193 protein-coding genes, 2 tRNA genes and 10 pseudogenes (2 of these 205 running past the window's edge) are annotated in these 230,686 nt (G+C 64.8%); 132 read left to right on the top strand and 73 right to left on the bottom strand.

Annotated elements, in window-relative coordinates; translation table 11 throughout:
- A protein-coding gene (locus ACCQ00_RS14085; protein ID WP_039570599.1) for a S8 family peptidase crosses the window boundary here: on the bottom strand, positions 1-596 show its 5' portion. 1,183 nt of this gene lie to the left of the window's left edge; only the first 596 of its 1,779 coding nucleotides appear in the window; its start codon is at positions 594-596; its stop codon lies off the left edge, out of view.
- An 854-nt stretch (positions 597-1,450) separates the two neighbouring features.
- Positions 1,451-3,097, bottom strand: a pseudogene (locus ACCQ00_RS14080) (TonB-dependent receptor domain-containing protein); the annotation flags it as partial.
- 60 nt (positions 3,098-3,157) lie between these two features.
- Here ACCQ00_RS14080 and ACCQ00_RS14075 point away from each other — a divergent pair.
- A protein-coding gene (locus ACCQ00_RS14075; RefSeq protein WP_087944778.1) for an IS3-like element ISXac2 family transposase occupies positions 3,158-4,245 on the top strand; the annotation gives its coding sequence in 2 pieces (ribosomal slippage) (positions 3,158-3,410 and positions 3,410-4,245; 1,089 coding nt in all).
- A gap of 36 nt (positions 4,246-4,281) precedes the next feature.
- Here the strand turns inward: ACCQ00_RS14075 and ACCQ00_RS14070 are convergent.
- Positions 4,282-5,031, bottom strand: a pseudogene (locus tag ACCQ00_RS14070) (TonB-dependent receptor plug domain-containing protein); the annotation flags it as partial.
- Positions 5,032-5,421: 390 nt separating this feature from the next.
- Complete coding sequence (locus ACCQ00_RS14065; RefSeq protein ID WP_039570250.1) at positions 5,422-7,485, bottom strand: TonB-dependent receptor; 2,064 nt, start codon at positions 7,483-7,485, stop codon at positions 5,422-5,424.
- Positions 7,486-7,647: 162 nt separating this feature from the next.
- On the opposite strand from ACCQ00_RS14065, the gene ACCQ00_RS14060 reads away from it, so the two are divergent.
- Complete coding sequence (locus tag ACCQ00_RS14060; RefSeq protein ID WP_007964015.1) at positions 7,648-8,064, top strand: MerC domain-containing protein; 417 nt, start codon at positions 7,648-7,650, stop codon at positions 8,062-8,064.
- A 295-nt stretch (positions 8,065-8,359) separates the two neighbouring features.
- Entirely contained in the window at positions 8,360-8,542 is a 183-nt protein-coding gene (locus tag ACCQ00_RS14055) for a 30S ribosomal protein THX (protein ID WP_008571876.1), read from the top strand.
- A gap of 124 nt (positions 8,543-8,666) precedes the next feature.
- Here the strand turns inward: ACCQ00_RS14055 and ACCQ00_RS14050 are convergent, their stop codons facing one another.
- The 5 genes from ACCQ00_RS14050 to ACCQ00_RS14030 all read right to left on the bottom strand — a co-directional run bounded on the left by ACCQ00_RS14050 (position 8,667) and on the right by ACCQ00_RS14030 (position 14,695).
- Complete coding sequence (locus tag ACCQ00_RS14050; RefSeq protein ID WP_017158554.1) at positions 8,667-9,707, bottom strand: zinc-dependent alcohol dehydrogenase family protein; 1,041 nt, start codon at positions 9,705-9,707, stop codon at positions 8,667-8,669.
- 72 nt (positions 9,708-9,779) lie between these two features.
- On the bottom strand, positions 9,780-11,177 hold the full coding sequence (locus tag ACCQ00_RS14045; protein WP_039570252.1) for a chloride channel protein: 1,398 nt from the start codon (positions 11,175-11,177) through the stop codon (positions 9,780-9,782).
- Positions 11,178-11,354: 177 nt separating this feature from the next.
- Complete coding sequence (locus tag ACCQ00_RS14040) at positions 11,355-12,653, bottom strand: alkaline phosphatase family protein (RefSeq protein WP_372353962.1); 1,299 nt, start codon at positions 12,651-12,653, stop codon at positions 11,355-11,357.
- 36 nt (positions 12,654-12,689) lie between these two features.
- On the bottom strand, positions 12,690-13,235 hold the full coding sequence (locus ACCQ00_RS14035) for a methylated-DNA--[protein]-cysteine S-methyltransferase (RefSeq protein ID WP_039570256.1): 546 nt from the start codon (positions 13,233-13,235) through the stop codon (positions 12,690-12,692).
- Positions 13,232-14,695 (bottom strand): AlkA N-terminal domain-containing protein, encoded by a 1,464-nt coding sequence (locus ACCQ00_RS14030; RefSeq protein WP_039570258.1) that lies wholly within the window; start codon positions 14,693-14,695, stop codon positions 13,232-13,234. Before ACCQ00_RS14030 ends, ACCQ00_RS14035 begins: the two co-directional genes overlap by 4 nt.
- Positions 14,696-14,842: 147 nt before the next feature.
- Here ACCQ00_RS14030 and ACCQ00_RS14025 point away from each other — a divergent pair, with 147 nt between their 5' ends.
- The 4 genes from ACCQ00_RS14025 (at position 14,843) to ACCQ00_RS14010 (ending at position 17,778) form a co-directional block, all read left to right on the top strand.
- Positions 14,843-16,084 (top strand): COG3904 family protein, encoded by a 1,242-nt coding sequence (locus ACCQ00_RS14025; RefSeq protein ID WP_039570261.1) that lies wholly within the window; start codon positions 14,843-14,845, stop codon positions 16,082-16,084.
- Between the two features lie 75 nt (positions 16,085-16,159).
- Complete coding sequence (locus tag ACCQ00_RS14020; protein WP_017155825.1) at positions 16,160-16,414, top strand: hypothetical protein; 255 nt, start codon at positions 16,160-16,162, stop codon at positions 16,412-16,414.
- 400 nt (positions 16,415-16,814) lie between these two features.
- Positions 16,815-17,351 carry a DUF4019 domain-containing protein gene (locus ACCQ00_RS14015; RefSeq protein WP_039570263.1) on the top strand — a complete coding sequence of 179 codons (537 nt, stop codon included), beginning with the start codon at positions 16,815-16,817 and terminating at the stop codon, positions 17,349-17,351.
- Between the two features lie 25 nt (positions 17,352-17,376).
- The gene (locus tag ACCQ00_RS14010) at positions 17,377-17,778 is read left to right on the top strand and encodes an MAPEG family protein (RefSeq protein ID WP_007963996.1); all 402 of its coding nucleotides are present in this window, start codon (positions 17,377-17,379) and stop codon (positions 17,776-17,778) included.
- A 26-nt stretch (positions 17,779-17,804) separates the two neighbouring features.
- Here ACCQ00_RS14010 and ACCQ00_RS14005 read toward each other — a convergent pair whose 3' ends face one another.
- Genes ACCQ00_RS14005 through ACCQ00_RS13990 form a run of 4 tightly spaced genes read right to left on the bottom strand, consistent with a single transcriptional unit; the run spans position 17,805 to position 19,575 of the window.
- Entirely contained in the window at positions 17,805-18,125 is a 321-nt protein-coding gene (locus tag ACCQ00_RS14005) for a hypothetical protein (protein ID WP_022558939.1), read from the bottom strand.
- Positions 18,122-18,364: an RNA-binding S4 domain-containing protein gene (locus tag ACCQ00_RS14000; RefSeq protein ID WP_005929320.1), complete on the bottom strand. Its 243-nt coding sequence runs from the start codon at positions 18,362-18,364 to the stop codon at positions 18,122-18,124. The genes ACCQ00_RS14005 and ACCQ00_RS14000 overlap by 4 nt, the downstream gene beginning before the upstream one ends.
- A 36-nt stretch (positions 18,365-18,400) precedes the next feature.
- Positions 18,401-19,048 carry a hypothetical protein gene (locus ACCQ00_RS13995; protein ID WP_022558940.1) on the bottom strand — a complete coding sequence of 216 codons (648 nt, stop codon included), beginning with the start codon at positions 19,046-19,048 and terminating at the stop codon, positions 18,401-18,403.
- Positions 19,049-19,077: 29 nt separating this feature from the next.
- Positions 19,078-19,575 carry an RNA polymerase sigma factor gene (locus ACCQ00_RS13990; RefSeq protein WP_022558941.1) on the bottom strand — a complete coding sequence of 166 codons (498 nt, stop codon included), beginning with the start codon at positions 19,573-19,575 and terminating at the stop codon, positions 19,078-19,080.
- A 168-nt stretch (positions 19,576-19,743) separates the two neighbouring features.
- On the opposite strand from ACCQ00_RS13990, the gene ACCQ00_RS13985 reads away from it, so the two are divergent.
- The 4 genes from ACCQ00_RS13985 to ACCQ00_RS13970 all read left to right on the top strand — a co-directional run bounded on the left by ACCQ00_RS13985 (position 19,744) and on the right by ACCQ00_RS13970 (position 26,506).
- Positions 19,744-21,642 carry a DEAD/DEAH box helicase gene (locus tag ACCQ00_RS13985; RefSeq protein ID WP_039570267.1) on the top strand — a complete coding sequence of 633 codons (1,899 nt, stop codon included), beginning with the start codon at positions 19,744-19,746 and terminating at the stop codon, positions 21,640-21,642.
- A gap of 262 nt (positions 21,643-21,904) precedes the next feature.
- A complete protein-coding gene (locus ACCQ00_RS13980; protein ID WP_017155818.1) occupies positions 21,905-24,310 on the top strand; it encodes a putative bifunctional diguanylate cyclase/phosphodiesterase in 2,406 nt (801 codons plus the stop codon).
- Positions 24,311-24,448: 138 nt separating this feature from the next.
- Complete coding sequence (locus tag ACCQ00_RS13975) at positions 24,449-25,171, top strand: pseudouridine synthase (RefSeq protein WP_033473845.1); 723 nt, start codon at positions 24,449-24,451, stop codon at positions 25,169-25,171.
- A gap of 207 nt (positions 25,172-25,378) precedes the next feature.
- Positions 25,379-26,506, top strand: coding sequence for a GGDEF domain-containing protein (locus ACCQ00_RS13970; RefSeq protein ID WP_372353961.1), 1,128 nt, complete (start codon positions 25,379-25,381; stop codon positions 26,504-26,506).
- Between the two features lie 163 nt (positions 26,507-26,669).
- Here ACCQ00_RS13970 and ACCQ00_RS13965 read toward each other — a convergent pair whose 3' ends face one another.
- On the bottom strand, positions 26,670-27,617 hold the full coding sequence (locus ACCQ00_RS13965) for a DMT family transporter (protein WP_039570271.1): 948 nt from the start codon (positions 27,615-27,617) through the stop codon (positions 26,670-26,672).
- A 404-nt stretch (positions 27,618-28,021) separates the two neighbouring features.
- Positions 28,022-28,855, bottom strand: coding sequence for a DUF72 domain-containing protein (locus tag ACCQ00_RS13960; RefSeq protein WP_039570272.1), 834 nt, complete (start codon positions 28,853-28,855; stop codon positions 28,022-28,024).
- A 619-nt stretch (positions 28,856-29,474) separates the two neighbouring features.
- Here ACCQ00_RS13960 and rraA point away from each other — a divergent pair.
- From rraA to ACCQ00_RS13945, 3 genes are all read left to right on the top strand, one after another.
- Positions 29,475-29,975: a ribonuclease E activity regulator RraA gene (gene rraA, locus ACCQ00_RS13955; protein ID WP_039570386.1), complete on the top strand. Its 501-nt coding sequence runs from the start codon at positions 29,475-29,477 to the stop codon at positions 29,973-29,975.
- A gap of 22 nt (positions 29,976-29,997) precedes the next feature.
- Complete coding sequence (locus tag ACCQ00_RS13950) at positions 29,998-31,593, top strand: serine hydrolase (RefSeq protein WP_484606972.1); 1,596 nt, start codon at positions 29,998-30,000, stop codon at positions 31,591-31,593.
- Positions 31,594-31,738: 145 nt separating this feature from the next.
- A complete protein-coding gene (locus ACCQ00_RS13945) occupies positions 31,739-33,004 on the top strand; it encodes a cation:proton antiporter (protein ID WP_017163354.1) in 1,266 nt (421 codons plus the stop codon).
- 64 nt (positions 33,005-33,068) lie between these two features.
- Here ACCQ00_RS13945 and ACCQ00_RS13940 read toward each other — a convergent pair whose 3' ends face one another.
- The gene (locus tag ACCQ00_RS13940; protein ID WP_372353960.1) at positions 33,069-34,262 is read right to left on the bottom strand and encodes a sensor histidine kinase; all 1,194 of its coding nucleotides are present in this window, start codon (positions 34,260-34,262) and stop codon (positions 33,069-33,071) included.
- On the bottom strand, positions 34,259-34,948 hold the full coding sequence (locus ACCQ00_RS13935; RefSeq protein ID WP_005912893.1) for a response regulator: 690 nt from the start codon (positions 34,946-34,948) through the stop codon (positions 34,259-34,261). The genes ACCQ00_RS13940 and ACCQ00_RS13935 overlap by 4 nt, the downstream gene beginning before the upstream one ends.
- A 105-nt stretch (positions 34,949-35,053) precedes the next feature.
- Here ACCQ00_RS13935 and ACCQ00_RS13930 point away from each other — a divergent pair, with 105 nt between their 5' ends.
- The 6 genes from ACCQ00_RS13930 to ACCQ00_RS13905 all read left to right on the top strand — a co-directional run bounded on the left by ACCQ00_RS13930 (position 35,054) and on the right by ACCQ00_RS13905 (position 44,370).
- Positions 35,054-36,523 carry an efflux transporter outer membrane subunit gene (locus tag ACCQ00_RS13930; protein ID WP_039570277.1) on the top strand — a complete coding sequence of 490 codons (1,470 nt, stop codon included), beginning with the start codon at positions 35,054-35,056 and terminating at the stop codon, positions 36,521-36,523.
- Between the two features lie 18 nt (positions 36,524-36,541).
- Positions 36,542-37,378 carry a MipA/OmpV family protein gene (locus ACCQ00_RS13925; protein ID WP_039570279.1) on the top strand — a complete coding sequence of 279 codons (837 nt, stop codon included), beginning with the start codon at positions 36,542-36,544 and terminating at the stop codon, positions 37,376-37,378.
- Between the two features lie 22 nt (positions 37,379-37,400).
- Complete coding sequence (locus ACCQ00_RS13920) at positions 37,401-38,507, top strand: efflux RND transporter periplasmic adaptor subunit (protein WP_039570281.1); 1,107 nt, start codon at positions 37,401-37,403, stop codon at positions 38,505-38,507.
- On the top strand, positions 38,504-41,563 hold the full coding sequence (locus ACCQ00_RS13915; protein WP_372353959.1) for an efflux RND transporter permease subunit: 3,060 nt from the start codon (positions 38,504-38,506) through the stop codon (positions 41,561-41,563). Before ACCQ00_RS13920 ends, ACCQ00_RS13915 begins: the two co-directional genes overlap by 4 nt.
- A 206-nt stretch (positions 41,564-41,769) precedes the next feature.
- The gene (locus ACCQ00_RS13910) at positions 41,770-42,366 is read left to right on the top strand and encodes a plasmid pRiA4b ORF-3 family protein (protein ID WP_039570285.1); all 597 of its coding nucleotides are present in this window, start codon (positions 41,770-41,772) and stop codon (positions 42,364-42,366) included.
- A gap of 171 nt (positions 42,367-42,537) precedes the next feature.
- Complete coding sequence (locus ACCQ00_RS13905) at positions 42,538-44,370, top strand: ABC transporter ATP-binding protein (protein ID WP_039570287.1); 1,833 nt, start codon at positions 42,538-42,540, stop codon at positions 44,368-44,370.
- Between the two features lie 519 nt (positions 44,371-44,889).
- Here the strand turns inward: ACCQ00_RS13905 and ACCQ00_RS13900 are convergent.
- A complete protein-coding gene (locus ACCQ00_RS13900) occupies positions 44,890-46,695 on the bottom strand; it encodes a DUF885 domain-containing protein (RefSeq protein WP_039570290.1) in 1,806 nt (601 codons plus the stop codon).
- A 342-nt stretch (positions 46,696-47,037) separates the two neighbouring features.
- Between ACCQ00_RS13900 and ACCQ00_RS13895 the strand changes: the two genes are divergently transcribed.
- Together ACCQ00_RS13895 and ACCQ00_RS13890 are read left to right on the top strand one after the other, a co-directional pair.
- Positions 47,038-47,436, top strand: coding sequence for a GFA family protein (locus ACCQ00_RS13895; protein WP_080948915.1), 399 nt, complete (start codon positions 47,038-47,040; stop codon positions 47,434-47,436).
- Positions 47,433-48,236, top strand: a complete 804-nt coding sequence (locus tag ACCQ00_RS13890) for a DUF4349 domain-containing protein (RefSeq protein WP_039570292.1) — start codon at positions 47,433-47,435, stop codon at positions 48,234-48,236. The genes ACCQ00_RS13895 and ACCQ00_RS13890 overlap by 4 nt, the downstream gene beginning before the upstream one ends.
- Before the next feature lie 191 nt (positions 48,237-48,427).
- Here the strand turns inward: ACCQ00_RS13890 and ACCQ00_RS13885 are convergent, their stop codons facing one another.
- From ACCQ00_RS13885 to ACCQ00_RS13870, 4 genes are all read right to left on the bottom strand, one after another.
- Positions 48,428-48,721 (bottom strand): hypothetical protein, encoded by a 294-nt coding sequence (locus ACCQ00_RS13885; RefSeq protein WP_372353958.1) that lies wholly within the window; start codon positions 48,719-48,721, stop codon positions 48,428-48,430.
- 76 nt (positions 48,722-48,797) lie between these two features.
- Positions 48,798-50,132: a DUF2867 domain-containing protein gene (locus tag ACCQ00_RS13880; RefSeq protein ID WP_236493350.1), complete on the bottom strand. Its 1,335-nt coding sequence runs from the start codon at positions 50,130-50,132 to the stop codon at positions 48,798-48,800.
- Between the two features lie 117 nt (positions 50,133-50,249).
- Positions 50,250-50,564 carry a metalloregulator ArsR/SmtB family transcription factor gene (locus ACCQ00_RS13875; protein WP_017157135.1) on the bottom strand — a complete coding sequence of 105 codons (315 nt, stop codon included), beginning with the start codon at positions 50,562-50,564 and terminating at the stop codon, positions 50,250-50,252.
- Between the two features lie 312 nt (positions 50,565-50,876).
- Positions 50,877-51,869, bottom strand: a complete 993-nt coding sequence (locus ACCQ00_RS13870) for a LysR substrate-binding domain-containing protein (protein WP_039570294.1) — start codon at positions 51,867-51,869, stop codon at positions 50,877-50,879.
- Between the two features lie 170 nt (positions 51,870-52,039).
- On the opposite strand from ACCQ00_RS13870, the gene ACCQ00_RS13865 reads away from it, so the two are divergent.
- Positions 52,040-52,927, top strand: a complete 888-nt coding sequence (locus ACCQ00_RS13865; RefSeq protein ID WP_039570296.1) for a DMT family transporter — start codon at positions 52,040-52,042, stop codon at positions 52,925-52,927.
- 44 nt (positions 52,928-52,971) lie between these two features.
- Here the strand turns inward: ACCQ00_RS13865 and ACCQ00_RS13860 are convergent, their stop codons facing one another.
- Both ACCQ00_RS13860 and ACCQ00_RS13855 read right to left on the bottom strand, forming a co-directional pair.
- Positions 52,972-53,943, bottom strand: coding sequence for a peptidylprolyl isomerase (locus tag ACCQ00_RS13860; RefSeq protein ID WP_372353957.1), 972 nt, complete (start codon positions 53,941-53,943; stop codon positions 52,972-52,974).
- 70 nt (positions 53,944-54,013) lie between these two features.
- Positions 54,014-54,256: a DUF378 domain-containing protein gene (locus ACCQ00_RS13855; protein WP_017157139.1), complete on the bottom strand. Its 243-nt coding sequence runs from the start codon at positions 54,254-54,256 to the stop codon at positions 54,014-54,016.
- A gap of 365 nt (positions 54,257-54,621) precedes the next feature.
- Here ACCQ00_RS13855 and ACCQ00_RS13850 point away from each other — a divergent pair, with 365 nt between their 5' ends.
- Complete coding sequence (locus ACCQ00_RS13850; RefSeq protein WP_039570299.1) at positions 54,622-54,945, top strand: DUF1328 domain-containing protein; 324 nt, start codon at positions 54,622-54,624, stop codon at positions 54,943-54,945.
- 83 nt (positions 54,946-55,028) lie between these two features.
- Here ACCQ00_RS13850 and xopN read toward each other — a convergent pair whose 3' ends face one another.
- From xopN to trxA, 4 genes and pseudogenes are all read right to left on the bottom strand, one after another.
- Positions 55,029-57,230: a type III secretion system effector XopN gene (xopN, locus tag ACCQ00_RS13845; protein ID WP_039570301.1), complete on the bottom strand. Its 2,202-nt coding sequence runs from the start codon at positions 57,228-57,230 to the stop codon at positions 55,029-55,031.
- Between the two features lie 712 nt (positions 57,231-57,942).
- Positions 57,943-58,421: pseudogene (locus tag ACCQ00_RS13840) on the bottom strand (hypothetical protein).
- 22 nt (positions 58,422-58,443) lie between these two features.
- Positions 58,444-58,893 carry a DUF4442 domain-containing protein gene (locus ACCQ00_RS13835; RefSeq protein WP_017157144.1) on the bottom strand — a complete coding sequence of 150 codons (450 nt, stop codon included), beginning with the start codon at positions 58,891-58,893 and terminating at the stop codon, positions 58,444-58,446.
- A 328-nt stretch (positions 58,894-59,221) separates the two neighbouring features.
- Positions 59,222-60,079 (bottom strand): thioredoxin, encoded by an 858-nt coding sequence (gene trxA / locus ACCQ00_RS13830; protein WP_039570304.1) that lies wholly within the window; start codon positions 60,077-60,079, stop codon positions 59,222-59,224.
- Between the two features lie 206 nt (positions 60,080-60,285).
- Here trxA and ACCQ00_RS13825 point away from each other — a divergent pair, with 206 nt between their 5' ends.
- The 6 genes from ACCQ00_RS13825 to rsfS all read left to right on the top strand — a co-directional run bounded on the left by ACCQ00_RS13825 (position 60,286) and on the right by rsfS (position 67,197).
- A complete protein-coding gene (locus ACCQ00_RS13825) occupies positions 60,286-60,903 on the top strand; it encodes a DUF998 domain-containing protein (RefSeq protein ID WP_017157146.1) in 618 nt (205 codons plus the stop codon).
- Between the two features lie 67 nt (positions 60,904-60,970).
- Positions 60,971-63,613, top strand: coding sequence for a leucine--tRNA ligase (leuS, locus tag ACCQ00_RS13820; protein ID WP_039583645.1), 2,643 nt, complete (start codon positions 60,971-60,973; stop codon positions 63,611-63,613).
- A gap of 552 nt (positions 63,614-64,165) precedes the next feature.
- On the top strand, positions 64,166-64,810 hold the full coding sequence (locus ACCQ00_RS13815; protein WP_039583647.1) for an LPS-assembly lipoprotein LptE: 645 nt from the start codon (positions 64,166-64,168) through the stop codon (positions 64,808-64,810).
- 22 nt (positions 64,811-64,832) lie between these two features.
- Entirely contained in the window at positions 64,833-65,861 is a 1,029-nt protein-coding gene (holA, locus tag ACCQ00_RS13810) for a DNA polymerase III subunit delta (RefSeq protein WP_017157149.1), read from the top strand.
- Positions 65,858-66,727, top strand: a complete 870-nt coding sequence (gene nadD / locus ACCQ00_RS13805; protein ID WP_039583650.1) for a nicotinate-nucleotide adenylyltransferase — start codon at positions 65,858-65,860, stop codon at positions 66,725-66,727. Before holA ends, nadD begins: the two co-directional genes overlap by 4 nt.
- 56 nt (positions 66,728-66,783) lie before the next feature.
- Positions 66,784-67,197: a ribosome silencing factor gene (rsfS, locus tag ACCQ00_RS13800; protein ID WP_005912943.1), complete on the top strand. Its 414-nt coding sequence runs from the start codon at positions 66,784-66,786 to the stop codon at positions 67,195-67,197.
- A gap of 156 nt (positions 67,198-67,353) precedes the next feature.
- Here the strand turns inward: rsfS and ACCQ00_RS13795 are convergent, their stop codons facing one another.
- The gene (locus ACCQ00_RS13795) at positions 67,354-68,889 is read right to left on the bottom strand and encodes an alkaline phosphatase PhoX (protein ID WP_039583651.1); all 1,536 of its coding nucleotides are present in this window, start codon (positions 68,887-68,889) and stop codon (positions 67,354-67,356) included.
- A gap of 121 nt (positions 68,890-69,010) precedes the next feature.
- Between ACCQ00_RS13795 and rlmH the strand changes: the two genes are divergently transcribed.
- Entirely contained in the window at positions 69,011-69,481 is a 471-nt protein-coding gene (gene rlmH, locus ACCQ00_RS13790; RefSeq protein ID WP_039570316.1) for a 23S rRNA (pseudouridine(1915)-N(3))-methyltransferase RlmH, read from the top strand.
- 78 nt (positions 69,482-69,559) lie between these two features.
- Here the strand turns inward: rlmH and ACCQ00_RS13785 are convergent, their stop codons facing one another.
- From ACCQ00_RS13785 to ACCQ00_RS13775, 3 genes are all read right to left on the bottom strand, one after another.
- Entirely contained in the window at positions 69,560-70,234 is a 675-nt protein-coding gene (locus ACCQ00_RS13785; RefSeq protein ID WP_080950375.1) for an energy transducer TonB, read from the bottom strand.
- A gap of 311 nt (positions 70,235-70,545) precedes the next feature.
- Positions 70,546-73,659 carry a TonB-dependent receptor gene (locus tag ACCQ00_RS13780; RefSeq protein ID WP_039570322.1) on the bottom strand — a complete coding sequence of 1,038 codons (3,114 nt, stop codon included), beginning with the start codon at positions 73,657-73,659 and terminating at the stop codon, positions 70,546-70,548.
- 346 nt (positions 73,660-74,005) lie between these two features.
- Positions 74,006-74,740 carry an SIMPL domain-containing protein gene (locus ACCQ00_RS13775; RefSeq protein ID WP_039570325.1) on the bottom strand — a complete coding sequence of 245 codons (735 nt, stop codon included), beginning with the start codon at positions 74,738-74,740 and terminating at the stop codon, positions 74,006-74,008.
- A gap of 138 nt (positions 74,741-74,878) precedes the next feature.
- Between ACCQ00_RS13775 and ACCQ00_RS13770 the strand changes: the two genes are divergently transcribed.
- The 3 genes from ACCQ00_RS13770 (at position 74,879) to ACCQ00_RS13760 (ending at position 81,011) form a co-directional block, all read left to right on the top strand.
- The gene (locus tag ACCQ00_RS13770) at positions 74,879-75,451 is read left to right on the top strand and encodes a Maf-like protein (RefSeq protein WP_372353956.1); all 573 of its coding nucleotides are present in this window, start codon (positions 74,879-74,881) and stop codon (positions 75,449-75,451) included.
- Positions 75,451-76,950, top strand: coding sequence for a ribonuclease G (gene rng, locus ACCQ00_RS13765; RefSeq protein WP_039570331.1), 1,500 nt, complete (start codon positions 75,451-75,453; stop codon positions 76,948-76,950). Before ACCQ00_RS13770 ends, rng begins: the two co-directional genes overlap by 1 nt.
- A 140-nt stretch (positions 76,951-77,090) precedes the next feature.
- Positions 77,091-81,011: a YhdP family protein gene (locus ACCQ00_RS13760; protein WP_039570334.1), complete on the top strand. Its 3,921-nt coding sequence runs from the start codon at positions 77,091-77,093 to the stop codon at positions 81,009-81,011.
- 15 nt (positions 81,012-81,026) lie between these two features.
- On the opposite strand, the pseudogene ACCQ00_RS13755 reads toward ACCQ00_RS13760, so the two are convergent.
- Positions 81,027-81,776: pseudogene (locus ACCQ00_RS13755) on the bottom strand (DUF6065 family protein).
- A gap of 98 nt (positions 81,777-81,874) precedes the next feature.
- On the opposite strand from ACCQ00_RS13755, the gene tldD reads away from it, so the two are divergent.
- Positions 81,875-83,320: a metalloprotease TldD gene (tldD, locus tag ACCQ00_RS13750; protein ID WP_039570337.1), complete on the top strand. Its 1,446-nt coding sequence runs from the start codon at positions 81,875-81,877 to the stop codon at positions 83,318-83,320.
- A gap of 256 nt (positions 83,321-83,576) precedes the next feature.
- Here the strand turns inward: tldD and yjgA are convergent, their stop codons facing one another.
- Entirely contained in the window at positions 83,577-84,155 is a 579-nt protein-coding gene (gene yjgA, locus ACCQ00_RS13745; RefSeq protein ID WP_039570341.1) for a ribosome biogenesis factor YjgA, read from the bottom strand.
- Positions 84,156-84,302: 147 nt separating this feature from the next.
- Here yjgA and pmbA point away from each other — a divergent pair, with 147 nt between their 5' ends.
- Positions 84,303-85,670, top strand: a complete 1,368-nt coding sequence (gene pmbA / locus ACCQ00_RS13740) for a metalloprotease PmbA (protein ID WP_017156394.1) — start codon at positions 84,303-84,305, stop codon at positions 85,668-85,670.
- Positions 85,671-85,984: 314 nt separating this feature from the next.
- Positions 85,985-86,446 carry a DUF4870 domain-containing protein gene (locus tag ACCQ00_RS13735; protein WP_017156393.1) on the top strand — a complete coding sequence of 154 codons (462 nt, stop codon included), beginning with the start codon at positions 85,985-85,987 and terminating at the stop codon, positions 86,444-86,446.
- 69 nt (positions 86,447-86,515) lie between these two features.
- On the opposite strand, the gene ACCQ00_RS13730 is transcribed toward ACCQ00_RS13735, so the two are convergent.
- From ACCQ00_RS13730 to ACCQ00_RS13710, 5 genes are all read right to left on the bottom strand, one after another.
- Positions 86,516-87,613, bottom strand: coding sequence for a M35 family metalloendopeptidase (locus ACCQ00_RS13730; RefSeq protein WP_372353955.1), 1,098 nt, complete (start codon positions 87,611-87,613; stop codon positions 86,516-86,518).
- Between the two features lie 461 nt (positions 87,614-88,074).
- The gene (locus ACCQ00_RS13725) at positions 88,075-88,950 is read right to left on the bottom strand and encodes a polyprenyl synthetase family protein (protein WP_039570347.1); all 876 of its coding nucleotides are present in this window, start codon (positions 88,948-88,950) and stop codon (positions 88,075-88,077) included.
- A 1-nt stretch (position 88,951) separates the two neighbouring features.
- Positions 88,952-89,212 (bottom strand): exodeoxyribonuclease VII small subunit, encoded by a 261-nt coding sequence (locus ACCQ00_RS13720; protein WP_003486852.1) that lies wholly within the window; start codon positions 89,210-89,212, stop codon positions 88,952-88,954.
- A 31-nt stretch (positions 89,213-89,243) separates the two neighbouring features.
- Positions 89,244-90,548: a tRNA lysidine(34) synthetase TilS gene (tilS, locus tag ACCQ00_RS13715; protein ID WP_039570350.1), complete on the bottom strand. Its 1,305-nt coding sequence runs from the start codon at positions 90,546-90,548 to the stop codon at positions 89,244-89,246.
- 369 nt (positions 90,549-90,917) lie between these two features.
- Positions 90,918-92,624 carry an alkaline phosphatase family protein gene (locus ACCQ00_RS13710; RefSeq protein ID WP_372353954.1) on the bottom strand — a complete coding sequence of 569 codons (1,707 nt, stop codon included), beginning with the start codon at positions 92,622-92,624 and terminating at the stop codon, positions 90,918-90,920.
- A 143-nt stretch (positions 92,625-92,767) separates the two neighbouring features.
- Between ACCQ00_RS13710 and ACCQ00_RS13705 the strand changes: the two genes are divergently transcribed.
- The 3 genes from ACCQ00_RS13705 (at position 92,768) to ACCQ00_RS13695 (ending at position 95,684) form a co-directional block, all read left to right on the top strand.
- On the top strand, positions 92,768-94,108 hold the full coding sequence (locus ACCQ00_RS13705) for a dicarboxylate/amino acid:cation symporter (protein ID WP_039570355.1): 1,341 nt from the start codon (positions 92,768-92,770) through the stop codon (positions 94,106-94,108).
- A gap of 7 nt (positions 94,109-94,115) precedes the next feature.
- Complete coding sequence (locus ACCQ00_RS13700; protein ID WP_039570358.1) at positions 94,116-94,952, top strand: class I SAM-dependent methyltransferase; 837 nt, start codon at positions 94,116-94,118, stop codon at positions 94,950-94,952.
- A 240-nt stretch (positions 94,953-95,192) separates the two neighbouring features.
- A complete protein-coding gene (locus ACCQ00_RS13695; protein WP_039570360.1) occupies positions 95,193-95,684 on the top strand; it encodes an acyl-CoA thioesterase in 492 nt (163 codons plus the stop codon).
- A gap of 205 nt (positions 95,685-95,889) precedes the next feature.
- Here the strand turns inward: ACCQ00_RS13695 and ACCQ00_RS13690 are convergent, their stop codons facing one another.
- A complete protein-coding gene (locus ACCQ00_RS13690; RefSeq protein ID WP_017168813.1) occupies positions 95,890-96,639 on the bottom strand; it encodes a C40 family peptidase in 750 nt (249 codons plus the stop codon).
- A gap of 109 nt (positions 96,640-96,748) precedes the next feature.
- On the bottom strand, positions 96,749-97,291 hold the full coding sequence (locus tag ACCQ00_RS13685) for a C40 family peptidase (protein WP_372354144.1): 543 nt from the start codon (positions 97,289-97,291) through the stop codon (positions 96,749-96,751).
- 109 nt (positions 97,292-97,400) lie between these two features.
- Here ACCQ00_RS13685 and ACCQ00_RS13680 point away from each other — a divergent pair, with 109 nt between their 5' ends.
- From ACCQ00_RS13680 to ACCQ00_RS13655, 6 genes are all read left to right on the top strand, one after another.
- Entirely contained in the window at positions 97,401-97,880 is a 480-nt protein-coding gene (locus ACCQ00_RS13680; RefSeq protein WP_017156383.1) for an FKBP-type peptidyl-prolyl cis-trans isomerase, read from the top strand.
- 229 nt (positions 97,881-98,109) lie between these two features.
- Complete coding sequence (locus tag ACCQ00_RS13675) at positions 98,110-99,354, top strand: DUF418 domain-containing protein (protein WP_039570365.1); 1,245 nt, start codon at positions 98,110-98,112, stop codon at positions 99,352-99,354.
- Entirely contained in the window at positions 99,332-100,612 is a 1,281-nt protein-coding gene (locus ACCQ00_RS13670) for an NAD(P)/FAD-dependent oxidoreductase (RefSeq protein WP_180301673.1), read from the top strand. Before ACCQ00_RS13675 ends, ACCQ00_RS13670 begins: the two co-directional genes overlap by 23 nt.
- Positions 100,609-101,979 carry a glutathione-disulfide reductase gene (gorA, locus tag ACCQ00_RS13665; RefSeq protein ID WP_039570371.1) on the top strand — a complete coding sequence of 457 codons (1,371 nt, stop codon included), beginning with the start codon at positions 100,609-100,611 and terminating at the stop codon, positions 101,977-101,979. The genes ACCQ00_RS13670 and gorA overlap by 4 nt, the downstream gene beginning before the upstream one ends.
- A gap of 427 nt (positions 101,980-102,406) precedes the next feature.
- Entirely contained in the window at positions 102,407-102,814 is a 408-nt protein-coding gene (locus ACCQ00_RS13660) for an MGMT family protein (RefSeq protein WP_046736082.1), read from the top strand.
- Positions 102,815-102,854: 40 nt separating this feature from the next.
- Positions 102,855-103,544 (top strand): rhomboid family intramembrane serine protease, encoded by a 690-nt coding sequence (locus ACCQ00_RS13655; RefSeq protein WP_017156378.1) that lies wholly within the window; start codon positions 102,855-102,857, stop codon positions 103,542-103,544.
- 367 nt (positions 103,545-103,911) lie between these two features.
- Here the strand turns inward: ACCQ00_RS13655 and ACCQ00_RS13650 are convergent, their stop codons facing one another.
- The 3 genes and pseudogenes from ACCQ00_RS13650 to ACCQ00_RS13640 all read right to left on the bottom strand — a co-directional run bounded on the left by ACCQ00_RS13650 (position 103,912) and on the right by ACCQ00_RS13640 (position 110,722).
- Positions 103,912-105,927: a M13 family metallopeptidase gene (locus ACCQ00_RS13650; RefSeq protein ID WP_039570377.1), complete on the bottom strand. Its 2,016-nt coding sequence runs from the start codon at positions 105,925-105,927 to the stop codon at positions 103,912-103,914.
- Between the two features lie 169 nt (positions 105,928-106,096).
- A pseudogene (locus ACCQ00_RS13645) lies at positions 106,097-108,192 on the bottom strand (M13 family metallopeptidase).
- Between the two features lie 388 nt (positions 108,193-108,580).
- Positions 108,581-110,722 (bottom strand): M13 family metallopeptidase, encoded by a 2,142-nt coding sequence (locus ACCQ00_RS13640; protein ID WP_046736081.1) that lies wholly within the window; start codon positions 110,720-110,722, stop codon positions 108,581-108,583.
- A gap of 410 nt (positions 110,723-111,132) precedes the next feature.
- Between ACCQ00_RS13640 and ACCQ00_RS13635 the strand changes: the two are divergent.
- A pseudogene (locus tag ACCQ00_RS13635) lies at positions 111,133-111,525 on the top strand (phytoene desaturase family protein); the annotation flags it as partial.
- 38 nt (positions 111,526-111,563) lie between these two features.
- On the opposite strand, the gene ACCQ00_RS13630 reads toward ACCQ00_RS13635, so the two are convergent.
- A protein-coding gene (locus ACCQ00_RS13630) for an IS3 family transposase (protein ID WP_099770621.1) occupies positions 111,564-112,651 on the bottom strand; the annotation gives its coding sequence in 2 pieces (ribosomal slippage) (positions 111,564-112,399 and positions 112,399-112,651; 1,089 coding nt in all).
- A 70-nt stretch (positions 112,652-112,721) separates the two neighbouring features.
- Here ACCQ00_RS13630 and ACCQ00_RS13625 point away from each other — a divergent pair.
- A pseudogene (locus ACCQ00_RS13625) lies at positions 112,722-113,651 on the top strand (phytoene desaturase family protein); the annotation flags it as partial.
- 111 nt (positions 113,652-113,762) lie between these two features.
- Here ACCQ00_RS13625 and ACCQ00_RS13620 read toward each other — a convergent pair.
- Together ACCQ00_RS13620 and ACCQ00_RS13615 are read right to left on the bottom strand one after the other, a co-directional pair.
- Complete coding sequence (locus ACCQ00_RS13620; protein ID WP_039567231.1) at positions 113,763-116,825, bottom strand: TonB-dependent receptor; 3,063 nt, start codon at positions 116,823-116,825, stop codon at positions 113,763-113,765.
- 362 nt (positions 116,826-117,187) lie between these two features.
- Complete coding sequence (locus tag ACCQ00_RS13615; RefSeq protein ID WP_372353953.1) at positions 117,188-120,178, bottom strand: TonB-dependent receptor domain-containing protein; 2,991 nt, start codon at positions 120,176-120,178, stop codon at positions 117,188-117,190.
- A 333-nt stretch (positions 120,179-120,511) separates the two neighbouring features.
- On the opposite strand from ACCQ00_RS13615, the gene apbC reads away from it, so the two are divergent.
- Together apbC and dcd are read left to right on the top strand one after the other, a co-directional pair.
- On the top strand, positions 120,512-121,363 hold the full coding sequence (gene apbC / locus ACCQ00_RS13610) for an iron-sulfur cluster carrier protein ApbC (protein WP_017156372.1): 852 nt from the start codon (positions 120,512-120,514) through the stop codon (positions 121,361-121,363).
- Positions 121,364-121,456: 93 nt separating this feature from the next.
- Positions 121,457-122,026, top strand: coding sequence for a dCTP deaminase (dcd, locus tag ACCQ00_RS13605; protein WP_005912996.1), 570 nt, complete (start codon positions 121,457-121,459; stop codon positions 122,024-122,026).
- Between the two features lie 157 nt (positions 122,027-122,183).
- On the opposite strand, the gene ACCQ00_RS13600 is transcribed toward dcd, so the two are convergent.
- From ACCQ00_RS13600 to ACCQ00_RS13585, 4 genes are all read right to left on the bottom strand, one after another.
- On the bottom strand, positions 122,184-122,369 hold the full coding sequence (locus ACCQ00_RS13600) for a LiaF transmembrane domain-containing protein (protein ID WP_017156371.1): 186 nt from the start codon (positions 122,367-122,369) through the stop codon (positions 122,184-122,186).
- Positions 122,370-122,615: 246 nt separating this feature from the next.
- Positions 122,616-122,783 (bottom strand): LiaI-LiaF-like domain-containing protein, encoded by a 168-nt coding sequence (locus tag ACCQ00_RS13595; RefSeq protein ID WP_008577498.1) that lies wholly within the window; start codon positions 122,781-122,783, stop codon positions 122,616-122,618.
- Between the two features lie 27 nt (positions 122,784-122,810).
- Positions 122,811-123,245 (bottom strand): HIT domain-containing protein, encoded by a 435-nt coding sequence (locus tag ACCQ00_RS13590; RefSeq protein WP_039567229.1) that lies wholly within the window; start codon positions 123,243-123,245, stop codon positions 122,811-122,813.
- Positions 123,242-123,904 carry a dienelactone hydrolase family protein gene (locus tag ACCQ00_RS13585; protein ID WP_039567227.1) on the bottom strand — a complete coding sequence of 221 codons (663 nt, stop codon included), beginning with the start codon at positions 123,902-123,904 and terminating at the stop codon, positions 123,242-123,244. The genes ACCQ00_RS13590 and ACCQ00_RS13585 overlap by 4 nt, the downstream gene beginning before the upstream one ends.
- A gap of 181 nt (positions 123,905-124,085) precedes the next feature.
- Between ACCQ00_RS13585 and rimO the strand changes: the two genes are divergently transcribed.
- Entirely contained in the window at positions 124,086-125,459 is a 1,374-nt protein-coding gene (rimO, locus tag ACCQ00_RS13580) for a 30S ribosomal protein S12 methylthiotransferase RimO (RefSeq protein ID WP_039567226.1), read from the top strand.
- 321 nt (positions 125,460-125,780) lie between these two features.
- Here rimO and greB read toward each other — a convergent pair whose 3' ends face one another.
- Positions 125,781-126,287 carry a transcription elongation factor GreB gene (gene greB / locus ACCQ00_RS13575; RefSeq protein WP_039567234.1) on the bottom strand — a complete coding sequence of 169 codons (507 nt, stop codon included), beginning with the start codon at positions 126,285-126,287 and terminating at the stop codon, positions 125,781-125,783.
- 111 nt (positions 126,288-126,398) lie between these two features.
- Between greB and ACCQ00_RS13570 the strand changes: the two genes are divergently transcribed.
- On the top strand, positions 126,399-127,865 hold the full coding sequence (locus tag ACCQ00_RS13570; protein WP_039567224.1) for a rhomboid family intramembrane serine protease: 1,467 nt from the start codon (positions 126,399-126,401) through the stop codon (positions 127,863-127,865).
- 136 nt (positions 127,866-128,001) lie between these two features.
- Here the strand turns inward: ACCQ00_RS13570 and ACCQ00_RS13565 are convergent, their stop codons facing one another.
- The gene (locus ACCQ00_RS13565; protein WP_039567223.1) at positions 128,002-129,276 is read right to left on the bottom strand and encodes a DUF4013 domain-containing protein; all 1,275 of its coding nucleotides are present in this window, start codon (positions 129,274-129,276) and stop codon (positions 128,002-128,004) included.
- Positions 129,277-129,628: 352 nt separating this feature from the next.
- Between ACCQ00_RS13565 and nudK the strand changes: the two are divergent.
- Positions 129,629-130,227: pseudogene (nudK, locus tag ACCQ00_RS13560) on the top strand (GDP-mannose pyrophosphatase NudK).
- 73 nt (positions 130,228-130,300) lie between these two features.
- Here the strand turns inward: nudK and ACCQ00_RS13555 are convergent.
- Together ACCQ00_RS13555 and ACCQ00_RS13550 are read right to left on the bottom strand one after the other, a co-directional pair.
- Entirely contained in the window at positions 130,301-130,819 is a 519-nt protein-coding gene (locus ACCQ00_RS13555) for a hypothetical protein (protein ID WP_162837111.1), read from the bottom strand.
- A gap of 117 nt (positions 130,820-130,936) precedes the next feature.
- On the bottom strand, positions 130,937-132,442 hold the full coding sequence (locus tag ACCQ00_RS13550; protein WP_039567222.1) for a helicase HerA-like domain-containing protein: 1,506 nt from the start codon (positions 132,440-132,442) through the stop codon (positions 130,937-130,939).
- Between the two features lie 293 nt (positions 132,443-132,735).
- Between ACCQ00_RS13550 and ACCQ00_RS13545 the strand changes: the two genes are divergently transcribed.
- On the top strand, positions 132,736-134,319 hold the full coding sequence (locus ACCQ00_RS13545; RefSeq protein ID WP_039567220.1) for a transglycosylase SLT domain-containing protein: 1,584 nt from the start codon (positions 132,736-132,738) through the stop codon (positions 134,317-134,319).
- A 407-nt stretch (positions 134,320-134,726) separates the two neighbouring features.
- Here the strand turns inward: ACCQ00_RS13545 and asd are convergent, their stop codons facing one another.
- Both asd and ACCQ00_RS13535 read right to left on the bottom strand, forming a co-directional pair.
- Positions 134,727-135,569: an archaetidylserine decarboxylase gene (gene asd, locus ACCQ00_RS13540; RefSeq protein ID WP_039567218.1), complete on the bottom strand. Its 843-nt coding sequence runs from the start codon at positions 135,567-135,569 to the stop codon at positions 134,727-134,729.
- On the bottom strand, positions 135,566-136,216 hold the full coding sequence (locus tag ACCQ00_RS13535) for an SCO family protein (RefSeq protein ID WP_008577518.1): 651 nt from the start codon (positions 136,214-136,216) through the stop codon (positions 135,566-135,568). Before ACCQ00_RS13535 ends, asd begins: the two co-directional genes overlap by 4 nt.
- Positions 136,217-136,296: 80 nt before the next feature.
- On the opposite strand from ACCQ00_RS13535, the gene prmB reads away from it, so the two are divergent.
- The 8 genes from prmB (at position 136,297) to ACCQ00_RS13495 (ending at position 145,172) form a co-directional block, all read left to right on the top strand.
- Positions 136,297-137,223: a 50S ribosomal protein L3 N(5)-glutamine methyltransferase gene (gene prmB, locus ACCQ00_RS13530; RefSeq protein ID WP_039567216.1), complete on the top strand. Its 927-nt coding sequence runs from the start codon at positions 136,297-136,299 to the stop codon at positions 137,221-137,223.
- Between the two features lie 10 nt (positions 137,224-137,233).
- The gene (aroC, locus tag ACCQ00_RS13525; protein WP_017156358.1) at positions 137,234-138,337 is read left to right on the top strand and encodes a chorismate synthase; all 1,104 of its coding nucleotides are present in this window, start codon (positions 137,234-137,236) and stop codon (positions 138,335-138,337) included.
- Positions 138,330-139,388 (top strand): 2-hydroxyacid dehydrogenase, encoded by a 1,059-nt coding sequence (locus ACCQ00_RS13520; RefSeq protein ID WP_039567214.1) that lies wholly within the window; start codon positions 138,330-138,332, stop codon positions 139,386-139,388. Before aroC ends, ACCQ00_RS13520 begins: the two co-directional genes overlap by 8 nt.
- Before the next feature lie 84 nt (positions 139,389-139,472).
- Positions 139,473-140,498 carry an aspartate-semialdehyde dehydrogenase gene (locus tag ACCQ00_RS13515; protein ID WP_039567213.1) on the top strand — a complete coding sequence of 342 codons (1,026 nt, stop codon included), beginning with the start codon at positions 139,473-139,475 and terminating at the stop codon, positions 140,496-140,498.
- Positions 140,499-141,183: 685 nt separating this feature from the next.
- On the top strand, positions 141,184-143,154 hold the full coding sequence (locus ACCQ00_RS13510; protein ID WP_503290283.1) for a type IV pilus assembly protein FimV: 1,971 nt from the start codon (positions 141,184-141,186) through the stop codon (positions 143,152-143,154).
- Positions 143,151-143,558, top strand: a complete 408-nt coding sequence (locus tag ACCQ00_RS13505) for a VOC family protein (RefSeq protein ID WP_039567208.1) — start codon at positions 143,151-143,153, stop codon at positions 143,556-143,558. Before ACCQ00_RS13510 ends, ACCQ00_RS13505 begins: the two co-directional genes overlap by 4 nt.
- 175 nt (positions 143,559-143,733) lie before the next feature.
- A complete protein-coding gene (truA, locus tag ACCQ00_RS13500) occupies positions 143,734-144,507 on the top strand; it encodes a tRNA pseudouridine(38-40) synthase TruA (protein ID WP_039567207.1) in 774 nt (257 codons plus the stop codon).
- The gene (locus ACCQ00_RS13495; protein WP_008570953.1) at positions 144,504-145,172 is read left to right on the top strand and encodes a phosphoribosylanthranilate isomerase; all 669 of its coding nucleotides are present in this window, start codon (positions 144,504-144,506) and stop codon (positions 145,170-145,172) included. Before truA ends, ACCQ00_RS13495 begins: the two co-directional genes overlap by 4 nt.
- A gap of 405 nt (positions 145,173-145,577) precedes the next feature.
- Here the strand turns inward: ACCQ00_RS13495 and ACCQ00_RS13490 are convergent, their stop codons facing one another.
- Entirely contained in the window at positions 145,578-146,504 is a 927-nt protein-coding gene (locus ACCQ00_RS13490; RefSeq protein WP_039567205.1) for a LysR family transcriptional regulator, read from the bottom strand.
- A 105-nt stretch (positions 146,505-146,609) separates the two neighbouring features.
- Here ACCQ00_RS13490 and trpB point away from each other — a divergent pair, with 105 nt between their 5' ends.
- The 10 genes from trpB to ACCQ00_RS13440 all read left to right on the top strand — a co-directional run bounded on the left by trpB (position 146,610) and on the right by ACCQ00_RS13440 (position 157,333).
- Positions 146,610-147,827, top strand: a complete 1,218-nt coding sequence (gene trpB / locus ACCQ00_RS13485; protein ID WP_372353952.1) for a tryptophan synthase subunit beta — start codon at positions 146,610-146,612, stop codon at positions 147,825-147,827.
- A 44-nt stretch (positions 147,828-147,871) separates the two neighbouring features.
- A complete protein-coding gene (locus ACCQ00_RS13480; protein ID WP_039567202.1) occupies positions 147,872-148,252 on the top strand; it encodes a hypothetical protein in 381 nt (126 codons plus the stop codon).
- 43 nt (positions 148,253-148,295) lie between these two features.
- Positions 148,296-149,102: a tryptophan synthase subunit alpha gene (trpA, locus tag ACCQ00_RS13475; RefSeq protein WP_039567201.1), complete on the top strand. Its 807-nt coding sequence runs from the start codon at positions 148,296-148,298 to the stop codon at positions 149,100-149,102.
- Positions 149,103-149,482: 380 nt separating this feature from the next.
- Complete coding sequence (gene accD / locus ACCQ00_RS13470) at positions 149,483-150,370, top strand: acetyl-CoA carboxylase, carboxyltransferase subunit beta (protein WP_003485520.1); 888 nt, start codon at positions 149,483-149,485, stop codon at positions 150,368-150,370.
- Positions 150,367-151,716: a phosphoglucosamine mutase gene (gene glmM, locus ACCQ00_RS13465; protein WP_039567200.1), complete on the top strand. Its 1,350-nt coding sequence runs from the start codon at positions 150,367-150,369 to the stop codon at positions 151,714-151,716. Before accD ends, glmM begins: the two co-directional genes overlap by 4 nt.
- A 122-nt stretch (positions 151,717-151,838) precedes the next feature.
- On the top strand, positions 151,839-152,777 hold the full coding sequence (locus ACCQ00_RS13460) for an isopenicillin N synthase family dioxygenase (RefSeq protein WP_039567198.1): 939 nt from the start codon (positions 151,839-151,841) through the stop codon (positions 152,775-152,777).
- 212 nt (positions 152,778-152,989) lie between these two features.
- Entirely contained in the window at positions 152,990-153,673 is a 684-nt protein-coding gene (locus ACCQ00_RS13455) for a methylamine utilization protein (protein WP_039567232.1), read from the top strand.
- The gene (locus tag ACCQ00_RS13450) at positions 153,670-156,036 is read left to right on the top strand and encodes a putative bifunctional diguanylate cyclase/phosphodiesterase (protein ID WP_372353951.1); all 2,367 of its coding nucleotides are present in this window, start codon (positions 153,670-153,672) and stop codon (positions 156,034-156,036) included. Before ACCQ00_RS13455 ends, ACCQ00_RS13450 begins: the two co-directional genes overlap by 4 nt.
- The gene (locus tag ACCQ00_RS13445; protein ID WP_039567195.1) at positions 156,033-156,905 is read left to right on the top strand and encodes a DUF3034 family protein; all 873 of its coding nucleotides are present in this window, start codon (positions 156,033-156,035) and stop codon (positions 156,903-156,905) included. The genes ACCQ00_RS13450 and ACCQ00_RS13445 overlap by 4 nt, the downstream gene beginning before the upstream one ends.
- Positions 156,905-157,333, top strand: a complete 429-nt coding sequence (locus ACCQ00_RS13440) for a group I truncated hemoglobin (RefSeq protein WP_039567194.1) — start codon at positions 156,905-156,907, stop codon at positions 157,331-157,333. The genes ACCQ00_RS13445 and ACCQ00_RS13440 overlap by 1 nt, the downstream gene beginning before the upstream one ends.
- A gap of 191 nt (positions 157,334-157,524) precedes the next feature.
- On the opposite strand, the gene ACCQ00_RS13435 is transcribed toward ACCQ00_RS13440, so the two are convergent.
- A complete protein-coding gene (locus tag ACCQ00_RS13435) occupies positions 157,525-158,325 on the bottom strand; it encodes an SDR family NAD(P)-dependent oxidoreductase (RefSeq protein ID WP_039567192.1) in 801 nt (266 codons plus the stop codon).
- A 112-nt stretch (positions 158,326-158,437) separates the two neighbouring features.
- Between ACCQ00_RS13435 and tpiA the strand changes: the two genes are divergently transcribed.
- The 25 genes from tpiA to pnp all read left to right on the top strand — a co-directional run bounded on the left by tpiA (position 158,438) and on the right by pnp (position 184,374).
- Complete coding sequence (gene tpiA / locus ACCQ00_RS13430; protein ID WP_039567191.1) at positions 158,438-159,193, top strand: triose-phosphate isomerase; 756 nt, start codon at positions 158,438-158,440, stop codon at positions 159,191-159,193.
- A gap of 33 nt (positions 159,194-159,226) precedes the next feature.
- Complete coding sequence (gene secG, locus ACCQ00_RS13425; protein WP_017159230.1) at positions 159,227-159,700, top strand: preprotein translocase subunit SecG; 474 nt, start codon at positions 159,227-159,229, stop codon at positions 159,698-159,700.
- Between the two features lie 49 nt (positions 159,701-159,749).
- Positions 159,750-159,834: transfer RNA gene (locus ACCQ00_RS13420), tRNA-Leu, on the top strand.
- 102 nt (positions 159,835-159,936) lie between these two features.
- A complete protein-coding gene (locus ACCQ00_RS13415; protein ID WP_003485539.1) occupies positions 159,937-160,293 on the top strand; it encodes an NADH-quinone oxidoreductase subunit A in 357 nt (118 codons plus the stop codon).
- Positions 160,284-160,838 carry a NuoB/complex I 20 kDa subunit family protein gene (locus tag ACCQ00_RS13410; RefSeq protein ID WP_005914280.1) on the top strand — a complete coding sequence of 185 codons (555 nt, stop codon included), beginning with the start codon at positions 160,284-160,286 and terminating at the stop codon, positions 160,836-160,838. Before ACCQ00_RS13415 ends, ACCQ00_RS13410 begins: the two co-directional genes overlap by 10 nt.
- A 36-nt stretch (positions 160,839-160,874) precedes the next feature.
- On the top strand, positions 160,875-161,627 hold the full coding sequence (locus ACCQ00_RS13405) for an NADH-quinone oxidoreductase subunit C (RefSeq protein ID WP_017156092.1): 753 nt from the start codon (positions 160,875-160,877) through the stop codon (positions 161,625-161,627).
- Positions 161,624-162,931 carry an NADH-quinone oxidoreductase subunit D gene (locus ACCQ00_RS13400; RefSeq protein ID WP_008570969.1) on the top strand — a complete coding sequence of 436 codons (1,308 nt, stop codon included), beginning with the start codon at positions 161,624-161,626 and terminating at the stop codon, positions 162,929-162,931. Before ACCQ00_RS13405 ends, ACCQ00_RS13400 begins: the two co-directional genes overlap by 4 nt.
- Complete coding sequence (gene nuoE, locus ACCQ00_RS13395; protein ID WP_003485548.1) at positions 162,928-163,455, top strand: NADH-quinone oxidoreductase subunit NuoE; 528 nt, start codon at positions 162,928-162,930, stop codon at positions 163,453-163,455. The genes ACCQ00_RS13400 and nuoE overlap by 4 nt, the downstream gene beginning before the upstream one ends.
- 3 nt (positions 163,456-163,458) lie before the next feature.
- Positions 163,459-164,793, top strand: a complete 1,335-nt coding sequence (nuoF, locus tag ACCQ00_RS13390) for an NADH-quinone oxidoreductase subunit NuoF (protein WP_039567190.1) — start codon at positions 163,459-163,461, stop codon at positions 164,791-164,793.
- Positions 164,790-167,024: an NADH-quinone oxidoreductase subunit NuoG gene (nuoG, locus tag ACCQ00_RS13385; RefSeq protein ID WP_039567189.1), complete on the top strand. Its 2,235-nt coding sequence runs from the start codon at positions 164,790-164,792 to the stop codon at positions 167,022-167,024. Before nuoF ends, nuoG begins: the two co-directional genes overlap by 4 nt.
- Entirely contained in the window at positions 167,021-168,112 is a 1,092-nt protein-coding gene (gene nuoH, locus ACCQ00_RS13380) for an NADH-quinone oxidoreductase subunit NuoH (protein WP_039567188.1), read from the top strand. Before nuoG ends, nuoH begins: the two co-directional genes overlap by 4 nt.
- A gap of 3 nt (positions 168,113-168,115) precedes the next feature.
- The gene (gene nuoI, locus ACCQ00_RS13375) at positions 168,116-168,604 is read left to right on the top strand and encodes an NADH-quinone oxidoreductase subunit NuoI (RefSeq protein ID WP_003485557.1); all 489 of its coding nucleotides are present in this window, start codon (positions 168,116-168,118) and stop codon (positions 168,602-168,604) included.
- Positions 168,605-168,608: 4 nt separating this feature from the next.
- Positions 168,609-169,271 (top strand): NADH-quinone oxidoreductase subunit J, encoded by a 663-nt coding sequence (locus ACCQ00_RS13370; protein WP_011051772.1) that lies wholly within the window; start codon positions 168,609-168,611, stop codon positions 169,269-169,271.
- Positions 169,268-169,573 carry an NADH-quinone oxidoreductase subunit NuoK gene (gene nuoK / locus ACCQ00_RS13365; protein WP_005914274.1) on the top strand — a complete coding sequence of 102 codons (306 nt, stop codon included), beginning with the start codon at positions 169,268-169,270 and terminating at the stop codon, positions 169,571-169,573. The genes ACCQ00_RS13370 and nuoK overlap by 4 nt, the downstream gene beginning before the upstream one ends.
- 7 nt (positions 169,574-169,580) lie before the next feature.
- Positions 169,581-171,725, top strand: coding sequence for an NADH-quinone oxidoreductase subunit L (gene nuoL, locus ACCQ00_RS13360; protein WP_039567187.1), 2,145 nt, complete (start codon positions 169,581-169,583; stop codon positions 171,723-171,725).
- A gap of 20 nt (positions 171,726-171,745) precedes the next feature.
- Complete coding sequence (locus ACCQ00_RS13355; protein ID WP_039567186.1) at positions 171,746-173,248, top strand: NADH-quinone oxidoreductase subunit M; 1,503 nt, start codon at positions 171,746-171,748, stop codon at positions 173,246-173,248.
- A 36-nt stretch (positions 173,249-173,284) separates the two neighbouring features.
- The gene (gene nuoN, locus ACCQ00_RS13350; protein ID WP_372353950.1) at positions 173,285-174,745 is read left to right on the top strand and encodes an NADH-quinone oxidoreductase subunit NuoN; all 1,461 of its coding nucleotides are present in this window, start codon (positions 173,285-173,287) and stop codon (positions 174,743-174,745) included.
- 200 nt (positions 174,746-174,945) lie between these two features.
- Positions 174,946-175,022: transfer RNA gene (locus tag ACCQ00_RS13345), tRNA-Met, on the top strand.
- Positions 175,023-175,219: 197 nt separating this feature from the next.
- Positions 175,220-175,810 (top strand): ribosome maturation factor RimP, encoded by a 591-nt coding sequence (rimP, locus tag ACCQ00_RS13340; RefSeq protein WP_039567183.1) that lies wholly within the window; start codon positions 175,220-175,222, stop codon positions 175,808-175,810.
- Between the two features lie 4 nt (positions 175,811-175,814).
- The gene (nusA, locus tag ACCQ00_RS13335) at positions 175,815-177,326 is read left to right on the top strand and encodes a transcription termination factor NusA (protein WP_017156099.1); all 1,512 of its coding nucleotides are present in this window, start codon (positions 175,815-175,817) and stop codon (positions 177,324-177,326) included.
- A gap of 95 nt (positions 177,327-177,421) precedes the next feature.
- A complete protein-coding gene (gene infB / locus ACCQ00_RS13330) occupies positions 177,422-180,133 on the top strand; it encodes a translation initiation factor IF-2 (protein ID WP_039567181.1) in 2,712 nt (903 codons plus the stop codon).
- A gap of 142 nt (positions 180,134-180,275) precedes the next feature.
- Positions 180,276-180,668, top strand: coding sequence for a 30S ribosome-binding factor RbfA (rbfA, locus tag ACCQ00_RS13325; protein WP_005914265.1), 393 nt, complete (start codon positions 180,276-180,278; stop codon positions 180,666-180,668).
- A 79-nt stretch (positions 180,669-180,747) separates the two neighbouring features.
- Entirely contained in the window at positions 180,748-181,674 is a 927-nt protein-coding gene (gene truB, locus ACCQ00_RS13320) for a tRNA pseudouridine(55) synthase TruB (protein ID WP_372353949.1), read from the top strand.
- Positions 181,675-181,830: 156 nt separating this feature from the next.
- A complete protein-coding gene (gene rpsO / locus ACCQ00_RS13315; protein ID WP_003485583.1) occupies positions 181,831-182,091 on the top strand; it encodes a 30S ribosomal protein S15 in 261 nt (86 codons plus the stop codon).
- Positions 182,092-182,259: 168 nt separating this feature from the next.
- Positions 182,260-184,374, top strand: a complete 2,115-nt coding sequence (pnp, locus tag ACCQ00_RS13310) for a polyribonucleotide nucleotidyltransferase (protein ID WP_039567177.1) — start codon at positions 182,260-182,262, stop codon at positions 184,372-184,374.
- A gap of 349 nt (positions 184,375-184,723) precedes the next feature.
- Here the strand turns inward: pnp and ACCQ00_RS13305 are convergent, their stop codons facing one another.
- The 3 genes from ACCQ00_RS13305 to ACCQ00_RS13295 all read right to left on the bottom strand — a co-directional run bounded on the left by ACCQ00_RS13305 (position 184,724) and on the right by ACCQ00_RS13295 (position 186,999).
- On the bottom strand, positions 184,724-185,782 hold the full coding sequence (locus ACCQ00_RS13305; RefSeq protein WP_039567176.1) for a DUF2272 domain-containing protein: 1,059 nt from the start codon (positions 185,780-185,782) through the stop codon (positions 184,724-184,726).
- 63 nt (positions 185,783-185,845) lie between these two features.
- On the bottom strand, positions 185,846-186,733 hold the full coding sequence (nadC, locus tag ACCQ00_RS13300; protein ID WP_039567174.1) for a carboxylating nicotinate-nucleotide diphosphorylase: 888 nt from the start codon (positions 186,731-186,733) through the stop codon (positions 185,846-185,848).
- Positions 186,730-186,999: a Trm112 family protein gene (locus ACCQ00_RS13295; protein ID WP_008570984.1), complete on the bottom strand. Its 270-nt coding sequence runs from the start codon at positions 186,997-186,999 to the stop codon at positions 186,730-186,732. Before ACCQ00_RS13295 ends, nadC begins: the two co-directional genes overlap by 4 nt.
- A gap of 58 nt (positions 187,000-187,057) precedes the next feature.
- Here ACCQ00_RS13295 and purE point away from each other — a divergent pair, with 58 nt between their 5' ends.
- Positions 187,058-187,561, top strand: coding sequence for a 5-(carboxyamino)imidazole ribonucleotide mutase (purE, locus tag ACCQ00_RS13290; RefSeq protein WP_003485592.1), 504 nt, complete (start codon positions 187,058-187,060; stop codon positions 187,559-187,561).
- Positions 187,558-188,703: a 5-(carboxyamino)imidazole ribonucleotide synthase gene (locus tag ACCQ00_RS13285; protein WP_039567172.1), complete on the top strand. Its 1,146-nt coding sequence runs from the start codon at positions 187,558-187,560 to the stop codon at positions 188,701-188,703. Before purE ends, ACCQ00_RS13285 begins: the two co-directional genes overlap by 4 nt.
- Before the next feature lie 141 nt (positions 188,704-188,844).
- Here the strand turns inward: ACCQ00_RS13285 and ACCQ00_RS13280 are convergent, their stop codons facing one another.
- On the bottom strand, positions 188,845-189,423 hold the full coding sequence (locus ACCQ00_RS13280; RefSeq protein ID WP_017158757.1) for a superoxide dismutase: 579 nt from the start codon (positions 189,421-189,423) through the stop codon (positions 188,845-188,847).
- 121 nt (positions 189,424-189,544) lie between these two features.
- On the opposite strand from ACCQ00_RS13280, the gene grxD reads away from it, so the two are divergent.
- From grxD to ppnN, 5 genes are all read left to right on the top strand, one after another.
- A complete protein-coding gene (gene grxD / locus ACCQ00_RS13275) occupies positions 189,545-189,865 on the top strand; it encodes a Grx4 family monothiol glutaredoxin (RefSeq protein ID WP_003485599.1) in 321 nt (106 codons plus the stop codon).
- The gene (locus ACCQ00_RS13270) at positions 189,862-190,605 is read left to right on the top strand and encodes an SDR family NAD(P)-dependent oxidoreductase (RefSeq protein ID WP_017156109.1); all 744 of its coding nucleotides are present in this window, start codon (positions 189,862-189,864) and stop codon (positions 190,603-190,605) included. Before grxD ends, ACCQ00_RS13270 begins: the two co-directional genes overlap by 4 nt.
- Positions 190,602-191,201 carry a YhgN family NAAT transporter gene (locus ACCQ00_RS13265; RefSeq protein WP_003485603.1) on the top strand — a complete coding sequence of 200 codons (600 nt, stop codon included), beginning with the start codon at positions 190,602-190,604 and terminating at the stop codon, positions 191,199-191,201. The genes ACCQ00_RS13270 and ACCQ00_RS13265 overlap by 4 nt, the downstream gene beginning before the upstream one ends.
- A gap of 625 nt (positions 191,202-191,826) precedes the next feature.
- Positions 191,827-195,051: a TonB-dependent receptor gene (locus ACCQ00_RS13260; RefSeq protein ID WP_017154672.1), complete on the top strand. Its 3,225-nt coding sequence runs from the start codon at positions 191,827-191,829 to the stop codon at positions 195,049-195,051.
- A gap of 106 nt (positions 195,052-195,157) precedes the next feature.
- The gene (ppnN, locus tag ACCQ00_RS13255; RefSeq protein ID WP_017154671.1) at positions 195,158-196,543 is read left to right on the top strand and encodes a nucleotide 5'-monophosphate nucleosidase PpnN; all 1,386 of its coding nucleotides are present in this window, start codon (positions 195,158-195,160) and stop codon (positions 196,541-196,543) included.
- Position 196,544: 1 nt separating this feature from the next.
- Here the strand turns inward: ppnN and ACCQ00_RS13250 are convergent, their stop codons facing one another.
- On the bottom strand, positions 196,545-197,573 hold the full coding sequence (locus ACCQ00_RS13250) for a sensor histidine kinase (protein ID WP_017154670.1): 1,029 nt from the start codon (positions 197,571-197,573) through the stop codon (positions 196,545-196,547).
- A gap of 168 nt (positions 197,574-197,741) precedes the next feature.
- On the opposite strand from ACCQ00_RS13250, the gene ACCQ00_RS13245 reads away from it, so the two are divergent.
- The 7 genes from ACCQ00_RS13245 (at position 197,742) to ACCQ00_RS13215 (ending at position 205,369) form a co-directional block, all read left to right on the top strand.
- Positions 197,742-198,314 carry a GspH/FimT family pseudopilin gene (locus ACCQ00_RS13245; RefSeq protein ID WP_046830564.1) on the top strand — a complete coding sequence of 191 codons (573 nt, stop codon included), beginning with the start codon at positions 197,742-197,744 and terminating at the stop codon, positions 198,312-198,314.
- An 11-nt stretch (positions 198,315-198,325) separates the two neighbouring features.
- Positions 198,326-198,793: a type IV pilus modification protein PilV gene (gene pilV / locus ACCQ00_RS13240; RefSeq protein WP_046830565.1), complete on the top strand. Its 468-nt coding sequence runs from the start codon at positions 198,326-198,328 to the stop codon at positions 198,791-198,793.
- Complete coding sequence (locus ACCQ00_RS13235; RefSeq protein WP_039567168.1) at positions 198,790-199,815, top strand: PilW family protein; 1,026 nt, start codon at positions 198,790-198,792, stop codon at positions 199,813-199,815. Before pilV ends, ACCQ00_RS13235 begins: the two co-directional genes overlap by 4 nt.
- Positions 199,812-200,366 (top strand): pilus assembly PilX family protein, encoded by a 555-nt coding sequence (locus ACCQ00_RS13230; protein WP_046736096.1) that lies wholly within the window; start codon positions 199,812-199,814, stop codon positions 200,364-200,366. The genes ACCQ00_RS13235 and ACCQ00_RS13230 overlap by 4 nt, the downstream gene beginning before the upstream one ends.
- A 12-nt stretch (positions 200,367-200,378) precedes the next feature.
- Entirely contained in the window at positions 200,379-203,726 is a 3,348-nt protein-coding gene (locus ACCQ00_RS13225; RefSeq protein WP_039567167.1) for a pilus assembly protein, read from the top strand.
- A gap of 2 nt (positions 203,727-203,728) precedes the next feature.
- On the top strand, positions 203,729-204,160 hold the full coding sequence (locus tag ACCQ00_RS13220) for a type IV pilin protein (RefSeq protein ID WP_046736097.1): 432 nt from the start codon (positions 203,729-203,731) through the stop codon (positions 204,158-204,160).
- 121 nt (positions 204,161-204,281) lie between these two features.
- Positions 204,282-205,369, top strand: a protein-coding gene (locus ACCQ00_RS13215; protein WP_099770609.1) for an IS3 family transposase whose coding sequence is annotated in 2 segments (ribosomal slippage) — positions 204,282-204,534 and positions 204,534-205,369 — 1,089 coding nt in all. Because the reading frame shifts where the segments join, the coding sequence is not laid out codon by codon here.
- A gap of 613 nt (positions 205,370-205,982) precedes the next feature.
- Here ACCQ00_RS13215 and ACCQ00_RS13210 read toward each other — a convergent pair.
- Both ACCQ00_RS13210 and ACCQ00_RS13205 read right to left on the bottom strand, forming a co-directional pair.
- A protein-coding gene (locus ACCQ00_RS13210) for an IS3 family transposase (protein ID WP_503290252.1) occupies positions 205,983-207,070 on the bottom strand; the annotation gives its coding sequence in 2 pieces (ribosomal slippage) (positions 205,983-206,818 and positions 206,818-207,070; 1,089 coding nt in all).
- Between the two features lie 340 nt (positions 207,071-207,410).
- A protein-coding gene (locus ACCQ00_RS13205; RefSeq protein WP_099770619.1) for an IS3 family transposase occupies positions 207,411-208,513 on the bottom strand; the annotation gives its coding sequence in 2 pieces (ribosomal slippage) (positions 207,411-208,255 and positions 208,255-208,513; 1,104 coding nt in all).
- A gap of 626 nt (positions 208,514-209,139) precedes the next feature.
- On the opposite strand from ACCQ00_RS13205, the gene ACCQ00_RS13200 reads away from it, so the two are divergent.
- The 3 genes from ACCQ00_RS13200 (at position 209,140) to ACCQ00_RS13190 (ending at position 214,489) form a co-directional block, all read left to right on the top strand.
- Complete coding sequence (locus ACCQ00_RS13200; protein WP_039574939.1) at positions 209,140-209,796, top strand: imm11 family protein; 657 nt, start codon at positions 209,140-209,142, stop codon at positions 209,794-209,796.
- Between the two features lie 319 nt (positions 209,797-210,115).
- Entirely contained in the window at positions 210,116-213,814 is a 3,699-nt protein-coding gene (locus ACCQ00_RS13195; RefSeq protein ID WP_237384821.1) for a hypothetical protein, read from the top strand.
- A 39-nt stretch (positions 213,815-213,853) separates the two neighbouring features.
- On the top strand, positions 213,854-214,489 hold the full coding sequence (locus ACCQ00_RS13190) for a hypothetical protein (RefSeq protein WP_039588180.1): 636 nt from the start codon (positions 213,854-213,856) through the stop codon (positions 214,487-214,489).
- 40 nt (positions 214,490-214,529) lie between these two features.
- Here the strand turns inward: ACCQ00_RS13190 and ACCQ00_RS13185 are convergent, their stop codons facing one another.
- The 5 genes and pseudogenes from ACCQ00_RS13185 to ACCQ00_RS13165 all read right to left on the bottom strand — a co-directional run.
- Positions 214,530-215,240, bottom strand: a complete 711-nt coding sequence (locus ACCQ00_RS13185) for a DNA-methyltransferase (protein ID WP_039575527.1) — start codon at positions 215,238-215,240, stop codon at positions 214,530-214,532.
- Positions 215,158-215,403 (bottom strand): Com family DNA-binding transcriptional regulator, encoded by a 246-nt coding sequence (locus ACCQ00_RS13180; protein ID WP_080950292.1) that lies wholly within the window; start codon positions 215,401-215,403, stop codon positions 215,158-215,160. The genes ACCQ00_RS13185 and ACCQ00_RS13180 overlap by 83 nt, the downstream gene beginning before the upstream one ends.
- Before the next feature lie 25 nt (positions 215,404-215,428).
- Entirely contained in the window at positions 215,429-216,442 is a 1,014-nt protein-coding gene (locus ACCQ00_RS13175; protein ID WP_039575524.1) for a phage portal protein, read from the bottom strand.
- Positions 216,442-217,050, bottom strand: coding sequence for a phage terminase large subunit family protein (locus tag ACCQ00_RS13170; protein ID WP_425478824.1), 609 nt, complete (start codon positions 217,048-217,050; stop codon positions 216,442-216,444). Before ACCQ00_RS13170 ends, ACCQ00_RS13175 begins: the two co-directional genes overlap by 1 nt.
- Before the next feature lie 79 nt (positions 217,051-217,129).
- A pseudogene (locus ACCQ00_RS13165) lies at positions 217,130-218,143 on the bottom strand (terminase large subunit domain-containing protein); the annotation flags it as partial.
- A 204-nt stretch (positions 218,144-218,347) separates the two neighbouring features.
- Here ACCQ00_RS13165 and ACCQ00_RS13160 point away from each other — a divergent pair.
- The 7 genes and pseudogenes from ACCQ00_RS13160 to ACCQ00_RS13130 all read left to right on the top strand — a co-directional run.
- The gene (locus tag ACCQ00_RS13160) at positions 218,348-219,190 is read left to right on the top strand and encodes a GPO family capsid scaffolding protein (protein WP_039575521.1); all 843 of its coding nucleotides are present in this window, start codon (positions 218,348-218,350) and stop codon (positions 219,188-219,190) included.
- Between the two features lie 46 nt (positions 219,191-219,236).
- Complete coding sequence (locus ACCQ00_RS13155; RefSeq protein ID WP_039575518.1) at positions 219,237-220,256, top strand: phage major capsid protein, P2 family; 1,020 nt, start codon at positions 219,237-219,239, stop codon at positions 220,254-220,256.
- 3 nt (positions 220,257-220,259) lie between these two features.
- Positions 220,260-220,979: a phage terminase small subunit gene (gpM, locus tag ACCQ00_RS13150; RefSeq protein ID WP_039575516.1), complete on the top strand. Its 720-nt coding sequence runs from the start codon at positions 220,260-220,262 to the stop codon at positions 220,977-220,979.
- 98 nt (positions 220,980-221,077) lie between these two features.
- Positions 221,078-221,545: a head completion/stabilization protein gene (locus ACCQ00_RS13145; protein ID WP_039575513.1), complete on the top strand. Its 468-nt coding sequence runs from the start codon at positions 221,078-221,080 to the stop codon at positions 221,543-221,545.
- Positions 221,545-221,754 (top strand): tail protein X, encoded by a 210-nt coding sequence (locus tag ACCQ00_RS13140; protein ID WP_005917735.1) that lies wholly within the window; start codon positions 221,545-221,547, stop codon positions 221,752-221,754. Before ACCQ00_RS13145 ends, ACCQ00_RS13140 begins: the two co-directional genes overlap by 1 nt.
- 4 nt (positions 221,755-221,758) lie before the next feature.
- Positions 221,759-222,115, top strand: a complete 357-nt coding sequence (locus tag ACCQ00_RS13135; protein WP_005929454.1) for a phage holin family protein — start codon at positions 221,759-221,761, stop codon at positions 222,113-222,115.
- Positions 222,108-222,191 (top strand): annotated as a pseudogene (locus tag ACCQ00_RS13130) (phage holin family protein); the annotation flags it as partial. The gene ACCQ00_RS13135 and the pseudogene ACCQ00_RS13130, both read left to right, overlap by 8 nt.
- Before the next feature lie 39 nt (positions 222,192-222,230).
- Here ACCQ00_RS13130 and ACCQ00_RS13125 read toward each other — a convergent pair.
- Positions 222,231-223,318, bottom strand: a protein-coding gene (locus ACCQ00_RS13125) for an IS3-like element ISXac2 family transposase (protein ID WP_087944778.1) whose coding sequence is annotated in 2 segments (ribosomal slippage) — positions 222,231-223,066 and positions 223,066-223,318 — 1,089 coding nt in all. Because the reading frame shifts where the segments join, the coding sequence is not laid out codon by codon here.
- Between the two features lie 51 nt (positions 223,319-223,369).
- Between ACCQ00_RS13125 and ACCQ00_RS13120 the strand changes: the two genes are divergently transcribed.
- From ACCQ00_RS13120 to ACCQ00_RS13100, 5 genes are read left to right on the top strand one after another with little or no spacing between them, the layout of a single operon-like run.
- Positions 223,370-223,582, top strand: a complete 213-nt coding sequence (locus ACCQ00_RS13120; protein ID WP_257937076.1) for a phage holin family protein — start codon at positions 223,370-223,372, stop codon at positions 223,580-223,582.
- The gene (locus tag ACCQ00_RS13115; protein WP_039575510.1) at positions 223,582-224,220 is read left to right on the top strand and encodes a glycoside hydrolase family 19 protein; all 639 of its coding nucleotides are present in this window, start codon (positions 223,582-223,584) and stop codon (positions 224,218-224,220) included. The genes ACCQ00_RS13120 and ACCQ00_RS13115 overlap by 1 nt, the downstream gene beginning before the upstream one ends.
- Entirely contained in the window at positions 224,220-224,708 is a 489-nt protein-coding gene (locus ACCQ00_RS13110; RefSeq protein ID WP_039575507.1) for a hypothetical protein, read from the top strand. The genes ACCQ00_RS13115 and ACCQ00_RS13110 overlap by 1 nt, the downstream gene beginning before the upstream one ends.
- On the top strand, positions 224,705-225,124 hold the full coding sequence (locus tag ACCQ00_RS13105; protein ID WP_039575505.1) for a phage tail protein: 420 nt from the start codon (positions 224,705-224,707) through the stop codon (positions 225,122-225,124). The genes ACCQ00_RS13110 and ACCQ00_RS13105 overlap by 4 nt, the downstream gene beginning before the upstream one ends.
- Positions 225,112-225,558, top strand: coding sequence for a phage virion morphogenesis protein (locus tag ACCQ00_RS13100; RefSeq protein WP_039575501.1), 447 nt, complete (start codon positions 225,112-225,114; stop codon positions 225,556-225,558). Before ACCQ00_RS13105 ends, ACCQ00_RS13100 begins: the two co-directional genes overlap by 13 nt.
- A 21-nt stretch (positions 225,559-225,579) precedes the next feature.
- Here ACCQ00_RS13100 and ACCQ00_RS13095 read toward each other — a convergent pair whose 3' ends face one another.
- Positions 225,580-226,014, bottom strand: a complete 435-nt coding sequence (locus ACCQ00_RS13095) for an RlpA-like double-psi beta-barrel domain-containing protein (protein WP_236493386.1) — start codon at positions 226,012-226,014, stop codon at positions 225,580-225,582.
- A 191-nt stretch (positions 226,015-226,205) separates the two neighbouring features.
- Here ACCQ00_RS13095 and ACCQ00_RS13090 point away from each other — a divergent pair, with 191 nt between their 5' ends.
- The 6 genes in view from ACCQ00_RS13090 to ACCQ00_RS13065 are tightly spaced (at most 60 nt apart) and all read left to right on the top strand, a layout consistent with a single transcriptional unit that may run on beyond the window.
- The gene (locus ACCQ00_RS13090) at positions 226,206-227,096 is read left to right on the top strand and encodes a baseplate assembly protein (RefSeq protein ID WP_039584071.1); all 891 of its coding nucleotides are present in this window, start codon (positions 226,206-226,208) and stop codon (positions 227,094-227,096) included.
- Entirely contained in the window at positions 227,089-227,634 is a 546-nt protein-coding gene (locus ACCQ00_RS13085; RefSeq protein WP_039575106.1) for a phage tail protein I, read from the top strand. Before ACCQ00_RS13090 ends, ACCQ00_RS13085 begins: the two co-directional genes overlap by 8 nt.
- A 9-nt stretch (positions 227,635-227,643) precedes the next feature.
- Positions 227,644-229,149 (top strand): phage tail protein, encoded by a 1,506-nt coding sequence (locus tag ACCQ00_RS13080; protein ID WP_372353948.1) that lies wholly within the window; start codon positions 227,644-227,646, stop codon positions 229,147-229,149.
- 9 nt (positions 229,150-229,158) lie between these two features.
- A complete protein-coding gene (locus ACCQ00_RS13075) occupies positions 229,159-229,737 on the top strand; it encodes a hypothetical protein (protein ID WP_039575101.1) in 579 nt (192 codons plus the stop codon).
- 60 nt (positions 229,738-229,797) lie between these two features.
- The gene (locus ACCQ00_RS13070; RefSeq protein ID WP_039575098.1) at positions 229,798-230,361 is read left to right on the top strand and encodes a phage baseplate assembly protein V; all 564 of its coding nucleotides are present in this window, start codon (positions 229,798-229,800) and stop codon (positions 230,359-230,361) included.
- Positions 230,358-230,686: the 5' portion of a GPW/gp25 family protein gene (locus tag ACCQ00_RS13065; protein WP_039575095.1), read on the top strand. The gene runs 31 nt beyond the window's last position; only the first 329 of its 360 coding nucleotides appear in the window; the start codon lies at positions 230,358-230,360; its stop codon lies off the right edge, out of view. The genes ACCQ00_RS13070 and ACCQ00_RS13065 overlap by 4 nt, the downstream gene beginning before the upstream one ends.

Genomic DNA, 230,686 nt, shown 5'->3' with positions numbered 1-230,686 from the left:
TCCTGGTAGAACGGGGTAGCCGAACCCCAGCTGTTGTTGAAGACATCGATGTTGCGCGCCTCCGGCCCATCGCCCCATGAATAACGGACGCTGGCGTCGGTGTTCGAAGCGTCGCGCGCAAACATGTCGAATCCTGCCAGTTGCACTTCTGGCGCCACGCCGCGTCCGCCGCGGCCATTCCAGCCCACCGCACCGATGATGCCGGCGACGGACGTGCCGTGGCCGTTATTCGGATCGATCGGCGTGGTGTCGTGCGAGCCGTCGCCGAAATTGTGCGAGCCGTTCGGCAGAATGTTGTCTGCCAGATCTTCATGGCCCAATTCCAGCCCGTCGTCCACCACGCCGACCCGCACGCCGCGGCCGCGAATGCCCAGGGCATGCAGGATGTCGACATCCATGTCCACGCCGGCGACCGGACGGCTGTCGCCGATCACGGCCTGCCCCTGATTGGAGATATGCCACTGGTAACGCAGCAACGGGTCGTTGCCATTGGCCTTGGTCGTGGCGCTGGTAGTGGCCGGGGTGGTGGCAGCCGCTGCCTGCGCGGCAGCAAGTACCGACAGTGGCGTGCTGCCGGCGAGGAGGGCAACGATCAACAGCGCGAGAGGTCGCCTGCGAAAAGAGTTCATTCCGTCTGATTCCAGTCAAAGGGTGGGCGCCGTCGAAGTGACACAGTCCTCCGTCAGGCCAACCGCGCGATCGGCCCTTGCAACTGCTCCACTCCACGCAAGCTCGCGCCTGTGAAGCCGGTGTTGGTGGAGCCGGAAAGAGGAATGCGAGTGAAGGAACCGGCAGATGCCCGCCGGGTCCGGAAAGCCCGTCAGCCAACGTAACCTGCAAGCGGAGTTGCACCGCAGGCAGTCGGATGCCGCGTGTCGATGCCCGGGGTGCGACATCGATGCAAGGAAGCAGCGACAAGCGCCATGTGCGTTTATCCCAGTTGAGTCACAAGCGCATTTGCGCCGATGCAAAGCTGCGGTCAGGTCCCGCGTCGGCTCCCCTGTGCGTGTCGACGCAGCCGATGTTGTCGATGCGTTTGCACCAGCAACGCCTGGATTACAAAGGGGGACAGCACTGCCTGCAAGGCATGCACACTGCGAGATCTTCGTGACACACCGCGCAATTTATGACGGGCGTGTCGGGCGATGCGTTGCATACGAAGTTCTGCCGACGAAAATTGCAGAAAAATTTGGCAGGGGCGGTCATTTCGATCGAAATAAGCGATCACGATGCGTCGTTGTGCTTCGCATGCGAGCTGTTCGCCTCCGCCCCGTCATCACCGGGTTGCAGTGGCTGTCGCGCGTGGGAAAAACGCATGGGTGCCGCAACGCCTGGCAACGCCGGGTTTGGTCCGGGCATGCCAGCGTCGCGAGGCTGCGCATCGTGGCATGCGCTAGCGAAGTCCCGCGCAGCAGTCTCCGCTGCTGCGCGGCTCAGGTGCGGCGGCGAACTACCAGCGGTACGCCACCGACAGTTGGTACTGCCGCCCGGCGATGGGGCGGCCCATGAAGACACCACCGGTGGCTGCGCCAGGCACGCGCACGTTGCCTTCGGTCAGGCCCAGCGTGTCGGTGACATTGCTGCCGCTGGCCGTCACTTCCCAATGTTCGCCCACATGCAGGTTGGCGCCGATGTCCAGCATGTCGTACGCGGGCAGGCGCTGGCTGTTGGCCAGGTCTGCAAAGCGCTCGCCGATGTACGAATAGGTGGCAAACACCTTGAGGTCGCCGAACGGCAGCATCCAGTAATAGCTGGGCGTGATGCGGAACTGGCGCTTGGGTTGGCGCATCACCCGGTTGCCGGTGAACTCGCGATAATTGCGGTACTTGGCATCCAGCCATACTCCGGTGCCAGCCAGCTCGAACCCGCCGAACGGCCGGATCGCACCCTCCACTTCCAGCCCGCGTGCGCGCGAATCGCCCACGGCGGTGAAGTTCTCGCCATTGGCCAGGAACGCCTGGAACGGCGAGTTCTTGAAGGTGTTGTAGAACGCGGTGAGATACAGGTCGTAGACGCTTGTGCCGGACTTCAAACCCAGCTCGTATTGATCCACGTCCTGCACGCGGTTCTGCCCATCGCGCAGGTTGTCGAAGCCGGGAAACTTCACCCCGGAGTTGACCCGCGCAAACAGGCTGTTGTTCTGGTCCAGCGTGAAGTTCAGGCCGGCTGTCCACGAGAACGCTTCATCGTCCTGATCGATGCGCCGGGTGGTCGCCAATGCCAGCGAGGTGGCGTTGTCGTACAACGTGGCCGGGTTGCCATCCAGATCCACGGTCGTGGTGTCGTGCACATCGCCGGTGACGCTCTGGCGCTCGTAGCGTGCGCCCAAATCCAGACGCAGGCGTTCGCTCAGCTCCCATTCGTCGGCGACGAAGGCGGCGATGTTTTCGCCGTCGTACTTGGCGCGCAGGTTCAAGAACGCGGTACTGGTGAACCCCTGGCGCGTGGCCTGGCGGCCATCGTCCAACGTTACATCGATGCGGCGTGCGTTGTTTTGCGCGGTGAGCAGCATGGTATTGCCCAGGTACCAGGTATCGGCAGACGAATACTTGGCGTAGTACGCGCCCACGGTGAGCGTATTGCCGGCAAACATCTCGCGGCTCAGACGCAGGTCGTTGGTAAAGGAATTCAGGCGCTTGTCCACCGACCACCAACCGGCTTCGAGCACCTGCTGGTTCGGATCCACCGTGCCCCCGCCATTGGTGTAGCTGGCGCTGCCGCCGCTGCCGTAACCGGCAATGAAATCGCCCAGGCGCTGTGGCGCATCGCCGGTAAAGAGCGCGTAGGTCGGCGCGCTGCCGCTGATCACGTTGAAGCGGTCGGCAACGGTCCAGCCGCCGCTCTCCCAGTTCCATTCGCCGCCGAACACGTCGATGTTGACGCCGCGCCAATCGGCCAGATCGCGCCGCAACGTCTGGCCATCGGGCCCGACCAACAGCTCCACGTTGCGGAAGTCGCGGCCGAGCAGGGTGCCGGTCTGCGCGTTCAAGCCGGGGAAACTGGAAAGATCGTTGCCGTTGTTGCGCGAGAGCAACGGGATCGCGGTGTAGAACGCGTTGTTGTCGTCGGTGTGGCGTGCGTAGAACGAGGTAATCCCCCCGCCCATTAGCAGACGCCAGAAGTGGAATTTTCTCGTATCCTTTCTCGAGGAGGTTCCATGAAGAAGTCCCGCTTTACCGACAGCCAGATCATCGCCGTGCTCAAGCAGGCCCAGGCCGGTGCGCCCGTGCCGGAGCTGTGCCGCGAGCACGGCATCAGCTCGGCCACGTTCTACAAGTGGCGCAGCAAGTTCGGCGGCATGGACGTGTCCATGGTCGCGCGCATGAAGGAGCTGGAGGAGGAGAACCGCCGGCTCAAGAAGATGTACGCCGAGGCGCAGCTCAGTACCGACCTGCTGAAGGAAGCGCTCGCAAAAAAATGGTGAGGCCATCTCAGCGACGCGAGATGGCCCAATCGGCAGTCACGAGCGGGCGTACGAACATCCGCCACGCCTGCCAGGCCTTCGCGGTGAGCGAGACCTGCTTCCGCTACCAGGCCAAGGCCAGCGAGCAGAACGCCCGGATCGCCGACTGGCTGGTCCGCCTGACGACCGCCCATCGCGACTGGGGCTTTGGCCTGTGCTACCTGTACCTGCGCAACGTGAAGGGCTTTGGCTGGAATCACAAGCGGGTCTACCGGATCTACCGCGAGCTGGAGTTGAACCTGCGGATCAAGCCGAGGAAGCGGCTGGTGCGTGAGCGGCCCGAGCCTCTGGCGGTGCCGGAGGCTATCAACCAGGTCTGGTCGATGGACTTCATGCACGACCAGTTGGCCGACGGCCGCAGCTTCCGGCTGTTCAATGTGCTCGACGACTTCAATCGCGAGGGGCTGGGGATCGAGGTGGATCTGTCGCTGCCGTCAGCCCGTGTGATCCGATCGCTGGAGCAGATCATCGAGTGGCGCGGCAAGCCCGCCGTGATCCGCTGCGACAACGGCCCTGAATACATCAGTGGCGCGTTGCTGTCCTGGGCGCAGCGGCATGGTATCCGGGTCGAGCACATCCAGCCGGGCAAGCCACAGCAGAACGCCTACGTTGAACGCTACAACCGCACCATCCGCTACGCCTGGCTCGCCCAAACCCTGTTCGACACCATCGACCAGGTGCAGGACAAAGCCACCCGCTGGCTATGGACGTACAACCACGAGCGTCCGAATATGGCGCTCGGCGGCATCACGCCTGCCATGAAGTTGGCGATGGCCGCTTAGCTCCACTTCTGGCGACCGCTAGAAGTGGGGGGATTACCACGACAGCTCACCGCTGTCCCAGCGCTTGCTCAACGTGGCGCTGAACTGGCCGCCCTTGTCGGCGGAGAACTGCGGGTCGCGCACGCCGTCGGTTTCGCGAAAAAAGCCGCCCACGCTGTAGTACCAACCATTGCCCATCGGCCCGCTGTTGAACACATCGATGCGGCGCAAGGCGTTGTTGCCGCCGGTCAGGCGCACGCTGCCTTCGGGTTCGTCCTGGCCTTTTTTCTGGATGAAATTGACGGTCAGGCCGGGCTGGCCGTTGGAGAAGATCGGACTGGAGCCGCCGCGCAGCACTTCCATGCGTTCGACAGTGTCATCGACACGGAACAGCGTGGAATTCTCCAGGAACGACAAGGTAGGCGGTGGAAACAGCGGTGAGCCATCCAGTTGCATGGTCACGAACGGCGCATCGCCTTCCGATGGCATGCCGCGCACGAAGATGTTGGCGCCCGTACCGCCACCGCTGGGCTCTGCCCACACGCCTGGCACGATCTTGAGCAGGTCGGCGGTGCTTTGCGGCACCGCCTGCTGGATCTGTTCCGGGCTGGCCGTGGTGATCGAAAAGCTGGCGTCGCGCTTGGCCAGGCCCTTGAAGCGTGCGGTGCCGCTGACGATGACCGCATCCAGCGTCGTGGTCTCTTGATTGGCTGCTGCGGGCGTGGCGGTTTGCGCGCGGCCATCGGGTGCCAACAGCGCGGCAGCAACGGCGAGCGAGAGGGTGTAGCGGGGCGATGAAAAACGCATGCGCAAGGCTCCTTGTGTAGGTGCGAGAACGCTGCCGAGCCATGCGGCGGTGTGCAGGCATCGGCAGCCAGTGCACGCGCGCGCCCGCGCTATCGCGTCGCGTGCGCCCCCTGTCAGCGCAGTGCTAATGAAGTTTTAACCCCAGATGCGCCGCAGCCTGTTGTGCGACGCAGCAGCATGCGGCAGCGTTTTCTGTTGGGAACACGGCGGTACTCGCTTGCAGTGCGACGGTGCCCCTGTCCTGTGCACCGTTCACCTCCGCGCGATGGCGAGCGCGGCTGCAGCCACGGTGCAGCGCGCTGCCGTACACGCCGACCGGTCGGCAACGCCCATAAAAAAGGCCGCCCGAAGGCGGCCTTCCTTCCAGTCAGCAGGGGAGAGAGTCTGCTGTCAGAAGAACAGGCGCACGCCGAACGAGGCGCTGCGGCCAGGAAGCATCACATCGTCCTTGAGGAAGGAGGTGTGCACGCGTGCGTCCTGGTTGGTGAGGTTATTGCCGTCCAGGAACACTTCCCACGCCGTGCTGCCGTGGTCCACGTGATACGCCAGATGTGCATCGGCGAAGGTGTAGCCATCGGTCGGCGTTTCGTTCACTGCCACCTTGTCCTGCTTCATGGTGCGTGTGGCACCGACCGATGCGCGCCACTGCTGCGCATCCCAGCGCAGCTGCGCACCGAAGCGGCCCGGCGCAATCCGCGGCAGGTTGCCGCCATCGTTCAGGCGCGCACGCACGGTATCGCCGAACACGCGCAGGTCCCACGCACCGTTCTGGTTGTTGGCCAGGTGGAAGGTGGCCTCGCCTTCGAAACCGTGGAAGATCGCGTCGGCCTGCGTCCACTGGCGAATCGGCAGGAAGTCGTTGTCTTCTTCGTTGAACCACTGGCCGCCGGTGTCGACGATGTAGATGAAGTCGTTGTAGCGGTTGTAGTACGCCGCCACCTTGGCATCCACCCATGCGTTCTGGAAATTCAATCCCAGCTCGGCCTGGTTGGCCTTCTCGGTCTTCAGATCGGCGCCGCCGATCTCGAAGGCGAGGGTGGCGATGTGCGGGCCGTTGGCGAACAGTTCTTCCTCGGCCGGCGCGCGTTCGGCGTGGTCCAGGTTGGCGGTCAGGCGCCACTGCTCGTTGAAGCGGAAACCGCCGCTGGCCGAGAAGCTGGTCGGCGTGAAATCGCGGTCCACGCCGATATCGGTCTGGTACTTGACCTTGTCCACGCGCGCGCCGACTTCGGCGGTGACGCGCTCCCAACTGTTGCGTGCGACGGCGAAGGCGCCGAGCGAGCGGGTATCGGTCTTGGGCACGAAGGATTCTTCGCCGATCGCCTGGAAGGTGCTGTCGCTGCCCTGCAGGCCGAATGCGGTCTGCCAGCCGCTGCCAAACGTAAACGAGGCTTCCACGCGGCCTTCGTTGGCCCGCTTGGTGAACACGGTGCCGACTTCGGCGCCTTCGAATTCGGTATGCGCGTAATCGGTATGGCCGAAGCTGTAGCGCAGCGCGCTGCCGTCGCCCCACGGATCGGTCAGCCCGCCCTTGAGGTCGTAACGGTCCTGCTGCAGTTTCAGCGACACGCCGCGCTCGCCGATGGACGGGTCGCCCGGCTCGCCCGGGTTGCCGTAGTTGTCGCGGAAACGCGATGCCGACAGGCCGACAAAACCCCAGTCGCCGGACAGCGATGCACCGATGGAGCCCACCTTGGAATCGATCCAGCTGTTGAGCTGGCGGCCCTTCGGCGTGTCGTAGTCGTTCTGGTTGCGATACACACCATCGGCATGGATCGACAGGCCGCTGCCATTACCGGCATCGACGCGGAACATGTCGGTGTTGCCGTCCTTGTCGCCGCCGTCGAAGCGCGCTTCGGCGCGTCCGCTGAAGCCGTCCACGGGAGTCTCGGCGATGCGCCCGTCGACCACGTTGACCACGCCGCCGATGGCGCCGGAGCCGTACAGCAGCGTCGATGGACCCTTCAGCACTTCGATCTGGTTGGCCAGGAACGGCTCGATTGCCGGGGAATGGTCCTGGCTGACGGTGGACACGTCTTGGGTCGACAGGCCGTCGCGCAGCACTGCCACGCGCGGGCCGTCCAGGCCGCGGATGATCGGCCGGCCCACGCCGGGCCCGAAGTTGGAACTCTGTACGCCGGGCAGGCTGGCCACGGTTTCGCCCAGGCTGGAACTGCGCACCTCGTCCAGACGCTCGCCGGCCAGCACTTCCACCGGGCGACTCAACTCACCGGCCGCACCCCGCAACGGGCTGGCGGTGACCACCACCTTGTCCAGATCCTTGATATGGCGCCCACTGGAAGGGCTGGCATCGTGGCGTGTGTCCGAACTGGGCGGGGTCTGCCCATCGGCAGCGACCGGAGCGTCCTCGGCCATGGCCAGGGCAGGGATCAGCAGGCTGGCCAGGGCCAGCGAGAGCGCGGAACGGCGGAACGGGTGTGCAAAAGGGGGCATGGTGGGGTGGACTCTGTAATTGTTACTGTGTATCAGCGGTAAGGCGCAGCTTGCCTACTGCGCCGGCGGCGAGACCGCATGACGGCGCGATGCATCGATGCGGGGCTGGAACAGTAAGATGTTATATTATTCCACGTCGCCGCGAATACCCTGCTGGACGTCATGCCTCTACCCACCCTTCGCCATCTTCTTGACCGCTTCGGCGCAACCGGCTCGCTGCTGTGCGCCGTGCACTGCGCGGTATTGCCACTGGTGCTGGCGCTGGCGCCTTCGCTGGGCCTGTCGTTCTGGCTGGGCGACGGGGTGGAACTGGCCATCGTGGTGTTCGTGTCGCTGCTGGGCCTTTTCAGCCTGGTGCTCGGGTATCGCCGGCACAAAGCGCTGCATGCGCTGGCGCTGCTATTGCCCGGTCTGGGATTGCTGTGGCTGGGCCTGCTGTACGACCCGCTCCATCATTCGGTGGTGCCGCATGCGGTGGTGATGACGCTGGGTGGCGCCCTGGTCGGTATCGCCCACCTGGTCAATCTTCGCCTGAATCACGGGCATGGGCATGTGCACGACGCCAGCTGCGCGCACTAAGCGCCGCTACTGCCGCAGCGATGGCCCTTGGGCCGAGGGCTGCACGCAGAATCGAGATCTGCCGTTCGTCCATTCGGGCCGCTCTACGGCGTCTGCCTGATCACAGCGCGGCGCGCACAACGTACGCGGTGCGCCGCAGGCAGCCAGCTCGGCAGGGCGGCCAGGCGCTGCCCAGCTACGCGCGCCGGGGGCCGCCGTGATAGGCTTGTCGGCCTTGCGCGAGGGCGCCGCCGGTGAAACCTCGCCAGACCTGTGCCAGCACGGGAATTTGTATTCACATTCAGGAGTCGACGAAATGGGTAAGGGTGACCGTAAGACCGCCAAGGGCAAGCGCTACAACGCCAGCTACGGCAATTCGCGTTCGCACGCGGTGAGCAAGGTTGTCGTGGGTGCAGCTGCCCCGGTTGCCAAGAAGGGCGTGGTCAAGGCCCCGGCCAAGAAGGCCGTCGCCAAGAAGACCGTCGCCAAGGCCGGCTGATCCCAGCCAGCTTCGCGACACCAGAACGCGGCGCTTGCGCCGCGTTTTTCGTTTGCAGGCGGTCGTTACGCTCCCGGCCCATCAACGTGCGCCCATGTGCGCAGGATGCCGGCGGCGATTTGCGCTAGAAGCGATCAATGACGCTGATGCCGAGGTCGCGCATGGCGTCCATGCCGGTCAGCACCGCAATGGCCTCGTCCAGGTCCACCCTTTTGCCGATGAGCCGTTGTGGTGCGATCTTCCCGGCCTGGATCATCTCCAACATCGCATCGTACCGCCACGCCTGCATCCCGTGGCTGCCGTAGATCTCCAGTTCGTGGCCGATCACCTGCGCCATCGGGATCCTGGGCGTGGCGTGTTCGCCCAGCATCAGTCCCACCTGGACATGACGGCCGCGCCGCCGCAGGTTGCTGATGGAGTTGAAACAGGTCGCGGGGCTGCCGAGCGCATCGATGGAAACATGCGCGCCGCCCTTGGTGATCTCGCGAATCGCCTCCACCGTGTCGGCCGCTTTCGACGCGTTGACCGTTGCGACCGCGCCGCATTCAACGGCGAACGCCAGCTTGTCGTCGAAGATGTCCACTGCAATCACCTGCGCCCCCAGTGCCGCTGCGATCATCACTGCCGAAAGCCCGACGCCGCCGCAGCCATGTACCACGACCCATTCGCCAGGGCCGGTTCTGGCCTGATCGACCACGGCCCGAAACGAGGTGGCAAACCGGCATCCCAGGCTTGCCGCCGTCGCACTGTCGATGCTGTCCGGCAGTCTGACCAGATTCGTTTCGGCAAAATCGATCGCGACATATTCGGCGAACGATCCCCAGGCGGTGAAGCCGGGCTGGAACTGGTTCGAGCACACTTGCTGATGGCCGCCGTGGCACTGCGCACAGCGCCCGCACCCGGACACGAAGGGCACGGTGACCCTGGTGCCGATCGCAAAGCCCGAGATGTGTTTTCCCAAGGCGACCACTTCGCCGGCGAACTCATGTCCCGGCACGTGCGGCAATGCAATGTCCGGATCGTGCCCCATCCAGCCGTGCCAATCGCTGCGGCAGATGCCAGTGGCCGCCACTTTGATCACCACGCCGTCATCGGTTGGCGTCGGGTCCGGGAGCTGCAGAATTTTCGGAACATGTTCGAAACGCTCAAACTGCATTGCACGCATACATAACCTCCGGAAGCAGCACGATGAAGAGGGGATCTACCGCGCTGCGCCGCTGACGAGCGGTGCGGCAGCTTATGTTCGTGGTGAGGCGTCGTCCTGGCCACTGTTTCCGGCCACTGTCTGGAGCTGCGACGTTGACGCGTGCTCTGCAGCGGGAGCGGGCGCCGGCACCGGCACCGGCAGCAGTTGCTCGGCCAAGCCACGATAGATCGGCGTCTTGCAGACCAGCCCGGAGACTGCGCGCGCGATCAGCACGGTGGCCAGGATCGGCAGCAGCATCTGGCCGGTGTCGGTGAGTTCCAGCGAAATCACCGCCGAGGTCAGCGGCGCCTGGGTCACGCCGGTGAGATAGGCGCACATGCCCAACAGCACGAAGGTGCGCGGGTCCACGTTGGGCATCAGCACCGAGAGGTTGTGGCCGATGCCGGCACCCACTGCCAGCGCCGGCGAAAACAGTCCACCCGGAATGCCGGCCAGATACGAGACCAGGTTGGCGATGAGTTTCATCAAGCCGAACTCGTGGCCGACCACCGCATGCCCCTGCACCAGGCTGCGCGCCTGTTCGTAGCCGGTGCCGAAGGCGCCTTGCCCGAACACCAGCGCCAGCCCGACCAGGGCAACGCCGCACAACGCGGCCAGCAGCACCGGATGCCGTTGGCGCAGCGCGCCCAAACAGCGCGGTTTGCCGCTGACGCTGGCCAGCACCATCCGCGCGAAAAGGCCGCCGAGTAACCCGGCCACGCTGCTGCACAAGGCGATCGCCAGCCAGGCCTGGCCCAACGGCAAGGCCACCGCCACCTTGCCGAAATAGGTGTAGTTGCCCAGCAGGCCTAATGACACCACTCCGCCGACGATCACCGCGGTGAGCAAGGTGCCGGAAAAGCGGTGCTCGAAACGCCCGCTCAGTTCTTCGATCGCAAAGACCACGCCCGCCAGCGGGGTGTTGAACGCGGCCGCGATGCCGGCGGCGCCGCCGGCGAGCAGAAAATGCGAGAGCTCGCGTGGGTCGCGAAAACCGAACCAGCGCCCGAACACATGCATCAGGCTGGCGCCGACATGCACGGTGGGTCCTTCGCGTCCCACCGATGCGCCGCCGAGCAGCGACAAGGTGGTCAGCGCGAGCTTGCCAACCGATACGCGCAACGAGAGGTTGCTGTCGCGAAACGCCGGGTCCGGGTGCTCCAGCGCGGCGATCACCTGCGGGATGCCGCTGCCGCGCGTGGGCCGCAGCGCACCGGAGGTGAGCCAGGCGAGCAGGGCGAAGATGCCCGGCGTCAGCAGCAATGCCCACCAGATCGAGTGTGCGGTAATGCGTTGAAAGAGATGAAAAGCCGCGTCGCTGGCCTTGGCGAACACGATCGCCACCAGCGCCACCGCAATGGCGCCGCCCCACAGTGCAGCGCGACGACGCCAGCCTTCGCTGGACAACAGCGGCCGCGAGCGACGCGGCGGGGGATTGGAACCGGACATTGCGTCATTGTCGCACTGCCGGGCCGCAGCGATGTCTACAGCGATCCGCATTGTTGCGCGCTCGCCAACACGCGCTGCGCGGCGGCGAGGTGGAGCGGGGTCTTCCCTGCGTGCGCATTGTCGGCGTTGATGCGGCCCGCTTACGCACCGCGGCGGCGTTGCGGATGCCGGTCGCGATTACTGGGCATCTGTTGCCGGCGGCATGCGCAGGGCCGGCAGCAAGGTTGCCGGGTTGCCATCGTTGGGTGCGGCCGCAATCCCCAGCAGCCGCGTCATCAGCGCATAGACATCCACGTTGTCGAAGCCCGGCAGTGTCTTGCCCTGCGCCAGATCCGGGCCTTGCGCCAGGAACACCGCACGCATCGACGGCAATGCCGGATCGAAACCGTGCGAGCCACGCATGCCTTGCCGCGCGCGCTTGGCAAGCTTGTCCGGGAAGAGCGCATCCCAGCCTTCGTGCATCTGGCAGACGATCGACGGAATGCGCGGGTGGCTGCCGTACTGCCAGCTTGCCGGCAGCTCGGCCTTGCGCCAGCAGTCGTAGTGGTCGTGCGCGCCAAGCGTGCTGGCCTCGGCAGCGGCCTGTTGCCCGGGCAGTGGCTCCAAACCGATCACCTGGCCGTCGGTGATTGCGGTGGCGATCTGCGGCGGCGCGATGTCTTCCACGCTGATCGCATGCCCTGGCGCAACCTCGGCCATGCCATGGTCGGAGACCACGATGATGTTGGTGCGCGCACGCGTGCCATCGCGTTGCATGCCTGTCAGCAGCCGGCCGATGGCCGCATCCACCGCGCGCACGGCGTCGGCGTATTGGCGCGATTCCGGGCCGTGGTCGTGGCCGGCTTCGTCCACCTGTTCGAAGTACAGCGTGACGAGGCGATTGCGCTGGGCACCGTCGGTTTTCAGCCAGCCCCGCACTGCGTCCACGCGCGTGTCCAGGCGCACGCCTTTTTGGTAATGGCGCCATTGCGACGGGCGCACGCCCTTGATCGCCGCCTCGCTGCCTGGCCACGACCAGGTGGCCGCATGCTGGCCCGATTTTTCTACGTCCACCCACACCGGTTCGCCGCCCCACCAGCGCGCATCGCCCACCGCGTCGGACTTGCTCAACCAGAATCCCCCAAGCGTCGGGTCGCGCATGCTGTTGTGCACGATGCCGTGGTGGTCCGGGCGCAGCCCGGTGACCAGGGTGTAATGATTGGGAAACGTCAGCGACGGATACGCGGGCGTCATCCAGCGCGCACGGACGCCTTCGCGTGCCAGTTGCGACAGGTTCGGCGTGATGCCGCGATCGAGCATGTCCGCGCGCAGGCCGTCGATGGAGATCAGCAGCAAGGTGTGCGGGTTGCTGGCCGATGCGATGTTCGCAGATGCAGTTGGCAACTGCGTGGGCGCGCTGCGCGCGGATGGCTGGCTGCTGCAGGCCGCAAGCAAGGCAAGCGCCGCTGCGGCAATTCCAAGACGTCGGTCGATCATGGCGTAAGTCTACGGCGCAGCGATGACGCCGCGAAGTCAGCCGGTGCGCACTGCCGAGGCAGATGCGAACAGATCGTCGGCGCGCGCCGCACCACGCGGCGACCAGCCTTCCAACTGCAACAACGCCTGCTTGGTCGGCAGGCCGCCACCGAAGCCGGTCAACGTGCCATTGGCGCCGATCACGCGATGGCACGGCAGCACGATCGGCAGCGGGTTGCGCCCATTGGCAGCGCCCACCGCGCGGCTCGCGGCCGGCTTGCCCACCGCCTGCGCAAGCTGCGCATAGCTCCAGGTCTGCCCGAACGGAATCTGCGCCAGCGTGCGCCAGACCATCAGCTGGAACGGTGTGCCGACCGGTGCCAGCGGCAGATCGAAACTGCGTCGCCCGCCGTGCAGGTAATCGAGCAGCTGTTGGCGTGCTTCGCGCACCAGCGGCGCATCGGGGTCGTGCAACCAGCGTGCACGGCCGACGGCGTCGTAGCGGTTCTGCGCGAACAGGATGTGGTGCACGCCGGTGTCGTCGGCGGCCACGCTCAGTGCGCCGATCGGCGAGGGGAAGGTGTCGTAGTACAGGGGACTCATGCGCGGGTGTCCTTGCGGTCGTTGGCCAGATGCCACAGGTGCAGCACGGCGTAGGCGCGCCACGGTCGCCATGTCTGCGAACGGGCATCGGTGGCGCGTTCGCTCAGGCGCCCGGGGGCGCCGAGCACCTGCTGCAGGATCAGGTCGCCGGCCGGGAACGCATCTGGGTGGGACAACGCGCGCATGGCGATGTAATGCGCGGTCCACGGCCCGATCCCGGGTAGCGCGGTGCAGGCGGCGATGAAATCAGCCAGGCGCTGCCCGGCACCGAAGTGCAGCTGGCCTTGCGCGCAGGCCGAGGCCAGCGCACGCAGCGTGGCGGCGCGCGCACGCGGCAGCCCGAGGTGTTCCAGCGGCGCGTCGGCCAACTGTTCGGGCGTGGGAAAACTGCGATCCAGCCCGGGTGGCATGTCGGCATGATGGCCGCCGTGACGGTTCACCAGGCGCGCTGCCAGCGTTGCCGCGCCGGCCACGCTGATCTGCTGCCCCAGCACTGCACGCACCGCCACTTCGAAGCCGTCCCAGCCCCCGGGTACGCGCAGACCGGGTCGGCGTGCAATTGCCTCGGCCAGCAGTGGTTCCGGCGCGAGCGTGGCATGCACGGCCTGCAGGTCTGCATCCAGATCGAACAGCCGGCGCACGCGCCGCACGATCTGCGGAACCTGGCGCGGGTCGGTGGCGCCGATGCGCAGCAGCAGTTCCGGGCGCTGCGGTGCCGCGCTGACCTCGATCACGCTGGCCTTGCCCGGCGCGCCGATCACGCGCCGGTAACCGTTGGCGTCGACCTGCTCGATGCCCGGAATCGCGCGGCGCTGCAGGAAGGCCAGCATCGCCGGCAGATCCAGCGGCGGGCGATAGCCCAGGCGCAATGTCAGTTCGCCGCCCGGCACCTCGGCACGCTGCTTGCGCAGTGCAGAGGGCGGCATGCCGCAGCCCTGCAGGAAGGCCGCATTGAAGCGGCGCAGGCTGTTGAAGCCGGCTGCGAGCGCGACCTCGGTGACCGGCAGGGCGGTTTCGGTCAGCAGTTGCTTGGCCAGCAGCAGCCGATGCGTGCCGTGCACCTGGATCGGCGTGGCACCCAGCTGCTGCACGAATTGCCGCTGCAGCTGGCGCGCGCTCACGCCCACCGCATCGGCCAGCGTCTGCACCGGCTGCGCCTGCAGCGCGCCGTCGGCAATCATCGCCAGCGCGCGCTGCACGCTTTCTTCGCCCAGATGCTGCTGCGCCTGCGGCGACAACTCCGGCCGGCAGCGCAGGCATGGCCGGTATCCAGCAGCGCTGGCTGCCGCGGCGGTGGGGTAGTAACTGACATTGGCCGGCTTCGGCGGCGGCGCCGGACACACCGGGCGGCAATAGATGCCGGTGCTGCGCACCGCGGTGAAAAACAGCCCGTCGAAGCGTGCATCGCGTGCCAGGCGGGCGCGGTCGCATTGGGTACGGTCGGGCGTTGCGGTCTGCATGGCGCCAGTCTATGCCCTCGCTCCGGCGCCGGCTGGCCGTTTTCGGACAGGGTTGCGGTGGCCTCGCGCGTTCATGGCCGGGTCAACCCTTCGACCCATTCAGCCATAGACTGCGGGTGATCTCCGTCGCGTTCCGTGCCCCACATCATGCTGAAATCGGTTTGTCTGTCCCTTGCCTGCTTGCTCCTGCTGGCCGCCTGCGACCGGTCGGCGACCTCCGCCGATGCAGCGGCTGCGCAGCAAAGTGGTGCGGGGCAGGCAGGCGATGGCGATCACATGGTGTCGGTGGATACGCCCGAACCGGTACCGCCGCCGCGCCCGCGCACGCAGGCAGGCGAGGCAGGCTGGCCGCAGGCGGAACTGGAATCGGGCCAGGCCTGGATCAGCTGCGCGACCGATTACAGCCGCGAGGCCGGCGACGGCACGCTGCTGCCGGCACTGGACCGGGCCAGCGTGGAAGCGGCGCTGGCGCCGTGCCGCGAGACCGGGCTGGTGCGGGTGCGCTACGCCGGCAAGATCAATGCGGGGTTTGCCGCGCTGGTGTGGCGGCTGGCCTCGGTGGCCGAGCAGTGGAAGTTGCCGCATCGCATCCTGGACCTGGACTCCAGTGGCGGGCAGGTGGAGGCGGCCATCCGTGCCGGCGACACCATCGGCGAGTCCAACTGGACCATCTGGGTGCGCGAAGGCTCGATCTGCCACAGCGCCTGCGTGTTCGTGCTGGCGGCCGGCGACAACCGCCTGGTCGCCGGCAAGGTCGGCATTCACCGCATGATGCGGATCAGTTCCAAGGCCACCTCGCGCGCCGAGCTCAATCGCGAATTGCGCGAGGTCTACGGCAACGTCAAGGATTACCTGGAGCGCAACGGCGTGGCGGTGGCGGTGGCCGACCTGATGATGACCGTGCCCAACCGCAGCCTGCGCCTGCTCAGCATGGAAGAGCTGCGCGAATACGGGCTGGATGGCACCAACGCCGTGCAGGACGATCTGGAGCGCATCCGCCAGATGCGCAAGTGCGGCGATGCCTTCGTACGCCGCAAGGACGCGTTTCTGGTCGCCTTCGACCAGAAGTGCAAGGGCGAGGGCGCAGACCTGGACGCGGTCAATGCCTGCGGCCTGGCCTTGAAGCAGCGCTTCGGCTTTCCGGATGCCGCCTGTCCGGAAGAAAGCCCGCTGGCCGAAACCGATGCCGCGGCGCTGCCGGCCAGCCCGCCGGCCGAGACGCAGACGGGTGAGGCGCAGACCGGCCAGGCGCAGACCGGCCAGGCGCAGAACGACCAAGTCCAGCGCGACGCCGCAGGTGCGGCAACACCTGCAGCCGAGCCAGACGCCGCGCCTGCGCAGGATGCGGCCCAGGCCGGCCCGCCGTCCGCGCTGCACCCCGACGGCTGAGCGCAGCGACCGGCTTCACGCGTATCGCACTGGGTGCTGCCTATCGTCGCTGCATCACAACCGAGCCGGTGACGTATGCGAGGCAAGACCAAGGGTGTGTTACTGGCATATCTCCCGTCGGCCCTGCTGGTGCTGGTCGGCTTCGGCGTGGCCGAGTTGCTGCGTCTGGCCGCTGCCGCCATGCACGAACAATGGCCGGCGACACTGGCAACCTGGCTGAGTCTGGCGGCGCTGATTGCTGCGATCGCGCGTGCCTTCTGGGTCAGTTGGCGTCTGTGGCGGCCGCGTGGCGTGACGGCCGTGCCGCCGGCTCCCGGGGGCGAGGTCTAGATTGCGCAGGCAACGACGCTGGGACTTCAAGGTTGGTGGGTGCTTGTGCGGGATGGGGGCTTGGCAGCTTCAAATGGTTGCGGCACGCGTCCACGCCCAGCCGATGCCGATATCCGCAGCATGCCCGCCACTCCGGACAGAGGGAGGAAAACGCCGCTGCCAAACCCGATGACGTCGATGCGTGCGGCCGTGGCCAGAGCTTGCTGCTCGTCGCTTGCGCGCTCGAGCGGTGCATTGTTCCCGAGGCCCGCGTCAGCGCTTGGCGTGTTGTCGTCAGTGCCGTCCCCGCACCTGCACCCGCAGACTTGTGTTGCGCATGACACACCCTAGACTGCGCTACCCACCCACAGGTGGGCGGGCGCCTTCCCTTTCCACCCGATCCGTACAAGGTCCTTGTCCCATGCTTCGTTCTCGTCTGGTTATCGTGTTGGCACTGGCTCCAGCGCTGGCGTTCGCTCAACAACCGCAGGCCGCCAGTCGTCCCGCTGGCCCGGCTGCGGCGCAACCGGCCGCTGCGGGGCCCGCAGCGCAGCCGGCGCTTAGCCCGGCGCAGCAGGCGCAGCTGACCAAGCAGAACACCGAGATGACCCAGGCCGCCTTGCGCGTGGCGCAGATGGTGGACGGCAACCAGGTTGCGTCCCTGTGGGATGGCGCGTCCAAGGTCGCCAAGACCGCCGTCAAGCGCGATGTCTTCGTCAGCCAGATCGGTACCGAACGCGCGCGGCTGGGTGCGGTAGTGGGGCGCGGGCAGGGCTCGGTCACACGGGTCAAGTACGGTCCCGGCGCGCAGGTGCCCGAAGGCCTGTATGTCAACGTCAGCTTCCCGACCCGTTTCGCCAAGGCGCAGCAGCCGGTCCGCGAGTTGGTGTCGTTCCGTCTGGACGAAGACAAGACCTGGCGGTTGGCCGGTTACAGCCTGCGCACGGCGGTGAAGTGATGTTTCCATCGGCCGGGAGAAACGTATGCAACTGACGATCGAGCTGCAGATGCTGGGCTGGGCGATGGTGCTCGGGTTGGTTCAACTGCTGGCTGCCTCGGCCAGCATGACCGCCCAACGCGGCACCAAGTGGAACGCCAGCGCACGCGATGGCGAGGCCAAGCCGCTGACCGGCGTGGCCGCCCGGTTGGACCGCGCGTTCCGCAACTATCTGGAGACCTTTCCGATCTTCGCGGCCGCCGTGCTGGCGGTGAGCGTGGCCGGGCGCACCAGCGCAGACACCGCACTCGCCGTGCAGCTCTATCTGTGGGCGCGCGTGGCCTATGTGCCGGTATATGCCGCGGGTATCCCGTACCTGCGCAGCGCCATCTGGGTGGTGTCGTTCTGGGGCATCATCAAACTGGTGCGTGCACTGCTGGGCATTTGAGGCAGCGTCGCCGGCAGGTGTGAGCTTCAATCAGCAGCTTGCACCCGCGCCAAGATTGCATCGATGGCCGCCTGCGTATTGCCGGTACGCAGGGCTTGCTCCAGCAGTGGAATCACCCAGGCGCAACCGGCCCTGGTCACATGTGCACACCAGTGGCCGCGCCAGGTGTCCAGTTCTTGCAAGGCCAGCATGCTGCAGCCGCCTCGCTCGGCATGGCCGCCGCGGATGGATTGCTCCAGCCAGAACGGCTTGTCCGCGTCGATGGCGATCGAAAAAACACAGACGTCGTGCGTCGGATCGTCGGCCGAAGGTGCGTTGTTGCGCCGGCTGATCTCCACGACCTTCATGCGTCAGGCTCGGCGTCCGGGTCCCATGCCAGTACGCGAATTTCCACATCGTCCAGCTGTACCAGCTGGCCGGGGCGGATCTTGGCGGTCTTGCGCAGCTCCTGCACGCCGTCGACGCTGACCGCGCCGCTGGCGACGATCGCCTTGCCCTGGCCGCCGCTGTCGGCAATGCCGGCCAGCTTGAGCAACTGGTTGAGTTCGATGTAGTCGCCGTCCAGGTCGAATTCCAGGTATTGCATGGTGCGCTCGGTCGCAGTGAGGCCGCGATTATCCGCCTACTCGCGCTGGAAACGCGCGATCTGTTCCAGCAGGGTTTCGGTACGAGCGACGCTGCGGCCGGCGTGCACGGTGTCCAGGCGTTCCAGCCAGGGGTGACCGCTGCGCTGCAGCCGTCGATAGCACAGCCAGGTGCCGATGCCGCCGAGTACGCCGACCAGCAGGTTGCATAGCAGCCAGGCGTACGGCAAGGAAACGCCGGTGAACGCGCGCCACGCAGCGTCTGCCACTGCCACCCACAGCACCCAGAACGCTACGCCCAGCCACGGCGCCACGCGTGTGCGCCAGCGCCGCAGCTGTGCAAGCGCGCGCTGTGTCTGCAGCAGTGGCCTGGCGAAATCCAGCTGCGACAACAGCCACAGTTGACGGGCCGCAGAGGCTGCCAGCGCAACGCACCACATCTGCAGCAATACTCCGCCGACGATGGCTGCCGCCTGTTCGGGGAACGCAAGCCAGCTGTGGGCAACGCAGCCGCTCAATCCGATGGCGCACAGCAGTTGCGCCGACTGGCTCAGCCACAACGGGCGCAGGTGCGCGCGTGCTGCGTGGCTGCGCAGGTCGCCGAGCAGTTGGTTGGTGAGTTCGGCTTGTTGGTCCAGCCGTTGTTCCAGCGAACGCCAGGCCAGGGCGATGTCGTCCAGTTCCATGTCTTGCTCCGGTTGCGGATTGGTGGGGTTCACAGCTCGGCGCGGATGCGCGACTTCAGGCGGCTGAGTTTGGTGGCGACATTGGTTTCGCTGATGCCGAGCACGTCGGCGATCTCGCGATAGCTGTGTTCGTCCAGATAGAGCAACAGCAGCGCGCGTTCCAGCGGCGGTTGGTGTGCGATGAAGGCATACAGCGCGGCCACCTGTTGCTCGCGCACCGGGTCGTGCGCACATGGATCGGCGATGCGCTCCACCACCGCGTCCAGCGCGATCGGCTCGCCGGCCGCACGGCGGCCGCGCAGATCGCTGATCGCCACGTTCAGGGCGATGCGGTACATCCAGGTGGAAAAGCGCCGATTCGGGTCGTAGCCGGGAAATGCCCGCCACAATTGCGTGGCGATTTCCTGCGCCAGTTCGTCGCGGTCGTCGCGGCCGCGGCAATAGCTGGCCGCCACCTTCAGCACGATGGCCCGATGCTGCTGCAGCAGGGCGCTGAAGCGGGTGTGCAGATCTGTGTCCAGGGGCATGGCTCCGGTCGGGCAGGTGAAGGGGCGACACGGGGATGATTCGCGCAGGAGCGCGATTCCTCACAACCTGAATGGACTGTCACGAAAATTTCGACAGCAAGGGGGCTGAAGAGGCACACTATGCTGCTTTGCGCCTGCCGGCTCCGTGCGGCGCCTCCGGAGTTACCCATGACCCAAGAATCTTCCGCGCCGCTGCTGTTTGCAGATCTCGGCCTCTCGGACGCTGTGATGAAGGCCGTTGCCAATGTTGGCTACGAGTCGCCGTCGCCGATCCAGGCTGCCACCATCCCCGCGTTGCTGGCCGGTCGCGATGTGCTCGGCCAGGCCCAGACCGGCACCGGCAAGACCGCCGCGTTCGCGCTGCCGGTGCTGTCCAACGCCGATCTCAACCAGGTCAAGCCGCAGGCATTGGTGCTGGCCCCGACCCGCGAGCTGGCCATCCAGGTTGCCGAGGCGTTCCAGAAATATGCCGAGGCCATTCCCGGCTTCCGTGTGCTGCCGGTCTACGGCGGCCAGCCGTATGCCCAGCAGCTGAGCGCGCTCAAGCGCGGCGTGCACGTGGTCGTCGGTACCCCGGGCCGGGTGATCGATCACCTCGACCGCGGCACCCTGGATCTGTCGCAGCTCAAGACGCTGGTGCTGGACGAAGCCGACGAAATGCTGCGCATGGGCTTCATCGACGATGTCGAAGCGGTGCTGAAGAAGCTGCCGGAGCAGCGCCAGGTGGCCTTGTTCTCGGCCACCATGCCGCCGGCCATCCGCCGTATCGCGCAGACCTACCTAAAAGACCCGGCCGAAGTCACCATCGCGGCCAAGACCACCACCTCGGCCAATATCCGCCAGCGCTACTGGTGGGTGAGCGGGCTGCACAAGCTGGATGCGTTGACCCGCATTCTCGAGGTCGAGCCGTTCGACGGCATGATCATCTTCGCGCGCACCAAGGCGGCCACCGAAGAACTGGCGCAGAAGCTGCAGGCGCGTGGCATGGCGGCTGCGGCCATCAACGGCGACATGCAGCAGGCCGCACGCGAGAAGACCATCGCCCAGCTCAAGGACGGCAAGCTGGATATCCTGGTCGCCACCGACGTGGCCGCACGCGGTCTGGACGTGGAGCGCATCAGCCACGTGCTGAACTACGACATTCCTTACGACACCGAAAGCTACGTGCACCGCATCGGTCGCACCGGTCGTGCCGGGCGTAACGGCGACGCGATCCTGTTCGTGACGCCGCGCGAGAAGGGCATGCTGCGTTCGATCGAACGCGCCACCCGCCAGCCGATCGAGGAAATGCAGCTGCCGAGCGTGGACGCGGTCAACGACACCCGCGTCGCGCGTTTCATGACCCGCATCACCGAGACCCTGGCCGGTGGCCAGATCGACATGTACCGCGATCTGCTGCAGCGCTACGAGGCCGAAAACAACGTGCCGGCGATCGATATCGCCGCCGCGCTGGCCAAGCTGCTGCAGGGCGATGCCCCGTTCCTGCTGACCCCGCCGGTGCGCGGTGCGCGCGAGGAATCCGCTCCGCGCCAGCGCAACGAGCGTGCCGACCGGGGCGAGCGCCCGCGTTTCGAACCCACGTTCGAACGTGGCCCGCGCGCCGACAGCGACCGCGCTCCGCGCCCGCCCCGCGGTGACAATGCCGGCGAGCGTCCGCGCCGCGAGCCGGCCCCACGTGGGGAGCCGGAGTTCGGCATGGAGAGCTATCGCATCGAAGTAGGCCACAGCCATGGCGTGAAGCCGGCCAACATCGTCGGCGCGATCGCCAACGAAGCCGGTCTGGAAAGTCGTTATATCGGTCGTATCGACATCCAGGATGATTACTCGATCCTGGATCTGCCGGCCGACATGCCGCGCGAATTGCTCGCCCACCTGAAGAAGGTCTGGGTGTCCGGTCAGCAGCTGAACATGCGCAAGCTGGAAGACGGCGAAGCGGCCGGTGCGGCGTCCAAGCCGCGCTTCCCGCGTGGCGGCAAGCCGTCCGGGCGCCCGAACGGCCCGGGCCGTCCGATGGACCGCGCCGGCGCGCCGCACCGCAAGGGTCCGCCGAAGCCGCGCGGCGAGTAAGCCTGCCCGGCACGGCCCGCCGGGACCCCCGCAGCTGGTCGGATTGCCCAGTATCGCTATGCATCAAAGAGCATAGCGAGCGGGTGGGGCGTTACGGCGCCTCAGGGCGGCGGCGATCAGGCCGATCCCGTCAGCGTCGCTAACCCCGAGCGCAGGACGCCAAGCGGGCGTCGCCATACAGACTCGGCCGTTGCGGCCGTTACTGCCTTCAGGCGCCAAGCGGGCGCCTGAATCGCACTGGGGCGGCGAAGGACGGACGGCGATGGCGCAGGCAGTACGCGGCAAGGGCGGTGGGCAGACCATGCATCTGGTGCGTGGCTGGCTGACGCTTCCTCTGGCGCTGTTGATCGGTATCGCCGTCTGCATGACGGTGGTGTCGGCGCTGGTGATCGAAGTCCAGTCCGGCGCGACTGCCTGGATCGTTGGCCAGAGCCATTGGTCCAACGCCCAGCAGGAATCGGTGTACTGGATGGAGCGCTACCTGGGCAGCGGCGATACGGCCGATCTGCAGGCCGCCTGCCGCGCGCTGGAAGTGCCGCTGGGCGACCGCGCTGCTCGCGTGGCGATCGAACAGCCGGCGATCGATTGGGACGCGGTCTACGCCGGTCTGGCCGCTGGACGTAATGCCCATGAAGACATGCCGCAAATGGTGCGGCTGTATCGCTACGGGCATCAATTTCCGTATCTCGGCGACGCCATCGCGCTGTGGAAGCGCACCGACGCCGGCATCCTGCAACTGAGCGACCTGGCCGACCGCGCCGCCTCGGTGCACGCCGCCAACCGGCCCGACCCGCGTGCGCTGCAGGCACTGCGCGATGAACTGCATCTGCTGGACGGCCGCATGCGCCGCGATGCGGCCGAATTCCTGGCCTACCTGACCCGCTGCGCGCGGCTGTTGCACGATGTGATGGTGGTCTGCAGCCTGGCCACCTTGCTGCTGGTGTTGATCACCTGCGTACTGGCGATGCGGCGCATTCGCGATTATCTGCTGTCGCATGAAGGTCGCTTCCGTACCGCGTTTCAGCAGGCAGCGCTGGGCATGGTCAAGTTCGACCTGCGCGGCAATGTGCTGGATGCGAATGCGTCGATGGCCAATGTATTGCTCTACCGGCCCGAAGAGCTGCAGGCGTGCACGCTGGCCGAGGTGATGCATCCGGAAGACATCAAGCTGGACAGCCGCGGCATGCTCGATTGGCCCAAGCTGCTGCAGTCCGGCGAGCTGCGCTTTCTGCGTGCCGACGGCGGGGTGATGTGGGGCCGCTGGAGCGCGTCGTTGGTCGAGCCGGGACCGGAAGAGCCGACCCTGGTGCTGGCGGTGATCGAAGATGTCTCGCACGCGCACGAGCTGGCCGACGAAGTGGCCTTCCATGCGCGCCACGATGCGATGACCGGGTTGATCAATCGGCATGAAATCGAACGCCGGCTGCTGCGCCTGATCGAGCTGCCGCAATCGCCACAGATGTGCCACGCGCTGTGCTTTGTCGACCTGGATCACTTCAAGCTGGTCAACGACACCTTCGGGCATGCGGTGGGCGACAGGTTCCTGTGTCACTTCGCCGACGTGATCACCATGCAGCTGCGTTCTGGCGATTGGTTGGGGCGCCTGGGCGGCGATGAGTTCGCCATCCTGCTGGCCAATACCGATCTGGCGCAGGCGCAAATCGTGCTGGAACGCATGCACGGCGTGCTCGGTCAACCGTGGAGCCATCAAGGCGGGCGACCGCTGACGCCCAGCTGCAGTTTTGGCGTGGTGGAGATTCGCCAGGGCGTCAGCGACCTCACGACCTTGATGACCGCCGCCGATCTGGCCTGTCATGCGGCCAAGGAAGAAGGCCGCAACCGCGTTCGCTGCTTCAACGAAAACGATCTGGCGCTGGCGCAGCGCCGCCACGATGGTGGCTGGATCAGTGCAGTGCAACAGGCGATCGCCGAAGAGCGCTTGCTGTTGTACGCGCAGAAGATCCAGGTGCTGAACGACCCGGGGCGCCTGCAGTACGAGGTGCTGGTGCGCATGCGCGCCAGCGACGGGCGGGTGCTGAGCCCGGGTGAATTCTTGCCGGCGGTGGAGCGTTACGGCCTGGGGCGCATGGTCGATACCTATGTGCTGGAAGCGCTGTGCGCGCAGTTGTCGGCCAACCCGATGCATGTGGCGACGCTGGACCTGTGCCACGTCAATCTGTCTGCGCAATCGATCGCGCAGGCGGATTTTCTCGACGTGGTCTGTGCCCTGTTCGAACGCTACCCGGCACTGGTGCCGAAGCTGTGCATGGAGATCACCGAGACCGCGGTCATCGGCGATCTGGAACACGCGCAGCGTTTCGTGCAGAGCGTGCGCGCGCGCGGCTGCCACGTGGCGCTGGACGACTTCGGCAGCGGCCTTGCCTCGTTCGGCTATCTCAAGCAATTCACCGTGGACGTGTTGAAGATCGATTGCGGCTTCGTCCGCAACTATGCGCACGACGCGGTGGATCGCGCGGCGGTGCATTCGATCGCCCAGGTCGGCCTGGCGCTGGGCATCGAGGTGGTCGCCGAAGGCGTGGAATCGGAGGCCGACATCCCCGGTCTGCGCGACGCCGGTGTGGGCCAGGTGCAGGGTTTCAGCCTGCATCGTCCATGCCCGCTGGAAGAGTTGTTGCACACGCCGCAGCTGGTGGCCGTCTCCGGGTAAGCGCGCCTGACCCAGGCGACGTCGGGCAGCGTCATGCCGGTGCTGCGTGCACACGCCTTTACGACTGCCTGCTGCCGATTGCTGGCCCGCGCAGCCGGCATGACGCACGGCCTGCTCCAAATCGCCGATAATTGGCAGATGACGATCCGACTCAACAAATACATCGCCGAAACCGGCTTCTGCTCACGCCGCGAGGCCGATCGCCTGATCGGCGAACGCAGGGTCACCGTCAATGGCGTGCCCGCCGGCACCGGCGCGGTGGTGGGCGAGGAAGATACTGTGCTGGTGGATGGCCAGCCGCTACGCATGCGCGAGGCCAAGAAGCTCGGCGGTCGCAAGCACGTCTATATCGCGCTCAACAAGCCGGTGGGCATCACCTGCACCACCGAGAGTTCGGTCAAGGGCAATATCGTCGAATTCGTCGGTCATGAGCAGCGCATCTTTCCGATCGGCCGGCTCGACAAGGACTCCGAAGGGCTGATCCTGTTGACCAGCAACGGCAACATCGTCAACGAGATCCTACGTGCGGAAAATCGCCACCAGAAGGAATATCTGGTCGCGGTCAACAAACCGGTCACCGACGAATTCCTGCGCGGCATGGCACGCGGCGTGCGCATCCACAACGAAACCACGCTGCCGTGTCGCACCGCGCGTATTGCCAAATTCGGCTTCCGCATCGTGCTGGAGCAGGGCCTGAATCGGCAGATTCGCCTGATGGCTGCCGAATTCGGCTACCGGGTGACGCAACTGCGCCGGGTGCGCATCGACAACATCAAGCTGGCTGCGCTCAAGCCGGGGCAGTGGCGCAACCTCAGCGATGCGGAATTGCGCGGGCTGCTGCCGCAACGCACCGACTGGTAAGCGCCTGTGCCGGGCCGGCTGCATCGCTGCCAGGTCAGCGCAGCCGGCGTTTCAGACACGGCACATGCGCGCGTGGTAGTGCCGTGCTGCCGCGCCACACGTGCAACCCCGTGGCGGGTATTTGCGCCCGCCCGATGGATCACGCTTCGAAACGGCCGATGCCGGCCAGGGCGGTGCTTGCGGCACGGCAGGGTGCGGGCCAGCCAGATGGTGGCACGTGCCGGGCTCCGGCATACTTTCACAGATAACAGCCAGGGGGCGGCAGTGATCAAACCGGAATTGCCGAGCAACGAGGCCGAGCGGTTGGCCGCGCTGCGCCAGTACGACGTGCTGGATACGCCGGCCGAACGTGCATTCGACGACCTGACCATGATTGCCTCCACGCTGTGCGAGACGCAGATGGCGGCGGTGGTGCTGGTGGACGAAGACCGGCAATGGTTCAAGTCTGCGCACGGTGCGCCACGCAGCCAGGCACCACGCGATATCTCGTTCTGCGCGCACGCGATCCTGCGCCCGGACGAAGTGCTGATGGTGGACGACACCTTGCTGGACCCACGCTTCCACGATAACCCGATGGTGGTCGGCAGCGGCGGGGTGCGCTTCTACGCTGGCGCGCCGCTGGTGACCAGCCAGGGCATGGCGCTGGGCTCGCTGTGCGTGTTCGACCAGACCCCGGCGCACCTGCGCGAAGACCAGCGCCAGGCCTTGCAGGCGTTGTCGCGGCAGGCCTCGCACCTGCTCGAGTTGCGGTTGGCCGGCAGGCAGTTGCGCCAGCAGTTGCACGAGCGCGAGTGGTACGAACAGCAGATGGCCGGCTATTACGCGCAGATGGATGCGTTGAACGCCGACCTGGTCGAACAGACCCGCACCGATCCGTTGACCGGCCTGTCCAACCGGCGCGCGTTCGCGGTGGCGTTGGCGGCGGCCACCGAACAGGCGCGTGCGGTGGGCCAGCCGCTGTCGGTCGCGCTGCTGGACGTGGATCATTTCAAGACCGTCAACGATGTGCATGGGCACGATCAGGGCGATGCAGTGCTGCGCGAACTGTCCACGTTGTTGCGTGCGCATATGGCCGGTGCCGGCACCATCGCCCGGTATGGCGGCGAGGAATTCGTGTTGCTGCTCCCCAATGCGGATCTGCTGCAGGCACGCGTGCAATGCGAATACCTGCGCCAGAGCGTGGCGGCGATGACGATCGCGCTGCCGGTGACGGTGAGTATCGGCGTGGCGACCTTGTACCCGCAGGAAAGCGTGGAGGCAGTGATCAAGCGCGCCGACCAGGCCCTGTATGCGGCCAAGCGCGGCGGGCGCGATCAGGTGGTTGCGCTGGAATAGGGGCGGGCGCGGCTGCGCGCCTGCCGATGCAGATGGCCTGGCGAGCGCATGGGACGTCGATTGCCGTGTGCCGGGCGCCGAACCGGCGCGATGCAGCGTGAGCGTCGGCGTGCATCAACGCAGAGGTCGCTGTGGGGACGCGTGGTCTTGCCGCGCAGTGCAATCAGTCGACGATGTTCTTTGCCTCGGCTGTGCCGAGCACTTCCGGGTGCGCGACCGTACGCCGACGCTCCAGGACCGGATGCAGGAATACCGCGCCGAGAATGATTGCCACGCCGAGATAGAACTGCAGGGTCAGTTCGCGTTGTTCGCCCAGCAGCGCGATCGCCAGCACGATGGCATAGACCGGTTCGAGATTGGTCACCAGTTGCACCGAATAGGCGCTCAGATGCCGCAAGGCGACCAGCGCCAGCGCGAAGGGCAGCAAAGTGCAGGCCAGCGACAACGCCAGCAGCAGCACGCCATCGTGCAGGCCGGGCACCACCAGCAGATCGCCATGCAACGCCGGCAGCAGCAGCGGCATGGCCGGTGCAAGCAGGGTCAGGGTCAACGTGCCGGCACCCAGTTCCAGCGCGGTGACGGTGAGCGGGTCGGCATGCGCCACCATGCGCTTGTTGAGCGAGCCGAATAGCCCGACGAACACCGCCGAAATCGCGCCTACCACCACGCCGGCCCGCATGCCGTCCGGCACCCCGCCGACGACCAGCGCCACGCCGGGCAACACGGCCAGCCCGAACAGCAGCTCGCGCGGACGGAATGGGCGATGCGTGACCATTGGCTCGATCACCGCGGTGAACACCGGCGCCAGTGCGATACAGGTCGCCGCCACCGATGCATTGGCCAGCTTGATCGCGCCGTAGAAGGTGAGCCAGTGCAAGGCAACCAGCGCGCCGATGCCGCAATAGCCCAGCACTACACGCCCGGACAAGCCGCGCAACCCACGCCACACGCGTGGCCACAAGGCCAGTGCCACCACGACGATCAACATGCGCCACCACACCAGCGGCAATGCCTGCAGCGTGATCAGCTTGCCCAGGATCGCGGTGATGCCCCAAAGCAGGACGCAGAAATGAATTTGCAGTTGCGCCTTGCGCAGGTCGGTCGTGGGCATGCGTCATTGTCGCCGAAAACGGCGTGATGTTGCGCTGCGAGGGAATCGGCGGCGGCGTGCAGCGGCGCCGATGGAGGGATGGCTGATCAGGCTGTCGCGCAGTCATCGCGCGAGACGCCCGCCATCGACCGACTTGCATCACGGCAGGAGAGTCCACGAGCGATGCACCACCTTACGCCGCGATCGATCGCCGTACCCCGGCGCGCAACGCCGTGCTCAGGAGACGGCCGTATCCATCATCGCCGATTGCCCTCATGCGCGGGCCAAGAGCGGCTGATAAACCAGCAAGCCGTCGTCAGATGGCTGGGGATGCCGCACGCAGAATCCGAACGTACGCATGCAACCTGGCGATTCCCAAGCCGCCGCGCCCATATCGCCGCTGGGCTGTCGTGTTGCGAGCTGCTCTAACGCGCCGACACTTCTTTCAACAGCGCCATCGCCGCTGCCGGGTTGCGTTCCTTCGCCGCACTGATGAAAAACACGAAGACCTCGCGCGGCTGTGGTGCTGGCGCCGTCGTTGCAACCACGTGCGGCAGGTCGGCCGGGTCTTCGCCGCGGCGCCAGGCCTTGATGCGCTCTGCCCAGCGCGCCAATGCCGGCGCCGGATACCCGGCATGCAGGCGCGCCTGGCTGCGCATCAGACGTGCATAGACGAAATCCGTGGACAGATCGGCGAACGAGGGGTGCTCATCCGAATCGGTGAACACCGTGGCCACGCCATGGCCGCGCACCAATGCGAGCAGCGCCGCATCCACCGCGTCATGGTCGCGGATCTCCAATACATGGCGCAGCGCACGCGTGCCTGCACGCTTGGGCAGCAACGACAAAAACGCGTCCAGATCGTCGGCCTGCAGCCGGTGCCCTTGTTCGAATTGCCACACCAGCGGCCCAAGGGTATCGCCGAGCTCGACAATGCCGCCGATGAAATCTTCCACCTGCGCCTTGGTACCGGCCAGTTTGCGCGACTGGGTAATGCGGCGCGGCGCCTTGGCCGAGAACACGAAGCCGGGCGGCACCTCATCGCGCCACTTCGCGTACGTGGCCGGCTTCTGCGTGCCGTAATAGGTTCCGTTGATTTCGATGGCGGTGACGTGGCGGCTTGCGTATTCCAGCTCGCGGCGCTGCACCAGCCCTTCCGGGTAGAACATGCCCGCGCGCCACGGCGCATAGACCCAGCCACCAATGCCGATGTGGATGCCGTCGAGGGCGCGCGGGGCGGAAGCGAACAGATCGGTCATTGCATGGATACTCGCTGGCGAGGTCGTGCGTCGTTGCGGATGCGTCAATGGGTGCGACGCGCGCCGGCCGATCATAGCCGTGGCGCAGGTGGCGCGATGAGAAACGTGGCGGCCAATGAGGCGCCGCGGTGAAGGGCATGGTTGAGCCTGCATGACGCAACGGTGCATCGCAGTGGGGCGGTCGTCTTGCCGAAGTGCGTTGCCCCTGCGCTGGTCTGCCGTGTTGGGGTTACACGCCGCCGAGGGTGAGCTGCGCACGCCACCGACGGCGTCGCTGCCGGCAACCCACGTCGGCTGCGTTGCGTCTCGGTGCCGCAATTCGGCGCCTTCGCAGTGCTTACCTCAAGCCGATGCACTGGACGCCAGCGCAGCAGCGCGCTGGCGAGTGCCCATACGCAGCAAGCGCCGCATGGCGACTGCCTTGCAGCGACCATCATGAAACGGCGAACGCAGCGGTGTCCGCGTGTGCGCACTGTCGCTGCGCGTGCGTGCCTGCATGTCGCGTTATCGGGTATCGGACATCGGGTAACGGGTAACGGGTATCGGGCATCGGTCCCCCATCGCCCGCGCGCCGTCACAGCCGGCTACCATGCCAGCTCTGCCGCGCGAGATCGCCCCGATGACCTGGACCACGCCTGATCTGTGTGACCGCTACCCCGACGTGACGATCGCCGAACCGCTGTTCCGCCACTTCGGCGGGCGCACGGCATTCGCCGGACCGATGGTCACGGTGCGCTGTTTCGAAGACAACTCGCGGGTGCGCGAGCTGGCCGCTACGCCGGGCGATGGCCGCGTGCTGGTGGTGGACGGGCAGGGCTCGCTCAAGCATGCCCTGCTAGGCGACCAGATCGCGGCCAATGCGGTGGCCAACGGCTGGGCCGGCGTGCTGGTTCACGGCTGCGTGCGCGATGTCGAGATTCTTGCCACGTTGCCGCTGGGGGTACTGGCGCTGGCGGCTTGCCCGCGCCGTACCGAGCGACGCGAGCTGGGCGATGTGGATGTGCCGGTGAATTTTGCCGGCGTGCCCTTCGTTCCGGGCCATTGGCTGTATGCCGATGCCAATGGCGTGCTGGTGGCGCCGCAACCGCTGGCGCTGGATGGCGCCGGCGGATCGATCTGACCAACAACCTGAAGGTGATGCAGTGACCTTGAACCGATGGCTGAGTGGGGGCGTGCTGATGGTGGCAAGCTTGGTGACGACAACGCACGCGGCCGAGCTTCCCGCCGGCATGCAGCAGTTCGATGCGCAGATGGAACGCGTGCGCAAGCAGTTCGACGTGCCCGGTCTCGCGGTGGCCATCGTCAAGGGCGGCCAGGTGGTGCTGGAGCGCGGCTACGGCGTGCGCGAGACCGGCAAGCCCGCGCCGGTGCAGGCCGACACGTTGTTTGCCATTGCCTCCAATACCAAGGCATTCACTGCCGCATCGCTGTCGATTCTGGCCGATGAAGGCAAGCTCTCGCTCGACGACAAGGTCATCGGCCATCTGCCGTGGTTTCGCATGTCCGACCCGTATGTGAGCGGACAAATGCGCATCCGCGATCTGCTGGCGCACCGCAGCGGCCTGAGCCTGGGCGCTGGCGATCTGTTGTTCTGGCCCAGCACCAGCTATACCACCGAAGAGGTCGTGCAGCGCCTGGCCAAGGTGCCGCTGAAGGGCGGCTTTCGCGACCGCTATGCCTACGACAACATCCTGTACGCCGTTGCCCAGAAGGTGATCGAGCAGGTGTCCGGGCAAAGTTACGCGGCGTTTCTGCAGCAACGCATCTTCGACCCGGTGGGCATGCGCGGCACGCGCTTCAACGCCGACCATCTGCAGCGCGGCGATCACGCGGCAGTCGGGCATGCCAAGTACGACTTTACCGAGCTGCGCACGGTGGCGCCGCTGACCTGGTCCAACAACTCCGGTGCCGGCGGCATCTATGCCAGCGCGCACGACATGGCGCTGTGGATGAACGTGCAGCTGGCCGGCGGCATCCTGCCCGATGGCAAACCCCTGTTCAGCGCCAAGCGTCAGCAGGAAATGTGGTCGATGATCACGCCAATCCCGATCGGCGAGGTGCAGGTGCCCGAGCTTGCCGCGGCGCGGCCGAACTTCGCCGGCTACGGTGAGGGCTGGAGCCTGAGCGACTACCGCGGCCATCGCATGGTCTGGCATACCGGCGGCTGGCCCGGCATGGTGTCGCGCCTGACGCTGCTGCCGGATCAGAAGCTGGGCGTGGTGGTGTTGACCAACCAGGAAGTGGGCGCTGCGTTCAATGCCGTGACCTTCCAGGTGCTGGATGCGTTCTTGCAGGTGCCGTCCACGGACTGGACCGCCGCCTACGCCAAACTGGTGGAGAAGGCCGACAGCGATGCGGACGCAAGTTGGAAGAAGCACCAGGACGCGCGTGCGGCGCGTTCGACGCCGTCGTTGCCGCTGCGCAGCTACGCGACCACCTATCGCGACCCCTGGTACGGCGATGTGGTGATCGCCCAGGACGGCAAGCGGCTGCGCATGCAGTTTGCCAAGACCGCCCAGTTGGTGGGCACGCTGGAGCATTGGCAGCACGACAGCTTCATCGTGCGCTGGGACGACCGCTCCTTGAATGCCGATGCCTTCGTCAATTTTGCGCTGACCCCGGATGGCGCGGTGCGCGAGATGCGCATGGAACCGATTTCGCCGCTGACCGATTTCAGCTTCGATTTCCAGGACCTGGTGCTGACGCCGGTGCCGGCGCAGGCCGCCGCGGGCACATGATGCAGGCAAGCGCCGATGGCCTGCGCGCCGTGCCTGGCGGGCCCAAGCGCGCAGGTGGCTCAGATCGCCATCGGCAGCCGCACGCTATCGGAGTGCGGCAGCTCCGGTTACGATCTGCGCACTTTTCAGGGATGTCGCCGCACGCATGACCACTCCGCAGATGTCGGTGTATTTCTTTTTGCAGGCTGCCGCGATTTTGTTGGTGTGCCGGCTGGTCGGCATGCTGGCCAAGCGCCTCGGGCAACCGCAGGTGGTGGGCGAAATGATTGCCGGCGTGATGCTGGGGCCTTCGTTGTTCGGCTTGCTGGCGCCGGGCGTGCAGGCAGCCCTGTTCCCCAAGCAGACCATGGACGTGCTGTATGTGTTCGCGCAGTTCGGCGTGGGCCTGTACATGTTCCTGGTCGGAACCGATTTCCGCGGCGACCACTTCCGCGCGCGCTATCGCAGCGCCATGAGCGTGTCGATGGCGGGCATCGCGGTGCCGTTCCTGCTGGCGTTTGCCATGTGCCCGTGGCTGATCAACGTGGAAGGCCTGTTTTCGGAACAGGCCAAGCTGACCGAAGCGTCGCTGTTCCTGGGCGCGGCCATTGCGATCACCGCCTTCCCGATGCTGGCGCGCATCATCCACGAACGCGGTCTGACCAATAGCCCGTTGGGCACTTTGGCGCTGACCGCCGGCGCGTTCGACGATGCGGCAGCGTGGTGCATTTTGGCCGTGGTGCTGGCCAGTTTCGGCGGCAGTTGGGGCAGTGCCTACCTGGCCATCGGCGGCGGCATCGGCTATGCGGTGTTCATGATTTTCGTCGGCCGGCATCTGCTCAAGCGGCTGGCCGATCATGTGGTGCCCGGCCAGCCGCTGAGCAACAGTGTCCTGGCGGTGGTGCTGATCCTGTTCTGCGTCAGTGCCTGGGCGATGGATGCGATCGGCATCCATGCGGTGTTCGGCGGTTTCCTGCTCGGGGTCTGCCTGCCCAGGGGCGCATTGACCGAGAAGCTGCGCGAGATGCTGCAGCCGTTCGTCGTGGTGTTGCTGCTGCCGATGTTCTTCACCTATTCGGGCTTGAAAACCCAGCTCAGCGTGTTGCTGCAGCCGCAGATCATGCTGGCCGGCGTGGCGATCCTGGCCGCATCGTTCATCGGCAAGGGCGTGGCCTGCTGGGCCGCGGCGCGTGCGACCGGCGAAAACAACCGCGACGCCATGGCGATCGGCTCGCTGATGAATGCACGCGGGCTGATGGAGCTGATCATCATCAATATCGGCTTGCAGGCCGGTGTCATCGAACAGGGCCTGTTCTCGGTGCTGGTGCTGATGGCGATCCTGTCCACGCTGATGGCCACGCCGTTGTTCAACTGGATCATGCGCCGCCACGCCCATGTGAGCGACGCGGTGCCGAGCCTGCAATCGCGGTGATCGGGCGCGCAACTGCCCGCGGGTGCGGGCACTTGCACTGGCGTGTGCGCGGCCGGGCGTTGCGTCAACGCCCCAGCGGTAACTGCACGCTGGCCAGCAGGCCACCGCCGGGGCGGTTGCTGACGACCAGTTGGCCATCGTGCGCCTGGCAGATGGCCGAGGCGATCGCCAGGCCCAGGCCGCTGCCGCCGGAATGCCGCGCGCGCGAGCTGTCGGCACGCCAGAAGCGGTCCAGCAGGTGCGGCAGTTGCGCAGGCGCCACGCCGGGACCGCGGTCGCCGACGGTGAGCTGCACGCTGTTGCCGTCGCGACGCACCTGGATCTCCAGCAGCTTGCCGGCTGCGGCGTAGCGCAACGCGTTATCGATCAGGATCGACAGCACCTGGCCCAGCCGGTGCCGGTCGGCATGCAGGCGCAGCGCCGGATGCGTGGGGTAGTGGATGGTCATCTGCGCCTCGCGCAGCGCCGGCCCTGCCCATTCGATGCGCTCTGCGACCAACTCCCGCAGCTCGACGCTTTCCGGCTCCAGCACCAGCTGGCCGGCACGCGCCAGCGACACCAGGTGCAGGTCGCCGATCAGGCGATTGATCTGCTCCAGCTGGCGATGCACCAGCCGCAGTTGCTCGGGTTCGCGCGGGAAGACGTCGTCCAGCATGCCTTGCACGCGTCCCATCGCGGCATTGAGCGGGGTGCGCAATTCATGCGCCAGCATCGCGCTGGAGTCGCGTAATTCGCGCTCGTACTGCTGCAGCCTGCCGCTCATCGTATTGAAGTCCTCGGCCAGGGCGGTGAGCTCGTCCGGCGCGCCGCGCACCACTTGTGCGCGTGCGCCGAAATCGCCATCGCTGACCCGGTGCGCCGCGAAAGCCACCTGCGAAAACTGCCGCGACAGCGGCCGCGACGCGAGCAGGCCGCAGAACAAAATGACCGGCACCGAGATGGCCATCATGGCGCCCAGCATCCACCAGTCCGGATTGGCCAGCCCGGGCAGGAAATTTTCGATGTCGTGATAGCGCTGGAACAGCTCCCACAGGCGGGCCTGGTTGGCCCTGGGCTGCTCGATCAGCTGGGAAATCTCCGCACGCGGCCCGGCCGGCACGGTGCTCAGGATCAGGCTGTAGCGCAGATTGAAATAGCACCACATGCCGAACGCGATGACCATCATGGTCACCACCGCCAGCGCGCTCATGCGCAGCCCCACCCACCACCACAGGGGCGCCTGGTTGCGCCAGGCATGAAACCGCCGCAGCACCCTCATTGAAAGCGATACCCCACTGCACGCACGGTGACCAGCACACCGGTGATGCCATGCACTTCGAGTTTGCGGCGCAGGTTGTGGATGTGCGAATCCACCACCCGTTCCAATGCATCGCTGTCGGGCAGGCAGGCGTCGAGCAATTCGCTGCGCGTAAAGGCCTTGAATGGCGTCTTGAGCAGCAGCGCGAGCAGGTTGAATTCGGTCGGGGTCAGATCCAGCGCCACGCTGTCGCCGTTTTCGTGTTGCACGCTGGCCACCACGGCGGCCGGATCCACGCTGAGCCGACCGTGCTGCAACGGCTCGCCCGGTGCGCGCACTGCCACGCTCCGGCGTAGCACCGCATGCACGCGCGCCACCACCTCCTTGGGGCTGTACGGCTTGACCACGTAATCGTCGGCGCCGTAGCGCAGGGCGCCGAGCTTTTCCGGCTCGTCGCCGATGGCGGTGACCATGATCACCGGCGTGTCGCCGGCGCGGCGGATCGTCGACAGCACCTCGATGCCGCTGAGCTTGGGCAGCATCACGTCCAGCAGCACCAGATCCGGTGCCCATTGCCGGTGTAGCTGGATGGCGCGTTCGCCATCGCCGGCTACCGCCACATCGAAGCCGTCGCGGCGCAGATAGGCCTCCAGAATGCTGGCGCTATCGCTGTCGTCCTCCACCAGCAGAACCTTTTTGCCTGTCATGGCGTGTTGCCCTGTCGTCTCGATCAAATCTGGATAATTCCCGAAAACAACCTGGACGCTGCGGGTCGAGGATGTCGGTCGAGATTGGCTCTGTGCTCCGACATCATGATTCCACAAATTATTCCGCATCGTTGGTCTTGCGTGTGCCTGGTTGCCGCCAGTGCGGTGCTGTCTGCTGGCTGCTCCCTGACGCCGGCCTACCAGCGCCCGGTGGTCAGCGTGCCGGCCACGTTCGGCAGCCCGCAAGCTGCACCCGCACCGGTATCCGCCCAGCCCGACGCCGATGCGACCGCCGCGGTCGGGTTGAACGCGCAAGAGCGCGCGTTTCTGCAGGCCTTCGCGCCAGACCGCGACCTGCGGCCGCTGGTCGAACGTGCCTTGGCCCACAACGGCGATTTCCGCCGTGCGGCGTTGCAGGTAGAACAGGCGCGTGCGCAATACGGCATCGCGCAGGCGTCGCGCCTGCCGACGCTCGCCGTCGGCGCACAGCAGCTGCGGCAACATTTCGACAACCCGACGCTGGATGCGCGCTACCAGCAGGATCTGGTGATTGCCAATGCGGGAATCGGCAATTTCGAAGTGGACTTTTTCGGCAAGCTGCAGGCGATGTCCGAGGCCGCACGCCAGCGCTACCTGGCCAGCACCCATGGCCGCGACGCGGCGCGTGGCGCCCTGATTGCAGAGGTGCTGCGCGCCTACACCGCCGAGCGCACCACCGCACAGGCGCTGCACCAGCTGCAATCGCTGGATGCCGACAGCGCTGCATTGCTTGCCATCGCCGAGCGGCAATATCAGGTGGGGCTGATTGCGCGCGACGAGCGCGATGCGCAGCAGCGGCAGGCCGACCAGGCCCATGTGGCGGCCCTGCAGGGCAACGACAACCACGCGGCGGCGGTGCGCGCGCTGCAATTGCTGGCCGGCTACGACAGCACGCCGGTACCCGGCGATCTGCAGGGGCTGATCGCCGCCGATACGTCGGCAAGTGCGTGGCGCGCACTGGATTCGTCGCTGTTGCTGCAACGCCCGGACATCCAGCAGGCCGAGCTGGAGCTGCGCGCGGCCAATGCCGATATCGGCGCGGCGCGCGCGGCGTTTTTTCCGTCGATCACCTTGAGCAGCAGCGTGGGCACGGCCAGCGACGGATTGAACGGCTTGTTTTCTGCAGGCCACGGCGTGTGGAGCTTCATGCCGCAACTGAACCTGCCGTTGTTCGATGGCGGCCGCAATCGCGCCAACCTGGATCTGGCGCAACTGCGCAAACGTGCCGATGTCCTCGCCTACGAGCAGGCGATCGAGTCTGCATTTCGCGAGGTCGCCAACGCGCTCGACGCCCACGCCACCTTGTCGCAGGCCGAGCCGCGCTCGCGCGAGCAGGTCGAACGCGAGCAACTGCGACTTGCCCGAATGCAACAACGCGTGGATGCCGGTCTTCAAGACCGCAGCGCGCTGCTGGCCGAGCGGACCCGCATCGCCCAGACCGAACTCGATTACCTGGATACCGCACGTCAACGCGTGCTGAGCCGTATTGCGCTGTTTCAGGCGTTCTATGGCGTGCGCCTGCCCACCGCTTCCTGACTTCCGACGGAGAATTCGATGAACGTATCGTCCTTCAATCGCCTGCGCGGCAACCATATGGTTCGCGCCAGCCTCCTTGCCTGCATGAGCGCCATCCCGTGCATCGCGCACGCACAAACCGATCTGACCGGAAGTTCGCGCCTGCTGGGAGACCGCACCGAGATCACCGCCGGCGCCGCAGCGGTGGCCACGTCGGAGTATGCCGGTGCCGAGCGCGCGCGCGTGCAATTCAATCCGGTGCTGGTGGTGCAGCGCGGCGTGTTGTTCTTCGACACCTCGCGCGGCGGCGGCCTGCAATTCCAGAGCAAGTCCGGCTTCTACATATCGCAATCGCTGTATTACGACCTGGGCCGGCTGCAACGCGACAGCAACTGGCGGCCGGGCTCGCGCCTGCTGGCCGGCATGGGCGATGTGCCTGGCTCGGTGACGGCACGTACGCTGGTGATGCAGCAAGTGACGCCCTATATGAACGTCAATGCGGAGGCGGAATTTACGCTCAAGGATGCTGCGCGCCGCAACCGCTATCGCGCCGGGATGGAGTTCACCCTGCTGCATAGCGCCAGCGACACGGTCACCCTGGACCTGGACGTGCATGGCGGCGACCGCCGCTTCAATCAGGCTTACTTCGGTGTCAGCGATGCGCAAGCCGCGCGCACCCGCTTTGCCGCCTTCAATGCCGGGTCCGGTGCGTATGCCGCCGCGGTAGGCGGCAGCTGGACGCACTCGCTGGGCGAGCACTGGGCCACCACGGTGGGGGTCACCGGAACGCGCTACCTGGACAACGCCGAAGACAGCCCGCTGGTGGCACGCCGCAGCGTGGTGAGCGGCAACCTTGCACTGACCTACAGCCGCTGAGCGGCATACACCGGGGGATCGAATGATGACGATGTTTTATCGCGGCCTGGTGTGCGGCACGTTGCTGCTGGGACTGGCCGCATGCAGCGGGCCGGATGCGCCGGCCACCGAGACACCGCGCGCGGTGAAGCTGGAGCGCTTCGGCAGCGGGAGCGATAACCCGCTGCAGGTGCCGGCGCTGGTGCGCCAGGAACAACGCGCCGAGCTGGGGTTCGAAGGGGCAGGCCGTCTGTCGGCAGTGCTGGTGGATGTCGGCGACCGGGTGACCCGCGGGCAACTGCTGGCACGGCTGGACGACGAACCGCTGCGCCTGCGCGAACAACAGGCCGATGCCAACGTGCGCGCGGCACTGGCGCAGTCTGGCGAACGGCAACTGCAATTGCGCCAGCAACAGGCAATGTTCGATGACGGCGCCAGTTCCAATGCCACCTTGACGGCCGCGCGGGCAGCGGCAGATGCGGCCGCCGCGCAGCTGCAGGTGGCCAGGGCCGACCTGGCCGTGGCGCGCCGCGGCACGCGTTTGGGCGAGCTTCGCGCGCCCTTCGATGGCAGCGTGGTGGCGCGCCTGCAACAGCCGCAGGCCGATGTGGCGGCGGGGCAGGCGGTGCTTCAGATGGAAGGGCAGGGCCGTGTGCAACTGGTCGCCACGCTGCCGGCGACTGCCGGTGCCGGCCTGGCGCCGGGGCAGACCATGCATGCCCGCCTGGTGGATGCGGGCGACGCGCCGATCGAACTGCGTCTGCGCAGTCTTTCCAGCCGCCTGGACAATGCCACGACCGTACAGGCGTTGCTGGAACCGCTCGCCGCCGCGCCGTCGCTGCGTAGCGGCGACAGCGTGATGCTGACACTGCCGACTCCTGCCGCTTCCACGCCGAGCGTGCCGTTGTCGGCGGTATTGCCCCGGCTCAACCGGCAGCGGGCCAGCGTGTTCGTATACCAGCCGGCAAAGCGGGCCGTGATCGAACGCGCGGTCGACCTGGGGACGATCGTCGGCGAGCGTGTGCAGATTCTGCGCGGGCTGCGTGCAGGCGAGCAGGTGGTGAGCGCCGGGGTGGGCTTCTTGGTGAACGGCCAGCCGGTGACGCCACTGCAGGCGCAAACGCAGCTGAGCGGAGGTCGCACGCCATGAAGCTGACCCAGATGGCGATGCGCTCGAGCCGGCTGACGTTGTTTGCCGCAGCGATGATCCTGATCGGCGGCATCGTGGCGTTTCTCGGTTTCCCATCGCAGGAAGAACCGTCGGTGACCGTGCGCGACACGCTGGTGTCGGTGGCCTATCCCGGCATGCCCAGCGAGCAGGTGGAAAACCTGCTGGCGCGTCCGGTGGAAGAGCGCTTGCGCGAGTTGGCCGGCATCAAGCGCATCGTCACCACGGTGCACCCGGGCAGCGCGATCGTGCAGCTGACCGCCTATGACGATGTGCAGGATCTGCCTGCGCTGTGGCAGCGCGTGCGCGCCAAGGCCGCGGAGGCCGGCGCGCAATTGCCTGCGGGCACGCTTGGTCCCTTCGTCGACGACGACTTCGGGCGCGTGTCGGTGGCCTCGATTGCGGTGACCGCAACGGGCTTTTCGATGAGCGAAATGCGCGCCCCGTTGCGGCGCATGCGCGAGCAGCTGTACGCCTTGCCCGGCGTGGAGCAGGTGAAGGTGTATGGCCTGCAGGACGAGGCGGTATATGTGTCGTTCGATCGCGCGCGGTTGCTGGCGAGCGGATTGACGCCCGCCAGCGTGATGGCGCAGTTGCGCGCGCAGAATGTGGTGGGCTCCGGTGGGCAGGTCGCGGTGTCCGGGCTGGCGCTGACCGTGGCCACGTCCGGCGAAATCCGCACGCCCGAGCAGTTGCGCGGCGTGCTGCTGAGCGTGCCAGGCGCGCCTGCCGGCGGTAACCGCGAAGTGACCCTGGGCGAGCTGGCACAGGTGCAGGTGATGCCGACCGACCCGCCGCAAAGCGCGGCCGTCTACCAGGGACAGCCGGCGGTGGTGGTCTCGGTCTCGATGCAGCCCGGCACCAATATCGCCGACTTCGGCAAGGCGCTGCGCGCCAAGCTCGACGACACCGCGCGTGAGCTGCCTGTTGGCTTCACCCAGCACGTGGTGAGCTTCCAGGCCGATGTGGTCGAGCGCGAGATGGGCAAGATGCATCACGTCATGGGCGAGACCATTGTCATCGTCATGGCGGTGGTGATGCTGTTCCTGGGTTGGCGCACCGGGTTGATCGTCGGCGCGATCGTGCCGTTGACCATCTTCGCGTCGCTGATCGTCATGCGTGTGCTGGACGTGGAGCTGCAGACAGTCTCGATTGCCGCCATCATTCTTGCGTTGGGCTTGTTGGTGGACAACGGCATCGTGATTGCCGAAGACATCGAGCGCCGTCTGGTGGCCGGCGAGGAACGCCGCCAGGCCTGCATCGATGCGGGCCGGACGTTGGCGACACCCTTGCTGACCTCCTCGTTGGTCATCGTGCTGGCGTTCTCGCCGTTCTTCTTCGGCCAGACCAGCACCAACGAATACCTGCGCTCGCTGGCCACCGTGCTCGGCGTGACGCTGCTGGGCTCGTGGTTGCTGAGCATCACGGTGACGCCGCTGCTGTGCATGTACTCCGCCAAGGTGCATGTCGCCAAGACCAGCGACGCCGGCGAGTCGCGTTTCTATCGCGACTACCGCCGTGTGATCGAACGCGTGCTGCAGCACAAGGTGCTGTTCATCGGTGCGATGACGGCGATGCTGGCGGTGGCGGTCACCGTGCTGGTGTCCATTCCGTACGACTTCCTGCCCAAGTCCGACCGCCTGCAGTTCCAGATGCCGGTGACGTTGCAGGCGGGCAGCGATGCACGCCAGACCCTGCGCACGGTGAGTGAACTCAGCCGCTGGTTGGGCGACCGCCATGCCAACCCCGAGGTGGTGGACAGCATCGGGTATGTCGCCGATGGCGGGCCGCGCATCGTGTTGGGTCTGAACCCGCCGCTGCCGGCGGCCAACCAGGCCTACTTCACGGTCAGCGTGCGGCCGGGGACCGACATCGATGCGGTGATCGCACGGGTGCGCTCGCATGTGCGCAGCCACTTCCCCGCGCTGCGTGCCGAGCCCAAGCGCTTTTCGCTGGGCGCAACCGAAGCCGGGATGGCGGTGTATCGCGTGGTGGGTCCGGACGAGGCCGTCCTGCGCAGCAGCGCTGCCGCGATTGCCAGGGCGTTGCGGGCGGTGCCGGGCACCGTGGACGTGCAGGACGATTGGCAGGCGCGCATTCCGCGCTACGTGGTGCAGGTGGACCAGCTCAAGGCCCGCCGCGCCGGTGTGAGCAGCGAAGACATTGCGCAGGCCTTGCAAGGGCGCTACAGCGGCGTGGACGCCACCTTGATCCGCGACGATGGCACCGATGTGCCGGTCGTCGTGCGCGGCAGCACCGACGAGCGTGCCGCCAACGGCAATCCGGCCGACACGTTGGTGTACCCGCAGGCAGGCGGCGCACCGGTGCCGTTGGCGGCGGTCGCCACGGTGCTGCGCGACAGCGAGCCGTCGGCGATCCAGCGGCGCAATCTCAGCCGTGCCATCACCGTGACCGCACGCAACCCGCAACTGACCGCGACCGAGATCGTCGAACGGCTGTCCGCGCCAATCGCCGCGCTCAAATTGCCGCCCGGCTACCGCGTGGAGATCTGTGGCGAGCTGGAAGATTCGGCCGAAGCCAATCAGGCCTTGCTGCACTACATGCCGCATGCGCTGGGCGCGATCCTGTTGCTGTTCGTGTGGCAGTTCAACTCGTTCCGCAAGTTGTTCATCGTGCTGTCGGCGGTGCCGTTCGTGCTGATCGGTGCGGCACTGGCGCTGGTGATAACCGGCTATCCGTTCGGCTTCATGGCGACCTTCGGCCTGCTGGCGCTGGCCGGCATCATCGTCAACAACGCGGTGTTGCTGCTGGAGCGCATCGAATCCGAACTTGCCGATGGCCTGCCGCGCCGCGACGCGGTGGTGGCGGCCGCGGTCAAGCGGCTGCGCCCGATCGTCATGACCAAGCTCACCTGCATCGTTGGCCTGGTACCGCTGATGCTGTTTGCAGGCCCATTGTGGACGGGCATGGCCATCACCATGATCGGTGGGCTGGCATTGGGCACGCTGGTGACGCTGGGCCTGATTCCGATCCTGTATGACCTGCTGTTCGGTTTGCGCCTGCGCCGCGGTGCCTGAGCGTTGTCAGCACACCGCAGCCAGTCGCGGCCAGGCGGGCGTGGATGGGCGCTCAGAGTCCGGATGTACATGGGGTACATCCGGACCCGAGCACCGGGCGCGCCCGCCTGGCGTTGCGCAGTCGAGTGACGCGCGGAGCTGGACGGCGTCTGCATTCGCCTGGCTGGCACGCCATACTGGTAACTGGCAGGCAAACGCATCACACGATGACCAAGGCAAGAAAGAAATCCGCGCAGCAAGCGCTGCAGGCCCCTGCACCGGTGTATCAACTGCATGTGGCATTGACCGGCAGCGCGCCGCTGATCTGGCGGCGCCTGCTGGTGTCCGGTGCGGTGCGCCTGGCCACGCTACATCGCGTGTTGCAGCCGGTGATGGGCTGGACTGGCATCCATCCCTACGAGTTCGACCTCGGTGGCGGACGTTATGGCGAATCCGGGCTGGATGTGCCCGAGCGTCCCCGGCTCAAGCACGCCGGGCGTGTCACGCTGGAAAGCGCGGTGGGCGAGCTGGAAGGCTTCGATTATTTCTACGGCGCCGGCCCTGGCTGGCAACATCGCCTGCACGTGGAAGCGCGGTTGCCGGCCGATGCCGGCCTTCGCTTGGCGCGCTGCATGGACGGTGCCAATGCCTGCCCGCCGGAGCGCAGTGGCGGCATCGGTCATTACCAGGCGCTGTTGCGCATCATCGCCGACCCGGACCACCCGCAGCATGTACAGGAACTGGCGAGCTTGGGTGGGCGCTTGGAACCCGGGCATTTCGATCTGCCGGAGGTCAATCGCCTGCTCGCGCGCGTGCGCGAGTGACAGTGGTGGCGCCTCAGGGGCGAAGGCGCTGCAGACCTCTTCTTTAGTTCTCATCGCCAGAGCGTTGAGGCATTGCATGGGCTGACCAGGCCGCGCGTGCCGATCCGCGCCACTGCGGCTTGACGCCCGATCGGCTAGCCTGGGACCCCGGTGTTTTTTGAAGTCTGCGCCATGTTCCGCTGGTTCGAGTCCCTGATCGATATTTTCCCGCCGATCGAGCGGGAGATGCCGCCACGCAGCGTGTGGCGCTTCTATCTGCATTATCTGCGGCCGTTGTGGCCGATCCTGCTGGCCACCTTGATCGCCGGGCTGTTGCTGGCGCTGGTGGAAGTGGCGATGTTCGATTTCCTCGGCCGCATCGTCGACATGCTTGCCGACAAGCCAGGGCCGGATTTCTTCCGGCAGCATGCGGGCGAACTGATCTGGATGGCGGTGATCACGCTGGTGGCAAGGCCGTTTTTCACCGGCCTGCACAATCTGCTGGTCAATCAGGCGATCGTGCCGGGCCTGAGCAACCGTTCGCGCTGGCTGATGCACAACTACGTGGTGCGCCAGAGCCTGGGCTTCTTCAACAACGATTTTGCCGGGCGCATCGCCAACCGGGTGATGCAGACCGGCACCTCGCTGCGCGAATCGGCCGTGCAGATGGTGGATGCACTGTGGTACATCGTGGTCTATACCGGCAGTGCGCTGTGGTTGTTCGCGCAGGCAGACCCCTGGTTGATGGCGCCGCTGCTGCTCTGGCTGGTGGTGTACGTCGCGCTGATGGCGTTCTTCGTGCCGCGCATGAAAGCGCGCGCATGGGTTGCCTCCGATGCGCGCTCCAAGGCGACCGGCCGCATCGTCGATGGCTATACCAATATTTCCACGCTCAAGTTGTTCGCCCATGCCGGCCGCGAACAGGCGTACGTGCGCGATGCCATCGACGAGCTGGCGGTCAAGCACCGCGGGCAGACCCGGGTGACCACCGCCATGGACACCGCCATCGCCGTGGCAAACGGTTTTTTGATCGTGGGGACCTGCGCGCTGGCGCTGTGGTTGTGGAGCCGCGGCCAGATCAGCGTGGGCGCGATCACCCTGGCCACCGGCTTGGTGATCCGTATCCACAACATGTCCGGCTGGATCATGTGGACGGTCAACGGCATCTTCGAGGACATCGGCACCGTGCAGGACGGCATGCAGACCATCTCGCAACCGGTGCAGGTACAGGATGCAGTGGATGCGGTGCCGCTGCAGGTAACCCAGGGGCTGGTGCAGTTCGAGCATATCCATTTCCATTACGGCAAGCGCGGTGGGGTGATTGCCGGGCTGGATCTGCAGGTGCGCGCCGGCGAAAAGATCGGCCTGGTCGGGCCGTCCGGTGCCGGCAAATCCACCCTGGTCAATGTGTTGCTGCGGCTGTACGACCTGGAGCAGGGCCGCATCCTGATCGACGGGCAGGACATCGCAAGCGTGACGCAGGAAAGCCTGCGCGGGCAGATCGGGTTGGTGACCCAGGACACCTCGCTGTTGCATCGCTCGATCCGCGATAACCTGCTGTACGGGCGGCCGCAGGCCAGCGAGGCGCAACTTCTCGACGCCGTGCGCAAGGCCCGCGCCGACAGTTTCATCGACACGCTGATCGATGGCGAAGGCCGCCGCGGTTTCGATGCGCATGTGGGCGAGCGCGGGGTGAAACTCTCCGGCGGTCAGCGCCAGCGCATTGCGATTGCGCGGGTATTGCTCAAGGACGCGCCGATCCTGATCCTGGATGAGGCGACCTCGGCGCTGGATTCGGAAGTGGAGGCCGCCATCCAGGACAGCCTGGACGCGCTGATGGGCAACAAGACGGTGATTGCCATCGCGCACCGGCTCTCGACCATCGCGCGCATGGACCGGCTGGTGGTGATGGACGGCGGCCGCATCGTCGAGACCGGCACGCATGCGGAGTTGATCGCGCATGGCGGCTTGTATGCGCGCCTGTGGGCGCGCCAGACCGGTGGATTTGTTGCTGCGGATGCGTGATTGAAGAGATGCGCCAGCTCGGCGCGACCGTAGCCCTTCTCCTGCGCGCGGGAGAAGGGCCACATGCAACCGCTTATTCGGCCACCGTAGGACGCCCCTCTCCCGCGTGCGGGAGAGGGGGTGGGGTGAGGGCACGTGGGAAGCCACTTGGTGTGTCATTTCTGGAAGCGCGTGGTGACGCGTTCGACATCGTAGGTGGTCACACCTTTGCCAAGCGCCCCCTGCGGGGCATCTTCTCCCGCGCGCTGGAGAAGAGCCACATGCAGCCGCTTATTCGGCTACCGGAGCACGCCCCTCTCCCGCATGCGGGAGAGGGGTTGGGGTGAGGGCACGGGGAAGCCACTTGGTGTGTCATTTCTGGAGGCGCGTGGCGACGCGTTCGACATCGTAGGTGGTGACACCTTTGCCAGGCGCCCCCCCTGCGGGGCACCTTCTCCCGCGTGCGGGAGAAGGGCCACATGCAACCGCTTATTCGGCTGCCGGAGCACGCCCCTCTCCCGCGTGTGGGAGAAGGATCAATCACTCGATCGGTTGATCCAGCATCAGCTCGCGCGCGAAGCGGACCGGCGGTGCGCCGTAGGACAGCATCTGGTCGTGATAGGCCTTCAGGTTGAAGCTGTCGCCCAGCTTGTCCTGCACCGCCTTGCGCGTGTCCAGATGTTCCTGCACGCCAACGAAGTAGGTCGGCAGCTGTGCCGAAGACAGCTGTGCACGCACCCACTTGCCCGCCGCTTCGCTTTCCTGCTGGAAGGTGTCGTGGGTCATCAGCTGCATCGCCTTGTCGCGATCCCAGCCGTCCACATGCACGCCCTGGTCGAGGATGGCATTGGCGATGGTGCGCAGGTAGAACTTGAGCTGCACCAGATGGAACAGTGGGTCGTTATCCAGGTAACCCTGCTCCTGCATCATGCGTTCGGTGTACACCGCCCAGCCTTCGGCGAACATGCCCGAGCGCAGCACCGCGCGCAGCGTGGAGGGGAACTTGGCCGAATGCCAGCCTTCCAGGTAATGACCCGGGGTGCCCTCATGGATGCTGAGCAGCTGGATCATGCGGGTGTTGTATTCGCGCAGGAACGAATCGACCTGCTTGTCGTTCCAGTCGTCGGGAATCGGCGACACCGCGTAGAACGTCTTGAGATTCTTGTCGAGCGGGCCGGGCGAATCGCAATACGCCACCGCCACGCCACGCTGGAATTCCGGCATCAGGATGATGTCCACCGGCGAATCGGGCAGCGTCATCAAATCCTTCTGGCGCACGAACTCGGTCGATTGCGCCAGCGCTGCCTTGGCGGCGTCCACCACCTTGTCGCGCGCCGGCTTGTCGGCATACGCCAGCTCCAGGGCCGCTTCGATCGCCGCCTGCTGCTGGTCGTCGGTGGGCGATTCGGGCAACTTGGGGGCGCCGGGCTTGTCCTTGAGCACCGTGCGTGCAATCCCGTACATGTCGCTGCGCACGCGCTTGAGCTCGGATTCGGCACGCTGTTTGATGTCGGCACGCGACAGCGACGACAGCAGTGCGAATTTCAGCTTCTGATCGTATTTTTCCGCACCGATGCGGAAGTCGCCCTTGGCATTGGGGACCAGCACGGTGTCCAGCCAGGTCTGCTGCTCGGCCACTGCCTTGCGCAGGTTGTCGATGGCCGCCTGCGCACGCGCCGCCTCGATTGGGCCAAGCTGGCTGATGTTGGGCGCGATGAAGCTGTCGACGATGCTCAGGATGCCCTTGTTCTGCTTGGCCACCGTTTCGGCATGGATCTTCGGCACGCGTGCCGGGTCCAGGTTCTGGCGTGCCTGCGCAAAGATGCTCGGGATCTTTTCCATGCGCTGGGTGGCCGCAGTCAGGCGCTCGGGCAGCGGCGCGAACTCGCGCGCCATCAGGCTGTACAGCGCGCTGCCGGCCAGGCCGTTGTAGAGCTGCGGGTCCCAGGCCCAGCTTTGCAGCACCTCGGTATTCCAGATCTCCGATTGCAGCTGGTTGCGCAGAACGGCCGCATCCACCTGGTTCTCGCGCGAGAGCTTGGTGACGTCGATCGCATCCAGGGTGGCCAGCAGCTTCTTGCCCGCATCCACGCTGCGCTGGCGGCCGCCGGCGCTCAGGTCGTCGATCTGCGCATCGAAGCGATGGTCGCCGGTCTGGGTGGCGGTCACCGGCGACAGCTGCATCCAGGTGTCAAGGGCCTGTTTGGACAATGCGGCAAAGCGCGCATCCGGGGTCTGTGCGTCGTTGGCGGCAGGCGCGGTTGCATCGGCGCGCGGTGATTCGGGCTGCTGCTGGCAGGCGCTCAGGCCGGCGATCAGGGCGAGGACAAGCAGGCGTTGACGCATCGTAGGTCCTGGTGGAATCAAACCGCCAGCATAGGCATCTGCGCGCGCATGCGCATCCGCCATTGGTGTGGGTCAGCCAATAAATCGGCCGCGCCCACCGCCAGGCGGGCGCGGCCGAGGCTTGGACCTGCTTGTGCCGCTTGCACCCTTCGGCTTCTGCGCGCCCTCCAGGTTCCCTCACAGATGCTCACCACGCAGGGACGGCCGCCCCCGATCCTGCCAGCCGGCCAGCGGCGCGATCGCGCGGGGCACACGATGGGTGCACGTTGCGGGCGCGATCGCTCGTACACTCCGGTTCCCGGGCGCCGCCTCGCTCCTCAGGCTGCGCGTAGACGCAACATCATGCTTGCCACCCGCACGGTGGCCTGTTCCAAGGAGGATCACATGCACTATGCCGGCAGCTGTCATTGCGGACGCATCGCGTTCGATCTGCAGACCGAAGCGCCCATCACCGAGGTCTACGACTGCAACTGTTCGATGTGTCGCCGCCGCGGCGGCTTGCTCTGGTTCGGCGCGCGCACCCAGCTGCAGCTTCAGGCCACGCCGGAAGCTGTCGGCAGCTACCGTTTCAACCAGCAGCACATCGATCACCACTATTGCCCGCAGTGCGGGATCGCGCCCTTCAGCGAAGGCCTAAATCCGAAGACCGGCGAAATGGGCGTCGCGGTCAATGTGCGTTGCCTGCCGGCCCTGGATCTTGCCGGGCTGCAGGTGCATGCCGTCGACGGAGCCAGCCGATGAGCCGCGCCATGCAGCGGTACGCCACCGCGATGCTGCTCGGATGGGCGCTATGCGGGTGTGCGAAGCATCACGCAGAGATGGCGGCCGATGGCGGCGCTGCGGCGCCGGCACCGCCCGCCGCGCAGGGCAATGCGTTGGCCTACGAGCACGATGTGCGGATCGAGCTGCCTGCCGACCAGATCGGCCAGCGCATCGCCGCGATACGCACTGCCTGCCAGGGCGCGCAGTTCGGCGACTGCGCCTTGCTGGCGGTCGAGCAGGCAGGTGGGCGCGACCCCAGTGGGCGCGTCAGCGTACGGCTGGCGCCGGACGGGATCGAACCCATGGTGCAGTTGGCCGGCCAGCATGGCGATGTCGCCGCGCGTAGCACGCGGGCCGAAGATCTGGCGCAGCAGATCGCCGACACCAGCCTGGCGCAGGCCCGGCTGCAAAAAGAGCATGCGCGCCTGCTGGAATTGCAGCAGCGCCGCGATCTGGCGGTGACCGATCTGCTGGCCCTGTCCAAGCGGCTGGCCGAGATCGAGGCCGAAGCGCAGCAGACCCAACAGCAAGCCGCGCAACAGCAGCGCCGGGTGCGCACGCAGCTGCTGACGCTCAATTTCCGCAGCACCGGTGGCGAGCAGGGCAGGGGCGAGATCGCAGAAGCCGCTGCCGAGTTCGGCGAGGTGTTTTCCAGCAGCGTGGCGTTCGTCATCCGCGCAGTGGCGGCGCTGCTGCCGGTGGCTGTGGTCGCACTGATCGCCGGCTGGTTGTTGCTGCTGGCGTGGCGCTGGCGCGTACGTCGGCGCCGGGTGTCCTGATGCACCGCAGCTGCGCGGCAATGACGCGCAGCTGCGGGGTCATTCGATTTGTCATTGCGTGCGGCGTGCGTTGTCAGTTCCGGGCGCACGCGGCTCAAGCACGCAGCACATGCCAACGCGCAGCAGACGCGTCACAGCGTCAGCTGCGATCCAGTCGGGCAGTCATGTGCCGCAAGTAGGTTGAGCCTGGCTCAACCTTCGTCGGCTTCGTATTCCACAAACACATCCAGCTGCAGCGCCAGCTCTTGCACCGCGTCGCGTACCTTCTGCGCGGTGGCCTCGTTGCCGGCTTCCACTTCGAACTCGTGGCTGCCCGGACCTTCGTCGTCCGACAGGCCAGCCGAGCTGGAATCTTCGTCGTCCAGGTGCGGCATCAGGTCGTCCACTTCTTCTAAGTGCTCGATGCCGTCGATGCTTTGCAGCAGGTTGGCAATGGCACGCGCGTCGTCGTCGGTGCCGGTGATGCGCATGCGGAGGGTAGGCATGGGAGTGTCCTGTGGATTGGGGACATCAAGCCTAGGCATCGCCAGGACAAAACCAGGTGACGGTGCGCCGCTCACATCACGCCGACTGTGCCGGCCATGCCTGGCGTGTGACGGGGTCGGAATGCATTACTCGGCCCACTGCGGCGCGCAGCATCGTCGGCATGACGTAGTGGTGATGCGCGTGATGGATGCAGGCCATGTAGATGCGGCCAAACCAGTTGCGGCAGCTCACCCGTGTGGCCATCGTCAGCTCGATCTCGTGCGTGCCGACCCGGCGCAATGCCACCGACGAGCGGAAGCGCAGATGTTTGTCGTCGGCGCCCAGCACGATCTGCACTTGCTGCCCATCGGCATCGCTGCGTTGTGCCAGCACCGGGAAGCGCCCGGCGAAACGGTGCGCTGCGCTCGGGTCGAGCAACGAAGACACCGGGCAGCCTAGATGCGAGGTGCGTAGTCCCAATGGCTTGACCATCAGGTTGCGCAGACGCATCAAACCGCTCACGCCGCCCGGCGGCTGATCGATGAATGCCTGCAGCAAGTCGCACATCAGGCCTTGCAGGCTGTCGCTGCGCAGTTGGCGTGTGTCCAAACGCAGCTGATGGGTGTCCTGAAAATGCACCTGCCCGCCCAACTGCTCGCGCAGCAATGCATCGGCCGGCAGTGCCTGCAGCGAGCGTATCCGTAGCGGTGCCACACGGGTGGCGACAAATCCGGGGCGGCGGGTACGCGGCGGCAGCTGGCGGATGCGCCCGCTCCAGCGGCGCGCACGGCCACAGGCGCGCTGCTGCCAGCTCTGCGGTTTGACGTGCAGCGACAGCGACACGGTAGGCACGTCCGCCGCATGAAAGGCATCGGACTGCAGTAGCGCCGCGACGGGAGGCGGCAGCAGCTCGGTCAAGCTGGCAATGGTCGCCGTGCCTTGCTTGACCAAGGCTTGCTGCTCGGGGCTCAAGTCGCCGCCGGCTTCGTCCGGATGGCAGGACAGCGCAAAGAACGCCGAGTGTGGCGCGTTCCACTGCGAAGGTACGAACTGGTGCCACGTTCCGCCGCCGAAGCGCACCGTAAACAGGCTGTCGCCGGGCAGATCCACGTAGCGCAACGCCTGCAGGAAGGCCCGCGGGTCCTGGCGCAACTGCTGCGCTGACGCGGTGGAAAAGCGTAGTTGTGCACCGCCGCTTCCGGTGATTGCGGTGAACACGCGATTGCCGGCATGGCAGTGAAACGGATGCCCCTGCGGTCCGACCGAAAACGAAAATAGCGAGGCACGATCGTCGTGGCCGAAGTCGGGTGCGGACAACTGCGCCGACGGTTCATCCAGGGCATCGTGGTGCGCAGGGTGGCATCGCTGCCGTTCACCGGTCTGCGCAATCAAGCTATCGCCTGCGCCTGGGTCCAGTTGCGCGATCAGCATCACCTCGACCGGGCGGCCACCGCTGTACGAGGGCAGCGATACACGTGGAAAGCTTGTGTCTGCGACGATCCGTTGGGGGTCCATGGCATGTCCTTGCGGCAGAAGTCGAGTGGAGGATCAGCGGGTCTTTTTCGCCAGCTTGCGCGACTCGCGCTGCAGCGGGCCTGCCTTGGGACAGACCTCGAATGCGAAGCCGCTGAGCGTATTGACCATGTTGTCGGGCGTCAGCCGATACACCACGAATTGGCCGCGGCGCTCGCTGCTGACCAGCCCGGCCGCAGACAGCACGGAGAGATGGCGCGAAATTGCGGGTGCGCTCATCGCAAACCGTTCGCCGATCTGTCCGGCAGTCAATTCCTGCGCAGACAGGTAGGCCAGGATTTCCCGGCGTGGCCGCGAAGCCAGGGCTTCGAAAATGCGATCGATGGACATGGATGGGTTAGCTAATTAACGAATTAGCTAATTAATGATCTTGATGGGGCTGGCTGTCAAGCGATTTATGCAGCGTCGCTCAGGGCGTGTTTGTAGCCCTCTCCTGCAGGGCGCCGATGCAATGCTTGCGCGCCAATGGCGCGCGCGCTCTTGGCGCGGGCAAGGGCGCGGCACGGGGCGGAGGTGAGGGGACGGGGCGAACCCGCAAGTGCAGCAGGCTCCACTACCGCGCTCTTACCGTCATCCGCCCCTGCGGCGCATCTTTTCCCCTAGCGCGAAGGGCAGCAAAATCTTCGAGATCCCCGGGTGATTTCATTTCGCCGCCGATGCGCCAGGCAAACGTCGCCGCGCACGCGGCTCCTGTACATCTTCGCTCCGCGGCAACGCCACCAGCTCGGCAGGCAGTGCCGGCATCGGGGTGCGTTCGTCCTGTGCTTCGCGCTTGAGCCAGTCGATGAACAATGCCGCGGCCGGGCTGAGCTCGCGGTGGCTGGGGTGCACGATGTAGTACGCGTAACGCGCCTTGAGCGTGGGGCCGGGCAGGCGTACCAGTTCGTAACGCTGCAGGTAGGGCTGGGCGATGTGCTTGCGCGCCAGCACCGCGCCCAGGCCATACACGGCGGCGCGCATTGCATCGGTGCTGTCGTTGAAGGTGTGCATTGGCGGCACGGTGGTACCGCGGACCTGGGCTGCGCGGAACCAGTCGCGCCACCCCTGCGGCGACATGTCGGTCAGTAGCGGCAATTGCGCGATCTGTGCCGGCGTGCGCAGGGCAGCCACTTCCGGCAACGACGGCGAGGCCACCGGGAACAGCTCGTCGTCCATCAGATGATGCGAGGTCAGTCCGGGCCATGCGCCTTGGCCATAGCGAATGCCCAGGTCCGGGCCGCCTTCTTCGAAACGCGAAAACGCCGTATCCGATTGCAAGTCCATGCGGATATGCGGATAGGCGCGGCAAAAGCGCGGCAGCCGCGGCAACAACCAGCAGTACGACAGCGACCGCAACGTGGTGACGCGCAGTGGAATGGCGTCTTCGCGCGGATGCAGGTTGCCGGCGACCGCAGCAATCTCGGCCAGCGCGGCGGTGGCCGCATCAGCCAGCTGGCGGCCTTCGGCGGTGAGCTTGACGCCGCGCGGTAGCCGCTGGAACAAGGTCGCACCCAGCAGCGCTTCGAGCTTGCGCACATGGTGGCTGACTGCGCTGGCGGTGAGGTGCAGTTCTTCGGCGGCGTGGGCGAAGTTCTGGTGGCGGGCGGCCGCGGCGAACACGCCCAGCGCAGGCAACAGGGTAGGGCGCAGGTTCATCGAGGCATGAGTGAGATTTGTGGCTCGCCCCGATACTACGCGCTTGTCGCGTCCATGGCCGCAACCGATGCTGCGTCATCCCTTCGCGACGATCGTGCCATGTCTCTTTGTCTGCCTGCTGCTGTTTTCTGCCGTTTCAGTCCTGCATGGCACGGTTCGGGAGCACGGCCATGAGCGCCCAATCTCCGGCGCAGGCGGAGCTTGCGGTCCACCACTGGCGAACGCCGCTTGAGCTTGGTTTCTTGGGCGTCGTGTGGGGCTGCTCGTTCCTGTTCATGCGCGTGGCTGCGCCCAAGTTCGGCACCGTGGCGTTGGTGGAAATTCGCCTGGCGCTGGGTGCGTTGGTGCTGCTGCCATTCCTGTGGCTGGCACGCGAACGTTTCCCGTTGCATCGCTGGCCGATGCTGGCGGCAATCGGTGTGCTCAACTCGGCGTTGCCGTTCCTGCTGTTCGCTTGGGGCGCGCAACATGCACCGGCGGCAGTCGGGGCGATCTGCAACGCGATGACGGTGCTGTTTACCGCGCTGATCGCCTTCCTGTTTTTCGGCGAACGAATCGGCACGCGTCGCGCACTGGCGTTGCTGGTGGGGTTTATCGGCGTGCTGGTGTTGGCCACCGGCAAATCCGCCGGTCTGAGCGTCGGGCCGGCAGCGCTGGCTGGTGCAACTGCCTCGCTGCTGTACGGCATCGGCTACAACCTGGTGAAGCGCCATATGGGCGATTTGCCGCCTGCTGCGTCGGCGGCGTCCACCCTGGGCTGCAGTGCGCTCTTGCTGGCGCCCTTGGCCTGGTGGCAATGGCCGACCACGCCGGTGCCGGCGCTGGCGTGGGCCTGCGCCACCGCGCTGGGTGTGGTGTGCACCGGGCTGGCGTTCTTGATGTATTACCGGCTGATCCAGCGCATCGGCCCGGCTCGTGCGTCCACGGTGACCTATCTGGTGCCGGTGTTCGGCGCGCTGCTGGCATGGTCGCTGCTGGGCGAACCGCTCACCTGGACCATGCTGGTCGCCGCGGTGCTGATCCTCGGCAGCGTTGCCTTCAGCCAGCGCGCCCGCTGAGCGGACGCGACTCGCTTTTGCGATTTCCGATTCCCGATTCCGATTCAACCCGCCGGCGGTGCACGCACCGGCAATGGCACATTGCACAGGTCGATGTGCCCGGCCGGGCGCTTGTAGAAATCGTCCTTGCGGTTGCGGCGCGCCTCGACCACGTCGCGAAAGGTCTGGCTGTCGGTGCGCAGCAATTGCAGCGGTGTGCGCTCGGGCGCAGGCACTTCGCTGGCCAGCCGGATCGCGCGGATCGGCGCGCGTTGCGCGGGGTCTTCGTAGAAGCCCATCGGGTCAGGGCCGCGCGGCGTCACGCTGAGCAATTCCATGCCTTTGACCACACGCCCGACCACGGTGATGTTGCGATCCAATTGGCGCGGCGATTGCCCGGTGACTACGTACAGTTCGGCGCCGATGCTGCTGTCTTCGTCGTTGTTGCGGCCTGCGCCCAGGGTGCCGTAGCAATGCGCCAGCCAGGTCTTGTCGGTGGCCGTGTCGCGGGCGACCGGGAAGCCGTCGACAAAGCCCACCTGCGGCGCCCAGCCATCGCTATCGGGTAGGCGCTGGAAATCCAGGCCCTGCGATGGGCGTTCGAATTCGGCAGGCAGATGCGTCTTGGCCGAGCCCAGCGATTTGGCCTTGGCCGGTGTCTCGCCATCGGGGTCGCCGAACTGCACCACGAAATTGTCCTGCGAGCGATAGATGCTCAGCCCGTCCCAGAAGCGCTCATGCGCCAGCGTGCGAATGTTGGCGACGTGTTCCGGCGCGAATTGCGGCGCCAGCTCGATGATGACCCGGCCGGCATCCAGCTCCAGGTACAGCGTGCGGTCCGGATCGAGCGCGCGCCAGGCACTGCTCGGCGAGCTGTCGAGAATCTGTTGCGGGCTACGGTAAGCCGCGTTGGCGGCTGCGGGTAGCAGCAGGGCGAGCAGGCAGGCGGAAGCAACAGTGCGCAGGAGCATGAAGGCAGCCAGCAGGGAGGTGTCTGCGATTCTTGCCGACCACGCGCCCGGACGCAAAGCATGCATCGCATGGCATGACGCCGACGCAGCGCGTCGGCGTCATGTGCAGATGCGCAGACCTGCCGCGGGCAGGAGATTACGGATTGTTGCGCACGTGCGGGCTGGTGTGATGCTCGGCGGTGCCATGGTTGTTGCGGAACAGCGGTACCAGCTGCCACAGCGCCGAGACACCCACCAGCGTGTAGACCACACGCGACAGCAGCGCGTCCTGTCCGCCGAACAGTGCGGCGACAAGATCGAACTGGAACAGGCCGACCAGCCCCCAGTTCAATCCGCCGACGATAAGAAGCACCAGAGTGATGACGTTGATCGTTTTCATGAACGCATTCCATGTGGGTTGGGAGGCCCCAGACTCCGCACGCCCCAGCGAGCAGGCCGTGAGCGTCGCCCACTGGCGGCCTGCGTTGCACACATGTCGCTCACATTCGCCGGCCACGCGTGCGGTGTCTGCGCGCTTGGGCATCGGTCGCCAGCCGCACGATGGCCGAGGATCGATGCCTTTGGCAGAGCGGCGACGATCCGACCCTCATAGGGGCGATCTCGCGTCGTTCAGCGCCGAGGCGAACGATGCAGCGGTGTGCATGTTCGGCCTGATGTTGCCCTGATCCGGCACCGAGTCCGCTTCGGCATCCGCCAGCGCGGCCGCCGAGGACCCCGTACACCCATCGTCAGACGATATCGACAATGGATAAGGTCGCGTCCGGTGCGGCAACTGGCTTCGCACGCATGGCCGGCGCGGCGATGGGGATCGCCAAGTTCCTGTTCTGGGCGGGCATCATCATCGCCATCGTGCTGTTCGTGCTGTTCGTGCTGGGCATGTCGTCGCGTCCATCGACTGCGTGGCTGGGTGGAGCCCATCGCCGAGCGGCCTTCGCACACAGCGCTGACGTGCACCTGCGCTGCGATGAACAATCGGGCGACTCAAAACCCTCGGCATCTTTCGAACAAAGCCCGCATCGGGATCACGCTGTCTGCATGCCGGCAGTGCGTGTGGTTCAGGCTTGCTGACCCATGCCTTCGTCCCGCGCCCGGGGCACCTCATGCGGCATGTTGCAGGCAGGCACGGCCCTGCAACATGCCGCATGATCACCTCACACCAAGTCCTTGGAGTGTTTGCCGGCCATGCGCGCGAACTCGTGGAGTTCCACTCCCAAGTTCCGAGCACTCTTGGACCGGGTTATCTCGTCGTTCGTCCGCCCCAGCCTCGATCGGTTCGGGCTACTCGGGGCCGAAACATGTCCCCGGCTCGGTCCTGCCGCCTTGGATGTCGATGGCGCACCCTGTGGCTGGCTGGAAGAGGCGCTTGCCTCCTGCGCAGGCAACGCTCTTGCCGCTGCTAGCAGCGCTTCAACGTCATTGCCCTCCAACAAGGCGTTGACTGCCTTGCTGGCCTTGGTCGCACGGCGCTGGGAGAGCGTTTCATGCATCGCGCCCATGACGCCGCGGCTTACCTGCTTGCCCAGCCCGATGTCGGTGCTTCCCTCGCGACGGTTGTTCTTGATGGTGATGGCGGTGTGCTGGTTCAGGGCGCCAACGGTGGCCATGCCCCCGGATATCGCCGACACCGCCAGGCTTTGCGCGATCGGAACATTGCGGGTCCCGCCCTGTGCGGCCGAAACGAGTTTGCTGATCACCGAGGATGCGGCGCTGCCCAGGAAGACCAGATGGAACATCTGGCCGATGCGCTGTGCGGTTTGCGCGGTGAACTCGAGATAGTTGTATTTCTTGGCGATATTGTTGAACAGCTGCTGCGACAGCACGGATTTTTCGGCACCGATAAGCAGCTTGGATGCGGTGCCGTTCGGGTCGATTTCGTCGAGCCTGCCCTCACGCAATGCCTCAAGGTCGTTGCGCAGCAAGCGCAGGTCCTGCATTGCCTTGCTGGCGTCGCCGGCCTCGATGTCGCGGTCGTCTGCCGTGATTGCGCCGCGCTGCGCATCCTCTGCTGTCACCGCATCCGCCAGCAGCTTCTCCAGCTCGGCGACCCCGGCGGTGACGCGCTTGACCAGGGCTTGGGTGGGCGACTGGATCAGGCTGCGTAGTTTGTCGGCCTTGATGTCTTCTGCGCTGACCGCCGTGCCGCTGGCCAGCTTCTGCTTGCCTGCGGCGGTCAGTACGTCGGCGTACAACAGGTTGAGCTTGTTGTTGGCTTCCTGCTTGGCTTGCTCGTCGAAACCGGCGGCCACATGTTGCGCAGCCGTCATCAACATCGCGCCAACGGTCTGCGCCGTCGGCGACAGCGCACGCATCGCGCCTGTCTTGCTGAGCAGCCCCAGCGTGCTGGCGACCGGCGAACGCAAGATGCGTGGAATGGCCTGCCAGCGGTTGCCTTGCCACTGGCGATCGTGCGCGCCCTGGGTCATGACGAAATCATGCTGGGCCTGGTGCAGCTCCTTCTCTGCTGCGAGCAAGACGTCGGCTGCCGCCTTGCGTTGTTCAATTGAGGAATTTGGATCCCCCTGAATCTCGCGAAACACGTCGCAGGCTTTGGCGAACGTTTCGATCTTTTCCTTGAGGGCGTGTGCCAGTTCGGGGAGCCAGTGCTTGTCGTTGATCTGCTTCTTGTCCGGCACGATGACGTGAGCGCCGTGTTCGCGAATCGACTCGCACAGGCTGACAACCGCCGATTGTTGGCCGGCATTCACAGGTGCGGCGACCAGCATGGTCGCCAGGCCGAACCCCGCGCCGGCCCACGGTTGGCGTGTCGCATAGTTGATCCACGGCGAGACGATGTACTGCATGGCATTGGTGAGGAAGCTGCCGCTCGGGTTGGGCAGGCCGGAAAGCAGCGCGGTGCGCCGCAGCGTGGCCACGTCGTGTTCGTTCAGCCCCTGCGCCTTGTACCAATCGCTCACATCGTGTTCGCTGATGCGGCTGACCAGGTCCGCATGCGTGGCCGCGCGTGCCTGCGCACCCGTGGTGCCGGGCGATTTCATCGGCCTGAGCCTGCTGATTAGATCGGCCGCCAAGTCCGGTGCGATTGCGCGTGCATTGTCCGAGGCCAACTGCTGACGAAGCCGTGCCAGCGTCGCCTTGGTTGCAGTCGATGAGGTGACCGGTGGCGGAGCGAGGGCAGGTGCGTCTTGCTCGGGCCTGGCTAGCAGCGCCCCTAACGTGGTTCCGCTATTGCGCCTGACGGGCGCGCGCCCAAGTGGGCTGAGTGCGGGATCAGGCGCGGATTGCGGGATGACCGCCGCAGAGGTGGAGGCAATGGCGAGCTCTGTCTCCTGGATCTCAGGCGAGTGCGTCCTCGCACTGCGGCTGGCCGGATCGACGGATGCGGATGACTTCATCGGGATATCTCCTGACGTGGATACGGCAGATAGATTGCTTGCGTACCAGACGATTGGTGCGCATCGCATGGGATTGCATCGCAGATGCCGTGGAACCTTCCACCCTTGGCGGGGTTCCTGGTGCAATCCTGAGCCTGCCGGTAGTGATGGAGGCGAGGTGGTGAATGCACGGCGCGAAAATTGAACTACCAGAGCGCTATGCCGCCTGTCTGCACAGCAGATCTTCTATCGCCGTACGCGAACCAAATGAGGTTCCGAAACGGCGCTTGGTCCGCATCAATGTGGCGTACGTGACAGAGCGCGGTCTTTTAAAGGCGCTGGAGTTCGGCCGTTGGCCGGTCTCTGTCTCGTCAGCAGTCCCCCGGATGCGCGTCCATGGCGAGCAGGTCGGCGTGGGTACAGGCCAACACAGGTGCTGCGCTTCAGGACTGCGGCAACGAACCGCGCCACGCGATGGTCATTCAAGACGGGCATGACCTGAGGTGCCGGAACCCGTGTGGCCACTACAGCCTTCATAGCTGACTTGAGTAAACAGGCAAGCGTGCGCATTTAGCGAGTGACGTCAGGCTCGCGCTTCGTGCGTTGCGCCGCCGATTCGCGCTTTTTTTGCGGTGGTTGGGCGCTGACAGTGACACTGCTCGGGTCTGGCGAATGATTCGCCGCCAAGACAGGGCCGTGGCGTCCGGAAGCGGGCGAATCCTCCCACGCTGCATCAGCGCGCGCGGAGCGCCAGCATCGCGCTGGACGGCATCCAGGCGACCGGCCGGTGGCTCTTTTTCGGCGACGCAGCGGTCTTGCGCAGCGCGTTGTGGCGCCGCTTGCGAACGCCTGAAGGCGCAACTGCGTGCAGGTCTGAAGGATCGCCCGTTTGCAGAGCCGTCGGACGAGCAGCTCGCAGTGCAGGCGGAAAACGTGCAATGGGCGGATACCCGTTTGCAGGAGCGTATTTAAGCGTTCGGTGCGGACGCCGCCTAGGAAGTTGCCGCCGAGATGAAGGCGGTCGGCAGTAAGGCGTCGCTTGCCCATTGCGTATGAAAGTTTCAGATCGTTTTTCGTTGGCGCGGTGCGGACGCCGCGGTTCCGGCTGCGGCGCCTGCAGCTGGTCGTGAGGGCATGCAGGTTTCGCGCCGGCATCATCCGTTGCGTGAGCAGCGAGGCGAGCGAAGCATGCATCGCCGCATCAGCTGGCATGGCAGCATCACGGCCGTCATCCTCAGCGTGCCGGCTTGCGTTTGACGTAGAGCTGCTTGCGGACCTGTGCGACCACTTCGCCGTCGCGGTTGTAGACCGTGTTCTCGAACCAGCGCAGATGTTTCTCGCCGTTTGCGGTGGCCTGGCGCAGTTGCGCCAGCACGCTGTCGTCGATGACGAAATCCGCCGTTACCGTGCCGCGCCCGGGCTTGACGAATTCGATGCTGCCGGCCTTGTCCCACACGTAATAATCGCGGCCCAGGTTCTGCATAGTCAGCAGCATCCAGAACGGGTCGGTCATCGCAAACAGGCTGCCGCCGAAATGGGTGCCGACGTAGTTGCGATTCCACGGGCGCTGGCGCAGCTCCACCCGCGCAAAACGGTAGTCGGCCGAGAGCACGGTGACGTGGATGCCGGCGAACAAGAACGGCGGCCACAGATTGATGCCTAACTTGAACAACGATGCGCGCATGCGGGCCTGTTTCCTTGGCAAGGGACGTGCTCAGCATAACATTCGCATGCGTATGGAGGCTTGCCGCATGCCGACATCGAGACGGTCGTGTTCGTACTGCGAGCAGTCCAGACGGTGGGTCATCTCCGCTTACGCAGTCGCATGGTGTGCATTGCCGCTTGGTGCACACCGGGCAAGAGCCCACCGTGGTGGTGCAGCCTTCGTAGAAGCGGACCTGGCCGCGACGGCGCGCTCCCCGTGAATCCCTTATCGGGGACTGGCGAGTACCGCCTGGTCGCGGCCGGGGCCGCTCCTACGTGTCCGTGTGGCGCCGCAGCGCCACTGGCTGTCAGAACACCAGCGCCGACATCTTGCGACGATAGCGGCCGACCAGGTCTTCGTCCTCGATCACGCGGAAGGCATCGATCAGGCTACGGCGCGGCAGGTTGTCGTCGAAGCTGCGGTCCTGGCGCAGCATTTCCAGGAACTGCTCCAGCGCCGCTTCGTCGTTGCCGTCGAGCAGGTGGCGCACGCCGAGCAGGTGACGGGCGCGCAGGTCGGCGCCGTTGGCATCCACGGCGGCCTGCAAGGCGCCGGCGTCCGGGGCGTCCTTGAGGACGTTGGCAAAACTCAGCCGCGCCTTGGTGCGCACCGCGCGATCGTCGGTGGCCAGATTGGCGGGCAGGGCATCGATCAACTGCTCGGCCTCGGTGGTGTCGCCGGTCTTGAGCAACGCCAGCGCCAGGTCCAGCTTGAGTTCGTCCTTGTCCGGTTCGGCGGCGACCGCTTCACGCAGCGCCGCGGCCTGCGCCTGCGGGTCGAGCGGCGCCAGCGGCACCTCTTCGGCCACCTGCGGCTCGGCCGGCAGCACGCCGTGCTGGGTCAGGAATTCGCGCACCTGGCCTTCCGGCATCGCGCCAGGGAAGCCGTCGACGATCTCGCCGCCCTTGACCAGGAACACCGTCGGCACCGAACGGATCTGGAACGCCGCGGCGATCTGCTGTTCCTTGTCCACGTCGACCTTGCCCAGCTCGAACGCACCGTTGTACTCGCCGGCCAGCTTTTCCAGGATCGGCGTCAGCGACTTGCAGGGGCCGCACCAGGTGGCCCAGAAGTCCACCAGGACCGGTGTGGTCAGCGATTTCTGCAGGACCTCGGTCTCGAAGGTGTCGGTGGTGGCATCGAATACATGCGGCTTGTCGGACATGGGCTTCCAGAAGTTAAGTACGGCGACAGTGGGAGGTAATGGTGGCAAACGCGGCTGACACAAGCCTAGCGGCAATGACGCGCGCACGTGCCCGGGTCAGGCGCCTTCCGCATGGCCGTGTGAGCACCGGGGGTTCACGCCGCGCCCGACCGGCATGACAATGCCGCGTCCTGGCGGCGCTTCGCGCCCCGTGTTGGAGTAAGCCAATGGCAACCACCGAGCGCGCACAGCGCTACATGGGCCTGATCGCCGCAACGGTTTTCGTATTGGCGCTGGCCGGTTTCGGCGTCACGTTGCCGGGCTATCTGCAGGCCAGCCATCCGGTGGCGCTGTTGGGCGCGCAGGGCGTGCCGCATGCGCTGGGCTTCAATCTGGTCGCGTTCGTGCTGGTGGGCGCGCTGGGCATGGCTACCGGGGTGAGTCTGCTGGCGCGCATGCCGGCCAAGGCCAGCTGGAGTCTGCGCGTGGGTGGGCAGTTGATCGTGCTGGCCGGCCTGGCCTTTCTGGGCATGGGCATGCTGCCGCTGGACCCCACCGATCTGGACGGCCGCGCCAGCCAGGCCCATGCCACCGCCTGGTTATTGTGGGCCGTGGCGTTCGTGCCGGGCATGTTGTTGATTGCCGCCGCGCTGCTCAACGATGCCGCAACCCGCACCCTGGCCTGGTTGAGCCTGGCGGCAGGATTGCTGGTGGCGGTGCTGGCGTTCGGTCCGCCCGGCCTGGTGCGCCAGGCCATTGCGCAACGGCTGGCGTTCCTGGCCTGGGTCGGCTGGCTGGCGGTGGCGGGCTGGATCTGGCCGCCGAAGCCGGTGGCGCTGCGGTAACGGTTTGGTCCACCTGCTGCACTGCGGTACCCTGTACCGCTTTGCACCGCCCGAGCATCCGCTCCCAATGTCCACCGTCGAACCGAACGTCTACGACCCGCAGCAGGTCGAAACCTCCGCCCAGCAATTCTGGGATGCCACCCGCGCCTTCCAGGTCGACGAGAACTCGGAGAAACCCAAGTTCTATTGCCTGTCGATGCTGCCGTACCCGTCCGGTGCGCTGCACATGGGCCATGTGCGCAACTACACCATCTCCGACGTGGTCAGCCGCTACAAGCGCATGACCGGCCACAACGTGCTGCAGCCGATGGGCTGGGATGCGTTCGGGTTGCCGGCCGAAAACGCCGCGATCAAGAACAAGACCGCGCCGGCCAAGTGGACCTACGCCAACATCGAGCACATGCGCGCGCAGCTCAAATCGCTGGGCTACGCCATCGATTGGTCGCGCGAGTTCGCCACCTGCACGCCGGACTATTACGTTCATGAGCAGCGCATGTTCACCCGCTTGATGCGCAAGGGCCTGGCCTATCGCCGCAACGCGGTGGTGAACTGGGACCCGATCGACCAGACCGTGCTGGCCAACGAGCAGGTCATCGACGGCCGCGGCTGGCGCTCCGGCGCGCTGGTGGAAAAACGCGAGATCCCGCAGTGGTTCCTGCGCATCACCGATTACGCCCAGGAACTGCTGGACGGCCTGGACCAGCTGGACGGCTGGCCGGATTCGGTCAAGACCATGCAGCGCAACTGGATCGGCCGTTCGGAAGGCCTGGAGATCCAGTTCGACGTGCGCGATACCGACGGCGCCGCACTGGACCCGCTGCGCGTGTTCACCACCCGCCCGGACACGCTGATGGGCGTGACCTTCGTGTCGATCGCCGCCGAGCATCCGCTGGCCTTGCACGCGGCCAAATCCAATCCGGAGCTGGCGCGCCTGTTGGAAGAGCTCAAGCACGGCGGCGTCTCCGAAGCCGAGCTGGAAACCCAGGAAAAACGCGGCATGGCCACCGGCCTGACCGCGGTCCACCCGATCAGCGGCGAGCAGGTGCCGGTGTGGGTGGCCAACTTCGTGCTGATGGGCTATGGCACCGGCGCGGTGATGGCAGTGCCGGGCCACGACCAGCGCGATTTCGAATTTGCCAACAAGTACAAGCTGCCGATCGTGCAGGTGGTCAAGCTGCGTGAGCCGCGCAACGACGACGAGCAGAGCTGGGACGCCAGCCAGTGGCGCGACTGGTACACCGACAAGAGCCGTCCGCTGGAGTTGATCAATTCGGCCGAGTTCGACGGGCTGGATTTCGGCGGCGCCTTCGAGGCACTGGCCGAGCGTTTCGAGCGCAAGGGCCAGGGCCAGCGCCGGGTCAATTACCGCCTGCGCGACTGGGGCGTGAGCCGCCAGCGCTATTGGGGCTGCCCGATCCCGGTGATCTATTGCGCCAAGTGCGGCGCGGTGCCGGTGCCGGAAGACCAGTTGCCGGTGGTGCTGCCGGAGAACGTGGAATTTGTCGGCACCGGTTCGCCGATCAAGACCGACCCGAGCTGGCGCCAGACCACCTGCCCGGACTGCGGCGGCCCGGCCGAGCGCGAAACCGATACCTTCGATACCTTCATGGAATCGAGCTGGTACGTGGCGCGCTACACCAGCCCGAATGCACGCGACATGGTCGACCGCCGCGCCAATTACTGGATGCCGGCCGACCTGTACGTGGGCGGCATCGAGCACGCGATCCTGCACCTGATGTACTTCCGCTTCTATCACAAGCTCATGCGCGACGCGCGGCTGGTGGACAGCGACGAGCCGGTGACCAATCTGCTCACCCAGGGCATGGTCATCGCCGACACCTTCTATCGCGATGCCGACAATGGCGGCAAGGACTGGATCAACCCGGCCGACGTGGAGATCCAGCGCGACGAGCGCGGCCGCGTGACCGGTGCGGTGCTGATTGCCGACGGCCAGCCGGTACACATCGGCGGCACCGAGAAGATGTCCAAGTCCAAGAACAACGGCGTGGACCCGCAGTCGATGGTGGCCAAGTACGGCGCCGATACAGTGCGGCTGTTCTCGATGTTCGCCGCGCCGCCCGAGCAATCGCTGGAGTGGAACGAAGCCGGCGTCGACGGCATGGCGCGCTTCATGCGCCGGCTGTGGGTGCAGGTGCACAAGCATGTGGGCGAGGGCAGCGCAGCGGCGCTGGATGCCGCCAGCCTGAGCGCCGAACAGAAGGCCGTGCGCCGCAAGACCCACGAAACCATCGGCAAGGTCAGCGACGATTATGGCCGCCGCCACAGCTTCAACACCGCCATTGCCGCAGTGATGGAACTGTCCAACGCGCTGGCCAAGTTCGACGATGCCAGCGAACAGGGCCGCGCGGTGCGCCAGGAAGCGTTGGAGGCGATGGTGTTGCTGCTCAATCCGATCACCCCGCACGCCAGTCACGCGTTGTGGCAGGTCCTGGGTCGTGGCGAGACGCTGCTGGAAAACGTGGCATTCCCGCAGGCCGATGCCAGTGCGCTGGTGCGCGATGCGTTGACGCTGGCAGTGCAGATCAACGGCAAGTTGCGCGGCACGATCGATGTCGCTGCCGATGCGACCCGCGAGCAGATCGAAGCGCTGGCGCAGGCCGAGCCGAACGCCGCCAAGTTCCTCGAAGGCCTGAGCGTGCGCAAGATCATCATCGTGCCCGGCAAGATCGTGAACATCGTCGCGGGGTAAGCCGCGCTGATCCGGCCGGTGACCTTCGCCGGCCCGGGCAGTGCGCCGGATCGGTGTAGCGACGCGGCGGTGGCGAGAGTGTTCCGGCGCGGTCAGGACGCATCGGTGATAGTGCCGCTGCAGCGACTGCACGCTGCACCGACGCGCGAATTGCGGCGTGCTGCTGCGACGGCTCTGGCGATGCACCGCATGGGCGCGCGGCAAGCCGGAAGGCGAGGGTGATCGGCGAGAAGTGCCAGGCGTCTGCGGCGTTCATTCCATCGGTGCATGACGATGCGCCGCCGGGTTTAGCAAGATCACTGCATCGGCGCGGGGCGTGGCTTAGGTGGGCACGGCTTTCGTTTTCGACATCGCATGTACTGGCGCGCACGATGCATTTGTAGAGTTTTGGCCGTGGTTGCCGACGATTGGTTTCACCGGCGCGTGGCGACGCGTTTTTTCATTCCTGGGGCGCCGCAGTGTTTCGCGGTGTCCTCTCAAGCCCCGTTCACGCGGTCTCGGGCAGGCTAGCCGCCTGTTGCCGCCGCCGGGGCGCTCATCCAGACTGTGCCCATGATTCGATTCCCTACTGCCTTCGCTGCGTCCCTCGTGCTTGTCTCAAGCCTCACCGCCTGCGGCTTCCATTTGCGCAATTCGCTGGCGTTGCCGCCGGACACACCGGCGGTGAAGGTGCAGTCCGCCGTGCAGTACAGCGAGCTGGCCAAGCTGTTGCGGCGTGGTCTCAGGGCCTCCGGTGCCACGCTGGCAGATGAAGACGCCAAGACCGGCTTTGCGCAGGTGCAGGTGTTGTCCGAGCGTTGGGGCGACCTGCCGATCGCCATCGATAGCCAGGGCCGCGCCCAGGAATACAGCCTGCGCTACGCGGCCATTTTCACCGTCACCACTGCCAATGGCTCGGTGCTGGTGCCGCAGCAGGTGATCGAGCTGTCGCGCGACTACGTGTCGCCACCGGTGGACGCCACCGGTACGGCAACCGAGCGCGAAATCCTGGCCGACGAACTGCGCAAGGACATGTCGGCCTCGATCCTGCGTCGTATCGACAGTGTGGTGCGGGCACGCCTGCAGCGCGGCGAAGGTCTGGAAAGCACGCCGACCGCGCCATTGCCGCCGGCCCCTACGGCGCCGGCGCAGCCCACCACGACGCCCGAATCCAGCGTGCCGGCGTCGTTGCCGCCCGCGCCCACGTCGGGCAACTGAGCCGCGCCCCGCGTTTTCGGTGATGGAACTTCGCCCAGAGCAGCTGGCCGGCCAGTCCAGCCAGCCATTGCAGCCGGTGTATCTGATCGCCGGCCCCGAGACCTTGCGTGTGCTTGAGGCCGCCGATGCCGTGCGCGCGCGGGCGCGCGCCGAAGGCATCGGCGAACGCGAAGTATTCGATGCCGATGGCCGCGAGTTCGACTGGAACCAGCTCGACGCCAGCTTCAATGCGCCCAGCCTGTTCAGTCCGCGCCGCCTGGTCGAAGTGCGCCTGCCCAGCGGCAAGCCCGGCAAGGACGGGGCCGAGGTCATCACCCGTTTCTGCGCCAACCCGCCGCCGGACGTGGTGCTGCTGATCACCGCCAACGACTGGAGCAAGGCGCACCACGGCAAGTGGGCGGAGGCGGTCGGTCGCATCGGCACCATCGCGGTGGCCTGGGCGATCAAGCCGCACGAACTGTCCGACTGGATCGAGCGCCGCCTGCGCGCGCACGGCCTGCGCGCCGACGCTGCTGCCGTGCAGCGCCTGAGCGAGCGGGTGGAAGGCAACCTGCTCGCCGCCGCACAGGAAATCGACAAGCTTGCCCTGTTGGCCGACGGCAAGACGCTGGATCTGGAGGCGATGGAATCGCTGGTCGCCGATGCCGCGCGCTACGACGTGTTCCGGCTGGCCGAAACCACGTTGTCCGGGCAGCCGGCCGCGGTGATCCGCATGCTTGCCGGCCTGCGCGGCGAAGGCGAGGCGGTCGCCGCGCTGATGCCGATCCTGATCAAGGAACTGCTGCGCACCGCGTCATTGGCGAAGGTGCAGGCCAACGGCGGCAACCTGGCCGCCGAAATGAAGGCGCAAGGGCTGTGGGAATCGCGCCAGGCGCCCTTCAAGCGCGCGCTGCAGCGTCACCCCGAACCGCGCCGCTGGGAACGCTTCGTCGCCGAAGCCGGGCTGGTCGATCGCATGGCCAAGGGCCGCGCCGACGGCGATGCCTGGGTTGGTCTGGAGCGCCTGCTGGTGGCCGTGGCCGAAGCCCGTGCGGTGAGATTGTTGGCGTGAGGGCTAGGGACGCCGGGACCCGGGACCCGGGACCGGGGAGCCGGGAAGGGCAGGGTGACCGGCAGCGAGCCCATTCCGACCAGCTTGCGCAGGCCAGCCCTGCAATCAGCTCTTCCGGATCGCAGGAACAGCAACACTCCCATGCCGACCACGTTGCGGACCCTGGCTCTTCCGATTCCCGAATCCCCAATCCCGATTCCCAGCTCCATCTTTATTACGGCGGCACCTTCGACCCGATCCACCTGGGCCATTTGGCCATCGCCTGCGCGGCGCGCGACGAACTGGGCGCATGCGTGCAACTGGTGCCGGCCGCCGACCCGCCGCATCGCCCTGCACCCGGCGCCACCGCCGCGCAGCGTGCGCAGATGCTGCAACTGGCGCTGGCCGACTATCCAGGCCTGCAACTGGATACCCGCGAACTGCAGCGCGCCGCGCAGTGCGATGCGCCGTCCTACACGGTCGATACCTTGCGCGAGCTGCGCGCCGAACTCGGCCCTGCAGCGCCGATCGCCTGGTTGCTCGGCGCCGATGCCTTCGTCGGGCTGCACCACTGGCATCAGTGGGAGGCGTTGTTCGGGTTGGCGCATTTCGTGGTTGCCGCCAGACCGGGCACGGCCTTGGCGCTGGCCGACGCCCCGCAGCTGGCCGCGGCGGTGCAGGGCCGCTGGGTCGCTGGCGCGGACGCGCTGGTCGGCGCGCCGGCGGGCTGCCTGTATCTGCTGCATCAGCCACTGCGCGGCGAGTCGGCCAGTGCGGTGCGCTCACGCATCGCCACCGGCGCGCACTGGCAGAGTCTGGTGCCGCCCCCGGTGGCCGGAATGATCCAGCGCGAAGGCCTGTACCGTCGCGTCCGCCCGGCTACCTGAACACGCGTCCGCACGGACCGGCCTATAATTCACGCCAATTCCATCGAGTTGCCGCTTTGACCAGCCAAGCCCAAGTCATCAAGACCTCCCTTCCGAACCCGCCGCCGTCCGTGCCGGCCCTGTTGGCTACCGTGCGCGAGGCTGTCGAAGAACTCAAGGCCAAGGACGTGGTCGAGATCGATGTGCGCGGCAAATCCAGCGTCTGCGACTACATGGTGGTGGTCTCCGGCACCTCGACCCGCCACGTCAAATCGATCGCCGACGAAGTGGTCAAGTTCGCCAAGCGTCTGGACGTGATGCCGCTGGGCGTGGAAGGCGAGCGCGAAGCCGAATGGGTGCTGGTCGACCTGGGCGATGTGGTGGTGCATGTGATGCTGCCGCGCGTGCGCGAGTTCTATGCGCTGGAGCGTCTGTGGACCGTGGGCGATCAACGCCCGTCCGACGAAGACGAGTCCGACGAACTGCGCTGAATCTGCGCAACTGCGCCGCAGGCGTGCAGAGACAGCAACGGCGCCCTTGGGCGCCGTTATCGTCTGGGGCGTCCGCTGCGCCATCGGTCGGCATCGTGCATTCCCCGCCACTCGCTGTTCGGGACAAGCACACCACCGGCGCGCAGCGCCACGCACTTACAGCGGTCCGCGTTCCCACGGCCCGGTGATGGCCAGGGTGATGCCTGGCGTCTGGATGTTGATTAACAAGGTACGCGCCAACGGGTCCCAGCACGCGCCGCAGAACTCGGTGTCGCGGTAGTCGCCTTCGGCGATCGTCTTGCCGGCATCGGCAATCTGCTGCGAGGTCAGCTGCACATTGTTCTTGGCCAGATAGAACGACGCGCCGTTGCGCGTCAGGCCGAGCAGACGCGCGCCAGGGCCGTATTCGTCCGGGCTTTCGCCGCCGTCTTCGCACAACACCACGCCGCCGCGCGCACTCACCGTCACGTTGTCCGGGTTGTGCGCGGCCAGCTGATTGCCGCTGACGAACAGCGCGCTCAGGCGTTGGGTAAACAGGTCCAGCACCCACACCGCACCGTTGCCGTAACCACGGCGCCCCTGCGCATCCATGCCGGTGCTGGTGTCGACGATGAACATCTTGCCGTAGCTGTACCAGATGCCTTCGCCGCGGCTCATGCGCAGCGCGCCATCGGCCCAGGCTTGTGCGAACGGACCGCTCAGGGTGTCGTTGGCGCCGATATCGGCAAAGCCGGTTGGGGCGGCGATGCTGTCCAGGTCGGGCTCGGAGATATCCACCCATTCCAGCTGGAACTGCTGGCCGATGCTGGCCACGGTCAGATCGGCATTACGGCGCCCGCGCACGCGTGCGGCCTGCAGCCGGCCACCGTTTTCCAGCGACCCGTTACGTCCACGGCGGTCGTTGGGAATGAAACGGTATAGCCCGGCCTTGTTGCGGTCGTCCTCGGTGAGATAGACGATGCCGGTGCGCGGGTCGATCGCCACCGCCTCATGGCTGAAACGGCCCAGGCCCACCAGTGGGCGGCCGGTGGTGCGGTGGCTGTCCGGGTCCACCTCGAACACATAGCCGTGCTTGCGGCCGGTGCTGGAGACCGCATTGGTCTTGATCTCTTCGCAGCTCAGCCAGGTGCCCCACGGGGTCGGGCCACCGGCGCAGTTGACCAGGGTGCCGCCCAGGCTGGGCTCCAGGCTGCCCCAGCCGCGCCGGCCGTAGCTGAGCGTGGTGGTGCCGCCGCCGGCCTGCTGGGTGCCGCTGACGATGCCGGTGTCGTACATCGCCGGGGCGCGAAACGGGCTGCCTGCGCCGCGTTCGTGGTTGCGGATCAACACGTATTCCAGGCCGCGCAGCGGATCGCTACCGGGGCGCCAGTCGGGTCGGCGCAGGCCGACCACAGCCATGCCGTCATGCCGGTCGGGGCAGGGTTGGCCGTCGTCCATGCGGTCGCCGCTCCAGCCGAACGAGCGGTAGCTGAAGCCCTGAGGCAGCTGCAGCAGCGGCAAACCGGTGCTCTGGTCGGGGACCGGGGCGAGTGGGCCGTACCGGCTCGGGACCGGCGCAAGTTGCGTGGCGGGCGAGGTGGCGGCCTGGGCCTGGCGCGACTGCAGCGCACTCAAGCTGCCAAGGGCGCCGGCGGCCATGACGGCAGCACTGCCCTTGAGAACCTGGCGGCGGGCGGGATCGAAAATCGGCATCGAACGACTCCTGCGTGGCTGGGTGGTCGGGCGACACTAATTGCCGGCTGTAACCACACCATGACACGCAGTGACAAATCGCCGCGGGCTGCCCGGGCTGTGACGCGGATATCATGTGGCGATGAAATGCCGACTCATCGCTACCGGCGAGCGCGCACCGAGCTGGGTAGCGCAAGGTTTTGCCGAATACCAGAAACGTCTCTCGCACTGGATGCCGCTGGAGCTGGTCGAGATCGAGCCCGGCCTGCGCGGCAAGGGCCGCGACGCGCAGCGCGCGACCGACGACGAAGGCCGTCGCGTGCTCGCCGCGCTGCCGAAAAACGCCTACGTGGTGGCGCTCGATGTCCCGGGGCGCCCGCTCAGTTCCGAACAGCTCGCCCAGCGCATGGAGCATTGGCGCGGACAGGGCCGCGACCTGGCGTTTCTCATCGGCGGGCCGGAAGGCCACGCGGCAGAGGTGCTGAGAAGTGCCAGCGAAAGCTGGTCGATCGGGCCGCTGACCCTGCCGCACATGCTGGTGCGCCTGATTGTCGCCGAGCAGCTGTATCGCGCCGCGGCGATGCTGGCCAACCATCCCTATCACCGCGCATAAGCGCGGCTAACGAAACGTGTGTGCCGAGCCATATCGATGCGGCGGCTGCAATTGCAGGCCGCCGCATCCGCTCGCCGCTCAGTTGAGCGAGAAGCTCACCGGCACCAGGCCATAGGCCTGCACGGCCTGGCCGTTCTGCATCGCCGGCTGGAAGCGCCAATTGCGCAGCACCTGGCTGCGCGCGGCCAGGTCGAGCATGCGATGACCACTGCTGGTCTGCACGCTCACTTCGGCCGGACGTCCATCGGTGCCAACCAGTACGCGCAGCAGTACCGTGCCTTGCTGGCCTGCACGCAGGGCGGCCGCCGGATAGCTCGGCGCGGGCGAACTCAGATACTGCAACTGACCTGCTTCGACCGGGCCGCTGGGTGCAGTGGTTGGCGACACACTGTCTGCAACAACGTCGGAGGCCGTTGCGGCAACGGCAGACGGTGCGCTGTCGACAACGGAGGTTTCACTGAGCAGCGGGGCCTGCACCGCTACCGGCAGCGGCTTGGTCGGTGAATGCGTTTTCGGCGTGAACTTTACTTCGACGGGAAACACCCGCGGTGGCGGCGGTGTCGGGATGCTGACCGGCATGAGCCAGCGTTCCTTTGGCGCGGTCTGCTGCGGAATGGCCCGGTGCGAGAGCGGAATCAATAACAACCCGCCCGCCAGTAGGTGCAATGCCACGGCCGTACTCATCGCCAGGACGCGCGAGGGGTCGATGCCAAGGGGTCGGGAAGAAACCTGCGATTGCGTGCGAACCATCATCCACCTCCAGAACGGAACTGCGGAAAGGACCAGCGCGACCCGGACGCACATCACCATCCGGTGGCGTAGGTTTACCGCAGCGGTGGCGACCGCACAAGCGCCACGCACATGTGCGCGGCTGAACCGGGCCGTCGGCGCGGCACGCGTGATGCTCATGGTGCTTGGGGACACGTTGCGGCTCACGCGTGTCCGCTTGGGTCAATCGCGGCACTCATCCGCGCAAACAAAACGCCCAGCCGAAGCTGGGCGTGGATCGAAGAAAAGCCCAGCCCTTCGCAGGGCTGGGGAAGCGACGCTGACGGGAGAGTGCGTCAGTAGTCGTACGACACGGACAGCACCGCGTAGCGCGGCTGGGTGAAATAGACCCCCATGCCGTAGGTGTTGGACAGGGTGTAGGGGCTGTCTTCCCAGGTGGAGTCCACTTGCAGCGGTTTGCGTTCGTTGAAGATGTTGAAGCCCTGCAGGGTGACGGCCAGTTTCTTGTCGGCAAATGCCGGGCGGTAGGTCAGGCCCAGGTCGACGATCTTCGTCCATGGCATGCGGCTGGCGTCGCCAGGCCGCGATGGCTGGCCGTTGCAGATGTGATAAGCCGAGCCGTAACCGACCGGGTCGCCCGCATCGGAAGACTCATCAGTGCCGTTGGTGCTGACATAGCCCAGGCAGGACCGTGGCGTTCCGGACAGGATGCGGATATTGCCCGCGACCAGCCATTCCGGTGCGATCTGGTATGAGCCGTAAATCTTGATCTGGTGGCGACGATCGTTGGCCAGGTCGCCGCCGGAATACCACATCAGCGCAGCTGCATCCCAGTCCTGGGTTTTGGACACGTCGGTCTGCCCGATATCGGATTTCACTTGGCCCTCTGTGTTACCAAAGTTGCGCGACAGGGTGTAATCGATGCGGCCCTCCCACTTGCCGTCGAACGGATGCTGCAGGAACAGATCCAGTGCCAGGTACTTGCGCTTGGCCTTCTTGTCGAAGCCCCAATCGGCCGACGACATCGAAAGCGCGGTGCGGCCGGAACCATCCAGGTTGGCCAGGCTGAAGGAGTTGGTTTCGCTCGGGTTGAAGATGACGCACCCGGGAACATTGACGGTGCTGGGGTCAACGCCGATCGCAGTCAGCTTGGTGCGCATCTTGTCCGAATCGCAGACATCGTCGATGGCGGTGCCCAGGTTGCGGTAGGTGAACTTGGCGCCGGTGACCCAATCGCTGCCCAGCGTCTTGTCGAAGCCGACCATGAACTCGTCCTGGTACATCGACTTGAGATCCCGGGCGGCGACGCTGGCCGAGTCGGTCGGCTGGCCGCATTCCTGATTGGACGAGACCACGTTGCCGCCGCAGGAGAAGCCCGCGCTCGGGTCGACCGCGATCGGCGTCAGGCCGGTGGGATTGCCTTGCGCATCGATGCCCGTGTAGTTGAAGTACTCGCGGGTGTAGGTTGATGGCGATGCCCCGCGGATGGCGACGCTGTTGGGCAGTGCCAGATAGTAGCGGCCAGCGTTACCGTAGACTTTGAATGACGAATCGCCGAACACGTCCCAACTCAGGCCCAGGCGCGGTGCCCACTGGTCGCCGCTTTCTACGTACGGCGTGCCGGCATCGTTGAAGTTGGTGAACTTGTCGTTGCGCACGCCCAGCGTCAGCAACAGGTTGTTGGTCACCTGCCACTTGTCTTCCAGGAAGTAAGCCTTCTGCCGGACCGACATGCTGGTGGATGTGTTGTAAACGCCTCGATACACGTAGTAACCGTCGCCGCCTGCCGGACCAACGCCTAGCGAACCGCTGATCGGCAAATCCGGACGCGACGAATTACCGTAGGTCCAGGTATAACCCGGTCCGGTCGTGACCACGCCCTCGTTGTCGGCGTTGAAATACATGTTGTCGACGCCCGCGGCCAGCGTATGGGCGCCCAGCGCGTATTCCAGGTCCAGACGCAGACCATGCGTACGGTTTTCGCCGTCGCGTCCTTGGGACGACGTCTGATTGTTGCGGATCTCGTTGCCTCCGGTGACGGCGGGATCCTGCAGATTGGCCGAATACAGATACGGATTTGTGCTCGGGTTGTTGCGGTAGTCGCTTTGCTGGCTCTTGCCGTAGGTCGCGCTGAAGGTCAGTGCGTCGGTGATATAGCTGGTGTACTTGCCGATGTAGTAACGGTCGTTGACCTTCACGGTGTCGGCGAATGCATCGTCTGCATTCGAGGTCACGCCGTCGTAGCCATTGAAGGCGCTGTAGACGCCACTCTCGCGGTAATTGTTTTTTACGCCAGTGAATTCGAGGACATTGCTGTCGTTGATATTCCAGTCGATCTTGGCATAAACCTTCGGCTCGTCCTGGCGATAGTTGTTGCGGCCGATGACCGGGTCGTCGCGGCGTGCGGTCGACACGCCTTCGGTACGTTCCTGTTCGGCGGCAATGAACACGAAGAGCCGGTCCTCGATCAGCGGTCCACCCGCGTAGGCGCTGTAGACCGTATTCCATGCCTGGTCGCCCTTGCGGCTGCGGTACAAGGTGCCGGGCAACGTTGGATCGCTATAACCATAGGCGCTGCTTGGCGGGGCAGTGTCCGGATAGAAGACATTCTTGTAGTCGCTGGACAGGCTTTTCGGCCGCCACAGCATCTGCCCGCCGAAGTGCCACTCGTTGGTGCCGCGCTTGCCGACCTGGCTGAGCACGCCGCCGGCCGAGCGGCCGTAGCGGGCGCTATAGCCGCCGGTATAGGTCTCTTGTTGGTCGATGGCGCCGTAGGGCAGGGTGACGCCGCCAATGTTGGTCAGCGGATTGGAGCTGAGATAGCCGTTGAGGTAGTAGGCGTTCTCGGTGACGCCGGCGCCGCCGAAGGAAATGGCGTTGCCGAAATAGCCGCTGCCCTGTACCGCGCCAGGCGACAACAGCGCGATCGCTTCGCCCGAGCGTGCCAGCGGCAAGCGCTGCAGTTGCTCGGCCGTAATGACGGTACGTGAAGCAGTGGCGGAGACGTCCACCGGCGAAATATTTTTGCCGGTCACCGTGATGGTGCCCAAGGTGGCAGTGTCGTCGGACGCACTGCTGCTGCCGAAGGACACATCGGTACCGGCGCCAACGCGCAGTGCGATGTTCTTGCGGGTTTCGGCGGCCTGGCCTTCGCGTTGCAGCGTGACGGTGTAAGTGCCGACCGGAAGGTTGCCGATGGCATAACGGCCATTGGCATCGACCGTTGCCGTGCGCGTCAGACCGGTATCGCTCTGCGCGGTGACCGTTGCACCTGCACTGGCCGGCGCGCTTCCGTAGATGCCAGCAGTGGTACTTTGCGCGGCTGCAGTGCCGGTGGCGAGCATGCCGACGGCGCCGCTCAGGGCAAGCGCAAGCATGCTGATACGGCCATAGCGCGCAGGCGAGGTGGAGCGGAACGAGCGGCGTTGCCGCGCGGCTTGGCTGGTCATCTCTATCGCTCTCCGGATGGGCGCCGTCACGAAGATGACGGTGCGTTGACAACCGATGCTAGAGAGCGGTCGCGCCTGCTTAAAGAACGATTTCTCTGAATTTCATGTTTTTTTAAGCACAAACAACCAAGAACGCGTATTCAGGACAAGTGGGTGTGACTCTGGACACTTGAACCAAGCAATTGCTTTGGTCATGGAGAAGGTCGCTAGTGGCCAGTAATTAGTGATCACCAGCGACTGGCGGCGGCCAGAGGTGAGGTGTGCACTGGCAAGCGTGCAAACGACACTGCCCTCCGGGGAGGGCAGTGCAAATGCAACGCGTGGGACTGGACGATGGTCTGCCCTGTCAACGCCCCAGTTCGAACGTCACCTCCAGGTTGATCGACAAGGTGCTCTCGCCGGGTGCGACCGGGGTGTCCATCTCGGCCTTGGCCGAGCGCATCGAGGCGGCCATCATCATCGGGCGGACCGCGCCGCCGCTGCGGCCTTCGGAGATGCTGACGATGCGGCGCACCTTCAGGCCCAGCGATTTGGCATACGTTTCGGCGCGCGCCTGGGCCTTCTTCAGTGCGGCAACCCGAGCTTCGTCGTAGACCGGCTCGGGTTGGTCGATCGAAAAGCTGGGGCCGTTGATGTCGTTGGCGCCTTGCGCAACCAGCGCGTCGAGCACTTTGCCCAGGCGGGTGATGTCGCGCACCTTCAGGCTGACCGTGTTGCTGGCCTGGTAGCCGTTGATCTTGGGCGCTTCGTTCTCCTTGTAGGTGTACTGCGGGCTCAGGTTGATGCCGCTGGTTTGCACGTCCTTGTCGGCGATGCCGGCAGCCTTGACCGCGGCCATGACCTTGCTCATCTGTTCGGCGTTCTGGCGCATGGCGGCGTTGCCGTCGGCGGCCTGGGTGACCACACCGGCAGACAGCGTGGCGATGTCCGGCTCACGCTTGGCCTCGGCCTCGGCAGAGACGTTGAGCAGGGTGCCGTCGCTGGGAATGGTGTAGCTCGACGCAGGTTGGGCGTGGGCAGTCATGGCGGTTCCCGCAGCGATGGACAGGGCCAGCAACAACGGCTTGAGATGGGTACGCATGAGATCTCCTTGTCTGTGTGGGGAGCGTGTTGGCAGGTCGATGAATGTGTTGTGAGTCGAGCACGACCACCCCGTTGGCAACGGTGTGTGCGTTCACCAGGCAAGCGGGCGAGTGCAGGCAACAGGTATGCTGGACGGATGCTCTATCTCGCTTCCCGTTCGCCGCGCCGACAAGAACTCCTGCAACGCCTGGATGTGCCGTTCCAGACGTTGCAACTGGATGTGCCCGAGCTGCGCGCAGCCGATGAATCGCCCGACCAGTACGTGCAGCGCGTTGCGCTGGAGAAGGCGCACGCCGGGCTGGCGCTGGTACAGGCCGCCGACCCCGACGCCATCGTGCTGGGCTCCGATACCGAAGTGGTGCTGGGCGAGCGGGTGTTCGGCAAGCCGGTCGACGTGGACGATGCCGTCGCCATGCTGCGCGCGTTGTCCGGGCGCAGCCACCGGGTACTCACGGCAGTGGTTCTAGTCTGCGCACGGCGCGCACCGGCGCAGGCATTGGTGGTGTCGGAGGTCACCTTCGACACCCTCGATGATGCGCAGATCGCCGCCTACGCCGCCTGCGGCGAGCCGATGGGCAAGGCTGGCGCCTATGCGATCCAGGGCCGCGCCGAACGCTTCATCGCCCATCTGTCCGGCAGCTATTCCGGCGTGATGGGATTGCCACTGTATCACTCCTCGCAGTTGCTCACAGCCTTCGGAGCGCATTGATGTCGGAAGAGATTTTGGTCAACGTCACCCCGCGCGAGACCCGTGTGGCGGTGATCGAGAACGGCATGCTGCAGGAGTTGCATATCGAGCGCGGCTGGCGCCGGGGCGTGGTGGGCAATATCTACAAGGGCAAGGTGCAGCGGGTGATGCCCGGCATGCAGGCGGCGTTCGTCGAAGTGGGTCTGGAGCGTGCCGCGTTCCTGCATGCCAACGATGTGGTCCGGCTGACACCGGCGCCGGCCAGTGTGGTCGATACCGAGGAAACCCCGATCCCGCCGCCGCCGCCGGCCTCGGTGCCGATCGTGGAGCTGCTGCGCGACGGCCAGGAGATCGTGGTGCAGGTGGTCAAGGACCCGATCGGCACCAAGGGTGCGCGGTTGACCACGCAGATCAGCATCCCTTCGCGCTATCTGGTGCTGTTGCCGCAGTCCAAGGTGGTTGGGGTGTCGGCGCGCATCGAAGACGAAGCCGAGCGGCTGCGCCTGAAGACAATCGTCAGCGAGGTCTCGGCCCAGCATGGCGGCTTCGGCTACATCATCCGTACCAACGCCGAGGGCCAGCCGGCCGAGGCGCTGGCCGAGGACATCGCCTACCTGTCGCGGGTCTGGAACGTGGTCGAGCGCCGCGGCCGCGAAGCGCCGCCGTGCAGCATCATCTACGAAGACCTGAGCCTGCCGCTGCGTGCGGTGCGCGACCTGATCCGCCGCGACGTGGAAAAGGTCAAGGTCGATTCCAACGAGACCTTCGTGCAGTTGCAGGCCTTCGTGGCCAAGTACATGCCGGTGCTGGCCGAGCGACTGGAGTTGTACACCGGCGACCGCCCGATCTTCGACCTGTACGGGGTCGAAGACGAGATCGGGCGTGCGCTGAACAAGCAGGTGCCGCTCAAATCCGGCGGCTATCTGGTGATCGACCAGACCGAGGCGATGACCACCATCGACGTCAATACCGGCTCGTTCGTCGGTCAGCGCAATCTGGAAGAAACCGTCTTTCGCACCAACCTGGAGGCCGCGCAGGCGGTGGCGCGGCAACTGCGCCTGCGCAACCTGGGCGGCATCATCATCATCGACTTCATCGACATGGACGATCCGGAGCACCGCCGGCAGGTGCTGCGCACGCTGGAAAAAGCGCTGGCACGCGATCACGCCAAGACCACCGTGTACGAGTTCTCGCCGTTGGGCCTGGTGGAGATGACCCGCAAGCGCACCGTCGAAAGCCTGGAGCGCCAGCTGTCGGAGACCTGCGGGCACTGCGGCGGGCGCGGCACCATCAAGACCGCCGAAACGGTGACCTACGAGATCTTCCGCGAGATCACCCGCGCGGTGCGACAGTTCGATGCCGCGCGCCTGCTGGTGATCGCCTCCTCGAAAGTGGTCGCCCGCATCACCGAGGAAGAGTCCGCCGCCGTGGCCGAACTGGAAGAGTTCCTCGGCAAGAGCATCCGCTTCCAGTCCGACGACCAGTATCTGCAGGAGCAGTTTGATGTGGTGCTGCTGTGAGATCGGGATTGGGGAATCGGGATTCGGGATTTGTAAAAGCCGGCTCCGTCATGATGTGCGGCCAGCAGGAGCGTTGACGTTACCGTGCTCGGACACGCTGTAACCAATCCCGAATTCCCAATGCCCAATCCCCGCTCCTGATGCCCACCCCGCTGCGCCGCCGTCTGCGTCTGTTTCGCCGCTATGCGATCACTGCCTGCGCGCTTGCGCTGGTGGCGGTCGCGTTGTTGGTGGGGGCGGCCAGCCAGGCGCTGCCGTTGGCCGAGGAACATCCGCAGCAGATTGCGCAGTGGCTGAGCCAGCGTGCCGGTCAGCCGATTGCGTTCGATCGGCTGCAGACCGAATGGACCCGGCGCGGTCCGCTGCTGCGGCTGGATGGGCTGCGTATCGGTCCGCACGGCGAGGTGCGTGTCGGCCAGGCCGAAGTGCTGCTGGCGATGTACGCCGGGTTGCTGCCGGGCCATTCGCTGACCGAGATACGTCTGCGCGGCCTGGCGCTGACCTTGCAGCGCAGCGACGACGGTGTGTGGTCGGTCCAGGGCATGCCCGGCGGCGGAAACTCCGATCCGCTGGATGCGCTGCGCCGGCTTGGCGAGATCCAGCTGGCCGAAGCGCGCCTGCATGTGGCTGCGCCGTCGATCGGCCTGGACACCACGCTGCCGCGCATCGACCTGCGCCTGCGGGTCAGCGGCTCGACCGTGAAGGTGGGCAGCCGCAGCTGGATCGATCTCAAGCGCGCGCCGTTGACGGCGGTGCTGGAATTCGACCGCGACAGCGGCGACGGCAGTGCCTACATCCAAGCCGACCCGGCCGACCTGTCTGCGTGGGCGTCGCTGCTGCAGTTCGGCGGCATGCGCGTGGATGGCGGTGGTGGGCGCTTGCAGGCCTGGGCGCAATTGCGCGCGCGCCGGATCGCCGCAGTGAGCGTGGATGCCGACCTGCAGCAGCTGCGCCTGTCCGGCGCCGCGCTGCCGGACGAGACCGCGCGGCGCACGCTCACCTGGGAACGGCTGCAGGCGCGTGCGCGCTGGCAGACCATCGATGGCGGCTGGCGCGTGGACGCGCCGCTGTTGCGCCTGGGCCAGGCAGCGCAGCTGCAATACCTGGACGGGCTGAGCATTGCCGGCGGGCGCCGCTATGCGGTCGTGGCCAAGCATGTGGATGTCTCGGGCCTGATCGCAGCTGCCGCCCTCAGCGAGCAGTTGTCGCCTGCCTTGCGGCGCTGGCTGAGCCTGTCCAAACCGCAGCTGCGCGTGGCCGACCTGCAGGTGGTCGGCGAGCAGGGCGGCGCGCTGCGCGCGCAGGGCCAGATCGAAGCGCTGGGGTTTCTGCCGGTGGGCAATGCGCCTGGCATCAGTGGCCTGCGCGGCACCCTCGATGGCGACGCGCAGGGCGTCGAGCTGGATCCCGCGCCCGACGCCACGCTGCGTTTCGACTGGCCGACCGGCTTCGGCGTGGTGCACGAGATCCAGCTGGCCGGCAAGATCGTCGGTTGGCGCGAAGGCGCGGGCTGGCAGGTCGCCACCCCGGCGCTGCGCGTGCAGGGCAAGGATTACGGCGCCAACGTGCGTGGCGGGTTGTGGTTCCAGGGCGACGGCAGCCGCCCACGCATGCAGCTGGCGGCCCAACTGGACGATGTGGCGTTGCCGGTGGCGCGCAAGTTCTGGATCCGCTCCAAGATGAGCGAGGCCGCCATCGACTGGCTCGACATGGCCGTGGCCGGCGGCACCGTCACCGGCGGCACTGGCCTGGTCAGCGGCGATCTGGACGACTGGCCGTTCGACAATAACGACGGGCGCTTCGAAGCGTTCGGGCAGATCCGCGATGGCCAGATCCGCTTCCAGCCGGACTGGCCGGCGATGGAGCAGGTTCAGGCCCACCTGAGCTTCATCGGCAACGGCTTCTCGCTGCAAGGGCAGGGCGATCTGGCCGGTACCCCGATCGCGCAGCTGGAAGCGGGCATTCCCAGCTTTGCCACCTCCGAACTTTACGTCCGCGCCTCCACGCAGGCCGATGCGGCGCAACTGCTCGGCATGTTGCGCAAGAGTCCGCTGGAGCGGCGCTACGGCGACACCTTGCGCAATCTCACCGTGTCCGGGCCAGCCGCCGTAACCTTCGACCTGCTGCGCCCCTTGCGGACGCATGGCGTCGGTGGGCATTTGCAGGGCACGGTGGCCCTGCAGGGCGCCAAGCTGGCCGACGCGCGTTGGGATCTGGCCTTCGATCAGGTCAGCGGGCAGGCCCAGTACCGCGACACCGGCTTTGCTGCCGAGCGGCTGAGCGTGCAGCACGAAGGCCGCAGCGGCGAATTGTCGTTGCGCGCCGGCGGCTTGGTGCAGGACCCCGCGCAAGCCTTCGAAGCGCGTCTTGGCGCCACCCTGGATGCCAAGGAACTGTTCGACCGTGCACCCCAGATGGAATGGCTGCGCCCGTACGTCCATGGCAGTGCGCCCTGGCAGGTGGGCGTGGATGTGCCGCTGCCGCCAGCCGGGCAGACCGATGCGAACGCGGTGCTGACGCTGCGGTCCAATCTGGTCGGCACCACGCTGGATCTGCCCGCGCCGTTGGACAAGGCCGCCAGCGAGCCATTGGATACCCGGGTCAAGGTCGCGCTGCCGCTGGGCGATGGCGACATCGATGTGGGATTCGGCAAGCTGGTGGCGCTCAAGGCCAGCAGCCATGGCGAGCAGACCGGCGTGCGCGTGGTGATGGGCACCGACACCGTTACCGAACGGCCGCCCGCCAACGGGCTGGTGGTGACCGGCCGCGCTGCGTCGCTGGATGCGATCGACTGGATCAGCCTGGCGCGCGGCAGCAGCGGCGACGCCGACATGCCACCGTTGCCCGGCCAACCGGCCGTGCCCAGCAAGGACCCGATGCCGTTGCAGCAGGTGGATGTGCAGGCAGACCGGTTGTTGATGATCGGCGGGGTGTTCCCGCAGACGCGTCTGCGTCTGCGCCCCACCCGCGATACGGTGGCGGTGACGCTGGACGGCCCCTCGCTGGCCGGCCAGCTCACCGTTCCCAATGCCGACGGCGCAACGGTGCAGGGCACGTTGAAGACCGTGCACTGGCAGCCGGTGGAGGCGCCTGCCGAGCCGGCCGCGCCCGAACCGGGCGACCCATTGGCAGGCGCGTTGCCGGAGCCCGCGCGGCGTGCGGTGGCCGAATTCGACCCGGTGTCGATCCCGCCGCTGGCATTGGATATCGCTGATCTGCAGATCGGCAAGATGACCTTCGGCGCGGCCACCCTGCGCAGCAGCCGGCTCACCGACGGCATGCAGGTGGATCAGCTGCAGCTGCGCTCGGACGATCAGAACATCGGCCTCACCGGGGCCTGGCGCGGCAAGGGCGAGGCGGCCAGCACGCGGCTGTCGGCGCGCGTGGACAGCCGCAACCTTGGCAATCTGCTGCAGAATCTCACCCTGGGCGGCCAACTGCGCGGCGGCGAAGGGCAACTGGAGCTCAACGCCGGCTGGCAGGGCTCACCAACCGGTTTCGCGCTCGGTTCGCTGGACGGGAACCTGAAGGTCGATGTGCGCAACGGCCAGTTGCTGGAAGTGGATCCGGGCGCCGGCCGCGTACTCGGCCTGCTGAGCGTGGCGCAGCTGCCGCGCCGGTTGATGTTCGACTTCCGCGATTTCTTCTCCAAGGGTCTGGCCTTCAACAAGCTGGCCGGCGAGGTGCGCTTCGGCGAGGGTTTCGCGCGCACCGACGCCATCCGCATCGAAGGCCCGGCTGCCGACATCGCGATTCGTGGCCAGACCGACCTGCGCGCGCAGACCTTCGACCAGACCGTGGACGTGAACCCCAAGGCCGGCAACCTGCTGACCGTGGTCGGCGCAGTGGCCGGTGGCCCGGTGGGTGCCGCCGTTGGCGCAGCGGCCAACGCGGTGCTCGGCAAACCGCTGGGCGCCATCGGGGCAAAGACCTATCACGTCACCGGGCCGTGGAAAGACCCGCAGGTGGACGTGGTGGAGCGCGAGGCGCGCGAGCGGGCGCCGAGCAAACCGGCCGCACCGTCCGGCAAGTCCGGCAAGGCAGATCCGACGCAGCGCTGACGGAGTCCGTCGGCCTCACTCTGCGGGTGTGTCCTCGCCGGCACGGGTGAACATCGGCAAGCGCAGCCGCGAGCGATGGCCCGGCACTGGCGGCTGTGCGGGTGCTGTCAGGCCAAGAAAGTAGCCGCGCTGCCATTTCTCGCGCGCCGCCGCCGACTGTGCATCGGTCAGCTCATCGAGAAAGCGCGTGCGGCTTTGAGTCCAGTCGGCGTGTTGCTGCGCCAGCTGCGGCGCTTCGGAAAGCGGTTTTCACTGCGGCTGTATCTGCTCGATCAACTGTCGCTGCAGCGGGAACAGATGACAGAACGGCTCGCCCGCCTCGAAGCGCACCCGTCCGGGCCGGGTGAAGCGCCAGTTCATGGTGAAGGTGTGCGGGCTCCAGTCGGTTTCCACCATGCCGCTCAACGCGCCGATGCCGTCCTTGGGCCGGTTCAGGGGCCCGGTCACGAACAGGTCGATGCCGGTGTCGGTGCGGAACAGGCACGGTACGTGGAAGGTCAGCACGCCGTAGCCGAAGTGGCTGATCGCCGGTGCCTGCGTCTGCGCATCGGCCGTGATGGTGATCGCCGCCAGTGCGTCGCTGCCGTCCCAACTGGCCTCGAAACCGGACTGGCACAGCAGTTCCCAGCCATGCGCATTGGCGATCGCCAGCGGCAGGCAGCGGTAGGCGTAGCGCTGGTCGGTGGCGTCCATCCACGCACGCTCGTGCGGGGCAGGGCGGATGTCCAGCGTGTGGCCGTCCAGGACGTGGGCGATGAGCTTCATGCGCGGGCGATCGGTGAAGAGCTGGCTGGCGATGATAGCTGCGCGCATGTTCAGCCGAACGACTTGTCTCCCCGGCGCGCGGGCCCCATCCTGACCACATGACCGATAACGCTCTCACTCTGGCCGAAACCCGGCTGCTGCTTCCTTCCGGCCTGGATGCCGGCCATCTCGACCGCACCTTCGGCGCCCTGCTGGGCCCGGGCATCGACTTCGGCGATCTGTATTTCCAGCATTCGCGGCGCGAGAGCTGGAGCGTGGAAGACGGCATCGTCAAGGACGGTGCGCATTCCATCGAACAGGGCGTGGGCGTGCGCGCAATCGCCGGCGAGAAAACCGGCTTCGCCTATTCCGACGATATCCATCGCGATGCGCTGCTGGAAGCGGCGCAGTCCGCGCGCGCGATCTCGCGCGAGGGCGGCGCGCAATCCACCCGTTCGCTGGTGCGCGGCAACGGCCGTGCGTTGTACCCGGCCACCGATCCCATCGACGACATGGACAGCGCCACCAAGGTGGACCTGCTGCGCCGGATCGACCAGTTCCTGCGCGCTGCCGACCCGCGCGTCAAGCAAGTGATGGTGAGCCTGTCCGGCGGCGTGGACACGGTGCTGATCGCCCGCAGCGACGGCGTGCTGGCGGCCGACGTGCGCCCGCTGGTGCGCTTGAACGTGCAGGTGATCGTCGAACAGGGCGGCCGGCGCGAATCCGGTTATTCCGGCGGCGGCGGGCGTTACAGCTATGCCGAGCTGTTTGCCGACGGCCCCCCGGAAGGGTTTGCGCGCGAAGCGCTGCGCCAGGCGCTGGTGAATCTGGACGCGATCCCGGCGCCGGCCGGGGTGATGCCGGTGGTGCTCGGCCCGGGCTGGCCCGGCGTGCTCCTGCACGAGGCGGTGGGGCACGGCCTGGAAGGCGACTTCAACCGCAAGGGCACCAGTGTCTACACCGGGCGCATCGGCGAGCGCGTGGCCTCGCCGGGCGTGACCATCGTCGACGACGGCACCCTGGATGGCCGTCGCGGCTCGCTCAATATCGACGACGAAGGCACGCCCAGCCAGTGCACCACGCTGATCGAAGACGGCGTGCTGGTGGGCTACATGCAGGACAGCCACAACGCGCGCCTGATGGGCGTGGCGCCCACCGGCAACGGCCGCCGCGAATCGTTCGCGCACCTGACCATGCCGCGCATGACCAACACCTACATGCGCGCCGGCCAGCACGACCCGGAAGAGATGATCCGCTCGGTCAAGAAGGGCATCTATGCGGTGAACTTCGGCGGCGGCCAGGTCGACATCACCAGCGGCAAATACGTGTTCTCGGCTACCGAGGCGTATTTGATCGAAGACGGCAAGGTGACCGCGCCGGTCAAGGGCGCCACCCTGATCGGCAACGGCCCGGAGACCATGCAGAAGGTGCGCATGATCGGCAACGACCTGGCATTGGACGAAGGCGTAGGCGTGTGCGGCAAGGACGGGCAGAGCGTGCCGGTCGGTGTCGGCCAACCCTCGCTGTTGATCGACGGCATCACGGTTGGCGGAACGCAGGCCTGAGATGCGGGGATTTGGGAATCGGGATTCGGGATTGGTAACGGCAGGAGCGGGTCGCCATGCGGCCGTGCCGTGTACTGCGCCGGTCTCGGAACCGCGATTGGGGGTCAGCGCATTGGGAAGCAAGGCGGTAGAGGCGCGCGGCGTCCTCGGCGCTCAGGTGCCGCCTGTCCGGGTTGCTGATGGTGGACGCTGGTTGCCGCGGTTGACTGCGGCGGAGTCGCCGGTTGAGCGGCTCCACGATTGCGGCCGCCAGCTCCTATTCTTCGTCTTCCAGATCCTGCTCGTCGTCCAATCCCGAATCCCCACTCTCCAATCCCTGCTCCTGCGACAGCTCGCGCAATACCTGGAACAGTTCGCGGTACGCGCGCGGAGGCTTGTTTTTGGCGCGTTCGTGGATCGCGTTGCGCACCAGCTGACGCAGTTGCTGGCGGTCGGCGGCCGGGTAGGCTTCCAGCAGTTCGGACAGCGCCACGTCGCCTTCGGCGAGCAGGCGTTCGCGCCAGCGTTCGACCCGGTGGATCGCCGCCACTTCGCGGCGCGCGGTGTCGCTGTTGGCGTCCAGCGCATCGCGGATCGCGGCCAGGGTCTGTTCGTCCTCGCGGCGCATGTGCTTGGCCAGAAACGCCAGTTGCCGCTTGTGCGCGATATGCGAGGTGATGCGCTTGCTCTCTTCGATATGCGGGATCAGCGATTCGGGCACCGGCAACTTGGCCAGCTGCGCCGGGGTCAGCGCCACCAGCTTTTCGCCCAGGTCGAAAATCTCCAACGCCTCGCGCCGTTGCTGGCTGCGGCTGGCGCCACGAAATTCACCGGTCTCTTCATCGCGTCCGCGCATTGCCACCACATCCCGAAACTTGGTTGATAAACATCTGCGGCCTCGAATGGCCGCGCGTCGGCGGAACAATTCCGCACCGAATTCAAACACTCCGGCCATGGATGGCCGGGCTTTCGCGGACGGATCCGCGTTTCCAAGGATAAAGCATTGAACGCACTCTCCTCCGAAATCCGCGTTACCGACGACAGCCTGCAGCGCCTGGATGCGCTCACCGACATCTCCCAGCGCCTGCTCGAGCGCGCGCGCGCGGCCGGCGCCACGCAAGCCGAAGTCAGCTGCAGCGAAGAGCGCGGCCTGGACGTGAATGTGCGGCTGGGCGATGTGGAGACGGTCGAATCCACGCGCGATCGCGGCATTGCGGTCACGGTCTACTTCGGCAAGCGCAAGGGCAGTGCCAGCACTGCCGACCTGCAGGATTCCAGCCTGGAATCCACCGTGGCGCAGGCCTGCGCGATCGCCCGCTTCACCGAGGACGACGTCGCCGCCGGCCTGGCCGATCCGGAATTGATGGCGAGCGAGTTCCCCGAGCTGGATAGCTGGCATCCGTGGGCGCTGGACGCCGACACCGCCGTGGATCTGGCGCTGGCCTGCGAAACCGCCGGCCGCGACGCCGACGCGCGCATCAGCAACTCCGACGGCGCCTCGGCCAGCACCGGGCTCAGCTTGTCGGTGTACGCCAATTCGCATGGCTTCATCGGCCGCGAGCGTGGCACCCATCATTCGATCAGCTGCGCGCTGATCGCCGGCCAGGGCGACGGCATGCAGCGCGACGGCTGGTACAGCAGTGCGCTGGCACGCGAGGACCTGGAAGCGCCCGACGCCATCGGCCGTCATGCCGCCGAGCGTACCGTGGCGCGCTTGCAGCCGCGTTCGCTGCCCACCGGTCAGTTGCCGGTGCTGTTCGCACCGGAAGTGGCGCGCTCGCTGGTCGGCCACCTGCTCGGTGCGGTCTCCGGCGGCGCGCTGTATCGCCGTGCCAGCTTCCTGCTCGACAGCGTCGGCAGCAAGTTGTTCCCGGACTGGTTCAATATCGAAGAGCTGCCGCACCTGCGCCGCGGTTTGCGCTCGGCCGCCTTCGACGGCGAAGGCGTGGCGACGCGGCGTTCGGCGCTGATCACCGACGGCGTGCTGCAGCGCTATGTGCTGGGCAGCTATTCGGCGCGCAAGCTGGGCCTGCAGACCACCGCCAATGCCGGTGGCGTGCATAACCTGCAGGTCACCGCCAATGCGGGCGATCTGGCGTCGATGATTGCCGGCATGTCGCGCGGCCTGCTGGTCACCGAATTGATGGGCAATGGCGTCAATCCCGTCACCGGCGACTATTCGCGCGGCGCCGGTGGCTTCTGGATCGAGAACGGCGTGATTGCCTACCCGGTCGATGGCCTGACCATCGCCGGCAATCTGCGCGACATGTTCGCCGGCATCGAAGCGGTAGGCAGCGACGTCGACCCGCGCTCGCACGTCAAGATCGGCTCGGTGCTGATCAACCGCATGACGGTGGCAGGCGACAGCTGAGCGGCCTTGGTGGCGCCGACCTGACCGGTTTGCGCGCGGCAGCGTGTTGTGCAGGCGCACGCCGGCAGGCAGCCGCTGGAACTGGACGGTACATGCACGTGGCGCCGAAGCGGGCAGCTCACCTTCGCGACCGCTGTCTCCCACGCGAGTGCGTAGAGCCGATGGCTGATGTGGCGGCGCGCGAGCGCTCGCCATGCAGCGACAACGCCGGTGAACACGCCGCCTGCATGGTGCGGGCGGCGCGAGCTCGCAGCACGGCAAGGCTTTTTTCGAAATGACGTGGCCCTTTGCAGTCACGGCCAGGCCGTGCGCCCATGTCTTTCCGCACTGGTGGCTGGCTGAATCGTTGCTATAGTCCGCCGCACCACAACCATGCACGGGGAGACATGATGAGCGAATTCGAATCGCAGGCCGCACCGCCACCGCCGCCGGTCGGCACCAGTCCGTCGGAGGAGCGCACGCTCGCGCTGGCCGCGCATCTGCTCGGCATCGTGACCTCGTTCGTCGGTGCGTTGGTGATCTGGTTGATCAGCAAGGACGCCAACCCGTCCAAGCCGTTCGCGACCGATCAAGCCAAGGAAGCGCTGAATTTCCAGATCACCGTGCTCATTGCCACCGTGGCGGCGATCGTCCTGACCATTGTCTCGTTCGGCATCCTGTTCTTCCTGCCGACGCTGGTGTGGATTGCCAACCTGGTGCTGTGCATCCTGGCCGCAGTCAAGGCCAACAACGGCGAGCACTATCGTTACCCGTTTGCGCTGCGCCTGATCAAGTAATCGGCGCGGAGGAAACAACAAAGGCCCGGCAGCGATGCCGGGCCTTTGTCGTATCAGCCGATGGCGCGATCAGTTCTGCGCCGGGGTGTTTTCGGCGAAGTACTCATGGCTGTCGGCGTTGGTGATGGCTTGGGCCGGGTTGCTGATCGCCAGGCTGCGCGCGCCGGACTGGCCATAGACGCGGTCCTGGGTGCCGGCGACGACCGTGAAGTGGCTGGTCTCGTGCACCAGCGTGCCGGCCTTGGAGTCGGTGCCAGTGGTCGACGCACTCCAGAAGGCGTTGCAGACGTGGATCTCGTACGGCTGGTTCGGATAGACGTAGGCATAGGCGTCCGCCAGATCCGCATCGCAGCTGCAGTTGATCGTCAGCTGGCCGTTGTTCTGGTCCAGCGCATTGTCGATGTTGACGAAGTTCGAGCTGACCCGGCTGTAGCGCGAGGCGTTATAGGTACCGAACCAGGTGGTGTAGCGCGCGCCGGTGCTGCCGGCGTTGAGGTAGTTGCGCGCGTTCTGCGAGTAGTTGCGCGCGGCAGTGACGGCACTGCCGGCCTGGCTGGTGCGGGTGGTGCTGCAGTTGAGGTAGTTGATGCCGTTGACCACGGCGGTCGGGCCGACTGCGAGTTCGCGCTGGACGCCACGGCGTGCACCGTCCAGCCAGACGGTGAGCGGGGTGCTGGTGCCCACGGCCGGCTCGCCGTTGGCCGCCTTCATCAGGCTGCCGTCGGAAAAGGACGCGTACTGCAGCGCCGAGCGCACCTGGATGGTGTAGTTGCCGCTGGTGGACAGATCGTAGGCGCCGGCCAGATCGACCTCGCCCTTCACGCTCTGGCCTGGCTGCAGGATGGTGAAGTCGGCGGCCTTGGGCAGGCCGCGCTTGACCAGGCGCCCGGTGTAGTCCACTGGCTTGCCGTCGCGGCTCACTTCCAGGATGCCGTTATCCAGCGACTTCAGCGGCAGCTGATAGGTCGGCACGCGTGCGATCTGGCTGCCGTGATTGGTGACGGTGACGGCGATCTTGCCCTGATGACGCCCAGCCTGGTCGGCCACTGGCGACAGTTCGATGGTCAACGGAACCGGGCCGCGCACGGACTGCGCCTGCGCCGATCCAAGTACGCCAACAACGGCCAGCGTGCCTGCTGCAAACGATGCGAAAAAAACGTTCTTCACCAGTAACTCTCCGTGTGATCGGGGGATGTCCGCGGATGCGGGCAAGCCAAACCTAGGCACGACGAGCGGACGCGACAAGTCATTCAATTGCGAATATTTTTGTTCGCAGCGCACTTATGAACGCTACTGAAATATCACGGATGTCGACAATTCAGCCTTAAAATGCGTGGTCTGTCACGTGTTGCGGTGTCGAATGTGTCGACGGCTGACACAAACGTGCGCAAGAAAAGTTGCAATGTGCGACCGAGTTCGCCGGATGCCCGCCGCCGCTGCAGAGGTTGACCGTGCGCTGGCGCACGGAGTGCGCAAATCGTGTCCGGCGCGTCCGGTTCATGTCGCAAATCGCCCCGATGTGGCCGCGCGGGCGACCAGCGCGCCGTTGCGGCACCCGAGGCGCTTCGAATCGATTCGGCAGCGGCCGTTTCTCGCTTGCTGCGCTCTAGCGGCGTCGGCAACCGCGGCTAGTGCGCGCGGTTCACCGCAAACCGGCCCAACGTGGCCAATGTCTCGCCGGGGGGGCCGTAGGGCTGCAGGAGGTCATGCATGCGCGCGGCCAGTTCGGCCAGCTTCGCCTTGGCGCCGTCCATCCCCAGCAGGGCGGGGTAGGTGGATTTGGCTTGCGCCGCGTCCTTGCCGGCGGTCTTGCCCAGCTGCGCCGAGCTCGATTCCACATCCAGGATGTCGTCGCGCACCTGGAAGGCCAGGCCCAGCGCGTCGGCAAACTCGTCCAGACGCTGCTGGTCGGCCGCCGCGGCGCCTCCGGTGAGTGCGCCCATCCGCACCGCTGCGCGGATCAACGCGCCGGTCTTGAGCGCATGCATGCGCTGCAGATCCTGCAGTGATTGCAGTTGTCCTGTCACATCGATATCCAGCGCCTGGCCGCCGCACATGCCGGCCGCGCCCGCAGCGGTGGCCAGGCTCTGCATCCAGCTAACGCGCAGTTCGGCGCTGGCAGAGGCAGTGGCGAGTAATTCGAATGCGCGCGTCTGCAAGGCGTCGCCGGCCAGAATCGCGGTGGCCTCGTCGAAGGCGATATGCACGGTGGGTTGGCCGCGCCGCAGCGCGTCATCGTCCATCGCCGGCAAGTCGTCGTGCACCAGCGAATAGGCGTGAATCAGCTCTACCGCCACCGCGGGCGTGTCGAGCTGATCCTCGGCCGCGCCGAACAACGCGCCGCTTGCGTAGACCAGCAGCGGACGCATGCGCTTGCCCCCGCCCAGCACGGCATGGCGCATCGCTGCATGCAGGCGCTGCGGCGCATGCGTGGCGCTCGGCAGGCCGGCCTCCAGGCTGCGTTCGGTGCGGGCGATCCAGTGGTCGAACAGCGCCGAGCTCACCTCAGCCGTCCAGCGACGGCGGTTCGAAGGCTTCGGCAAGCTCGGGGCGGGCGGGGTCGGTCAACAGGCGCACGCGCAGTTCGGCCTGTTCCAGCGCCTGCTGGCAATCGCGGTACAAGCCGATGCCGCGTTCGTAGGCCGTGAGCGATTGCTCCAGGCTCAGATCGCCGACTTCCATCTTCTGCACCAGTTGCTCGAGTTCTTCCAGCGACTGTTCGAAGCGGGCAACCGGGGATGTTTCGTTCAAGGACTTCTTGGCCATCGCTAAAGTGTGCGGCGCGCGCGCAGGCGGGTCAATTCGCATCGGCAGCCGTGCGCCACTGCAGCGCTGCGGCATTGGCCTGCAGCCATGCGTCCAAGGTGCCGGAAATGATGCAGTCGCCGGCGGCGAGCACCTGCGTGCCTTCCCACAGGATCGGCAGGCGCATGCGTTCCCACGGCGGTAGATCCAGCGCCTGCAGCAGGTGTTTGAGCTGGTGCGAATGCGTGCGCTGCGGCAGCACGATGCGCTCGCCGCCCTGGCGTGCGCGCACCCGCAGCGGCTGCGCAAAGCGCAGGCCGGGTGCGCCGAGCAACTGCAACTGCGCACCGTCGGGCAGGTGCAGGGGCGCTGCGCCGTCCCATTGCGCATGCCAGTCCGACGGCCAGGCCGCAACGGGGCGATGCAGAAACAGGCACTGGCGCCAGCGGCGTACTTCTACCTGCTGCCACGCAAAGCAGGCGTGCCGATCTGCAGCGTGATTGGCGATTTCCTGTTCCAGTGCGGCCACACCTTGCGCAGGCAGCGGCGGCGCGTGCGCCGCGCTCACCCAGGCGCGCAACAGCCGTGCCCTTCGTTCCACCGGTTGCGCGCGCAATGCCTGCAGATCCAGCGCGCCGCTTGCGGTCCGCACGCTCGGCAACAACGCCATGTCCTGCTGCAGCAGTAATGCGCTGGCATCGGCGCTCAGTTGCGCACTACAGGCCAACGCATCCGGTGCTTGCGGCCAGCGTTGCTGCAGCAACGGCATGACTTGGTTGCGCAGGAAATTGCGGTCGTGGCGTGGATCGGTATTGCCGGGATCTTCGATCCAGCGCAAGCCTTGCGCATGCGCGTAGGCGAGCAGGTCTGCGCGAGCATGCGCCAGCATCGGGCGCCACAGCGTGCCGTTGGCAAATGGGCGCTGCGGCCGCATCGCCGCCAGGCCTTCGGGGCCGGATGCGCGCAGCGCACGCAGCAGGAACGTTTCCGCCTGGTCGTCGCGATGATGTGCCAGCGCCAGCCATTCGCCAGCAGTGAGCGCCTGCGCGAACGCCGCGTGGCGCGCGTGACGTGCTGCCGCTTCCAGCCCAAGCCCGCTGTCGCGTGCCACCTGCACCCGCACGATCTGCAACGGCACCTGCAGCGCGTCGCAGGTGCATTGGCAATGCCTGGCCCAGGCATCGGCATCGGCATGCAGCCCATGATGCACATGCAGCGCGCGCAATCCTGCGTGTCGATAACGCGGCGTTGCCGCCAGCAGGTGCAGCAGCACGCTGGAATCCATCCCGCCGCTGTAGGCCAGCAGGACCGGACCGGGCGGGGTGGCTGGCAGCAGGAGCGGGGTGCCGGTCAGCACAGGCGCAACCTCGCAGGGGATCCTACGCGCTCGGTATGCAGAGGCCATCCCTGTTGCGTGATGGCCGGTCGGTCGCCCGCGTGGGGTGTGCTCTGCTTGGGACGCATCGACGATTCCGTTGTCGCCCGCGTCCGACGGCGCGAACAGCCGTGCGCAGCTGCAGCCTTGGCTGCAACGGGCTGCCGTGCGCGCTCACCGCATCGGTCTGCGGCGACCCATCGGAGAACCCCACTGGCAGCCGCGGATTGCGGCCATTTGCGGGCGTGCTCGTACACGGCGTTGGCGACGCCAGGCGCGCAGCTCGCGTGGCGCTGCGTCAACCGCATCACGCGCCGGCTCGCCCGCCATCGCCGCAGCGCCGCCTGCGCATCAGCGCTTGACCGCAGCCTCGAACGTGGTCGGCTTGGGCAATTGGACCGGCACACCAGCCGCGTCGCAGGTGCCTGCCTTGCACAGGCGCTCGCGCAGGCGCGGGGTGGCCTGGACGATGACGTGGTAGATCACGTTCTCTTCCAGCGTGCCGCGGAACGCCGCGCTGCCGGGGCCGGTGGCCCAGATGCCCACATCTTCGCCGCCATGGCTTTCGGATTTGGTCGGCACCAGCGCTTCCTGCATGTAGCTGGGTGCCTCGGTGTCGACGTGGGTCAGGTCTGGGCGGCCGGCGGCCGGCTCGCTGCTGCTGGGTTCGTGCGGATATTTCTTGGGCCCGGCCGGCTGCGCGTTGCTGGCACCGGTGTAGCCGGGGCCGTTGGCGTAGCTGAGCGTGGTGTAGGGCTGGCCGGCCAGGTCGGTGGCCAGCTGGCTGCGGTCGCCTTCTTCGCCGCCGGTGCCGCGTACCTTGCCCAGGATCGGATTGCCGCGCACCGGGTAGCCGACGAAGTTGAGCGTGTGCGAATGATCGGCGGTGACGATGATCAGCGTGTCCGGTGGCGCAGTCTGCACGGCAGCGCGCACGGCATCGGACAGCGACACGGTTTCGTCGAGCGCGCGGTAGGCGTTGCCGGCGTGGTTGGCGTGATCGATACGGCCGCCTTCGACCATCAGCACGAAGCCATTCGGGTCACGTGACAGCGACTGGATCGCGGTGCGGGTCATCTCGGTCAGGCTGGGCTCGCCCTGCGGGGTGCGGTTGCGGTCGTGGTCGAACTGCATGTGGTCCGGTTCGAACAAGCCCAGCAGCGCCGGTGCACCGGACGCTGCCTGCAATTGCTGCTCGTTCCAGACATAGGCGCCCTGCGGATGCGCTTGTTTCCATTCGGCCACCAGATCGCGGCCGTCCAGGCGCAGGCCCACCTTGTCGTCGTATTCCGGGTCGCGCTCCTGCACGCCCTGGAACTGGCTGCGTCCTCCGCCCAGCACCACCTGCGGGCCGCGGCCGTAGCGGGCGGTGGAAAGCAATTGCTGGGCGATGTCCTGGCAACCGGCAGCACGCGCCGACTCTGGAAGGTCGGTGTCGTTTTCCCAGTTGCGGTCCGGCGAATGCGCATAGGTTGCCGCCGGCGTGGCATGGGTCAGGCGCGTGGTGGTGACGATGCCGGTGGCCATGCCGGCGCTGTCGGCCAGCTGCAGCCAGCTCAGCAGACCCTTGCTCAAGCTGTCGGCACAGTCGCTGCGGTTGCCGCTGCTGACCCCGATCGCGCCCATGTGCGACTTCACGCCGGTGGTGATGGAGGTCATGGTGCCGGCCGAATCGGGCGTCTGCGAGTCAGTGTTGTAGGTCTTGCTGAAAGCGGTGGCGGGGAATTGTTCCCACGACAACAGGTTTTCCTCGCCCGGGCCGCCCTTGCGCTGGCCATCCAGGATGCGTGCGGCGGCAACCGTGGTCAGGCTCATGCCATCGCCCAGGAACAGGATCACGTTACGCGCCTTGCCGGCCATGGCGCCGTTGCCGGCGGCCCGGGCGGCGCCCGAGCGGTACCACCATTGCGGGGTTTCGCCGGCCGGGTGCACCACCGGCGGTACCTCCACGCGGACCGACGCGGGCGCAGAGGTGCTGCTCTCCGTCGTGGAAGCGCAGGCGGCGACGCACAGCGTGGTCAGGGCGGCGAGGGTAGGCAGGCGGTAACGCATCGGCATCGAACTCGTGGCTGAATCAATCCCCATTATGCCGCGCTGGGTGGTGTCACACCGATGACACAGCGCTGTTCCAGCTGTGGTCTCGCGGGCAAGGCGGCCCTGGGCTATGGTGCAAGCACTTTCCCCCCGGAAGATTCGACGACATGAAACTGGTTGCGGCGTGGTTGCGCATTCCGTTCTGGCAACGCGTGGTGGCCGGCTTTGTCCTCGGCGCGCTGGTCGGCTGGGCCATGGGCCCGGCGGCCGATGTGTGGTTCGGTCCGCTGGGTGACCTGTACGTCACGCTGATCAAGATGATCGCCATCCCGCTGGTGTTCTTTGCGGTGATCAATGCGATCTCGTCGCTGCACGGGCAAAAATCCGTTGCCGCACTCGGCGGGCGCACGTTTTTATGGTTTGTCATCACCGCAGCATTGGCGGTGGGCGTGGGCCTGGCGGTCGGCACGATCATGCAGCCGGGCGCCGGCCATTTCAGTCTGAGCGTGGATTCGGCCTGGAAGCCGCGCGATGTGCCAAGCCCGGTCCAGGTGCTGCTGGATGTGGTGCCGTCCAATCCGTTCTACGCACTGACCGGCATCGGCACCAAGACCAACGCGGCCGGCGAAACGGTGCTGGCAGCCGGGCGTGGCTCGATCCTGCCGGTGATCTTCTTCGCCGCGTTGCTCGGCTTTGCAATGGTCAAGCTCGGCGAGCGGGTGGCCGAGGCGCGCAAGCTCACCGGGCAACTGAGCGACATCATGATCCAGGTGACGCGCTTCGTGCTGGAAATGACTCCGCTCGGCACCTTTGGCCTGATCGCTGGCCTGGTCGGCAGCTACGGTTTTTCGAAACTGCTGCCGTTCGGCAATTTCGTGCTCGCGCTGTATGTCGCCTGCGCGATCCATATTGTGGTGGTCTACAGCGGCCTGTTGCTCGCTCATGGGCTTAACCCGTGGAAGTTCTTCCGCGGTGCCGCGCCTGGCATGCAGGTGGCGTTCGTGAGCTCGTCGAGCTTTGCGGCAATGCCGGTGGCGATGCGGTCGATCACGCATAACCTGGGGGTCAGCAAGGACTACGCCGCATTCGCGGTGCCGCTGGGCGCCAGCATCAAGATGGACGGTTGCGGCGCGATCTTTCCGGCGTTGTGCGCAGTGTTCATCGCGCAATACACCGGCGTGCCGCTGACCGCCAATCAGTATTTCGTGGTGCTGATCGCCTCGGTGCTCGGCAGCTTCGGCACGGCCGGCGTGCCGGGCACCGCGGTCATCATGGCGACGGTGGTGCTGAGTGCAGCCAATTTGCCGCTGGAAGTGATCGGCTACCTGTACGCCATCGATCGCATCCTCGACATGATGCGCACCATGACCAATGTCACCGGGCAGATGCTGGTGCCGGTGCTGGTGGCCAAGGAAACCGGGCTGCTCGACAAGCGCATCTACGACGCGGCGTCGACCAATGTCGGGCTGGAAGATCCGCCCGCCGACAGTGCCAAGCCACTGCGCTGAAGACCCGATGCGTGCCGGATGTTCCATGTTGCGCGAACGGCTGCAGCAGCTGCCCGAGCTGGAACACGTCGATGGTGTGTTCGTGCAGCGCGACCTGGCGGAGGACACCTTCGAGCAGCACTACCTGCAGATCCGGCGCAAGGAAGGCCGGCTGTACACCGATGCGCAGGTGCGCAGCCTGCCGCGTCCGGGCGAAAAACTGGCGGCAACGCTGGAATGGCGCGTGCGCGCGCTGTCGAGCAGCTTGCTGGTGCAGCACCTGGGCACGCATGCCGGCGAAGGCGCCATCCTCGAACTCGGTTGCGGCAATGGCTGGCTATCGCACTTGCTGGCCCAGTCGCTGCAACGCGAGGTCTGCGGCATCGACGTCAATCGCACCGAGCTCACCCAGGCCGCACGCGTGTTCGGCCATGCAGCGTCTCTGAGTTTCATCGCTGGCGACATCCAGACCGTGGCACTGCCGCGCGAGGTATTCGACATCATCGTGCTCCCCGCCTGCGTGCAGTATTTTGTAGATCCTGGCGCGCTGATCGAACGTCTGCTCGCGCACCTGCGCGAGGATGGCGAGCTGCATATTCTCGATAGCCCGCTCTACGCCACGCCGCAGCGCGGCCAGGAGAGCGCCGCACGCAGCCTGCGCTACTTCACCGAGCTGGGCGTCCCGGAACTGGCCGCGCATTACCACCAGCATACCTACGCGACGTTCGATCGCTTTGCAGTGCAGTGGTTGTTCGACCCGCGTCGTTGGAGTGCACGTGCGCGAAAGGCGCTCAGATTGTCGCAACCGCATTTCCCGTGGCTGCGTCTGCGCAAGCGCGACAACCTTGAGGTGCTTGGCGGTTGAGTGTGCTTGGGGATGTTGGCTGACAACGCCGGGCAGTGTGCGTGGGGCGATCTGGCTTCTCACGCTCGCGGGCGAGCTTCGAGGCATCCGGCATTTGCTGATGGACTGATGTGAAAACGCTGCGTGTGCCGGCCGATGTTCGTAGGTGCTCACGTCGGCCGGTGCGGCAATCGCGTTGCGGGTACGACGTGCTTCCACCACATGGCACACTTCCAGCTCATCCATTGACGAGGGCGGGCGGTGATTGGCCAACATCGTGATCTGACATTTCGTTTTCTGGCCGAGCCCAGTGACGTCAACTTCGGCGGCAAGGTGCATGGCGGCGTGGTGATGAAGTGGATCGACCAGGTTGGCTTTGCCGCCGCCAGTGGTTGGAGCGGGCATTACTGCGTCACCGTGGCGGTGGGCGGTATCCGGTTCGTGGCGCCGGTGCGCATCGGCGATCTGGTGGCGGTGTCGGCCAAACTCGTCTACACCGGCCGCAGCAGCATGCATTTCGCCATCGATGTACGCGCGCGCAGTCCGATGGGAGGCGACTCGCGCCTGTGCACGCATTGCATCATCGTGTTCGTGGCCATGGACCCGGACGGGGTCACCCCGGTCGAAGTGCCGTCCTGGCGGCCCGACACCCCGGAAGATCAACGCCTGGCCGAATACGCGCTCAAAGTGATGGAATTGAGCAAAGGCATCGAGGACACCATGGCGCGGTACAAGGCCGACACTTCGCAGTGATCCGCATCATGCCTGCGGGTAGGTCATCTGCCCGATTGCAGCGTAGGCGGCGCTGGCAGCGTGACTCTCGGCGCGACTGGTACGTAGGCCGATAGGCGCCGGGAGGCCGCGCGGTGGCACACGGGCGTCGCGGCCCGGTTGCGCGCAACAAAAAAGGCCGCGAGAGTGTCGCGGCCTTGTTCGACGCAGTCCTGGCAACCGAGCGTTACAGCACCCGACGCGCCTGGATGAACTTCTCGCTCCAGTAGCCGCTGGCCAGCGAATCCACGCGCACGTCCTTGCCGCGGCTGGGCGCGTGCAGGAACTTGCCGTCGCCGACCACCAGGCCGACATGGTCGATACGACCGCGCTTGCCGAAGAACACCAGGTCGCCGGCCTTCAGTGCGCTCGGGTCCTTGATCAGTTCGGCCGATTCGTCGCGGGCGATGTCGCGCGAGACGCGCGGCAGGTCGATGCCGAGCGCAGTCTTGAACACATAGCCAACCAGGCCGCTGCAGTCGAACCCTTCGGTGGACTCGCCGCCCCAGACGTACGGGGTGCCGAGCAGGGCCATGGCGCGCTGCAGGATCACCTGCACGCGGCTGTCGGCCACGGCGTTCTGGGCAGCATTGGCTGCGCTCTGCGACACGTCGTAATTGGCAAGCAGGCGGCTGAGATCGCCGGCGAACATCGCCGAGCGGTCCATCAGCGGAATGGCGTCGTTGGCAGCCAGGTGCGGAAGCAGGGCGGCCAGTGTTGCAGTGGCAGCGGCGTCGGCGCGGCTGCGGGTTGCGGCTTTCTCGGCGGCGACGGCGCTGTCAGGCGTGGTCGTCTGCGGAGCGGATGGCGTGCTGCTGGCGGTCTGCGCGAATGCGGGAAGTGCTGCAATCAAGAGAGCGGTGGCGCATAGCAGGCGGAGCGGTTTCCGGGGCGGAAGCGGTGCGGCGCCAGTTTTGATCTGTTCGTCGTTCGTCACGCGGGAATCACAGTTCTGCTGTCGATGCGAGATGATGCCCTGGTGAAAGAATCGTTACGTTCAAAAAAAGTTAACTTTCCGTTTTGTGACTTGTGATTTGCGTCACATTTCAATGCAAAACCCGCTTTGAACCTGAATAATGGTCACGCCAGTAAGCTCCATCAAGGAAGCCCAAGCGGACTGTACCGCCGGTGGTCGGAGCATGCACGAAGCGGCCTTCACCGACATAAATGCCGACGTGGGTCACGTTGCCTCCTGAGCCAAAAAACACCAGGTCGCCGGTGGCAAGTCGCTCGGGCGGGATGCGTGGGCCCTGGATTGCGGCCAGTTCGCGCGAGGTGCGCGGTAGCGCCAAGGCCAGGACATCCTTGTAGACATAGGTGACCAGCCCGCTGCAGTCGAAGCCGGTCTCCGGCGTGTTGCCGCCGAATCGGTATGGGGTGCCTACCAGTCCCAGCGCGCGCATCAAGATGTTGTTGGCGGCAGCCGGGTCGGCCGGCGCTACCTGCGGCCACACGCGCGCTGCCGGTGGGGCCGCGGCAGCGCGCCGCACCGGCGCGTGCGACGAACAGCCCCCCAGGAGCAGCAGGCCCAGCAACAGGCTGGCCGCGGCGCGTCGGGCGCAGGCGGCGAAAACTGGCGTGATATGCATGGAGCCGGGATAATGGGCGGTTCGAAAGGTCGCCATGATGGCGGCGCACCCGGCGGCCGACAAGCCGTCCTCAACCGTCTGCCACCGGGCAGCCCATTCAGAGCCAGGCATGAAGATCGAAAAAGACAGCGTTGTCCGCTTCCATTACACCGTTTCGGAGATCGGCCAGGAGCCGATCGAGAGCTCCAAGGAGCGTGACCCGTTGGCGATCATGATCGGCCACGGCAACATCATCCCGGGCCTGGAAGCGGCCATGATGGGTAAGGAAGCCGGCGAGAGCTTCGGCGTGGACGTCAAGGCGACCGAAGCCTACGGCGAATACCGCGAAGGCCTGAGCCAGCGCGTGCCCAAGAAGCATTTCGGCGCCACCAAGCTGGTGCCCGGCACCCAGGTCGTGCTGCAGACCAACTTCGGCCCGCGCGCAGTGACGGTGCAGAAAGTCGGCATGAGCGTGGTCGATGTGGACCTCAATCACCCCATGGCCGGCAAGGACCTGCATTTCGACGTGGAGATCGTCGAAGTGCGCGAAGCCACCGCGGAAGAACGCGACCACGGCCACGTACACGGCGACGGCGGTCATCACCACTGAGGGTGGGGCAAGCACGCGCCCGCGGCGGTTTGACAGTGGGACGTCTGCGCGCCACTGACGTAGGCCGGTCATCCGGCGCTGCGGTGGCGCATGCAGGCCACGCGCAGATCGGGCCATGCGTGTGGGCTGCCGCGGTGCGTGCATGATCGCTGTTCCTGACGGCCCACCCCATTGGTGGGCCGTTTGCATTCTGCGGCGCGTGCCGCCGCATCTGGTTGCCTGAGCCGTGATGACATCCCGCGACGTGCTGCTTCCCATTGCTGCGACAGAGCGCATCGTCGTGCTGGATGTTCTGCGCGGCGTGGCGCTGCTGGGCATCCTGCTGATGAACATGGAAGCCTTTGTCGGGCCGCTCGATCTGGCCATGACCGGCGTGGAGCCGCATTGGCATGGCGCCGACCGGGTTGCCGATGCGCTGGTCTACGTGTTCGTGCAAGGCAAGTTCTACACGCTGTTTTCGCTGTTGTTCGGCATGGGCTTTGCGGTGATGGCGCAACGCGCCGCGCGCGCCGGGCGCGCGTTCTTCGGCCTGTATCTGCGCCGCACCCTCGGGCTGTTGGCGATCGGGCTTGCCCATGCATTGCTGGTGTGGTCCGGCGATGTCCTGGTGACTTATGCCCTGCTGGCGTTGCTGCTGCTCGGTGCGCGCAATGTGCCGACGATGACGCTGCCGTGGCTCGCTGCGTTCGTGTACCTGTGCGCACCCGGACTGACCCTGCTGTACGGGGTGGCAGGCGAGTTGGCGCAGGCCGATCCTGCGGCGACGGTGCAGTGGAAGGCGGCGATGTCTGACGCCGCGCAGCAGGCGCTGGCGAATGTGCAGGCGCAGCGCGCCGCGTTCGGCAGCGGCACTTACCTGCAGGCGACGGTGCAGCGCTGGCATGACTTTCAGCAGGCGATGACCGGCTTCAGCATCAACGGCCCGGCCATGCTCGGCATGTTCCTGGCCGGTAGCTGGTTCGTGCGCAGTGGTGCGATCGCCACGCCCGAGCGCTTCCCACGCGTGTTTGCGACGTTGCGCTATGGCGTGTTGCCGCTCGGGCTGGGCGTGATGCTGGCAAGTTATGCATTGGAGCCGTGGATCGATCCGGCGCGGCTGGACCTGCGCCTGTCCGGCGCCTTCGCGCTGTCGCTGATTGCAGGGCCGTTGATGTGCCTGGGCTATGCCGCATGGGTGGTGCGCCTGGCACCGCGTCTGGCATGGCTTGTGCCAGCGGGGCGGATGGCATTGAGCAATTATCTGCTGCAATCGCTGGTCTGCACCGGCATCTTCTACGGCTACGGGCTGGGCTATTTCGAACAGCTGCCGCGGGTGTGGCAACTGCCGTTCGCGCTGGTGCTGTTCGCGCTGCAGGTACTGCTGAGCCGGTGCTGGCTGCACTGGTTCCGCTTCGGGCCGATGGAGTGGCTATGGCGCAGCGCGACCTATCTGCAGGTGCCGCCGATGTGGCGTGGCACCGGGCGCGCTGGGTAGCGCCTGCATGCACGGCAGTGGCGATGATGTAGTGGTGATCGGTGCGGGCGCGATTGGCCTGGCCACCGCGCTGGCACTTGTCGACGCGGGCCGGCAGGTGCGTGTGCTCGATGCCGGTGCGCCCGGTGCGGCGACCTCTTACGGCAATTGCGGCACCATCACGCCGAGCCATGCACCGCCGCTGGCGGCGCCCGGCATGATTGCGCAGGCACTGAAATGGATGTTCACCCCGGATGCGCCGCTGTATATCCCGCCACGTCTGGATCCGGGGTTGTGGCGCTGGCTGCTGCGCTTTGCGCGGCGCTGCAATGCACGCGATTGGCAATCCAGTGCACAGGCGCGCGCAGCGCTGTTGCACGATGCGCGGCAGCGCTTCGACGCGTGGGTGGCGCGGTACGGGTTGGAGTGCGAATTTCGTAACGACGGTTTGGATTACGTGTTTGGCGATGCGCGCCGCTTTGCGCAATACCGCGACGAATGCGCGCTGCTGGCGCAGTGGGGTATCCGGGCGGAGGTCATCGATGGTGCGGACTACGTACGCCAGGATCCCGCATTTCGCGATGGGATCGCCGGCGCGATCCACTTCCCGGGCGATGCGCATCTGCGCCCGGAGCAATACACCGCAGAGCTTGCGAGAGTGCTGCGCGCAGGTGGCGTGGTGATCGATGCGCACTGCCGGGTGCAGGCGATCGTGCCCGATGGAGCTGGCAGCTGCGTGCAGACCGAGCACGGCAAGCGCCGTGCGCGCGAGGTGGTGATCGCAACCGGGCCATGGTCGCCGGTGCTGGCGGCGCAACTTGGTTTGCGCCTGCCGGTGCAGGCCGGCAAGGGTTATTCGATTACCTACAGCGCGCCGCATCTGATGCCGCGCCGCCCGGTGGTGTTGAAGGATCGCTGGGTGTTCGTGGTGCCGTGGCGCGAGCGCCTGCGCATCGGCAGCACGATGGAATTTTCCGGACGCGATACGCAGCTCAATGCCACCCGCCTGGCTGCGTTGGAGCGTGCAGCGGCCGACTATCTGCAGGCGCCCTGCGGGCCTGCGGTGATCGAGCGCTGGTACGGCTGGCGGCCGATGACCTGGGACGATGTACCGGTCCTGGGCGCGGTGCCGGGCCATCCTCACGTCTGGCTCGCAGCCGGGCATGGCATGCTCGGTATCAGCATGAGCACTGCAAGCGGACAATTGATGGCCGACCTGATCACGGGCCGCGCACCCGCGCTGGACCCGCATCCTTACCGGGCGGAGCGTTTCGCATGAGTGCGCGTTACGACTACGACGTGGTGATTCTGGGCGGCGGCTCCGGGGGGCTTGCGGCGGGATTTCGCGCAGCAAGACATGGCGCGCGCGTGGCGATCATGGAGCCCTCCGAATTGGGCGGCACCTGCGTCAATCTCGGTTGCGTGCCGAAGAAGGCGATGTGGCTGGCAGCCGATCTGGCCGGCAAGATCGAGTTGGCCAGCGCATTGGGATTCGATCTGCCGCGCCCGACCTTGGCCTGGCAGGAGCTGGTCACGCATCGGCAGGGGTACATCGCCAACATCCACGCCAGTTATCGACGCCGCCTCAACGAAGATGGCGTGGTCTTGATCCCGCAGCGTGGCGTGCTGCAGGACCGCCATACCGTCATGGGCAGCGACGGCGTGCCGGTGACCGCCGAGCACATCGTGATCGCCACCGGCGCACACCCATTACGCCCGGACGTGCAGGGCGCAGAACATGGCGAAGTCTCCGACGATTTCTTCAACCTCTGCCATGCGCCCGAGCAGGTCGCGATTATCGGCGGTGGCTATATCGCGGTGGAAATCGCCGGGCTGCTGCAGGCCTTGGGGAGCCGCGTGCATCTGTTCGTGCAGGGCGAGCGCTTGCTGGAACGCTTCGATGCGGAGCTAACCTTGCAGTTGGCCGACAACCTGCGTCATCTGGGCGTGCGGCTGCACTTCGGTTTCACCACCACCGCACTGGAGCGCGATCTGCACGGTGCGCTGCGCGTGCATGGGCATTCCGTGCATCCGCGCGAGCAGGGCAACGACGTCTTCGACAAGGTGTTCTTTGCGGTGGGCCGACGCGCCAATACCGCCGGGCTGGGTCTAGACACGGTGGGTGTTGCGCTTGGCGACAAGGGGGAAGTGGTGGTGGACGACGGTCAGACCACCAACGTGCCGAATATTCACGCAATCGGCGATGTGGGCGGCAAGGTCGGGCTGACACCGGTGGCGATTGCGGCGGGGCGCAAGCTGATGGACCGCCTGTTCGGTCACCAACCGGATGCGCGCATGGACTACGAAAACGTGCCCAGCGTGGTGTTCTCGCACCCGCCGCTCGGCCATGTCGGGCTCACCGAAGAGCAGGCGCGTGCGCGCTACAACGGCGCGGTGCGCGTGTACCGCAGCAATTTCCGCCCGATGCTGCACGCGCTGGCCGACGCGCCGCAGCGCAGTCTGTTCAAGCTGGTGTGCGTGGGCGAAGAAGAACGGGTGGTCGGCGTGCACCTGCTGGGTGAGAGCGCCGACGAAATGCTGCAAGGCTTTGCGGTGGCGGTAAAGATGGGCGCGACCAAGCGGGACTTCGAGGAGACCGTGGCGATTCATCCCACCTCGTCCGAAGAGATTGTGTTGATGCATTGAAGGCTGGTGCGCGGTGGCGTCGCTGTCGCTGCCGATGGTTGGTTGCGATGTGGCGGCGCATGAGGCGATGCCTTGATCGATGCCCGGCTGGGATATCGCCGTTGCAGCCGTAGCCGTATCCAGCGCTGCGCGCCACCTTCTCTCCCCGACGGGGGCGGCGTATCGATGCGGGGAAGGATCGAAGCCTCTGCCATCATGACAGGCCTCGGCACAGGCGAGTCATCGATCCAGCTCGATCCGATGGTTCAAAGCGTTTTGTAATTTGAACCGGGCAATGACGGGGTGTCGCGTTGCCTGAGCGGTTGCTTGCGGCGCCCGTACCCTCACCCCAACCCCTTTCCCGGGGGGAGGGGGGTGCAACGTTCCCTTCGCCTACAGGGCGATCCGCACGCGCACATCTACCCCCGTCAGCTGGCATGCTTGCGCGATGTCCAGATCTCGCCATCCAGCCGCGCGCGGCACTGCCAGCGTGCCTGTTCGTGACGCCTCCAAAGGTGAGTCACTGTCCGGCGAGCAGGCGCGGCTGCGGATTCTCCAGGTGATCCGCGCCATTCCCGTGGGCGAGGTCGCCGGTTATGGGGAAGTTGCCCAGCGCGCCGGCCTGCCGGGCCGTGCGCGGCTGGTGGCACGCGTGCTCAGCGGCAACGACGACCCGCAGCTACCCTGGCACCGCGTCTTACGCAGCGATGGCCGAATTGCCTTGCCCGATGGCTCGGCAGGCTACCGGGAGCAATGCCAGCGCCTGCGCGCCGAGGGCGTCCAGGTGGAACGGGGCCGTGTGCGTCGTGCCAGTGCCGCGCAGCGCTTGGACGCGGCCGTGTGGGGGCCTTCATAAGCCTGCCGTTATCATCGGCAGCATTCCGAAGGAAGCCGCCATGCCTCAATTGCCGCCCATCACCAAAGCTTTACTGATCGCCAACATCGGCTTGTTCCTGCTGCAATGGGCGGTGGGCGACCTGGGCGCTGGCGTGTTGCCATCTGACAGCGTGTTGTCGTGGCTGATGTTGTGGCCGCTGTCCAACGGCTTCGACGCGTTTTCGCCGGGCGCCAGCTTCATGCCTTGGCAACTGCTGACCTACGCGTTCCTGCATGGTGGCTTCAACCATCTGTTTTTCAACATGCTGGCGCTCTTCATGTTTGGCGCGCCGTTGGAACAGACCTGGGGCCAGAAGCGCTTTCTGACCTACTACCTGGTGTGCGTCGCCGGCGCCGGCCTGTGCCAGTTGTTGATGGCCTGGTTCACGCAAAGCGGTGCGCCGGTCGTGGGCGCATCGGGCGGCGTGTTCGGTTTGCTGCTGGCGTATGGAATGCTGTTCCCCAACCAGCGCGTGATGCTGCTGTTCCCGCCGATTCCAATGAAGGCGCGGACGTTCGTGATCGTGTTCGGCGCGATCGAGTTGGTGCTCGGGGCGACCGGTTGGCAGCCTGGCGTGGCCCATTTCGCGCATCTGGGCGGCATGCTGTTCGGCTGGCTGATGATCCGCTACTGGCGCGGCCAGTCGCCATTCGGTGGTGGCAAGGGCGGCCGCAAAGGGCGCAAGCCGCCGCTGCGCGTGGTGCGTTGAGCTAAACGGCACGGTGCTGGAAGTGTTGCATCCGGGGAGCGGTTCCGGCCACGAAGAGGCTTATTCGGTAATGCCTTATCGCAGCCCGCGGCGCTCATGGGATTGGTTGAGGTGGATTGGACGGGACATCAGAGGGGCGGGTAAATGCATTATCCGCACAACACGGTGGTTGGTTGGATTGCGCGCGACGGTGAAAGTGCGCGGTTAGCGCATGATCCGCATGACCCGTGGGAGCCGCCCATGCCGCGACGAGACTCTATCGATATTGCCCGTCGCGGCCGGGGCCGCTCCTACGGAATTTCGCAGGCGATGGACACAAAAAAAGAGCGCGGATTCCGCGCTCTCTTTCATTGCCACCCGCTAGGTATCAGCGCCAGATCTTGATCTGGTCCGCGTCCACGCGCTGCATCGGCTGGCCGACCTTGCAGCTGAAGGCCGCACCGAATTCCGGCAAGTTGGACAGCGGGCCGTTGGTGCGCCACTGGCCCGGTGCGCGGATGTCGGCGCTTGCGCGCTGTACCGCTTCGTTGGGCGACAACTGCTGCGCCCACAGTCCGGCCCAAGCGGTGAAGAAGGCCTGCTTGTCGGCCTCGGTGGCTGCCGGCTGCGCCTTGCCGAACGCCTGCCAGGCCAATTCGACGCCGGCCAGATCGGCCAGGTTTTCTTCGGCGGTCTGCGCGCCATTGACCTTGGCGTTGGGCACGCCCGGGTACGGGTAGGCCGAGAACTGCGTGGCGACCTTGTTGGTCAGCATCGTCCAGCTCGCCTTTTCGGCTGGTGTCCACCAGCTGCGCAATTCGCCCTTGGCATCGACCAGCGAGCCCTTGGCATCGATCGCACGGGTGATCTCGTGTGCGACCAGCGCACCGTAGGCACCGTACTGCGCGGCCTGGGTGCCGCCGGTGGTCAACACCGGTGCCTGCAACACGGCGGCGGTGACGATCAGGCGGTTCTGCGCGATGTCGTAGGCCACCGCTGGCTGCTGCGGCAGCACGTCCCAGCGACGGTCGGCGTTGCCCTTGCCGATGCGCTTCATCTCTTCGCGGTGGCGCCAGGTCGAGGCGATCAGCATATTGCCGCCGAAGCTACCGCGCCCCATCGGCTGCACGGTGTAATCCAGGTCGCGTCGCGGTGCGCCGACTTCGATCTTCATCGCGGCCAGCTTGGCCTTGGCTTCGGCCACCACCTCGCCGTTGCCCCAACCGGTGCGCTCCAGCGCGGCCAGCTGCGCATCGCGCACCTGGTCGGCGATGGCTTCGGCCTGGCGACGGGTGTCGCTGCTCAGATAACGCGACACGTACTCGCGGCCGAGCATCGGGCCGGCGGCCACGTTGATCGCGTCCAGCACCTGCTGCCAACGCTGCGGCGGCACCGCATCGCCACGCAGCAGACGGCCGCGGAACTGGTATTCGGCATCGTGGAAGCTCTTGGACAGGTACGGTGCCATCGCATCGCCCACGCGCCAGCGCAGGTAGGCCTTCCACTGGTCCGGCTTGATGCTGACGATCATGCTGTCGAGTTGCTTGAACATGGCCGGGTCGGCCATCGACACCAGGTCGTCCTTGACGCCCTGCGCTTCCAGAAAGTCGGCCAGGCGCAGGTTCTTGTACTGCTTGCTCAGTTCCTTGGTGGCGATCGGTGCGTAGTTGTTGAACGGGTTGTTGATGCCCTGCACCGACTGCGCGCTACGCGCCAGCGCGGTTTCGATCTGCAGCACGGAGGCGGCGTCGGCGTCGAGCTTGTCGGCGGCGGTGCCGGTGAGCGCCAGGATCTGCTTGACGTACGCGCGGTAGCGGCCCATCAGCGCCTGGGTGTCGGCGTCGGTGCGGGTGTAGAAGGCCGGGTCGGGCAGGCCCATGCCGCCCTGCATGAAGTAACCGATATGGCGATCGAGCGCCTTCAGGTCCACGTCCGGGCCGAAATTGAAGCCGACCGGAATACCGACCTGATGCAACGCGGCGATGGAAGCGGGCACATCCTTGGCCTTCTTGATCGCGTCGATGCGCGAGAGCAGCGGGGCGATCGGGTTGGAGCCGTCTTTCTCGACAGCCGCTTCGTCCAGGCCGCTGGCCCAGAAATCGCCGAGCAGCTTCTGCACGTTGCCCTGCGGGGACTTCATCGATGCATCGAGCAACTCGCGCTGCTGCTGCAGGGCGCGCTCGGACAATTGACCCAGCGCGGTGACGGCGCCGGCCTGCGGCACGGGATTGGCCTTGAGCCAGCTGGCGTTGGCGTAGTCGTAGAAATTGGTGCAGGCCGCCGAGACGGCCGGAGCCTTGGGCGCTGCGGCCTTCTTCTTGCGAGCTGCGTCGGCGTCGGGGGCGGACAGCAGCGAGATCAGGCTGAAGCCAAGAGCGAGGGCAAGCGGACGAATGGTGGGCATCGAGAAGAAGGGTGGCCAGATTGAAGTCGGCGAAGTTTAGCAAGGCCGGGGGCCGTGCAGGCAGGCGCCTGCTGCCGTTCGTCCTCGCTAACGGCCGTTTGCATGAACGTGACAGGCCCGCGCGTGCGGGCCTGTACGGTGGTGTCGCATTGGAAGCCCTTGCAGTCGCTTACCAGATTACGACGCGGTCCTTGTCCGGGCGCACCATCGCATCGCCTGCCTTGCAGGAGAACGCCTGGGCGAACTGCGGCATGTTGGAGGGCGAGGTGATGGCCCGCAGGTTGGAGGGCGAGTGCGGGTCGGAAGCCAGATAGACCAGTTGCTGTTGCTCGCGGACCCGCTCGCGCCAGTTGCGTGCAAAGCCCAGGAAAAACCGTTGTTCCGGGCGGTAGCCATCGATCGCCTGTGCGCGCTCGGGATGCGCACGCAATGCGGTTTGCAATGCGTTGTAGGCAATGTTGATGCCGCCGAGATCGGCGATGTTTTCGCCCAGGGTGAGCTTGCCGTTGACGTGCAGGGTTGGATGGTTCGGCAGCGGCACATAGGCGTCGAATTGCTTGACCAGCAAATCTGTGCGCGCTTCGAAGGCTTTGCGATCCTGCGGGGTCCACCAATTGACATTGTTGCCCGCACCATCGAACTGGCTGCCTTGATCGTCGAAACCATGCGACGCCTCATGGCCGATGACGGCGCCGATCGCGCCGTAGTTCAGCGCGTCATCCGCGTTGGCATCGAAGAATGGCGGCTGCAGGATGGCGGCCGGGAAATTGATGGTGTTCGTCTGGGGGCTGTAGTACGCGTTGACCGTCTGCGGCGTCATCGTCCAGCGCTTGCGATCGGTGGGTTTGCCGATCTGCGCAATGTCGTAGTGGTAGTTGAACTTCGCCGCGGCCTGCAGGTTGCGGTAATACGCGCCAGGCACGATATCCAGCCCGGACCAGTCGCGCCACGTGTCCGGGTAACCGATGTTGGGCAGGAAGGTTTCCCACTTTGCCAAGGCCTTGGCCTTGGTTTGCTCGCTCATCCAGTCGACGTGCTCGATCCGCGTCTTGAGTGCGGCGCGGATGTTGTCCACCAATTCGGCGGCGCGTTGCTTGGTGTCGGGCGTGAAGACCTTGGCGACGTACAGTTGGCCCAGGCCTTCGCCCATGGCGACGTTGACCGCACCAAGGACGCGCTTCCAGCGCGGCCGCTGTTCGGGCTGCCCGGACAGCGTCTTTCCATAAAAGGCGAAGTTGTTATCGACGAACGCCTTGCTGAGCTGCCTGGACGCGCCATCGATGGTGTGGAAGCGCAGATATGCCTGCCACTGCGCCACCGGCGCGGTGGCTAGTTGTTGGTCGAATGCTGCAAAAAAGCGCGGTTGCGACAGCGAGAAACCGGGGCCGACATCCACGCCCTGCGCGGCGAAGAAGGTTGTCCACGAAAAGTGCGGCGTGATCTTGTCGGCATCGGCAACGCTGAGGAAGTGGTATTGATTCTTGGGTTGGCGGGCGTCGGTCGGTGCAAGCGATGCAGCAGCCAGGCGCGATTCGAGGGCCATGACGTCCTTTGCCTGGCGTTTGGCCGTGTCGGCATCGCTGCCGGTGAGTTCGAACGATTTGGCGATGTAGGCGAGGTAGGCTGCGCGGATGGGAGCGTATTGCGCAGCGGTGTAATAGTCCTTGGTCGGCAGGCCCAGGCCACCTTCCCCGCCAAAGCCGATCTGCTGCTCAGCCTTGTGGAAATCGGGGCCGGCACCGAACTCGAACACGAGTGCGTCGCCCTCTGCGTAGCGTTTGGTGATGTAGTCGGCAATCGCGGTGCTGGAGTCGAGTGCGGCAATGGCTTCCAGCTGCGGACGGATGGGCTGGTCGCCTGCTGCTTCGATGGCGGTTTCATCCATGCCGGAGGCGTACAGCAAGCCCAGCTTGCGGGTCAGGGGATCGGCCTGTTTGTCTGCCTGCTTTGCGGCGGCTTCGATAATCTGTCGCTGCGTGGCCAGGCTCTTTTCCAGCAGTTCGTCGAACACGCCCCAGCTGGTCTTGTCGGGTGGGATCGGATTGGCCTTGGCCCACTTGGCATTGACGAAGGTATCCAGGTTCGTGCAAGCGCCCGACCCTGTATCCAGATCGCCGATATCGAAGGCAGGCCTGGATGCAGGGGCGGTTGCCGCGGGCGCCTGCGTGGCCGGCATTGGCACGTTGCGATCGTCGGGCATGCGGTTGCAGCCCCCAGGGCGACCAGCAGGGAAAGGGCGAGTGTCGAAGTCTTGATGGCCGACATGGACGAAAGTCGCGGGAAGGAGCGCCGAGGATAGGCGGGCGCTGCCGTGCTGGCGCATGCGTGTGAGCTTTGTTGAGCCTTGCATTTAAGTTGCCGACTGTCAGCCCACAGATGCCCTGATGCGCGGAGAAACACCGCATTCACGCCATCCCGCGAGCGAACAAACAGCGCCGCAAACCTCGGTGATCAGGGCTGTTCAACGCAGGGCGCGCGATTGCCGCCTGATGGATGCAGGCACGGCCGGTGCACCCTGTACGGGACAAGGCCTGGTGCGTCCGGGCGTTTGGACGCGCAGCGCGCGATCGTGCCGGCATTGCACTGCATTGCCTCCAAAAAAACGGGCGACGATCTTTCGATCGCCGCCCGCATCATTTACAGCAATGCGCAATTACCAGATCACGACCTGCTTGTCGCCCTGGCGCACCATCGCATCGCCCGGCTTGCACGAGAACGCGGCGGCGAATGCCGGCATGTTCGACGGCGCACCGATGGCACGGAAGTTGGCCGGCGCATGCGGGTCGGTCTTCAGGCGCACCACCAGCTCTTCCGGGGTGAAGTTGCGACGCCACACCGTGGCCCAGTTGAGGAAGAAGCGCTGGTCGCGGGTGATGCCGTCGGTCTTGGGGTCGTCCTTGCCGGCGGTGGCGGTCTTCATGGCGTCGTAGGCGGTGTTCAGGCCACCCAGGTCGGCGATGTTCTCGCCCAGGGTCAGGTCGCCCTTGACCTTGTCGCCGGCCGGCGTGCGGTAGCCGTCGAACTGCGCCACCAGCTTGCCGGTGCGGGCCTTGAACGCGTCCAGGTCCTTCTGCGTCCACCAACCCGGATCGGGGATGAAGTTGCCATCGGCGCCGAAGCGGCTGCCCTGGTCGTCGTAACCGTGGGTCATCTCATGGCCGATCACTGCACCGATGCCGCCATAGTTCATTTCTTCCGGCGCATTCGGGTCGAAGAACGGCGGCTGCAGGATGGCGGCCGGGAACACGATCTCGTTCTGCAGCGGGTTGTAATAGGCATTGACCGTCTGCGGGCTCATGCCCCATTCGGTCTTGTCCACCGGCTTGCCGATCTTGGACAGGTTCCACTTGTAGTTGAATTCCTGCGCCGCCATCACGTTGCCCAGGTAGCTGTCGCGGCCGGTGCTCAGGCCGTTCCACTCGCGCCACTTTTCCGGGTAGCCGATCTTGGGCGTGAAGCTTTCCCACTTGGCGATCGCCTTGGTCTTGGTCTCCGGGCTCATCCAGTCCAGCTTTTCGATGCGGGCCTTGAGCGCGGTGCGCAGATTGGTCACCAAGGTTTCCATCTTGGCCTTGGAATCGGCCGGGAAGGCGACCTTGACGTACAGCTGGCCCAGCGCTTCGCCGGCCTGGCCGTTGATGGTGGCCAGCACGCGCTTCCAACGCGGCTTGATTTCCTTCTGGCCGCGCATGGTCTTGTTGTAGAACGCAAAGCTCTCATCGACGAACGGCTGGCTCAGGAACGGCGAAGCGCCATCGACGGTGTGGAAGCGCAGGTAGGCGCGCCAGATCGCCGGGTCGGTGTCGGCGATCATCTTGCTCACTTCCTGGTGGAAGGCGGGGATCGCCAGCGAGAACATCTCCGGCGTGGCCACGCCCTGCGACTTGAAGAGCTCGGTCCACGACCAGTTCGGGGTCAGCTTGTCGGCCTCGGCCGGGGAAATCGGGTTGTAGGCCAGCGAGGCATCGCGCGACATCTGGGTGCTGGTCTTGGAGACCTTGGCCAGGCGGGTTTCGAAGGCGACCACTTGCTTGGCCTGCGCGGCGGCATCGGCCGCAGCCACGCCGGACAGTTCCAGCACCTTGGCCACGTGCGCCTGGTAAGCCTCCAGCTTGGCCTTGTTGGCGGGGCTGGTGTAGTACTCCGGGTCCGGCAGGCCCAGGCCGCCCTGCATGGCGTAGGCGATGTTCTGGCTGGACTTCTTGAAGTCCGCTTCGGCGCCGAAGCCGAAAAGCGCGTTGTTGCCTTTGGCCGCGCTGCTGCGCAGGTAGTCGACCAACTTGGTCTGGTCGCTGATGGCGTCGATGGCGGCCAGTTCCGGCTTCAGCGGCTCGATGCCCTGCGCGTTGATCTTGGCTTCGTCCATGCCGGTCGACCACAGGTCGCCGACGATCTTTTCCACGCCGGTGGCCTTGCTGTCGGCGGCGGCTTGTTCCACCAACTGCCGCTGGATCGCATTGGAGCGCTCGTCGAGCATCTCGAACGCGCCCCAGCTGGTGCGGTCGCTCGGCACCGGGTTGGCGGCCAGGAACTTGGCATTGGCATAGGCGTTCAGATCGGTACAGGCGTTGCTGCCGGGGTCCAGGTCGGCCGCGGTGAACTGGTTCACTGCCGGCAGCTTGCTCTGGTCCAGGGTCAGCGTCTTGGGCGCCGCCGGGGTGGTGGCCGCGGTGCCGCCCGCCGGGGCCGCGGGCGCGGCGTCTTCGGACTTTTTGCAACCGCTCAGGGCGGTGGCCACGGCCAGGGTCAGCGTCAATAAATGAGGTGTACGAATCACGAAGGACTCCAGAAGCATCAATGGGAAGCCCCGTCGCCGGGGCCGTGGCCGGCACTCTACGCCTCGCCAGCCGGATGGCATGGTGTCGAAGGTCATGGGTGCGGGATGTAGAGGGCCGGGCGAGGCGCCAGCTGTTGAGGCGCGGCGGCGTCGACCATCATGTGAGCCACCCGGCCAGCGCCAGCAGTACAACGGCGGCGCCGCCGATCACGCAACATCCAGCTGTCGGCTTGACGTGCCGGCCTGCTCAGCCGCGAATCCTTAGGCGTGGCACTTGCTGCAACGCCTAAGGCGACTTTGCAGCGGCCGTTCTTCGTCTTGCCGGCGGCACGCGCCGGCGCGGTGGTGCGTTGGGAGCGACGGGCAGGCGCTCAGACGCTGTCGCTGCCAGATGGTGGGCGCGGGTGAGCGGTGCTATATACCAGTGCATGCCCATCGCCCCTGAACCTTTGGATGCACTGATCATCGGCGCCGGCCACAACGGGTTGGTGTGCGCTGCCTATCTGGCCAAGGCTGGCAAGCGGGTGCTGGTGTTGGAAGCGCGCGGGGTGGTTGGCGGCGCGGCGGTGACCGAGGAATTTCATGCCGGTTTCCGCAATTCGGTGGCGGCGTACACGGTGTCGTTGCTGCAGCCCAAGGTCATCGCCGATCTGGCACTGGAGCGCCATGGCCTGCATGTGGTGCCGCGACGGATCAACAATTTTCTGCCGTTGCCCAACTGTGACTATCTGCTTGCCGGGGCAGGGCGCACGGCACAGGAAGTTGCCAAGTTTTCAGCGCGGGATGCTGCCGCCTTGCCTGCCTACGAAGCGCGGTTGGAGGGTAATCCCCCCACTTTTAGCGGTCGCCAGAAGTGGAGCTAAGCGGCCATCGCCAACTTCATGGCAGGCGTGATGCCGCCGAGCGCCATATTCGGACGCTCGTGGTTGTACGTCCATAGCCAGCGGGTGGCTTTGTCCTGCACCTGGTCGATGGTGTCGAACAGGGTTTGGGCGAGCCAAGCGTAGCGGATGGTGCGGTTGTAGCGTTCAACGTAGGCGTTCTGCTGTGGCTTGCCCGGCTGGATGTGCTCGACCCGGATGCCATGCCGCTGCGCCCAGGACAGCAACGCGCCACTGATGTATTCAGGGCCGTTGTCGCAGCGGATCACGGCGGGCTTGCCGCGCCACTCGATGATCTGCTCCAGCGATCGGATCACCCGGGCTGACGGCAGCGACAGGTCGACCTCGATCCCCAGTCCCTCGCGATTGAAGTCGTCGAGCACGTTGAACAGCCTGAAGCTGCGGCCGTCGGCCAGCTGGTCGTGCATGAAGTCCATCGACCAGACTTGGTTGATCGTCTCCGGCACCGCCAGTGGCTGCGGCCGCTCACGCACCAGCCGCTTCTTCGGCTTGATCCGCAGGTTCAACTCCAACTCGCGGTAGATCCGGTAGATCCGCTTGTGGTTCCAACCAAAGCCCTTCACGTTGCGCAGGTACAGGTAGCACAGGCCAAAGCCCCAGTCGCGATGGGCGGTCGTCAACCGGATCAGCCAGTCGGCGATCCGGGCGTTCTGCTCGCTGGCCTTGGCCTGGTAGCGGAAGCAGGTCTGGCTCACCGCGAAGGTCTGGCAGGCGTGGCGGATGTTCGTGCGCCCGCTCGTGACCGCCGATTGGGCCATCTCGCGTCGCTGAGATGGCCTCACCATTTTTTTGCGAGCGCTTCCTTCAGCAGGTCGGTACTGAGCTGCGCCTCGGCGTACATCTTCTTGAGCCGGCGGTTCTCCTCCTCCAGCTCCTTCATGCGCGCGACCATGGACACGTCCATGCCGCCGAACTTGCTGCGCCACTTGTAGAACGTGGCCGAGCTGATGCCGTGCTCGCGGCACAGCTCCGGCACGGGCGCACCGGCCTGGGCCTGCTTGAGCACGGCGATGATCTGGCTGTCGGTAAAGCGGGACTTCTTCATGGAACCTCCTCGGGAAAGGGGACGAGAAAATTCCACTTCTGGCGTCTGCTAATGGGCGGGGGGATTACCCACCGCCTACGTGTTGTTGCATCACGTGTTCGGGCAGAGCAATGGGGTCAAGGGAGCGTGGGGCCACGCCATTGGGGGCATGGGCGCGATCACTCAGGCCATGGCCGCCAGCGCGCGCGAGCACGGGGCGCAGATCCGTACCGGCTGCGCGGTGGCGCACGTGCTGGTAGAGCAAGGGCATGCGGTCGGTGTCGTCACGACTGCTGGCGACACGATCCGCGCCCGCGCGGTCGTGGCCAACGTCAACCCGAAACTGCTGTATCAGCGCCTGATGCGCCCAGGCGACGTACCTGCGACAACGCGCGAACGTATTGCCCATTACCGCTGCGGGTCGGGTACCTTCCGCATGAATGTCGCGCTCTCGCGCCTGCCGGACTTCACCGCGTTACCCGGCGATGGCGATCACCTGACCGCCGGCATCATCCTGGCACCGAGCCTGGACTACATGGACCGCGCCTGGCATGACGCGCGCGCGTTGGGATGTTCGCGTGAGCCTGTGGTCGAACTGCTCATTCCCAGCACCCTGGACCACACCCTTGCGCCGCCGGGCCAGCATGTCGCCAGCCTGTTCTGCCAGCATGTGGCACCGCAACTGCCCGACGGCAGGCGATGGGACGATTACCGCGAAGAGGTGGCCGATCTGATGATCGCCACGGTGGAGCGCTACGCGCCCGGGTTTGCCACATCGGTCCTGGGCCGGCAAGTGCTGAGCCCGCTCGATCTGGAACGCATCTTCGGCCTGGTTGGCGGCGACATCTTTCACGGCGCCCTCAGCCTCAATCAGCTTTTCAGCGCACGCCCGCTGCTGGGCCAGGGTGCGTATCGTGGCGCGGTGCCAGGGCTGTATCTGTGTGGATCCGGGACCCATCCCGGCGGAGGTGTGACGGGTGCGCCTGGGCATAATGCGGCGCGGGTGATTTTGGGTGGGTGAGAACTCGCCTCGGACTCTCGGTGCATAGAAAAAAGGCCCCGGAAACCGAGGCCTTGGAGTAAATAACGTGATCCCTGGAAGCGTCGCATGGACGCCTCCAGGGTCCTGCGATTAGAAGTCGTAGGAAGCAGAGAGACGCAGGTAACGCGGCGTGTTGTAGCTGTAGTCCTGCAGACCAATGCCATAGGTGTTGGACACCAGGCCCGGATCGGTTTCATAGACGCCATCAACGCGATTGGCGCTACGGTCATTCAGCACATTGAAGACCTGTAGGCCGACAGCCAGCTTGTGGTCGGCAAACGAAGGACGATAGGTCACGCCAAGATCCAGATTCTTGATCCAGGGCGTGCGACCTGCGTCGCCAGGCCTAGAGGGTTGGCCACCACAGTAGTGGTATGCGGATCCGTAGCTGATCGGATCCAGTCCATCTTCAAAATAACCAAGGCAGGTTCTTGGTGTGCCAGACATCACGCGGAGCGTGGCCGACGCCATCCACTCTGGGCTGATCTGATAGGCACCAAAGGCCTTCAGTTGATGGCGCCGGTCATTGGCAAGACTTCCTCCCGCGTAATACATCAGTGCGGCGGCATCCCAGTCCTGAGTCTTGGACACATCTGCCTGGCCAAGATCCGATTTAACCTGACCTTCAGTGTTGCCATAGCTGTGTGACCAGGTGTAATCGACGCGGCCATACCACTTCTCGTTGAATGGATGTTCCAGGAATAAGTCGACCGAGACATAGCTTCGCTTTGCCTTGTCAGTGAAGTCCCAGTCTTGCTGCGACATCCGCACCTGGGTATAGCCGGATCCATCAGCATTGGCCAAGTCATAGGTGTTGGTCTTGCCGGGATTGAACATCACGCAGCCAGGAATTTCGACTGCATCAGCATCAATGCCGCTTGCTGTGAGCTTGTCTGCAATCTTCGCGGTGTCGCATACATCGTCAATCGCACTCTGCAACTTGCGATAGGTGAATTTGGCGCCGGAGTTCCAGCTTTCGCCCAGGGTCTTTTCAAAGCCGAGGATGAATTCGTCTTGATATTGCGACTTCAGATCGGTTGGGGCAAAAGCATTTGGGTCCGGTGCCTGACCATACTCGCCATTGGATGAAACAGGACCCGGCCCGATGGGTGTCAGGCCCGTCGGTTCGCCATTGGCATCGATACCTGTGTAAGTGAAGTACTCATCGGTATAGGTCGAAGCGGAGGCGCCGCGGATCGCCACGCTGTTAGGGAGTGCAAGATAATAGCGGCCAAGGTTGGCGAAAACTTTCAGCGAAGAATCGCCGAAGACATCCCAGCTTGCCCCGAAGCGCGGTGCCCACTGGTCACCGCTATCGACGTATTCGACATGGTCGCTGTTGTAGTTGGTGAACTGATCATTGCGAATACCCAAGGTCAGCAACCATCGATCGTTAACCTGCCAACGATCTTCCAAATAGTACGCCTTCTGTTCGACTGCCATGCTGGTCGTTGTGGTGAAGATGCGCTGTTGTGCGTAATAACCATTCGAGCCAGGGCCGGTGACACCGACCCCGAGGCCCGGGCGCACCGCCGTCTGCTCGTCGGCTGCTCGACCATAGATCCACTGGTAACCAGGACCCGTGGTGCGTACGCCCTCGTCATAGGCGTTGAAATACATGTTGTCCACACCTGCAGTCAGGTCGTGGTCACCCAGCCGATAATTCAATTCCAGCCTCAAGCTGCGGCTTTTATTGATTGGATCATCAGCTTTTGCCCGATTGGTAGCCTGATTGTTGCGGATCGGCGTACCACCAGTAATGGCCGGATTCTGGCTCGTCACACTTCCCAGGAATGGAAGGTCGGAAATGAAGGGATTGAACTGCTGGTTGTGCTGGGTGCTGCGGCCCCAGGTTGCGTTCAAGGTCAAGTCATCGGTGATGTAACCGGTGTACTTGAAAATGTCGTAGGTGTCCTTGATTTTGTAGGTGTCGGGATATGTGCCTGTACGGTCACCACCTACAAGACCGTCGTAGTCAAAGCTTGTGTAGTAACCGCTTCGCCTGTCGGTGTTTTGGATTCGAGTGTATTCAACGATATTGCTATCGTTGATGTTCCAATCCAGTTTTCCGTAGAACTTCGGCGTGCTGTACTCGTAATTGTTGCGCGCCTGGATGGAGTCACTACTGGCATTGGTGCTGACGCCGTCAACCTTCTCCGATTCGCCAGCCACAAAGATGAAGAGCCGATCTTCGATCAAGGGGCCGCCTGCATAGGCGCTGTAGACAGTCCGCGTCTGCTTGTTGTCTTTGCCTGCGCGATATAGCGTGCCTGGCTGGTCAGGCGTGTCGTACTTGTATCCTGCAGGCAATGTTGCATTTGGAAACCACACGTCTCCTCGCGAACTCGCAAGCGAGTCCGGCTCCCACACCGTTTGCACGCCAAAATGCCACTCGTTGGTGCCACGCTTGCCGAGCTGGTTGATGACACCACCCGTAGAACGGCCGTACTTGGCGCTGTAACCGCCGGTATACGTTTCCTGCTGGTCGATGGCGCCGTATGGCAAGCTCACGCCACCGAGGTTGCTCAGCGGGTTGCTAACGTTGAAGCCGTTAATGTAGTAAGCGTTTTCTGTGACGCCTGAGCCACCAAAAGACACTACGGAGCGCGAGCCGTTGTTGAATGCGCCTGCACCCGACACCGCACCCGGCGCCAGCAACGCAATCGCTTCGGCGCTGCGGCCCAGCGGCAAGGTAGCCAACTGCTCGGACGTGATCACCGAGCGCGAGCTGGTCGAGCTGACATCGATCTTCGGCGCGTTGGCGGCGGTGACGGTGATCGCACCGAGCGTGGTTGCATCGGCGTTGCTGCCCGATGCGGCCGCGCCAGCGAAGGACACTTCAGTGCCCGAGCCGACGCGCAGCTGCACGTTCTTGCGGGTGTCGACGACCTGGTCGCCGCGCTTCAGGGTGACGGTGTAGGCGCCCACCGGCAGCGAGCCGAGGTTGTAGCGGCCATTTGCATCCACCGTGATGGTGCGGCTGAGACCGGTGTCGCTCTGCACGACGATCGTGCTGCCGGCTTCGGACGGGGCGCTACCGTAAATGCTGCCGGTGGTGCTCTGCGCGTAGACCGCGCCGTTGGTTAGGCATGCACCGAGCACGACAGCGAGGGCGGTGCGTTTGAGGACTTGGCGACGAAACTGATTGCTCATTCCTGACCTTTCAACTGGAGTTCGGATAAGGGGCGGTCATCGGGGAGTCAGATGGCCTTAACCCGAACGTAATGAATGCCTGCTACGTAGTGCAAGCGTCTGACATGATTTTTTAATGAAATAACACGAATCCGCGTCGAAAGTGAGGAATTCGGCACAAAGTGGCGTCGTGTTGCACACCTAGGCAAACGGCCTGGAGCGACGCCTTCGACTTAATAGTTACGTTCGATACAGATTGCGTGGTGTAACCGACCGGATCGAACGCTTTGAGCGTTGCGCGCGGCAAGCGAAGATCTACCGCGTTGGCAAAGCCGCAAAAAAAAGCCCCGACAAGCGGGGCTTTTTCTAGGTGCGTGGGGCCGTCAGAATTTCACCGTCGTCCCCAGGTAGAAGAACCGGCCCACGTTGTCATACAGCGCAGATGTGAAATCCGCGCCGAAGTAGTTGCGTGGCGGATCCTTGTCGAAGGCGTTGTCGATGCCCAGGTACACGTCGATTTTCGAGCCGGGGAATTGATAGCCGAACTGGAAGTTGTGGTAGACGTACGAGCCGTTCCTGATCGGGCTGGCCGAGCCAGGGTTGCTGTTATAGCTCTCCGGGGTCACGCGCAGGTTGCCGTCCACATAGTTCATGTCCCACGAGGCGCGCCACGCGTTCCGGTTGTACTTGGTCTGGAACTGCGCACGCCAACGCGGGTCGGTCACGGAGGTCACATACTCGTCGTATTCGGCCGGGAAGTCCTGGAACACCCATTCGCGCGACTGGATCAGGCGGGTGCCGACGAAGCGCAGCACGGTATTGCCTCCGCCGAGCTGGAAGCGGTAGTCCATTTCCAGACCCACGCCCACACGACGCGAACGGGCGAGGTTTTCGTTGAGTGCCTGCCAGCCGATGATGCTGTGCTCGGGATAGATGCGCCCCTGCGGGTCGGTGAAGCCGCCGAGCGGGGCGCGCTGCACGAAGCCGCAAAAACTGTTGCCGATCCCGCCGGGGTTATCCACGCAACGGGTGGCATTGGTTTCCGCGGTCACCGTGCCGATGGCATCGCGCAGGTCAATGCGCCAGTAGTCGATCGACATGCCGAATCCTTCGAAGAACTCCGGCTGCCACACCACGCCATACGAGAGGCTGCGCGCGCGCTCCGGCTTGAGTTCCGGATTGCCGCCGCTCACGCCGGGGCGCGTGGAGGTATAGGTATCGATCCATCCGACCGGCACGCCCAGCGCACTGCAGTTGGCCTGACGCAATGCCACATCGCCGGCGGTGCCGGGGCGGTTGGTATTGGTGGGCAGGTAATTGCAGGGGTCGTTGATGGTGGCGAAGTTTTCGCTCTGCGATGCGTACAGCTCGCCGATGCTGGGCGCGCGTACGGCCTGTGCCAGCGTGCCGCGCAACCGCAGCGACGGGATGATGGTCCAGTCCAGCCCGATGTTCCAGGTCTTGGTCGAGCCGATGCTGCTGTAGTCCGAATAGCGTCCCGCCACGTCCAGCGCCAGGCGCTCCACGCCCGGCAGGCCGGCCAGCAGCGGGACGGTGCTTTCGACGAACACGTCCTTGACGCTGTAGTCGCCGCCACTGTTCGGGATCGCGTTGAGGAAGGTCGCGCCCGACGCGGCCAATGGGTCGGCGACTTCCTCGCTCTGTTCCTTGCGGTATTCCACGCCGCCGGCAAAGCCGATGTCGCCGGCCGGTAGCGACAGCAGGCTGCTGTTGGCCACCGAAGCACTGAACACGGTCTGCTGGATCTTGGCCTGCGAGCGCGCGGTGGTGTTGAACCACGCAGCCGCTTCCGGGGTAACCGCCCCATTGCCGAACACGCTGAAGGGCACGCAGCCTTCGCGGGCCAGTGCCGAGTACACGCGGCCCGTATTGGGATTGACTGCAGTCGGATCCAGCGTGGTGCGGCAGACGATGTTGCCGCTGGCATCGCGCGCCGCATCGATACCGGCCTGCCAACGCTCGTTGATGCGGTTGTTGAGGTTGAGGCGCTCGACCGTGGTCTTGCCGTAGTTGGCAGATACGTCGTAGGTCCAGTTGTCGGTGAAGTTGCCTTCGGCACCGAGCACGGCGCGGTAGGTCTTGCGCTCGATGTTTTCGCCGCGACGGCCGGCGTCGACGTTGAAGCGGTTCATCAGGATCTGGGTGGCGCCGCGCGAATCCATCAAGGCGCCGAGTTCGGGACTGACGTACGGGTTTTGGCGACGCACGCGCAGCGAGCTGTCGAATGCGGGTTGGCTGAAGAATTCCGAATCGGTTTCGCTGTATTTGCCTTCGAAGAACACGCGATGGTTTTCGCTGATCTCGAAGTTGATCATCGTATTGACGCTTTTGCGGTCGAAGCCCGGCTGCAGGTCGGCCACCGCGTTGAGGTCGACGAAATCGCAGTCCACGCACGAGGTGTTGCTCACCACCGAGCCGTCGTAACGGTTGCGCCGGAAGCTGCCATCGTCGTTGAACAGATAGCGGTTGCCGTAGCTGGCCGGGTTACGGAAATCGAACGTGCCCAGATTGAAGGTGCCGCCGTAGGAGGTCGAATGGTTGCCGCCAGGGCCGCTGAGCACGTTCTGGGGGTTGCGTTCGCTTGGCGGACGGGTGGGGTCGAAGCCGGGATTGGGCACACTCACCAGATACTCGCGGCCGATGGCGCGATTGCCGCGACCAAAGCGATCTTGCTTGCTGTATTCGCCGGACACCGCGATGTTGCCGCGGCCGCCTGCGAAATCGGTACCGGCAGAAAAGCTGGCAAACGAGCGGTTGAAATTGCCTTCGTCGGCCAGGCCTGTCTGCGCGCGGGTTTCGAAGCCGGTGAACGATTTCTTGAGAATGAAATTGACCACGCCGGCCACGGCGTCGGCGCCGTACACCGCGGAAGCGCCGCCGGTGATGACTTCCACGCGTTCGATCCATTCCACCGGGATCGTGTTGACGTCCACCGCGGTCGAACCGGGGCTGGAGCCCACATGGCGACGGCCGTTGACCAGCACCAGCGTGCGGTCTGCACCCATTGCGCGCAGGTCGAGCAGGCCCAGGCCGGCCGTGCCGATGAAGCGGGTGGAGTTGCCTAGCGTGTAGGTCGGGGCGAGTGCCGGCATACGCGCCATCAGGTCGCTGAGGGTGGTCGCGCCGGTGGCGCGGATTTCCTCTGCGGTGATCGCGGTGACGGGCGAGGGCGTGACAAAGCCGGTGCGCGCGATGCGCGAGCCGGTGACGGTGACCTTGTCCAGATCGGTCGTATCGGGCGCGACGCCATTTTCCGATTGGGCGGCGGCGTTGCCTGCGGACGCGGCAAGTACGCCGAAAAGTGCGGTGCTGAGGCGGTGGCGGCGGGTGCGTTGCGGGGTACGGCTCGACATGATGCTGCAGATCCTTGCTCGAAATTCGATTGGCACAGCTGGGCTCGCTGGGCGCCGGCTGAACTTTTCGAACTTAACAATTCCTTAATTTTGTGTCCATATTTGCAAAATATGTCACGCCATGGCACGCGCCAACGCGCGGGCGTCTGTCGCGGCTGCCGAACACATCAGCTGTTTTTGGCCGAGCCAGTACACTGACGCCCTCTTTTGATGTCGCGCCGGGCGATGCTTGCCTCGCTCGCGCATTGGCACACAACCAGTCGAGTAAGCGATGAACATAATGGTGGAACGTGGTTCGGTAGCGGCACGCGCCGTTGCGCAGGCAGTTGGCGCATGACGGGCGAACGCAGAATCGCCGCGCACGCGGTGCAGGGCGCATTGGCGCCACATCCGCGCATCCGCAACGTGATTGCGGTGGGGTCGGGCAAGGGCGGCGTGGGCAAGTCCACCACTGCGGTGAATCTGGCACTGGCGCTGCGTCAGTCGGGCGCGCGCGTCGGCGTGCTGGATGCCGATATCTATGGCCCCAGCGTGCCGGCGATGCTGGGCCTGAGCGGGCGCCCGGACAGCCCGGACAACAAGTCGATCGAGCCGCTGCGTGCGTTCGGGATCGAGGCGATGTCGATCGGCCTGCTGGTCGATCAGGACACCCCGATGATCTGGCGCGGGCCGATGGCGACGTCCGCGCTGACCCAGCTGTTCAACGACACCCTGTGGGACGACCTGGACTATCTACTGATCGACCTGCCACCGGGCACCGGCGACATCCAGTTGACCCTGTCGCAGAAGATTCCGGTGGCGGGGGCGGTGATCGTCACCACCCCGCAGGACATCGCCACGCTGGACGCGCGCAAGGCCTTGAAGATGTTCGAAAAGGTCGAGGTGCCGGTGCTGGGCATCGTCGAGAACATGGCGGTGCATACCTGCAGCAACTGCGGGCATCGCGAGCATCTGTTCGGCGAAGGTGGCGGCGAGCGCATGGCGGTGCAGTACGGTGTGCCGTTGCTGGGCTCGTTGCCGCTGGAGATTACAATCCGCGAGCAAGGCGATACCGGTCAGCCGATCGTGGTCGCCGCACCGGAGTCGGTGGCGGCCAAAGCCTACCTGGCGGCGGCGACGCGGCTTGCCGAGGAGCTAGGCAAGCGCCCACGCGCCAGCATCCCGATCTCGGCGTCCCTGCTGTAGCGCACCGGGGCCGGCGATGCCGGCCGCTGGTAGAATTCGCTGTCTTCGCGCGGGCCGTTCGGCCCGCCGCCTTCCGTCTTCAAGGAACACCGCATGAGCATCAAGAGCGACCGCTGGATCAAGCGCATGGCCGAACAGCACGCGATGATCGAGCCGTTCGAACCCGGCCAGATCAAGCACGATGCCGCCGGGCAGCGCATCGTCAGCTTCGGCACCTCCAGCTACGGGTACGACGTACGCTGCTCGCGCGAGTTCAAGGTCTTTACCAATATCAACTCGACGATCGTCGATCCGAAGCACTTCGATCCCGGCAGCTTTGTCGATATCGAATCGGATGTCTGCATCATTCCGCCCAACAGCTTCGCACTGGCGCGCACGGTGGAATATTTCCGCATCCCGCGCGACACGCTGGTGGTGTGCCTGGGCAAGAGTACCTACGCACGCTGCGGCATCATCGTCAACGTGACCCCGCTGGAGCCTGAGTGGGAAGGCCACGTGACACTGGAATTCAGCAATACCACGCCGCTGCCGGCGCGCATCTATGCCAACGAAGGCGTGGCGCAGATGCTGTTTTTCCAGTCCGACGAAGTGTGCGAAACCTCGTACAAGGATCGCGGCGGCAAGTATCAGGGCCAGACCGGTGTGACCTTGCCGCGCACGTAAGGCAGCGAACAAGACGGCTGCGCTCACTGCCAGGCGGGCGCGGCCGGCACTTGGAACCGGCATGCACGCTGCGTACATATCGGGTCGTTCATGCCCGCCTGCCGGGCCGCTTATTACGTTGTTGGCCGCGCTCGATGCAATGGCGCGGCCGTGACCTTCAGCAGGTTGCGGCCGCTTTCTCGCGATAGCGCAGCAGCTGGCGCACGCCGGCGGCGATCAGAAATACCGGCCACCAGGTTGCGATCAGGTTGCCCACGTCCAGATGGGCCAGCCCCAGGTTGTCCAGCAGAAACAGCGCGCCCATGACAATCAGGAACAGGGCGGGGATCAGGCGGTAGTTCATGGCGATGTCCTCGTTGGGTATGAGGCCATGCTGCGCCCGATGCGCCCCGCGATCAGGTGCCGGAAGTCAACAATTGCAGATGACAAACGTCATGCCGGTTGCCTCATTCGGTGCGACTGCGCCACCGGAGCGCAGCAGCGCACCTCAACGCGCGAGCGCCAATCCCGTCGATCCGCTGGAACATCAGCAGCGCAATCAGCCCGCTCTAACCAATCCCGAATCCCAACTCCCCAATCCCGGCGCCACCTATTTGCCGCGCCCGAACAGCATGCCGATTCCGCATGCAACCAATGCGGCCGGCCACCAGGTGGCGATCAAGCGACCAATGCTGAGATTGGTCCAGCCCAGGTTGTTGGCCAGGAACAGCAGGCCGACGAGGATCAGGATCAGCGCGGCGACGACATTGGATTTCATGCGGGAGACTGGTTGAAAGACAAGCGCCTATCGTAGCCGTTGCGCCCACGTCGCGACATGCTGCTGCAACGCGTCGGCCGTAAAGCGCTGCGCACTGCCGCTGCCCCAGACGGGCCCGGGCCAGGCGGCATCGCCGGGGTGACGGCCGACCAGATGCACATGCAGCTGCCGCACGATGTTGCCCAGCGCGCCGATATTGAGCTTGCCCACCCCAGGTTCGGCGCGTAGCAACTGCGAGAGCTGGTTGATTTCGGCCAGCAACAAACGCTGCTGGCCGCCATCCAGATCGATCCACTCACTGACATTGGCCACCCGCGGCACCAGCACCAGCCACGGGAAGCGGCTGTCGTCCATCAGCCGCACCTGCGACAGTGGCCCGTCGGCGACGAACGCACTGTCGGCTGCGAGGCGCGGATCGAGCTGGAAGTCGCCCGCAGGCCTGTCCGGTGCGGTGTCGCTCATCCCAGGTGGGCCGCGAAGAAGCCCAGGGTGCGCTCCAATGCACGCTCGGCGCTGTCGGCGTCGTAGTGGGTGGGGTCGATACTGCGGTTGAAGGCGTGCCCGGTCGGGTACACGAAGGTTTCCATCTGCGGCAGTTTCTCGCGGTGGGCCTGGATCGCTTCGGGCGGGATGCTGGCATCGCGCTCGCCGAAGTGGAACATCACCGGCGCCTTGGGGGTTTCGTCCAGCAGTTGGGTGTTGCGGCCGCCGTAGTAGCTCACCGACGGCAGCCCCAGGCGAATGGCCGACAGCAGCGCGACCGAGCCGCCCCAGCAGTAGCCCACCGTGCCCACCTTGCCGGCGCGGGTCAGCAGGGTGGCGGCGGCTTTCACCACCTCCACAGCGCGCTCCAGGCCGACCGCATTGGCCAGTGCCAGGCCCCGCTGCAGGCTTTCCTGGTCGTACGGCAACTGCACGTCTTTTTCTTCCAGATCGAAAAAGGCCGGTGCCAGCACCTCGTAACCGCGCGCAGCGTAATCGTCGGCCACCGCACGGATATGTTCGTTGACGCCGAAGATCTCTTGAATCACCACCAGGCCGCCGCGCGGGCTGGAAGCGGGTGTGGCGTGCCAGGCGGCGACCTGGCCATCGGGGGTGTCGAGCGTGGTCCAGTGACCCATGGAAACTCCTGCTGCAGTCCGGGGGAGGCGCGCATTATCGACCGGATCGGCGGGGGCGAAGGTGAGGGTTCCGCTAAGATGGCTCCGCGTGCGCGGCATGCGGTTCAGAGCGCCGCCCCCGCGCCGCTATAATTGACCCGCTCAGGCCCCAGGCCGCTCCGTTTCCCAGGCTCCTGCTTCCATGTCCCAGCTGAACCCCAAAGTCGGCTTCGTCAGCCTTGGCTGCCCGAAGGCGCTCGTCGATTCCGAACGCATCCTCACCCAGCTGCGCGTGGAGGGCTACGACATCGTGCCCAGTTACGACGCTGCCGATGTGGTGGTGGTCAACACCTGCGGCTTCATCGATTCGGCAGTGACCGAATCGCTGGACGCGATCGGCGAGGCGATGAACGCCAACGGCAAGGTCATCGTCACCGGCTGCCTGGGCAAGCGCCCGGAGCAGATTCGCGAGGCGTACCCGCAAGTGCTGGCGGTATCCGGCCCGCAGGACTACCAGAGCGTCATGGAGGCAGTGCACGCGGCGTTGCCGCCGCGTCACGATCCGTTCGTGGATCTGGTGCCGGACTACGGCATCAAGCTGACCCCGCGCCATTACGCTTACTTGAAGATTTCCGAAGGCTGCAATCATCGGTGCAGCTTCTGCATCATTCCTTCGATGCGCGGCGATCTGGCCTCGCGTCCGGTCGATGAAGTGCTGCGCGAAGCCGAGCGGCTGGTGCGCGGTGGCGTCAAGGAATTGCTGGTGGTGTCGCAGGACACCTCGGCCTACGGCGTGGACCTGAAGTACGCCGAGCGCCCGTGGCGCGACCGCATGTACCAGACCCGCATGAAGGCGCTGTGCGAGGGCTTGTCGGAGCTGGGCGTGTGGACGCGCCTGCATTACGTGTACCCGTACCCGCACGTGGACGATGTCATTCCGCTGATGGCCGAAGGCAAGCTGCTGCCGTATCTGGACATCCCGTTCCAGCACGCCAGTCCGCGCATCCTCAAATTGATGAAGCGCCCGGGCGCGGTGGAAAAAACCCTGGAGCGCGTGCAGCGCTGGAAGGCAATGTGCCCGGAGATCACCGTGCGCTCGACCTTCATCGTCGGTTTCCCTGGCGAAACCGACGCCGAATTTGAATCCCTGCTGGACTTCCTGGATCAGGCGCAGCTGGACCGCGTCGGTGCGTTTGCGTATTCGCCGGTCGACGGCGCCAGCGCCAATGCCTTGCCGGACCAGGTGCCCGAGGAAGTGAAGCAGGAGCGCCTGGCGCGCTTCATGGCCAAGCAGGCGCAGATCTCTGCTTTACGTCTGGAATCCAAGATCGGCAGCGTGCAGCAGTGCCTGGTGGATGTGATCGAAGACGACATCGCGGTCGCCCGCTCGCGTGCCGATGCCCCGGAAATCGACGGGCTGGTGCATATCCAGAACGGCGGCGAGCTCGGCTTGAAGGTGGGCGATCTGGTCGATGTGGAAATCACCGACAGCGACGAGCACGATCTGTTCGGTGATGCACTGCCGTCTGGCCCTGCGATGCAGCCAGGACGGACGTTGAACCTGCAGATCGTCTAGCCGCCGCAGGCTGCCGGATGGCCGATGGGCGATCGCGTCGGTGCTCCCGGCTGCGCCGACCGTCGGCGCATATGCCCGCTGGGCACGCCAAGCCACAGGAGCGGGGCTGCGCGCGACGCGGCGTGCCACGCGCAGTCGCCCCCCGCACGACGCGCTGCACTACCCGCATCGCGTGTGGGCATGACAGTGCCGCATGAGGGGGCGTGCGAGCGCATCAGCGCGCCGCGAGGCAGTGCTGGGCAATGGGTGTTCGGTTCTCCGGGTGTCGATCACCGCCGTTGCTGATGCACGGCGCCAGAGTCGCTTCGCGCTGTCTATCGCCTACAGCGGCACGTATTGCACCGACACCACCACAAACGTGTGCTTGCCGGCCGGCAAGTGCGCGTCGAATTCGTCGTCCACGCGCTTTTTCAGCAGTGCGCGCGCCAGCGGCGAATCGATGCTGATCCAGCCGCGTCCGGCATCGGTTTCGTCCGGGCCGACGATGCGGTAGCGCAGCAGCTCGCCGCTGTCGGCATCTTCCAGTTCCACCTGCGCGCCGAAGAACACCGCGTTCGCGTCGGTGGGTGCCGTATCCACCACGCGCAACGCTTCCAGCCGCTTGCTCAGATAGCGCACGCGCCGATCGATTTCACCAAGCTGCTTCTTGCGATAGGTGTATTCCGCATTTTCAGAGCGGTCGCCTTCGGCGGCGGCCGCCGCAAGGGCACGTACCACGTCGGGCCGGCGTACGCGCCACAAGTCGTCCAGCTCGGCCTTGAGGCGGGCATGGCCTTGGGGCGTGATCAGCGCAGTGCTTTTCTCGGCAGGTGGGCGCCAGCGGCTCATGGGGCGGGCAGTTTCGAACGGCGGGGCCGCGATGCTAGCGCGCATGACGTGCTTGCGCATCTGCCGCCGCACAGCGAAGCTTTGCGCCATTCTTAAGACACGGACGTTGTCATGCTGATCATGCCGCTGCACAAACCCTGGTCGCGCCAGAACATCCCCTGGGTGACGCTGCTGCTGGTGCTGATCAATGTGGCGGTCTACCTGGGCTACCAACGCAAGGACGACAGCCTGGTCGAGAGCGCCGTGCACTACTACGTGCACTCCGGCTTGGGCGCGCTGGAGGCCGATGCGCATGCGCGCTACCTGCAGCAGACCGCCAACGCCAAGCTGCGCGCGGCACGCCAGGCAAAACTGGACAGCGTGCCTAAACCACAACGCATCGCATATCTGGCGCACCTGACGATGCACGATGTCGCCTTCGAACACGCCCTGCGCAGCGGCAGCTTGTTCAAGGACGATGCGCATCTGCGCGAGTGGCGTGCATTGCGTGCGCCTTACCAAACGCGGCTGTCAAAGATCTTTACGCTGCGCCACTTGCAGCGCAGTTCCGAATGGTCGCCAGCGCGCATGCTGACCGCCACGTTCCTGCACGGCAGCTTCGATCATTTGCTGGGCAACATGCTGTTTCTGCTTGCCTTGGGTACCTTGCTGGAAGGCGCGATCGGCAGTGGCTGGTTCCTGTTGCTGTATGTGCTCGGCGGATTCGGCGCTAGCCTGGCCAGCTTGTGGTGGCGCTGGGGCGAGCCCGGCGGCGGTCTGGGCGCCTCCGGCGCCATCGCCGCGCTGATGGGCGCGTTCTGCGTGGTCTGGGGAAGGCGCAGGGTCCGTTTTTTCTATTGGTTTTTCGTGGTCTTCAATTACGCACGCGGCCCGGCGATCCTGCTGTTGCCGCTGTGGCTGGGCTGGGAGTTGTATAGCCTGGCATCCAGCGACGACGGCGCAGTCGCCTTCGAGGCGCATGCTGGGGGACTGGTGAGCGGTGCCTTGTTGGGCGCCTTGCTGGTGGTGTTTCGGCAGACCCGGCCGGTATTCATGGAGGAGGGCGACGCAGTTGCGGTGGACGATCGCTGGGCGCGTGCGCAGCGCCATCTGGGCCGGATGGAAAACGCCGAGGCCGAACATGTGCTGGCGGAGTTGGCGAGCGAGCAGCCGCATAATCTGGAGGTTGCGCTTGCGCGTTATCGCGCCGCGCGTCATGCAGGGCGCAGCCAGGACAGCCTGTGCCATGCCGAGACGCTGCTGGCCCTGCAAACCCACAGCGCCGAACAGACGCGCATCCAGCTGGCAGTCGCCGCCGAACTCGGCAAGGCCAAGATCGCCTGCAGTCCGACGGCGCGCAAGGCGCTGATCGCTGCGTGCATGCGTAACGGCCTGTTGGCCGATGCCGAGCGTCTATTGAAGGACGGCGAACTGAGGACGCCCCGCGACGAATTGGCCCAACAGTGGTTCGTGCTTGCCTTGCGTCATGGTGAGCTGCAAGACGGTGCGCAACGTACGCGCTTGTTGCGCCAAGTGCTGGATCAGTTTCCCGAGCAGGCACAGGCGAACAAGGCGCGTTTTTTGCTCGAGAACGGGTGAGCGGTTCCGCTCGACGCGCGCCCCTTGACGCGCGCGACGCCGGGCGGGCAAGAGCCGGTCGAGTTGGACGACAGGGATGGTTCTGGGTGTGATGGACTCTGTCTGTCTGGAACCTGCAGAAGGGGTCCTCAGCCGATCACGCCGGCTGAATGGTCACCGCTTTCAGTGCCGCATCCAGCTTCGCGCGCAATGCTTCGTCGTCGCAGCGATCCATCGCATTCTGCAAGACGGCCCGCGCTTGCTCGTCGCGACCGAAGCGCTCGGCGAGCAGCACGCCGGCGTCCAGCGACCAGGCAGGCAGCATCGGGTCGCGCGGCCACGCAGCGATGGCAGCCAGCAGGCCATCGGTGACCAGCTGGAACTGCCCGGCCATCTTTGCGCGCTCGGCCAGCAGGTTGGCCTGCTCGGGCGTCAGTGGCGTAAATGTGGCGTCGATGTCCAGCGCTTCGCGCTGCAGCGCGAGCGCGCGCCGTTCCTGCTTTTCCTGCAACAGGCGATTGATGTATTGGCGAGTGTGTTCGCGTAGTTCGTCGTTGCGATGGTGTTGGCGCAGCAGGCGCTGATACAACTCGTGCACCGCCAGGCTCACCGCGCGCGAGCGTACCGCGCCACGCAAGGCCTGAAAGGCTTCGTCGGAATGCCCGTCGCGCACGTACTGTTCCGCTTCGTCGAGCAGGCGCTGGTCCGGATCGCTGCGTTCGTGCGTATCCGCGCCACCGGGCACATAGCCCAGCTCCTCGTGGTACTGGTACACCAGGTACCCCAGCAAGTGAAAGCTGGCGAACAGCGTCCAGATCGAGGTCACCATGACCGTCGCTTCGCGCACGAGCGGCGGAAGGTATTTGGTAGCGAAGAAGACCGCTGCCGTGCCGCTGCCCTGGATCACGTAAAGCAGGCCGTAGGCGGCCAGATACGGCCAGCCGATCCGGAGCGCCATGTCGATGGAGACGGCGGGGTTGAGTGCGCGGCGTAGGCTGCCGTCGATGGCCAGCGAGATCAGCATGCCCGGCAGCAGCAGCATGGTGCCCAGATACGCAACGGCCAGGCCGAACGGGCCGGCGATGACGGCTCCCACGCCGATCACGATGCCCAGCGCGATGGCCAGCAGGATCAGGCGCAGTACCGCGCTGTCGAAGCTGTTGTAGCCCAGGCGTGGCGCATCGGTCTGGCCATCGGCGGTGTGGCGCAGGATGTCGAAGGCATAGGTGTAGGTTGCCATGCCCAGCACACCGGCAATCACCAGTTTCAGGATGCCCGGCAGCACCAACAATGCGCTGCACAGCGTCAATGCGATTAGCGCATATAGCGCCGAGCCACGCAGCGGGTAGGTGGCGATGGCGGGAATGCGGGTCCAGAACGGTGCAGGCGCAGCCTGCGCGGCCAGCGTGCGTGCGCGAAAACGGTCTTCCATGACGCTCCCCAAGCGTGTGATGTGACGGGATTGTGCGGGGCCGCGTGTCGCTGCGCAATCAGGGGCGGGCAAGCCGACAAACCCGGATCGCCCGCGACCGGCGACATGTCGCGGGCATGGTCTGCAAACTGCTGGCCAGGCAGTGCGTCAGTGCGGGCATTGCATCGGAGCATGCTGTGTCCGACAGCAGCGTCGGCGCATCGGCAGACCGCCAATGCGGTGCGTGCGTGACTGTCCGAGGTTCCAGTCGAGCGACAGGTAAAATGGTGGCCCGCCGCACTCTTGCGGCCCTGCGAGCGACCGCGCGCCGCAGCCGCGGCACTGCCATCGCCCGCATCACAAGGAGTATTGCTTGATTCCGTCTGCCACCGGCAACCCGCAGGTCCGCATTCGCAGCATCGATGTGCTCTCGGACAATTGGTATGTGCTGCGCAAGGTCACCTTCGACTTCCTGCGCAAGGACGGCCGCTGGCAGACCTTGTCGCGCGAGGCCTACGATCGGGCAACGGCGCCACCATCCTGCTGTATAGCCGAGCCAAGCAGACGGTGATGCTCACCCGTCAGTTCCGCCTGCCGACGCTGCTCAATGGCAACCCGGATGGCATGTTGATCGAAACCTGTGCCGGCCTGCTCGACCAGGACGATGCGCTGACCTGCATCCGCAAGGAAATCAAAGAAGAAACTGGCTACCGCATCGACGACGTGCGCAAGGTGTTCGAGGCCTTCATGAGCCCTGGCTCGGTCACCGAACGCCTGTACTTCTTCGTCGGCGAATACTTCGACGGCGACAAGCCCAGTCAGGGCGGTGGACTCGAAGAAGACGGCGAAGAGATCGAAGTGCTGGAGCTGTCGCTGGATGCAGCGCTGGCGATGATCGGCTCAGGTGAGATCGCCGATGCCAAGACCATCATGCTGTTGCAGTACGCCAAGTTGCATGGTGTGTTGGATTGAGGTGCGCGCTGTCTACCCTGCCCAGTATGGGTAAGTAGGCAAACACGCAACGCGCGGATGCCCAGGCTCTCGCTCAACGAGCTCTTCTCAACACTTTGTCTCGATGTTCTAGTGGATTGCCGCTGTGGCAGTTATTGCCGTCTTGAGCTAACGAAAAGCTAGCTTGCTGCCCTTTCGAAGCAGTTTCTTGGTCGATCCGAAATCCATACATATTCGGATTGAGCGAGAGATCGGAGACGTCGTCGCGCGAGAGAATCAGACACTCGTCTCCGTTCTTGTCGAACCACCAAGGTCCACGTTCGGTTGTGGTGGTGGTGCTGCGTTGCGTTTCGGGCGCGATACATGCCGTCTTCAAAATGTATCGCCGGCTTTCCTTGTTTCCTTTGGCCTCAAGCCACAGTTCTGCGCTAACGGCCTGGCATTGCGTATTGTCTGGGTGCAGCTTGCCGACATAGTGACCTGCAAGCAGGTGCTGCCTGCCCTGTGGCCATGCGCTGGGCGGGTCGTCATGATTTGCGTTCTGCTCATCGAAGGTTGTGCCCGCGCTGATGAGTAAAAAAAGTGACGAAATAACAGCTGCATCTGCTTGCATCTGCGAGTCTCCTTGACCTCCGGATGTGGTGTTGCGCGAGCACGCTCGATTGCGATGCCTTGTTGGTCAGGCTTTATTGCGTGGAGGCGCACAACCACGCTGGTTCCAATGCAAGGCTCACCGCTTCCCACCAAAAATGCTACCGAAGATGCCGCGCACGATTTGCTGGCCGATCTTGTTGCCCACCGTGCGCGAGGTCTGCTTGGCCATCGCTTCGAGCATGCCCTGGCGGCGGCCGGTGCCGAACACCGCGTCCTTGACCGCCTGGCCGAAGCCGCTGTCGTGCGCGTCGTCGTCTTCGCGAGTGCGAGCAAGCGGTGCGGCATTGTGTTCGGCGACCTGTTCGACGCGACGCGCCAGCAGTTCGGCAGCCGATTCGCGGTTGATCGCGGTGTCGTAGCGGGTGCCGACCGGGCTTGCCGCGCGCACCTGCGCGCGTTCGCTTTCGCTGATGGCGCCCATGCGGCAGCGCGGCGGTGCGATCAAGGTCTGCTGTACCGGCGCCGGCACGCCCTTGCCCTGCAGCGGCGACACCAGCGCCTCGCCGGTACCCAGGCTGGAGATGGCGGCGGCGACATCGAGCTTGGGATTGCCGACGAAGGTTTGCGCGGCGGTCTTGACTGCTTTCTGGTCGCGCGGGGTGTAGGCGCGCAGTGCGTGCTGCACGCGGTTGCCGAGCTGGCCGAGGATGTTGTCGGGAATGTCGTCGGGAAACTGCGAGCAGAAATACACGCCCACGCCCTTGGAGCGAATCAGGCGCACTACCTGTTCGATGCGCTGCACCAGCGCCGCCGGCGCATCGTCGAACAGCAGGTGCGCCTCGTCGAACACGAACACCAGTTTGGGTTGTTCCAGGTCGCCCACTTCGGGCAAGCGTTCGAACAGTTCCGACAGCAGCCACAGCAGGAAGGTGGAGTACAGCTTGGGCTTGAGCACCAGTTGGTTGGCAGCCAGGATGCCGATCACGCCACGGCCATCCGGCGCGACGCGCATCAGTTTGGCCAGCTCCAGCGCAGGCTCACCGAAGAACTGTTCGCCGCCGTCCTGCGACAAACGCAGCAAGGCGCGCTGGATGGCGGCAACCGACTGGCTGGACACCAGTCCATAACTGGTGGAGAGCTCCTTGCGCTCTTCGACCACCAGCGCGAGCAGCGCGCGCAGGTCGTCCAGGTCCAGGAGCAGCAAGCCGCGGTCGTCGGCCAGCTTGAACACGATGTCCAGCACACCGGACTGGGTGTCGTTGAGTTCCAGAATCCGGGCGAGCAGGGTGGGGCCCATCTCGCTGACGGTGGTACGCACCGGATGCCCCAGCTGGCCATACAGGTCCCAGAACACCACCGGGTTGGCGGCCGGGGCGTAGTCGGTCATGCCCAAATCGTTGGCGCGCTGCAGCACGCCGGGCGCGCCATCAGCGGCCACGGCCAGGCCGGCGACATCGCCTTTCACGTCCGCCAGGAACACCGGAACGCCCAGCCGCGAGAAGCTTTCGGCCAGGGTCATCAAGGTCACGGTCTTGCCGGTGCCGGTGGCGCCGGCTACCAGCCCGTGGCGGTTGCCGAAGCGGCCTTCCAGCACAACCGGGATGTCGTCGGTGACGCCTTTACCGAGCAGGAACGAGGCCATTGCGCTGATCCGGTAGGAAAGGGTCGATTCTAACGGGCAATCCCGGTGGGCAATGCCGGCCGGCAACTCGGCAGATCCTGGTCGGCAGGCTGGGTCGGACGGGCGATCACGCACACGCAGCGCTGCAGCCGCAGACGCACCCAATTCCTCGCGTCGGTGAGCCGGTTTGCAGGTGCCGTACGCATCGATCGCGCCCACCAAGCTAACGGCCCACTGACCCCGGTGGCCCCGCTGCCTTGCCCCGATGTTGCCCCGGCGGCTACCCTGCCTGCCTTTCCGCTGTACTGCCTACGATGCCGCTCGCTCATTTTGGTTTGCGCCCATGGCCTGTCCTGGCTGTGGTGGCGCTGATGTCTGTCGTCCCCGCCGCCCACGCCATCTCCAAACGCGACACGGAGAAGGCCGCCGCGCTCGATGCGCGCATGGCCGCCGCCGAAAAGCGCTATCGCGATGCGCTGGTGTTGGTGAACAACTCCGACCCCAAGGGCACCGCCGAAGGCGATGCCGCGCTGGAGGACATGGAAGACATCATCGACGCCTGCATCAAGCAACGTGGTTGCCTGGTGTCCAACCAGTTGGCCACCTACAAGCGCCTGCTCAAGGCGCGCGCCGATGCCGAGGCGCCGGCCGCCGAAGATCCGGAAGACGACGACACGCTGCTGCAAGCCGACCCGGACCATCTGGGCCCGGCGTCGAACGGCGTGCCAGAGGCCGCGCGTGCCGCCACGCTGCTCAACGACCAGCGCCACGACTTCGACAAGATGGTGCAGTACAACCCGGCCGTGCAGGCCGGTATCCGGCGCTGGCTCACCGATATGCGCCCGGCACTGCTGACCAGCTACGAAAACTACAGCAACCTGCGCGGCGTGATGTGGCCGGAATGGCAGAAGCGCGGCCTGCCCGAAGCGCTGCTGTTCGGCATCATGGCCAAGGAATCCAACGGCAAGGTGCATGCCAGCTCGCGCGCGGGTGCGGCCGGGTTGATGCAGTTCATGCCTGCCACCGGACGTCGCTTCGGGCTGGGCCCGGACGGCACCGGCTTCGATACGCGCTTTGATGCACGCAGTGCCGCCGAAGCCAGCGCCGCCTACCTCAATGAGCGCATGGCCGGGCTCAACCGCAGCATCGAACTGGCACTGGCCGCCTACAACGGCGGCGAAGGCCGTGCCGCACGCGTGTTCTCGCAGAGCGGCGGGCGCGGCTTCTGGGAGCAGGACGTCTATAACCAGTTCCCGGCCGAAACAAAGGACTACGTGCCGATGGTGATCGCGGCGGCGTGGATCTTCCTGCACCCGCGCCAGTACGGGGTGGATTTCCCCAAGCTCGATGCGCAGCCGGCCACGCTCAAGCTGGCCAAGTCGACCACCATCTACGAACTCACCATCTGCCTGGGCAGCATGGGCACGCGCGACGGCTACATGCGTGCGCTGCGCAATCTCAACCCGCGTTACGAATCCGACGGCTGGATTCCGGCCGGCACGGTCATCAATGCCACCAACCGCATCGTCAACCTCTACACCCGTTACTGCGTCAACGGCCCGCGTGCGGATCTGGCACGTACCCTGATCACTGCCGACCTCAACAGCGCGATCGTGCGCAGCAGCAGCGCGCCCGAGTACGTGCCCAGCGTCGCGGTGGGCGATGTCAGCCAGATGGCCGGCGTCCCGACCACGGTCGCCACCGGCCAGCCGGCAGTGGCCAAGCCCAAGGCCAAGCAGGTACGCAGCTACACCATCGCCAAGGGCGACACGCTCGGTCGCGTGGCGAACAAATATCAATGCGAGATCAAGGAGCTGGCCAAGGCCAACGGTTTGAAGGCACCGTCGTACGCGCTCAAGCCCGGGCAGAGCATCAAGCTGGCCGGTTGCGATCGCTGAACCGTGCGCTGGTGGTGCGGTGCTGATGGCCGCACCTGTTAGGCGGCGGTGCGCATCGGCCTGAACCCGCTAGCGTGGGCCAGGCCAGGCCGCGTCAACGCCGGTCCGGTAGCCTCAAACACGGGCTGGAGCTTTTCGATCCGAAGCTGGGAAAGCAGCGCGCGGATATGCGACGCGTTCTCGGGAATGCTAGGTCACGGCCAGGTCCGCTCCTGCGATGGCGGCAAGCTCGTGACAAGTCTGGTTGCCGCAGGAGCGGAGCCGGCAGCGACAAAGCCTCCAAGTCGCCCTGTTGTGTGCCGTGTGTTTTTTATCTTGGGCCGAGCAAGACGGTGCGCGTAGGGACTGCGCATCGTCGGGAATGTCTGGTCGCGGCCAGGTCCGCTCCTACGCCGCGGTGCCGCACTTCACTGGCGACGGGCGAGCGCCTGGCCAAGACGAACCGATGTTTCGGCCGCAAGGTTGCCATCTAGCGTGGCCACGCCCGGCGGCAGCAGCACGATCACGGTCGAGCCGTAATTGAACCTGGCCATCTCCGCGAACTTTTCCAGCACGATGCCCTTGCCGCGATAGTCCTTGCGCGTGATGCGGTCGCCATAGCGCGGAATCTCCACGCCGCTCCAGACCGTCTCCACACCCGAGACCAATAACGCGCCAACCATCACTGAGGCCATCGGGCCGAACTCGGTGTCGAAGTGGCACACCAGCCGCTCGTTGCGCGCGAACAGGCGCGGCACGTTGCGCACTGCGTCCGGGCCCACGCTGAACAGCCGGCCGGGCACGTGCACGGTTTCGCGCAGGGTGCCGGTCCACGGCATATGCACGCGGTGGTAGTCCTTGGGCGAGAGATACACGGTGGCGAACAGACCGTTGTTGAACGGCACTGCGGCCGCTTCGTCGCCAAGCAATTCGGCGGCGGTGAACGACTGCCCCTTGGCCTGGAAAATGCGGCCGTTCTCGATCGGGCCGAGCTGGCTGATGCGGCCGTCGGCCGGCATCAGCACCGCCGCAGGGTCGGCATCCGGCACGCGCGCGCCGGGCTTCAAGGCGCGGGTAAAAAACGCGTTGAAGGTGGGATAGGCGCGCGGATCCGGCTCCTGTGCCTCGCTCAGGTCCACGCCGAACTTGCGCGTGACCGTGTCGATCAACCACTGCTTGGTGGAGGGGGTCTGCGAATAGGCCAGCGCGCGCGCCAGCGACGACAGCAACCGGTGCGGCAGCACGTAGGTCAGGGAAGTGACGAGACTCACGGAGCGGTTACCTTGGTCAGCTGTTGGAGGTCGGCGGCGATCGCCTTCGGATCAAGCGGGGGACGGATCAACCCGGCCAGACGGCCTTGCGGATCGAGCACGGCGATGCCGGCCGAATGATCCATGCTGTAGTCGTTGGGATTCTGCGCATAGCCCTTGCCCGGCACCTTCTGGAACACGAAGCCCAGCGCGGTGGCAAAGCGCTCCAGTGCCGGCACGTCGGCAGTGGCGGCCAGGGTGTCCTTGTGGAAGGCGTGCGCGTACTCGCCCAGGCGCGCAGGCGGATCGCGCTGCGGGTCCACCGAGACGAACAGCACGCGCGGGCGCAAGCCATCGGGAATGCTTTCCCATTGCTGTTGCGCCACGGCCAGATCGGTCAAGGTGGTGGGGCAGACATCGGGGCAAAACGTGAAGCCCAGAAACACCAGCGTCCAATGCCCCTTGAGCTCGCCGGGCACCAACTGGGTGCCGTCGGACTGGCGCAGGCTGAATTGCGGCAGCGGGCGCGGCTGCGGATAAAAGGTGATGGTCTTGGTGGGTGGCCATGGCGAACTGGGCGCGCCGCCAAGGAACTTCTGGCCCAGCAACATCCCCAGGCCAGCGGCCAGGGCCACCAGTAGCACGATGCCGGTATTGCGATTGAACATGGCGGTTTCCAGTGCAACGGACGCTCATGATACCGATCCGACCTCTATAATCGGGGGCCGATTCCTCTTTAGTTGTTGCCATGACTGCCGCCGCGGCCGACGAACTGCACACCATCATCGACCTGATCCGCTACGGCACCAGCCGTTTCAATGCAGCCGGTCTGACCTTCGGCCACAGCTACGACAATGCGCTGGACGAAGCTACCCAACTGGTGCTGCACAGCCTGCATCTGCCGCACGATCTGGGCCCGGCTTACGGCCAGGCGCGCTTGCTGCGCTCGGAAAAAGAGCAGGTGCTCGGTCTGTTCGAGCGCCGCATCACCGAGCGCGTGCCGGCGGCTTATCTCACCGGCGAGGCCTGGTTCGCCGGCCTGAGTTTCAAGAGCGATGCGCGTGCGCTGGTGCCGCGTTCGCCGATCGCCGAACTGATCGAAGCCGGCTTCGAGCCGTGGCTGGGCGGGCGCGAGGTGACCCGTGCGCTGGACCTGTGCACCGGTTCGGGCTGTATTGCCATCGCGATGGGCCACTACAACCCGCAGTGGGATGTGGACGGCGTGGACATCAGCGACGATGCGCTGGCGCTGGCCGCCGAAAACAAGGCGCGCCTGCATGCGGACAATGTCACCTTGCTCAAGTCGGACCTGTTCGCCGGCCTGGGCGGTCGCCAGTACGACCTGATCGTCACCAACCCGCCGTACGTCACCAACGACGAAACCGACGCGCTGCCGCAGGAGTATTCCTACGAGCCCGAACTGGGCCTGCGCGCCGGCGACGATGGCCTGGACCTGGTGCTGAAGATCCTGCGCGATGCGCCGCAGCACCTGAGCGAAGACGGCCTGCTGATCTGCGAGGTGGGCGAGTCCGAGCAGCACCTGGTCAAGCTGCTGCCGGAAGTGGATCTGGCCTGGGTCGAGTTCAAGGTGGGGCAGATGGGCATTTTTGCGGTGGAATGCCGCGAATTGATCGCCCACGGCGCCCGCATCGCCGAGCTGGCCGCGCAGCGATGAGCCTGCGCGCATGAGTGCCAATTCGTTCGGCAAGCTGTTCACTGTCACCACCTTCGGCGAATCGCACGGGCCGGCGATCGGTTGCGTCGTCGATGGCTGTCCTCCCGGCCTGGAGCTGGCGCCGGAAGAGTTCGCCCACGACCTGCAGCGCCGCGCCAGCGGCAAGAGCCGGCACACCTCCGCGCGCCGCGAGGCCGACGAAATCGAGATCCTGTCAGGCGTGTACGAAGGCCGCACCACCGGCACGCCGATCGGCTTGCTGATCCGCAACACCGATCAGCGCAGCAAGGACTACACCAACATCGCCCAGCAGTTCCGTCCGGGCCATGCGGATTACACCTATTGGCAGAAGTACGGCATTCGCGATCCGCGCGGCGGCGGGCGCTCGTCGGCGCGCGAAACCACCATGCGCGTGGCCGCCGGCGTGATCGCCAAGAAGTGGCTCAAGCAGCGTTATGGCGTGCTGGTGCGCGGTTTCCTGTCGCAACTGGGCCAGATCCGTCCCGCTGGTTTCGACTGGGATGCAGTGGAAGACAACCCGTTTTTCTGGCCGCATGCCGCGCAGGTGCCGGAACTGGAAACCTACATGGATGCGCTGCGTAAATCCGGCGATTCGGTCGGTGCGCGGGTGGACGTGGTCGCCGGCGGCGTGCCCGCAGGCTGGGGCGAGCCGATCTACGGCAAGCTCGATGCCGAACTCGCGGCGGCCTTGATGAGCATCAATGCAGTCAAGGGCGTGGAGATCGGCGACGGCTTTGCCAGCGCGGCGCAGAAGGGCACCGAGCACCGCGACCTGATCACCCCGGAAGGCTTTCTCAGCAACCATGCTGGCGGCATCCTGGGCGGAATCTCCACCGGCCAGGCGGTCACCGCCTCGATGGTGCTCAAGCCCACCTCCAGCCTGCGCTTGCCCGGCGCCACGGTGGATGCCGACGGCAGCGTGGTCGATGTCATCACCACCGGCCGGCACGACCCGTGCGTGGGCATCCGCGCTACCCCGATCGCCGAGGCGATGATGGCGCTGGTGCTGATGGACCAGGCGCTGCGTCACCGTGCGCAATGCGGCGATGTGGGCGAGGTGTCGCCCCGCATTCCCGGGCAGGTCGATGTCTGACGGCCGTCGCGCCAAGGTGTGGGTCAGCCAGCCGCTGTTCGACGATGTCGTCGCGCAGTTGGGCGAGCATTTCGAGCTGACCACCACGCAGCGCGTCAGCGCGTATTCGCCGGCCGAGCTGGCTGCGCAACTGGCACCGCTGGACGGCGCCCTGATCACCCTCAACGAGCGTATCGGCGCGACCGAAATCGCCTCCGCGCCGCAGCTGCGCGCCATCGCCAATGTCGGCGTGGGCTACAACAACCTGGATCTGGATGCGCTGAGCGCCGCCGGCATCCTGGCCAGCAACACGCCGGACGTGCTCACCGAAACCACCGCCGATCTCGGCTTCGCGCTGCTGATGGCCACCGCCCGCCGGATCACCGAGTCCGAGCGCTGGTTGCGCGACGGGCAGTGGGGGCAATGGTCGTTCAAGACCATGCTTGGCGCCGATATCCACGGCAGCACGCTCGGCATCCTGGGCATGGGCCGGATCGGGCAGGGCATCGCGCGGCGCGGCGCGCACGGTTTCGGCATGCGCGTGCTGTATCACAACCGCAGCCAGTTGCCGGCCGCCACCGAACAGGCGCTGGGCGCGCAGTACGTCGATTTCGAGACGTTGCTGGCGCAGTCCGATCACCTGGTGCTGGTGTTGCCATATACCAGAGACTCGCACCACATCATCGATGCCGCGGCGCTGGGCAAGATGCGCGCCACTGCCACGCTGGTGAACATTGCCCGCGGCGGCATCGTCGATGAGCTGGCGCTGGCCGACGCGCTGGCCAACGGCCGCCTGGCCGGTGCCGGCCTGGATGTCTACGAAGGCGAGCCGCGTGTGCGTCCGGAGTTGCTGGCGCTGCACAACGTGGTGCTCACCCCGCATATCGGCAGCGCCAGCCTGGCCACCCGCCGCGCGATGGTGCAACTGGCGGTGGACAACCTGATCGCTGCGCTGAGCAAGGGCCCGCATGCCGGCAACCCGCCGAGCGCGCTCAATGCCGATGCGATTGCCGCTGCCAAACGTGGCGGCGCGATCGTGGGCGCGAGCAAAACCATTTCGACCAAACGATAGGGAACCTCCGCGGCGAGCGTTGGAGGTTCCCCGAACCCAGCGCGCAGTGCTCCCCTTCTTTCCCCTTTCGATAAAGACATTCTCATGAGTAACGAAAACCGTCGTTTCAACGTCGCCGTCGTGGGCGCCACCGGCGCTGTCGGCGAGACCATGCTGAGCATCCTGGCCGAGCGCAACTTCCCGGTCGCCACCCTGTACGCGCTGGCGTCCTCGCGCTCGGCGGGCGGGCAGGTCGAGTTCAATGGCGGCAAGGTCGATGTGCTGGACCTGGCCGAGTTCGATCCCACCGGCGTGGACATCGCGCTGTTCTCTGCGGGCGGCAGCGTGTCCAAGGAATACGGTCCCAAGTTCGCTGCGGCCGGTGCGGTGGTGATCGATAATTCCTCGGCCTTCCGTTACGACGACGACGTGCCGCTGGTGGTGTCCGAGGTCAACCCGGAGGCGCTCAAGCAGCGCCCGCGCGGCATCATCGCCAATCCCAATTGCTCGACCATGCAGATGCTGGTGGCGCTGGGCCCGATTCACCGCAAGTACGGCATCGAGCGCATCAATGTGGCGACCTACCAGTCGGTCTCCGGCGGCGGGCGTTCGGCGATGGAAGAACTGGGCAAGCAGACCAGCGAGCTGCTGAGCTTCCAGGACATCGACCCGCAGCGTTTCCCGGTGCAGATCGCCTTCAACCTGATCCCGCACATCGACGACTTCCAGGACAACGGCTACACCAAGGAAGAGATGAAGCTGGTCTGGGAGACCCGCAAGATCCTCGGCGACGACAGCATCCAGGTGAATCCCACCGCGGTGCGCGTGCCGGTGTTCTACGGCCATTCCGAAGCGGTGGCGATCGAGACCCGCGACAAGATCACCGTGGAAGCGGCGCGCGCGCTGCTGGAAGCATCGCCCGGCGTGGAAGTGGTGGACGAGCGCAAGCCCGGCGGCTACCCGACCCCGGTCACGCATGCGTCCGGCAAGGATGCGGTGTTCGTCGGTCGCATCCGCGAAGACTTCTCGCATCCGCGTGGCCTGAACCTGTGGATCGTCTCCGACAACATCCGCAAGGGCGCCGCGCTCAACGCTGTGCAGTTGGCCGAACTGGTCGCACAGGAAGCCTGAGGGGCACGACAAAAACGACCGCGCAGTCGCCATCGGCGCGCGCGGCCGGTGCATGGTGCAGCAGGCACCGGCCGGTCACTGCGGTTCACTGCGGTGCTGAGCGCGCCGGTTGCACCTGCATGAGACTGGTCGCTCCACGCGGTTGGCGGCTCTACACCGCCGTGCACATGCTGGAGCATGTCGGAGCGCAATGATGCTTCCCAGACAGGCGCACCGCGCGCAAGCGCTCTGGCAGGGTGCGCACCGACGCGTGGAAGGTCTGCTCGATTCTCAACCAAGCTCCAACCTGCAGGCGCGCTGCCCGTCGCGTGCCTGCAGACATGCGCACGTGCGCGTGTCGCCTGCTATCGCACGCCCTACGCGTCGAGGGGTCTTGCAGCGTGCGCGAGCCGTCACGCCGCCCGCCGCTCGCACACGCCATTGCCTGCACAGAACGCGCCATTGGCGTCACGTCGTGGCATCGTGCAGTTCGTGATGTTGCACCACGCAATCTGCCGACAACCCGTTGCGCGCTTGAGACCTCGCGCAGTACGAGCGCCCATCAACGCTTGCCTGTTTGCAGTGGCCACGCATGCATGCCGCACTGCGGTAGTGTCGCTGGCGCAGCGCTCTGGATCACGGCACCGACTTTTTCGCTCATTCAGCGGCTATATTGATGCCCATGAAACATAGGGGCGGGGGCGCGATGCGTCCGATACAAGGGATAGGTGCGTTGCTGCTGATGGCCTGCAGCGGCGCCGCAATGGCGTTGGGGCTGGGCGATATCCGGGTGCTGTCCAAGCCCGGGCAACCGCTGGTGGCCGAGATTCCGGTCATTTCCAACGAGCCGGGCGAACTCGACAACGCGCGCGTGGCGCTTGCATCGGCCACCACGTTTGCGCGGGTCGGCCTGGAGCGCCCACAAGGGCTGGTCAGCAATCTGCAGTTCCAGTTCGCGCAGGACGCACGCGGGCGGGCAGTGATCCGCGTCACCAGCAGCCAGGCGGTGGACCAGCCGGCGATCAACTTCCTGATCGAGGTGGAGTGGGGCCAGGGCCGGCTGGTGCGCGAATATTCCGCCTTGGTCGATGCGCCCAATACCGCGGCCGCCATCGCCGAGCCGGCCATCGAAGCGCCGCGTGCCGGTTCCAGCAATGCGATTGCACGCGAGCCGGCGCCGGTCGCCGACCGCACCGCGCAAGACAACGCCAGCGCCGAACCGGCCGCACGTGCGACTGCCAGTGCGTCTGCCGGGTCTGCGACGCAGGCCGGCGATGCGTTGCCGGCCGTGCGCGCGGGCCAGACCTTGTCGGAGATCGCCGCGGCGGTGGCGCGTTCCAGCGGGCATTCGCTGGACCAGACCATGCTGGCGTTGCTGCGCACCAATCCGGACGCCTTCATCAACGGCAACATCAACCGCCTGAAGCAGGGCGCGGTGCTGCGCACGCCGCAGGAAGACGCACTTGCCCAGGTCGGTGCGGCCGAAGCGGCGGTCATGGTGCGCGAGCAGGCCGCGCAGTGGCAGCAGGCGCGATCGGCGGTGCCGCAACCGGCCGAAGCCGGCGCTGCCGCTACCGCCACGCCGCCGCCCGCCACGCCGCCGCCCGCCACGCCTGCCGCAGCGTCCGGCAACGGCGCGCGGCTCGAAATCGCCCCTGCCATGGCGAGTCAGACCAACACCGCCGGCGTCACGTCCGGCACCAGTGCCGAAGGCGAGGGCGAGATGGCGGCCAATCAACAGTTGCAACAGGCCAAGGAAGACATCGCCACCCGCGATGCGGAATTGCAGGACCTGCGGACCCGCGTGGCGGATCTGGAAAAGCTCAAGCAGCAACAGCAAGCGCTGATCGCCATGAAGGACAGCGATCTGGCGGCCGCGCAAAAACGCCTGTCGGAAACTCCGGCGGCCGCACAACAGGGCGGCGGTTTTCCGCTGTGGTTGATCGGCGGGCTGGTGTTGATCGTCGCTGCCATGGTGGCGTGGCTGGCCGCGCGCCGCCGCAAACCCTCGCCGCTGCCGCCGTTGCCGCGTCGGCAGTTCGACTTCGTCCTGCCTGGCGCACCGGTGCAGGCCGCCGAACCGCAAGACGCGACGCCAACCACCGAGCCCAGCGAGCGCGATGTGGTGCACGAGACCGAATTCGAGCAGGCCGATCTGCGCGACGAAGAGCGCGCCCATGACACGCAGCAACCGTTGTCGGAGGTGCTGCGTCGCGAGCCGCTGCCGTCCGAGCCGGCTGCTGCGCCCATGGCGGTCAACAGCGACGATTGGCGTGCGCTGCGTGCCGCACCGCCGGTGGTGGCAACGCCGCCGCAGCACACCACGCCCGTCGACGAGGCGCAGGCCCCGCCGCAACCGGCGTCCGAAGCTGTGGAAACGCACCACACAGATGTCGCGCCCACGATCGGCGATGTTCCGTCGAACGCCTCCCCGGTCGCGGTGGCCACGCAAGACAGCCTGGATTTCGAACGTGCGCCTGCGGCACCGAGTGCCGCGCCCAGCGCGTCGGCCAGCCGGGGCATCGCCTCGGCCGGGCGCGATCGCCTGGAACTGGCGGTGGCCTACATGGACCTGGGCGACAAGGACACCGCGCGCGGCCTGCTGCTGGAAGTTGCCGCCACCGGCGACGACGCCACGCGCGCCGAAGCGGCCGAGCTGCTGGAACGCCTGGCATGAGCCCGGCGATCGACTGCCTGCCCGCGCAGACAGGCGCCGCACGCGAGCGCCGGATCGACTATGTGGAGTTCGCCTCCATCGATCCGGATGCCAGTCGTGCGTTTTTCGAAGCGGTGTTCGGTTGGCAATTCCAGGCCTACGGCCCGGATTACCTGGCCTTCAACGATGGCCGCCTGGACGGCGGCTTCTACCGTGCAGCCGCGCCGGCGCCGGAACAGGGTGGGCCGTTGGTGGTGCTGTATGCGGACGCATTGGCCCCGGTAATGGAGCGCGTGCGTGGCGCAGGCGGGGAGATCGTCAAGCCGATATTCGGTTTTCCGGGCGGCAGCCGGTTTCATTTCCGCGAGCCCGGCGGCACCACCTTGGCCGTGTGGTCCGAGCATAGCGTCGGGTCCGACGACTGACCACGCGCCTGCGCGCTGGCCGCACGCGCGTTGCCGCGGCTCGGCACCCACCAGGCAATGCGGCTCGTACACTTCACCTTCTTTGTGGCGGCGGGGCTGGGCCGGCAATCGCCTGCGATGGCGGTGGCATGACCGGCGCGCCGATTTCTTCGATTCACTCATAGGGCAGATACCGATGCGTTACGCGCTGGGCGTGGAATACGACGGCAGCGAGTTCCAGGGCTGGCAGCAGTTGGGCGAGCATGGTGGGCCGAGCGTGCAGGCCAGCCTGCAGGCAGCCTTGTCGTCGGTCGCCGATGCGCCGGTGCAGGTGGTCTGCGCCGGGCGCACCGACGCCGGCGTGCATGGCGAATGCCAGGTGGTGCATTTCGACAGCGACGCACGCCGCGAGCCGCGTGGCTGGATGCTGGGCACCACTGCGCGCCTGCCGCCGTCGATCGCCGTGCGCTGGTGCGTGCCGGCAGCCGATGACTTCCATGCGCGCTTTTCAGCGCGCGCGCGTCGTTACCGCTATCGCCTGCTCAATCGGCAGATTCGCCCGGCGCTGTATCGGCAGACCCTGAGCTGGGAGCGTCGCCCGCTCGATGCCGATGCCATGCATGCGGCAGCACAGGCGTTATTGGGCGAGAACGATTTCAGCGCGTTCCGCAGCGTGCAATGCCAGGCCTTGCACGCACGCCGTCACCTGCAAGCCATCCACGTGCAGCGTATCGGCGAGGTGGTGGAGGTGCAGGTCCAGGCCAATGCATTCCTTCATCACATGGTGCGGAATATTGTGGGCTCGCTGATTTTGGTCGGTACCGGCGAGCAGCCGGCCGACTGGATCGCGACGTTGCTCGCCGGACGCGACCGCACTGTGGCCGGCCCGACAGCGCCGCCACAGGGTCTGGTATTTATCGGACCTCTGTATCCTGCAGAGTGGCATCTGCCTGTTGAGGTGACCCAATGAATCGATCGCTGTACCGCACCCGTATCAAGTTTTGTGGCATGACCCGCGCCGGCGATATCCGGCTGGCCGGCGAGCTGGGTGTGGACGCGGTAGGTTTCATCTTTGCGCATGGCAGCCCCCGGCGCGTTGCGCCGGCAGAGGCGCGCGCGATGCGCCAGGCGACTGCGCCGATGGTCGATGTGGTGGCGTTGTTCCGCAACAATTCCAAGGAAGAGGTGCGCGAAGTGGTGCGCACCGTGCGCCCGACCCTGTTGCAGTTCCATGGCGAGGAAGACGACGCGTTCTGCCGCAGCTTCAACCTGCCGTATCTCAAGGCGGTGCCGATGGGCAGCAGCGGCGTGAATGGCGAAGACGCCAACGCGCGGACGCTGCAGTTGTCCTATCCCAATACCGCTGGCTTCCTGTTCGACAGCCATGCGCCCGGCGCGGGCGGCGGCACCGGCAAGACCTTCGACTGGTCGCGCCTGCCCACCGGCTTGCATCGTCCGTTCCTGCTGGCCGGCGGCATCAACGCCGACAACGTGTTCGACGCCATCGTGGCCACCTTGCCCTGGGGCGTGGACGTTTCCAGTGGCGTGGAGCTGGCGCCGGGCATCAAGGACGGCCACAAGATGCGCAAGTTTGTCGAGGAAGTGCGGCGGGCGGATTGTCACGACATGTCGTGAGGGTGGGATTTGGGATTCGGGATTGGGGATTCGTAACAGCAGGCGCGTGACGCGGCTGGGTCGTTTGGATAGCTAGCAGCGTGAGTGCGCGTTAGCGTGCTTTCCGAGTGCCGAGTGCCGAGTGCCGAGTGCCGAGTGCCGAGTGCCGATCAGCGACCTTCCCGCACGTTGCGTTTATCTCGCTGGACACAGCCGCGGTTTCGCCATTTGCGGCGGTTTAACGAGCGTTCGCGCGCTAGAGGGCGTTACTTCAGGCCGAGCCGCGACTGACGTCTTTGTGTCTTCTGGCTAGTTGTGCCGATGCGTGGCCTTCCGCTCGGCAGGTATAGCTCCTGACGGTGCACATGCTCGTCGCGAGGCGTGGTCGGGCGATGCAGTGTTGCAACGAACATCTGCGATAGCCGCTCAGGCGTTCGTTGCACCCATGGCCTGAGACGTGTGCTGATCTTCCGCCAGCGCTTTGCCTAGCCAACCCGCCAGCCGTTCGATGCGCGGATCCGGGTTGCGCTTGGCGGCGCACAGCACCCAGCGGCCGGGCGTGGCGGTGAAGCCCCATGGCGCCAGCAGGCGCCCGGCTGCCAGGTCCGCGGCGACCAACGGCTGCGGTGCAATCGCGATTCCAAGGCCAGCGGCAGCGGCTTCCAGCAGATACACCAGGTGTTCGAATTCGGTGCCGAAGTGCAACCCCTCAGGTGCCAGCCCGTGCGCGTGGGCCCATTCCGGCCAGGCCTGCGGGCGCGAGCGGGTGTGCAGCAGCGCGTGATCGCCGAGCGCGGCCGGGCCGCTCCCCTCGATCTGCAGTGTGGATGCGAGCTGGGGGCTCAGCACCGGCCCGATCCACTCCACGCCTAGGGTGTGCACCTGCCACTCGCTCGGCCAGGGCGGGGTGTCCAGCAACAGGGCAGCATCCAGGCCGTCCAGGTCTGGGCCGGGCGGTTGTTCGCTGGCCGACAGATGCAGGCGCACATCCGGCAGCTCTTGCTGCAGCAGTCCTAGGCGCGGAATCACCCAGCGCGCCAGCAGGCTACCCGAACACCCGAGCACCAGCGGCGCTTCGGTGGCCGGGCGTTGCAATGCCGCCCAGGCCTGGCTAATCACGCCAAAGCCTTCGCCAGTGGCATCGCGTAGCCGAACGCCCGCCGCGGTCAGCACCAGGCCGCGGCCCTGGCGCGCAAACAGCGCGGTGCCCAATGCCTGTTCCAGGGAGCGCACGTGCCGGCTGATGGCGCCATGGGTGACGTGCAGTTCCTGGGCAGCACGGCTGACGCTCTGCAGGCGCGCGGCAGCGTCGAACGCACGCAGCGCTGCCAGCGGAGGAAGCAAGGTGCTCATATGTGATTCCAGCTCACAGGTTGCGGCAATCTTATCGATTTATCCCATGTCCCGGCTGCGCTAGAGTGACGCTTCTCGTATGACGCATTGCTGTAGAGGATTTCCATGTCGGCCCAGCCCATCAGTGACTTTTACGCCTATCCGGATGCTGCCGGCCACTTCGGCAAGTTCGGTGGCCGTTTCGTCGCCGAAACCTTGATCGGCCCGCTGCAGGAACTGTCCGCTGCCTACGATCAGGCGCGGCAGGCCCCGAGTTTCATTGCCGAATACGACAAGGACCTCAAGCACTACGTCGGCCGTCCCAGCCCGATCTACCATGCCGAACGGCTCAGCCGTGAAGTGGGTGGGGCGCAGATCCTGCTCAAGCGCGAAGACCTGAACCACACCGGCGCGCACAAGATCAACAACACCATCGGCCAGGCCTTGCTGGCCAGCCGCATGGGCAAGACCCGCATCATTGCCGAGACCGGCGCCGGCCAGCACGGCGTTGCCAGTGCCACCGTGGCCGCACGCCTGGGCCTGGAATGCGTGGTCTATATGGGCGCCACCGATATCGAGCGGCAGAAGATCAACGTCTACCGCATGAAGCTGCTCGGCGCCACGGTGATCCCGGTGATCTCCGGCTCGGCCACGCTCAAGGACGCGCTCAACGAAGCCATGCGCGACTGGGTGACCAACGTGCGCGACACCTTCTACATCATCGGCACCGTGGCCGGCCCGGACCCGTACCCGCGCATGGTGCGCGACTTCAACGCCATCGTCGGCCGCGAGGCGCGCGAACAGATGCTGCAGGACTATGGCCGGCTGCCGGATGCGATCAGCGCCTGCGTGGGGGGCGGCAGCAATGCGATCGGTCTGTTCCATGCCTTCCTCAACGATCCGGGCGTCAAGATCTATGGCGCCGAAGCGGCCGGCGACGGCATCGCCACCGGCCGGCATGCCGCCTCCATCGCCGCAGGTCGCCCGGGCGTGCTGCACGGCAATCGCACCTATGTGATCTGCGACGACGACGGCCAGATCACCGAAACGCATTCGATCTCCGCTGGCCTGGATTACCCCGGCGTGGGCCCGGAGCATTCGTTCCTGTCCGACAGCGGTCGCGCGGTGTACCAGGGCATCACCGACGACGAGGCGATGGCGGCCTTCCATCTGCTGGCGCATACCGAAGGCATTCTGGCCGCGCTGGAGTCCAGCCATGCGGTGGCGCAGTCGATCAAGCTGGCGCGCGAGCTGCCCAGGGATGCGCTGGTGTTGTGCAATCTCTCCGGGCGTGGCGATAAGGATGTGCATACCATCGCGGCGCGCGAGGGAATCGCGCTTTAAGCGTGGCTGCGGCTAACGCTCTCTCCGGATGCAGGGACGCGGCGATGCTCGAAGGAATGCTCCAGTTGGTGGCCGAGCTGCTGCTGCAGGCCTTGACCGAGCTGCTGATCGAACTTGGCCTGCACGCTGTCGCCGAGTCGTTCGAGCGCAGGCCCTCGCCGGGGCTGGCAGCGGTCGGCTACGCAATCGCGGGTGCGTTGCTTGGCGGTGTCAGTCTCTGGCTGCTGCCGCAGCACCTCACCGCGACTCACGGCGCGCGACTGGCAGCGCTAGTGATCGTACCGCTGGTCGCCGGTGGGCTGATGGCCGCGCTTGGTGCGTGGCGTGCGCGGCGCGGCGACCCGGTGCTGCGCATCGATCGATTTTCCTACGGCTACCTGTTTGCGCTGTGCTTTGCGCTGATGCGGTATTTCTTTGCCACCTGAGGTTCCATGGCGGCTGGCTTTCCTCCCTTGTTCGAGTGATTTCATGCGTCGTATCGATTCCTGCTTCGCCGAGCTGCGTGCCAATGGGCGCAAGGCACTGATCCCTTTCATCACCGCCGGCGACCCATCGCTGGAAGCCACCGTGCCGGTGATGCACGCGCTGGTGCGCGCCGGTGCCGATGTGATCGAGCTGGGTGTGCCGTTCTCCGACCCCATGGCCGACGGCCCCACCATCCAGCGCAGCTCCGAGCGCGCGCTGGCACGTGGCGCCGGCCTGGCGTATGTGCTGGAAGCGGTGCACGAGTTTCGCCGCGAAGATGCCACCACGCCGGTGGTGCTGATGGGCTACCTCAACCCGATCGAGATCCATGGCACGCGACGCTTCGCCGAAGCCGCGGTCGCCGCGGGCGTGGATGGTGTGCTGCTGGTCGACCTGCCGCCGGAAGAAGCCGGCGAAACGCGCACCATCTTCACCGAGGTCGGCTTGGCGCTGATCGCACTGGCTTCGCCCACCACCAGCGAGCAGCGCCTGGACATGCTGTGCAGCACCGCGCAGGGCTATCTGTACTACGTCAGCTTTGCCGGCGTCACCGGCGCCTCCAATCTGCTCGACACCCACGCCGCCAGCGACCGCCTGCGCCAGCTGCGCCAGCGGGCCGGCGCGCCGGTGGTGGCCGGCTTCGGCATCAAGGATGCGGCCAGTGCCGCTGCCATGGCCGTGGATGCCCATGGCGTGGTGGTGGGCAGCGCCCTGGTCGCCGCGTTGGCGGAAGCAGGCGAGGTCCGCAGCGCCCGTGAGCGCGCCGAAGCGTTCCTTGCCCCACTTCGGCAGGCGCTGGATCACCGCTGACGCCAGACCTCAGGATCTTCTCGCGTGGATGCACGGGGCTTCGCCCGCATCCTCATCCACCCCTGCGGGGTACCGTCGCTCCCATCTGCGAGGACAATGTCCCGATCGGAGAAGGAATCAAAGCCCCGCTCCTGCGGGAGGGGGGAGGTGAGGGGACGGGCGAAGCAGCGCCGGGCTGGGCGAAGGCGTTGACAGCCATTGAACACACGGTGCCCCGCAGCATGCCAACCTGCTGCATATCGCCCGACAGCTTGCACCACAACGCTCCGCCACAGCGGCAACCCGCCATGTCCGGCGCGCTGCACCAGCCTGGGGCGCTGCGTTAGACTGTCGCCCCTCTGCGGCCCGCCAGGCCGCCCTGCATGGATTGTCATACACGCATGAGCTGGCTCAGCAAATTGATGCCCTCCGGCATCCGCACCGAAAACACACCAGCCAAGAAGCGCAGCGTCCCCGAGGGCCTGTGGGAAAAGTGCAGCAATTGCGGGAGCGCGCTGTACGGCCCGGAACTCGAAGAGAACCTCGAGGTGTGCCCGAAATGCGATCACCACATGGCGATCCGCGCCCGCGCGCGCCTGAATTCGCTGTTCGACCCGGACACCGCGACCACTGAAATCGCCGCGCAGCTCGGGCCGGTCGACGCGCTCAAGTTCAAGGACCAGAAGCGCTACGGCGAACGCATCAAGGCCAGCCAGAAGGCCAGCGGCGAATACGACGCGCTGATCGCCATGCGCGGCACGCTCAAGGGCAATCCGCTGGTCGCCGCTGCGTTCGATTTCGCCTTCATGGGCGGCTCGATGGGGTCGGTGGTCGGCGAGCGCTTTGCGCGTGCGGCCGAAGTGGCGCTGGAAGTCGGCTGCCCGTTCGTGTGCTTTTCCGCCAGTGGCGGCGCGCGCATGCAGGAAGGCCTGTTCTCGCTGATGCAGATGGCCAAGACCTCGGCCGCGCTCGGCCGCCTGCGCGAAGCCGGCCTGCCGTATATCTCGGTGCTGACCCATCCCACGACCGGCGGCGTGTCGGCCTCGTTCGCGATGCTTGGCGATATCAACATCGCCGAGCCGCATGCGCTGATCGGCTTTGCCGGCCCGCGCGTGATCGAACAGACCGTGCGCGAAACGTTGCCGGAAGGTTTCCAGCGCTCGGAGTTCCTGCTGGATCACGGCGCCATCGACCAGATCTGCGACCGCCGCCAGATGCGCGACCGCATCGCCGAGCTCACCGCGATGATGATGCGGCAGCCGCATCCGCAAGACGCCGACGCCGCATGAGCGCACGCAAGTATTTCGGCACCGACGGCATCCGCGGCCGGGTCGGGCAGGGCGTGATCTCGGCCGATTTCGTGCTGCGCCTGGGCAATGCGCTCGGCCGTGTGCTGACCCGGGGCCGCAGCAAGCGGCCGCTGGTGCTGATCGGCAAGGACACCCGTATTTCCGGCTACATGTTCGAAGCGGCGCTGGAAGCCGGCCTGGTTGCCGCCGGGGCCGACGTGCAGCTGATCGGACCGATGCCGACCCCGGCCATCGCCTTTCTGACCAGCACGCTGCGCGCCGACGCCGGGGTGGTGATCAGCGCCTCGCACAATCCGCATTACGACAACGGCATCAAGTTCTTCTCCGCCGAAGGCGAGAAGCTCGATGACGCCACCGAAGCGGCGATCGAAGCGGCGTTGGACGAGCCGTTCCATACGGTGGAATCGGAGCGATTGGGCAAGGCCATCCGCACGCGTGATGCCATCGGCCGCTATATCGAATTCTGCAAGGCCAGCGTGGCGCGCGGTTTCACCCTGCACGGGCTGAAGATGGTGCTGGATTGCGCGCACGGCGCCACCTACCACATCGCACCCATGCTGTTCCGCGAGCTGGGCGCCGACGTGGTGGTCATCGGCGCCGCGCCGGACGGGCTCAACATCAACGCCGGCGTGGGCTCGACCCATATCGAGAATCTCGCTGCGAAGGTGCGCGAGTGCGGTGCGCACCTGGGCATCGCCTTCGACGGCGACGGCGACCGCGTGCTGATGGCCGACGACCAGGGCAATCCGGTCGATGGCGACGATCTGCTGTACGTGCTCGCGCGCTCGTGGCAGGCCAGCGGCCGGCTGGCGGGTACCGTGGTCGGCACCTTGATGACCAATTACGGTCTGGAACAGGCATTGGCTGCACTGAACATCCCGTTCCAGCGCGCCAAGGTCGGCGACCGCTACGTGCATCAGGCCCTGGTCGAAGGCGGCGGCACCTTGGGCGGCGAAACATCCGGTCACCTGCTGTGCCTGGACCGTGCCAGCACCGGCGATGGCATCGTCAGTGCGCTGCAGGTGCTCGAGGCACTGGGTCGCGACGGGCAGAGCCTGCGCGAGGCGCTGGGCAGCCTGAGCAAGGTGCCGCAGAAGACCGTCAACGTGCGCCTGGATGGCGGCACCGCCAAGGCCATTGTGGAAGCAGCCAACGTGCGCCAGGCATTGCAGCAGGCGCAGGCCGCCGTGCAAGGCCGTGGCCGGGCGTTCCTGCGCCCGTCGGGCACCGAGCCGGTGGTGCGGGTGACCGTGGAAGCCGACGACGCCGGCCTGATGCAGGACACGCTCGACCGGCTCTCGGGTGCAGTGCGTGACGCGGCGTGAGTCGATCGTCATTGGCGTCTGCGTGGTCATCGCCAAGGCCGCGACGTTTTACCTGTTGTATCGCCTGCTGATCTGACCAGCAGGTTTCTCTCGACCTTTCGACCTTGACTGCAGACATCCGTATGAGCGCGCGCATCCCCACGCTGGACATCACCCGTTTCGACACCGACCGCGACGCCTTCGTCGCCGAGCTCGGAGCGGCTTACCGGCAGTGGGGCTTTGCCGGCATCCGCAATCACGGCATCGCCCAGGCCGACATCGATGCCGCCTACGACGTGTTCAAGGCGTTCTTCGCGTTGCCGGAAGCGACCAAGCGCCGTTATCACGTGGAAGGCAGCGGTGGCGCGCGCGGCTACACCGCGTTCGGCGTGGAAACCGCCAAGGATTCCAAGCACTTCGACCTCAAGGAGTTCTGGCACATCGGCCGCGAGATTGCGGACGATTCGCCGTACCGCGCAGTGATGCCGCCGAACCTGTGGCCCAGCGAAGTGCCGGGTTTCCGCGAGCGCGGCTACCAGCTGTACCAGCAGCTCGATCAGCTGGGTTCGCGCGTGCTGTCGGCGCTGGCGCTGCATATCGGCCTGCCGCAGGACTACTTCGTCGACAAGACCAACAACGGCAATTCGATCCTGCGGCCGATCCATTACCCGCCGATCACCAGCGACGACATCCCCAACGTGCGTGCCGGTGCACATGGCGACATCAATTTCATCACCTTGCTGGTGGGTGCCAGTGCCGCCGGCCTGGAAGTGCGTTCCCACGATGGCGAGTGGGTGCCGTTCACTGCCGACGCCGACACCATCGTGGTCAACATCGGCGACATGCTGCAGCGCCTGACCAACCACGTGTATCCGTCCACCATCCACCGCGTGGTCAATCCGCCGGGCGAGCAGGCGCGCCAGCCGCGCTATTCGGTGCCGTTCTTCCTGCACCCTAATCCGGATTTCCTGATCGACGTGCTGCCCTCGTGCATCAGCGCCGACAATCCCAGCCGTTATCCGCAGCCGATCACGGCGCATGGCTTCCTGGAAGAGCGTCTGCGCGAGATCAAGCTGAAGTAACCCGGCGCCAGCGCCGGCACGCATCGCCCGTCGCCGGCAGCCGCGCTCGCAGCACCCGCCGGTGACCGGTGCCGCACTTCTGTTCAGAAAATCCCGCTCGCGTCTGGTTAAAGCTTGCGTTCACTCGGGCCGATAACCGAGGCTAATCGCTAGCGCGACGTCGGACTCGCCTGGCGCTCCGCTGCCGATTGCACAAGGCTGGGGGCATGCGCATGCGATGGATCAAATGGCTGGGTGTCGTGTCGGTGCTGGCGGCCTGTGCTGCCGTAGGATCGGTGTCGGCAACAGCGGTCAGTGTGACCGTCGCCGATGCCGGCGGTGTGCTGGTCGATGCGGTCGTGAGCCTGGAGCCGGCGCGGCCTGCTCCGCCAGCCGCCAGCAAGACTGCGGAGATGGATCAGGTCAATTCGCAGTTCGTGCCTGCCGTGCTGGCGGTGCGCACCGGCACCCTGGTGCGCTTTCCGAACAACGATCAGATTCGCCATCAGGTGTATTCGTTCTCTCCGGCCAAGCGCTTCGAGCTGCCGCTGTTTCAAGGCACCACCGCGACGCCGGTGCGTTTCGATCAGGCGGGTCTGGTCACCATCGGCTGCAACATCCACGATTGGATGCTGGGATACATCGTGGTGCTGGACACGCCGTATTTCGGCAAGACCGGCAGCGATGGCCGTGCCCAGCTGGAGGCGCCTGCCGGCACTTACACGCTGCGGGTCTGGCACCCGCGCATCAAGGGCGCTGCCAGCAGCGAGCCGTTGCTGATCGCACGCGAGCCGGTGCAGCGCCGCGTGACCCTGCAGACCACCGGCACCGCGCCGGCCGTGGCGCCACCGGATGCGCGCGTGCGCGCGCTGCAGGACAAGTTCCGTAACGCCGACCCGAAGAAGCCGCGCCCATGAGGTCGATGCGCCTGCACACCCGCATCGCGGCCTTGCTGGTGCTGGTCGTGCTTTCCACGCAGGCGCTGACCTTCCTTGCCGTGCAGGTGGCGACCGAGCGCAGCGTCAAGGCCCAGCTTGGCGAGGAGCTGGAGATCGGGCAGCGGGTCTGGCAACGCATCAACATGCGCCGCGACGAACAGCTGCTGCAGTCGGCGTCGGTGCTGGCCGACGATTTCGGGTTTCGCGCGGCCGTTGCAAGCGGCGATGTGCCGACCATGCAATCGGCCCTGCGCAACCATGCCGCGCGCATGTCGGCGCAAACTGCGCTGTTGTTGTCGCCCGATGGGCAATTCCTGACCGGCCTGGCCGACGTCCCGCAGGCCGAACAATTGCGTGCGGTGCAGGCATTGCTGCAGCAAGCGCAGCGCGATGGACGCGCGGTCGGTGTGGTGGCGCTGAACCAACACATCGTGCGGTTGGCGGTGGTGCAGGTGCTGGCGCCGAACCGGGTCGGCTGGATTGGGATCGGCAACGAATCCGGCGATGGCCTGGCGCAGGATTTCCGCACCACCACCGGGCTGGATGCGACCTTCTTCACCGATGGCCCGCCAGTGCGCGTGCTGGCCTCCACCCTGGAGCCTTCGGCGCGCGCCCAGTTTGCGCAGCAACTGCCCCTGGCCGAGAAGGTGCAGGCTGCATCGATCCCGCTGACGCTGGACCAGGCGCCCTATCTGGTCAGGCTGCAATCGATCCAGGGCGACAGCCAGGTGCGGGTGGCGTTGCAGGCATCGCTGGATCGTGCCATCGCGCCGTACCGCATCCTCAAGCTGCGGATCCTGCTGCTGGCAGGCTTGGCCACGGTCGCTTCGTTGGGCGTGGCGATTTTTCTTGCGCGCAGCGTGAGCAAGCCCGTTGCGCAACTGGTCCAGGCCGCACGGCGCATTCAGCGCGGCGATTACCGCACCGCCGTGCAGGTGCCGCCAGGCCGCGAACTCGCCGAACTGGCCGACAGTTTCGGGCGCATGCAGCACCAGATCGCCAGCCGCGAACAGCACATCCTGCATCAGGCCCGCCATGACGCCTTGACCGGGTTGCCGAACCGGATCTGGTTGCTGGAGCGTTTGAAGGAGGTGGTGGATCAGACCGTGGCATCCGGTGGCACCGCCGCGGTGCTGATCCTGGATTTGGAGCGCTTCAAGGAACTCAACGACAGCCTGGGCCACGATTTCGCCGACCAGGTGTTGGTGGAAGCCGGACGCCGGCTCGTCGATGTGGTGCAAGAGCCCAACCTGGTGGGTCGGCTGGGCAGCGATGAATTCATGGTGGTGGTGGCGCAAGCCGATGCGGCCAGCGTGCAGCAGGATGCGCAGCGCCTGCTGTTGCAGTTGCGCCGCCCGCTGGTGTTGCCGCAGGCGCGCATCCAGCTCGAAGCCAGCATCGGCATCGCCTTGATTCCCGAGCACGGCGCCGACCCGGACACCTTGTTGCGCCGCGCCGACATCGCACGGCGGCAGGTCGGCACGACGGCCACCTTCGGCGCCAGCGTCTACCGCATGGGCCAGGACGAACAGCATCTGCGGCGTTTGCGCCTCACCGGCGATCTGCGTCAGGCCATCGGCGCCAATGAACTCACCTTGCGCTTCCAGCCCAAGATTTGTCTGCGCACCGATCGTGTCGAACAGGTCGAAGTGCTGGTGCGCTGGCATCATCCGGTGCTCGGGCCGATCGGTCCGGACGAATTCATCCCGCTTGCCGAACACTCCGGCGTGATCCATCCGCTCATCCGCTTCGTGCTGGACGAAGCGCTGCGCTGCCAGGCGCAATGGCGCAAGCAGGGGCTGGAACTGGGCATGGCCATCAATCTGTCCGCACTGGATCTGTCCGATCCCGGCTTGCCGGACTTCGTCCGCGGCTGCCTGGAGCATCATGCCGTGCCAGCGCAGTCGGTCACGCTGGAATTGACCGAAAGTGCCCTGATGCGCGATGTCGAATTTGCGCTGCACATGCTGCATCAGTTGCGCAGTGTCGGTGTACGCCTGTCCATCGACGACTTCGGCACCGGCTATTCCTCGTTGGCACAACTCAAGCGCATGCCGGTGAACGAACTGAAGATCGACAAGAGCTTCGTCATGCAGTTGGCCGACGGCACCGACGATGCCTTCATCGTCCGCAGCACGATCGATCTGGGACATAACCTGGGGCTGAGCGTCATTGCCGAAGGCGTCGAAAACGCCGCGGCGCTTGCGCTGCTGCGCGGCTACGGCTGCGACATGGTGCAGGGCTATCTGTACTCGCCACCGCTGGAAGCAGCGCCGCTGGTGGCCTGGTGCATGCGTCAACTCGGCATGACCACGCCAGCCCATGCAGGTGTGCAGCGATGAGCGCCCATCTGCGTGTTGCGCTTCTTGCTGCTGCGGCAGCTGGCGTGTTTGCGCCGCTGCATGCGCTGGCCGGCGACGGACGCCTGCTCGCCACCGGCGGCGTATCGATGATCGAAGGCAGTAGCGGCGGCGGCATCGTGCCGTGGGCCACGTTGTCTGGGTACGGCACGCGCGACGAGCTTGGCACCGTCGCGTTCGCAACCCACGTCGACAGCGGCGATTACCGTCTCGACGTGCAGGGCGCCGCGCTCACGGTTGACAATCGGCTGGAGCTGTCGCTTGCCCGCCAGCGTCTGGATCTGGGCGCCTTGCAGGACCGGCTCGGCTTGCCGTGGAATGCGCTTGGCCAGGACGTGTTCGGTGCCAAGTGGCGCGTGGCCGGCGACCTTGTGTACGGACACGCGCCGCAAGTCAGCTTGGGCGTGCAATACAAGCGCCTGCGCAACGGCACCTTGCCGTTGGCGATCGGTGCGCGCGACGACCACGGCACCGACATCTATGTCAGCGCGAGCCGCCTGTTGCTGCAGGGCGCCGGCGGATATCAGCTGCTGCTCAACGGCACCTTGCGCGCTACCCGCGCCAACCAGGCCGGCTTGCTCGGCTTCGGCGGCGATCGCCGCAACAGCTATCGCCTGGTTCCGGAGGTCAGTGCTGCGGTGGTGCTGTCGCCGTCCTGGGCGGTGGGCGCGGAATATCGCGACAAGCCCAACAACCTCGGCTTCGCGCGCGAGCAAGCGTGGGCAGATGCATTCGTCGCCTGGTTCCCCAGCAAGCATGTCTCGTTGACCGCTGCCTGGGCCGATCTTGGCGATATCGCCACGCTTGCCGATCAGCGCGGCCCTTATCTCTCCTTGCAGGTGGCGTTCTGATGAACCGATGGTTGCGCTGGTCGTTGCTCTGCATGCTGGGCCTGACGAGTGCCTGCGCCAGCACGCAAGCGCGGCAGACGCTGTACGACGAACTCGGCGGCCAGGCCGGCATCGAAGCACTGGTGGAAACCATGCTCTCGCGCATCGCCGACGACCCTCGCATCGTCGACAAATTCGCGCGCGTCAATATCGTCATGCTCAACGAGCGCCTGGTGCAAAAGTTCTGCCATGTTGCCGACGGCCCATGCCCTGACACCGCCAAGTCGATGCAGCAGGCACATGCGCACCTGGCCATCCGCGAAGGCGACTTCAATGCCTTGGTCGAAGATCTGAACTGGGCCATGGATCAGCGCAAGATCCCGCGCCGCACGCAAAACCGCCTGCTGGCGCGCCTGGCGGCGATGCACCGGGAGATCGTCAATCACTGAGAACAGCGGGTGGTTCAGCGCTGGCGGCAAGCGCGTGAGCTGATGCTGGCTTGGACTTGCATGCGCATGCACCCAAATCATTTGACGCTCGACACCTGCGCTTGCGTACGCGTTGCAAGCCCTTCGGCGGCCCAGGCCCGAAGCGCGGCCGAGCTAGGCGATCTCTTGTGCACATGCCGCCTGCCGGTGCGTCACTCCAGCGGCCGCACCCGATGCGAACCGCGCGCCATCAGGCGGAGCGCAAACGCATGCGGCAACAGCCGCAATGCTGCGTTGACCAGCCGGTAGCGCCAGCCCGGCACCGCCAGCACCTGGCCGCGCTCCAGGGCGGCGATTCCATACTCGGCCACTGCGTCGGCCTGCAGCCAGGCCCAGTCGGGCAGGGTGGACATCGCCTCGCGGGTGCCGGTCACGTCATGGAATTCGGACCAGGCAAAGCCCGGGCACAGGGCGCACACTTTGACCGCGCAATCGGCGTTTTCCAGCGCCAGCGATTCGCTGAAGCGCAGCATGAAACTCTTGCTGGCCGCGTACAGGGTTTGCCCATCGGCGCTGGGCGTCAGCGCGGCGAACGAGGCCACGTTGAGAATGCGCCCCTGGCCGCTGGCGCGAATCATCGGCAGCAACCGCCAGGTGAGTTCGCACACCGCGCCGATCATCACCTGCAGGAAGCGCGCATGCGTGGCCCAATCGTTGCGCAGATACCGGCCCGGCACGCCGTAGCCGGCATTGTTGACCAGGGTGCCCACGGTCCAGCCGTTGCGCTGGATCTGCGCTGCCAGCGCTTCGGCCGCGGCGGGGTCGGCCAGATCGGCCGGCAGCACTTCCACCCGAACCGTGCCTCGCAATTCCTCGGCCAATGCCTGCAGCCGATCCACCCGTCGTGCGGTCAGGATCAGCGGCATGCCGCGCCTGGCGTATGCGCGCGCAATCTCGCGGCCAATGCCGCTGGATGCGCCGGTGATCAAGGCGAAGACAGGCGAAACGGACATGGCAGGTTCCTGGAAGGGGAGGGGAAGGACATCTGGCGGACAGAAGTGTGCCGGTTGCCGACAGGCCTTGGGCTATTCTGTCGCCTGTCTTCAACTCAGGAACCTGCGCCTGATGCGTCGAAAGATCGTTGCCGGAAATTGGAAGCTGCATGGCAGCCGCGCCTTCGCCACCGAACTGGTGGCCAAGGTGGCCGCGCACATGCCCCTGGAGGGTGTCGAAGTCGTCATCCTGCCGCCACTGCCTTACCTCGGCGACCTGATCGAGGATTTCGAGGCCCATCACCTGGCGTTCGGAGCCCAGGACGTCAGCAGCAACGAGAAGGGCGCCTACACCGGCGAGGTCTCGGCCTCGATGCTGGTCGACGTCGGCGCCGGCTACGGGCTGGTCGGCCACTCCGAGCGCCGCCAATACCACCAGGAGAGTAGCGAGCTGGTGGCGCGCAAGTTTGCCGCCGCCATCCATGCCGGGCTGATTCCGGTGCTGTGCGTGGGCGAATCGCTGGAACAGCGTGAAGCCGGTCAGACTGAGGCAATCCTACGTGCCCAGCTCGACCCGGTCCTGGTGCTGGTCGGCACTGACGGCTTTGCAGGCGCGTTGCTGGCCTACGAACCGATCTGGGCCATTGGCACCGGCCGCACTGCGACCCCGGAGCAGGCCCAGGCGGTGCACGCCTTCCTGCGTGGCGAAGTCGCGAAGGCGGATGCTAGAATCGCCGATTCGTTGCCCATCCTGTACGGGGGCAGTGTCAAGCCCGACAACGCCAGCGAGCTGTTCGCACAGCCTGACGTCGATGGCGGGCTGGTTGGCGGCGCATCACTGGTCGCCGAAGATTTCCTGGCCATCGCACGCGCGGCGGCCGCGTGCTAACCCATTAAGTTTTGTCCGGGGACGGATTTCGAAATGCTGATGTTGATCCTCAATGTGGTCTACGTGCTGGTCGCCCTGGCGATGATTGCGCTGATCCTGATGCAGCGTGGCGCAGGTGCGGCGGCCGGTTCCGGCTTCGGCGCCGGCGCGTCGGGCACCGTGTTCGGTTCGCAGGGTGCGTCGAACTTCCTGTCCAAGTCGACCAAGTGGCTGGCGGTGGTGTTCTTCAGCATCAGCCTGTTCATGGCGTGGTACGCCACGCACGGCGCACGTCCGACGGATCAGAACCTGGGTGTGATGTCGCAGTCGGCAACCCCGGCTCCGGCCGCCGCTGGCGAGCTCACCCAGCCGTTGCCGCAGGCTCCGGCCGCAGGTGCGGTGCCGACCGCTCCGTCGCAGCCGGCTCCGGCCGCGGCCCCGGCGGTGGTGCCTGCGCAGTCCGCACCGGCGCAGCCGGCGCCTGCAGCAAGCGAAGAAAACGCTTCAGAACCAGCACAAAAACGCTGAAGCCGGTTACAATACGCTGCGCACTGGGATGCCCAGCGGCGCAACGTATGCCCAGGTGGCGGAATTGGTAGACGCACTACCTTGAGGTGGTAGCGACTTAGGTCGTAGGGGTTCGAGTCCCCTCTTGGGCACCATTGTTTGGCTGCAGTTCCTGCGCATCGCCTGTCGCGCGCGGGGTCTGCCTATACCCCATGCCGGCACGCGGCGCGTGCGGGCAGAGGCAAGAGAGAATCGCTGTGCTGGCCGAATATTTGCCGAGTCTGCTGTTTCTGATCGTCGCCACCGGTATCGGCATCGTGCTGATGTTGGTCGGTCGATTCCTCGGTCCGCGTAGCCCGGACCCGCGCAAGCTCTCGCCTTACGAGTGCGGCTTCGAAGCCTTCGAAGACGCGCGCATGAAGTTCGATGTGCGCTACTACCTGATCGCGATCCAGTTCATCGTGTTCGATCTGGAAATCATCTTCATCGTGCCGTGGACGCAGGTGTTCATGGAGATCGGCGCACGTTCGCTGGTCACCATGGGCCTGTTCGTCGGCATGTTGTTCCTCGGCTTTATCTACGTGTGGAAGAAGGGAGCGCTGGAATGGGAGTGATTCAGACCCTGGATAGTCTGATGACCAACCCGATGCCGGAAGGCCGGGTGGAAGACATCCTGCGCCCGGAAGGCGAAAACCCGTTGCTCGAAAAGGGCTACGTGACCACCAGCGTGGATGCGCTGCTGAACTGGGCGCGCACCGGCTCGATGTGGCCGATGACCTTCGGTCTGGCGTGCTGCGCCGTCGAGATGATGCATGCAGGCGCCTCGCGTCTGGATCTGGACCGCTACGGCGTGGTGTTCCGCCCCTCGCCGCGCCAGTCCGACGTGATGATCGTGGCCGGCACCCTGGTCAACAAGATGGCCCCGGCGCTGCGCAAGGTCTACGACCAGATGCCGGATCCGAAGTGGGTCATCTCGATGGGCAGCTGCGCCAACGGCGGCGGCTACTATCATTATTCGTATTCGGTGGTGCGCGGTTGCGACCGCATCGTGCCGGTGGACATCTACGTCCCGGGCTGCCCGCCGACCGCCGAGGCGCTGGTCTACGGCATCTTGCAGCTGCAGAAGAAGATCTGGCGTACCCAGACGATCGCGCGCTGACACCCGTCATCTTCTACCGAGAGCAGCCAAGCCCCCATGGCAGAGCAAGCATCCTCCTTCACTGACCGACTTGCGGCACGTTTCGCCGGTGCGCAGATTGCCGTGGCATTGCCGCGCGGCGAAGTGACGCTGGAAGTCGCTGCCGCCGACTGGCATGCCACCTGTCTTGCACTGCGTGACGAGCTCGGCTTCGAACAGCTCAGCGACCTGTGCGGCGTCGATTACCTGGGTTACGGCAGCGACGAGTGGGATACCGCCGACGTGTCGTCGCAGGGCTTCAGCCGCGGCGTCGAGGGCAAGGCCGTCGGCCGTTTCGGCTGGGGTGAATTCCCCAGCCAGGAAAGCTCTGCTGGCGCGCAGCCGCAGCAGCTGCCCAAGCAGCGTTTTGCAGTGGTCGCGCAGCTGATCTCTTACCAGCACAACCAGCGTTTGCGCGTGCGCTGCTATGCACCGGACGAGCAGGTGCCGGTGGTGGCATCGGTGACCGACATCTGGCCGGGCGTGAACTGGTTCGAGCGCGAGGCGTTCGACCTGTTCGGCATTGTGTTCGATGGTCACCCGGACCTGCGCCGCATCCTGACCGACTACGGATTCGTCGGCCACCCGTTCCGCAAGGACTTCCCGCTGATCGGCAACGTCGAAGTGCGTTACGACGAGGAGCGCAAGCGCGTGGTGTACGAGCCGGTCACCTCGGTCGAGCCGCGCGTCGGCGTGCCGCGCGTCATTCGCGACGATGCCCGTTATGAGACTGCCGCTGGTGAAGTGGGCAAGTCGGAGACTGCCAAGTGAGTGAGTTCCGCCAGGCAACCGATGCCTTCGCGAGCAATCCTGTCGAAAGCAAGCAGGAAATCCGCAATTACACGATGAACTTCGGCCCGCAGCATCCTGCGGCGCACGGCGTGTTGCGCCTGATCCTGGAAATGGACGGCGAGACCGTGGTGCGTGCCGATCCGCATATCGGCCTGCTGCACCGTGGCACCGAGAAGCTGGCCGAGTCCAAGCCGTTCAACCAGTCGGTCCCGTACATGGACCGTCTGGATTACGTCTCGATGATGTGCAACGAGCACGCCTACGTGCGCGCGATCGAATCCCTGATGGGAATCGAGGCGCCCGAGCGTGCGCAGTACATCCGCACCATGTTCGACGAGATCACCCGCATCAAGAACCACCTGATGTGGGTCGGTTCCAATGCGCTCGATCTGGGTGCGATGGCGGTGATGCTGTATGCATTTCGCGAGCGCGAAGAACTGATGGACGTCTACGAGGCGGTCAGTGGCGCGCGCATGCATGCCGCCTACTACCGTCCCGGCGGCGTCTACCGCGATCTGCCTGATCGCATGCCGCAGTACAAGGAGTCGCGTTGGCACAAGGGCGGTGCGCTGAAGAAGCGCAATGCGGGGCGCGAAGGCACCATGCTGGACTTCCTGGAGGAGTTCACCAATACCTTCCCGGCACGCGTGGACGAATACGAGACCCTGCTGACCGATAACCGCATCTGGAAGCAGCGCACTGTGGATGTGGGCATCATCAGTCCGGATCTGGCGCGCGCCTGGGGCATGACCGGCCCGATGCTGCGTGGTTCGGGGATCGAGTGGGATCTGCGCAAGAAGCAGCCCTATGCCAAGTACGACGCAGTGGATTTCGATATCCCGGTCGGCACCAACGGCGACTGCTATGACCGCTACCTGGTGCGCGTGGCCGAGATGCGCGAATCCAACCGCATCATCAAGCAGTGCGTGAAGTGGCTGAAGGCCAACCCCGGCCCGGTCATGGTCACCAATTTCAAGGTCGCTCCGCCCAGCCGCGAAGGCATGAAGGACGACATGGAAGCGCTGATCCATCACTTCAAGCTATTCAGTGAAGGCTATTGCGTGCCGGCCGGCGAAACCTACAGCGCGGTCGAAGCGCCCAAGGGCGAGTTCGGTTGCTACCTGATGTCGGACGGCGCCAACAAGCCGTTCCGCGTGCATCTGCGCGCGCCGGGTTTTGCGCATTTGTCGTCGATGGACGCGGTGGTGCGTGGCTATTTGTTGGCCGACGTCGTGGCGATGATCGGTACTTACGATTTGGTTTTCGGTGAGGTTGACCGATGAAGGCGACGGGTAATTTCGAAGCGGCGCGCGACGTCGATCCGCAGGTGGTGCTGAGCGACAAGACGCGCGCGCACATCGATCACTGGCTGACCAAGTTCCCGCCCGACCGCAAGCGTTCGGCGGTGCTGCAGGGTCTGCATGCTGCGCAGGAACAGAACCAGGGCTGGCTGACCGACGAATTGATCGTGGGCGTGGCCAAGTACCTGGAGCTGCCGCCGGTGTGGGCCTATGAGGTCGCCAGCTTCTACTCGATGTTCGAGACCGAACGCGTCGGCCGTCATAACGTGGCGTTCTGCACCAATATCAGTTGCTGGCTCAATGGCGCCGAAGATCTGTTGGCGCACGCGGAAAAGAAACTGGGTTGCAAGCTGGGGCAATCGACGGCCGATGGCCGCGTCTACCTCAAGCGCGAAGAAGAGTGCCTGGCTGCCTGCTCCGCGGCGCCGATGATGGTCATCAATGGCCACTATCACGAGCACCTGACGAAAGAAAAGGTCGACGCGCTGCTGGACGGGCTGGAGTAAGACATGGCACATCATCACGCACCCTCAGGCCCGGTCGGTCCGGCGCCGCAGCCGCATCAGGTCGTCTACACGACCCTGCATTACGACACTCCGTGGTCGTATGAGAGCTATCTGAAAACCGGTGGCTACGCCGCGCTGCGCAAGATCCTCGAAGAGAAGATCCCGCCGGCCGATGTCATCGAGATGGTCAAGGCGTCGAACCTGCGCGGCCGTGGTGGCGCAGGCTTTCCGACCGGGTTGAAGTGGTCGTTCATGCCCAAGGGCACGATGCAGAAGTACATCCTGTGCAACTCGGACGAATCCGAGCCGGGCACCTGCAAGGACCGTGACATCCTGCGTTACAACCCGCATTCGGTGGTGGAGGGCATGGCGATCGCTTGCTACGCCACCGGTTCGACCGTGGGCTACAACTACCTGCGTGGTGAGTTCCACCATGAGCCGTTCGAGAACTTCGAACTGGCACTGGCCGATGCCTATGCAAACGGCTGGTTGGGCAAGAACATCCTCGGCAGCGGCGTGGATATCGATATCTACGGTGCGCTGGGCGCCGGTGCCTACATCTGCGGCGAAGAAACTGCATTGATGGAATCGCTGGAAGGCAAGAAGGGCCAGCCGCGCTACAAGCCGCCGTTCCCGGCCAATTTCGGCCTGTACGGCAAGCCGACCACCATCAACAATACCGAGACCTATGCGTCGGTGCCGGCGATCATTCGCAACGGCCCGGAGTGGTTCCTTGGTTTGAGCAAGACCAAGAACGGCGGCCCGAAGATCTTCTCGGTGTCCGGTTGCGTGCAGAAGGGCGGCAACTTCGAAGTGCCGCTCGGCACCACTTTCGACGAACTGCTGGAAATGGCCGGCGGTCTGCGCCCGGGTCGCAAGCTCAAGGGCGTGGTGCCCGGCGGCGTCTCGATGCCGGTGCTGAAGGCCGACCAGGTCGCTGGCCTGCAGATGGACTACGACACCCTGCGCGCGCTCGGCACCGGTCTGGGTTCGGGTGCCATCTTGGTGCTGGACGATAGCGTCTGCTGCGTACGTTTCGCCTGCCGCATCTCGCAGTTCTTCCACAAGGAATCCTGCGGCCAGTGCACCCCGTGCCGCGAGGGCACCGGCTGGATGCACCGCGTGCTGGAGCGCATCGTCGCCGGCAAGGCCACGATGGAAGACCTGCATCAGCTGCGCACCGTCGCCGGCCAGATCGAAGGCCACACCATCTGTGCGTTCGGCGAAGCGGCGGCATGGCCGATCCAAGGCTTTCTGCGCCAGTTCTGGGACGAGTTCGAGTACTACATCGTCAACGGTCGTTCGATCGTCGATACGCAAGTCGGAGTGGCTGCATGAGCGCCCAACCAGTGAACCCGAACGTGCCGCCGGATCATGTGACCGTCGAGATCGACGGCCAGAGTCTGGTCGTGCCGAAGGGCTCAATGATCATCCAGGCGGCCGACAAGGCCGGCATTCCGATCCCGCGCTTCTGCTACCACGAGAAGCTGCCGATCGCGGCCAATTGCCGCATGTGCCTGGTCGATGTCGAAAAGTCGCCCAAGCCATCGCCGGCCTGCGCCACCCCGGTGATGGATGGCATGAAGGTCACCACGCGCAGCGAAAAGGCGCTGAAGTACCAGCGCAGCGTGATGGAATTCCTGCTGATCAACCACCCGCTGGATTGCCCGATCTGCGATCAGGGCGGCGAGTGCGAGTTGCAGGACGTCTCGCTCGGCTATGGCCGTTCGGTCAGCCGCTTCAACGAGCGCAAGCGCGTGGTGCCCGACGAGGACATCGGCCCGCTGGTCGCCACCGAGATGACCCGCTGCATCCAGTGCACGCGCTGCGTGCGTTTCACCGCGGACATCGCCGGTACCTACGAGCTGGGCGGCATGTATCGCGGCGAGAACCTGCAGATCGGCACCTATGACGGCAAGCCGCTGACCACCGAAATTTCCGGCAACGTCATCGATGTCTGCCCGGTGGGCGCGCTGACCAACAAGGTGTTCCAGTTCCGTGCGCGTCCGTGGGAACTGATGGCGCGCGAATCGCTGGGTTACCACGATGCGATGGGCTCGAACCTGTTCCTGCACGTGCGTCGCGGCGAAGTGCTGCGCACCGTGCCGCGTGAGAATGAGGCGGTCAACGAATGCTGGCTGTCCGACCGCGACCGTTATTCGCATCAGGGCCTGTATGCCGAAGACCGTGCGGTCAAGCCGCTGAAGAAGGTCGACGGGCAGTGGACTGAAGTGAGCTGGGCCGAAGGTCTGGCCGCCGCTACGCAGATCCTGCGCGAAAACGCCGGCGATGCGCTTGGCGTGCTCGTGCATCCGTCCACCTCCAATGAAGAAGGCGCGTTGCTCGCGCGTCTGGCCGAAGGGCTGGGTAGCGGCAATCTGGATCACCGTCTGCTCAATCGCGATTTCTCCGACGCTGCGGTGGCCGAAGCCTTCGCCACGCCGCTGGCCGAGATCGAGCAGGCCGACGTGGTGGTGTTGTTCGGCACCAATGTGCGGCATGAGCTGCCATTGCTGCATGCACGTCTGCGCAAGGCGCACATCCAGAATCGTACGCAGATTCATGCGGTCAACCCGGTCGACTTCGATTTCGCCTTCACCCAGGCAAGCCGCACCGTGGTGGCGCCGTCGCAGTTGGCGGGCGCACTGAGCGATGCGACGCTGCGCGATACGGTCAAGGCTGCAAGCCGCGCAGTGGTCGTCGTTGGTGCGTTGGCCGAAAATCATCCGCAGGCTGCCGCGTTGCGCGCTGCCGCACGCGATTTTGCTGCTGCAACCGGTGCTTCGCTGTGCCGCATCCCGCAGGGTGCCAATGCCGTCGGTCTGGTGTCGCAGGGCGTGCTGCCCACCGCGCGCGATGTCGCCGGTATGCTGGCCCAGCCGCGTCAGGCGTACGTGCTGTATGGCATCGAGCCAGGCCTTGATTTTGCCGACGCCGCCGCTGCGCGCAGCGCTCTGGCAGGCGCCAAGGTGGTGGCCTTCAGTCAGTTCGCCTGTGCGTCCACGCGCGATGTGGCCGATGTGATCCTGCCGATCGGCGCGTTGCCGGAAATCGATGCATCGCTGACCAATCTCGATGGTCGCGTACAGACCGCACGCGCTGCTGGCCGCCTGCCGGTCGAAGCACGCGAAGGCTGGCGCGTGTTGCGTGCACTGGGCGGTGAACTGGGTCTGCCCGGTTTCGAATTCATCGATCTGGTCGGCCTGCGCGCCGGCATGCAGAACCGCAGCGTGACGCCGACGACCTCGGCACAGCCAGCGCCCGCCAGCGATGGGCTGGAAGTCGCTGCAACGGCAGCGATCTACCGCACCGATGCAGTGGTGCGTCGGGCTGCTGCACTGCAGTCGCATCCGCTCAACATCGCGCCATGCGTGGCGATGCATCCGGAGCAGGCGACGCAGTTGCACGTCCAGGCGGGTCAGATGGTCAAGGTCGGTACCGATGCCGGTAAGGCAACGTTGCCGGTGGTGCTGGACAAGCGCGTCGCACCGGGCACGGTGTGGATCGAATCCGGCCATGGCGCAACCGCGCCGCTCGGTGCCGGTCGTGTAACGGTGGTGGCTGCATGAACGAATTGCTGTTGAACCTGGTCGACCCCTTGCACCAGTGGTTCCTGGGGCTGGGCGATGGCGGCGTGGTGCTGTGGTCGGTCTTGAAGATCCTGCTGATCGCCGTGCCGGTGATCGTGGCGGTGGCCTTCTACGTGGTCTGGGAGCGCAAGCTGATCGGCTGGATGCACGTGCGCCACGGGCCCATGTACGTGGGGATGGGCATCTTCCAGGCCTTCGCCGACGTGTTCAAACTCCTGTTCAAGGAGATCGTGCAGCCAACCAGCTCGCACAAGGCGATGTTCGTCATCGCACCGCTGCTGACACTGGCGCCGGCCTTCGCCGCATGGTCGGTGGTGCCGTTCGATGCGAAGCTGGTGTTGTCCAATGCCAACGTCGGCCTGCTGTATCTGCTGGCGATGACCTCGTTGGGGGTGTACGGCATCATCCTGGCCGGCTGGGCGTCGAACTCGAAGTACGCATTCCTGGGCGCGATGCGTTCGGCTGCGCAGGTGGTCAGCTACGAGATCGCGATGGGCTTTGCGCTGGTCGGTGTGATGATTGCCTCCGGCAGCGTCAACCTGAGCCAGATCGTGTTCGCGCAGGCCGGCAACTCCGGCTTCTTCGACTGGTTCCTGATTCCGCTGTTCCCGTTGTTCATCGTGTACTGGGTCTCCGGCGTCGCCGAAACCAACCGCGCGCCGTTCGACGTGGTGGAAGGCGAATCGGAAATCGTTGCCGGTCACATGGTGGAATACTCGGGCGGCGCGTTCGCGCTGTTCTTCCTGGCCGAATACGCCAACATGATCCTGGTCAGCTTTCTGATCTCGATCTTCTTCCTCGGCGGCTGGCTGAGCCCGATCCAGGGTTGGGTCAATGCGGATGTTTCGCCGTGGATCGACTGGTTGTGGAGGGGCGGCTGGCCGTGGCTGCTGATGAAGGTGTTCTTCTTCGCCAGTGCCTACATCTGGTTCCGCGCCAGCTTCCCGCGTTACCGCTACGACCAGATCATGCGTCTTGGCTGGAAGGTCTTCATTCCGCTCACGATCGTATGGATTGCAGTGACGGCGTTGATGGTGTTTTACGGCGTGATCCAGAAGGGCGTGTAATTGATGAACAAGATCACCCATTACTTCAAGAGCTTGCTGCTGCTCGAGCTGCTCGGCGGCTTGTGGCTGACGTTGAAATACACGTTCAAGCCCAAGTACACCGTGCTGTATCCGATGGAGAAGTTCCCGCAGTCGCCGCGCTTCCGTGGCCTGCATGCGCTGCGCCGTTATCCCAACGGCGAAGAGCGTTGCATCGCCTGCAAACTGTGCGAGGCGGTGTGCCCGGCGCTGGCGATCACCATCGACTCGGCCAAGCGCGAGGACGGCACCCGCCGCACCACGCGCTACGACATCGACCTGTTCAAGTGCATCTTCTGCGGCTTCTGCGAAGAAAGCTGCCCGGTGGACTCGATCGTCGAAACGCACATCCTCGAGTACCACTTCGAGAAGCGTGGCGAAAATATTGTCAACAAGCCGCAGTTGCTGGCGATCGGAGACCGGTTAGAGACCGAGATCGCCGAGCGTCGCGCTGCCGATGCCGCCTTCCGTTGAGGTCATGATGGACTGGGTCACTATTGCTTTCTACGCCTTCTCCGCCGTCGCGGTCGTGTCCGCCGGTGCGGTGATCAGCGTGCGCAACCCGGTATACGCCGTGTTGTGCCTGATCCTCACGTTCTTCTCGATGGCATGCATCTGGTTGTTGGTCGGGGCTGAATTCCTCGGCGTGACCCTGGTGCTGGTCTATGTCGGCGCGGTGATGGTGCTGTTCCTGTTCGTGGTGATGATGCTGGACATCGATACCAGCCGCCTGCGCGAGGGCTGGGTCAAGTACATGCCGCTGGGCGTCATCGTGGCCGTTGCCATGCTCGCGCAGATGGTCACGTTGATCGGTGTCAAGGCGCGCAGCGCCACGCCGTTCCCGGCAGACAACGCGGCTGCGCAAGCGGCTGACAGCTCGAACCTGACCTGGCTGGCCAAGAGCCTGTACACCGAATTCCTGCTGCCGTTCGAATTTGCTGCGGTGATTCTGACGGTGGCGGTGGTGGCTGCAGTGATGCTGACCCTGCGCAAGCGCACTGGTATCAAGTTGCAGAATGCCGGCGAGCAGTCGCGGGTGAAGGCTGGCGACCGTCTGCGCATGGTCAAAATGGCGGTTGAAAAGCCGGTACAGGTTGCGCCGCAGATTGACGCGGCCGACGGACAGGAGGCGAAGTCTTGATTACCTTGGGCCACCTGCTTGGACTGGGCGCGGTGCTGTTTTGCATCTCGCTGGCCGGCATCTTCCTCAACCGCAAGAACGTCATCGTGCTACTGATGTCGATCGAGTTGATGTTGCTGTCGGTCAACGTCAACTTCATCGCGTTCTCGCGCGAGCTCGGCGATACCGCCGGTCAGTTGTTCGTGTTCTTCATTCTGACGGTTGCCGCTGCGGAGGCTGCAATCGGCCTTGCGATCCTGGTGACTCTGTTCCGCACGCGCCGCACGATCAATGTGGCCGAAGTCGATACGTTGAAGGGCTGACCTGTAGATGGAAATCACTCTCTCCAAGAGTCTGTTGATCGCAGTGGTGCTTGCACCGCTGGTCGGCAGCATCATCGCCGGCCTGTTCGGGCGCCAGGTCGGGCGCAAGGGCGCGCAGTACGTCACCATCCTCGGTGTTGCGGTCAGCTGCGTGTTGTCGTGCCTGACGCTGTATCAGCTGGTGGAGCAGGGCGCCAGCCCGTTCAACCAGAACCTTTACACGTTCTTTGATGTCGGCAATTACTCGGCGCATGTCGGCTTCATGGTCGATCGCCTGACCGCAATGATGATGGTGGTAGTGACCTTCGTGTCGCTGCTGGTGCACATCTACACCATCGGCTACATGGAAGAAGACCCGGGCTACCAGCGCTTCTTCAGCTATATCTCGTTGTTCACTTTCTCCATGCTCACGCTGGTGATGAGCAACAACTTCCTGCAGCTGTTCTTCGGCTGGGAAGCGGTGGGTCTGGTGTCGTACCTGCTGATCGGTTTCTGGTTCAAGCGGCCGACCGCCGTGTTCGCCAACATGAAGGCGTTCCTGGTCAATCGTGTCGGCGACTTCGGTTTCATCCTCGGTATCGCCGGTGTGCTGCTGTGGTTCGGCTCGTTGGATTACTCCACCGTGTTCGCTAACGCGACCACCATGGCCGGTGCCAAGGTGCAGCTGTTCGCGGGCCACGAATGGAGCGTGATGACGCTGATCTGCATCTGCCTGTTCATCGGTGCGATGGGCAAGTCGGCCCAGGTGCCGTTGCACGTGTGGCTGCCGGACTCGATGGAAGGCCCCACGCCGATCTCGGCGCTGATCCATGCCGCAACGATGGTCACCGCCGGCATCTTCATGGTGGCGCGCATGTCGCCGCTGTTCGAGCTGTCGGAGACCGCGCTGAACTTCATCCTGTTCATCGGTGCGACCACGGCCTTCTTCACCGGCCTGATCGGTATCGTGCAGAACGACATCAAGCGCGTGGTTGCGTACTCCACGCTCTCGCAGCTGGGTTACATGACCGTGGCATTGGGCGTGTCGGCCTATTCGGCTGCAGTGTTCCATCTGATGACGCATGCCTTCTTCAAGGCGCTGCTGTTCCTGGCGGCCGGCTCGGTGATCATCGGCATGCACCACGAGCAGGACATGCGCAAGATGGGCGGCCTGCGCAAGTACATGAAGGTCACCTACTGGACCAGCGTGATCGGTACCCTGGCGCTGGTCGGTACGCCGTTCTTCTCCGGCTTCTACTCCAAGGACACCATCATCGAGGCTGCCGCGCATCATGCGCATGAGTCGAATAGCTGGATCGCACTCTATGGCTATTGGGCTGTGTTAGGTGGTGTGTTGGTGACCAGCTTTTACAGCTTCCGTCTGCTGTTCCTGACCTTCCATGGCAAGGAGCGCTTCCGCGACGCCCATGCGCACGACGCGCATTCGCATCACGACAGCGCGCACACCGATGCCGAAGCGCAGGTTCATTCGCACGATGCGCATGGCCACGACGATCACGGACATGGTCATCACGGTGCGCACGAGCCGCATGAGTCCAAGTGGGTTGTGACGCTGCCGTTGATCCTGCTGGCGATCCCCTCGGTGGCGATTGGTTTCTTCACCATCGGTCCGATGTTGTTCGGTACCGACTGGCAAGGCAACCATGCGGCGCACGCCATGCAGGGCCAGGCAGTCTCGTTCTTCACCGGCATCGTCGATTTCTACGATCCGGCACGCGATACCGTGGGTGCATTGGCCAAGGAGTTTCATGGTCCGGTGGCATTCGCACGGCATGGCATGCTGGCCGCTCCCTTCTTCCTGACGGTTGCCGGCCTGCTGCTTGCCGCGCTGTTCTATCTCTGGAAACCTGAGTGGGCAGCGACATCACGTAAGAAGCTTTCGTGGCTGGTTTGGATACTTGAGAACAAGTACGGCGCCGACAAGGTTTGGATCAATGGCTTCGCCGGTGGTGGCGTGGTTCTTGGCAAGGCGTCACGCGCAGTCGATACCCATGTGGTCGACGGCGCTGCCGTCAACGGTTCTGCCCGACTGATCGACCTGGCTGCAAACCTGCTGCGTCGCACGCAATCCGGTTTCCTCTATCACTACGCCTTCGCAATGATCATCGGTTTGATCGCCTTGTTGGCGGTACTGATGCATTTCTGGCGTTGACCTGTACGGAATAAGAAAACGTGTCGAACTGGCCTTTACTGTCTATCTTGATCTGGCTGCCGATTATCGGTGGCGCCCTGATCCTTGCGTTGCGCAACGCCGAGACTGCCCGCTGGGCATCCCTGGCGGTAGCGGTGGCGACCTTTGTGCTGAGTCTGCCGCTGCTGGGCTACGACACGGCCAATGACGCCATGCAGTTCATCGAACTGCATGCCTGGATTCCGGCCTATAACATCGGCTACAACCTGGGCGTGGATGGCATCGCGGTCGCGTTGATCGTGCTGACCACGCTGGTGACGGTGCTGGCCCTGATCGGTGCCTGGCGCTCGATCGACAAGCGCATCAACCAGTACGTGGCTGCCTTCCTGATCCTGGAAGGCGTCACCGTCGGTATCTTCGCCGCCACCGACGCGATGTTGTTCTACGTGTTCTTCGAAGCCATGCTGATCCCGATGTTCTTGATCATCGGTGTCTGGGGCGGGCCGCGGCGCATCTACGCCGCAATGAAGTTCTTCCTCTACACCTTCCTCGGCTCGGTGCTGATGCTGGTGGGCCTGGTGTATCTGTATCTGAAGGGCGGCAGCTTCCAGCTCGCCGACCTGTATGCGCTGCAGCTGACAGCCAAGGAACAGACCTGGATCTTCTTCGCGTTCCTGATCGCCTTCGCGGTCAAGGTGCCGATGTTCCCGGTGCATACCTGGCTGCCGGACGCGCACGTCGAGGCGCCCACAGCCGGTTCGGTGATCCTGGCGGCGATTGCGTTGAAGATCGGCGGCTACGGCTTCCTGCGCTTCAACCTGCCGATCGTGCCCGATGCGAGTCATGAGTTCGCCTGGCTGGTCATCACGCTGTCGCTGATCGCGGTGATCTATGTCGGCCTGGTGGCGTTGGTACAGGACGACATGAAGAAGCTGGTGGCTTATTCGTCCATCGCGCACATGGGTTTCGTCACGCTCGGTACCTTCATCGCGTTCACCCTGGTGCGCGAGTACGGCAGCACCGATGCTGCCCGTCTGGGCTTGCAGGGTGCGATGGTGCAGATGATTTCGCACGGTTTTGTGTCCGGTGCGATGTTCTCGTGCATCGGCGTGCTCTACGACCGCATGCATACCCGTCGCATCGCCGATTATGGCGGCGTGGTCAACGTGATGCCCTGGTTCGCCACCTTCGCGATGTTGTTCTTCATGGCTAATGCCGGCCTGCCTGGAACAAGTGGTTTCGTCGGCGAGTTCATGGTCATCCTGGCCAGCTTCCAGAAGCATCCGTTGGTCGCCTTCGGCGCCGCCACCACGCTGGTGATCACCGCCGCGTACACGCTGTGGCTCTATAGGCGCGTGTTTTTCGGCGAAGTGGCCAACGCCCATGTGGCCGAGCTGAAGGACATCAATGGCCGCGAAGCATTCGTGCTGGGGGTGTTCGCCGCTGGCGTGCTGGCCCTGGGCCTCTACCCGAAGCCGCTGACCGATCTGATGGAGCCGTCGATCGCCAAGCTGGCAACCCAGATTGCCGCGACCAAGCTCTGACCGCTTGCCGTACGTTTTGATTTCCAGGATTTAATGATGACCACGCCAACGCTCGCGCCGTTGACCACCGCTGACCTGGCTCCGCTCGTACCGGAGCTGGTGCTGATCGGCGGCGCCTTCGCACTGCTGATGCTCGACCTATTCGTGAGCCAGCGGAACAAGGTCTGGACCCACCTGTTCTCCGTTGCCGTGCTTGCCGTGGTACTCGTGTTGCTTGCGACCGGCACGGGCGGGCAGGGCGATATCTTCAACGGTATGTTCGTCCGCGATACGGCAGCCGATGTCATGAAGACGGTGATCGTGCTGGTCAGCGGGTTGAGCCTGGTCTATGGCTGGACCTACCTGCGCGAGCGCAATCTCTACCGGGGCGAAATCCCGGTGCTGATGCTGTTCGCCACTGCCGGCATGATGTTGCTGGCCTCGGCCGGTAGCCTGCTGATGGTCTATCTGGGGCTGGAGTTGCTGGCGCTGTGCTCCTACGCATTGGTCGCCTCCAATCGCGACAACGGCCTGGCCACCGAAGCGGCGATGAAGTATTTCGTGCTCGGGTCGCTCGCGTCGGGTCTGCTGCTGTACGGCATGTCGCTGGTGTACGGCGCCACCGGCACCTTGAGCCTGGCCGGCATCCACGATGCAATCGAAGGCTCGAACGAACGCACGTTGCTCCTGACCGGCACCATCTTCATGATCGCCGGCGTCGCCTTCAAGCTGGGTGCTGCGCCTTTCCACATGTGGCTGCCCGATGTGTATCAGGGTGCGCCTGCGCCGATCGCATTGTTCATCAGCTCGGCGCCCAAGCTTGCGGCATTCGGTATGGCCTATCGCTTGCTGGAAGTCGGTATGGGCCCGTTGTCGCCGCAGTGGCATCTGCTGATCGGCGGCTTGTCGGCGGTGTCTCTGGTGGTCGGTAACCTGATGGCCATTGCGCAGAGCAACCTCAAGCGCATGCTTGCGTACTCGACGGTCTCGCATATCGGCTTCCTGCTGATGGGTGTGGCTGGCGGCGGCGAAGAGGGCTATGCGGCTGCCATGTTCTACGCGGTCAGCTATACCATCATGTCTACCGCGTCCTTCGGCGCCATTATCGCGCTGTCGCGCAATGGATTCGAAGCGGAAAACATCGACGACTTCAAGGGACTCAACGCGCGCAATCCGTGGATGGCCGGCCTGGTGCTGTGCACCATGGCGTCGCTTGCGGGCATCCCGCCGTTCCTTGGTTTCTGGACCAAGTTGGCGGTGCTGGGCGCGGCAGTGAAGGGCGACATGCTGTGGCTAGCCTTGGTTGGTGTGATCTGTGCAGTGATCGGTGCGTACTACTACCTGCGCGTCATCAAGGTCATGTACTTCGACGAGCCGGTAGGCGAGCCGTTGCCGGCCAATAACGATCGCGTGCTCGGCACCGTGCTCGGCGTCAACGCGCTGGCCCTGCTTGCACTTGGCCTGGCCTGGAGCCCGATCATGGTGTGGTGCCAGCGCGCGTTCGCCGGGCTCGCCTGAGACCGCCATGTTGGCGCGACGCAAGACGGTGTCGCGCAGCCGGTGTGGCGCCGCTCTGAAATACGGCTGCGTTGACTGTTTCGTTTTTGTTGCAATGCGGGTATTATTCGCCGCGACGTTGAACAGCCGCCACGCTGTTCAACAGATGAAAAACTAGGGCTTGCAATTGCCGCTCAAGTTCTTCATAATTCCGCTTCTGCTGCGGGGTGGAGCAGTCTGGCAGCTCGTCGGGCTCATAACCCGAAGGTCGCAGGTTCAAATCCTGCCCCCGCTACCAAGTTTCGAATTGTTGCTTCATCGCAGTGATTCAACTTCTTGGATCGTAAGGACGCATGTTCCCGTCTTTACGCCGACCCAGAGAGGTCGGGCTTTTTTCACGCAAGGGGCCCATCGGGCCCCTTGTTTTTTCCGGAACCGGAAAGTTTGCTGCCGGTTGCCGGGGTTCTACTGGCAATCATCTGATCAGGGCAGTCTGTGAGCGAAAAAGCGACCGAAATCGCGAATCTGCTGAGTCCAACGGTTGAGTCCCTGGGCTTGGAACTGCTGGGCGTGGAATATCTTCCCGCTCCAGGCGGCGCCACATTGCGCCTCTATATCGATGTGCCGTTGGCCGAACAGCCCGAGCGCGTCATCAATGTCGACGACTGCGAGCGCGTGAGCCGCGAGGTCTCTGCCCAGCTCGACGTGGAAGACCCGATCAGCGGCAACTACACGCTGGAAGTGTCATCGCCGGGCGTGGATCGTCCGCTGTTCACGCTGGAACAATTCGCGCGCCATACCGGTGAGTCGGCAAAGATCGTCTTGAAGCTGGCGCAGGATGGCCGGCGCCGCTTCCAGGGCGAGATCCTGCGCATCGATGCCGAGGCAGATGCGGTGGTGTTCGCCGTCGATGGCAAGGACGTGCAGATCGGCTACGACAATATCGACAAAGCGCGCATCGTGCCGGATTGGGTTGCACTGGGTCTGGCACCGCAGAAACCGAACAAGCCCGGCCCGAAGAAACCCGGGCACGAAAAGAAGAAACCATCCAACGAGTCGGCGGCTGGCAAGCCGCGCGCGGAGTGACGAAATGAGCAAGGAACTTTTGCTGGTAGTGGATGCGGTCGCCAATGAAAAGGGCGTGCCGCGCGAAGTGATCTTCGAAGCGATCGAAGCTGCGCTGGCGTCCGCAGCGAAGAAGCGCTATCCCGACCAGGACGTGCTGGCCCGCGTCACCATCGATCACAAGGACGGTACTTACGAAACCTACCGTCGCTGGGAAGTGGTTGCCGATGACGTGGTGATGGAATCCCCTGACCGCCAGGTGCGTCTGATGGATGCCATCGACGAGGCCGACGGCGTGGAAGTGGGCGATTACATCGAAGAGCAGATCGAGAACCCCGACTTCGGCCGTATCGCCGCGCAGGCTGCCAAGCAGGTGATCGTGCAGCGTGTGCGCGAGGCCGAGCGCCAGCAGGTGGTGGATGCGTGGAAGGATCGCGTGGGTGAGTTGATCACCGGCGTGGTCAAGCGTGCAGAGCGCGGCAATATCTTTGTCGATCTTGGCGGCAACGCCGAAGCCTTCATTCCGAAGGACAAGGGCATTCCGCGCGACGTGTTGCGTCCCGGCGACCGCGTGCGCGGCTATCTGGCCGAAGTGCGCTCCGAGCCTCGTGGCCCGCAGCTGTTCATCAGCCGTGCCGCACCGGAATTCATGATCGAGCTGTTCAAGCTCGAGGTGCCGGAAGTCGGTCAGGGCCTGGTCGAGATCAAGGCTTGCGCACGCGATCCGGGCGACCGCGCCAAGATTGCCGTGATCGCGCACGACGCCCGCACCGATCCCATCGGCGCGTGCATCGGCATGCGCGGTTCACGTGTGCAGGCGGTGTCCAACGAGCTCAACGGCGAGCGCGTGGACATCGTGTTGTGGAACGAGAACCCGGCCAACTTCGTCATCAACGCGATGGCGCCTGCCGAAGTGCAGTCGATCATTGTCGATGAAGACAAGCACTCGATGGACCTGGCGGTGGCGGAAGACCGCCTGGCGCAGGCGATCGGCAAGGGCGGCCAGAACGTGCGTCTGGCCAGCCGCCTGACCGGTTGGCAGCTCAATGTGATGACCGCCGACCAGGTGGCCGCTAAGTCCGAGGCCGAGCAGGCCGCGGCACGCCAGCTGTTCATGGACCGCCTGGAAGTGGACGAGGAAATTTCCGCGATCCTGGTCTCCGAAGGTTTCAATACGGTCGAAGAAATTGCCTATGTGCCGGTCGGCGAGTTGCTGGCGGTGGAAGGCTTCGACGAAGACATCGTTGAGGAACTGCGCGCCCGTGCCCGCGATGCGCTGCTGAACGCCGCGCTGGCCGAGGAGGAAGGCCTGGAAGGAACTCAGCCCGCCGAGGACCTGCTGGCGCTGGAGGGGATGGACGAGGAGACGGCTTTTGCGCTGGCCGAGCACGGCGTGCGTACCAGCGAGGACTTGTCCGACCTGGCCGCGGACGAGATCGTCGACTTCGGCATCGAGGGCATGACCCAGGAGCGCGCCGCGGCGCTGATCCTGGCGGCCCGCGCCGAGGAGATCGCCCGTTTGGAGCGCGGCGAATGAGCCGGCAATGAACCGCGCCCTGACCCCATCAGGGCTTAGAATCAGCGTATCCCTTGCTCTGGGCGAGGGGGCGCCAACCAGATCATAGGATCCGAATGTCGCAGCAAACCACCATCCGCAAGCTTGCCGAACTGGTCAACACGCCGGTCGATAAACTGCTGGTTCAACTGGCCGAGGCCGGAATGAAGTTCAGCGGTCCCGACCAGGTCGTGACCAGCACCGAGAAGATGAAACTGCTTGGCTTCCTGCGTCGCACGCATGGCAAGGCGGAAACGTCTGCCGAAGCGGCGAGCGAAGCAGCCAAGAAAATCACGCTCAATCGGCGCAAGCTGCAGGAAGTCACTGTCAACGCCGGCCGCACCAAGACCACGGTCAATGTGGAAGTGCGGCAGAAGCGCACCTACGTGAAGTCCGAGAACGAAGGCAACGGCCGCGCCGCGCCGATGACGCCGGACGAAGAGCGCGCCGATATCCTGCGCAAGCTCGAGGAGTCGCGTCAGCGTAACCTCGAAGAGCAGCAGCGCCTGGCCGAAAGCGACCGTGTGCGCGACGAGGCAATTCAGCGCAAGCGCGAGGAAGAGCAGGCCGCCAAGGACCGTGCAGAAGCCGAGCGCAAGGCTGCCGAGGAAGCCGCTGCGGCTGCCAGTGCGCCGGCCCCGGTTGCTGACGCGCCGACTCCGTCTGCCGCCGCGCCGGCTGCGCGTTCTGCTGCTTCGCCGTCGTCCGCACCGCGTGCGGCGCGCCCGGCCGGCGCATCCCCGGCCTCGCGTCCGGCAGCGCCGGCACGTGCGGACGACCGCAGCAATGCCGCCAAGCATAAGACGCGCGGTTCGCACGTCATGGTGGCCGGTGTCGAAGACGACGATGCGACCAAGCGCTTTGCCGGGCAGTTGCATCTGTCCGCGGCCGATCGCGCGCGACGTTCCAATGTGCGCGGCAAGCCGACCGGCCGCCCGGGTTCGTCGTCCTCGCGTCGTGGTAATGACAACGGCCGTGGCAGCCAGGCCAACAGTGGCCCGCATGGGTTCGAGCGTCCGACCGCACCGGTGGTGCGTGAAGTGGCGATCGGCGAGACCATCACCGTGGCAGACCTGGCGCAGAAGCTCGCGCTCAAGGGCGGCGACGTGGTCAAGGCGTTGTTCAAGATGGGCGTCATGGCGACCATCACCCAGAGCATCGATCACGACACCGCCGCACTGGTGACCGAAGAGCTCGGCCATAAGGCCGTGCGCGCCGACAATGCCGACTTCGAGGACGCACTGCTGGCGCATGCCGAAGATGCGCAGGGCGAAGCCACGTCGCGTCCGCCGGTGGTCACCATCATGGGTCACGTCGATCACGGCAAGACCTCGCTGCTGGACTATATCCGCCGTACCAAGATCGCCTCCGGCGAAGCCGGCGGCATTACCCAGCACATCGGTGCGTACCACGTCGAAACCGGTCGTGGCGTCATCAGCTTCCTGGATACGCCCGGCCATGCCGCATTTACCTCGATGCGTGCCCGTGGGGCCAAGATCACCGACATCGTGGTGCTGGTCGTTGCCGCCGACGACGGCGTGATGCCGCAAACCAAGGAGGCGGTTGCGCATGCCAAGGCGGCAGGCGTACCGCTGATCGTGGCGGTCAACAAGATCGACAAGACCGGCGCCGATCCGCTGCGGGTCAAGAACGAGCTGCTGGCCGAAAACGTAGTGGCCGAAGAGTTCGGTGGCGACACCCAGTTCATCGAAGTCTCTGCCAAGGTCGGTACCGGCGTGGACACGCTGCTGGATGCGATTTCGTTGCAGGCCGAAGTGCTGGAACTCAAGGCCGTGGCCGAGGGCCGCGCCAGCGGTACCGTCATCGAATCCTCGCTGGACAAGGGCCGCGGCCCGGTCGCGACGGTGCTGGTGCAGCAGGGTGCGCTGAAGCGTGGCGACTATCTGGTGTGCGGCATCCAGTACGGTCGCGTGCGTGCGTTGTTCGACGAAACCGGTCATCAGCCGGCCTCGGCGGGCCCGTCGATTCCGGTGCAGGTGCTGGGTTTGTCCGGCGTGCCGGAGGCGGGCGACGACTTCGTGGTCGTCGACGACGAGCGCCTGGCCAAGGACGTGGCGCAGCAGCGCGAAACCAAGCGCCGCGAATCGCGTCTGGTTGCCTCGGCCACCAACCGCATGGAAGACATCCTGGCCCAGATGGGCAAGGGCGAAGGCCAGCAGGTGCTGAACCTGGTGATCAAGGCCGACGTGCAGGGCTCGGTGGAAGCGCTCAAGCAGTCGCTGGTGGCGTTGTCCAACGAGGACATCCGCATCAATGTGATCCACTCCGGCGTGGGCGGCATCACCGAATCGGACGCCAATTCGGCTGCTGCTTCCAAGGCGACGATCATCGGCTTCAACGTGCGTGCGGATGCCTCGGCGCGCAAGATCGTCGAGTCCAACGGCATCGATCTGCGTTACTTCTCGATCATCTATGACGTGATCGATCAGGTGAAGCAGGTGGCCTCCGGTCTGCTCGGCGTGGAAATCCGCGAAGAGATCATCGGCATCGCACAGGTCCGCGATGTGTTCCGCAGCTCGAAGTTCGGCGCGGTTGCAGGCTGCATGGTCATCGAAGGCGTGGTCAAGCGCAGCAAGCCGATCCGCGTACTCCGCGACAGCGTCGTGGTGTTCGAAGGCGAGCTGGAATCGCTGCGTCGCTTCAAGGAAAACGTCGACGAAGTGCGCAACGGTACCGAATGCGGTATCGGCGTGAAGGCTTACAACGACGTCAAGGCTGGCGACCAGATCGAGTGCTTCGAGCGTATCGAAGTGGCCCGTACGCTGTAATGGCTGCCGGGGCCGACCGGCCCCGGACTCCGCTCGACGGAGTTGTCCAATGCAGGTTCTGCAAGGCGAGGGCGGCATGGCCGCCCGCGTTTGTTTTGGCTTCGGTGCCAACTGGCCCTCCGAATCAACCAGGTCCACGACCATGCCAACCAAATCATTCCATCGCACCGACCGGGTGTCTGCGCAGGTGCGTCGCGACCTCGGCACGATCGTGCACGCGGCCGTGCGCGACCATGGCCTGCCGTCGGTCAGCGTGTCCGACGTCGAAATCAGTCGCGACCTGGCGCATGCCAAGGTGTTCGTTACCGCTCTGCAGCAGGAGCGTTCGGCCGAAGCGGTCAAGGGGCTCAAGGAAATCGCCGGCCAGCTGCGTACGCAGTTGGCGCGCGCGATGAAGCTGCGCCATGTGCCGGAGCTGCACTTCCATTACGACGATTCGGTCGATCGCGGCGAACGCATCGACAATCTGCTGCGTGACCTGGACGACGTTGGCCCCGAGGCCACATCCAGCGATGAAGATGCCGAACAGCGCTGAGCGCTGTCACGGCCTGCCGCGCCTGCCGCGACCCTGATTCCCGCGGGCGCACACTGCGCCTGATTCGAGCACCGATCTTTTGAAACCCCGCATCGTCTATCGCCCGTTGCACGGCATCCTGCTGCTGGACAAGCCGGCCGGGTTGAGCTCCAACAATGCACTGCAGGCCGCACGTCGCTTGTTGCGCGCTGAGAAGGGCGGCCATACCGGCAGCCTGGATCCGCTGGCCACCGGCCTGTTGCCGCTCTGTTTTGGCGAAGCCACCAAGATCGCCGGGCTGCTGCTCGGTTCAGCCAAGGCGTACGACGCCGAGATCGTGTTGGGCGTCACCACCGACACCGACGACGCCGACGGCGAGCCGCTGCGCGCGCGTGCGGTGCCGGACCTGAGCGAGGCCGATCTGCAGGCGGCGTTGGCGCCCTTCATCGGCCGTATCCAGCAACAAGCGCCGATTTGTTCCGCGCTCAAGCAGGGCGGCGAGCCGCTGTATGCCAAGGCGCGACGCGGCGAACGCATCGAAGCGCCGGTGCGCGAGGTGGATGTGCAGGCGATCGAGGTGCTGGGCTACAGCGCCCCACGTCTGCGCCTGCGCGTGACCTGCGGCTCGGGCACATATATCCGCAGCCTGGCACGCGACCTGGGCGAGGTGCTGGGATGTGGGGCGCACATCGCCTCGTTGCGTCGGCTGTGGGTGGAGCCGTTTCGCGCTCCACAGATGATTACGCTGGAGGCGTTGTCGGCCGCGCTGGAGGCGGGCGCCGAGGCACAGACACTCTTGCTGCCGATCGAGGCCGGCCTGGCCGATTTTGCGCGAATCGTGCTCGATCAGACCCACGCGGCGCGTTTCCGCATGGGCCAGCGCCTGCGTGACGCCGCATTTCCGGTAGGGCAGGTCGCCGTATTCGGACCTGACGGAACCCCCTCGGGACTAGGCCTGGTCGACGCCGGCGGGCGCTTGTCGCCGCAGCGATTGTTCAATGGACTGAACGAAATTCCGGCCTGTTAAGATTCTGTCAACTTGTTCCCCGGGCCGGGCGACGTTACAATTTCGCGGCCCCGATCGGGGCACCTTTGCGCCAAGCGCGCTCATCCTAAGCAAACGGCGAGTCCGACGGTGCGTCACGCACGTTCCTGTCGACCACGCATCTATCGAGAAAACATCATGTCCGTCGACACCCAGAAAGTTATTGAAGACAACAAGCGCAGCGCCCAGGACACCGGTTCGCCGGAAGTGCAGGTCGCTCTGCTCACCGCGCGCATCGAGCTGCTGACCGGTCACTTCAAGACCCACAAGAAGGATCACCACAGCCGCCGTGGTCTGCTGCAGATGGTCAACCGTCGTCGCAGCCTGCTCGACTACCTGAAGAAGAAGGACAACGAGCGTTACAAGTCCTTGATCGAGAAGCTCGGCCTGCGCCGCTAATCGAGTCCTACCGCCGCGGCGCAGCGATGCGCCGCGGTTTTGTTTTGGTCAATCGCACTCCGTTTCAAGCAAGACGCACTTTTGGGCCGGAGCCTCCCGGCCGCCCGTTCTCGGCATGGGTCGACGACGGTCCAACGCAGACAGCAATACCTAAGGGAAAAAACCTCCGTGGCAAAAATCACCAAAACCTTCCAGTACGGCAAGCACACCGTCACTCTTGAGACGGGCGAAATCGCTCGCCAGGCAGGCGGCGCCGTGATCGTCAAGTTCGACGACACCGTACTGCTGGTCACCGCCGTCGCCGCCAAGAGCGCGCGCGAAGGGCAGGACTTCTTTCCTCTGACGGTCGATTATCAGGAGAAGTTCTACGCTGGCGGCCGCATCCCGGGCGGCTTCTTCAAGCGCGAAGGACGCGCGACCGAGAAGGAAACGTTGATCTCGCGCCTGATCGATCGTCCGATCCGTCCGCTGTTCCCGGAGGACTACAAGAACGAAGTGCAGATCATCGCCACCGTGATGTCGATGAATCCGGACATCGACGGCGACATCGCCGCGCTGATCGGCGCCTCGGCCGCACTGTCGCTGGCCGGCACCCCCTTCAAGGGCCCGATCGGCGCCGCCAAGGTCGGCTACAAGAATGGCGAATACATCCTCAACCCGACCGTGACCGAGCTGAAGGATTCGCAGCTGGAGCTGGTCGTGGCCGGTACCGCCAACGCGGTGCTGATGGTCGAGTCCGAAGCCGAGCTGCTGTCCGAAGAAGTGATGTTGGGCGCAGTGACGTTCGGTCATCGCGAGATGCAGAAGGTCATCAACGTCATCAACGAGCTGACCGTCGAAGCCGGCACCAAGCCGTCCGACTGGGTGGCACCGGCGAAGAACGACGGCATGATCGCCGCACTGAAGGAAGCGGTGGGCGACCAGCTCGCGTCGGCATTCCAGGTGCGCGACAAGTTGCAGCGCCGCGATGCGATTTCGGCGATCAAGAAGGACGTGCTGGGCGCCCTGGCGCCGCGCGCGACCATCGAAGGCTGGGCTGCCGGTGATCTGGCCAAGGAATTCGGCGAGCTGGAATACCAGACCATGCGTGGTTCGGTGTTGAGCAGCAAGGTGCGCATCGACGGCCGTGCACTGGACACCGTGCGTCCGATCAGCGCCGAGGCCGGCGTGTTGCCGCGTACCCATGGCTCGGCGCTGTTTACCCGCGGCGAGACGCAGGCGATCGTGATCACCACGCTGGGCACCGCGCGCGACGGTCAGGTCATCGACGCAGTGTCGGGCGAGTACAAGGAAAACTTCCTGTTCCATTACAACTTCCCTCCGTATTCGGTGGGCGAGTGCGGTCGTTTCGGTGCGCCAAAGCGTCGCGAAATCGGCCACGGCCGCCTGGCCAAGCGCGGCGTGCTGGCCGTGATGCCGACTCTGGAAGAATTCCCGTACACCATTCGCGTGGTCTCGGAAATCACCGAGTCCAACGGTTCTTCCTCGATGGCTTCGGTCTGCGGCAGCTCGCTGGCGCTGATGGATGCCGGCGTGCCGATCAAGGCGCCGGTCGCAGGTATCGCGATGGGTCTGGTCAAGGAAGGCAATGACTTCGTCGTGCTCTCCGACATCCTGGGTGACGAAGATCACCTCGGCGACATGGACTTCAAGGTGGCCGGTACTGCCGAAGGCGTGTCCGCGCTGCAGATGGACATCAAGATCGAAGGCATCACCGAAGAGATCATGAAGCAGGCATTGCAGCAGGCCAAGGCTGGCCGTCTGCACATCCTGGGCGAGATGGCGCATGCGCTGACCACCCCGCGTCAGGAGCTGAGCGACTACGCGCCGCGCCTGCTGACCATCAAGATCCACCCGGACAAGATCCGCGAAGTGATCGGCAAGGGTGGCTCGACCATCCAGGCCATCACCAAGGAAACCGGCACGCAGATCGACATCCAGGACGATGGCACGATCATCATCGCTTCGGTCAACGCGATTGCCGCGCAGGCTGCCAAGTCGCGCATCGAGCAGATCACCTCGGACGTGGAGCCGGGCCGCATCTACGAAGGCAAGGTCGCCAAGATCATGGACTTCGGTGCGTTCGTCACCATCCTGCCGGGCAAGGACGGCCTGGTGCACGTGTCGCAGATTTCCAGCGAGCGCGTGGAGAAGGTCGGCGACAAGTTGAAGGAAGGCGATCTGGTCCGCGTCAAGGTGCTGGAAGTGGACAAGCAGGGCCGCATCCGTCTGTCGATCAAGGCAGTGGAAGAAGGCGAAGGCGTGCAGGCGTCGGCGGAGTAATCGCCGCGTGCTGATGCATCACGCATGATGCATGGCAAGAAAGCGGGCTTCGGCCCGCTTTTTTGTTGTGGCTAGCGCGGCTGCTTGACTCCTGCTCGCACCAAGAGGAAATGCATGGCGTCGGACAAGGGGCGCCGCATCGTGCAGTTGATGTGCCGCGTCGGCGTTGCGGCCTCGTCCTACCCACACCCGTCGCCAGCAGCTTTTTCCCTTCTCCTACCGGAAGAAGGCGGCGCGTAGCGCCGGATGAGGGTATGGGCGGAGCCTGGTGCTGTGAACTGAGCGAAGCCTCCGTCACGTAGCCTCACCCCAAGCCTTCTCCCGCAGGAGAAGGGCTTTGAATCCGTCTCTACTCAGGTTGCTGTTGTTGTGGCGGCGCCGGCTGGGCTTCCGGGCGTGGTGGCACGACGCGTGGGAAGCCCGGCGGCATTGTTTGTTCTGTAGGCACGGTGTCGGGTGTGGGCAGTGGCGCGGTCGGTGTCGGCGCAACCATTGCCGCGTCAGGACGCAGTTTCAACAGTGCGGCCCAGTCGCGGCGATTGAAGTCGCACAGTTCTTCGTGCGCCGGCGTGCATTCGCTGGCGATACCCAAGCTGTCTTCGTTCTGATCCTGGTTGCTGTCCGATTGCGGTGTTGGCAATACCACGCGGCCGGCGCGGTCCAGCGGCATCTTGCGCATAATCACCGTGTTGAACACGTTGCCGCCGATCAGATACAACGTGCGATCGCCGCCGACATTGGCGGCCACCACGACATCGCAATGCGACTGCCACGGCATCGGCGCACTGCCGCCCAGCGCGGCTTTCAGGCCGGCATAGCCCAACGCAGTACTGCGGCCGCGCAGCAGACACAGCAGATCGCCTGGCGCCGGCTTCTCGACTGCAGGATCGGTGAACCGGTACGGGCCGGTAGCGCCGTCGTTGTAGGCGCTGCGGATGTAATCCAGATGGCGCGCGGAGCGATGAAAACCGCTCAACCCCGATTGCGTCATTACCCAGGAGATGAAAGCGGCCGACCATGGGTTGTCGATCAGGAATGCACGGCAGTCGCTGGCGGTGTAGCGCGTACCATCCAGTGCCGCGCAGCTCGATGCGCCGGGGCGTCCGCCCATCGACGCAAGCGTGCCGCTGTCGCGCCAGTAGCCTGCAACGCGTTGCCAGGCGACCACGCCATGATCGGCGAGATAGCCCGATTCGGCTTCGGTAACGCCAAGGCTGGCCAGGCGGCCCTTGGCATCGATAAACGGGCGTTGCCACAGCCGATGCTCATTGCAGGCGTTGCGCACGATGGCGATCGCGGCGGGACTCGTTCCGAACCGTGGCGGGATATCGCACACTTCCGCAGCCGCAGCGCTGCTTCCGATACCTGCCAGCAAGAAGCAGATCCACGGCCAAGCTTTGACGGTCATTGCAGGTCCTGCACGGAAACAATCGCAGCAGGCTGCCAGAGCCGGCTGCGCGCACGCGTGAAATCAGCGCTTCGGCGGCGGGCCGAGTTTGAGCGATAGATCCACTGCCTGCACGTGCTTGGTGAGCCCGCCAATCGAAATGCAGTCCACCCCGTCTTCGGCAATGGCGCGAATGCCGGCCAGATCCACGCTGCCGGAGACCTCCAGCGGAATGCGTCGTTCCGGCGGTAATGCAGCAACGATACGCACCGCTTCTCGGCGCATGGCCTGGTCGAAGTCGTCGATCAGGATGCGCGTGCAACCAACCTGCAATGCTTCGCGTAGCTGCTCCAGCGTTTCCACTTCGACCACCAGCGGCAACTGCGGTTGCTGCGCGCGTGCGGCATGCACGGCCGCGCTCAACGAACCGGCGGCGCGAATGTGATTTTCCTTCAGCATCACCGTGTCGAACAGGCCGATACGGTGATTGTCGCCACCGCCGCAGCGCACGGCGTATTTCTGCGCGGCGCGCAGGCCCGGCAGCGTCTTGCGTGTGTCCAGAATGCGCGCGTGCGTCCCGGCCACCGCAGCCACATATGCCGCGGTGGTGGTCGCCGTGGCAGACAGCGTCTGCATGAAATTGAGCGAGGTGCGTTCGGCGCTGACCAGGCTGCGGCTGCGACCGTGCAGCAGCGCGAGCACCGTGCCGGCTCCGACGTGCTGGCCTTCATGCACCTGCCAGTCGATGCGTACCTGCGGGTCGAGCGCGCGGTGGGTGGCATCGAACCAGGGGCGGCCGGCGATGACCGCATCCTGCTTGCACAGCAGGTAGGCACTGTCGGCCTGGTCGGGCAGCAGCGCGGCGGTGACATCGCCGCTGCCGATGTCTTCGGCCAGGGCGCGCGCCACATCCGCTTCGATCGATTCGACGGGCGGCGCGTCCGGCACGTTGGTGCGCACGGGCAGGCTCACTTCTCGGGGAAGTCGGCGATTTGTGCGGTGGCGATGGCTTCTTCGGCCAGCAGCACCGGAATGCCGTCGTCGACGCGGAAGATCTGCTTGCGGTCGCGGGTGATCAGCGCTTCACGCAGCGGCTGGGTTTGTGCGGCGCCGTCGGCGCGCTGCAGGGTTCCGCCTGCGATGGCGGCATTGAGTGCTTCCAGGCCCTTGCCGTCGAGCAGCGAAAGCGGCTGGCGGGTGTCGGGCGAGCACAGCAGGTCGAGCAATTTGCGATCCATCGAAGTCTTGTCTTGCGTGGAGATTGGCTAGAATACGTCTTTACCGCAGGGCAGGGCCATGACCTCCAACCACTCCGCGCCGCTGGTCGGCATCGTGATGGGTTCCCGTTCGGACTGGGAGACCATGCAACACGCAGCTCAGAAGCTCGACGCGCTGGGCGTGCCGTACGAAGTCAAGGTGGTCTCGGCGCACCGCACCCCGGACGTCTTGTTCGCCTACGCCGAACAGGCGGGCGCCCGTGGACTGCGCGCCATCATCGCCGGCGCCGGCGGCGCGGCGCATCTGCCGGGCATGCTGGCTGCCAAGACTGCAGTGCCGGTGCTTGGCGTGCCGGTGCAGTCCAAGGCGTTGAACGGCATGGATTCGCTGCTGTCGATCGTGCAGATGCCGGCCGGTATTCCGGTGGCCACCTTTGCCATCGGCAATGCAGGTGCGGCCAATGCGGCGTTGTTTGCGGCGGCCATGCTGGCGCCGGAGCAGACGCAGATCGGTCAGGCGCTGGCGCAATTCCGCGCCAAGCAGACCGACGATGTCATGGCCAGCGACGACCCACGCCAATGAGCACGGTCGGCATTCTCGGTGGCGGCCAGCTGGCGCGCATGCTGGTACTGGCCGGTGCACCGCTCGGCATACGCTTTGCGGTCTTCGATCCGGCAGCCGATGCATGCGCTGGCCAGGTGGCACCGCTGCAGGTTGGCGCGTTCGATGACGTGGCGACCCTTGCCGCATTCGCCGAGCAGGTGGATGTGATCACCTTCGATTTCGAAAACGTGCCGGCCACCAGCGCGCAGCAACTCGCTGCCCGGGTGCCGGTGTTTCCCAGTCCGGCTGCGCTTGCGGTTGCGCAGGACCGGCTCAGCGAAAAAACCTTGTTCCGCGAGCTCGGCATTCCGGTGCCCGAGTTTGCCGCAATCGACGACCGCGCCGGCCTGGATGCAGCGCTCGCACGGATCGGCACGCCCTGCGTGCTGAAGACGCGCCGCTTCGGCTACGACGGCAAGGGCCAGTTCCGTATCAAGTCGCTCGCCGATGCCGATGCAGCGTGGGACGCGCTTGGCGCACAGGCGGCGCACGTCGGATTGATCGTGGAAGCGTTCGTGCCGTTCCAGCGCGAGGTCAGCGTGGTTGCAGTGCGCGGGCGCGATGGCGAATTCCGCGCCTGGCCATTGACCGAAAATTGGCATGTGGACGGTGTGCTGTCGGCCAGCCTGGCACCGGCGAGGGTGGAGGCGGCGCTACAAGCCTCGGCCGAATCGCACGCGCGTGCCGTGGCGGAAAGGCTCGACTATGTCGGCGTATTTGCGCTGGAACTGTTCGTGCGCGACGGTGAGTTGCTTGCCAACGAAATGGCGCCGCGCGTGCATAACTCGGGGCATTGGACCATCGAAGGCGCCGAGACCTCGCAATTCGAAAATCATGTGCGGGCCGTCCTTGGCTTGCCATTGGGCAGTACTGCGATGCGCGGCCACGCCTGCATGCTCAACTGGCTGGGCGCGATGCCAGACGCCAGGGCGTTCCTGGCGGTGCCCGGTGGGCATTGGCACGACTACGGCAAGCAAGCGCGCGATGGACGCAAGGTGGGGCACGCAACGCTGCGCGCGGAGACAGCGCAGGCGCTGGCGCTGGCAGTGAGCGATGCCGGCGCTGCGCTGCAGCGCGATGCGCAGGCTCGTCCAGTGGTTGCGCGTTTGAACGAAGGCTGATGCGCGCAGCGTCTCGGTGGTGATCGCATGCGACGCCGCGCGCCGTCTGCGAGGGCGCGTCGGTATCGGAAGCGGACCCGTTCTGCGATGTTCCAGCAGATGAGCCAGTCCGCATTTGCGGCTGAACGCTGAGCGGCCAGGTCAGCCCAGCCGGCTTGCGACAAAATCCCAGTTCACCAGCTTCCAGAACGCTTCCAGATAACGCGCGCGATCCTGCTGGTAGTCCAGGTAGTACGCATGCTCCCAGATGTCGCAGGCGAGCAGCGGGATGTCCGGCCCGGTGAGCGGGGTGGAGGCGTTGGGTGTGGCGACCACTGCCAGCGTGCCATCCGGGCGCTGCACCAGCCACACCCAGCCCGAGCCGAAGCTGCTCAACGCCACACGCGTGAACTCCTGCTTGAAATGCACGAAGTCGCCGAACGATTTGGCGATGCCGTCGCCCAGCCGTCCAAGTGGCTCCCCGCCAGCACGCGGCCGCAGGCACTGCCAATAGAAATTGTGGTTCCACACCTGTGCGGCCAGATGAAACAGCGTGCCCTGCGCCTGCGCGATGATCTCTTCCAGCGTCAACTCGGCAAATTCGCTGCCTTCGATGCGCGCGTTGAGCTGTTCGACCTCGCTGCGGTGACAGACGCCGTGATGCGCCTCCAGTGTTGCGGCGGACAGATGCGGCTCCAGGGCAGCGCGGGAGTAGGGCAGTGCAACGTGTTCGATCGGCATGATGGCAGTGGCAGCGAAGGGAGTGCGGCGATAGGTCGCGCTGAAGGCTTACAATGCGCGCCTTTGCGGAAGTCTATCCGACCCGGCGGTCGGGCCTGCCGCTCCCAGTCAGGAGAGTCCAATGCCGGTGATGGAACGGATCCAGGCCGAAGTCGAACAACACCCGATCGTGCTGTTCATGAAAGGCACCCCGCAATTTCCGATGTGCGAGTTTTCCAGTCGCGCCGTGCAGGCCTTGGTGGCCGCCGGTGCCGACCAACTGCGTACGGTCAACGTGTTGGAAGAGCCCGAAGTGCGCGCAAATCTGCCGCGCTACTCCAACTGGCCCACGTTTCCGCAGCTGTTCATCCATGGCGAGCTGATCGGCGGCTGCGACATCACGTTGGAACTATTCGAGGCCGGCGAGCTCAAGCGCATTGTCAGCGAGGCGTACCAGCCGTGAGTTCGGTGCAGGCCCAGCCGCAGTCGGCCGCCTTGTCGGGACGGGTCGTGCTGGTCACCGGCGCCGCCGGCGGCCTCGGCGCCGCCGCGGCGCAGGCATGTGCGGCTGCAGGCGCCACGGTGGTCCTGCTTGGTCGCAAGGTGCGCCCGCTGGAGCGCATCTACGACGCGGTGGCAGCGCTGGGTGCCGAGCCGCTGCTGTATCCGCTGGATCTGGCCGGCGCCACGCCGGACGACTACGCCACGCTTGCGCAACGGTTGCAGACCGAACTTGGTGGTCTGCATGGCCTGCTGCAGTGCGCTGCCGACTTTTCCGGCCTGACGCCAACCGAACTGGCCTCACCTGCAGATTTCGCACGCACCCTGCACGTCAACCTGACCGCGCGCGCCTGGCTGACCCAGGCGTGTCTGCCGTTGTTGCGGCAGCAGGACGATGCGGCAGCTGTCTTCGTGGTGGACGACCCCGCGCGTGTGGGTCGGGCCTATTGGGGGGCGTATGGCGCCGCCCAACATGCGCAGCGCGGCTTGATCGCCACCTTGCATCATGAAACCGCCGCCGGCCCGGTGCGCGTCAGCGGCCTGCAGCCCGGCCCGATGCGCACCGCATTGCGCGCACGCGCATTCACCCATCACGAAGACAACGACGCGGTCGATGCCGCACGTTACGCACCTGCATGCGTCAGCGTGCTGTCGGCCGCAGGGGCGACGCATCGCGGTGCGATCTGGAGTCCGTCGGTATGACCATTCTTTCCGCGGCGCTGCTGCTGTTCCTGATTCTCGACCCGCTGGGCAACATTCCGGTGTTTCTCAGCGTGCTCAAGCCGCTGCCACCCAAGCGCCAGCGCTTCGTGCTTGCGCGTGAACTGCTGATCGCCCTGTGCGTGTTGATGGCGTTTCTGTGGGGCGGCAAGTACGCGCTGGAGCTGATGCACCTGCGCCAGGAGTCGGTGGCCATTGCCGGCGGCATCGTGCTGTTCGTGATCGGCATCCGCATGATCTTCCCGCGGCCCGAAGGCCTGATGGGCGAGATCCCCGACGGCGAGCCCTTCATCGTGCCGCTGGCGATCCCGCTGGTGGCCGGCCCGTCCGGCATGGCCGCGGTGATGCTCATGGGCAGCAACGAGCCCACGCGGCTGTGGGACTGGAGCCTCGCCCTGATGATCGCCTGGATCGGCGCCTCGTCGATCCTGGCCGCCGCGCCGCTGTTATACAAACTGCTCGGCCACCGCGCCCTGACGGCCATCGAGCGCTTGATGGGCATGCTGCTGGTCGCCATCTCGGTACAGATGTTCCTGGACGGCCTGGGCACGTATTTCAAGCTGCCGGTGTCGATCTAGCGCAGCAGCTCCCGGCGGCTTGCCGATCGCGTCGCGTGTGGACGTCGACGCGCGCCGATGGCCTGGATTCAACCCGCGTCAGCTGTGGTGACGTGCCCACGGTCCATGGTGACGGCGGCCAGCGCAGCGTCGCGTCCGAAAAGTGGCGGTGCGGCGTGATGGTCTCTGGACGAGGAAGACGGCACAGCACCTGGCCGCTCGCGCCTGCCTTGAGGCCGATCCGTCAGTGACGCAAGAGTGCAGGTGGAATGTCATATTCGGTAGGGTGCTTAGACAGTGACGCCACCATGCGCAGCACGCACGCGGTGGCCGAATGGAGGCGTTTGGGCAAATTGACCCTATCTCGCGACTTTGCGGCGCCAGAGGCGCGACGTGCGTCTCGCTCCGGTTGCGACCTTGCACGATTTGGCGATTGCGCCCCTAACTTCGCAGTTCATGTAGCAGTGCGCGAAGTTTGTCACGCCGTCGTCACAATCAGGCCTTAGCGTGTTAATCTGTTGTTAACCGTTGCGGCAGCAACCAGTCGCGCGGCAAGGGACCCCAGATCATCGGCAGCCCACCCCCGGGAACGGTTGGGCTGACTGCGCCTTTTTGTCACTGCCCAACCTGTATCGAGGCTACCGAAATGACCCACCCCCGTTATCTCCGCATGTCCAAGCTGACGCTTGGCCTTGTCGCCGCGCTCGCCGCCGCTCCTGTATTTGCGCAAAGCACCTCGGCTGGCGTCGCCGGCCTGGTGACCGGCAGTGGCGGCCAGCCCGTCCCGAACGCCGAAGTCACCATCACGCATGTGGAGTCCGGAACGGTCAGCCGCGCCACCACCGATGCCAGCGGACGCTATAACGCGCGTGGCTTGCGTGTGGGCGGGCCGTACACCATCACCATTACCGCTTCGGGCGCTGGCAACACCACCCGCGAAGGCGTGTATCTGAATCTGGACAAGGTCAACCAGGTCGATGCCGCCCTGGGCGGCGATCTGGCGACGCTGGGCACCGTGCAGGCAATCGCCGGCAATTACGGCTCGGCCATTTTCAGCGCGAACAAGATGGGCACCGGCACCAACGTGACCCGCGAAGAAATCGAGTCGCTGCCATCGATCAACCGTAACCTGCAGGACTATGTGCGCCTGGATCCGCGCGTTGCGCAAACCGACAAGGCCCGCAACGAAATCTCCATCGCCGGCCAGAACCCGCGTTACAACGCGATCCGCGTCGACGGCATCAGCACCAACGACGCCTTCGGTCTGGAATCCAACAGCCTGCCGACCCCGCGCCAGCCGTTCTCGATGGACGTCATCGATGAAATCTCGGTGGACGTGGCCAACTACGACGTTACGATCAGTGGCGGCACCGGTGGCGTGATCAATGCCGTCACCAAGTCGGGCACCAACGAATTCCATGGTTCGGTCTACGGCACTTATCGCGAGAACGACTGGTCGGGCAAGAATCAGAACAACATCCGCCCGCAGCTATTCGACAACGAAGCGACGTATGGTCTGACCCTTGGCGGCCCGATCGTCAAGGACAAATTGTTCTTCTTCGCCAACTACGAGAAGTACAAGGGCAAGGGTGTGTTTACCGGTAACAGTGGCTATGGTCCGGCCGGTTCTGGTGCCAGCAATGAAGTCGGTATTACCCAGGCGCAGGTCGATCAGGTGATCGATATCTCGCGCAATGTCTATGGCTTCGACCCTGGGACCCTGGCCTTGCCGGCTTTGGATTCTGATTCGGAAGAGAAGGGCTTCAAGCTGGATTGGAACATCAGCGATAAGCATCGTGGTTCGTTCCGCTATGGCAAGTCCGAGCAGAGCACGGCCAATCTCAACGGGTTTGGCAACAACCAGCTGGCGTTGAACTCGTACCACTATGTGCGCGACTTCGAGCTCGAAACCTACACCGGTCAGTTGTTCAGCGATTGGACCGATACTTTCTCGACCGAAGCCAAGGTGTCTTATCGCGATTACTCGGCAGTTCGTACTGCGGCATCGCAGTTGCCGGCCATAGCTGTGCGTTTTGGCAACAACACCTTAAATCTTGGTACTGAAGCCAATACTCAGGCTAACGAGTTGCGCACCGAAACCTGGAACGCGTTCTTCGCCGGCACGCTGTTCTTGAATGACCATACGGTCAAGTTCGGGTTCGACTACGAAGACAACGACATCTACAACTTGTACGGTCCGCGTGTCTTCGGCAGCTATACCTTCAATTCGGTTGCCAACTATCAGGCGAATCTGCCGAACGCGTATCGTTACTCGTATTCGCCCACCGGGATCGATAATATCGCTGCGAAGTGGGGCATGCGGAACGTGGGCGTGTTCTTGCAGGATTCTTGGGCCGTCAATAGCAACCTGACGCTGAACTTCGGCCTGCGTTACGACGAACCGATGGTGAAGAACTCACCGCAGTTCAACCAGGCTGCGTTCAACGCATTCGGTCTTCGCAATGATGAAACCATTGACGGCAATGGCTTGTGGCAGCCGCGCTTTGGTTTCAACTACACCTTCGATGCAGATCGTCCGACCCAGCTGCGTGGCGGTGTTGGTCTGTTCCAGGGTGCTGCCGCGTCGGTTTGGTTGTCCAACCCGTATTCCAATACGGGTTTGGCTTACACCGATTACAACTTCAATAACGCCTCCAACAGTGGTATCCGCTTCACGCCGGATATCAACAACCAGCCGCGCGGAACATCGGGCGCCACGCAGTCGGTCGACTTTGTTGACAAGGATCTGAGTCAGCCGTCCGTTTGGAAAGCAAACCTCGCGTTCGATACCGAGTTGCCGTGGTACGGCATCGTCGCCTCGATGGAAGGCGTGGTGACCAAAGTCAAGGAAGCGATTTATTACCAGCAGCTCAATCTCGGTAATCCGACGGCAGTTGGCCAGGATGGTCGTGACATCTACTGGAACGCCAATGGCCGCAATCCGGCTAACTGGAATTCCCTGGGTAATGCATGTCTCCGCGAGACGGGTGTTGCGGCTGGCTCGTCATGTGTGAACAGCGGTACCGATATTCGTGCTGGTCGCAACATGAGCTTCAACGATGCCATCATTGCGCGCCCCACCGATCAGGGTGGCTCACAGAGTTTCACTGTCGGCTTGAACAAGCCGTTCAATGACAGCGACTGGTCGTGGAGCTTGGCTTATACCTACTCGAACGCGAAGGAAGTCAGCGGTCTGACCAGTTCCACTTCGAGTTCGCAGTTGCTCAACACCGCAACCTTCCAGGCGAATGAAGAGGTCAATGCAACCTCTGCATACGAAATTAAGGACAGTTTCCTGGGTACGCTGCAGTGGAAGCATAATTTCTTCGGCGATTTTGCAACGAAGGTCGGTCTTGTGTATCAAGGCCGTAGCGGTCGTCCCTATAGCTATACGTTCGACAACGATGCCAATGGCGACGGTCGCTCCAACGACCTGTTGTATATCCCGGCGGCGCGCGGCGATGTGCTGTTCCGTAACGCGGCCGAAGAAAACGCGTTCTGGAATTACGTCAACAATGACCAGTACTTGTCCACGCACAAGGGCCAGGTTGCCGGTCGCAATGCGGTGCGTAATTCGTGGGTCAACCAGTTCGATCTACACATCGAGCAGGAGCTTCCTGGTTTCTTCGATGGCAACAAGGCGCAGATCTGGGTCGACGTCATGAACGTGGGTAACCTGCTCAACAAGAAGTGGGGCCGCGTCGATGAGTACGCGTTCCCGGGCTTCAAGGGTGTTGCTGAATACGGCGGTATCGATGCAGCGACCGGCAAGTACGTTTACCGCTTCAACGAGCCGGATGCCGCGACCATCTACGACGACAAGGGCATCTCCCGCTGGGCGCTGCAGCTGGGCTTCCGCTACCAGTTCTAAAGCCGGCTAGCGTGTCGATGTTTGCAAAAACGGCCGGGGTCTCCCGGCCGTTTTCTTTTGTGCGGGTGAGTACGCTAAAGTTCCGTGCATACGACAGGAGCATGCTATGGAACTCAGCAGTACGGCAGCACGGGCGCTGCCGGTGGTGGATGCGCGGATCTACCCGCGTGGTGGTCTGGATGTGTTGTCCAAGGCAGAAGTAGCACGGTTGCGCGACGCATCCAGCGGTGGCATGCATGAGCTGTTGCGCCGCTGTGCGCTGGCCGTGCTGACCAGCGGAAGCGCATCGGACGACCCGCGCGCCGCACGCGATCTCTACCCGGATTTCGACATCCAGGTGAACCAGCAAGACCGCGGCATCCGCATCGATCTGACCAACGCGCCGGCAATGGCGTTCGTCGATGGCGAGATCATCCGCGGCGTGGCCGAGCTGTTGTTTGCCGTCGTGCGCGACCTCGCCTACATGGCCATCGAGCTCGAAGCGCAGCGCGCCGACCTGGACACCAGCGAAGGCATCACCAATGCCGTGTTCGGTCAGCTGCGTAATGCGCGCATCCTGCAGCCGTTGGACCCGAACCTGGTCGTGTGCTGGGGCGGCCATTCCATCTCGCGCGATGAATACCTCTACACCAAGCAGGTCGGCTACGAGCTTGGCTTGCGTGGGCTGGATATCTGCACCGGCTGCGGCCCGGGCGCCATGAAGGGTCCGATGAAGGGCGCCACCATCGCGCATGCCAAGCAGCGCAAGCACAATACCCGCTACATCGGCGTCACCGAGCCCGGCATCATTGCCGCCGAATCGCCGAACCCGATCGTCAACCATCTGGTGATCATGCCGGACATCGAGAAGCGCCTTGAGGCCTTCGTCCGCATCGGGCACGGCATCCTGGTCTTCCCAGGCGGCGTCGGTACCGCAGAGGAAATTCTCTATCTGCTCGGCATCCTGCTACGCGAAGAAAACGCGGATGTGCCGTTCCCGCTGATCCTCACCGGCCCGACCATCGCCGCGCCGTACTTCGAGCAGATCGACCGTTTCATTCGCCTCACCCTGGGGGACGCTGCCGCCTCGCGCTACGAGATCATCGTCGGCGACCCGGTCGCCGTGGCGCGCCGTATGGCCGAGGGGGTTCACGGAGTGCGCGCACACCGCAAGGACCAGAAAGACTCGTATTACTTCAACTGGTCCGTGCACATCCCGCTCGAGTACCAGCAGCCCTTCGAGCCCAGTCACGAAGCGATGGCCGCGCTGGACCTGCACCACGGCCGCCCGGCGCCGGCCCTTGCCGCCGACCTGCGCCGTGCCTTCTCCGGCATCGTCGCCGGCAACGTCAAGGAAGACGGCATGCGCCGCATCGAGGAATTCGGCCCCTTCGAAATCCACGGCGATCCCGAGATCATGCAGGCCCTGGACGAACTCCTGCGCGGCTTCGTCGAGCAGCGCCGGATGAAGATCTCGGGGGACTACCGGCCTTGTTATCGGGTGGTGACGTAGCTTAGCGAGACGGTATCTCTGCGAGCGGGGCATGCAGGGCAGCCAGAAATTGGTCGCCCTGCGTCATAGTTTGAAGTCCCATTCTGCTGTCAAGATCGTGCAGCCGGGCACGGACGGCGGCAAGCCCTACTTGGTGTCCGGTACGGGCTGTCGTCTTGTCAGGCGGCAGGGGGCTGCTGACTTCTACGACAATCGTGTCCGATGTTTGGCGGACTTCTACGACTATCTGCGAGGCCCCCGGGCGAAGTTCCACGCCGTGGCGAATAGCATTCTCAACGAGGGGCTGGATAGATAGAGAGGGAACTGTCACGGGGGGGATCGCATCAGGAACCTTCCACACGATGCTCAGGCGTTCCCCGAAGCGGAGTTGCTCGATATCCAGATAGTGCTTTGCGATATCTAGTTCCTTGGAAAGGAGTATATGCTCTGGCCCCGCCAACGTCGCTCGAAATAATTCTGCCAGATCCATTAACAAACATTCGGCACGGGCTGGATTTAGGCGTACGAGCGCTGCTCCCGTATTGAGTGTATTGAACAGAAAGTGCGGTTGGATTCTTGCCCTCAACGCTTCCAGCTCGAACTGCTTTGCACGGATTGCATATTGGCGTGCGCGCCAATGTGTGTGGAAGGCCCACATACCCAACAATCCAACGGTCAGCGCGATGCCTTCGGTCCGCAGCAGCAGTTCCAGCCAGTTGCGCGTACCCATTGACCACCCGCCACCCACTACCGCCATTGCAACAAACAGCACTAACGCTGCGGCAATTAGCAGAAGCGCAAGAGTGAACTTGGCGATGGTGACTGGGCGTGCCTGCCTGAGGTGATGGCGAAATATGTAGAGGCCGGCCAAAGTCAGGAGTGCCGTCCATTGCGTCATGAATGACGTGATTCCGAAGCTGATCCAGCCGATCTGTGTGCCAGGCGATAAGCTCAGGGCTGCCGCTATTGCTTCTGCCACGAGCACGACGCACGCCAAAGTACGAGAGTCCCACAGGGCTTCCAGGAAGGGTTCGCCGTTAGCAGTTGGCATCGGGAGGGTGGGCTCGGAGGTCTGCTACACATCATGCCCGTGTCTTGAGCGGTTGGGGAAACTGCCTTTCACCCATCCGTAGTGGCCGTCCGTCGTCAAGCATTGGTAGCTGGGGCAAGCCTTGGGTAGGGTGCACCCATGTATTTGGCTGCCTGGGGAGGCTGCCGTATGACCTGTATTCGGCGCCCGGCATTCCGGGTGCAGCTCGGCTTCTCGCTAATCGAAATGATGGTGACGATCATCGTATTGGCGATCGTCATGGCAATTGCGTTCCCAAACTTCACGGCGCTTATCAATAGCAATCGGCTGTCGGCTGCGGCAAACGAGCTGTCCGCATCACTCCAGCTCGCCCGTTCTGAGGCGGTGCGTAGTAACGCCAGTGTGACCCTTTGCCCATCCAATGACGGTGCAACGTGCGCAAATAGCGGCAACTGGGCGCGTTGGATCGTATTGCGTGGCACCGAAGTGTTGCGTGTCAGTGAAGTCAGGCCGCAGTTGCTGGTGAGCGTAAGCTCCGCGATCTCTTCCGCTAACTCCCGGATTGTCTTTCGCCCTGACGGACTTGCGCGTGACTCCACTGGCGCAAGGCTCCTGGTAGGGGCCGTGTCGATCTGTATGGCGACCACGCGGCCGCCAGAGAACCAACGCATGGTGGCAATAGCAGGGGGCAGCCGTGTAGCAATAACACGCGGAACAGACCCGCAGTGCCAGACGCCCGCCGATGCACCAGCTTTGATGTGAGGAAAAGGCAGATGAGAACGCCAGCGATAGAAAGTCGCCGACGTCAGGCTGGTGTCAGCCTGATCGAGGTTTTGATTTCAGTTGTGATCCTCGGTATTGGCATGCTTGGAATTGCTGCAATGCAGGCCCGTGCACTTCAGAACAACAGCAGTTCTCTTGAACGTAGCCAGATGGTCGTTCAGTCGTACGCGATTCTGGACGCGATGCGCGCGAATCTTGCCGCTGCGCGCGCGGGGGCATACAACATCGCGATGACATGTAACGTTCCTGCTGGAGGCAATCTTGCTGCCAATGATCGACGAGACTGGATCACTGCCTTGAAGTCGAGTATGGGAGCAACGGCTTGCGGTTCCATCCAGTGCGAGGCCAATGGGGTGCGTTGCACTGTTTCAGTGCGCTGGGACGACAGTCGTGCAACTGCACTCGGGTCCAGCGATAATTCGGCGCAGCGCGAATTCAGCGTGGTTACCCGACTATGAGTAAGGTCTACTCTTTGCGCAAATCGGTGCCTGGTTTTACGCTGATTGAGCTGCTGATTTCTCTGGTACTGGGATTGTTGGTGACATTGGCTGCTATCGGCCTGTTCCTAACGAGTCGTCGCACTGCAGCTGCCACTGATAGTCTTAGCCGTGTTCAAGAAAATGCGCGTATCGCCTTTGAGTTAATGGCGCGCGATATTCGAGAGGCTGGCGGTAATCCCTGCAACAGTAGCAATAACATGGCAATGGTGAACGTGCTGAATGCACCGACATCGCGTTGGTGGACCAACTGGAACGTCGGTACTACAAACGGAACCCTTCAAGGATATGACGGGGCCACAGCGATTCCGGGAATCAGTTTTGGCACGACAACCGTAGGCCAACGGATTGCCGGTACAGACGCGTTATCGCTGCTGTCATCCGGAGATGCCACGGCGGTCGTGACGGCGCATGCCCCGGCCGCTGCAACATTTACAGTTAATACTGCATCTCACGGCATGATTCCTGGCGACTTGTTGATGGTGTGTGGGCCCAATGCCGAGACGGGCGGGGTGATGCGTCTGGGAGCTATTTTCCAGATGACAGGTGCGGCAGGTACGGTCTCAATTGCTCACGGAGCGAGCGGCGCGCCTGGGAATGCTACCAATCGCCTCGGCCTGGGTGGCTCTCTTTTTACCTTCGGCCCTAACGCCACGATTACCCGTCTCAATGCGTCAGCTTGGTATATCGGTACCAATGGGCGTACCAGAGGGCTTTACCAGTCCACTCTGATCAACACGGGCGGGGTCGCCAGTGTCCAGGCGCAGGAAGTTGCAGAAGGTGTGCAGAACATGGCGGTGACCTATCTAGTTGATGGAACCACAAGTTATGGAGATGCGGTGAGCACTGCCGGCCGTTGGAGCCAGGTAACCGCAGTCAGGATCACTTTGACGCTGGCAGGAACCGATCGTGACGGTGTGGACAATGCAGCGCTGTCACGCACTGTAAGCCAGGTCATTACTCTCAGGAATAGGGCTCCATGAGCGGATTTCCTTCAGTTTCACGTCCACTGCGGCAAAAGGGCGTCTCGCTGGTTGTAGTGCTCATCCTGCTGCTCATCATGACGCTGCTCGGATTAGCAGTCTTACGGAGCACTGTCCTTGAAGAGCGCATGAGCGCAAATTTGGTGGATCGCAACCTCAGTTTTCAGGCGGCTGAAGCAGCGCTTCGTGAAGGTGAGGCACTTGCTGCAAGTCGTACCAACGCCGAGCACACTGCGATTGCCGCGGCTGCGGCTGGCGGGGCGTGTGCTAATGGCGTTTGCCCGAGGCCGGATGCGACAGCCGTTGAGCGATGGAAAAACACAAGTTTTGGTGGCTGGCGCGCAGCAACTACCAGTGTCGGCTCAATCGCGTCGGCGCCGCAATTTTTTATCGAATACATGGGTACATCGGAGACGTGGCTGGAATGCAATCTCGATCCTCGCTACACAGGCAGCGATATCTGCTTGCGCCCTGTGTACCGCGTCACCGCACGAAGTGAAGCGGCGGGTCGAGCCAGCGTGATTGTTCAATCCAACTTTATCGTTCCTTAGGGAGTTGTTGCCATGAATTCGTCCACCTCGCTCCCCTTCAAGCGATCCGCTTTGGCTGAGCAGATGCGCTGCGCCTGCATGGCGTTGGCAGCAACATTGTTAGCAGCTCCCGCAGCAGCAGTTGACTTGCCGGATGAGCCGCTGCAATCCAGTGGTCGTGTTTCACCCAACATTTTATTCATTCTCGATGATTCTGGCTCGATGAGTGAGGACTCGATGCCGGACGTCTTGCCGGGGACCACGCCCATCAATATTGCAGAGCAGGCCTATAGTAGGAACACCATTTACTATAATCCTGCGTTTGACTACAAGCCATGGTTAAATCCAGATGGTAGTCAAATGACTGGTGGTACCAGTTATTCTAATGTGTATACAGATAACTCATTCTTGACCGGATCGGCAAATCTGCAGTCTGCCGTACGGACGTTCTATGTGCCCAAAAATCTAGCTGCTTCTTCAGCACAGCTTGCCAATGTTAACAACTATTGGCGCTATCAGATCCACACGGATGGGCGTATCGTAAGAAGCGAGTATTTGCAGAACGTATCGGGTCAGCAGGGGCTTGCAGGGCGAAATTGTGATTCCAGTGGTTCTGGCTGGCAATGGAAGAATTGTACGTTTGCTTTGCCGAATCCTCTACGTAGCGATGAAAGTTCAGAGCGGGTCAATTTTGCAATATGGTATTCCTACTATCGCACCAGAATGAAGGTGGCGAAAGCTAGCGCGGGCCAGGCTTTTTCTGATCTTAATACGTCTGCGCGAGTTGGCTTTCGAACAATTTGGCGTAGAAACAAGACTGGAAATATAATTACGCAAGATAATCCGATTCCAATTGCTCGCAACGATGGACTATTTGATGATCCTAATGGTGGGTCGGGTGCGAACAACAACAAGACGCTCTGGTATGACCGTCTGTATGGTGCCTCTGGCTCAGGCGCAACGCCCCTTCATGGCGCGTTGACCGATGCCGGGCTGTACTACAGCAGTGCGGCTGCCAATGGGCCGTACGGTCCGCAGGCTGGCAGCGCACAGTTTTCTTGTCGGCAAAATTTTACTATTTTAACGACAGACGGGTACTGGAACGGCAAAGATAATTACACGGATGTTGCCAACGAACAAGATAACGTGGCTGGGCAAACAATCACCAGTCCCACGCGCGATACATACACTTATAGGCCAGAACGTCCATATGCCAGTTCAGATTCGGACACGCTAGCTGACGTAGCAATGCGGTTTTGGAAAAATGATCTGCGTACTGATCTTGCAAATAATGTGCCTACTTCCAGTCGTGATCCTGGCTTCTGGCAGCACATGGTGACGTATGCAATCTCTATTGGTGCATCGGGCACGTTAAATCCGGAGACGGATCTGCCGGCTCTCACCGCGGGAACTCTGAACTGGCCCACTCCGCGAAATAACACGATCGTTAACGTGGACGATCTTTGGCATGCCTCCGTTAATGGTAGGGGTGATTTTATTGTTGCAAGTAATCCTGATGAGTTCACTCAAGCGTTGAAGGCGTCGCTGGCATCTATTATTGAACGTGCTGGCGCATTCTCCAATCTATCCGCGAACTCCACACGGGTAGACAGTGCGACGCTCGCTTTTCAGGCAAGTTTTGTGTCCGGCATTTGGTCCGGGCAGTTGCGCGCATTTCCAGTTACCGCTTCAGGTACTTCGGCGACTCCAAGTTGGAGCGCGTCTGCCGGAATCCCGACGACCGGTCGCAAGATTTTCACTTTCAACGGTGTGGCCGGTGCTACGTTTCCAACCGCAACGCAGTTAGTGCCTCTGGCTCGGAGTGCCGCTCCTGCCGTGAGTGGCGCCGACAATGCTGCGTACATCGCAGGCTCTCGCACGAGAGAGCTTTCCAATGGCGGAACGTTGCGTAATCGTACGACAGTGCTTGGAGATATTGTCGGTTCCTCACCTGTTTTTGATGCGCAAACAAACACCGTTTACGTAGGTGCCAATGACGGCATGCTACATGCTTTCGACGCAAGCAACGGCGCTGAGGATTTTGCTTACGTTCCGGCAGCTCTTAATTTCAACGATTTGAGCACATTGAGCCGGCCTGATTACGAACATCGATATTTCGTGGATGGTCCGGTTATTCTGTCGCGGCGGGACCAAACGCCGGACGCTAGCATTCTCGTAGGAACACTTGGGAGGGGAGGAAAGGGGCTTTATTCGCTTGATGTTACCAATCCGGATAACTTTGTTGCTGCCCGCGTCAAATGGGAAAGGACTGAAACACCGCTTAACAACATGGGCTTGATTCTTGGACAGCCCATTATTGCCAAGCTCAACAATGGTGACATGGGTCTTATTGTCCCCAATGGCGTAAATAGTTCGAACAACCGCGCTGCCCTGCTGATTTACCGACTCAGTGATGGAGCTCTTTTAGCCGAAATGGACACCGGGGTAGGTTCCGCCGCTAGCCCGAACGGGATGTCGGCGCCCACCATCCGTGACGTGGATGGTAACGGGACTGCTGACTTCGTATACGCAGGTGACATGTTAGGAAACATGTGGAAATTTGATATTAGTTCCGCTAGCCGGACTGCCTGGAGCAATGCGAGCAATCGTCTCCGTATGTTCACCGCAACCAGTCCGACCGGCCAGGTGCAACCGATCACCTCGTCACCTGTGGTCGCTCGTGATCCTTCGACGTTCCAGTTATGGGTCTTTTTTGGCACCGGTCGCTTTATGGAAACTGGTGATACAGCAGATCGAAGTGTTCAGACCTTTTATGGATTGAAAGATGGCACAGCGACGGTCGCGAAAAATACATTGCAACAGAGAACTATCGCGGCAGTTGCCACCGATAGCGATACTGGACGCACGGTACGTGCCTTTGAGCTGCCTTCAGCACTTCCTGCTGGTCGTAATGGTTGGTATATCGATTTGGTAAATCCGCCCACGCCTCCCGGCACTCCGATCGGCGAGCGTGTCGTCAGCGATCCTCAGGTTGTCAACGACGTCCTGAATTTTTCGAGCATCATCCCCAGCAGCGATCCGTGTCTGCCGGGTGGCACTGGCTTTCAGAACGCTTTAAACGCGTTTACGGGCGCGAGCTTGTCCGAGTCGTTCTTCGACATCAATGGGGATGGGTCATTTGCAGACGAGACAGTGCCAGTGGGTGGTAGTACTGGTTCGCCTGGGACACCGGCAGCGACTGGGTCGGTTGGCCTCGGGGGAATGGGCACCACCGGCAACATCTTGACCGGCGGCGGTGGCGGTAGTGGCGGCGGACTCATCTGTACGAATCTGTCCAATGCGACGGTAGAGTGCCAGCGTATTCGTGAGGCGCGCCGTACATCTCGTGTCTCTTGGCGCGAACTATTGAAGGAGATGTGAGCATGAAAGCAGTTGGTCAACGCCGTATGTCTGCAGGCTTTACCTTGATCGAGCTGATGATCGTAGTTGCTGTCATTGCGGTCCTAGCTGGTATCGCGATGTACAACTACCAGGCCGCAGTGGTGCGTGCCAAACGCTCAGCGGCGACGAGTTGTCTACAGAGCGGCGCACAGTATATGGAGCGTTACTACACCACTTACATGTCATACAACAACGCTAGTACTCCGCCAGCGCTGCCGCAGTGTGATTCAGGGGGCGCAAACAGTTATACGGTAGCGCTTGCACCTTCAGCAGATGGAAGGAGCTACACCATCACTGCCACGCCAATTAACCAGCAGGCAAGAGCCGATACAAAGTGTGCCGCTCTCTCGATTCTACAATCAGGCGAGCGCCGAGAAAGTGGTACTGCTACGTCTGTCAGCGATTGTTGGTGATTGCGCGCGTTTTCGTCTCTCGATAGTGCGGGGAGACACGCACGCATGGGAGGGTAATCCCCCCGCCCATTAGCAGACGCCAGAAGTGGAATTTTCTCGTATCCTTTCTCGAGGAGGTTCCATGAAGAAGTCCCGCTTTACCGACAGCCAGATCATCGCCGTGCTCAAGCAGGCCCAGGCCGGTGCGCCCGTGCCGGAGCTGTGCCGCGAGCACGGCATCAGCTCGGCCACGTTCTACAAGTGGCGCAGCAAGTTCGGCGGCATGGACGTGTCCATGGTCGCGCGCATGAAGGAGCTGGAGGAGGAGAACCGCCGGCTCAAGAAGATGTACGCCGAGGCGCAGCTCAGTACCGACCTGCTGAAGGAAGCGCTCGCAAAAAAATGGTGAGGCCATCTCAGCGACGCGAGATGGCCCAATCGGCAGTCACGAGCGGGCGTACGAACATCCGCCACGCCTGCCAGGCCTTCGCGGTGAGCGAGACCTGCTTCCGTTACCAGGCCAAGGCCAGCGAGCAGAACGCCCGGATCGCCGACTGGCTGATCCGCCTGACGACCGCCCATCGCGACTGGGGCTTTGGCCTGTGCTACCTGTACCTGCGCAACGTGAAGGGCTTTGGCTGGAATCACAAGCGGGTCTACCGGATCTACCGCGAGCTGGAGTTGAACCTGCGGATCAAGCCGAGGAAGCGGCTGGTGCGTGAGCGGCCCGAGCCTCTGGCGGTGCCGGAGGCTATCAACCAGGTCTGGTCGATGGACTTCATGCACGACCAGTTGGCCGACGGCCGCAGCTTCCGGCTGTTCAATGTGCTCGACGACTTCAATCGCGAGGGGCTGGGGATCGAGGTCGACCTGTCGCTGCCGTCAGCCCGGGTGATCCGATCGCTGGAGCAGATCATCGAGTGGCGCGGCAAGCCCGCCGTGATCCGCTGCGACAACGGCCCTGAATACATCAGTGGCGCGTTGCTGTCCTGGGCGCAGCGGCATGGCATCCGGGTCGAGCACATCCAGCCGGGCAAGCCACAGCAGAACGCCTACGTTGAACGCTACAACCGCACCATCCGCTACGCCTGGCTCGCCCAAACCCTGTTCGACACCATCGACCAGGTGCAGGACAAAGCCACCCGCTGGCTATGGACGTACAACCACGAGCGTCCGAATATGGCGCTCGGCGGCATCACGCCTGCCATGAAGTTGGCGATGGCCGCTTAGCTCCACTTCTGGCGACCGCTAGAAGTGGGGGGATTACCGGAGTGCCACACGTGGCGGCATCTGAAGGACGTGGAAGCCGAGCTACCCCGGAGGAGGCGCATGTATGCTGAGCTAGCCTTAATCATCACGCGCTCAAGGACCTCCTGTCGCGAAAGATCGAGCCAGACTCGTTGACTGCAATAAGTCTGGCCATGCAAACCGCTTGACGGCCTCAGTGACCATCGAGCTGATCGGGTGTTTCACTAGTCCGATCTACACGGCATTACTGCCCGTGCCAGCGTGACGATGAGCCCACTCATAGCTGCAATCCGGGCGCACCTGAAGACATTCGGACAGGTTTCGCCCGACTGCTGGAGTGGGCATTGCGGCCGCAGGGTTGGGCAAGGCACTTGCCTGGCGAGTCTACACCGCACTGAAACTCGACCTGCAACGTCGCGCCATGTGCCGGCTACCTCGCAATCTTTCCCGCTTGACAAGCACCGCATAAGTAGATGTCTCTGGCATCGTTTCCTCAGCCATGAGGTTTCATGCGCACATCAGAGACGCAGATCGTCGTGACGCTCAAGCAAGCCGACGGTAATCCCCCCACTTCTAGCGGTCGCCAGAAGTGGAGCTAAGCGGCCATCGCCAACTTCATGGCAGGCGTGATGCCGCCGAGCGCCATATTCGGACGCTCGTGGTTGTACGTCCATAGCCAGCGGGTGGCTTTGTCCTGCACCTGGTCGATGGTGTCGAACAGGGTTTGGGCGAGCCAGGCGTAGCGGATGGTGCGGTTGTAGCGTTCAACGTAGGCGTTCTGCTGTGGCTTGCCCGGCTGGATGTGCTCGACCCGGATGCCATGCCGCTGCGCCCAGGACAGCAACGCGCCACTGATGTATTCAGGGCCGTTGTCGCAGCGGATCACGGCGGGCTTGCCGCGCCACTCGATGATCTGCTCCAGCGATCGGATCACACGGGCTGACGGCAGCGACAGATCCACCTCGATCCCCAGCCCCTCGCGATTGAAGTCGTCGAGCACATTGAACAGCCGGAAGCTGAGGCCGTCGGCCAACTGGTCGTGCATGAAGTCCATCGACCAGACCTGGTTGATAGCCTCCGGCACCGCCAGAGGCTCGGGCCGCTCACGCACCAGCCGCTTCCTCGGCTTGATCCGCAGGTTCAACTCCAGCTCGCGGTAGATCCGGTAGACCCGCTTGTGATTCCAGCCAAAGCCCTTCACGTTGCGCAGGTACAGGTAGCACAGGCCAAAGCCCCAGTCGCGATGGGCGGTCGTCAGGCGGACCAGCCAGTCGGCGATCCGGGCGTTCTGCTCGCTGGCCTTGGCCTGGTAGCGGAAGCAGGTCTCGCTCACCGCGAAGGCCTGGCAGGCGTGGCGGATGTTCGTACGCCCGCTCGTGACTGCCGATTGGGCCATCTCGCGTCGCTGAGATGGCCTCACCATTTTTTTGCGAGCGCTTCCTTCAGCAGGTCGGTACTGAGCTGCGCCTCGGCGTACATCTTCTTGAGCCGGCGGTTCTCCTCCTCCAGCTCCTTCATGCGCGCGACCATGGACACGTCCATGCCGCCGAACTTGCTGCGCCACTTGTAGAACGTGGCCGAGCTGATGCCGTGCTCGCGGCACAGCTCCGGCACGGGCGCACCGGCCTGGGCCTGCTTGAGCACGGCGATGATCTGGCTGTCGGTAAAGCGGGACTTCTTCATGGAACCTCCTCGGGAAAGGGGACGAGAAAATTCCACTTCTGGCGTCTGCTAATGGGCGGGGGGATTACCGCGGCCCACTCTAGCGCGCCCCAATCTCAATTTTTCAGATGACCAACGGAAAGAGGTAATTTAGGTAATCACCCCCAGAACAGGCGAATATCTCCATATTTATCAATAACTTATTGAATAATATCAAAGGTAATTAAAGGGTAATTGAGAGGTAATGGGATTACCTTTTGGAAAGGTAATCGACCCCCAAAAAAATACCCTTAAATTTCAATCACATAACTTTTCCACGGTGGCTCGATCGACGTCCCCCCGCCCTGAGTAGCGGCCAGGTTTAGAGTCCGGGGTTGATGATAGCGGCGTTGGCCAACTGTTGGGCATACGCGGAGGGCGTCATGCCGCCAATTGCTTTCTTGGGTCGCTCCTCGTTGTATTCGCGGCGCCAGCGCTCGATCTCGGTGCGTGCATGCAGCAGTGTCGGGAACCAGTGTTCGTTGAGGCATTCGTCGCGCAGGCGGCCGTTAAACGATTCAACGTAGGCGTTCTGATTCGGCTTGCCGGGTTGGATGAGTCGCAACTGCACGCCACGCGCATGCGCCCAGGCCACCATCGCCTTGCCGCAAAACTCCTTGCCGTTGTCCGTGCGGATCACCTGCGGCAAGCCGCGGCGGATGGCGAGCCGATTCAGCACACGCGTCACGCCATGGCCCGCTATTGCGCGCTCCACCTCGATGGCGACCGCTTCGTGCGTGGCGTCGTCCACGATCACCAGACACTTGATCACCCGACCGTCGGCAGTGCGGTCGAACACGAAGTCCATCGACCATACCTGGTTGGCCTGCGATGGCCGCAGCAGCGGCTGACGCTCGCCTACCGGGACTTTCTTGCGCTTGCGGCGGCGGACTTGCAGCTGCTGCTCGCGGTACAACCGCTCCACACGCTTGTAGTTCACGATGCGGCCTTCCTGTCGCAGTTTGAGATAGATCATGCCCACGCCATAACGGCGATGGCGATGCGCCAACGCACCGATGCGCTCGCGCAGCTCAACGTTGCGATCTTCGCGTGGGCAGTAGCGCAGCGCGCTGGCGCTCATGCCGATCGCTGCCAAGGCGCGGCGCTCGCTGGCACCGCACCCCATCCACTCGCGCACCAGCGCACGACGCGCCGGCGCGCTCACCACTTTTTTCGCAGCGCATCCTTGATCAGATCGTTCTCAAACAGCTGCTCGGCCAGCAACTTCTTCAGCCGCGCGTTCTCCGTTTCAAGGTCTTTGAGCCGCTTGGCATCGGGCACGCTCATCCCGCCGAACTTGCTGCGCCACAGGTAGTAAGAGGCCTCGCTGAAGCCATGGCGCCGGCACAGGTCCTTGATCGCCACGCCCGCTTCGGCTTCGCGCAGGAAGCCAATGATCTGTTCTTCGGAAAAGCGCTTCTTCACGTCCAATCTCCTCGGGGTAGGGAATTGGACTCCAAACTGCGGTGCTACTCAAAATCGGGGGGACGTCGCGATTACCCCAAATCACCCCAAAAGGTAATCCCGAATATCCAATTGTAATCAATCGCTTAGACCTGGTTCTAAGCCCCGGATTACCGATTACCCGGTTCCGATGGTCATTTGCCGAAACGCATCAAGAGGCCTAGCCACGGAACGAAGCCACGCCCCGACCGCAGAGCACCCCAGGCGCGCAGGGATCTGCAGGGAAGAAAGGCCCCCTTGGATCCCACGGATCGGTAGCAGCAGCGCGGCCTAGTCATGCCCTGCGGGGGTGCAGCGAAAGCCATGCGTGAAGACCGCAGGCGTGGCGGGGCGACGATTGCGCGCGCCAGGGCCAGCGCTGTCCGTGGGCGTCGGGGTTTTCCTACTGCGTCGGTCGTTGAAGACGGGCAACATAGGAGGCCGCATCCGGTTCCAACAGGGGCTACGACATGCCCAACATCCGCCGCCGGCCCCGCCTCCATCACGGGCGGTCAAGCGCAGAGGTGGGCATCTGATGGAGAGGCAGCGAAGCGACTCACTTGTGGGAACCTGTCCGACGCATGCTGGATTGTTGAGAGAAAGCACCTATGAACGAAGCAAAAGAAGCCCGCGCAACACATGACAACGCACCTCAGAAAGGCGCGTTCTACATCCTCAGGTCCGATATCGGGGGGGGCGGTCGCGGCCCTGGTTTGAAGCTAGAGAACCCAGATGCGGTGCCATTTTCCATTGCTGACAGCCTGCCGGGGGAGGACGCGGGACTAGCCGCATTGAAGGAGACCCCGCGCCTGCGCTACGACAGCCGCATTGGTGATATGCCCGATGATCTTGAGAGTGGTTTGACGGACTACTGGCTGGTCTCCGAGCCGCTGAAGCAGGTCCTTGAAGCTGCTGACCCAGAAGGCTTTGCCTTCGCGCTCTGTGACTTCCGACTGGAAGACGGTACGCCCGCAGCACCGCACTATCTTTGCGAGGTGGTGCGGATTATCGACGCCATCGACGAGGAAGCATCTACCGTCAAGGTGCTGACCGGATATCCAAATGGCAAGTACTACAGCCTTGTGGGGGGGGGCAAGTTGGCTTTCAACAAAGATGTGGTCGGGGCAGCGCATGTGTTCCGAACACCTTATACGGCAGATGCCTTCTGCGATCGATTCTTGCGCGACACCCTGATTTCCCATGGATTCGGCGAATCACCCAAGAAGCGTGGGGTTCGGCTAATCGACGCTGCAAATTACGGATAGAGATTTCTCTGCATGGATTTTGGAGTAAAAGCAGATGCCCTCCGGTAACGTCATCCTTCAAAGTCACCACGTCATTGAAAATAGTACTTTTCTCAGAAGTCGGCTTCTTAATAAATTGGTCGAGCATGGATTGATCGACAAAGATGTATCGACAAATCGCCTGTATCTTCCGGTAGACGGCAAGCTGGCTGACGAAGTCGAAACTTCGCCACACCGAGGACGCACCCGCAGGTCATATACGGATGCAATCGTTGATCATCTTGACAATCTCAGCAAATCCCAAAACGGCCGCGCTGCCATACGCAACGACGCTGCTGCATTGAAGCTCTTCGCCGCGCAAGTCCACGACCTGCAAGACACCCTCAAAGTCGCCCTGAGCAATGGGGACATGTTCGCAACGACCCCGGATCGCTTGACCAAGGCCGAGACCAACGCGCAGAACCGCAGGACGCTCTCCGAGTACGAGCAATACCGCACGACCCATGCCGACCAGCTCAAGACGCTGCGCTCAATGAGCAATGTCGAATCCGAATGGTTCGCCATCACCCGCACCGAGCAGCGGATCGCAACGGTGATCGACGCAGCTCGCACGACCGGCCAAAATCTGGTCGCTGTCCCTGATGAACGCGATGCTGTCATCCGCGAGATCGCCGGCCGCGAGGAATTTCGCATGGCCATCGCGCATGCCGAAGATGCCGGGCGCGTGACGTTATCCGAGTCCAACGCGACCTTGGTGCAGCAGGTACTGGATGACACGCCGACAACCATCGGCGGTACTGCACGCAGCATTCGCCAAGGCGCGGGCGCCGCACCGGTGTACACACCGCTCTCGCAACGCGGCTTCACGACAGCCGAGCTACTCGCAGGCGACCTATCTGCAGGCCAGGCATTTCGTACTGCCGGCCTGCTCGCCACCGCTGCCGACACGGTGAGGACCGGCCAACGCGCCACGCAGCTGCTCGGCCAGGACAACCCGCTGGCCGCCCAATCGGAGCTGGCGCATTTTGCCGGGCGTAACGTCGGTGGCTGGGCCGGCGGCAGTGCGGCGGCCTATGCACTGGGTAGCTCCGGTGCGGGACCGATGGTGCTGATCGCTGCCGATGCCTACGTGATGACCAAGGCCGGCGAAAAAGCGGCCGAGCTGCTCGACAATCGCGCCATCTACAACCAGACCGACCATGACGGGGTGCACTGGTCATTCAACGGAACGGCATGGTCGCGCGATGGCAAGGCCGACACCACCAACGACGGGACGTACAACCCAACCGCGACGCCCATCGTCGCCAGTTACGAGAAAGCCCGCGAACTCAATTACCAGGCCACCAATGCCGCTGCGGCATTGGCGCTGAGGGATGCGCCCGCTCCACAGGATCCGTATCGCCAGCCAGCCAGTGCCACTGACCGCCCCAGCCTGAGCACTGCCGACTGGCAGCGCGATGCGTCGGACGGCCAGTGGCATCGGCTGGTCAAGACCGAGATCACCGGCGCCAACGATCGCGGCAGCTATGTGCAGGACACCGCCACGCCAGCACGCGCGGCGGAACTGGACGCACAAGCTCAGGAAGTCATCGCCCGCAACATCGCCAACAGCCCCGGCGCCATTGCCGCGCGCTACGAACTCGCTTACCACCGCAGCGGCTGGGCCGCCGATGGCCTGCCGATGTCGCCGGCCGTGCAGCAGGCGCTGCCGGATCCGGATGCGTTGACTGCCTCGAACGGCCAGCGCTACTACCGCGACATCGAAGGTCAGTGGACCGGCCACGGTGCCCCGCCAGACGCCAATCGCGTGCTGGAACTGGAGACCACGCGCGCACTGCTGCAGCCGGCGCTGGCCGAGCAGGCCCAGATGATCGCCGCCATCCAGCAGGCGCCGCCGTCGCCTCAGGATCAGCAACGCGAGGAAACGCTCTACCGCTATCGCATCCTTGGCACCGAATTGAAGCCGGAGTGGCGCGAGGCGATCGAACTGGCGACGCAGCGCACGCGCGCAGCAGAGGGACTGGTTGGCGATGGTGCGATGCAGTTGCAGCGCGGCCCAGGCGGCACGTTTGGCGCGGACAGTCCCATCGCCCATCTCCAGCGTGGTGCCGATGGCGTGGAGCGCATTGCCGCAGTCACCAGCACCGAGGACATCCGGCAGGCGCTGCAGGAGGTACAGGCGCGGCAGCAGCCCGCCTCACCGGCACCGCAACTGGCCTCCATGTCACGCGCATCCGATGGATCGGCAGAGAGCGACACGTCTAGCTCCAACGCATCCGCCAAACCGCAGCTGGTGATGGATATGCAGGTGCGTATGCAGGCAGCCAGCGCCGCACAGGCACGTCAAGAACGCGATCAGCAGGAACGCCAAGCGCAAGACCAGCAGCAAGCGCAGGCGCGCGCACACGCGCTGCAGGAGCAGACAGCCCATGCGGATCGGGCGAACGCCGCTGCGGCGATGCAGGCGCATGCTGCGTTGGAGCTTGGTCGGCAGGCGTTGCAGCACGAGGAGCAGCAAGAGCGACAGGTGTTGGACGCCCAGCGCGAGCAATCGCAGCGCCAGGCACACGACACCCAGCAGCAAGAACAGGCGCAGCAGCAAGCCCAGCAGACGCAGCAGCGGGAGCAGGAAACACGTCAAGCCCAGGATGCCGAGCAGCACCAGGCAGAACGCAGTCAGGCACAGGAAACGAGGCATCAAGCGCAGCCGCCGCTCCACGCCCAAGAAGCGCTACAGCGTGAGCAGGAGCCGCTACCGGGAACCGCGTCACGCGAGCCGCCGCAGCTCCATGCACAAAGCACACAGCAACACGCCCCCGAACATCGGCCCAGCCAGGACAGTGTCGCCCAGCATGCCCCGGAGCCACACGCGGAACGTGCGCAATCCCCTGCGTTCGACAGAGCGGAGCAGCAAACGCAGAACCAGCACGCGCAAGAGTCGCGCGCCGACGATACCCAGCACGTGACAGTGCAAAGCGCTGCGATCACGCCCGCCGCGCCGGAAGACCCACAGCACGCTGCGGATCTGCAAGCAACGCGCCACCCGCCCACGTCGAAGGTGGAGCAGCAGCTCGACGCGTTGGGACACGCGCATACGGTGCAAGTGCCAAACCTGCCGCCCGAGCAATCGCTGGCTGCGCAGCGTGGCGGGCACCCAGCGGAAGCACTGCAGCACTCGACGCCGCCGGAGAGCGATACCGCTGCCGCATTGCCAGTGCCCCCTCACCTCACGCACGCGGCGGCGTCCTCGCTGGCGGCGCCGACCATAGACCGCTCCACCGGCACGCCCGAGGACGACGCCGATGCGCACCAGTCGCCCTCCGTGGCGCAATCGCAAGAGCAGGCGCCGTCTGCCGCAGCTGTGCCGGACCCTGACTCGTGGGCAGAAATTGCGCGATCCATGCGCGAGATGCGCATCCGACTCGAGCAGGAGCTGGAAACGGAAGATCGCATTGCGCAAGCCCGGCAAGCACGCGTCGAGCGTGGCCAACAGCCGTATACGGATCTGGAACTGCGTGAAGGCTACGACCCGGACGGCCCTTCCGCGCTGCGAAAGCCACCCTCCAGGGTCGAAGACGCTGCACAGGGACGCCAGGCCGGCGCGCACTCTGCTGGCGAGCAAGATGACGATCGTCCGCAACCTATCCGCAAGACCATTACCGGCGATCCAGATGTGGATGATCTGCTCTACGCGATCGACAGCAAGAATGATCTGGCCATCGAGCAGGCATTGAAGCGGGTCGCCAACAGTGCGCACAGCGCTGCCCTCGCGGAGCAAGGCCATGCGCATCTGGACGCCCAGGCGTTGCAGCAGGCAGAGGAACAAGCGGCCGCGCAACAGGCCTTGGGACTGGCCGTCCCGGCCGAGGCACAAACCAGTCGAGGCCCTGTGATGGTGATGACGCTGCCCCAGTTCGCGCACGGGCCTGCAGGCGGCCCGCCAGGTGGAGCTCCTGGTGGAGATGGGGGCGGTGGCGGTGGAGGCGGTGGAGGCGGCGGTGGGGGCGGTGGAGGCGGTGGAGGCGGCGGCGGTGGTTAACGCAGCCCGTGCGGCAAGTTGAATTCTCAAGAGGCGACCATGGATATGCAGAACACCTCACCGATGCGACACAGCGACGATGCGCAAGACGCAATGCGGGACTCGATCCAGGCGATGGCGGCACTGATCGGTCAGCTGCAGCGGCGAGAGCAGGCCCTGGAAGATCTGGTGCGCCAGCAACTGCAGCTGCTGCAGCAAGCGGCCAACCGCGCCGACCAACGCGTCAATCAGGTCGTGCAGGATGCACTGCCCCGGCTGACGCAATTGAGCAACCAGGCGTTGACGCAATCGCTGGAACCGGCAGTCACACGGTTCAACAAGAAGATGGTCGATGCAGACCAGAAGCTTGAGCATGCAACCCATCGTTATGCGCAAGCACAGCAATCCCTAGAAGCGATGGTCACGCGTCGCATGTGGATCGGCCTGAGCGTGATCGTCATCGGGGCGCTTCTGTGCGTGGGTGTCGCCGCCTACGCGATCAAGGCCGCACAGTCCGGGTTAGCCGAAGCCGCACAGCGTCGTGCCGAGATAGCGTATCTGGATCGCGTCGCCCGCGCCGACCTGGTGCAGTGCGGCGCAGACAGGCTCTGCGCCGTTTTCGAGAAGAAGGCGAAGCGTTACGGCGATCAGGGGCAATATCGCGTGATCGCATTGCGTCCATCTTCTACGCGGTAAAGACAGAGCCGCCACCAGCAGGGCGGCTCATGCCGGGGCGTTACAACACCGTCAGTCGATCCCGTGTCACGGCAGCGTACTGGTCGGTCATTTCGATGCCGACCGCCTCGAAGCCCTCCAGTTGCGCAGCGACCAGCGTAGTACCAGATCCTGCGAACGGGTCGAGCACGCGCCCGCCAGCCTCACAGATACGCACCAGCTGCCGCATCAATTCGGTGGGCTTGCCGGTCAGGTGATGCTTGTCCGCCCTGCGCACCGACTCACGGATCACGCCCGGCAGCACAGGCGCCCGGCGATCCAGCGGCATGTTGCCCTTGCTGCCCCAGACGATGTATTCGGCCTGGTTGCGGAAGCGGCCCAGCTGCGGCCGCACGCCTTCGGTCTTGTCCCAGACAGTGATGCCGCGCCAGGTGAAGCCGGCGATCTGCAGCGCGTCGGTGGTCAGCGGCAGCTGACGCCAGTCGGTGAACAGCAGCACCGGGGCGCCGTCCTTGAGCACGCGCGCGCACTCGGACAACCACAGGTGCATCCACTTCAGGTGCGAGCGTTGGTCGCGCTCGTCACCAACGAAGTCGGCATGTAGTTGCGCGCCACCGCCTTGGACGTATTTTGCCGAGGGAGGCTTAGCCCGCGCGGCAGCGTGCAGCCCGCCACTGGCATACGGCGGATCAGTGATCAACGCGTCGAACGAATTGGCTTCGAGCGTGGGCAGGATGGTCAGGGCGTCGCCCTGCAGGAGCTGATTTTTCATGATGAGAGCCTTCTTGGATTCGCTCGCGGCGATCGGAGGTGAGGCTCTCGGCCTTCAGGTGATTGAGCGTGCCGCAACGCGGGCACTTGATCTGGATTTCATCGAAGGCGCCGGCCTTGCATAACAAGCGGGCGCATTCGCCACAACGGAGGTTCTTGAGCATTGCGTGGTCTTGCGGTGGGAAAGGATTACGCGGCCGCTGGCGGCGCGTAGGGGGTGAAGGCGATGACCTCATCGCCCACCCAGTCGTTGATCTTCAACATGCGCGCCTGCAGCGGCTCCAGCTCGTTGGCGGCCCACACGGCAGCGGCCTCACGGATCGAGCCAAAACCGCCGGCGTTCTGCGGCACGATTCCCATGAGCTGCGGTGGGATCCGCAGCGCAGCCAGCATGTCGTCGCGGGTGATGCCCTTGATGCCGCTGAACTCGTCCTTGGCCGCCACCTCGCTGACCGGGATCAGCTTCAGCCCGTCCTTGTTGCCGCCCGGCGAGTACAGGAACAGGTTGCGGAAGTTGCCCGGCCCCTTGGCACCCTTCATGGCGTTGCGCAGCGCATCGACGTCTTCCTGGCTCTGCTGCGGGTCGGTCAGGTACAGGATGAAACCGGCGTGCGAGCCATTGTTGTAGTACTTGCGGCGGAACAGCGTGGCCGACTCGTTGAGCAGCGCCGATTGCATCGCCGACATCCACTCAGGCAGACCGTAGAGTTCTTGATCGACATCGGCTTCGCGCAGCTGGAACACGCTACCCGGCTCGAACACATGTTCGTCGTGCCAGGTGCGCACTTGGAAGTACTCGCCCTCGGTGATGCCGCGCCGCATGTACTTGGACAGCGGTGCAGTCAGCGACAGCGCACCGCCCATGCGGTTGCGGCGGCGCTCGAGGTAGCCGTTGCCCAAAGTGATCCAGTCCAGCGACAGCTGCTCGAAGGCCTCACGCGTCAGCAGCCGATGCGGCTTGAAGGTGCGCGCCAGCATGTTGCGCTTGAAGATCAGCCCTGACTGCAGGAACGGATTGCTGCGGGTGGTCTTGGACAGGCCGTCCAGCGCCACAGGCGGTTCGTACCAGCGCCCGTTCTGCCAGCACTCCAGATAGTCCAGCACGCCGCGCCCATCGAGCACCGGCGTCGGGTCGCCAAAGGTGAAGGCCTCGGCACGCGTGGACGCTGCAGGCGCGGTGGCGGGCAGCTGATCGGTCAACATCAAGAGATCTCCATGAAGCCGGAATTGCGCGCGGTGCGCCCTTCCAGCGGTTCGTTCTGCAGCGCGTGGAACAGTGCCCACGCAAGGTCCGCGTGGCCGGTCTCTTCGGAGCGGCCAGCGGTGAAGGTGGATTGCCGGCCGCTGGCCGTCATCGTCTTGCGGATGGCCATCAACGACTGCGCCACGTCGGTCCAGCCGGCGTCGAACTCCAGCCGGCCGTTGTGGATTACGTCGAACGCCTTGAGCACCAGGCGGGTCTTGACCTCGGGCGAGTAGCTGAAGGTGACCAGATTCGGGAAGAACTGCTTCACCAGCTGCGCCACGCCGCTGCCCATGCCCGTGGTGTCGATGCCGATGTAGGTCACCCAGTACCGGCGCGTGATGCGCTCGATCTCGGCCGCCTGCTTGGCAAAGTCCATGCCCCGGAACTGGATGCGCTCGAGCAGCCGGAACTTGCCGCCGGGCTGCTGCGGTGGCGCCAGCACGACCAGGCCGGCGGTGTCGCCGGTCTCGGCCGGGTCGTAGCCGATCCACACCGCGCGATCGCCGTAGGGGCGCGCCGCAAACGGTTTGTAGTCCTGGCCCCACTCGACCCAGCTGTCGACCATGCACGGTTGCAGCATCGCCAGCGGGAAAGATGCTAGCGCCGTCGTCAACGAAGTCGCACATCAACAGGTTGGCGAACGCGTCCGGGCTGTATTCCTCGCGCAGCTCGTCGATGTCGAACAGGTCGCAGCCACGGCGATGGGCGTCGAGGATGTTGACGATCTGCCGCCATGCACGGTCCTGGCAGCGGCGCCCGCCGGCCAGCGCGTCATGCGAAACATCGATCTGGATCCGCTGCGCGGCCGGCTTGCCCTTGTTGCGGCGCTCGCCGGTCCAGAACGTGTAGGCCTCGTGCGCCATGCTCGATGGCGTGCTGAAGTAGGTCTTGCGCCACTTCTTGTGCATCGCCATGCCGCTGGCGACCTTGTTTAACTCGTTGAACCCGTAGGTCCAGAAGAATTCGTCGAAGTAGAAATTGCCGTGGTAGCCCTGTGCGGTGCGCGCATTGGTGCCCAGGAAGAACAGCTCGGCGCCGTTGGGAAACACGATGGTGTCGCCGCCGGACAGCGTCTCATCGATCGTCTCGCGCACGAACTGCTGCATGTAGCCACGGAACAGGTGCGCCTGCGCCTTGGAGGCACTGAGGAAGATCTGATTACGCCCGGTGGTGAGCGCGTCAATCAGCGCCTCGCGGGCAAAGTAGTACGTCGCGCCGATCTGGCGCGACTTCAGGATGATGCGGGTGCGCTCGTTGCCTGCCCGGTACCAGTCGCGCTGATAGTCGAAGCAGCCGTCGACGAACGCGGTGGTCAGCTGCTCGATCTGTTCCTCAGTGAAGTCGTTGCGCTTGGGTTTCTTCTTCGGTGCGGCATTGCGATTGGCGACAGCCGGATTCAAGTCGGCTTCATTGCCGCCGCCCTGGTAGCGCTGGATGCGCGCCTGGCGCTCCAGCTGCCGATGCAGTAGATCGATTTCCTTGAAGTCGCCGCCTGACTTTTCCGGCTTCATGATCAACACAACCAGCCGCGCTTCGAGCGCGCCACCGATGCGCTCAACGTTATCTGCGCGATCCCACTCGTCACGCGACTTCCAGCTGTGTACAGTCTTCTCGTTCTCGCCGATGGCCTGCGCAATTTCCGTCACGCGCCATCCCATCCAGTACAGGAACTTGGCCTGTCTGCGGGTGTCCATCGGGAGCTGGGTGGCAACGCTTTGCATGCCACCAGAGTGAAGCGCTCCTTCTAATCTCGACAGCGCATAGACACGTAATCGCAGCGTTTACACGGCGCTTGCGTTGCTGCGCCATGCGCTGCGTTTGACCATGGGTTATCGCAAACGCATCCAGCGCAGAGGACACCCATGTCGGGCAAGACCAAGAAGTTCCGTTCCAACTGGTTCCGCGTGGCCGTCGAAGGCGCCACCACGGATGGCCGCACGATTCAGCGCAGCTGGATTGACGACATGGCCGCCACCTACAACCGCGAAACCTACAACGCCCGCATCTGGATCGAGCACATGCGCAGCCTGCTACCGGACTCGCCGTTCCGTGCGTATGGCGATGTCACCGCAGTGAAAGCCGAAGAGGTGGAGATCGACGGCAGCAAGCGTCTGGCGCTGTTTGCACAGATCGAGCCGACCGCCGACCTGATCACCATCAACAAGTCCAAGCAGAAGCTCTACACCAGCATCGAGGTGCAGGAGAAGTTCGCCAACACCGGCAAGGCGTATCTGGTTGGCCTGGCCGTCACCGATTCGCCGGCCAGCCTGGGCACCTCCATGCTCAGCTTCGCCAGCCAGAATCCGGACGCCAATCCGCTGGCCGATCGCAAGCAGTCACCGGGCAACCTGTTCACCGTTGCCGAAGAAACCGCGCTGGAATTTAGCGAAGTCAGCGAAGGACCGGTCGCCAACCTGCTCAGCCGGATCCGCACCGCGCTCAAGAGCGAGGACGCCACCAGCATCACCGCCGAGCAGTTCGCAGACCTCGGCCAGGGCGTCGAAGAAATCGCCGAGCACGTGCGCGGCCAGGACGAGCGCTTCACCCGCCTGCAGGCCGAGCACGCCGAACAGAAGACCAAGCATGAGCAGCTGGCAAACGACCTGGCGCAGCTGCGCGAGTCGCTGTCGCAGCAGGCCGACCCCGCACAGCCCGCACGCCCGGTGGTCACCGGCAGCGGCGCGGCCGTGCTGACCGACTGCTGATCCCACATCCCACACACGCCGCAGCGCCACATCCTTCGGAGCCACCATGCAAAACGCCACCCGCCTGCAGTTCAACCAGTTCGCCGAGCAGATCGCCAAGCTCAACGGCATTACCTCCGCGTTCCACTCGTTCGCTGTCGATCCGACCGTGCAGCAGAAGCTGGAAACGCGCATGCAGGAGTCGAGCGAGTTCCTGTCTAAGATCAACATCATCCCGGTGGACGAGTTGTCCGGCCAGAAGGTGGGTATCGGCGTCACCGGTAGCATCGCCAGCCGCACCGACACCGGCGCTGGCAAGACGCGCACCCCGCGCAACATGGCCGCGCTCGACAAGAACGAGTACGTCGCCAAGAAGACCGACTTCGACACCGCCATCCCGTATGCGCTGCTCGATACTTGGGCCAAGTTCCCGGACTTCCAGGCGCGCCTGCGCGATGCCATCGTCAAGCGCCAGGCACTGGATCGCCTGCAGATCGGGTTCAACGGCACGCATGCGGCCGCCGATACCGATCGCGCCGCGTTCCCGCTGCTGGAAGACGTCAACGTCGGCTGGCTGCAGCAGTACCGTACCAACGCTGCGCAGCGCGTGTTGGCCAGCGGCAAGGCCGCCGGCAAGGTGGTCATCGGTGGCGCAGCTGCCGGCGCTGACTACGGCAACCTCGATGCGCTGGTCTTCGACGTGGTGAGCAACCTGCTCGACCCCTGGCACCGCAAAGACCCGAGCCTGGTCGTGGTGCTGGGCCGCGACCTGATGCACGACAAGTATTTCCCGATGGTCAACAAGGAGCAGCCGGCCAGCGAGAAGATCGCCACCGACTTGATCTTGAGCCAGCGCCGCGTCGGCGGCCTGCAGGTGGCCGAGGTGCCGTACCTGCCGGACGGCGCGTTGATGGTCACCTCGCTTGCGAACCTGTCGATCTACTACCAGACCGGCGGCCGTCGCCGTTACATCCAGGAAGTGCCGGCGCGCGATCGCATCGAGAACTACGAGTCCTCCAACGATGCCTACGTGATCGAAGACTACGGCCTGGGCTGCGTGGTCGAGCACATTGAGATCGAGGCTTAAGCCATGGCCGACAGTCCCGCCAAGCGTCACCACAGCCGCGTGCTCGCCGAGTTGGAAGCGGCCCAGCGCGCACCGCACCAGCTGATGGCCGGTGCCACCGCCTACGAGCAGCACATGGCGCAGTTGCAAAGCGATCGCCTGCGCTTGAAGCAGATCCAGTCCACCCAAGGCAAGGCAGCGCTCAAGGTGCAGCTGCTGCCAACCTATGTGCCGTATCTGGCCGGCGTGCTGGCCGGCGGCCAGGGCGCGCAGGACGAGGTCGTCATGACGTGCATGGTGTGGCGCATTGATGCCGGCGACTATGCCGGCGCGCTGGAGCTGGGCGCGTATGTGCTCAAGCACGGCTTGCAGATGCCCGACCGCTTCTCTCGCACGGTCGGCTGTGTGCTGGCCGAGGAAGTCGCCGAGGCGGCGTTGTCCGCGCAGAAGACCGGCCAAGCGTTCGATGCGGCCGTGCTGGCCGATACCGCCACGCTGACCGCCGAACAGGACATGCCCGATGAGGTGCGCGCCAAGTTGCACCTGGCACTCGCCCGCGCATCGTTGGCAGCTATCACCGATGAGACGCCCGCCGACCAGGCGCAACCCATCGTGGCCGCCGCTGTGGCCGATCTGCAGCGCGCCATCGCACTGCACGGCAGCTGCGGCGGCAAGAAGGATCTGGAGCGTGCCGAGCGCCTCCTGAAGAAGTTCAGCGCTGAGCCTGCGGGCACCAGCGCATAACCGAGCGTCCCCGCAACCCTCGCCGGCTCGGGGCTGATCCACAGCACTCCATCGCTGCGGTGACGCCCCGACCACCGGCGATCTTTTCCGAGCCATCCATGAGCGGATTCACTGCCACCGGCACCACCGGCGCCACGCCTGATGCAATCGCCAACGCGCCGTTCTGGCCGGCGATTGCACCGGCCGATGTGCGGGCGAGCATGCGCCTGGATGGCACCGTCACCGATGCGCGTCTGCGCCACGCCATCGTCGCCGCCATGTTGGCGGTCAACGATGAGCTGCAGACCTGGGCGCAGACGCAACAGGCGGCTGGCTACGCGGCATTGAGCGATGTGCCCAGCACCACCGTCGATGGCGTCTCGCGGCGCGTGCAGCTGTACCTGCGCGCGGTGGCGTGTGCCACCGCCGTCGAGGTGGCAGAGCGCTACCGCAGCTTCGACGCCACCGACAGCGCGAACCAGCGCGCCGACGACCTGTCACCCAGCATCACCGAGCTACGCCGCGACCAACGCTGGGCCGTGCGCGATCTGCAGGACAAACCACGCAGCACGGTGGAGCTCATCTGATGCGCGTGCACGCCATGCAAGGCGACACCGTCGACCTGCTGTGCTGGCGCCACCTGGGCAGCACGGCCGGCCTGGTCGAGCGCACCTACCTTCTCAATCCCGGCCTGGCCGAACTGGGCGCCGTGCTTCCGCACGGCACGCCAGTGGAGTTGCCCGAGGTAACTACCACCACAGCGGCAATGACGCCGCTTGTGCAGCTATGGGACTGATCTGATGACCGAACCCACCTCCGTATCGAGCGGCTTTTTGATCGCCACCGGTGTGGGCCTCGCATCCGTGCTGCCTGGCATCGACGGCGACGCGCTGATCGGCGCCTTCGCGGGCGGCGCGCTGTTCGTGGTGTCTGCCGCCAAGCAGCCGCTGTTGGCGCGGTTGATCTACTTCCCGGTGAGCGTGATCGCCGGCTACCAGCTGGCGCCGGAAATCCTGCGCTGGTTGCCGATCAAGTCCAGTGGCGTGGCCGCCTTCGCCAGCGCGGCGTGTGCCATCACCGTCACGCTGGGCCTGATCGAAAAGAGCAAGTCCTTCGACTTTTCCTTCCTACGTCGTGGAGGTCCGCCCAGTGCATAGCCTGGTCACCGTCCTGACGTTGATGGCCTCGCTCGCCATCTGCGTCCGCCTGCTTACCTACCACCGCCCGGTCGATGGGTAATCCCCCCACTTTTAGCGGTCGCCAGAAGTGGAGCTAAGCGGCCATCGCCAACTTCATGGCAGGCGTGATGCCGCCGAGCGCCATATTCGGACGCTCGTGGTTGTACGTCCATAGCCAGCGGGTGGCTTTGTCCTGCACCTGGTCGATGGTGTCGAACAGGGTTTGGGCGAGCCAGGCGTAGCGGATGGTGCGGTTGTAGCGTTCAACGTAGGCGTTCTGCTGTGGCTTGCCCGGCTGGATGTGCTCGACCCGGATACCATGCCGCTGCGCCCAGGACAGCAACGCGCCACTGATGTATTCAGGGCCGTTGTCGCAGCGGATCACGGCGGGCTTGCCGCGCCACTCGATGATCTGCTCCAGCGATCGGATCACACGGGCTGACGGCAGCGACAGATCCACCTCGATCCCCAGCCCCTCGCGATTGAAGTCGTCGAGCACATTGAACAGCCGGAAGCTGCGGCCGTCGGCCAACTGGTCGTGCATGAAGTCCATCGACCAGACCTGGTTGATAGCCTCCGGCACCGCCAGAGGCTCGGGCCGCTCACGCACCAGCCGCTTCCTCGGCTTGATCCGCAGGTTCAACTCCAGCTCGCGGTAGATCCGGTAGACCCGCTTGTGATTCCAGCCAAAGCCCTTCACGTTGCGCAGGTACAGGTAGCACAGGCCAAAGCCCCAGTCGCGATGGGCGGTCGTCAGGCGGACCAGCCAGTCGGCGATCCGGGCGTTCTGCTCGCTGGCCTTGGCCTGGTAACGGAAGCAGGTCTCGCTCACCGCGAAGGCCTGGCAGGCGTGGCGGATGTTCGTACGCCCGCTCGTGACTGCCGATTGGGCCATCTCGCGTCGCTGAGATGGCCTCACCATTTTTTTGCGAGCGCTTCCTTCAGCAGGTCGGTACTGAGCTGCGCCTCGGCGTACATCTTCTTGAGCCGGCGGTTCTCCTCCTCCAGCTCCTTCATGCGCGCGACCATGGACACGTCCATGCCGCCGAACTTGCTGCGCCACTTGTAGAACGTGGCCGAGCTGATGCCGTGCTCGCGGCACAGCTCCGGCACGGGCGCACCGGCCTGGGCCTGCTTGAGCACGGCGATGATCTGGCTGTCGGTAAAGCGGGACTTCTTCATGGAACCTCCTCGGGAAAGGGGACGAGAAAATTCCACTTCTGGCGTCTGCTAATGGGCGGGGGGATTACCGATGCGCGCCATCGACGCGGCGCGGGCTGGTGCGCGTGGCTGCTGATCGCCAGCACCGGCGGCCAGGCGCTGCACATCCTGCTGGCAGGCGCCGGCTCGCAAGTCAGTCTCTGGCACCTGGGCACGTTGATCGTGCTGGCGGTGCTTACCTACCGCGCCCAGGGCAACGTGGCGCGCATCCTCAAGGTCGATTGATGTTCACCGATACCCAGCTCGCCTCGATCATGCAGTGCTCGGCCCAACGCGCACAGCGCTGGCACGGCCCACTGCTCGCTGCCGCCAACCGCTTTGGCATCACCACCAAGCGCCGCGCCGCACATTGGCTCGGCCAGGTCGGCCACGAAAGCCTGAGCCTGTCGCGCATGGAGGAAGGCCTGACTTACACCACCAGCGCCCGGCTGCTGGAAGTCTTCGGCGCACGCATCACGCCGGCACAAGCGCCCAAGTTCCTGCGCAATCCGGTCGGCCTGGCCAACTTCGTCTACGCAGATCGCCTGGGCAACGGTAACGAAGCCAGCGGCGATGGCTATCGCCACCGGGGCCGTAGCCCGATGCAGCACACCTTCCGGGGCAACTACCGCCGTATCGGTGAGCTGATCGGCCTGCCCGTCGAAGACCAGCCCGACCTGTTGCTGCAGATCGAACCGAGCGCCCTGGGTGCGGCCGCGTACTGGCACGACAACGGCCTCAACGCGCTGGCCGATGCGGGCGATGTGCTTGGCCTGGGCCGCAAGATCAACCTGGGCAACGTGCGTGCCAAGCGCTTGCCAGAGGGCCACAGCGATCGCGTCACGCGCACGCAGCGCGCCCTGCAGATCCTGGGCGTGTCCTGATGGTCACGCGCCTGATCATCCTGCTGGCGCTGATTGCAGTGCTCGTCGGTGGCTGCGTGTGGCAGGAGCGGCGCGTCAGCGCCGCGCAGACAGACCGCGATGCCGCGCTGCAGGCCAAGCGCCGGGCCGAGGCGGAACGCGACAGCGCCAAAGGCTCCACCACCGTCGTCACGCAGTACGTCGACCGCGTGCAGATCGTGCGCGAGGCCGGCGCCACCATCACCCGCGAGATCCCGATCTATGTCACCCAGAAAGCCGACGCTGATTGCACTATCCCTTCTGGCTTTGTGCGGCTGCACGATGCCGCCGCAACGGGCAACCCTACCGGGCCGCCCGCCGGAGATCCTGATGCGCCGGCCGCCGGCATTACGCTCTCTGCCGTCGCCGGTACCGTCGCCGACAACTACACCAGCTGCCACGCCACCGCCACGCAACTGAGTGCGCTGCAGGACTGGGTCGACCTCCATGCGCCTGAGCCGGCGCCATGATCAAACCCGCCAGCCTGCGCGCGCATCTGGTCGCGGCATTGCCGGACCTGGCGCGCGATGCCGACCGGCTGTTGGTGTTCATCGACGCCGGCAGCCTGGTCAGCACGTTCCAGCCCGGGCTGTCGTTCGAGTACCAGTACACGCTCAACCTGATCCTGACCGACTACGCCGGCCACCCCGACAGCGTGATGCTGCCGTTGCTGGAATGGGTGCAAGCCAGTCAATCCGAGCTGCTGTCCAATCCGGCGCGCCGGGGCGAGATTGCCTTCGAGGCCGACATCCTCGCCAACGATGCCGTGGATCTGTCGATCAAGTTGCCGCTGACCGAGCGCGTCGTCGTGACGGCGAAGGACGGCGGCGGCTACGACATGACCCATGCGCCTGAGCCGCAGATCGACCCGTCATGGATGACCTGACCGCACTGGAAGCCTGGGCCGCGCCGCTGCTGGCACGCCTGCAGGAGGGTGAGCGCCGCAAGCTCGCGCGCAAGATCGGCACCGCCCTGCGGCGATCGCAGAGCCAGCGCATCGGTCGACAACAGGCACCGGACGGGACACCCTACGCACCGCGCAAGGAGCCGCTGCGCGACAAATCCGGCAGAGTCAAACGCAAAAAGATGTTTGCCAAGCTGCGGCAAGCCAAGTTCCTCAAGGTCAGCGCCAGCCCCAATGAGGTGAGCGTGGGATTTATGGGGCGCGTGTCACGCATTGCACGCGTGCACCAAGAAGGCTCAAGCGAAAGCGTGCGGCCTAGAGGTCCAAGGGCACGTTACGAACGGCGCGTGCTGTTGGGGCTCACCGAGCCAGACCGGCACCTCATCCGAAACCAGCTCTTGAATCACCTACAATAATGTACGTCTAGTTCTTTCTATTTATATTTGAATAAATTCAATATTTGCCCAGGGCGCTGTTCTCGCTTGGACCAGCAACGAATATCTGATGAATGCAATTTTCATAGCTACATCCCTCCCGCCAACCGTGCACCTACCATTGGGGCAACGGCCAACAACAATTACGTCAATTGTATTGGCAGTACAAGAATGCTTACCTGGCGTAGAAATACAGCGCATGCGATAGCGCCTCCCACAAGAAGCACCGTTATCCCATAGACCCTCCGAAACTGTCACGACCAAGTAGTTTCGGCTGCTGACTGTATCTTCAGATATATTGCAACCCTGAACAAAGTCAGCAGGACGAGAAGCGTTATTTCCATAAAAACTAATGGAGCCAATGTCTGCAAATGCGGCCGAAGAAATGAGCAGACCTACTGCCAAGACGCTAGCTCCAAGCGTATTTTTGTGTTTCATAAGTACTCCCATGCGGACATAAACTGTCTCAGGTCGCGCATTTCAGCCACATCAAATATGCGAAGATCTGTTGCCGCTTACGATTTGAAAGTAGCTATCAATTTTTTGTAGAACGAGACCCGACAAGTCGCTGCCTGCAAACTTCCTGAGGTGGCACGAGATCATTGCGTACCGTTCGACGCAATCATCTGATGACTTCTTTCACCGCGGTTGACCTGTCAAGGCTCCAAGCGCCCGACCTGATTGAGTCGCTGGACTTCGAGACAATCTTTAGCGAGGCGCTTGCCCAATTTCAGAAGCTGATGCCGGAGTTCTCCGCGCTCACCGAAGCCGACCCGGTCTACAAGCTCGTGCAGCTATTCGCGGCTCGCGAGCTGCTGCTTCGCCAACGTGCCAACGACAAAGCACAGCAGACCATGCTGGCCTTCGCAACCGGCACCAACCTTGATCACCTCGGCGCACTGTTCGGCGTAGCGCGCCTGGTACTCGATCCGGGCCAATCTGAAAACAGCATTGCGCCGACTTATGAGTCGGACGTGGACTTCCGCCGCCGGATCCAACTGGCGCCGGAGGGCTTCAGCGTTGCCGGCCCCGAGGGCGCCTACATCTATCACGCGCTCAGCGCGGCGGCCGATGTCATGGACGCCAGTGCCACCAGCCCTGCGCCTGGGCAGGTACTGGTCACCGTGCAATCACGCAAGGGCGATGGCACCGCACCGCAGTTACTGCTTGACCAAGTCGCCGCCGTCCTCACCAATGCTGACGTGCGCCCCTTGACCGACGAGGTCGCTGTCCAGAGCGCGCAGATCGTCCTGTACGCCATTCGCGGGCGCGTTTACACCTACGCCGGCCCCGACTCTGCGGTGGTTATGCGCGAGGCACTGCGCAACCTGCAGGCCTATCTCGCCGAAGCGCATCGGATCGGCCGCGACGTGCCGGAATCGGCCATCAAGGCCAAGTTATTCGTCGATGGCGTACAGCGTGTTGAGCTGGACTCGCCGGCTGCCGACATTCGGATCAGCCGCACGCAGGCTGCGTACTGCATCTCGATCGACATCGTGCACGCCGGCATCGATGAGTAGTTCACCGCTCCCGCCCAACGCCACGCCGATGGAGCGCGCCGTCGCCGCCGTCACCGAGCGCCTGGCCGCGATCCCGTTGCCGTATCCGGACCTATGGAACCCGGACACGTGCCCCGCAGGCCATCTGCCATGGCTGGCCTGGACCTTGTCTGTCGACGACTGGAAAGCCGACTGGAGCGACGCGGTCAAGCGCTCGCGCCTGCGCAGCGCCATGGCGATCCAGCGCCGCAAGGGCACCGCCAACAGCGTGCGGATGGTGGTCGAGTCCTTCGGCGGCGCGGTGGCCATCCGCGAGTGGTGGCAACAAGAGCCGCGTGGCCAGCCGCACACCTTCGAGCTCGCACTGACACTGACCGGCGCCGATGGACAAAGTGCCAGCGCCCGGTTCGTGGAGGAGGTCATCGCCGAGGTCGAGCGCACCAAGCCCGTGCGGGCGCATTTCACCTTCACCCAAGGATTTCAGGCCGAGGCCCGACTCAACGTCGTGGCACGCGGCAGAGCCACCGTCTTCGTGCGCCTGCAGGGCGATGCGAGCTAGAGAGCACAAATGCCCGGACTTAAACTCAAGATCACCACCGCCGGCCGCCAGGCTCTGATCAACGCCGAGCAAACCGGCACCCACGCGGTCACCATTGCCGCGGTGGGTCTGACCAGCGCCGCATTCGCGGCTCAGGCCGGCCTCACCGCGCTACCTGCCGAGATCAAGCGCCTGACCACCATCGGGGGCTCGGTCACAGCCAAGGACACGATTCACGTCTCGGTGCGCGACGAATCGAGCACCGCCTACAGCTGTTACGGGTTCGGCCTCTACCTGGCCGACGGCACGCTGTTCGCCGCGTACGGCCAGCCCGCATTGCTGGTGGAGAAGTCCGGCGCCGCCTCGGTGCTGCTGGCGATCGACGTGATGCTGGCCGACGTCGATACCGCGCAGATCACCTTCGGCGCCACCAACTTCACCGACCCTGCGGCAACCGTCGACGTGCCAGGCGTGGTTCGCCTGGCCACAGACGCCCAGGCCATCGCCGGCCTGGACAAAGAGCGGGCGGTGTCGCCGGCCAACCTGCTCGCATCGCTCGACCAGCGCCTGGGCGCCATGGGGCCGACCGAATTCATCAAGGAGCTGCTGTCGCGCCCCACGGCGGCGACTGCCCGCAGCCTTCTGGGGATTCGCACGGCTGCACTCAGCGACGCCGGCCACGGCAACGGTCTGGATGCGGACACACTGGATGGTCGCCAGGGCGAGTGGTACCGCGATTTCCGCAACATGCTCAACGTGCCGCAATCGTTCCTGCTGCCTGGTCAGATCGTCGTCATGGCCTCGCTCTATCCGCCAGCCGGCCTGCTGCTGTGTGATGGCGCAGCAGTCTCGCGTGCTAAGTATGCCGCGCTGTTCGCAGCTATCGGCACCATCTACGGCGCAGGCGATGGCAGCACGACGTTCAATCTCCCGTTGATGCGTGAAGGCACCACCGTCACGCATACCAACTCCGCACAGTTCGTCGGCGTCCACAGCGCCGGGCAAGTGATCAGCCATACGCATGGCGCCAGCGCTGCAGCCGTGGGAGACCACGCGCACTACACCGCGCTCGGCGCAGCCGGTATTCACGCGCATGGTGCCAGCAGTAATCCGGCTGGCGACCATGCCCATGGCGCGTGGACCGATACGCAGGGCTGGCACGGGCACAGCGGCAGCACCAGTGCCTCTGGTGATCACCAGCACCCGGGAGTGATCCCGTCAGGCTCGGTCAACGGCTATGGCGTCTATCGCGAGCGCGACAACGATGCGGCGCCTTCAGATGGCTGGACAGGTGCGGGCGGTAACCACGCCCACAGCTTCGGGACAGAAGGCGCGGGCAACCATGCACACAACATCGGCATGAACGGCTCCGGCAATCACACCCACGGCATCGGCATCGCCGAGGGTGGCAATCACGTCCACGTCGTGGACCAACGCGGCGCCGGCGCACACAACCATGCCATCACCGTCAATGCCACCGGCGGCACCGACAACCTTCCTGCCGGCCTTCGCATGAGCTACTGCATCGCCTACTGAGGACTCACCATGACCGCAACGCTCCCACGCACCAGTACCGCCTACGCCTTTGATCCGATCACCGGCGAGTTTACCGGCCCGGTGGTCGTCTATCTCTCTGAGCTGGAAGGCCGCTACCCGCTGCCGCCCAACACGGTGTCCACCGCACCGGCAGCACCTGCAGGTCTTTATCAGCGTCATCGTCTGTCGCCAGCGAAGGGAACGTGGGAGGTGGTTCCGGACTACCGGGGCGTGATGCTCTACAGCACCGACACCGCCACCCCCGTCGCCAACACGCTGGCATTGGGCGATGCCCTGCCACTGGGATGCACGACCTCGCAGCCGATCGCATTTCTTCCCGGCGACTTCCGCCGTAACGTGTGGGACGATGCACGTGCCAGCTGGCGCGCAGATCCCGATTACAGCGCAGCGCTGGTGTGGGAAAAAGCCACCGGCGCGATCGCACCGCGACTGGACGCCGGCATCGAACTACCCGGGCAGCTGACCACCGTTGCACCGCCCATGACGGTCGACGGAACGTTGCAGTGGGACGAGGCAGCGCAGAGGTGGACTGTGCTGCCACGCTCGCCGGATGCTGCTGAGCTGTAGCCCCCAGCGGTACGCCGCAACAGCCGTGCTTAGAACAGTGCAGCCATCGACCATGGCTACATGGGCTCCGCATCCTCCGCACTGAGTAACGCTATTCGCCTCGGCGCCGTCGCCGAGGTGAATCTCGCCACCGCGCGATGCCGTGTGCAGGTCGGCGAGATGCTGACCGATTATCTGCCTTGGGTGGTCACCCTGGCCGGCACCACCATCATCTGGTCGGCGCCCGCGATCGGCGAGCAAGTCGTGGTGCTGTCGCCGGCGGGTGACCTGGCCGATGGCCTGGTGCTACGCGGCCTTTACTCTGACCAATTCGCAGCGCCCGCCGCATCCGACACACTGCACGTGCTGCGCTTTGCCGATGGCGCGCAGATCCACTACGACACCGACGCGCATGCGCTTCAGGCCACGCTACCCAGCGGCGGGACCGCGTCCATCACCGCCGATGGCGGCATCACGCTCAACGGCCCGCTAACGGTCAACGGCGCCACCCAGATCAATGGCGACGCCGGCATTACCGGCACTGCCACCGTCGACACCGACGTGGTCGGCGGCGGGATCAGCCTCAAGAACCACAAGACGACCGGCGTCACCGCCGGCAGCGCGCTCAGCGGTGGGCCGCAGTGATCGGCGTCGATGCCACCACCGGGCGTGTGATTCAGGGCGAGCAACACCTGGCCCAGTCGATCGCCTGCATCCTCACCACACCCATCGGCACACGCGAGCAGCGCCGCGACTTCGGCTCGCTGCTGCCGGAGCTGATCGATCAGCCGTTCAACGGCGCCACCCGCACGTTGCTCTACGGCGCTACCGCTACTGCATTGATGCGCTGGGAACCGCGCCTGCGCCTGACCCGCGTCGGCCTAGTCGTCGGCGACACGCCCGGCAGCTTCGTGCTGACCATCGAAGGCCAGCGCACCGACGTTGCCCCAGCCAATGCGCGCTCGCGCCT

Origin of the sequence: Xanthomonas sp. NCPPB 3761 (assembly GCF_041475705.2) — a bacterium.
In the GTDB taxonomy this organism is placed as follows: Bacteria; Pseudomonadota; Gammaproteobacteria; order Xanthomonadales; family Xanthomonadaceae; genus Xanthomonas; species Xanthomonas phaseoli.
The sequence above is the reverse complement of the archived record's forward strand: the minus strand, read 5'-3'. Positions and strand labels throughout refer to the sequence as shown.

Coding starts and splice junctions, on each gene's coding strand:
- ACCQ00_RS13200 (WP_039574939.1), top strand. CDS start 209,140: ATGAACGAAGCAAAAGAAGCCCGCGCAACACATGACAACGCACCTCAG.
- ACCQ00_RS13170 (WP_425478824.1), bottom strand. CDS start 217,050: ATGGTCGACAGCTGGGTCGAGTGGGGCCAGGACTACAAACCGTTTGCG.
- ACCQ00_RS14020 (WP_017155825.1), top strand. CDS start 16,160: ATGCGAGGCAAGACCAAGGGTGTGTTACTGGCATATCTCCCGTCGGCC.
- ACCQ00_RS14030 (WP_039570258.1), bottom strand. CDS start 14,695: ATGCAGACCGCAACGCCCGACCGTACCCAATGCGACCGCGCCCGCCTG.
- ACCQ00_RS13260 (WP_017154672.1), top strand. CDS start 191,827: ATGACCCACCCCCGTTATCTCCGCATGTCCAAGCTGACGCTTGGCCTT.
- ACCQ00_RS13570 (WP_039567224.1), top strand. CDS start 126,399: ATGCTGATCATGCCGCTGCACAAACCCTGGTCGCGCCAGAACATCCCC.
- leuS (WP_039583645.1), top strand. CDS start 60,971: ATGTCCACCGTCGAACCGAACGTCTACGACCCGCAGCAGGTCGAAACC.
- grxD (WP_003485599.1), top strand. CDS start 189,545: ATGCCGGTGATGGAACGGATCCAGGCCGAAGTCGAACAACACCCGATC.
- ACCQ00_RS13105 (WP_039575505.1), top strand. CDS start 224,705: ATGATCAAACCCGCCAGCCTGCGCGCGCATCTGGTCGCGGCATTGCCG.
- tldD (WP_039570337.1), top strand. CDS start 81,875: ATGACCGATAACGCTCTCACTCTGGCCGAAACCCGGCTGCTGCTTCCT.
- ACCQ00_RS13735 (WP_017156393.1), top strand. CDS start 85,985: ATGTCTTTCCGCACTGGTGGCTGGCTGAATCGTTGCTATAGTCCGCCG.
- ACCQ00_RS13175 (WP_039575524.1), bottom strand. CDS start 216,442: ATGTTGACCGATCAGCTGCCCGCCACCGCGCCTGCAGCGTCCACGCGT.
- ACCQ00_RS13685 (WP_372354144.1), bottom strand. CDS start 97,291: ATGCATATCACGCCAGTTTTCGCCGCCTGCGCCCGACGCGCCGCGGCC.
- ACCQ00_RS13070 (WP_039575098.1), top strand. CDS start 229,798: ATGGGCTCCGCATCCTCCGCACTGAGTAACGCTATTCGCCTCGGCGCC.
- ACCQ00_RS13930 (WP_039570277.1), top strand. CDS start 35,054: ATGATTCCACAAATTATTCCGCATCGTTGGTCTTGCGTGTGCCTGGTT.
- rpsO (WP_003485583.1), top strand. CDS start 181,831: ATGTCCGTCGACACCCAGAAAGTTATTGAAGACAACAAGCGCAGCGCC.
- ACCQ00_RS14060 (WP_007964015.1), top strand. CDS start 7,648: ATGCCTCTACCCACCCTTCGCCATCTTCTTGACCGCTTCGGCGCAACC.
- ACCQ00_RS13650 (WP_039570377.1), bottom strand. CDS start 105,927: ATGCCCACCATTCGTCCGCTTGCCCTCGCTCTTGGCTTCAGCCTGATC.
- ACCQ00_RS13095 (WP_236493386.1), bottom strand. CDS start 226,014: ATGAAACACAAAAATACGCTTGGAGCTAGCGTCTTGGCAGTAGGTCTG.
- ACCQ00_RS13780 (WP_039570322.1), bottom strand. CDS start 73,659: ATGACCAGCCAAGCCGCGCGGCAACGCCGCTCGTTCCGCTCCACCTCG.
- prmB (WP_039567216.1), top strand. CDS start 136,297: ATGACTGCCGCCGCGGCCGACGAACTGCACACCATCATCGACCTGATC.
- ACCQ00_RS13585 (WP_039567227.1), bottom strand. CDS start 123,904: ATGGGTCACTGGACCACGCTCGACACCCCCGATGGCCAGGTCGCCGCC.
- ACCQ00_RS13515 (WP_039567213.1), top strand. CDS start 139,473: ATGAGTAACGAAAACCGTCGTTTCAACGTCGCCGTCGTGGGCGCCACC.
- ACCQ00_RS13940 (WP_372353960.1), bottom strand. CDS start 34,262: ATGAGGGTGCTGCGGCGGTTTCATGCCTGGCGCAACCAGGCGCCCCTG.
- nuoF (WP_039567190.1), top strand. CDS start 163,459: ATGGCACATCATCACGCACCCTCAGGCCCGGTCGGTCCGGCGCCGCAG.
- ACCQ00_RS13230 (WP_046736096.1), top strand. CDS start 199,812: ATGAGCGGATTTCCTTCAGTTTCACGTCCACTGCGGCAAAAGGGCGTC.
- rraA (WP_039570386.1), top strand. CDS start 29,475: ATGACCTGGACCACGCCTGATCTGTGTGACCGCTACCCCGACGTGACG.
- ACCQ00_RS13900 (WP_039570290.1), bottom strand. CDS start 46,695: ATGCGTCAACGCCTGCTTGTCCTCGCCCTGATCGCCGGCCTGAGCGCC.
- ACCQ00_RS13280 (WP_017158757.1), bottom strand. CDS start 189,423: ATGCCGATCGAACACGTTGCACTGCCCTACTCCCGCGCTGCCCTGGAG.
- ACCQ00_RS13925 (WP_039570279.1), top strand. CDS start 36,542: ATGAACGTATCGTCCTTCAATCGCCTGCGCGGCAACCATATGGTTCGC.
- ACCQ00_RS13975 (WP_033473845.1), top strand. CDS start 24,449: ATGACGATCCGACTCAACAAATACATCGCCGAAACCGGCTTCTGCTCA.
- xopN (WP_039570301.1), bottom strand. CDS start 57,230: ATGAAGTCATCCGCATCCGTCGATCCGGCCAGCCGCAGTGCGAGGACG.
- ppnN (WP_017154671.1), top strand. CDS start 195,158: ATGGAACTCAGCAGTACGGCAGCACGGGCGCTGCCGGTGGTGGATGCG.
- infB (WP_039567181.1), top strand. CDS start 177,422: ATGTCGCAGCAAACCACCATCCGCAAGCTTGCCGAACTGGTCAACACG.
- ACCQ00_RS13510 (WP_503290283.1), top strand. CDS start 141,184: ATGCGTCCGATACAAGGGATAGGTGCGTTGCTGCTGATGGCCTGCAGC.
- ACCQ00_RS14000 (WP_005929320.1), bottom strand. CDS start 18,364: ATGCAATACCTGGAATTCGACCTGGACGGCGACTACATCGAACTCAAC.
- accD (WP_003485520.1), top strand. CDS start 149,483: ATGAGCTGGCTCAGCAAATTGATGCCCTCCGGCATCCGCACCGAAAAC.
- ACCQ00_RS13450 (WP_372353951.1), top strand. CDS start 153,670: ATGAGGTCGATGCGCCTGCACACCCGCATCGCGGCCTTGCTGGTGCTG.
- glmM (WP_039567200.1), top strand. CDS start 150,367: ATGAGCGCACGCAAGTATTTCGGCACCGACGGCATCCGCGGCCGGGTC.
- ACCQ00_RS13480 (WP_039567202.1), top strand. CDS start 147,872: ATGCTCGAAGGAATGCTCCAGTTGGTGGCCGAGCTGCTGCTGCAGGCC.
- ACCQ00_RS14050 (WP_017158554.1), bottom strand. CDS start 9,707: ATGCGTGCAATGCAGTTTGAGCGTTTCGAACATGTTCCGAAAATTCTG.
- ACCQ00_RS13620 (WP_039567231.1), bottom strand. CDS start 116,825: ATGAGCAATCAGTTTCGTCGCCAAGTCCTCAAACGCACCGCCCTCGCT.
- ACCQ00_RS13865 (WP_039570296.1), top strand. CDS start 52,040: ATGAGCGCCCAATCTCCGGCGCAGGCGGAGCTTGCGGTCCACCACTGG.
- ACCQ00_RS13520 (WP_039567214.1), top strand. CDS start 138,330: ATGTCTGACGGCCGTCGCGCCAAGGTGTGGGTCAGCCAGCCGCTGTTC.
- ACCQ00_RS13990 (WP_022558941.1), bottom strand. CDS start 19,575: ATGCCCCTGGACACAGATCTGCACACCCGCTTCAGCGCCCTGCTGCAG.
- ACCQ00_RS13225 (WP_039567167.1), top strand. CDS start 200,379: ATGAATTCGTCCACCTCGCTCCCCTTCAAGCGATCCGCTTTGGCTGAG.
- nusA (WP_017156099.1), top strand. CDS start 175,815: ATGAGCAAGGAACTTTTGCTGGTAGTGGATGCGGTCGCCAATGAAAAG.
- ACCQ00_RS13590 (WP_039567229.1), bottom strand. CDS start 123,245: ATGAGCGACACCGCACCGGACAGGCCTGCGGGCGACTTCCAGCTCGAT.
- ACCQ00_RS13680 (WP_017156383.1), top strand. CDS start 97,401: ATGAAGATCGAAAAAGACAGCGTTGTCCGCTTCCATTACACCGTTTCG.
- ACCQ00_RS13615 (WP_372353953.1), bottom strand. CDS start 120,178: ATGTCGAGCCGTACCCCGCAACGCACCCGCCGCCACCGCCTCAGCACC.
- ACCQ00_RS13720 (WP_003486852.1), bottom strand. CDS start 89,212: ATGGCCAAGAAGTCCTTGAACGAAACATCCCCGGTTGCCCGCTTCGAA.
- ACCQ00_RS13435 (WP_039567192.1), bottom strand. CDS start 158,325: ATGTCCGTTTCGCCTGTCTTCGCCTTGATCACCGGCGCATCCAGCGGC.
- ACCQ00_RS13920 (WP_039570281.1), top strand. CDS start 37,401: ATGATGACGATGTTTTATCGCGGCCTGGTGTGCGGCACGTTGCTGCTG.
- ACCQ00_RS13970 (WP_372353961.1), top strand. CDS start 25,379: ATGGTGGCACGTGCCGGGCTCCGGCATACTTTCACAGATAACAGCCAG.
- ACCQ00_RS13600 (WP_017156371.1), bottom strand. CDS start 122,369: ATGAACTACCGCCTGATCCCCGCCCTGTTCCTGATTGTCATGGGCGCG.
- truA (WP_039567207.1), top strand. CDS start 143,734: ATGCGTTACGCGCTGGGCGTGGAATACGACGGCAGCGAGTTCCAGGGC.
- trxA (WP_039570304.1), bottom strand. CDS start 60,079: ATGTCCGACAAGCCGCATGTATTCGATGCCACCACCGACACCTTCGAG.
- ACCQ00_RS13250 (WP_017154670.1), bottom strand. CDS start 197,573: ATGCCAACTGCTAACGGCGAACCCTTCCTGGAAGCCCTGTGGGACTCT.
- ACCQ00_RS13220 (WP_046736097.1), top strand. CDS start 203,729: ATGAAAGCAGTTGGTCAACGCCGTATGTCTGCAGGCTTTACCTTGATC.
- ACCQ00_RS14010 (WP_007963996.1), top strand. CDS start 17,377: ATGCAACTGACGATCGAGCTGCAGATGCTGGGCTGGGCGATGGTGCTC.
- ACCQ00_RS13565 (WP_039567223.1), bottom strand. CDS start 129,276: ATGGAAGACCGTTTTCGCGCACGCACGCTGGCCGCGCAGGCTGCGCCT.
- ACCQ00_RS13120 (WP_257937076.1), top strand. CDS start 223,370: ATGGGCGGGGGGATTACCGATGCGCGCCATCGACGCGGCGCGGGCTGG.
- ACCQ00_RS13135 (WP_005929454.1), top strand. CDS start 221,759: ATGACCGAACCCACCTCCGTATCGAGCGGCTTTTTGATCGCCACCGGT.
- ACCQ00_RS13710 (WP_372353954.1), bottom strand. CDS start 92,624: ATGCCGATGCGTTACCGCCTGCCTACCCTCGCCGCCCTGACCACGCTG.
- ACCQ00_RS13700 (WP_039570358.1), top strand. CDS start 94,116: ATGCGTGCCGGATGTTCCATGTTGCGCGAACGGCTGCAGCAGCTGCCC.
- gorA (WP_039570371.1), top strand. CDS start 100,609: ATGAGTGCGCGTTACGACTACGACGTGGTGATTCTGGGCGGCGGCTCC.
- ACCQ00_RS13550 (WP_039567222.1), bottom strand. CDS start 132,442: ATGGCCTCGTTCCTGCTCGGTAAAGGCGTCACCGACGACATCCCGGTT.
- ACCQ00_RS13115 (WP_039575510.1), top strand. CDS start 223,582: ATGTTCACCGATACCCAGCTCGCCTCGATCATGCAGTGCTCGGCCCAA.
- gpM (WP_039575516.1), top strand. CDS start 220,260: ATGGCCGACAGTCCCGCCAAGCGTCACCACAGCCGCGTGCTCGCCGAG.
- ACCQ00_RS13445 (WP_039567195.1), top strand. CDS start 156,033: ATGAGCGCCCATCTGCGTGTTGCGCTTCTTGCTGCTGCGGCAGCTGGC.
- secG (WP_017159230.1), top strand. CDS start 159,227: ATGCTGATGTTGATCCTCAATGTGGTCTACGTGCTGGTCGCCCTGGCG.
- ACCQ00_RS13410 (WP_005914280.1), top strand. CDS start 160,284: ATGGGAGTGATTCAGACCCTGGATAGTCTGATGACCAACCCGATGCCG.
- pilV (WP_046830565.1), top strand. CDS start 198,326: ATGAGAACGCCAGCGATAGAAAGTCGCCGACGTCAGGCTGGTGTCAGC.
- rng (WP_039570331.1), top strand. CDS start 75,451: ATGTCGGAAGAGATTTTGGTCAACGTCACCCCGCGCGAGACCCGTGTG.
- ACCQ00_RS13245 (WP_046830564.1), top strand. CDS start 197,742: ATGACCTGTATTCGGCGCCCGGCATTCCGGGTGCAGCTCGGCTTCTCG.
- ACCQ00_RS14045 (WP_039570252.1), bottom strand. CDS start 11,177: ATGTCCGGTTCCAATCCCCCGCCGCGTCGCTCGCGGCCGCTGTTGTCC.
- apbC (WP_017156372.1), top strand. CDS start 120,512: ATGACGGGCGAACGCAGAATCGCCGCGCACGCGGTGCAGGGCGCATTG.
- nuoH (WP_039567188.1), top strand. CDS start 167,021: ATGAACGAATTGCTGTTGAACCTGGTCGACCCCTTGCACCAGTGGTTC.
- ACCQ00_RS13885 (WP_372353958.1), bottom strand. CDS start 48,721: ATGCCTACCCTCCGCATGCGCATCACCGGCACCGACGACGACGCGCGT.
- ACCQ00_RS13305 (WP_039567176.1), bottom strand. CDS start 185,782: ATGACCGTCAAAGCTTGGCCGTGGATCTGCTTCTTGCTGGCAGGTATC.
- ACCQ00_RS13890 (WP_039570292.1), top strand. CDS start 47,433: ATGAGCCGCGCCATGCAGCGGTACGCCACCGCGATGCTGCTCGGATGG.
- ACCQ00_RS14025 (WP_039570261.1), top strand. CDS start 14,843: ATGCTGAAATCGGTTTGTCTGTCCCTTGCCTGCTTGCTCCTGCTGGCC.
- ACCQ00_RS13815 (WP_039583647.1), top strand. CDS start 64,166: ATGATTCGATTCCCTACTGCCTTCGCTGCGTCCCTCGTGCTTGTCTCA.
- ACCQ00_RS13285 (WP_039567172.1), top strand. CDS start 187,558: ATGAGCACGGTCGGCATTCTCGGTGGCGGCCAGCTGGCGCGCATGCTG.
- ACCQ00_RS13440 (WP_039567194.1), top strand. CDS start 156,905: ATGAACCGATGGTTGCGCTGGTCGTTGCTCTGCATGCTGGGCCTGACG.
- ACCQ00_RS13405 (WP_017156092.1), top strand. CDS start 160,875: ATGGCAGAGCAAGCATCCTCCTTCACTGACCGACTTGCGGCACGTTTC.
- ACCQ00_RS13775 (WP_039570325.1), bottom strand. CDS start 74,740: ATGCGTACCCATCTCAAGCCGTTGTTGCTGGCCCTGTCCATCGCTGCG.
- ACCQ00_RS13190 (WP_039588180.1), top strand. CDS start 213,854: ATGGATATGCAGAACACCTCACCGATGCGACACAGCGACGATGCGCAA.
- aroC (WP_017156358.1), top strand. CDS start 137,234: ATGAGTGCCAATTCGTTCGGCAAGCTGTTCACTGTCACCACCTTCGGC.
- ACCQ00_RS13980 (WP_017155818.1), top strand. CDS start 21,905: ATGGCGCAGGCAGTACGCGGCAAGGGCGGTGGGCAGACCATGCATCTG.
- ACCQ00_RS13795 (WP_039583651.1), bottom strand. CDS start 68,889: ATGCCGATTTTCGATCCCGCCCGCCGCCAGGTTCTCAAGGGCAGTGCT.
- nuoG (WP_039567189.1), top strand. CDS start 164,790: ATGAGCGCCCAACCAGTGAACCCGAACGTGCCGCCGGATCATGTGACC.
- greB (WP_039567234.1), bottom strand. CDS start 126,287: ATGAGCCGCTGGCGCCCACCTGCCGAGAAAAGCACTGCGCTGATCACG.
- ACCQ00_RS13895 (WP_080948915.1), top strand. CDS start 47,038: ATGCTTGCCACCCGCACGGTGGCCTGTTCCAAGGAGGATCACATGCAC.
- ACCQ00_RS13905 (WP_039570287.1), top strand. CDS start 42,538: ATGTTCCGCTGGTTCGAGTCCCTGATCGATATTTTCCCGCCGATCGAG.
- ACCQ00_RS13080 (WP_372353948.1), top strand. CDS start 227,644: ATGCCCGGACTTAAACTCAAGATCACCACCGCCGGCCGCCAGGCTCTG.
- ACCQ00_RS13505 (WP_039567208.1), top strand. CDS start 143,151: ATGAGCCCGGCGATCGACTGCCTGCCCGCGCAGACAGGCGCCGCACGC.
- purE (WP_003485592.1), top strand. CDS start 187,058: ATGACCTCCAACCACTCCGCGCCGCTGGTCGGCATCGTGATGGGTTCC.
- trpB (WP_372353952.1), top strand. CDS start 146,610: ATGTCGGCCCAGCCCATCAGTGACTTTTACGCCTATCCGGATGCTGCC.
- ACCQ00_RS14040 (WP_372353962.1), bottom strand. CDS start 12,653: ATGATCGACCGACGTCTTGGAATTGCCGCAGCGGCGCTTGCCTTGCTT.
- ACCQ00_RS13370 (WP_011051772.1), top strand. CDS start 168,609: ATGATGGACTGGGTCACTATTGCTTTCTACGCCTTCTCCGCCGTCGCG.
- ACCQ00_RS13110 (WP_039575507.1), top strand. CDS start 224,220: ATGGTCACGCGCCTGATCATCCTGCTGGCGCTGATTGCAGTGCTCGTC.
- tpiA (WP_039567191.1), top strand. CDS start 158,438: ATGCGTCGAAAGATCGTTGCCGGAAATTGGAAGCTGCATGGCAGCCGC.
- yjgA (WP_039570341.1), bottom strand. CDS start 84,155: ATGCGCGGACGCGATGAAGAGACCGGTGAATTTCGTGGCGCCAGCCGC.
- ACCQ00_RS14015 (WP_039570263.1), top strand. CDS start 16,815: ATGCTTCGTTCTCGTCTGGTTATCGTGTTGGCACTGGCTCCAGCGCTG.
- ACCQ00_RS13090 (WP_039584071.1), top strand. CDS start 226,206: ATGACTTCTTTCACCGCGGTTGACCTGTCAAGGCTCCAAGCGCCCGAC.
- ACCQ00_RS13910 (WP_039570285.1), top strand. CDS start 41,770: ATGACCAAGGCAAGAAAGAAATCCGCGCAGCAAGCGCTGCAGGCCCCT.
- ACCQ00_RS13985 (WP_039570267.1), top strand. CDS start 19,744: ATGACCCAAGAATCTTCCGCGCCGCTGCTGTTTGCAGATCTCGGCCTC.
- ACCQ00_RS13460 (WP_039567198.1), top strand. CDS start 151,839: ATGAGCGCGCGCATCCCCACGCTGGACATCACCCGTTTCGACACCGAC.
- nuoL (WP_039567187.1), top strand. CDS start 169,581: ATGGAAATCACTCTCTCCAAGAGTCTGTTGATCGCAGTGGTGCTTGCA.
- ACCQ00_RS13180 (WP_080950292.1), bottom strand. CDS start 215,403: ATGCTCAAGAACCTCCGTTGTGGCGAATGCGCCCGCTTGTTATGCAAG.
- ACCQ00_RS13490 (WP_039567205.1), bottom strand. CDS start 146,504: ATGAGCACCTTGCTTCCTCCGCTGGCAGCGCTGCGTGCGTTCGACGCT.
- ACCQ00_RS13655 (WP_017156378.1), top strand. CDS start 102,855: ATGCCTCAATTGCCGCCCATCACCAAAGCTTTACTGATCGCCAACATC.
- ACCQ00_RS13455 (WP_039567232.1), top strand. CDS start 152,990: ATGCGATGGATCAAATGGCTGGGTGTCGTGTCGGTGCTGGCGGCCTGT.
- ACCQ00_RS13675 (WP_039570365.1), top strand. CDS start 98,110: ATGACATCCCGCGACGTGCTGCTTCCCATTGCTGCGACAGAGCGCATC.
- ACCQ00_RS13825 (WP_017157146.1), top strand. CDS start 60,286: ATGGCAACCACCGAGCGCGCACAGCGCTACATGGGCCTGATCGCCGCA.
- rbfA (WP_005914265.1), top strand. CDS start 180,276: ATGCCAACCAAATCATTCCATCGCACCGACCGGGTGTCTGCGCAGGTG.
- ACCQ00_RS13660 (WP_046736082.1), top strand. CDS start 102,407: ATGTCCAGATCTCGCCATCCAGCCGCGCGCGGCACTGCCAGCGTGCCT.
- ACCQ00_RS13995 (WP_022558940.1), bottom strand. CDS start 19,048: ATGGAACTGGACGACATCGCCCTGGCCTGGCGTTCGCTGGAACAACGG.
- ACCQ00_RS13140 (WP_005917735.1), top strand. CDS start 221,545: ATGCGCGTGCACGCCATGCAAGGCGACACCGTCGACCTGCTGTGCTGG.
- ACCQ00_RS13185 (WP_039575527.1), bottom strand. CDS start 215,240: ATGAAAAATCAGCTCCTGCAGGGCGACGCCCTGACCATCCTGCCCACG.
- ACCQ00_RS13545 (WP_039567220.1), top strand. CDS start 132,736: ATGCCGCTCGCTCATTTTGGTTTGCGCCCATGGCCTGTCCTGGCTGTG.
- ACCQ00_RS13960 (WP_039570272.1), bottom strand. CDS start 28,855: ATGACCGATCTGTTCGCTTCCGCCCCGCGCGCCCTCGACGGCATCCAC.
- ACCQ00_RS13075 (WP_039575101.1), top strand. CDS start 229,159: ATGACCGCAACGCTCCCACGCACCAGTACCGCCTACGCCTTTGATCCG.
- ACCQ00_RS13555 (WP_162837111.1), bottom strand. CDS start 130,819: ATGCAAGCAGATGCAGCTGTTATTTCGTCACTTTTTTTACTCATCAGC.
- ACCQ00_RS14055 (WP_008571876.1), top strand. CDS start 8,360: ATGGGTAAGGGTGACCGTAAGACCGCCAAGGGCAAGCGCTACAACGCC.
- nuoN (WP_372353950.1), top strand. CDS start 173,285: ATGACCACGCCAACGCTCGCGCCGTTGACCACCGCTGACCTGGCTCCG.
- ACCQ00_RS13265 (WP_003485603.1), top strand. CDS start 190,602: ATGACCATTCTTTCCGCGGCGCTGCTGCTGTTCCTGATTCTCGACCCG.
- ACCQ00_RS14035 (WP_039570256.1), bottom strand. CDS start 13,235: ATGAGTCCCCTGTACTACGACACCTTCCCCTCGCCGATCGGCGCACTG.
- ACCQ00_RS13855 (WP_017157139.1), bottom strand. CDS start 54,256: ATGAAAACGATCAACGTCATCACTCTGGTGCTTCTTATCGTCGGCGGA.
- ACCQ00_RS13835 (WP_017157144.1), bottom strand. CDS start 58,893: ATGCGCGCATCGTTGTTCAAGTTAGGCATCAATCTGTGGCCGCCGTTC.
- ACCQ00_RS13295 (WP_008570984.1), bottom strand. CDS start 186,999: ATGGATCGCAAATTGCTCGACCTGCTGTGCTCGCCCGACACCCGCCAG.
- ACCQ00_RS13860 (WP_372353957.1), bottom strand. CDS start 53,943: ATGCATGCTTTGCGTCCGGGCGCGTGGTCGGCAAGAATCGCAGACACC.
- ACCQ00_RS13945 (WP_017163354.1), top strand. CDS start 31,739: ATGACCACTCCGCAGATGTCGGTGTATTTCTTTTTGCAGGCTGCCGCG.
- nuoI (WP_003485557.1), top strand. CDS start 168,116: ATGAACAAGATCACCCATTACTTCAAGAGCTTGCTGCTGCTCGAGCTG.
- ACCQ00_RS13235 (WP_039567168.1), top strand. CDS start 198,790: ATGAGTAAGGTCTACTCTTTGCGCAAATCGGTGCCTGGTTTTACGCTG.
- ACCQ00_RS13100 (WP_039575501.1), top strand. CDS start 225,112: ATGGATGACCTGACCGCACTGGAAGCCTGGGCCGCGCCGCTGCTGGCA.
- ACCQ00_RS13965 (WP_039570271.1), bottom strand. CDS start 27,617: ATGCCCACGACCGACCTGCGCAAGGCGCAACTGCAAATTCATTTCTGC.
- ACCQ00_RS13870 (WP_039570294.1), bottom strand. CDS start 51,869: ATGAACCTGCGCCCTACCCTGTTGCCTGCGCTGGGCGTGTTCGCCGCG.
- ACCQ00_RS13875 (WP_017157135.1), bottom strand. CDS start 50,564: ATGTCCATCGATCGCATTTTCGAAGCCCTGGCTTCGCGGCCACGCCGG.
- ACCQ00_RS13640 (WP_046736081.1), bottom strand. CDS start 110,722: ATGCTTCTGGAGTCCTTCGTGATTCGTACACCTCATTTATTGACGCTG.
- ACCQ00_RS13535 (WP_008577518.1), bottom strand. CDS start 136,216: ATGTTCAATCGCAATACCGGCATCGTGCTACTGGTGGCCCTGGCCGCT.
- holA (WP_017157149.1), top strand. CDS start 64,833: ATGGAACTTCGCCCAGAGCAGCTGGCCGGCCAGTCCAGCCAGCCATTG.
- ACCQ00_RS13785 (WP_080950375.1), bottom strand. CDS start 70,234: ATGATGGTTCGCACGCAATCGCAGGTTTCTTCCCGACCCCTTGGCATC.
- ACCQ00_RS13880 (WP_236493350.1), bottom strand. CDS start 50,132: ATGCTGATCGCGCAACTGGACCCAGGCGCAGGCGATAGCTTGATTGCG.
- ACCQ00_RS13705 (WP_039570355.1), top strand. CDS start 92,768: ATGAAACTGGTTGCGGCGTGGTTGCGCATTCCGTTCTGGCAACGCGTG.
- rimO (WP_039567226.1), top strand. CDS start 124,086: ATGTCCCAGCTGAACCCCAAAGTCGGCTTCGTCAGCCTTGGCTGCCCG.
- ACCQ00_RS14005 (WP_022558939.1), bottom strand. CDS start 18,125: ATGAAGGTCGTGGAGATCAGCCGGCGCAACAACGCACCTTCGGCCGAC.
- ACCQ00_RS13595 (WP_008577498.1), bottom strand. CDS start 122,783: ATGAAATCCAATGTCGTCGCCGCGCTGATCCTGATCCTCGTCGGCCTG.
- rlmH (WP_039570316.1), top strand. CDS start 69,011: ATGAAATGCCGACTCATCGCTACCGGCGAGCGCGCACCGAGCTGGGTA.
- ACCQ00_RS14065 (WP_039570250.1), bottom strand. CDS start 7,485: ATGCCCCCTTTTGCACACCCGTTCCGCCGTTCCGCGCTCTCGCTGGCC.
- nuoE (WP_003485548.1), top strand. CDS start 162,928: ATGAAGGCGACGGGTAATTTCGAAGCGGCGCGCGACGTCGATCCGCAG.
- trpA (WP_039567201.1), top strand. CDS start 148,296: ATGCGTCGTATCGATTCCTGCTTCGCCGAGCTGCGTGCCAATGGGCGC.
- dcd (WP_005912996.1), top strand. CDS start 121,457: ATGAGCATCAAGAGCGACCGCTGGATCAAGCGCATGGCCGAACAGCAC.
- ACCQ00_RS13850 (WP_039570299.1), top strand. CDS start 54,622: ATGGATAAGGTCGCGTCCGGTGCGGCAACTGGCTTCGCACGCATGGCC.
- ACCQ00_RS13760 (WP_039570334.1), top strand. CDS start 77,091: ATGCCCACCCCGCTGCGCCGCCGTCTGCGTCTGTTTCGCCGCTATGCG.
- ACCQ00_RS13145 (WP_039575513.1), top strand. CDS start 221,078: ATGAGCGGATTCACTGCCACCGGCACCACCGGCGCCACGCCTGATGCA.
- ACCQ00_RS13915 (WP_372353959.1), top strand. CDS start 38,504: ATGAAGCTGACCCAGATGGCGATGCGCTCGAGCCGGCTGACGTTGTTT.
- ACCQ00_RS13160 (WP_039575521.1), top strand. CDS start 218,348: ATGTCGGGCAAGACCAAGAAGTTCCGTTCCAACTGGTTCCGCGTGGCC.
- ACCQ00_RS13085 (WP_039575106.1), top strand. CDS start 227,089: ATGAGTAGTTCACCGCTCCCGCCCAACGCCACGCCGATGGAGCGCGCC.
- ACCQ00_RS13495 (WP_008570953.1), top strand. CDS start 144,504: ATGAATCGATCGCTGTACCGCACCCGTATCAAGTTTTGTGGCATGACC.
- ACCQ00_RS13155 (WP_039575518.1), top strand. CDS start 219,237: ATGCAAAACGCCACCCGCCTGCAGTTCAACCAGTTCGCCGAGCAGATC.
- ACCQ00_RS13770 (WP_372353956.1), top strand. CDS start 74,879: ATGCTCTATCTCGCTTCCCGTTCGCCGCGCCGACAAGAACTCCTGCAA.
- ACCQ00_RS13935 (WP_005912893.1), bottom strand. CDS start 34,948: ATGACAGGCAAAAAGGTTCTGCTGGTGGAGGACGACAGCGATAGCGCC.